Source organism: Dactylosporangium sp. CA-152071, assembly GCF_050936335.1.
GTDB classification, from domain to species: domain Bacteria; phylum Actinomycetota; class Actinomycetes; order Mycobacteriales; family Micromonosporaceae; genus Dactylosporangium; species Dactylosporangium maewongense.
The window spans coordinates 3,910,565-4,141,250 of the sequence record NZ_JBNJMZ010000002.1 but is presented as its reverse complement, the minus strand read 5'-3'; the positions used below and the strand labels follow the sequence as shown (position 1 = coordinate 4,141,250).

170 protein-coding genes, 1 pseudogene and 2 riboswitches (2 of these 173 cut by a window edge) are annotated in these 230,686 nt (G+C 72.7%); of the genes and pseudogenes, 90 read left to right on the top strand and 81 right to left on the bottom strand.

Features of this window, described 5'->3' with window-relative positions; translation table 11 throughout:
- The 3 genes in view from ACQEVZ_RS58390 to ACQEVZ_RS58380 are tightly spaced (at most 43 nt apart) and all read right to left on the bottom strand, a layout consistent with a single transcriptional unit that may run on beyond the window.
- Positions 1-317, bottom strand: the 5' end (the start) of a protein-coding gene (locus ACQEVZ_RS58390) for a hypothetical protein (protein WP_433385352.1). It extends 340 nt beyond the left edge of the window; only the first 317 of its 657 coding nucleotides appear in the window; its start codon is at positions 315-317; its stop codon lies beyond the left edge, outside the window.
- Positions 317-1,045: a MerR family transcriptional regulator gene (locus ACQEVZ_RS58385; protein WP_433385349.1), complete on the bottom strand. Its 729-nt coding sequence runs from the start codon at positions 1,043-1,045 to the stop codon at positions 317-319. Before ACQEVZ_RS58385 ends, ACQEVZ_RS58390 begins: the two co-directional genes overlap by 1 nt.
- 43 nt (positions 1,046-1,088) lie before the next feature.
- Positions 1,089-2,168 carry a PucR family transcriptional regulator gene (locus ACQEVZ_RS58380; protein WP_433385346.1) on the bottom strand — a complete coding sequence of 360 codons (1,080 nt, stop codon included), beginning with the start codon at positions 2,166-2,168 and terminating at the stop codon, positions 1,089-1,091.
- A gap of 136 nt (positions 2,169-2,304) precedes the next feature.
- Here ACQEVZ_RS58380 and ACQEVZ_RS58375 point away from each other — a divergent pair, with 136 nt between their 5' ends.
- The 9 genes from ACQEVZ_RS58375 to ACQEVZ_RS58335 all read left to right on the top strand — a co-directional run bounded on the left by ACQEVZ_RS58375 (position 2,305) and on the right by ACQEVZ_RS58335 (position 14,053).
- Positions 2,305-3,543: a YncE family protein gene (locus ACQEVZ_RS58375; protein ID WP_433385343.1), complete on the top strand. Its 1,239-nt coding sequence runs from the start codon at positions 2,305-2,307 to the stop codon at positions 3,541-3,543.
- 79 nt (positions 3,544-3,622) lie between these two features.
- Positions 3,623-4,471, top strand: coding sequence for an adenosine kinase (locus ACQEVZ_RS58370; RefSeq protein ID WP_433385340.1), 849 nt, complete (start codon positions 3,623-3,625; stop codon positions 4,469-4,471).
- 126 nt (positions 4,472-4,597) lie between these two features.
- Positions 4,598-6,796, top strand: coding sequence for an Hsp70 family protein (locus ACQEVZ_RS58365; RefSeq protein WP_433385337.1), 2,199 nt, complete (start codon positions 4,598-4,600; stop codon positions 6,794-6,796).
- Between the two features lie 100 nt (positions 6,797-6,896).
- Positions 6,897-7,508 (top strand): polysaccharide deacetylase family protein, encoded by a 612-nt coding sequence (locus ACQEVZ_RS58360; RefSeq protein ID WP_433385334.1) that lies wholly within the window; start codon positions 6,897-6,899, stop codon positions 7,506-7,508.
- 12 nt (positions 7,509-7,520) lie between these two features.
- On the top strand, positions 7,521-8,753 hold the full coding sequence (locus tag ACQEVZ_RS58355; RefSeq protein ID WP_433385331.1) for an endo-1,4-beta-xylanase: 1,233 nt from the start codon (positions 7,521-7,523) through the stop codon (positions 8,751-8,753).
- Between the two features lie 159 nt (positions 8,754-8,912).
- Positions 8,913-10,193, top strand: a complete 1,281-nt coding sequence (locus ACQEVZ_RS58350) for a glycosyl hydrolase (protein ID WP_433385328.1) — start codon at positions 8,913-8,915, stop codon at positions 10,191-10,193.
- A 547-nt stretch (positions 10,194-10,740) separates the two neighbouring features.
- Positions 10,741-11,001 (top strand): MerR family transcriptional regulator, encoded by a 261-nt coding sequence (locus ACQEVZ_RS58345; RefSeq protein ID WP_344504805.1) that lies wholly within the window; start codon positions 10,741-10,743, stop codon positions 10,999-11,001.
- Between the two features lie 10 nt (positions 11,002-11,011).
- On the top strand, positions 11,012-12,289 hold the full coding sequence (locus ACQEVZ_RS58340; protein WP_433385325.1) for a glycosyltransferase: 1,278 nt from the start codon (positions 11,012-11,014) through the stop codon (positions 12,287-12,289).
- A gap of 147 nt (positions 12,290-12,436) precedes the next feature.
- The gene (locus ACQEVZ_RS58335; RefSeq protein ID WP_433385322.1) at positions 12,437-14,053 is read left to right on the top strand and encodes an Hsp70 family protein; all 1,617 of its coding nucleotides are present in this window, start codon (positions 12,437-12,439) and stop codon (positions 14,051-14,053) included.
- Positions 14,054-14,089: 36 nt separating this feature from the next.
- Here ACQEVZ_RS58335 and ACQEVZ_RS58330 read toward each other — a convergent pair whose 3' ends face one another.
- Together ACQEVZ_RS58330 and ACQEVZ_RS58325 are read right to left on the bottom strand one after the other, a co-directional pair.
- Complete coding sequence (locus tag ACQEVZ_RS58330; protein WP_433385319.1) at positions 14,090-16,546, bottom strand: GTPase-associated protein 1-related protein; 2,457 nt, start codon at positions 16,544-16,546, stop codon at positions 14,090-14,092.
- Positions 16,547-16,625: 79 nt separating this feature from the next.
- A complete protein-coding gene (locus tag ACQEVZ_RS58325; protein ID WP_433385316.1) occupies positions 16,626-17,627 on the bottom strand; it encodes a hypothetical protein in 1,002 nt (333 codons plus the stop codon).
- A 544-nt stretch (positions 17,628-18,171) separates the two neighbouring features.
- Here ACQEVZ_RS58325 and ACQEVZ_RS58320 point away from each other — a divergent pair.
- The 11 genes from ACQEVZ_RS58320 (at position 18,172) to ACQEVZ_RS58270 (ending at position 30,427) form a co-directional block, all read left to right on the top strand.
- Positions 18,172-18,411, top strand: coding sequence for a hypothetical protein (locus ACQEVZ_RS58320; protein ID WP_344504521.1), 240 nt, complete (start codon positions 18,172-18,174; stop codon positions 18,409-18,411).
- Positions 18,412-18,773: 362 nt separating this feature from the next.
- Positions 18,774-19,349 (top strand): TerD family protein, encoded by a 576-nt coding sequence (locus ACQEVZ_RS58315; RefSeq protein WP_344504522.1) that lies wholly within the window; start codon positions 18,774-18,776, stop codon positions 19,347-19,349.
- 237 nt (positions 19,350-19,586) lie between these two features.
- On the top strand, positions 19,587-20,810 hold the full coding sequence (locus ACQEVZ_RS58310) for an HpcH/HpaI aldolase/citrate lyase family protein (RefSeq protein ID WP_433385312.1): 1,224 nt from the start codon (positions 19,587-19,589) through the stop codon (positions 20,808-20,810).
- Positions 20,807-22,147 carry a phosphoribosyltransferase family protein gene (locus ACQEVZ_RS58305; RefSeq protein ID WP_433385309.1) on the top strand — a complete coding sequence of 447 codons (1,341 nt, stop codon included), beginning with the start codon at positions 20,807-20,809 and terminating at the stop codon, positions 22,145-22,147. The genes ACQEVZ_RS58310 and ACQEVZ_RS58305 overlap by 4 nt, the downstream gene beginning before the upstream one ends.
- Positions 22,144-23,274: a cysteine protease StiP family protein gene (locus ACQEVZ_RS58300; protein WP_433385306.1), complete on the top strand. Its 1,131-nt coding sequence runs from the start codon at positions 22,144-22,146 to the stop codon at positions 23,272-23,274. Before ACQEVZ_RS58305 ends, ACQEVZ_RS58300 begins: the two co-directional genes overlap by 4 nt.
- Positions 23,271-24,089: a hypothetical protein gene (locus ACQEVZ_RS58295; RefSeq protein WP_354903443.1), complete on the top strand. Its 819-nt coding sequence runs from the start codon at positions 23,271-23,273 to the stop codon at positions 24,087-24,089. Before ACQEVZ_RS58300 ends, ACQEVZ_RS58295 begins: the two co-directional genes overlap by 4 nt.
- A gap of 28 nt (positions 24,090-24,117) precedes the next feature.
- The gene (locus ACQEVZ_RS58290) at positions 24,118-25,563 is read left to right on the top strand and encodes a TerD family protein (protein WP_433385303.1); all 1,446 of its coding nucleotides are present in this window, start codon (positions 24,118-24,120) and stop codon (positions 25,561-25,563) included.
- Positions 25,564-25,612: 49 nt separating this feature from the next.
- Positions 25,613-27,331 carry a TerD family protein gene (locus ACQEVZ_RS58285; protein WP_433385300.1) on the top strand — a complete coding sequence of 573 codons (1,719 nt, stop codon included), beginning with the start codon at positions 25,613-25,615 and terminating at the stop codon, positions 27,329-27,331.
- An 81-nt stretch (positions 27,332-27,412) separates the two neighbouring features.
- The gene (locus ACQEVZ_RS58280) at positions 27,413-28,948 is read left to right on the top strand and encodes a TerD family protein (protein ID WP_433385297.1); all 1,536 of its coding nucleotides are present in this window, start codon (positions 27,413-27,415) and stop codon (positions 28,946-28,948) included.
- 62 nt (positions 28,949-29,010) lie between these two features.
- Positions 29,011-29,637 carry an AIM24 family protein gene (locus ACQEVZ_RS58275; protein WP_344504530.1) on the top strand — a complete coding sequence of 209 codons (627 nt, stop codon included), beginning with the start codon at positions 29,011-29,013 and terminating at the stop codon, positions 29,635-29,637.
- A gap of 10 nt (positions 29,638-29,647) precedes the next feature.
- Positions 29,648-30,427: an AIM24 family protein gene (locus ACQEVZ_RS58270; protein WP_433385293.1), complete on the top strand. Its 780-nt coding sequence runs from the start codon at positions 29,648-29,650 to the stop codon at positions 30,425-30,427.
- Positions 30,428-30,482: 55 nt separating this feature from the next.
- Here the strand turns inward: ACQEVZ_RS58270 and ACQEVZ_RS58265 are convergent, their stop codons facing one another.
- Entirely contained in the window at positions 30,483-31,514 is a 1,032-nt protein-coding gene (locus tag ACQEVZ_RS58265; protein ID WP_344504532.1) for a LacI family DNA-binding transcriptional regulator, read from the bottom strand.
- A gap of 196 nt (positions 31,515-31,710) precedes the next feature.
- Between ACQEVZ_RS58265 and ACQEVZ_RS58260 the strand changes: the two genes are divergently transcribed.
- The 4 genes and pseudogenes from ACQEVZ_RS58260 to ACQEVZ_RS58245 all read left to right on the top strand — a co-directional run.
- Positions 31,711-32,775 (top strand): substrate-binding domain-containing protein, encoded by a 1,065-nt coding sequence (locus ACQEVZ_RS58260; protein ID WP_433385290.1) that lies wholly within the window; start codon positions 31,711-31,713, stop codon positions 32,773-32,775.
- 46 nt (positions 32,776-32,821) lie between these two features.
- The gene (locus ACQEVZ_RS58255) at positions 32,822-33,844 is read left to right on the top strand and encodes an ABC transporter permease (RefSeq protein WP_433385287.1); all 1,023 of its coding nucleotides are present in this window, start codon (positions 32,822-32,824) and stop codon (positions 33,842-33,844) included.
- Positions 33,841-34,644, top strand: a complete 804-nt coding sequence (locus ACQEVZ_RS58250) for an ATP-binding cassette domain-containing protein (RefSeq protein WP_344504535.1) — start codon at positions 33,841-33,843, stop codon at positions 34,642-34,644. The genes ACQEVZ_RS58255 and ACQEVZ_RS58250 overlap by 4 nt, the downstream gene beginning before the upstream one ends.
- A gap of 233 nt (positions 34,645-34,877) precedes the next feature.
- Positions 34,878-35,015 (top strand): annotated as a pseudogene (locus ACQEVZ_RS58245) (PfkB family carbohydrate kinase); the annotation flags it as partial.
- A 522-nt stretch (positions 35,016-35,537) separates the two neighbouring features.
- Here ACQEVZ_RS58245 and ACQEVZ_RS58240 read toward each other — a convergent pair.
- Positions 35,538-36,221, bottom strand: coding sequence for a hypothetical protein (locus tag ACQEVZ_RS58240; RefSeq protein WP_344504537.1), 684 nt, complete (start codon positions 36,219-36,221; stop codon positions 35,538-35,540).
- A gap of 202 nt (positions 36,222-36,423) precedes the next feature.
- On the opposite strand from ACQEVZ_RS58240, the gene ACQEVZ_RS58235 reads away from it, so the two are divergent.
- A complete protein-coding gene (locus ACQEVZ_RS58235; RefSeq protein WP_433385282.1) occupies positions 36,424-38,424 on the top strand; it encodes an endo-1,4-beta-xylanase in 2,001 nt (666 codons plus the stop codon).
- On the opposite strand, the gene ACQEVZ_RS58230 is transcribed toward ACQEVZ_RS58235, so the two are convergent.
- The gene (locus ACQEVZ_RS58230) at positions 38,416-39,117 is read right to left on the bottom strand and encodes a spermidine synthase (RefSeq protein ID WP_433385279.1); all 702 of its coding nucleotides are present in this window, start codon (positions 39,115-39,117) and stop codon (positions 38,416-38,418) included. The genes ACQEVZ_RS58235 and ACQEVZ_RS58230 overlap by 9 nt on opposite strands.
- Positions 39,118-39,167: 50 nt before the next feature.
- Between ACQEVZ_RS58230 and ACQEVZ_RS58225 the strand changes: the two genes are divergently transcribed.
- On the top strand, positions 39,168-39,398 hold the full coding sequence (locus tag ACQEVZ_RS58225) for a DivIVA domain-containing protein (protein WP_344504540.1): 231 nt from the start codon (positions 39,168-39,170) through the stop codon (positions 39,396-39,398).
- Positions 39,399-39,429: 31 nt separating this feature from the next.
- Here the strand turns inward: ACQEVZ_RS58225 and ACQEVZ_RS58220 are convergent, their stop codons facing one another.
- Together ACQEVZ_RS58220 and ACQEVZ_RS58215 are read right to left on the bottom strand one after the other, a co-directional pair.
- Positions 39,430-40,575 carry a fatty acid desaturase family protein gene (locus ACQEVZ_RS58220; RefSeq protein WP_433385275.1) on the bottom strand — a complete coding sequence of 382 codons (1,146 nt, stop codon included), beginning with the start codon at positions 40,573-40,575 and terminating at the stop codon, positions 39,430-39,432.
- A gap of 129 nt (positions 40,576-40,704) precedes the next feature.
- Entirely contained in the window at positions 40,705-41,760 is a 1,056-nt protein-coding gene (locus ACQEVZ_RS58215; protein ID WP_433385272.1) for a ferredoxin reductase, read from the bottom strand.
- 66 nt (positions 41,761-41,826) lie between these two features.
- Between ACQEVZ_RS58215 and ACQEVZ_RS58210 the strand changes: the two genes are divergently transcribed.
- Complete coding sequence (locus ACQEVZ_RS58210; RefSeq protein ID WP_354903425.1) at positions 41,827-43,026, top strand: PucR family transcriptional regulator; 1,200 nt, start codon at positions 41,827-41,829, stop codon at positions 43,024-43,026.
- Between the two features lie 364 nt (positions 43,027-43,390).
- Here ACQEVZ_RS58210 and ACQEVZ_RS58205 read toward each other — a convergent pair whose 3' ends face one another.
- On the bottom strand, positions 43,391-44,440 hold the full coding sequence (locus ACQEVZ_RS58205; protein ID WP_433385268.1) for a pectinesterase family protein: 1,050 nt from the start codon (positions 44,438-44,440) through the stop codon (positions 43,391-43,393).
- 194 nt (positions 44,441-44,634) lie between these two features.
- On the opposite strand from ACQEVZ_RS58205, the gene ACQEVZ_RS58200 reads away from it, so the two are divergent.
- The gene (locus ACQEVZ_RS58200; RefSeq protein WP_433385265.1) at positions 44,635-45,504 is read left to right on the top strand and encodes a dienelactone hydrolase family protein; all 870 of its coding nucleotides are present in this window, start codon (positions 44,635-44,637) and stop codon (positions 45,502-45,504) included.
- An 82-nt stretch (positions 45,505-45,586) separates the two neighbouring features.
- On the opposite strand, the gene ACQEVZ_RS58195 is transcribed toward ACQEVZ_RS58200, so the two are convergent.
- Both ACQEVZ_RS58195 and ACQEVZ_RS58190 read right to left on the bottom strand, forming a co-directional pair.
- Positions 45,587-47,008, bottom strand: a complete 1,422-nt coding sequence (locus tag ACQEVZ_RS58195; protein ID WP_433385262.1) for a ricin-type beta-trefoil lectin domain protein — start codon at positions 47,006-47,008, stop codon at positions 45,587-45,589.
- Between the two features lie 116 nt (positions 47,009-47,124).
- A complete protein-coding gene (locus ACQEVZ_RS58190; protein WP_433385259.1) occupies positions 47,125-48,552 on the bottom strand; it encodes a diguanylate cyclase domain-containing protein in 1,428 nt (475 codons plus the stop codon).
- 150 nt (positions 48,553-48,702) lie between these two features.
- Here ACQEVZ_RS58190 and ACQEVZ_RS58185 point away from each other — a divergent pair, with 150 nt between their 5' ends.
- From ACQEVZ_RS58185 to ACQEVZ_RS58165, 5 genes are all read left to right on the top strand, one after another.
- On the top strand, positions 48,703-51,075 hold the full coding sequence (locus ACQEVZ_RS58185; RefSeq protein WP_433385256.1) for a diguanylate cyclase domain-containing protein: 2,373 nt from the start codon (positions 48,703-48,705) through the stop codon (positions 51,073-51,075).
- Positions 51,076-52,259: 1,184 nt separating this feature from the next.
- Positions 52,260-54,917, top strand: coding sequence for a discoidin domain-containing protein (locus tag ACQEVZ_RS58180; RefSeq protein ID WP_354903418.1), 2,658 nt, complete (start codon positions 52,260-52,262; stop codon positions 54,915-54,917).
- 174 nt (positions 54,918-55,091) lie between these two features.
- Positions 55,092-56,171 (top strand): endonuclease domain-containing protein, encoded by a 1,080-nt coding sequence (locus tag ACQEVZ_RS58175; protein WP_433385252.1) that lies wholly within the window; start codon positions 55,092-55,094, stop codon positions 56,169-56,171.
- Entirely contained in the window at positions 56,158-56,814 is a 657-nt protein-coding gene (locus ACQEVZ_RS58170) for a hypothetical protein (RefSeq protein ID WP_433385249.1), read from the top strand. Before ACQEVZ_RS58175 ends, ACQEVZ_RS58170 begins: the two co-directional genes overlap by 14 nt.
- Entirely contained in the window at positions 56,811-59,960 is a 3,150-nt protein-coding gene (locus ACQEVZ_RS58165) for an ATP-binding protein (RefSeq protein ID WP_433385246.1), read from the top strand. Before ACQEVZ_RS58170 ends, ACQEVZ_RS58165 begins: the two co-directional genes overlap by 4 nt.
- On the opposite strand, the gene ACQEVZ_RS58160 is transcribed toward ACQEVZ_RS58165, so the two are convergent.
- Positions 59,949-61,136, bottom strand: coding sequence for a polysaccharide lyase family 7 protein (locus ACQEVZ_RS58160; RefSeq protein ID WP_433385243.1), 1,188 nt, complete (start codon positions 61,134-61,136; stop codon positions 59,949-59,951). The two genes, ACQEVZ_RS58165 and ACQEVZ_RS58160, sit on opposite strands and share 12 nt — an antisense overlap.
- A 327-nt stretch (positions 61,137-61,463) precedes the next feature.
- On the opposite strand from ACQEVZ_RS58160, the gene ACQEVZ_RS58155 reads away from it, so the two are divergent.
- Complete coding sequence (locus ACQEVZ_RS58155; RefSeq protein ID WP_433385240.1) at positions 61,464-65,075, top strand: CARDB domain-containing protein; 3,612 nt, start codon at positions 61,464-61,466, stop codon at positions 65,073-65,075.
- A gap of 89 nt (positions 65,076-65,164) precedes the next feature.
- On the opposite strand, the gene ACQEVZ_RS58150 is transcribed toward ACQEVZ_RS58155, so the two are convergent.
- Positions 65,165-65,857: a DUF3662 and FHA domain-containing protein gene (locus ACQEVZ_RS58150; RefSeq protein WP_344504554.1), complete on the bottom strand. Its 693-nt coding sequence runs from the start codon at positions 65,855-65,857 to the stop codon at positions 65,165-65,167.
- Between the two features lie 233 nt (positions 65,858-66,090).
- Here ACQEVZ_RS58150 and ACQEVZ_RS58145 point away from each other — a divergent pair, with 233 nt between their 5' ends.
- Entirely contained in the window at positions 66,091-67,524 is a 1,434-nt protein-coding gene (locus ACQEVZ_RS58145) for a cellulase family glycosylhydrolase (protein WP_433385237.1), read from the top strand.
- A 53-nt stretch (positions 67,525-67,577) separates the two neighbouring features.
- Here the strand turns inward: ACQEVZ_RS58145 and ACQEVZ_RS58140 are convergent, their stop codons facing one another.
- The 5 genes from ACQEVZ_RS58140 to gcvT form a co-directional block, all read right to left on the bottom strand.
- Positions 67,578-68,723 (bottom strand): amidohydrolase family protein, encoded by a 1,146-nt coding sequence (locus ACQEVZ_RS58140; protein WP_433385234.1) that lies wholly within the window; start codon positions 68,721-68,723, stop codon positions 67,578-67,580.
- Positions 68,724-68,789: 66 nt separating this feature from the next.
- Complete coding sequence (locus ACQEVZ_RS58135; RefSeq protein WP_433385231.1) at positions 68,790-69,842, bottom strand: lytic polysaccharide monooxygenase auxiliary activity family 9 protein; 1,053 nt, start codon at positions 69,840-69,842, stop codon at positions 68,790-68,792.
- 200 nt (positions 69,843-70,042) lie between these two features.
- The gene (locus tag ACQEVZ_RS58130; RefSeq protein WP_433385228.1) at positions 70,043-71,389 is read right to left on the bottom strand and encodes an L-serine ammonia-lyase; all 1,347 of its coding nucleotides are present in this window, start codon (positions 71,387-71,389) and stop codon (positions 70,043-70,045) included.
- A gap of 5 nt (positions 71,390-71,394) precedes the next feature.
- Complete coding sequence (locus ACQEVZ_RS58125; RefSeq protein WP_433385225.1) at positions 71,395-71,787, bottom strand: glycine cleavage system protein H; 393 nt, start codon at positions 71,785-71,787, stop codon at positions 71,395-71,397.
- A gap of 5 nt (positions 71,788-71,792) precedes the next feature.
- Entirely contained in the window at positions 71,793-72,854 is a 1,062-nt protein-coding gene (gene gcvT / locus ACQEVZ_RS58120) for a glycine cleavage system aminomethyltransferase GcvT (RefSeq protein ID WP_433385221.1), read from the bottom strand.
- A 51-nt stretch (positions 72,855-72,905) separates the two neighbouring features.
- A riboswitch (glycine riboswitch) is annotated at positions 72,906-73,011 on the bottom strand.
- A riboswitch (glycine riboswitch) is annotated at positions 73,012-73,105 on the bottom strand. It lies immediately after the preceding riboswitch.
- A 128-nt stretch (positions 73,106-73,233) separates the two neighbouring features.
- Here gcvT and ACQEVZ_RS58115 point away from each other — a divergent pair.
- A complete protein-coding gene (locus tag ACQEVZ_RS58115; RefSeq protein ID WP_433385218.1) occupies positions 73,234-74,859 on the top strand; it encodes an RNA polymerase sigma factor in 1,626 nt (541 codons plus the stop codon).
- Positions 74,860-76,856: 1,997 nt separating this feature from the next.
- Here ACQEVZ_RS58115 and ACQEVZ_RS58110 read toward each other — a convergent pair.
- Positions 76,857-77,510: a methyltransferase domain-containing protein gene (locus ACQEVZ_RS58110; protein WP_433386208.1), complete on the bottom strand. Its 654-nt coding sequence runs from the start codon at positions 77,508-77,510 to the stop codon at positions 76,857-76,859.
- 214 nt (positions 77,511-77,724) lie between these two features.
- Between ACQEVZ_RS58110 and ACQEVZ_RS58105 the strand changes: the two genes are divergently transcribed.
- Positions 77,725-79,581 carry a hypothetical protein gene (locus tag ACQEVZ_RS58105; RefSeq protein WP_433385215.1) on the top strand — a complete coding sequence of 619 codons (1,857 nt, stop codon included), beginning with the start codon at positions 77,725-77,727 and terminating at the stop codon, positions 79,579-79,581.
- Here ACQEVZ_RS58105 and ACQEVZ_RS58100 read toward each other — a convergent pair.
- From ACQEVZ_RS58100 to ACQEVZ_RS58090, 3 genes are all read right to left on the bottom strand, one after another.
- On the bottom strand, positions 79,578-80,933 hold the full coding sequence (locus ACQEVZ_RS58100) for a condensation domain-containing protein (RefSeq protein WP_433385212.1): 1,356 nt from the start codon (positions 80,931-80,933) through the stop codon (positions 79,578-79,580). The genes ACQEVZ_RS58105 and ACQEVZ_RS58100 overlap by 4 nt on opposite strands.
- 113 nt (positions 80,934-81,046) lie before the next feature.
- Positions 81,047-82,102, bottom strand: coding sequence for a hypothetical protein (locus tag ACQEVZ_RS58095; RefSeq protein ID WP_433385209.1), 1,056 nt, complete (start codon positions 82,100-82,102; stop codon positions 81,047-81,049).
- A complete protein-coding gene (locus ACQEVZ_RS58090; protein WP_433385206.1) occupies positions 82,099-82,611 on the bottom strand; it encodes an RNA polymerase sigma factor in 513 nt (170 codons plus the stop codon). The genes ACQEVZ_RS58095 and ACQEVZ_RS58090 overlap by 4 nt, the downstream gene beginning before the upstream one ends.
- Before the next feature lie 85 nt (positions 82,612-82,696).
- On the opposite strand from ACQEVZ_RS58090, the gene ACQEVZ_RS58085 reads away from it, so the two are divergent.
- Both ACQEVZ_RS58085 and ACQEVZ_RS58080 read left to right on the top strand, forming a co-directional pair.
- Positions 82,697-84,094: a hypothetical protein gene (locus ACQEVZ_RS58085; protein ID WP_433385203.1), complete on the top strand. Its 1,398-nt coding sequence runs from the start codon at positions 82,697-82,699 to the stop codon at positions 84,092-84,094.
- Positions 84,091-85,050, top strand: coding sequence for an ARPP-1 family domain-containing protein (locus ACQEVZ_RS58080; RefSeq protein ID WP_433385200.1), 960 nt, complete (start codon positions 84,091-84,093; stop codon positions 85,048-85,050). The genes ACQEVZ_RS58085 and ACQEVZ_RS58080 overlap by 4 nt, the downstream gene beginning before the upstream one ends.
- A 327-nt stretch (positions 85,051-85,377) precedes the next feature.
- On the opposite strand, the gene ACQEVZ_RS58075 is transcribed toward ACQEVZ_RS58080, so the two are convergent.
- From ACQEVZ_RS58075 to ACQEVZ_RS58060, 4 genes are all read right to left on the bottom strand, one after another.
- A complete protein-coding gene (locus ACQEVZ_RS58075) occupies positions 85,378-87,336 on the bottom strand; it encodes a hypothetical protein (RefSeq protein WP_433385197.1) in 1,959 nt (652 codons plus the stop codon).
- A gap of 84 nt (positions 87,337-87,420) precedes the next feature.
- Positions 87,421-87,843 (bottom strand): helix-turn-helix domain-containing protein, encoded by a 423-nt coding sequence (locus ACQEVZ_RS58070; protein ID WP_433385194.1) that lies wholly within the window; start codon positions 87,841-87,843, stop codon positions 87,421-87,423.
- A 106-nt stretch (positions 87,844-87,949) separates the two neighbouring features.
- Positions 87,950-89,233: an MAB_1171c family putative transporter gene (locus ACQEVZ_RS58065; protein ID WP_433385191.1), complete on the bottom strand. Its 1,284-nt coding sequence runs from the start codon at positions 89,231-89,233 to the stop codon at positions 87,950-87,952.
- Positions 89,223-89,753: a hypothetical protein gene (locus tag ACQEVZ_RS58060; protein ID WP_433385188.1), complete on the bottom strand. Its 531-nt coding sequence runs from the start codon at positions 89,751-89,753 to the stop codon at positions 89,223-89,225. Before ACQEVZ_RS58060 ends, ACQEVZ_RS58065 begins: the two co-directional genes overlap by 11 nt.
- A 181-nt stretch (positions 89,754-89,934) precedes the next feature.
- Here ACQEVZ_RS58060 and ACQEVZ_RS58055 point away from each other — a divergent pair, with 181 nt between their 5' ends.
- Entirely contained in the window at positions 89,935-91,353 is a 1,419-nt protein-coding gene (locus tag ACQEVZ_RS58055; protein WP_433385185.1) for a lectin, read from the top strand.
- 29 nt (positions 91,354-91,382) lie between these two features.
- On the opposite strand, the gene ACQEVZ_RS58050 is transcribed toward ACQEVZ_RS58055, so the two are convergent.
- From ACQEVZ_RS58050 to ACQEVZ_RS58025, 6 genes are all read right to left on the bottom strand, one after another.
- Positions 91,383-92,381, bottom strand: coding sequence for a LacI family DNA-binding transcriptional regulator (locus tag ACQEVZ_RS58050; RefSeq protein ID WP_433385182.1), 999 nt, complete (start codon positions 92,379-92,381; stop codon positions 91,383-91,385).
- 399 nt (positions 92,382-92,780) lie between these two features.
- On the bottom strand, positions 92,781-93,806 hold the full coding sequence (locus ACQEVZ_RS58045) for a LacI family DNA-binding transcriptional regulator (protein WP_425552281.1): 1,026 nt from the start codon (positions 93,804-93,806) through the stop codon (positions 92,781-92,783).
- A gap of 19 nt (positions 93,807-93,825) precedes the next feature.
- Positions 93,826-94,641 carry a carbohydrate ABC transporter permease gene (locus tag ACQEVZ_RS58040; RefSeq protein ID WP_433385179.1) on the bottom strand — a complete coding sequence of 272 codons (816 nt, stop codon included), beginning with the start codon at positions 94,639-94,641 and terminating at the stop codon, positions 93,826-93,828.
- Entirely contained in the window at positions 94,638-95,498 is an 861-nt protein-coding gene (locus ACQEVZ_RS58035; RefSeq protein WP_344504577.1) for a carbohydrate ABC transporter permease, read from the bottom strand. Before ACQEVZ_RS58035 ends, ACQEVZ_RS58040 begins: the two co-directional genes overlap by 4 nt.
- A 57-nt stretch (positions 95,499-95,555) precedes the next feature.
- Positions 95,556-96,854, bottom strand: coding sequence for an ABC transporter substrate-binding protein (locus tag ACQEVZ_RS58030; RefSeq protein ID WP_433385174.1), 1,299 nt, complete (start codon positions 96,852-96,854; stop codon positions 95,556-95,558).
- Between the two features lie 111 nt (positions 96,855-96,965).
- Entirely contained in the window at positions 96,966-97,979 is a 1,014-nt protein-coding gene (locus tag ACQEVZ_RS58025) for a LacI family DNA-binding transcriptional regulator (protein WP_433385171.1), read from the bottom strand.
- A gap of 123 nt (positions 97,980-98,102) precedes the next feature.
- On the opposite strand from ACQEVZ_RS58025, the gene ACQEVZ_RS58020 reads away from it, so the two are divergent.
- Entirely contained in the window at positions 98,103-100,451 is a 2,349-nt protein-coding gene (locus tag ACQEVZ_RS58020) for a glycosyl hydrolase 2 galactose-binding domain-containing protein (RefSeq protein ID WP_433385168.1), read from the top strand.
- On the top strand, positions 100,448-101,359 hold the full coding sequence (locus tag ACQEVZ_RS58015) for an ROK family protein (protein WP_433385165.1): 912 nt from the start codon (positions 100,448-100,450) through the stop codon (positions 101,357-101,359). Before ACQEVZ_RS58020 ends, ACQEVZ_RS58015 begins: the two co-directional genes overlap by 4 nt.
- A 55-nt stretch (positions 101,360-101,414) precedes the next feature.
- Here the strand turns inward: ACQEVZ_RS58015 and ACQEVZ_RS58010 are convergent, their stop codons facing one another.
- The 6 genes from ACQEVZ_RS58010 to ACQEVZ_RS57985 form a co-directional block, all read right to left on the bottom strand.
- On the bottom strand, positions 101,415-102,851 hold the full coding sequence (locus ACQEVZ_RS58010; protein WP_433385162.1) for a hypothetical protein: 1,437 nt from the start codon (positions 102,849-102,851) through the stop codon (positions 101,415-101,417).
- Positions 102,852-102,908: 57 nt separating this feature from the next.
- Positions 102,909-104,018, bottom strand: a complete 1,110-nt coding sequence (locus ACQEVZ_RS58005; RefSeq protein ID WP_433385159.1) for a cellulose binding domain-containing protein — start codon at positions 104,016-104,018, stop codon at positions 102,909-102,911.
- 83 nt (positions 104,019-104,101) lie between these two features.
- Entirely contained in the window at positions 104,102-105,688 is a 1,587-nt protein-coding gene (locus ACQEVZ_RS58000; RefSeq protein ID WP_433385156.1) for a ThuA domain-containing protein, read from the bottom strand.
- Entirely contained in the window at positions 105,685-108,936 is a 3,252-nt protein-coding gene (locus ACQEVZ_RS57995; RefSeq protein ID WP_433385153.1) for a carbohydrate-binding protein, read from the bottom strand. Before ACQEVZ_RS57995 ends, ACQEVZ_RS58000 begins: the two co-directional genes overlap by 4 nt.
- Before the next feature lie 192 nt (positions 108,937-109,128).
- Positions 109,129-109,767, bottom strand: coding sequence for a DUF4328 domain-containing protein (locus ACQEVZ_RS57990; RefSeq protein ID WP_433385150.1), 639 nt, complete (start codon positions 109,765-109,767; stop codon positions 109,129-109,131).
- 48 nt (positions 109,768-109,815) lie between these two features.
- Complete coding sequence (locus ACQEVZ_RS57985) at positions 109,816-111,339, bottom strand: ISKra4 family transposase (protein WP_433385147.1); 1,524 nt, start codon at positions 111,337-111,339, stop codon at positions 109,816-109,818.
- Between the two features lie 212 nt (positions 111,340-111,551).
- Here ACQEVZ_RS57985 and ACQEVZ_RS57980 point away from each other — a divergent pair, with 212 nt between their 5' ends.
- Positions 111,552-113,834, top strand: coding sequence for a glycosyl hydrolase family 18 protein (locus tag ACQEVZ_RS57980; protein WP_433385144.1), 2,283 nt, complete (start codon positions 111,552-111,554; stop codon positions 113,832-113,834).
- A 114-nt stretch (positions 113,835-113,948) separates the two neighbouring features.
- Here ACQEVZ_RS57980 and ACQEVZ_RS57975 read toward each other — a convergent pair whose 3' ends face one another.
- The gene (locus ACQEVZ_RS57975; protein ID WP_433385141.1) at positions 113,949-115,310 is read right to left on the bottom strand and encodes a TrpB-like pyridoxal phosphate-dependent enzyme; all 1,362 of its coding nucleotides are present in this window, start codon (positions 115,308-115,310) and stop codon (positions 113,949-113,951) included.
- A gap of 203 nt (positions 115,311-115,513) precedes the next feature.
- On the opposite strand from ACQEVZ_RS57975, the gene ACQEVZ_RS57970 reads away from it, so the two are divergent.
- The 8 genes from ACQEVZ_RS57970 (at position 115,514) to ACQEVZ_RS57935 (ending at position 127,463) form a co-directional block, all read left to right on the top strand.
- Entirely contained in the window at positions 115,514-116,254 is a 741-nt protein-coding gene (locus ACQEVZ_RS57970; RefSeq protein ID WP_344504589.1) for an ROK family protein, read from the top strand.
- A gap of 37 nt (positions 116,255-116,291) precedes the next feature.
- The gene (locus ACQEVZ_RS57965; protein ID WP_433385138.1) at positions 116,292-118,472 is read left to right on the top strand and encodes an alpha/beta fold hydrolase; all 2,181 of its coding nucleotides are present in this window, start codon (positions 116,292-116,294) and stop codon (positions 118,470-118,472) included.
- Between the two features lie 5 nt (positions 118,473-118,477).
- Positions 118,478-119,641, top strand: a complete 1,164-nt coding sequence (locus ACQEVZ_RS57960) for a nucleotide disphospho-sugar-binding domain-containing protein (RefSeq protein ID WP_433385135.1) — start codon at positions 118,478-118,480, stop codon at positions 119,639-119,641.
- The gene (locus ACQEVZ_RS57955) at positions 119,617-119,889 is read left to right on the top strand and encodes a DUF2277 domain-containing protein (protein ID WP_344504591.1); all 273 of its coding nucleotides are present in this window, start codon (positions 119,617-119,619) and stop codon (positions 119,887-119,889) included. The genes ACQEVZ_RS57960 and ACQEVZ_RS57955 overlap by 25 nt, the downstream gene beginning before the upstream one ends.
- Positions 119,890-120,048: 159 nt before the next feature.
- On the top strand, positions 120,049-123,978 hold the full coding sequence (locus tag ACQEVZ_RS57950; RefSeq protein WP_433385132.1) for a choice-of-anchor D domain-containing protein: 3,930 nt from the start codon (positions 120,049-120,051) through the stop codon (positions 123,976-123,978).
- A gap of 242 nt (positions 123,979-124,220) precedes the next feature.
- Positions 124,221-125,483 carry an ABC transporter substrate-binding protein gene (locus tag ACQEVZ_RS57945; protein ID WP_344504593.1) on the top strand — a complete coding sequence of 421 codons (1,263 nt, stop codon included), beginning with the start codon at positions 124,221-124,223 and terminating at the stop codon, positions 125,481-125,483.
- The gene (locus tag ACQEVZ_RS57940; protein WP_360572842.1) at positions 125,480-126,448 is read left to right on the top strand and encodes a carbohydrate ABC transporter permease; all 969 of its coding nucleotides are present in this window, start codon (positions 125,480-125,482) and stop codon (positions 126,446-126,448) included. The genes ACQEVZ_RS57945 and ACQEVZ_RS57940 overlap by 4 nt, the downstream gene beginning before the upstream one ends.
- A gap of 109 nt (positions 126,449-126,557) precedes the next feature.
- Positions 126,558-127,463 (top strand): carbohydrate ABC transporter permease, encoded by a 906-nt coding sequence (locus ACQEVZ_RS57935; protein WP_344504595.1) that lies wholly within the window; start codon positions 126,558-126,560, stop codon positions 127,461-127,463.
- A 240-nt stretch (positions 127,464-127,703) separates the two neighbouring features.
- Here the strand turns inward: ACQEVZ_RS57935 and ACQEVZ_RS57930 are convergent, their stop codons facing one another.
- Together ACQEVZ_RS57930 and ACQEVZ_RS57925 are read right to left on the bottom strand one after the other, a co-directional pair.
- A complete protein-coding gene (locus ACQEVZ_RS57930; RefSeq protein ID WP_433385126.1) occupies positions 127,704-128,594 on the bottom strand; it encodes a hypothetical protein in 891 nt (296 codons plus the stop codon).
- A complete protein-coding gene (locus ACQEVZ_RS57925; protein ID WP_433385123.1) occupies positions 128,591-129,835 on the bottom strand; it encodes an alpha/beta hydrolase family protein in 1,245 nt (414 codons plus the stop codon). The genes ACQEVZ_RS57930 and ACQEVZ_RS57925 overlap by 4 nt, the downstream gene beginning before the upstream one ends.
- A 164-nt stretch (positions 129,836-129,999) precedes the next feature.
- Between ACQEVZ_RS57925 and ACQEVZ_RS57920 the strand changes: the two genes are divergently transcribed.
- From ACQEVZ_RS57920 to ACQEVZ_RS57905, 4 genes are read left to right on the top strand one after another with little or no spacing between them, the layout of a single operon-like run.
- Positions 130,000-130,731 carry an ABC transporter ATP-binding protein gene (locus ACQEVZ_RS57920; RefSeq protein WP_433385120.1) on the top strand — a complete coding sequence of 244 codons (732 nt, stop codon included), beginning with the start codon at positions 130,000-130,002 and terminating at the stop codon, positions 130,729-130,731.
- Between the two features lies 1 nt (position 130,732).
- On the top strand, positions 130,733-133,243 hold the full coding sequence (locus ACQEVZ_RS57915) for an ABC transporter permease (RefSeq protein ID WP_433385117.1): 2,511 nt from the start codon (positions 130,733-130,735) through the stop codon (positions 133,241-133,243).
- A 9-nt stretch (positions 133,244-133,252) separates the two neighbouring features.
- The gene (locus tag ACQEVZ_RS57910) at positions 133,253-134,893 is read left to right on the top strand and encodes a sensor histidine kinase (protein WP_433385114.1); all 1,641 of its coding nucleotides are present in this window, start codon (positions 133,253-133,255) and stop codon (positions 134,891-134,893) included.
- Positions 134,890-135,561 carry a response regulator transcription factor gene (locus ACQEVZ_RS57905; RefSeq protein ID WP_360572830.1) on the top strand — a complete coding sequence of 224 codons (672 nt, stop codon included), beginning with the start codon at positions 134,890-134,892 and terminating at the stop codon, positions 135,559-135,561. Before ACQEVZ_RS57910 ends, ACQEVZ_RS57905 begins: the two co-directional genes overlap by 4 nt.
- Before the next feature lie 68 nt (positions 135,562-135,629).
- On the opposite strand, the gene ACQEVZ_RS57900 is transcribed toward ACQEVZ_RS57905, so the two are convergent.
- Positions 135,630-136,733, bottom strand: coding sequence for an RICIN domain-containing protein (locus ACQEVZ_RS57900; protein WP_433385111.1), 1,104 nt, complete (start codon positions 136,731-136,733; stop codon positions 135,630-135,632).
- 410 nt (positions 136,734-137,143) lie between these two features.
- Between ACQEVZ_RS57900 and ACQEVZ_RS57895 the strand changes: the two genes are divergently transcribed.
- Entirely contained in the window at positions 137,144-140,710 is a 3,567-nt protein-coding gene (locus tag ACQEVZ_RS57895) for a choice-of-anchor D domain-containing protein (protein ID WP_433385108.1), read from the top strand.
- Between the two features lie 50 nt (positions 140,711-140,760).
- Here the strand turns inward: ACQEVZ_RS57895 and ACQEVZ_RS57890 are convergent, their stop codons facing one another.
- Positions 140,761-141,501: a hypothetical protein gene (locus ACQEVZ_RS57890; RefSeq protein ID WP_433385105.1), complete on the bottom strand. Its 741-nt coding sequence runs from the start codon at positions 141,499-141,501 to the stop codon at positions 140,761-140,763.
- Positions 141,494-141,988, bottom strand: coding sequence for a SigE family RNA polymerase sigma factor (locus ACQEVZ_RS57885; protein WP_344504606.1), 495 nt, complete (start codon positions 141,986-141,988; stop codon positions 141,494-141,496). The genes ACQEVZ_RS57890 and ACQEVZ_RS57885 overlap by 8 nt, the downstream gene beginning before the upstream one ends.
- Positions 141,989-142,041: 53 nt before the next feature.
- Between ACQEVZ_RS57885 and ACQEVZ_RS57880 the strand changes: the two genes are divergently transcribed.
- Positions 142,042-142,293 carry a hypothetical protein gene (locus ACQEVZ_RS57880; protein ID WP_344504607.1) on the top strand — a complete coding sequence of 84 codons (252 nt, stop codon included), beginning with the start codon at positions 142,042-142,044 and terminating at the stop codon, positions 142,291-142,293.
- Positions 142,294-142,384: 91 nt separating this feature from the next.
- On the opposite strand, the gene ACQEVZ_RS57875 is transcribed toward ACQEVZ_RS57880, so the two are convergent.
- From ACQEVZ_RS57875 to ACQEVZ_RS57855, 5 genes are all read right to left on the bottom strand, one after another.
- A complete protein-coding gene (locus ACQEVZ_RS57875; RefSeq protein WP_433385101.1) occupies positions 142,385-144,376 on the bottom strand; it encodes a hypothetical protein in 1,992 nt (663 codons plus the stop codon).
- Positions 144,373-148,452: a vWA domain-containing protein gene (locus ACQEVZ_RS57870; protein WP_433385098.1), complete on the bottom strand. Its 4,080-nt coding sequence runs from the start codon at positions 148,450-148,452 to the stop codon at positions 144,373-144,375. Before ACQEVZ_RS57870 ends, ACQEVZ_RS57875 begins: the two co-directional genes overlap by 4 nt.
- The gene (locus ACQEVZ_RS57865) at positions 148,436-149,626 is read right to left on the bottom strand and encodes an ATP-binding protein (RefSeq protein ID WP_433385095.1); all 1,191 of its coding nucleotides are present in this window, start codon (positions 149,624-149,626) and stop codon (positions 148,436-148,438) included. Before ACQEVZ_RS57865 ends, ACQEVZ_RS57870 begins: the two co-directional genes overlap by 17 nt.
- The gene (locus ACQEVZ_RS57860; RefSeq protein WP_433385092.1) at positions 149,623-154,419 is read right to left on the bottom strand and encodes a hypothetical protein; all 4,797 of its coding nucleotides are present in this window, start codon (positions 154,417-154,419) and stop codon (positions 149,623-149,625) included. Before ACQEVZ_RS57860 ends, ACQEVZ_RS57865 begins: the two co-directional genes overlap by 4 nt.
- Before the next feature lie 85 nt (positions 154,420-154,504).
- A complete protein-coding gene (locus tag ACQEVZ_RS57855; protein WP_433385089.1) occupies positions 154,505-155,392 on the bottom strand; it encodes a DUF4132 domain-containing protein in 888 nt (295 codons plus the stop codon).
- 314 nt (positions 155,393-155,706) lie between these two features.
- Between ACQEVZ_RS57855 and ACQEVZ_RS57850 the strand changes: the two genes are divergently transcribed.
- The 3 genes from ACQEVZ_RS57850 (at position 155,707) to ACQEVZ_RS57840 (ending at position 158,979) form a co-directional block, all read left to right on the top strand.
- On the top strand, positions 155,707-156,915 hold the full coding sequence (locus ACQEVZ_RS57850; protein ID WP_344504613.1) for an ROK family transcriptional regulator: 1,209 nt from the start codon (positions 155,707-155,709) through the stop codon (positions 156,913-156,915).
- 137 nt (positions 156,916-157,052) lie between these two features.
- Entirely contained in the window at positions 157,053-158,315 is a 1,263-nt protein-coding gene (locus ACQEVZ_RS57845) for a sugar efflux transporter (protein ID WP_433385086.1), read from the top strand.
- A 16-nt stretch (positions 158,316-158,331) separates the two neighbouring features.
- Complete coding sequence (locus ACQEVZ_RS57840; protein WP_354903523.1) at positions 158,332-158,979, top strand: hypothetical protein; 648 nt, start codon at positions 158,332-158,334, stop codon at positions 158,977-158,979.
- Here ACQEVZ_RS57840 and ACQEVZ_RS57835 read toward each other — a convergent pair.
- Both ACQEVZ_RS57835 and ACQEVZ_RS57830 read right to left on the bottom strand, forming a co-directional pair.
- Entirely contained in the window at positions 158,921-159,781 is an 861-nt protein-coding gene (locus ACQEVZ_RS57835) for an oxygenase MpaB family protein (RefSeq protein WP_433385083.1), read from the bottom strand. The two genes, ACQEVZ_RS57840 and ACQEVZ_RS57835, sit on opposite strands and share 59 nt — an antisense overlap.
- Positions 159,753-161,360 carry an aminotransferase class I/II-fold pyridoxal phosphate-dependent enzyme gene (locus ACQEVZ_RS57830; RefSeq protein ID WP_433385080.1) on the bottom strand — a complete coding sequence of 536 codons (1,608 nt, stop codon included), beginning with the start codon at positions 161,358-161,360 and terminating at the stop codon, positions 159,753-159,755. The genes ACQEVZ_RS57835 and ACQEVZ_RS57830 overlap by 29 nt, the downstream gene beginning before the upstream one ends.
- Before the next feature lie 79 nt (positions 161,361-161,439).
- Between ACQEVZ_RS57830 and ACQEVZ_RS57825 the strand changes: the two genes are divergently transcribed.
- Positions 161,440-162,165 (top strand): CGNR zinc finger domain-containing protein, encoded by a 726-nt coding sequence (locus ACQEVZ_RS57825; RefSeq protein WP_433385077.1) that lies wholly within the window; start codon positions 161,440-161,442, stop codon positions 162,163-162,165.
- Here the strand turns inward: ACQEVZ_RS57825 and ACQEVZ_RS57820 are convergent.
- The 5 genes from ACQEVZ_RS57820 to ACQEVZ_RS57800 are packed head-to-tail and all read right to left on the bottom strand — an operon-like array spanning position 162,111 to position 166,166.
- Positions 162,111-163,283, bottom strand: a complete 1,173-nt coding sequence (locus ACQEVZ_RS57820) for a hypothetical protein (protein ID WP_433385074.1) — start codon at positions 163,281-163,283, stop codon at positions 162,111-162,113. The genes ACQEVZ_RS57825 and ACQEVZ_RS57820 overlap by 55 nt on opposite strands.
- Complete coding sequence (locus ACQEVZ_RS57815) at positions 163,280-163,846, bottom strand: TerD family protein (protein WP_344504621.1); 567 nt, start codon at positions 163,844-163,846, stop codon at positions 163,280-163,282. Before ACQEVZ_RS57815 ends, ACQEVZ_RS57820 begins: the two co-directional genes overlap by 4 nt.
- Positions 163,843-164,340 carry a hypothetical protein gene (locus tag ACQEVZ_RS57810; protein WP_354903530.1) on the bottom strand — a complete coding sequence of 166 codons (498 nt, stop codon included), beginning with the start codon at positions 164,338-164,340 and terminating at the stop codon, positions 163,843-163,845. The genes ACQEVZ_RS57815 and ACQEVZ_RS57810 overlap by 4 nt, the downstream gene beginning before the upstream one ends.
- A 7-nt stretch (positions 164,341-164,347) precedes the next feature.
- Complete coding sequence (locus ACQEVZ_RS57805; RefSeq protein ID WP_433385069.1) at positions 164,348-165,550, bottom strand: toxic anion resistance protein; 1,203 nt, start codon at positions 165,548-165,550, stop codon at positions 164,348-164,350.
- 37 nt (positions 165,551-165,587) lie between these two features.
- Entirely contained in the window at positions 165,588-166,166 is a 579-nt protein-coding gene (locus ACQEVZ_RS57800; RefSeq protein WP_344504625.1) for a TerD family protein, read from the bottom strand.
- On the opposite strand from ACQEVZ_RS57800, the gene ACQEVZ_RS57795 reads away from it, so the two are divergent.
- From ACQEVZ_RS57795 to ACQEVZ_RS57775, 5 genes are all read left to right on the top strand, one after another.
- Positions 166,165-166,299: a hypothetical protein gene (locus tag ACQEVZ_RS57795; RefSeq protein WP_344504626.1), complete on the top strand. Its 135-nt coding sequence runs from the start codon at positions 166,165-166,167 to the stop codon at positions 166,297-166,299. The genes ACQEVZ_RS57800 and ACQEVZ_RS57795 overlap by 2 nt on opposite strands.
- Positions 166,300-166,487: 188 nt before the next feature.
- Complete coding sequence (locus tag ACQEVZ_RS57790; RefSeq protein ID WP_344504627.1) at positions 166,488-167,072, top strand: TerD family protein; 585 nt, start codon at positions 166,488-166,490, stop codon at positions 167,070-167,072.
- Positions 167,073-167,122: 50 nt separating this feature from the next.
- Positions 167,123-168,283, top strand: coding sequence for a DUF475 domain-containing protein (locus tag ACQEVZ_RS57785; protein ID WP_344504628.1), 1,161 nt, complete (start codon positions 167,123-167,125; stop codon positions 168,281-168,283).
- 50 nt (positions 168,284-168,333) lie between these two features.
- A complete protein-coding gene (locus ACQEVZ_RS57780) occupies positions 168,334-168,969 on the top strand; it encodes a TerD family protein (RefSeq protein ID WP_344504629.1) in 636 nt (211 codons plus the stop codon).
- 40 nt (positions 168,970-169,009) lie between these two features.
- Positions 169,010-169,582 (top strand): TerD family protein, encoded by a 573-nt coding sequence (locus ACQEVZ_RS57775; protein WP_425552283.1) that lies wholly within the window; start codon positions 169,010-169,012, stop codon positions 169,580-169,582.
- A 158-nt stretch (positions 169,583-169,740) separates the two neighbouring features.
- Here ACQEVZ_RS57775 and ACQEVZ_RS57770 read toward each other — a convergent pair whose 3' ends face one another.
- The 5 genes from ACQEVZ_RS57770 to ACQEVZ_RS57750 form a co-directional block, all read right to left on the bottom strand.
- Positions 169,741-170,364 (bottom strand): hypothetical protein, encoded by a 624-nt coding sequence (locus tag ACQEVZ_RS57770; protein WP_344504631.1) that lies wholly within the window; start codon positions 170,362-170,364, stop codon positions 169,741-169,743.
- Positions 170,365-170,369: 5 nt separating this feature from the next.
- The gene (locus ACQEVZ_RS57765) at positions 170,370-171,200 is read right to left on the bottom strand and encodes a carbohydrate ABC transporter permease (RefSeq protein WP_344504632.1); all 831 of its coding nucleotides are present in this window, start codon (positions 171,198-171,200) and stop codon (positions 170,370-170,372) included.
- Positions 171,197-172,156 (bottom strand): carbohydrate ABC transporter permease, encoded by a 960-nt coding sequence (locus ACQEVZ_RS57760; RefSeq protein WP_425552284.1) that lies wholly within the window; start codon positions 172,154-172,156, stop codon positions 171,197-171,199. Before ACQEVZ_RS57760 ends, ACQEVZ_RS57765 begins: the two co-directional genes overlap by 4 nt.
- Before the next feature lie 10 nt (positions 172,157-172,166).
- Positions 172,167-173,414, bottom strand: coding sequence for an ABC transporter substrate-binding protein (locus tag ACQEVZ_RS57755; RefSeq protein WP_433385060.1), 1,248 nt, complete (start codon positions 173,412-173,414; stop codon positions 172,167-172,169).
- An 81-nt stretch (positions 173,415-173,495) separates the two neighbouring features.
- Positions 173,496-174,476: a LacI family DNA-binding transcriptional regulator gene (locus ACQEVZ_RS57750; protein WP_360571802.1), complete on the bottom strand. Its 981-nt coding sequence runs from the start codon at positions 174,474-174,476 to the stop codon at positions 173,496-173,498.
- Positions 174,477-174,621: 145 nt separating this feature from the next.
- Between ACQEVZ_RS57750 and ACQEVZ_RS57745 the strand changes: the two genes are divergently transcribed.
- From ACQEVZ_RS57745 to ACQEVZ_RS57715, 7 genes are all read left to right on the top strand, one after another.
- Positions 174,622-175,839 (top strand): Gfo/Idh/MocA family protein, encoded by a 1,218-nt coding sequence (locus ACQEVZ_RS57745; protein WP_433385056.1) that lies wholly within the window; start codon positions 174,622-174,624, stop codon positions 175,837-175,839.
- The gene (uxaC, locus tag ACQEVZ_RS57740) at positions 175,832-177,268 is read left to right on the top strand and encodes a glucuronate isomerase (RefSeq protein WP_433385053.1); all 1,437 of its coding nucleotides are present in this window, start codon (positions 175,832-175,834) and stop codon (positions 177,266-177,268) included. The genes ACQEVZ_RS57745 and uxaC overlap by 8 nt, the downstream gene beginning before the upstream one ends.
- Entirely contained in the window at positions 177,265-178,557 is a 1,293-nt protein-coding gene (locus tag ACQEVZ_RS57735; protein ID WP_433385050.1) for an enolase C-terminal domain-like protein, read from the top strand. The genes uxaC and ACQEVZ_RS57735 overlap by 4 nt, the downstream gene beginning before the upstream one ends.
- Entirely contained in the window at positions 178,545-179,849 is a 1,305-nt protein-coding gene (locus ACQEVZ_RS57730) for a mannitol dehydrogenase family protein (protein ID WP_433385047.1), read from the top strand. The genes ACQEVZ_RS57735 and ACQEVZ_RS57730 overlap by 13 nt, the downstream gene beginning before the upstream one ends.
- The gene (locus tag ACQEVZ_RS57725; RefSeq protein WP_433385044.1) at positions 179,846-180,862 is read left to right on the top strand and encodes a Gfo/Idh/MocA family protein; all 1,017 of its coding nucleotides are present in this window, start codon (positions 179,846-179,848) and stop codon (positions 180,860-180,862) included. Before ACQEVZ_RS57730 ends, ACQEVZ_RS57725 begins: the two co-directional genes overlap by 4 nt.
- Complete coding sequence (locus tag ACQEVZ_RS57720; protein ID WP_360571814.1) at positions 180,850-181,194, top strand: cupin domain-containing protein; 345 nt, start codon at positions 180,850-180,852, stop codon at positions 181,192-181,194. The genes ACQEVZ_RS57725 and ACQEVZ_RS57720 overlap by 13 nt, the downstream gene beginning before the upstream one ends.
- 143 nt (positions 181,195-181,337) lie before the next feature.
- Positions 181,338-182,720 (top strand): pectate lyase, encoded by a 1,383-nt coding sequence (locus ACQEVZ_RS57715; protein WP_433385040.1) that lies wholly within the window; start codon positions 181,338-181,340, stop codon positions 182,718-182,720.
- Positions 182,721-182,763: 43 nt separating this feature from the next.
- Here the strand turns inward: ACQEVZ_RS57715 and ACQEVZ_RS57710 are convergent, their stop codons facing one another.
- The 3 genes from ACQEVZ_RS57710 to ACQEVZ_RS57700 all read right to left on the bottom strand — a co-directional run bounded on the left by ACQEVZ_RS57710 (position 182,764) and on the right by ACQEVZ_RS57700 (position 185,931).
- Positions 182,764-184,095, bottom strand: a complete 1,332-nt coding sequence (locus tag ACQEVZ_RS57710) for an FAD-dependent oxidoreductase (RefSeq protein ID WP_433385037.1) — start codon at positions 184,093-184,095, stop codon at positions 182,764-182,766.
- A gap of 277 nt (positions 184,096-184,372) precedes the next feature.
- Entirely contained in the window at positions 184,373-184,918 is a 546-nt protein-coding gene (locus ACQEVZ_RS57705) for a hypothetical protein (protein WP_433385034.1), read from the bottom strand.
- Entirely contained in the window at positions 184,915-185,931 is a 1,017-nt protein-coding gene (locus ACQEVZ_RS57700; protein WP_433385031.1) for a nitronate monooxygenase, read from the bottom strand. The genes ACQEVZ_RS57705 and ACQEVZ_RS57700 overlap by 4 nt, the downstream gene beginning before the upstream one ends.
- A gap of 95 nt (positions 185,932-186,026) precedes the next feature.
- Between ACQEVZ_RS57700 and ACQEVZ_RS57695 the strand changes: the two genes are divergently transcribed.
- From ACQEVZ_RS57695 to ACQEVZ_RS57670, 6 genes are all read left to right on the top strand, one after another.
- Positions 186,027-187,022: a LacI family DNA-binding transcriptional regulator gene (locus ACQEVZ_RS57695; protein WP_433385028.1), complete on the top strand. Its 996-nt coding sequence runs from the start codon at positions 186,027-186,029 to the stop codon at positions 187,020-187,022.
- Between the two features lie 364 nt (positions 187,023-187,386).
- Positions 187,387-188,631, top strand: a complete 1,245-nt coding sequence (locus tag ACQEVZ_RS57690) for an extracellular solute-binding protein (RefSeq protein WP_433385025.1) — start codon at positions 187,387-187,389, stop codon at positions 188,629-188,631.
- Between the two features lie 2 nt (positions 188,632-188,633).
- A complete protein-coding gene (locus tag ACQEVZ_RS57685) occupies positions 188,634-189,557 on the top strand; it encodes a carbohydrate ABC transporter permease (protein WP_344504648.1) in 924 nt (307 codons plus the stop codon).
- Positions 189,557-190,426, top strand: a complete 870-nt coding sequence (locus ACQEVZ_RS57680; protein ID WP_433385021.1) for a carbohydrate ABC transporter permease — start codon at positions 189,557-189,559, stop codon at positions 190,424-190,426. The genes ACQEVZ_RS57685 and ACQEVZ_RS57680 overlap by 1 nt, the downstream gene beginning before the upstream one ends.
- Positions 190,427-190,461: 35 nt before the next feature.
- Entirely contained in the window at positions 190,462-193,368 is a 2,907-nt protein-coding gene (locus ACQEVZ_RS57675; RefSeq protein ID WP_433385018.1) for a CBM35 domain-containing protein, read from the top strand.
- 133 nt (positions 193,369-193,501) lie between these two features.
- Entirely contained in the window at positions 193,502-195,070 is a 1,569-nt protein-coding gene (locus ACQEVZ_RS57670; RefSeq protein WP_433385015.1) for a glycoside hydrolase family 13 protein, read from the top strand.
- Between the two features lie 231 nt (positions 195,071-195,301).
- On the opposite strand, the gene ACQEVZ_RS57665 is transcribed toward ACQEVZ_RS57670, so the two are convergent.
- Both ACQEVZ_RS57665 and ACQEVZ_RS57660 read right to left on the bottom strand, forming a co-directional pair.
- On the bottom strand, positions 195,302-197,932 hold the full coding sequence (locus tag ACQEVZ_RS57665) for an RNA repair domain-containing protein (RefSeq protein ID WP_433385012.1): 2,631 nt from the start codon (positions 197,930-197,932) through the stop codon (positions 195,302-195,304).
- A 142-nt stretch (positions 197,933-198,074) separates the two neighbouring features.
- The gene (locus ACQEVZ_RS57660) at positions 198,075-198,587 is read right to left on the bottom strand and encodes an N-acetyltransferase family protein (protein ID WP_433385009.1); all 513 of its coding nucleotides are present in this window, start codon (positions 198,585-198,587) and stop codon (positions 198,075-198,077) included.
- 104 nt (positions 198,588-198,691) lie between these two features.
- On the opposite strand from ACQEVZ_RS57660, the gene ACQEVZ_RS57655 reads away from it, so the two are divergent.
- The 5 genes from ACQEVZ_RS57655 (at position 198,692) to ACQEVZ_RS57635 (ending at position 206,782) form a co-directional block, all read left to right on the top strand.
- Entirely contained in the window at positions 198,692-202,894 is a 4,203-nt protein-coding gene (locus tag ACQEVZ_RS57655) for a helix-turn-helix transcriptional regulator (RefSeq protein WP_433385006.1), read from the top strand.
- 28 nt (positions 202,895-202,922) lie between these two features.
- Positions 202,923-204,170, top strand: coding sequence for a sensor histidine kinase (locus ACQEVZ_RS57650; protein WP_433385003.1), 1,248 nt, complete (start codon positions 202,923-202,925; stop codon positions 204,168-204,170).
- Positions 204,167-204,832, top strand: coding sequence for a response regulator transcription factor (locus ACQEVZ_RS57645; RefSeq protein WP_344504656.1), 666 nt, complete (start codon positions 204,167-204,169; stop codon positions 204,830-204,832). The genes ACQEVZ_RS57650 and ACQEVZ_RS57645 overlap by 4 nt, the downstream gene beginning before the upstream one ends.
- A gap of 98 nt (positions 204,833-204,930) precedes the next feature.
- Positions 204,931-205,902, top strand: a complete 972-nt coding sequence (locus tag ACQEVZ_RS57640; RefSeq protein WP_433384999.1) for an alpha/beta hydrolase — start codon at positions 204,931-204,933, stop codon at positions 205,900-205,902.
- Between the two features lie 199 nt (positions 205,903-206,101).
- The gene (locus ACQEVZ_RS57635) at positions 206,102-206,782 is read left to right on the top strand and encodes a class I SAM-dependent methyltransferase (RefSeq protein WP_354890955.1); all 681 of its coding nucleotides are present in this window, start codon (positions 206,102-206,104) and stop codon (positions 206,780-206,782) included.
- Here ACQEVZ_RS57635 and ACQEVZ_RS57630 read toward each other — a convergent pair.
- The 6 genes from ACQEVZ_RS57630 to ACQEVZ_RS57605 all read right to left on the bottom strand — a co-directional run bounded on the left by ACQEVZ_RS57630 (position 206,773) and on the right by ACQEVZ_RS57605 (position 214,888).
- A complete protein-coding gene (locus ACQEVZ_RS57630; RefSeq protein WP_433384996.1) occupies positions 206,773-208,071 on the bottom strand; it encodes an extracellular solute-binding protein in 1,299 nt (432 codons plus the stop codon). The genes ACQEVZ_RS57635 and ACQEVZ_RS57630 overlap by 10 nt on opposite strands.
- A 310-nt stretch (positions 208,072-208,381) precedes the next feature.
- Positions 208,382-210,313 (bottom strand): vWA domain-containing protein, encoded by a 1,932-nt coding sequence (locus ACQEVZ_RS57625; RefSeq protein ID WP_433384993.1) that lies wholly within the window; start codon positions 210,311-210,313, stop codon positions 208,382-208,384.
- 54 nt (positions 210,314-210,367) lie between these two features.
- Positions 210,368-211,048 carry a response regulator transcription factor gene (locus tag ACQEVZ_RS57620; protein WP_433384990.1) on the bottom strand — a complete coding sequence of 227 codons (681 nt, stop codon included), beginning with the start codon at positions 211,046-211,048 and terminating at the stop codon, positions 210,368-210,370.
- Entirely contained in the window at positions 211,045-212,163 is a 1,119-nt protein-coding gene (locus ACQEVZ_RS57615; RefSeq protein ID WP_433384987.1) for a sensor histidine kinase, read from the bottom strand. The genes ACQEVZ_RS57620 and ACQEVZ_RS57615 overlap by 4 nt, the downstream gene beginning before the upstream one ends.
- Positions 212,160-212,666 (bottom strand): hypothetical protein, encoded by a 507-nt coding sequence (locus ACQEVZ_RS57610; protein WP_433384984.1) that lies wholly within the window; start codon positions 212,664-212,666, stop codon positions 212,160-212,162. Before ACQEVZ_RS57610 ends, ACQEVZ_RS57615 begins: the two co-directional genes overlap by 4 nt.
- 146 nt (positions 212,667-212,812) lie before the next feature.
- Positions 212,813-214,888 carry a M4 family metallopeptidase gene (locus ACQEVZ_RS57605; protein ID WP_433384981.1) on the bottom strand — a complete coding sequence of 692 codons (2,076 nt, stop codon included), beginning with the start codon at positions 214,886-214,888 and terminating at the stop codon, positions 212,813-212,815.
- A gap of 583 nt (positions 214,889-215,471) precedes the next feature.
- Between ACQEVZ_RS57605 and ACQEVZ_RS57600 the strand changes: the two genes are divergently transcribed.
- The gene (locus ACQEVZ_RS57600) at positions 215,472-217,052 is read left to right on the top strand and encodes a bis-aminopropyl spermidine synthase family protein (protein WP_433384978.1); all 1,581 of its coding nucleotides are present in this window, start codon (positions 215,472-215,474) and stop codon (positions 217,050-217,052) included.
- A gap of 20 nt (positions 217,053-217,072) precedes the next feature.
- On the opposite strand, the gene ACQEVZ_RS57595 is transcribed toward ACQEVZ_RS57600, so the two are convergent.
- Positions 217,073-217,759: a TetR/AcrR family transcriptional regulator gene (locus tag ACQEVZ_RS57595; protein WP_433384975.1), complete on the bottom strand. Its 687-nt coding sequence runs from the start codon at positions 217,757-217,759 to the stop codon at positions 217,073-217,075.
- Between the two features lie 104 nt (positions 217,760-217,863).
- Between ACQEVZ_RS57595 and ACQEVZ_RS57590 the strand changes: the two genes are divergently transcribed.
- Entirely contained in the window at positions 217,864-220,032 is a 2,169-nt protein-coding gene (locus ACQEVZ_RS57590) for a glycoside hydrolase family 3 C-terminal domain-containing protein (RefSeq protein ID WP_433384972.1), read from the top strand.
- Here the strand turns inward: ACQEVZ_RS57590 and ACQEVZ_RS57585 are convergent.
- On the bottom strand, positions 220,025-220,453 hold the full coding sequence (locus ACQEVZ_RS57585) for a protein phosphatase (protein ID WP_433384969.1): 429 nt from the start codon (positions 220,451-220,453) through the stop codon (positions 220,025-220,027). The genes ACQEVZ_RS57590 and ACQEVZ_RS57585 overlap by 8 nt on opposite strands.
- Positions 220,454-220,478: 25 nt before the next feature.
- Positions 220,479-223,352, bottom strand: a complete 2,874-nt coding sequence (locus ACQEVZ_RS57580) for a protein kinase domain-containing protein (RefSeq protein ID WP_433384966.1) — start codon at positions 223,350-223,352, stop codon at positions 220,479-220,481.
- 291 nt (positions 223,353-223,643) lie between these two features.
- On the opposite strand from ACQEVZ_RS57580, the gene ACQEVZ_RS57575 reads away from it, so the two are divergent.
- Positions 223,644-225,002 (top strand): hypothetical protein, encoded by a 1,359-nt coding sequence (locus ACQEVZ_RS57575; RefSeq protein WP_433384963.1) that lies wholly within the window; start codon positions 223,644-223,646, stop codon positions 225,000-225,002.
- Between the two features lie 22 nt (positions 225,003-225,024).
- On the opposite strand, the gene ACQEVZ_RS57570 is transcribed toward ACQEVZ_RS57575, so the two are convergent.
- The gene (locus ACQEVZ_RS57570) at positions 225,025-225,627 is read right to left on the bottom strand and encodes a TetR/AcrR family transcriptional regulator (RefSeq protein WP_354890965.1); all 603 of its coding nucleotides are present in this window, start codon (positions 225,625-225,627) and stop codon (positions 225,025-225,027) included.
- A gap of 101 nt (positions 225,628-225,728) precedes the next feature.
- Here ACQEVZ_RS57570 and ACQEVZ_RS57565 point away from each other — a divergent pair, with 101 nt between their 5' ends.
- Together ACQEVZ_RS57565 and ACQEVZ_RS57560 are read left to right on the top strand one after the other, a co-directional pair.
- Positions 225,729-226,310: a dihydrofolate reductase family protein gene (locus ACQEVZ_RS57565; protein WP_433384960.1), complete on the top strand. Its 582-nt coding sequence runs from the start codon at positions 225,729-225,731 to the stop codon at positions 226,308-226,310.
- Positions 226,307-227,281, top strand: a complete 975-nt coding sequence (locus ACQEVZ_RS57560) for a GNAT family N-acetyltransferase (protein WP_433384957.1) — start codon at positions 226,307-226,309, stop codon at positions 227,279-227,281. Before ACQEVZ_RS57565 ends, ACQEVZ_RS57560 begins: the two co-directional genes overlap by 4 nt.
- Positions 227,282-227,629: 348 nt before the next feature.
- On the opposite strand, the gene ACQEVZ_RS57555 is transcribed toward ACQEVZ_RS57560, so the two are convergent.
- A complete protein-coding gene (locus ACQEVZ_RS57555) occupies positions 227,630-228,103 on the bottom strand; it encodes a hypothetical protein (RefSeq protein ID WP_433384954.1) in 474 nt (157 codons plus the stop codon).
- Positions 228,104-228,142: 39 nt separating this feature from the next.
- Between ACQEVZ_RS57555 and ACQEVZ_RS57550 the strand changes: the two genes are divergently transcribed.
- Positions 228,143-228,442, top strand: a complete 300-nt coding sequence (locus tag ACQEVZ_RS57550; protein ID WP_433384951.1) for a hypothetical protein — start codon at positions 228,143-228,145, stop codon at positions 228,440-228,442.
- 7 nt (positions 228,443-228,449) lie between these two features.
- On the opposite strand, the gene ACQEVZ_RS57545 is transcribed toward ACQEVZ_RS57550, so the two are convergent.
- Together ACQEVZ_RS57545 and egtD are read right to left on the bottom strand one after the other, a co-directional pair.
- Positions 228,450-229,133 (bottom strand): hypothetical protein, encoded by a 684-nt coding sequence (locus tag ACQEVZ_RS57545; protein ID WP_344504675.1) that lies wholly within the window; start codon positions 229,131-229,133, stop codon positions 228,450-228,452.
- 667 nt (positions 229,134-229,800) lie between these two features.
- A protein-coding gene (gene egtD / locus ACQEVZ_RS57540; RefSeq protein WP_433386206.1) for an L-histidine N(alpha)-methyltransferase crosses the window boundary here: on the bottom strand, positions 229,801-230,686 show its 3' portion. Its footprint extends 86 nt past the window's final position; the window shows 886 of its 972 coding nt (coding positions 87-972); its start codon lies off the right edge, out of view; it ends in the stop codon at positions 229,801-229,803.

Genomic DNA, 230,686 nt, shown 5'->3' with positions numbered 1-230,686 from the left:
GTCACGTAGGCGGCGATGACCGCCAGCGCCAGCATGATCGAGTACCCGTCGAGCGCGAGCAGGGCCGCGCGGACGGCGAAGGGCGCGCCGAGGGAGCGCAGGACGACCTCGACGACGAAGAGCTCGACCACCATCGCGCCGAGGAAGACCAGCAGCGCGGGGGCCTGGGCGCCGAAGTACGGCACGGGCACGGCGCCGGCGGGCACGCCGTGCCGGCGGCCGGTCAGCCACAGCACCAGGCTCACCGCACCCTTGGCGTCGAAGCCGATGATCCGCCGCAGCCGCAGCGGCACGAGTCGTTCGTACGCGGCGCGCATCAGCCACGCTCCCGCAGCAGGTCCAGCAGCCGGCGGAACACCTCGGCCTGCGCGGCGGACATCTCCGCGGTGACGGTGTCCATCCAGTGGCCGGGCCCGGCGCCGGTCATCGCGGCCGCCATCTGCGGCGGCAGGTAGTCCGCGAGCTCCTCGGCGAGCGCGCCGACCCGCGGGTCGGCGACGTCGGCGGCCGCGAGCTCGTCCATCCTCGCGTAGAGGGACGCGCCCCGGGCCTGCGCCTCCGGTGAGGTCAGGGGGCGCAGGAGGTCGGCGAGGTCCGAGCCGGCGTTCGTGTCGATCATCGCCAGCAGCTCGCGGTCGAGGGCGCCGAACGCCGACGCGCCGGCCGGCAGGTCCCGCAGCACCGCGGCCATCTCCGGCGACACGGTCGAGTCGGGGCCGAGGTCGGGGGAGGCCAGCAGGGCCGCGAGCCGCTCCCGGCGGGCGGCGAGGGCGGCCTGCTGCCGGGCCAGGTCGTCGTCCAGCTCCCGCAGCACCTCCCGCAGCTCGCGGCCCTGGTCGTCGGCGAGCACGTCGCGGATCTCGTCGAGGGACAGGCCGAGCTCGGCGAGGCGCCGCACGCGGGCGAGGGCGACGGCGTCGCGCAGCCGGTACTCGCGGTAGCCGTTGACGAGCCGCTCGGGCTCGGGCATCAGGCCCAGGTGGTGGTAGTGCCGCACGGTACGGGTGGACACCCCGACCAGCGCGGCGAGCTCGCCGATCCGCATGCCTCAAGTAGAAACGTTGACGCTGCGGCAAGGTCAAGCCCGGTCAGGCGCCGTCCAGCCAGGTGCGCAGGGCCCACCAGACGCGCACGGTGTCGAGGACCCCCTCCACGGGCGGCAGTCCGGTGACCTCCTGGAGCCTGCGCAGCCGGTACCGCACGGTGTTGGGGTGCACGTGCAGCGCCGACGCCGCCTGGTCCAGCCGCTGGCCGTGATCGAGGTACGCCAGGGCGGTGCCGGCCAGCTCCCGGTGGAACTCGTCGTCCTGCCGCAGCCCGCCGAGCAGGGTGTCGCTGAGCATCGCCGCCAGCCGGGGCTGCATGGCCAGCGCGGTCCCGGCGGCGAGCCCGGTGACGTCGTGCACCCCGCGCCGCCCGTCCCGGACGGCGGTGGGCAGCGCGTCGAGGCACAGCGCGTACGCGGCGGCGGCCTCGGCGAGCGGCACGGCGGGGGACACCACGACCAGTGTCCGCGGACCGACCTCGGCGTCGGCGGGCCGCCGCGGCGTCAGCCCGGAGGGCCGCCCGTCGACGGACCCGAAGAGCCCGCCGCGCTGGTCGATCGCGCAGGACGCCACGAGGCAGTGGTAGCGGCCGGCCGGGTGCAGGCGGAAGCGGGCGAGGTCCGCGCTGTCGGCGGGCTCGCCGGCCAGGAGTCGGCGCAGCAGCGCGGCGCGCTCGTCGTGCCCGTCGCGGCGCAGCTCGAGCTCGGCGGTGCGGTAGCCGGCGATGACATGGCGTTCGAGGGCGCCGGCGTACCGGTCGAACTCCAGCGCCGCGGTGAGGAGGACCTCGTCGCGGATGCCGGCGGCCCGGCCGCGCACCACCGCGATCTCGAACGCCCGGGTGCGGCCGGCCTGCACGGCGCTGAGCAGCGCGCTGAGCGGCACGCCCTGCGCGGCCCGGTCCGCGCCGAGCCGGGTCGCCTCCGCGAAGTCGTCGGCGCTGGGATCGGTGAGCCGCTCGAACGCGGCGAGCCCGGCCATGAACAGCACCGCGATGTGCCGCCGGTTCTCCTCCTCGGGGAGCCGCGCCACCTCCGCCGAGCACGCCCGGGCCGCGGCGACGAGCTCCTCGACGATGCCGGGGTCCCCGGCCATGTCCCGCAGCAGCGGCCCCAGCGACACCGTCCCGCCCCCCGCCGTTGTGGCCCGTGCACAATCCACCCGCCGGGCGTTGCACTCTGACGACTATCGATGCGTTTGTACCGCGGCTTTTCTGTTACCGCAAGGTAACAACGCCCCCCGCCGTCAGGAGAGCCCCGTGACACTCCAGCGAGCCCGCCGCGCGCTCGTCGCCGGTCTCGTCGCCGCCGCCACCCTCGTGCCGATCACCGCCTCCGTACCTGCCGCTGCCGCCGCCCTGCAGCAGGTGATGTTCGTCGGCAACAACTGGGACGGCACGGTCGACGTGATCCGGCCCAGCGGCGCGTACACCAGACTCGGCCGGATCAACGTCGTGCCGGACAAGTCCCAGCGCCTGTGGGAGATCTACCTCAACCCCGTCAAGCTCGCCTTCTACCTCGGCGTCCAGCAGGGTCCGGGCGAGGGCCACGACCAGCTCGTCGACGACATGTACACCACGCCCGACGGCTCCGCGCTCGTCGTGTCCCGGCCGAGCTTCGCCGACGTGGTCTCGATCGACCTGCGCACCGGCGCGCTGCGGTGGCGCTTCCCCGTGTCGGGGTTCCGCTCCGACCACATGGCCGTCTCGCCCGACGGCACCCGGGTCGCCGTGTCGGCCTCCACCTCCAACACCGTGCACGTGCTGGACATCGTGACCGGGCGGCAGGTCGGGTCCTTCGGTACCGGCGACAAACCCCACGAGAACGTCTACACCGCCGGCGGCAGGTTCCTGTGGAACATGTCGATCGGCGAGGTCAACACCGCGCTGGACGATCCGTGGCTGGACTGGACGAAGGGCGACCGGCACATCACGGTCGTGGACACCGCGACCTTCCAGACCGCGAAGGTGATCGACATGCGGCAGCGGCTCGACGCGTACGGCCGCACGGACCTGTCCGACGCGGTGCGCCCGGCCGTGTTCACGCCGGACGAGTCGACCCTGTACTTCCAGGTGTCGTTCTTCAACGGGTTCGTCGAGTACGACGTCGCCGCCGACCGCATCACCCGGATCGCGACGCTGCCGAAGAACCCCGCCACCAGCGAGGACCGCACCACGTGGGTGAACGACTCCCGCCACCACGGCCTCTCGATGAGCCCCGACGGCAGCAGGGTGTGCGTCGCCGGCACGATGGACGACTACGCCACCGTCGTGGACCGCTCGACGCTCGCGCCGGGCCCGCTCGTGACGGCGAGCAAGCCGTACTGGGCGACCGTCAGCGCCGACGGCCGCGACTGTGTCATCTCCGAGTCCGGCGCCGACCAGGTCACCGCGATCAGCTTCGCCACGGGCCAGAAGGTCGCCTCGGTCGCCGTCGGTGACCACCCGCAGCGGGTCCGGCTGGGCCGTGTCGCCACCGACTGGACCGCCCCGCGCTAATGGTCGCTCGTGCCCCCGGCGTTAGGGTCGGGGGCATGATCCTTGTTCTGGGCGGGGCGGGGTGGACACGGTGGTGTCCGTGCCGAGCCTGCCGCTGCCGTTCGCCGACAGCTACCTGGTGCCGGCGATCCAGACCCGCGCCGGGCAGACCGGCGACGGCGTCGCCCTCGGGCTGCACGCGCTGGGGCTGCCCACCACCCACCTCGACGTGCTCGGCGACGACCCCGAGGGCCGGCTGGTGCGGGACCTGCACGAGCGGCGCGGCGTGCGGTTCGTGGCGGTGCCGACGCCCGCCGGCACGAAGCGCGCCGTGAACCTCGTCGACCCGCTCGGCCGGCGCCTGTCGCTCTACGACGGCAGCCGCCAGGACGACGCCGCCCTCTTCCCCGCCGAGCTGCTGCTGTCGCTCGCCGGATCCGCCCGGCACGTGCACGTGTCGATCACCCACCCGTGCCAGCACGCCGTCGAGGTGCTCGCCGGGCTGCCCGTGACCGTCTCCACCGACCTGCACGACTGGGACGGGGTCAACGCGTATCACGAGCAGTTCGCCCGCGGCGCGGACATCGTCTTCATGTCGGCGGCGGCGCTGCCGGACGTGCCGGGCACGCTGCGGCGGGTCCTCGCGATGGGCCGTCCGCGGATCGCGGTCGCGACGGCCGGCGCGGACGGGGCGTACCTGCTCGAGCGGGGCGCGCCGGACGTGGTCCACGTGCCCGTCGCCGAGCTGCCCGCGCCCGCGGTGGACTCCAACGGCGCCGGCGACGCGTTCGTGTCCGGGTTCCTGTACGGCCACCTCGCCGGCGCCCCGGCCGCGACCTGCGCGCGGTACGGCGCGGTCGCCGGCGCGCACGCGTGCACCGTCCCCAGCACCCGGGTCGACCCGATCACCACCGCCGACCTGCTCCGGCGCGTGTCCGGTCCCGCCTGACCACTCCGGCGCGCCCGGTCCCGGCTGACCGCTCCGGCGGGGTCCTGCGCCCGCCCGGTGGCTTGACACCCGCCGGGGTCCGCGACTTCGATGGTCGGACGGCACAGGGGAGGAGCGGGGTCAGCGGTGGAGCTCGGCGTCGACCTCGGCACGTCCAGCACCGTGGCGTTCCTGCGCCGCGACGGCGGGCCGCCCGAGCCGGTCCTCTTCGACGGCGCGCCGCTGCTGCCGTCCGCGGTCCTCGCCGGCGACGCCGGTGACTTCCTCGTCGGCCGGGACGCCGTGTACGCGGCCCGCGCCCGGCCCGAACGCTTCGAAGGCAACCCGAAGCGCCGCATCGACGACGGCGTCGTGCTGCTCGGTGCCGAGGTGACGGTCGAGGCGTTGCTCGGCGCGCTGCTGCACCGCGTCGTCACCGAGGCGCGGCGCATCGGCGGCACGGGCGTCACCGGCGCCACCATCTGCCACCCCGCCGCGTGGGGCCCCGGCCGCCGCGCCACGCTCCTGCGGGCCGCCGCCACCGCCGGCCTCGACCCCGCCCGCGTCAGGCTCGTCCCGGAGCCGGTCGCCGCGGCCGCGTTCCACCTGCGGCGGCACGGCCCCGCGCCCGCCGATCTCCTCGTGTACGACCTCGGCGCCGGCACCTTCGACGTCGCCGTCGTCCGCCACGGCCCGGTGAGCGGCGGCCCGGGCACCGGCGGGATGGAGGTGCTGTGCAGCGCGGGCCTCGACGAGACCGGCGGCCAGGACGTCGACGCCGCGATCGTCGACCTGCTGCGCCGCCGGTCCGGGGCGCCGGAGCGGTGGGCCCGCCTGGACAACCCGGCGACCGTCGCCGACCGCGCCGCCCGCCGGCAGCTGTGGGACGACGTCCGCAACGCCAAGGAGATGCTGTCCCGGACCAGCTCGGCGCTGCTCTACCTGCCGCTGCTGGACACCGACCAGATCCTCACCCGCGAGGAGTTGGACGGCCTCGCCGCGCCGCTGATCCAGCGGACGGTCGCCGCGGTCACCGCCACTCTCGCCGAGTGCCCGGTGCCGCTGCGCCCGCTCGGCGCGGTCATCCTCGTCGGCGGCGCGAGCCGGATGCCGCTCGTCGCCACGATGCTGCACCGCGCGCTGGGCATCGCGCCGACCGTCATCGACCAGCCCGAGCTGGTGGTCGCCGCCGGTAGCATCGACCCGATGGTGACCGGCCTGCCGCCCGCCGGCCCGCCGGTGGGTCAGCGCCCGATCGGCTGGACGGGTCCCGTCCCGATCTCCGGCGGCGACACCTCGGGCGCGGTGCCCCTGTCCCCGCAGGCGCCGGCGGCGTGGCAGCACCCGGCGCCGACGTCCGGCCCGCCGCAGCCGCTGCCCACGTCCGGTCCGCCGCAGCCGATGCCGGGCCAGGTCCAGCCGGGGCCCGTGCCGCCCGGACAGCCGCAGCCGCCCGGATGGCAGCAGCACACGGGATGGCCGCACCTCCAGGCCCCACCGCAGCAACTCCCACCGCAGCAGCCGCCCGTCCCGCAGCAGCCCGCGGGGTGGCCACCGCATCCGCCCGCTCCCGCACAGCCCGCGGGATGGCCGCCCCAGCAGCCCGTCCCGCCGCAGCAGGCGCCCGTCCCGTCGCAGCGGCAGTGGGTGCCGCCGCGGCACCAGTGGCCGGCGCCGCCCGTACACCTGCCGCAGCCGCCACAAGGGCAGCCTCCGGCGTGGCAGGGGGAGCAGTCATGGCAGGTCCCGCGGCCGGACGGGCCGGTCTGGACGGCGCCGCCGGGGTCCGACGGCACCGTGCTCGTCAACGTCGAGCTGATCGAGCTCGTCACCCCGAGCCTGCAGGGCGTCACGCTGCGCGGGCAGCTGCACGGCGGTGACGCGTTCGAGCACGTGTTCGCCGCGGACCCCGACGGCCGGCTGCTGCTCTTCCCCGACACGGCCGCGCTCGCCAGGCACGCCGCCGCCGACCCGTCCGACCGGCTCATCGCGACGCCGCCGTGGCAGGTGCGCACCGACGGCGGCGACGAGCTGCACTTCGACCTCGAGCTGCTCGTCGAGCACCTCAGCGGCCCGCCGCAGCGCTGGCTGCCGTCCTTCGTCTGCCGCTGCCGCGACCTGTGCGCCCAGCTCGTCGTGTACCTGGACCTCGACGACGCGGAGGACCTGCTCGGCGAGCACTCCACCATCGACCAGGTCGACGACATCCTGCGCCGGCACCTCGCCGACGCCGCCGCCGGCCGCGGCGCGCAGCGCCGCCTCGCCCGCATCGACCAGGCGCAGCTGATCGAGGACTGGACCGACCTCATCGCACTGATCGAGCAGAGCACGGTCAGCGCACCGTAGCTGTCAAGGGCTTTCGAAAGCTTCCGAAATTCATTCCCGGGCCGGGAATCGGCGGATATCAACGAAGCACCCCGCCGCCAACCCGCCACCCGGAGGGCACGTGACCCATGTGGACAGCCGCGCCGCCGACGGCTACGTCGCCCTGACGTTCGACGACGGGCCGAACCCGGCGACGACGGGCGCGCTGCTGGACGCCCTGCGGTCGGCCGAGGTGCGGGCCACGTGCTTCAACGTCGGCCGGCACGTGCAGGCCGAGCCGGCGCTCGCCCGGGCGCAGCGGGCGGCCGGCATGTGGGTCGCCAACCACAGCTGGACGCACGCGCACCTGACCCGGCTCGACACCGCGCGGATGACCTCGGAGCTGGCGCGGACCCAGCGGGCCGTCCGCCGGGCGACCGGCACCACGCCGAGGCTGTTCCGGCCACCGTACGGCGAGACGAACGCCGCCCTGCAGGCAGTCGCATCCGGGCTCGGGCTGACCGAGGTCCTGTGGAGTGTCGACTCGCAGGACTGGAACGGCGCGGGCACGGACCGGATCGTGCGGGCCGCCTCGACGCTCCAGCCGGGCGGCGTGCTGCTCATGCATGACGGCCACCAGGCCACGATCGACGCCGTGCCGCAGATCGTCGCGGACCTCACCGCCCGCGGCCTGTGCGCCGGCATGATCTCCACCGCCACCGGCCGGGCGGTCGCGCCCGACGGTTCACCCTGAAACGGAGCATGCATGCGATTGCGAAGACTGGTGCACGCGGGCGTCCTCGCCGTCGTGGCGGTCGGCTCGCTGGGCACCGTCGCGGCGTCGGCGCACGACGCCACGCCGGCGAAGCCGCAGGAGCAGACGCTGCGCTCGCTCGCCGCGCGGCACGGGCTGTACTTCGGCACCGCCGTCGACCCCGCCGCGTACGCGGCCGACACCACCTACAAGACGATGGTCGACACCCAGTTCTCGACCGTCACCGCCGAGAACGCGATGAAGTGGGAGAGCCTGGAGCCGACCCGCGGCACGTACAACTGGGGGCCGGCCGACGCGCTGATCGACAACGCCGTGCGCAACCGGCAGCTGGTGCGCGGGCACGTGCTGGTCTGGCACAGCCAGGTGCCGGGCTGGTTGAGCGCCGGCATCAACGACGGCTCGATCGACGGCCCGCAGCTTCGCGCGCTGCTGAAGCAGCACATCACCGCCGTGGTCAGCCACTTCAAGGGCCGGATCTGGCAGTGGGACGTCGTCAACGAGGCCGTCAGCGACCCGTGGGAGACGCCCGGCGCCATCCACCTGGGCGGCAACGCCGGGTCGTTCAAGCAGAAGTGGGCCGACCTGCTCGGCCCGGACTACCTGGCCGAGGCGTTCCGGGCGGCGCGGGCCGCCGACCCGAAGGCGCTGCTGTTCTACAACGACTACAACATCGAGGCGTTCGGCGACGGCGGGGCCGGCGACAAGACCCAGTTCGTCTACGACCTGGTCAAGCGCCTGCGCGCGGGTGGCGTCCCGATCGACGGCGTCGGCAGCCAGGGCCACCTCGCCACGCAGTACGGCAACTACGACGTCTTCCAGGTGGCCGACGCGCTGCGGCGCTTCACCGACCTGGGGCTCGCGGTCGCGCTCACCGAGGTCGACGCGCGCAGCCTCACCCAGAACGCCGCCGACCCCACGCTGCCGGCGCCCGGGGCCGACGTCAACGCCCGGGACCAGGCGGCCGCGTACAACTACCACGTGCTGCTGCAGGCGTGCCTGATGAACCGGCACTGCCTGTCGTTCACGGTGTGGGGCTTCACCGACAGGTACTCGTGGATCCCGGGCTGGTTCAAGAACCCGCCGGAGGGTCTCGGGTGCCTGTGGGACGCCTCGTACAACCCGAAGAAGTCGCTGCGGACGGTGCAGGGCGACCTGGTGGCGGCCGGGCCGCCGCTCGTCCAGCCGCGCATCCCGCAGGCGCCACGGCAGCTGCCGCGGCGCTGATCCCGGGACCGCTGTCCGGCGTTGCGGCGGCGACGCCGGACAGTGCGGGATCCCCGGTCCCCACGGGTGGGAGAGCGCTCTCTCAAGTTTGTCTTAGACTTCGATGAAGTCGGGTCTCCCGGCTTGACGTGCATTTTCGCATCGGCGAGCTTGAGTGGCATGAAGCTCCACCGGACCGTCCGCCGACGGACCCTCGCGCTCATCGTCTCGACCGCCGCCGTCGCCGCGCTCGGCGTGGTCGGGCTCGGTTTCGGGCTCACCAACGCCGCTGCCGCCACCGCCGGGCCGATCACCGGGATCGGCGGCAAGTGCGTCGACGTCGCCGGCGCCAACTCCGCCAACGGGACCGCGGTCCAGCTGTACACCTGCAACGGCACCGGCGCGCAGCAGTGGACCGTCGAGTCCGACGGCAGCGTCCGCGCGCTCGGCAAGTGCCTCGACGTGGCCGCGTCCGGCACCGCGGACGGCACCAAGGTCCAGTTGTGGGCGTGCAACGGCACCGGAGCGCAGCGGTGGACGGCGAGCGGCGGCCGCCTCGTCAACCCGAACTCCGGCAAGTGCCTGGACGCGTCGGGCAACAGCTCCGCCGACGGCACCCGCCTGCAGATCTGGGCCTGCACCGGCGGCGCCAACCAGGCCTGGAGGCTGCCCGGCGGCACCACCACCCCGACCACCCCGACGACCCCGCCCGGCTCGTCCCAGCCGCCGGTGACGGCGAAGAAGAAGGGCGTCAGCACCTGGGAGTTCCCGGGGCTGTCGCAGGCCGTCACGAACGTCGGCGCCGGCTGGTACTACAACTGGTCGCCGAGCAACGACAGCATGCCCGCCGCCGCGGAGTTCGTGCCGATGATCTGGGGCGCCGCCAACGTCACCGACGCGACCCTGGCGAAGGCGAAGAGCGAGGGCAAGGTGCTGCTCGGCTTCAACGAGCCGGACCTGGCCGGGCAGGCCAACATGACCGTCGAGCAGGCCCTCTCGCTGTGGCCGCGGCTCGAGTCGACCGGCATGCGGCTGGGCAGTCCCGCCGTCGCGTACGGCGGCAACACCCCGGGCGGGTGGCTGGACCGCTTCATGACCGGTGCGCGGCAGCAGAACCGGCGGGTCGACTTTATCACCCTGCACTGGTACGGCTCCGACTTCAGCGACGCCGCCGCCGGGCAGTTCGCCGGCTACCTGCAGGCCGTGTACGACCGGTACCGCCTGCCGATCTGGGTCACCGAGTACGGCCTGATGAACTTCTCCGGCACGCCCAAGTTCCCGAACACCGCGCAGATCACCGCGTTCATCACCGCGACGACCACCCGCATGCAGGCGACTTCCTACATCGAGCGCTACGCCTGGTTCTCCCTGCCGGCGGTCGGCGACTCGCTGCCCTACGGCCTGTACAAGGACGGCACCACAGCGACCCCTGCCGGGCAGGCCTACCGCGCGGCCGGCTGACGGCCACCTCGCCGCGGTGGGGCTGTACCACTGCCCGGCGGCTCGTGTCAGCGGTTCGCCGTCAGTGAACCCCCATGAGTGAAGTCAGAAAACCTGGTACGTCGACGCTAGATTTTCGTGGTGGGCGGGGGTAGCGTTACTGGGGTCAAGAGAGTCGGAAAACGACGCTGACGATGCCACCCCTCCGAGGGTGAAGGGACAGAGCCGCGACTGGCTGCGACTCGTCCGGCACGATTGGAAGGGAACGACGAGAGAAAGGGGAGGGTTCACACCGTTGGATCGCCCGCTGTGGACCGTGCACACGGTCCGGCGAGCACCGCAGTATCCATCGAACGAGAGGTGGTCTCCGGTCTGGCAGATGCGATCCCCGCACCGTCGCCGCGCATCGCGGCAGGTGTGGACATGACAATCCGGCATTCGTGTCGGTAGATGGTGTAACGACCCAATACCCTGGGCCCCGGCGCGAAAGCGCCGGGGCCCTCGACGCGGAGGTGACGTGTCCCCCTCGGACCATCCTTTAGACGACGACGACTTCCCCGCCTACACCATGGGCCGCGCAGCGGCGATCATCGGCGTCTCGCACGACTTCCTCCGCCGTCTCGGCGAGCTGAAGCTCATCAGCCCGCTGCGCTCCGACGGCGGGCACCGCAGGTATTCCCGGCACCAGCTACGGCTCGCTGCCCGCGCCCGCGAGCTGTGCGACCGCGGCACCCCGCTCGAGGCGGCGTGCCGCATCATCGACCTCGAGGACCAGCTCGAAGCGGCCCAACGCACCATCCGGGACCTGCGATCCGAGGAGATCGATTAGAGTCCACCTCATGCGTGTGCTGTTCGTGTCCGCGCCGCTGCTTGGCCACATGCTGCCGCTCGTGCCGCTCGCGGAGGCGCTCCGCCGGGCCGGGCACGACGTGCTGATCGCCACCGCCGCCGACGCGCTCACCGCCGGACGGACCGCGAAGCTGCCGGTCGTCGACGTCGCGCCGGGCTTCTCCTTCGCCCGGATCGCCCGGCGGACGATGCTGCGGCACCCGTTCGTCGCGCGCGCCGAGCTGGCCGGCACCGGCGGGACCCGCGGCGTCGGGCTGCTGTTCGGCACCGTCAACGAGCAGCTCGTCGATGGTGTCGCGGCGACCGCCGACCGGTTCCGCCCCGACCTGGTGGTGCACGAGCCCCTCGCGGTGGCCGGGGCGGTCGTGGCCGCGCGGCGCGGGGTGCCCGCCGTCCGGCACGAGAACAACCTCTTCGACGGCGCCGTCCTCACCGCCGTGACCGCCGGGCCGGCGCTGTGCCGGCACCGCGTCGACGGCCTGCCCGACCCGGCGGCCGTGGTGCAGATCGCGCCGGCCGAGCTCGTGGGGGAGCGGCCCGGCCTGCCGATGCGGCGCCTGCCGGTCGGGGCGTCCCCGAACCGGACCGGCTCGTTCGCCCACCCGCGCGGCCCGTTCGCTGACCTGCGCGGTTCCGCCGCGCATCCGGGCGGCCCGTTCGCGGGCCTGGGTGGGCCCGCCGCTGGCCTGGGCGGCCCGTTCGCCGGCGTGGGCGGCGCTGTGCGTCCGGGCGGCTCGGCGGGCCCCGGCGGCGAGCCGGTCACGCCGCTGCCGCCCGCCGGGGCGCGCCCGCGGATCGCGGTCACCCGCAGCACCGTGGACGGGCCGGGCAACGGCGGCATCATGCGCGCGATCGTCGCCGTCGCGGCCGGCGTCGACGCCGACATCCTCCTCGTCCGGCCCGAGCGCGGGCTGCCCGATCCGCTGCCCGGCAACGTGTACACCACCGGATGGGTGCAGCTCGACGCGCTCATGCCGACCCTCGACGCCGTCGTGCACCACGGCGGCGCCGGCACCGTCCTCGGCGCGCTCGCCGCCGGCGTCCCGCAGCTGGTCGTCCCCGGCCCCGGCGACCGCCGGCACAACGCGGGCGTGGTGGAGCGCTCCGGCGCCGGCTGGGCGATGTCGGCGTCCGCGATCACCGCCGACCAGCTGCACCGCCTCCTGTCCGACTACGGGCTGCGGGTGACCGCCGGCAGGTTCAAGGCCAGCATCGCCGCCCGCCCGCACCCCGACGAGGTCGCCGCCCAGCTGGCCGCCATCGTGTAGCGCCGCCCGCGCCGGACTCCCGGCGGCGGCCGATGGCCGGCGGGTGCCCCGCGTCGGTCGGGTGCGCGGCGGCGCCGACGGCCGGTGGGTGTCCCGCGGTCGTTGCGTGCGCGGCGGTCGATGGGTGGCGGGCGTACGCTGCTGGTTGTGGACCGGCTCGCCATCGACCTCGGCACCTCCAGCACGGTCGCGGTGGTGTGCGGCGCCGACGGCCGGGTGCGGCCGGTCCTGTTCGACGGCCGGGAGCAGCTGCCGTCCGGGGTCCACGCCGGTGCGGACGGTGTCCTGGTCGCGGGCCTCGACGCGGAGCGCCTGGCCCGCGCCGACCCCGCCGCCTTCGAACCCAACCCGAAGCGCCGCATCGACGACGGCGCCGTCCTGCTCGGCCCGCACGCCGTCGCCGTCCCCGACGCCCTCGCCGCGGTCCTCCGCGTGGTCGCCGCCCGGGCGCCGGGCGGTCACGTGGTGCTGACCGTGCCCGCGGGGTGGGGCGCGCCGCGGCGGGAGGTCCTCGCCGAGGCGGCCGCGCGCGCCGGGCTCGGCGCGGTGGACCTGGTGAGCGAGCCGCTCGCCGCCGCCGCGTACCTGACCGCGGCGGGTGCCCCGGTGCCGCCGGGCGCCGCGCTGCTCGTCGTCGACCTCGGCGCCGGCACCGCCGACCTCGCCGTGGTCCGCGACGGTCAGGTGGTGGCGCAGGGCGGCCTGGACGTCGGCGGCCTCGACGTCGACGCCGCGCTGGTCGGCGTCCTGGGTGCCGTGGTGTCCGCGGCCGCGCCCGCCGCCTGGCAGCGGCTGGAGTCGCCGGTGACCGCCGCCGACCGCCGCGACCGGCTGCTGCTGTGGCAGGAGGTGCGGGCGGCGAAGGAGAGCCTGTCCCGGCTCAGCGTCGCCCCCGTCCACGTCCCCGGCTACCCGTCGGACCCGCACCTGACCCGCGAGGAGCTGGAGTCGGCCGCCACCCCGCTCCTCGCCCCGGTCGCCGAGCTGGCCGCCGACCTCGTCGCCGCGTCCGGCGCCGGGGGCGGGGAGCCGGCGGAGGTGCTGCTCGTCGGCGGGGGCAGCCGGCTGCCGTCGCTGGCGCGGTTGCTGCACGCGCGGCTCGGCGTCGCGCCCACCACGGTCGAACGGCCCGAGACTGTCGTCGCCGAGGGCGCCCTCCACGCGACCGCGCCGCCGGCCGCGGCCGCCCCCGCCGCGCCCCCGCCGCCGGTGGCGGGACCGGCGGCCACTCCGCTGCGGCGCAGGTGGCTGAGCCCGGCGACGGTGCTGCTGATCCTGCTGTGCTTCGCGCTGCCGTTCGCGACCGTCTCCTGTGGACTCCCCGACGGCTACGGCCGCGCGAAGCCCGGCGGCACGACCAGTTACACCGGCTTCGACCTCGCGTCGGGTGGGACCCCCGACGTCGCGTCCGACCAGCTCCGCCCGGACGGCGAGCGGCGGCCGGACCGGCTCGCGCCGCAGCCGTCGTACATCGCCGGACTCCTGCTGCTCGGTGCCGTCCTCGCCGTCACGGTCGGGCTCGCGCAGGACCGGCGCCGCCGGGTGGCCGCCGCCGTCCTCGCCGGGCTCGCCGCCCTCGCCCTCGTCGCGGGTCAGCTGCTCGTCACCGACCGGCTCGCCGCCGCCGTCGCCGGGCAGAGCCGCCTGCCGGAGGGCAGGACACCCGGCGACATGGTCGGCACCGGCCCCGGCTTCTGGCTCGCGGTCACGCTGCTGACCCTCCTCGCCGCCGGCAACCTGGCCGCCCTCCGCACCCGCCGGTGACGCCCCCAGGCCGGGCGGGGTCAGGCCGGGGCGGGGTCAGTGGTTGCCGAACGGGTGGATGAGGCGGCAGATGCGGCGCTGCGAGCGGACGTGCTCCAGGTAGGCCGCCCAGGACGCGGACCAGGCGGGGCCGAAGCCGGCGATGAGCTCGCCGACGCGGCGCAGCTGGCGGCTCGAGGCACGGGTCGCCCAGCGCAGGACGGGGGCGGTCAGGACGGGGCGGAGGCCGCGGCTGTCGTTGTTGTGCATGAGGTGGTAGGCGATGACCGCGTGCCGCTCGTCGCCCGGCTTGCGGAGCAGGTCGCTGAGCAGGGTGACGTAGTGCTCGACGACGCCGGGGTGGCGGCGCAGGACCGCGAGCAGTTCGCGGGGCGGGGCGCTGCGGGCGAGGGCGGCGGCCACGCCCGGGGAGTGCAGCGTGACCAGGCGGGCCGGCAGCTCCTCCAGCTCGTGCAGCAGCGCGACGACCGGCCCGTCACCGAGCGGCCTGCCGGCCGGACCGGCGGGGGCCGTGGTCAGGCGGCGCACCACGGCGCGCAGGACGCGGTCGTCGGCGAGCAGCTGGAAGAGCCGGCGGTGGCGGGGGACCAGACCGGCGTCGACGAGCCGGTGGGCGACGTCCACGTCCTCGTGCGCCAGCGGCGCGTCGCCGACCAGCCGGCCGATGAGCCCTTCCAGGGTCTTCGCCGGCAGCACCACACCGGCCGGCGCCAGGCGCTTGAGCAGGCGCAGCTCGTCCACGGACGGGTCGGTCAGGCTCCACAGGGCGGCGGCCGTCGACAGGAACCGGTCGGGGTCGTGGGCCGCCGCGGTCAGGTGGTGCTCGACGAGCGCGGCGCGTTCGGCGCCGTCCACGTCGTCGCTGACCGCGCCGGCGAGGACGGCCTCGGCGAGCGGCGGCTCCAGGGTGGCGATGCGCGGCAGGAGCCACCGCCACCAGCCGGCGGCGATGTCGTGGCGGCGCACCGGGACGGCCTTGACCCGCCGGGTCAGCTCGTCGACGAGCGCCGCCGTGAGCCGGTCGCCGCATGGCCACAGCCCGGGGTCGAAGCCGGCCCGCGGGTGCCCGGCCCAGAATTCGACGAGGTCCCGCCCGCGGTCGGCGAGGTCGGACGGCTGGACGTCGATGCCGAAGCGGCCCGCGACCCGCAGCAGCGCCTCCGACCCGAGCGGCGCGGGCCCGGCGTTGAGGGCGGCGAGGACGAGCCGGCGGGCCGTGGTGTTGTCCGCGGCCGTCCACTCGCCGGCGGGCAGCGCGGGCGGCACGCGGGTGGCGACCTCGGCGCGCAGCGCGGCGGCGTCGGTCTCGCCGCGCAGCAGCGCCAGCCGGACGGCGGCGGCCCTCCCCGGCAGGAGCCCGTCGGCGGCGGCGTCGTCCAGCGCCTCGAGGACCGGTCGCGGCCATGCCGTGACGGAGCTGGTGAGCATGTCGGTGATGCCGCCGGTGTACGCGCGGCGAAGCGCCTGCGGGCCGTCGCGCAGCCAGCCGGCGATCGCCGGGGCGTGCGGCAGAGCCGGCTCGCGGCGCAGCACGGCGGCGAGGCCGAGCGCGGCGGCGGCGTCCGGTTCGAGGCCGCAGGCGGCGGCCAGGTCGAGCGCCTCGACGACGGCCCGCGGGTCGTCCTGCAGGAACCCGCCGACCCACCGCAGCGCGTGCGCCGTCGGCGTCGTGGCCGGGAACGCGCCGGCCGCCAGGTCGAAGACGGCGTAGCCGCGGCCGGTGAGCCCGGCGGCCGTGGCGGGGTCGACGCCGACCACGGGGACGCCCGCGGTGGCGGGGTCGCCGGCGTTGACCTCGAAGCCGAGGGCGAGGGCCCGCGCCGGCGGCAGCAGCAGCGTGCCGGCGGCGATCCACTCGACGATCCGGGTGGCCTCCGAGCCGACGAGCACGACCACCGGCGCGTCCGGCTCGCCGGCCCGGTCCAGGGCGGACACCAGCGCCAGGAGCATCGCGGCACCGCCCGGCTGGGCCGCGACGCGCTCCCGGACCAGTGCCGGCGTCAGCGTCGTCGCCGGCCCGCCGCCCGCGAGCGCCCCGCCCGGGATGCGCGGCCCCGGTGGCGGTGACATGGGGGAGTCCGGCGGCACGGCGACCGGCGGGACGGCCGCGACCGGCGGGACGGCCGCGACCGGCGGGACGGCCGCGACCGGCGGGACGGCCGCGACCGGCGGGGCGGATGCGAGGGGCGGAGCGGCCGCGGGGGGCGGGGACCACAGCGGGGCGCCGAAGAGCTGCGCCGGCCGCAGCGTGCCGTAGTCGGCGGGGTCGTCGGTGACGATGCCGTGGCTGACCTGGCCGGCGTCGCCCAGGTGCCGGCGGAGCGTCGTGGCGAACGAGCCGCCGGCCGCGACGTGGCGGAACGACGGCTGCGGCGGGTCCCCGGCACCGGGCTCGTCCCGCCCCGCCGGCTCGTACAGCAGCACCGTGCGCACGGCGCGCGTCCCCCCGAGGAAGGTGGCCGCGGACCGCTCCCGCCGCGTCTCGTCGTCCATGCCGTCGCTCCCATCCTCGCCGCCCACGGTTCGGCGCTCTCTGACGGACCGGTCCGTCAGAGAGAAGAGAGCGGTGGGTCTACAGGTCCTCGACGACGGCGAGCACCGCGGCCACGATGTCCCGGATGCGGCCCTGGTCTCGCAGGATGCGGCCGACGTGGTCGCCCGCGGTGTCGCTCAGGCGGGGCCCGCCGTCCAGGGTGGGCACGGCGCCGTCACCGAAGGCGACGGCGATGACCTCGGCGACGACGGTGGCCGGGTCCTCGCCGGCCCGCAGCCGGGTGCGCATCGCGGTCATCGCCAGGTGGGCGAGCTCCCGCATGTACAGGTCGTCGCGCTCGCCGACGTCGATGAGGCTGAGGGCGGGGGTGTCCTGGTCGCCGGCGGGGCACTCCGGCGCGTACCGGGGCACCGGCACGTGCTTGTGCCCGAGGGGGCCCTCGACGTAGCGCTCGTACCACTCCCGCTTCGCCCGCATGACCCGCAGCACCGCCTCGATGTCGTGGCGCACGTCGACGGCGGCGTCCCAGTCGCCGGTGAACCGGCAGCGCTGCGCCGTCCAGCTGTCGACGGGCCACACGTTGGTCCCCGCGGTGACCGGGTTGCCGACCCAGTTGAGCATCTGCACGGCGAGGTGGACCAGCCAGCGGTCGCCGCCGAGCCCGTCGACCAGCCATTTCGGGGCGCGGGGGCGCTGCAGGGCGCCGATCTCGCCGCGCCGGCGGCGATGCCCGTTGACGGTCGCGGAGTTGATGAGGCCGCAGATCCACGCGTCGAGGTTGTCGATGGGGGCGGTCGCCCGCCGGACGACGTCGTGGACGACCGCCTCGACGTCGTCGTGGAAGCGGTCCAGGCAGTCGTCGGCCAGGTGCCGGACCGACACCGCGCACGCCGGGTGACCGCGCCTGCGCTCCATGCCCTGGGTGAGCCCCGTGTAGACGACCGGGTAGACCACCGAGTAGGCGCCGCCGGTCAGCCGGAGGCGCTCCGGCTCGTCCGCTCCTGCGACAGTCGTCGCGAGCGTCCCGAGCCTGGCCAGGCTGCGGACCTCATCGGCCGCCGTCGCCAGAAGTCGAGGCATGACGATTCCCCTTCGACAATTTCCAGGCTCGCGTGATGCGGGCAGGCAGGATGTGATGCTGCGCCGAATCGTCGTGTTGCACGCACATGCCAGTCTGGCATTGCATATTTGCAAGGGAACGGCACGAACCGGCGAATCGGAGATCGATCAGACCGGTGCGGCTCGGCCTTTCGGCCACCGGTTCCGTCGATCGGCACCGCGGCGTCAACGGATCGCCTTCCGCCGTTCATGAACGAACGACCCTGCCCGGGCGGCCGTGCCGCCACTGCGGTGGATCGGGACCGACGGTGCCGGCCAATGCGTACGGTTCGCCCGCTTTGAGGTCATGTGATCGTCGATGGTCAATGTGATTTCGCGTGCCGTCCGTCAAAGAACATCCGGGCCGTGAGGGCGCGCCCGAGGACCGAGTGTGGAGGGGGCGTCATGCGCGGTTGCACCTGGCCGGCATTTCTGGTCGCCGGTGGGAGGGCCGCCGGACCGGCGTCCGCGTGGCGGTCCCCGGCTGCGGCTGACCCTTCGGGCGCTGGTCTGGGAGCATAGGGGCATGGCCACCCCGCCCACGGACCCGCCGGCTGACCGGATCACCGAGCTGCTGCACCGGGAGCTGCGCACCGCGCGGTCGGCGGCGATGGAGGAAGGGGCCAGCCCCGACGAGATCACCGCGGACCTGACCGAGCGGGTCGCCCGGCTGCGCCGCCTCAACGAGGCCGGCTGGCGCCCGGGCCGCGGCGGCGACCCGTCGCAGGCCACGCCGGACGCTCCCGACCCCGCCGACACCCCCTGACCGGGTGCCCGCCCGGGTTCCCAGCGAATTCGCAGCAACGCCCGCGGGCCTGCGCCAAGCGCCGCCGCCGTTGCCTTCCCGATCGGTAAGCTCGGCCGTGACCTGCGACGACGTGGACCGTGCCGGCCCCCGGCGGGGCCGGGTCCGTGCGGGAGGTTGATCAGGGGCTTGGGGGCAGCCACTACACTCGCACATGAATTTCCGGTGCAATCGATAGCTCCTGTCGTCGGCGGCTCCACTGATCTGCGACTCTTTTCGCGGCAGTCGGCACGTTCATGGCGGCCTTTCGAAATGGTCCGGACGGTTCGGACCGCATTGCAACAGCGGGGGATGCCCCGCATACCGAGTAGTTGGAGGAGTTCGTGGGAGTCAGCCTCAGCAAGGGCGGCAACGTCAGCCTCACCAAGCAGGCGCCCGGCCTGACGGCCGTGTCCGTCGGTCTGGGCTGGGATGTCCGGACCACGACCGGCGCCGAGTTCGACCTGGACGCCAGCGCGATCATCTGCGGCGAGTCCGGCAAGTCCCTCTCGGACAAGCACTTCGTGTTCTTCAACAACCTCGCGTCGCCGGACGGCACGGTCCAGCACCAGGGTGACAACCTCACCGGTGAGGGCGAGGGCGACGACGAGCAGATCAACGTCAACCTGGCCGGCATGGCCGCCGAGGTGAGCAAGATCGCCTTCCTCGTGTCGATCTACGACGCGGACGGCCGCTCGCAGTCCTTCGGCCAGGTGTCCAACGCCTACATCCGGGTCGTCGACCAGAACACCGGCGCCGAGCTCACCCGCTACGACCTGTCGGAGGACGCGTCGACCGAGACCGCGATGGTGTTCGGCGAGCTCTACCGCAACGGCGGCGAGTGGAAGTTCCGCGCCGTCGGTCAGGGCTACGCGTCCGGCCTCGCCGGCATCGCCCGGGACTTCGGCATCAACGTCTGACCCTGACGGGTCCCAGCACCACCGCCGCGGGTCGCCCATCCACACGGACGGACGGCCCGCGGTTCCGTACCCACCGGTCCGTTACGGGCAGCGACCGCAGACTCACGCAGTCCGATATCCGCCACGGGGGTTTTCAGGTCTATGCCGCTCGAATTCACAAACCTGACCTAAGGTCCAGGTCGCGCGGCGGCACCGCAGCACGCAGTCCCGCCCGGGTCAGAGAAGAAAGGACACCGAGTGCGCTACTTCTCCCACCTGGACGGGTTGTCCGCCGGGGCCCTGTTCCACCGGCTGCCTGCCACGTTCTCCCAGGACAGTCCCCCTGAAGTGCTCGCCATGGCGCTCGGCGCCACCCTGTACTCCCCGGCGGTGCGTCCGCGCCTGGCCGAGGACATCCTGCGCTGCCACGCCGAGGGCGTGATGAGCATGGTCGGCTGCCTCGAGGACTCGATCCGTGACAGCGAGGTCGACGAGGCCGAGCTGAACCTCGCGCACCAGCTGCGCCTGCTCGCGCGCATGGAGACGGGCGGGCCGCTGGTCTTCGTGCGGGTCCGCCACTCCGACCAAATCTACCGGCTCGCCGACCGGCTCGGTGACGATCTGCGGATCCTCAGCGGGTTCGTGCTGCCGAAGTTCCGCCCCGACGAGTCCGGCCAGGCGGGGCTGAAGGCGGTCCGGGAGATCGCCGACGGCAGCGGCCTGCCCCTGTATGCGATGCCGGTCCTCGAGACCCCGGAGATCGCCTACGCGGAGACCCGGATGCCGACCCTGCTCGCCGTCCGTGACATGCTCGATGGCAACCGCGACCGGGTCCTGGCCGTCAGGGTCGGCGCGACCGATCTGAGCAGCATCTACGCCCTGCGCCGGACGGCGGAGCTGACCGCGTGGGACGTCAACGTCGTGGCCGGCATCCTGACCGACATCGTCAACGTGCTGGCCCGCCGGGGCGGCTGGGGCGGCAGAGGCGGCCCGGGGTCGCCCACCGCGGGAGCAGGGTACGAGGTGACGGGTCCGGTGTGGGAGTACTTCTCCGGCGGCGAGCGGGTGCTCAAGCCGCAGCTGCGGGTCACGCCGTTCGAGGACCACGACCCGATGCTCCGCACGAAGCTGGTGCGCCAGTCCCTGGACGGCCTGATCCGCGAGATCGTGCTCGACAAGGCCAACGGCATGGTCGGCAAGACCGTCATCCACCCCAGCCACGCGGCGGCCGTGCACGCGCTGAGCGTCGTCAGCCACGAGGAGTACTGCGACGCGAAGGCGATCTGCGAGGACTACGCCGGCGACGGCGGCGGCGGGGTGCTGCGCAGCGTCTACATGAACAAGATGAACGAGGTCCGGCCGCACCTGTCGTGGGCGGAGCGGACCCTGGTGCGCGCCGACATCTTCGGCGTGGCCGCCGAGGGCCTCGACTTCGTCGACTTCCTCGAGGCGTCGGTCAGCAGCAGGGAGCCGGTGGCGTGAGCGAGGTCTGGTCCGGCGCCTGGGTCACCGAGCGCCTCGACGTCCGGCTCGTCGACGCGGACGCCGACAACCCGCGGGTCGCGGACCTGGCGGGGCTCGCCGTGCGGCGCAACCCGCGGCGCGCCCACCTGGTGGTGTCGCAGGTCCTCGGCAAGCACGTGCCCGCCGACCCGCACACGATCTACGCCGCGGGGCGCCTGCTCGGCTTGCGGGCGGCGGCCGTCCTGGGCGCCGAGACCGACCCGGCCGCCGGCTGGGACACGCGCGACTTCGACGAGGTCAAGGTCCCCGACGGCCCGCCGCTGGTGGTCGGGTACGCCGAGACGGCCACCTCCCTCGGGCACGTCGTCGCCGACACGTTCGCCGACGCCGACTACCTGCACTCCACCCGCCGGTCCGTGCCCGGCGTGGCGCTGCTGGGCAGGTTCGACGAGGCGCACAGCCACGCGACCGAGCACCTGCTGCTGCCCGCCGACGCCGACTGGCTCGACCGTGACGGCCCGCTCGTCCTCGTCGACGACGAGCTGACCACGGGCCGCACCGCCCAGGCGACGATCCGCGAGCTGCACGCCGTGCGCCCCCGCGACCGGTACGTCGTCGCCGCCCTGCTCGACCTGCGGACCGCCGCGGACCGGACCGGCTTCGCCGCGCTCGGCGAGGAGCTCGGCACCCGCATCGACGTGGTGTCCCTCGCCGCCGGTGAGGCCCTCCTGCCCGGCGACGCCCTCGAGCGCGGGCGGGACCTGGTGGCGGCGCTGGACGTACCGCAGCCGCCGCAGCGACCCGGCGAAGCCCCCGTGACCAGGATCGACGCCGAGTGGCCGGCCGGCCTGCCCGAGGGCGGCCGGCACGGGTTCGCCGCCGTGCACCGCCCCACGCTGCTGGACACCGCCGACCGGCTCGCGTCGCTGGTGTCCGCGGGGCTGCCCACCGACAACTCCGACGCGCCGGTGCTGGTCCTGGGCAGCGAGGAGCTGATGTACGCGCCGCTGCTGCTGGCCCGCGCGCTCGCCCGGCACCGGCCGGTCCGCTTCTCCTCCACGACCCGCTCGCCGGTCCTGCCGGTCGACACGCCCGGGTACGCGATCCGCACCAGGCTCACGTTCGCCGCGCACGACGGCACCGACACCGACAAGCCCCGCTTCGCGTACAACGTGCGCGGCTTCGACCGGATCGTGCTCGTCGTCGACCGGACCGGCGATTCTCCCGCACTGTGGGAGGACGGGGGGCTGGTGGCGGCGCTGCGCGGAGTCTGCCAAGGTGTCACGGTCGTGGTCATCCCGGACCTCCGGCCGGCAGTCACCCGAGCAACGGATCCGCAGGAAGGTACCCGGTGAACGTCCAACCCCCACCGCCGCTGCACGGCCCGGACTTCTCGTCCTACGCCGCGTCCGAGGTGAGCTGGCTGCTGACCGACCTTTCGCACGTGACGCTGGAGGCGCCCGCGGAGGAGCGCGAGGCGATGATGCAGGCGAAGGCCGGCCACTACGCCGAGTCGCTGCCGATCGAGTACCAGCCGACGGGGGAGTACCTCGAGCTGTTCCACGAGGCCCTGGCCGCGTCGGCGGCGCGGGTCGCGCACGCGGTCGGCGTCGTCACCGAGCTGGTCATCAAGGCGCGCTCGTCGGACGCGGTGCTCGTGTCCCTCGCCCGGGCCGGCACGCCGGTCGGGATCCTCATGCGCCGCTGGGCGCAGTTCGCGCACGGCGTGGAGCTGCCGCACTACGCGGTGTCGATCGTGCGCGGCCGCGGCATCGACGGTGAGGCGATGCGGCACCTCGCCCGGCACCACGATCCGGCCCAGGTCATGTTCGTCGACGGGTGGACCGGCAAGGGCGCGATCTGCCGCGAGCTGCGCGAGGCCGTCGCGGGGCTGCCCTTCGACCCGACGCTCGCGGTGCTGGCCGACCCTGGCGGCTGCACGGAGATCTTCGGCACCCGCGACGACTTCCTCATCCCGTCCGCCTGCCTCAACTCGACCGTGTCGGGCCTCGTGTCGCGGACGGTGCTCAACGACCGGTACATCGGGCCCGGCCAGTTCCACGGCGCGAAGTTCTACCGGGAGCTCGCCCCCGGCGACGTGTCGAACCTGTTCCTCGACGCCGTCGAGGCGCACTTCCCGGCGGTCGCCGCCAGCGTCGCCGCCGACTGGCCCGTGCTCGCCGCCACCGACCGCACCCCCGACTGGAGCGGCTGGAACATCGCGGTGCGGCTCGCCGCCGAGTACGGCCTCGACGACATCAACCTGCTCAAGCCCGGCGTCGGCGAGACCACCCGGGTGCTGCTGCGCCGCTCCCCGTGGCGGATCCTGATCCGCCCGGACGCGCACGCCGAGCTCGGCCACATCCTGCTCCTCGCCAAGGACACCGGCGTCCCGGTCGACGAGGTCGCCGACCTGCCCTACGCGTGCGTCGGCCTGATCCGCCCCAAGGGGCCCAGAGGGTTCCAGGGGGCCACGCAATGACGACCGTGGTCGCCACGGACCTCGACGGGACCGTGATCTTCTCCGAGAAGGCGATGTCGCACGGGCCGGTCCGCCCCGCGGACGAGGACCTCGTGCCCATCGACGTCGACGGTGACCGGATCTACGCGTACATGACCACCAGGGTCGTGCGGCAGTGGACCGGGCTCGCCGACGCCGGCGTGGTCGTGCCCGCCACGACCCGCTCCGTCGAGCAGTACCAGCGGCTGCGCCTGCCCGGGCGGCGCCCCGCGGCGGCGGTCGTGTGCAACGGCGCCCGCCTGCTGGTCGACGGCGAGTCCGACCCGGCCTGGGAGCGGCAGGTGCGCGGGCGCCTCGGCGCGGGCGGCGCGTCGTTCGACGACGTGTGGCGGGAGGCGCAGCGCTGGCGCGACCAGCGCGGCTTCGACGCGGTCCGCGCGGTCGAGGACTTCTTCATCTACCTCACCGTCAAGGTCCGCGAGCCGTGGCTGACGGACTTCGCCGAGGAGACCGCCGGCTGGGGGCGGATCAACGGCTGGAGGGTCTCACTGCAGGGCCGGAAGCTGTATCTTCTGCCCACCGGGCTGGACAAGGCCGCGGCGGTGGCGCATGCCGCCGAGCGGCTGGGCGCGGACCGGGTCGTCGCCGGCGGGGACTCCCTGCTGGACGCCGACATGCTCCGGGCGGCGCACGCGGCGATCCGGCCGGCGCACGGAGAGCTGCACCTCACGGGCTTCACCTCGCCGCACTGCCTGACCACGGCCTCCGCGGGGGCGGCGGCCGGCGACGAGATTCTGGACTGGTACGTGGCGCAGACCGGTGACGGTCGGCCTTGAGGGACATCTGACAAGAGGAGAACAGAGCATGGCCACCGTGCTGGTGAAGGGCCAGAACACCGCGCTGACCGCCAACGACGTGCGCGTCGTGGTGGAGGTCGGCGTCGCCACCGACCTGTCCGCGCTGCTGGTGACGGCGGCCGGCAAGGTGCGCACCGACGCCGACTTCGTCTTCTACAACCAGCCGCAAGGCCCCGGTGTCTCCGTCAGTGACACCGGCGGCGGCAGGTGGCAGGCGTCGGTCACCACCGGCGCGATCCCGGCCGACGTCGACAAGGTCCGCGTCGTGGTCAGCGTCGACGGCACCGGCCAGCGGTTCGGGCAGTTCGCCCCGCCGGTCGCCAAGGTGTACGACCAGGCCGGCGGCGAGCTCGTCCAGTACGTGATCACCGGGCTGGACACCGAGAGCATGGTCATCGCGCTGGAGATCTACCGCCGCGGTGCCGAGTGGAAGGTCCGGGCCGTCGGCCAGGGCTACGCCGGCGGCCTCGCCGACCTGGTCCGCGACCACGGCGTGTCGGTCGACGACGCGCCGGCGCCGGCCGCGACCCCGCAGTCCGCCCCGCCCGCCCCGCAGTCCGCGCCGCCGGTGGCCCAGCCGCCCGCCACCCCGCCGCCGCCCGCCGCGCCGGTGTACACGATGCCCGCGCAGACGGCGCCCGCGCACGTCGCACCGCCGCAGGAGACGCCGGCGTACGGGCAGCAGACCCCGCAGCACAACCCGCCGCCGTACGGCCAGCAGCCCCCGGCCGCCCCGGCCTATGGTCAGCAGCCTCCCGCCGCCCCGTACGGCCAGCAGCCTCCCGCCGCCCCGTACGGGCAGCCGACCCAGCAGATGCCGCCGGTCGCGCCGCCGCAGCCCGCCGCCCCGCCGCAGGACGCCCCGGTCGGCGGCCCCGGCGGCCCCGTCAACCTCAGCAAGGGCCAGCGGGTGTCGCTGCGCAAGCAGGACGGCACGTCGCTCAGCCTGGTCCGGATGGGTCTGGGCTGGGACCCGCTGAAGAAGCGCGGCCTGTTCGGCAACCGCGAGGTCGAGATCGACCTGGACGCCTCGGCGATCCTGTTCGCCGACAAGCAGCCGGTGGACATCGCGTTCTTCAACCAGCTGCGCAGCAAGGACGGCTCCGTCCAGCACACCGGTGACAACCGCACCGGCGCCGGCGACGGCGACGACGAGTCGATCGTCGTGGACCTCAACCGCGTCCCCGCCCACGTCACCTCGATCATCTTCGTGGTCACGTCGTACGAGGGGCACACCTTCGCGCAGGTCGAGCAGGCCTTCTGTCGGCTGGTGGACGAGACGACCCGCGCGGAGCTCACCCGCTATACGCTCTCCGGCGGCACGCCGAGCACCGGCATGGTCATGGCCAAGCTGCACCGCGACGGCAACGCCTGGAAGATGACGGCGATCGGCGAGCCCCAGAACGCCAAGCAGCCGCTGGAGATGATCCCGCAGCTCGGCCGCTTCCTGTAGGGCCCCGGCAGTCAGGAGTCAGGATCCGTCGGCATCAGGAGGGGGAACAATGACGGTGGTCTTCGTCAAGGGGCAGAACGCGCCCCTGGCGGCGCAGCAGGTCAGGATCATGGTCGACGCGAGCATCGCGGTCGACCTGTCGGCGTTGCTGCTCGCGGAGACGGGACGCGTCCGGACCGACGGTGACTTCGTCTTCTACAACCAGCCGGCGGCGCCGGGGCTGACGTGGCTGACCGGCGGCGCCGGCGGGGCGCAACGGGTCGAGATCGACCTGGCGAAGATCCCCGCCGACGTCGACCGGGTCATCGCCGTCATCAGCCCCGACGACCACACCACGACGTTCGGGTCCGGCCCGGCGCCGGTCGCCCGGCTCGTCGAGGCGACCGGCACGGAGCTGGGGACGTTCGCCATGCAGGGCCTCAGCGAGGAACGGGCCGTCATCGCCTGGGAGCTGTACCGCCGGGCCGGCGCCTGGAAGGTCCGCGCCATCGGCCAGGGCTACTCCGGCGGCCTGGCCCAGCTGATCGCGGCGCACGGGGTGGACGTCGAGCAGGAGGAGCCGCCGCCGGCCCCCGTGACGTCGTCCCCGCACTTCCCGGGCACGTCGGGGCCGGTGACGTCGTCGCCGCACTTCCCCGGCACCGGCGCGGCCCCGGCCGCCGCCTCGCAGCAGCCGCTGCCTGAGGTCGGCGGCCCCCTGGAGGAGCGCCTCTACCAGCAGGTGTGGTCGATCTTCCAGGACGCGGCCCGGTCCACGTCGGCGCTGCGCTCCGCCGTCGGCTACGCGGAGCAGCGCCGCGACAACGAGGTCGGCGAGCTGCTCAACGACCCGCGGCTGCGCAACTCGCCGCAGACGGCCGCGGCCCGCGCCGAGGCCGACCGCCGCCACGACGAGCTCGTCCGCCGCGCCGAGACGGACCGCCGCCGCGACGTCGAACAGCTCGTCACCGAGCTCAGGAGCCTCGCGGGCACACTCCCGGCGCCGATGGCCGCCTGGGACAGCCCGCGCTGGCGGGACTGGCGCCTGCCGGAGACGATGACCGCCGGCATCCGCGTCGGTGACGTCCACGTGCCGGAGTCGCCGGAGCTGCGGATCCCGCTGCTGTTCCGGCTGCCGCTGATGCGGGCGCTGTGGATCGACTCGACCGGCGCCGACCGGGCCGCGGCCCAGGCGATGGCCCGCTCCGTCGTCGTGCGGCTCCTCGCCGCGCACCCGCCGGGCCAGCTCAGCGTGCAGGTGGCGGACCTCGCCGGCGGCGGCGCCGCGGGCCGCGCCTTCGACGGCGCCCACCTCGGCGGCGCGCCCGGCGGGGCGGCGTCGGTGCCGGTCGCAGCGACCCCGCAGGCGCTCAGCGACATGCTGGAGCACCTCGTCGAGCGGGTCGACCTGGTGCAGATGGCGATGCGCGCCGGCGCGATGGGCTCGCCCTACGAGAACATCGACGGCGGGCGGCGGCTGCTCGTGCTGCACGACTTCCCGTACGGTTTCGACGAGGCCACCTTCGCCCGCCTGCAGTACCTGCTCAACGAGGGGCCCGAGGCCGGCGTGCACGTGCTGATGGTCGCCGACCCGGCGGACTCCTCGACGCTCGGCCCCATGGTCGGGGCGGTGTGGCGCTCGATGGCCCGGCTGCCGGTCGTGTCCGGCGACCACATGGGCGACCCGTGGGTGGGGCTGACCTGGACGTTCACGCCGGACGTGACCACGGGCAGCGCCGCCGTCGACGAGATCCTGGCCCGCCTCGCCCGTCAGGCGAACGGGCAATGAACCGGCCGTGTCCCGCGGGGGTTGTCCGGTGCCGCTATAAGTTGATCGCAGACGCGCTGTCGTTGTAGCCGAGGAGATCACGTGTCTCAGTCATTCACTCGGGGGCAGAAGAGCCCGATTTCGAACTTCACCACGGGAGATGATCTGTATGTAGGCATCCAGTTGAACGCTCCCGGGATCACGTGGGACATCTCGTGCTTCGGGCTGGATGCCGACGACAAGCTCGTGGACGACAACTACTTCATCTTCTTCAACCAGCCGAAGTCGCCCGAGGGGTCGATCCAGAAGCTGGGCCCGCAGTCCGGTGACACCGACTCGTTCCGGGCGACGCTCAACGCCGTGCCGGAGAAGGTCGCGAAGCTGTCGTTCTGCGCGGCGATCGAGACGTCCGGCACCGCCAGCCAGCTCCAGTCCGGCTACCTGCGCATCGTCGCGGGCGGGCAGGAGGTCATGCGGTACAGCTTCACCGGCGCCGACTTCGGCACCGAGCGGGCGATCATCATCGGCGACCTCTACCGCAAGGGTGTCTGGCGCGCCGCCGCCGTCGGGCAGGGTTTCGCCGGCGGCCTCGCCGACCTGATCCGCTCGTACGGTGGCAACGTCGACGACGAGCCCGCGCCGGCGCCTTCGGGTCCCGCGCCCGGCTTCGCGCCGCCGCCCGGTGGCGCTGCGCCGCAGCAGGGTTTCGCCCCGCCGCCCCCGCCGCCGACCCAGCAGTTCGCGCCGCCGCCTCCGCCGCCCCAGCAGCAGTTCGCGCCGGCGCCGCAGCAGCAGGGCTTCCCGCCGCAGCAGCCCGGGTACCCGCCGCAGCAGCCCGGCTATCCGCCGCAGGGCCAGCCCGGTTACCCGCCCCAGCAGCAGGGCTTCCCGCCGCAGGGCCAGCCGGGGTACCCGCCCCAGGGCCAGCCCGGTTACCCGCCGCAGCAGGGCGACCTGCTGCCGTCGCAGGCCCAGCGGGTCCAGCCCGGCGTCATGCACAGCATCCAGAAGTACAAGGAAGCGCCGACCACCGGCCGCTGGACGAAGCAGAACGGCAAGCTCGTCAAGGTCACCCTCGGGCCGGACGCCCACGCGCGGCGCGGGTCGATGGTCGCCTACCAGGGCAACGTCGAGTTCGAGTACAAGGGCTCCGGCGGCCTGAAGGCGATGTTCGAGGGCGCGATGACCGGCCAGGGCCTGAAGCTCATGACCCTGAAGGGCCAGGGCGAGGTGTTCCTCGCCGAGAACGCCAGCGACCTGCACATCGTCGAGCTGCAGGGCCAGGCGCTGTGCATCAACGCCAACAACGTGCTCGCCTTCGACTCGACCCTCCAGACCGAGGTCAAGCGGATCGAGAGCCCCGGCATCCCGGGTGGCGGCATGTTCCACCTGGAGGTCAGGGGCCAGGGCACCGTCGTGGTCATGACCAAGGGCACCCCGGTCACGCTGCAGTGCCAGGGCCCGACGTTCGGTGACATGAACGCCGTCGTCGCCTGGACCGCCGGCATGCGGGTCGCGGTGTCGACGCAGGTCCGGGTGTCCCGGCAGATCTACGCCGGCGCCAGCGGCGAGTCCGTCGCGCTCCAGTTCATGGGAATGCAGGGCCACTTCGTCGTGGTCCAGCCCTACGAGGTCTGAAAGGGGACGCTGTGCAGAGTCCGCTGCTCCAACACTATGGCCAGACGCAGGTCCGGGACCGGATGAGTCTTCACGGCAGCAAGATCGCCAAGATCATCATGGGGCCGGGTCAGGATCTCATGGCCCGCACCGGCTCGATGATCGCCTACGAGGGGCTCATCGACTTCAACCCCAACCCGCCGCAGCTGGGCCAGATGGCCCGCTCCTGGGCGACCGGCGAAGGCGTGCCGCTGATGACTGCCACCGGCCAGGGTGAGCTGTACCTCGCCGACTACGGCAAGGAGGTCGTCGTCGTGCAGCTCGCCGGCGAGGGCCTGTCCGTCAACGGCAAGAACATCCTCGCCTTCGACGCGACCCTCCAGTGGAGCATCGAGCGGGTCAAGGGCGTCAGCATGCTGTCCGGCATGGGCATGTTCAACGTGGTCATCCGCGGCAACGGCTGGGTCGCGCTGACCAGCAAGGGCACGCCCGTCGTCCTCGACACCCGCGAGGCACCGACCTATGTGGACACCGACGCGCTCGTCGGCTTCACCGACGGGCTGAGCATCAGCCCCAAGCGCACCGCCCGCTTCGGCAGCCTCATCGGCCGTGGCTCCGGTGAGTCGTTCCAGCTCGGCTTCTCCGGGCAGGGTTTCGTGATGGTCCAGCCGAGCGAGGACGCGCGCCCCGCGGTCTCGGTCCGGGGCTGAGGAGGCCGACATGTATCAGAGTTCTCTGCTGGCGAACCAGGAAGTCCAGAGCAACGAGCGCTTCGCGCTGCAGAACGGCAAGATGCTCAAGGCCACCCTCGGCCAGGCCAGTGGCATGCGGGAGTTCTACGCCCGCAAGGGCGCGATGGTCGCCTACCAGGGCGGCGTGAACTTCGACGCGCAGTACCAGGGCTGGGGCTCGCACGTGGCCCGGCACTTCACCGGTGAGGGCCTGAACCTGATGAAGGTCTCCGGCAGCGGCACGGTGTTCCTGGCCAACCAGGCCCAGGACATCCACATCCTCGACCTCACCGGCGACGGCCTCACCGTCGACGGCAACAACGTCCTCGCCTTCGAGACCCAGCTGCGCTGGGACATCGTCCGCATCGACTCGCAGGTGGAGATCGCCGGCGCCGGCGGCTACAACATCGACCTCGGCGGCAACGGCAAGGTGGCGGTCACCACGACCGGCGCGCCGCTGGTCATGCGGGTCACCCCGAACAACTACTACTTCGCCGACGCCGACGCGGTCATCGCCTGGAGCTCGAGCCTGCAGGTCAGCATGCAGGCGGCGGTCACGTCCTCGTCGGTGTGGCGCCCCCGCGGCAGCACGGGCGAGAGCTGGCAGATGCAGTTCACCGGCGAAGGCTTCGTCGTGGTCCAGCCGGCCGAGCTCATGCCGCCCTACGACGCCCTCGCCGGCACCAACCTCGCCGGCCGCTTCGGCCTCGGCCAGCAGGGCGGCATGCAGGGCAACAACTTCTTCGGCGGCATGGGCGGCGGCCGCTAGCTCCCCCGTGATCCGGAAGACCTTGTGCAGTCATAGGTGCACAAGGTCTTCCGGATCACGGCGTTTCCGGCCTGAGCTCGCCGGAGCCGCGGACGATCAGGCGGGTCTCGACCAGATGCGTGGTGGGCTCCCAGTCCTCGCCGTCGAGGCGGCGGAACAGGATGTCGGCGGCGACCCGGCCCATCCGGTACGGGTCCTGCGACACCACCGTCACCGCCGGCTCCAGCAGGTCCGCCAGAGGGAAATCGTCGAAGCCGACGACCGCGACCCGATGCTGCAGCCCCCGGGCGCGCAGGGCGCGGATCGCGCCGATCGTGATGAGGTTCTGCGCGCTGAAGCACGCCGTCGGCGGGGTGGCGGAGTCCAGGAGCCGGCCGAACGCGGCCTCGGCCGCCTCGGTGGTGTGCAGGTCGTGCGCGATGTGCGCGGGGTCGGGCCGGATGCCGTGGTCGCTGAGGGCCTCCTTGTAGCCCTGGAAGCGGCGCCGGGCGGTCGCGATCGTGTGCAGGTCGCCGAGGAAGGCGATGTCGCGGTGCCCGTGGGCGGCGAGGTGGCGGACCGCGTCGGCGGCGCCTGACTCGTTGTCGACGAGGACGGCGTCGGCGTGCAGGCCGACGGGTGGGCGGTCGACGAAGACGAGCGGCGTGCCGGTGGTGACCTCGCGGGTCAGGTACGCCTGGTTGTCGCTGGCCGGCACGATCAGCATCGCGTCGGCCTGGCGCATCGCGAACGCCCGTACCAGCGCGCGCTCGCGTGCAGGGTCCTCCTCGACACTGCCGGCGAAGACCATCACGTCGCGGGCGTGCGCGACGTCCTCGAGCGCCCGGTACAGCGCCGAGGAGAACGGGTTGGAGACGTCCTCGAGGACGGCGGCGACGGCGGCGGTGCGGCCGCCCGCGCGGCGCAGGCTGCTCGCGGTGATGTTGGGCCGGTACTCCAGCTGCCTGATCGCCCGCTCGACGGCGCCCGCCTTCGACGGGCTGACGCCCGGCTCGCCGTTGACGACCCGCGACACCGTCTTCGGGCTGACCCCCGCCAGCTGCGCCACGTCGCGCAGCGTCGGGCGGGCACGGGCGGCGCTGTCCACGGCACTCCCTCGCGGCAAGATCGGCTGCACCATTATCGCCGGGCCCGCCAAGTGTCCCCGACGCAGGTCGCTTTGACAACGATGTCAAGTTGCTGCCGTACAGCGCCAAGAGCATCAGCGCCGTCATATTGACAATCATGATGAGGTGGGTCGACACTCCTTGACATCGTTGTCAAAGCTGCCTTGAGGAGTTGACATGATGCAACGCAACCGTCCGGCGGCAGGGCTGCTCGCCGTCGCGCTGGTCGCCGCCGGGCTCACCGGCGCGTGCGGCGACGACAGCGGCGACGGCCAGGTGTCGGTCTCGCTGATCACGAAGAACTCGACCAACCCGTTCTTCGTCACCATGCAGGACGGCGCGAAGCAGGCCGCCGCCGCCGAAGGCGTCAAGCTGACCGTCGCCGCGGGCAAGGCCGACGGCGACGAGGCCGGCCAGGTGCAGGCCATCGAGGACGCCATCGCCCGCGGCGACAAGGGCATCCTCATCACGCCGAACGGCCCGGGCGTCAACCCGGCGATCAAGAAGGCCCGCGACGCCGGCCTGTACGTCATCGCCCTCGACACCCCGCCGGACCCGGCGGACACCGTCGACATCACGTTCGCCACCGACAACTTCAAGGCCGGCGAGCTCATCGGCAAGTGGACCGCCGCGCAGCTCGGCGGCAAGCCCGCCACGATCGCCATGCTCGACCTGTTCAACGACAAGATCGTCTCGGTGGACTACAACCGGGACCAGGGCTTCCTGACCGGCATGGGGATCGACGTCAAGGACAAGAAGCGCAACGGCGACGAGGCGAAGACCGGCAGCTACTCCGGCAGCACGTACAGCATCGTGTGCAACGAGCCGACGGGCGGGGCGGAGGACGGTGGCCGTACCGCCATGGAACGCTGCCTGACGAAGAACCCCTCGGTCAACGTCGTCTACACCATCAACGAGCCGGCCGCCGTCGGCGCGCAGAAGGCGCTCAAGGCCGCGGGCACGCAGAACGTCCTCGTCGTCTCCATCGACGGCGGCTGCGACGGCGTCAAGCAGGTCAAGGACGGGCTCATCAACGCGACGTCGCAGCAGTACCCGACGAAGATGGCCGAGCTCGGCGTGAAGGCGATCAAGCAGATCGCCACCGGCGGCGAGAAGCCGAAGGTCACCGGCGGCCTCGACTTCTTCGACACCGGCGTCACCCTCGTCACGGACAAGCCGGCCACCGGCGTGGAGAGCATCGACAGCACCGCCGCCACCAGCCGCTGCTGGGGCAAGTCATGACCGCGCTCGTGAGTCCTTCCGCCGCCGGTCGCTGCCGGGGTACGTCGTGACCGCGCTCGCGAGCACCGCCGCCGAGCAGTTCGCGATCCGCCGCCGCTCGCCGATCCAGCGGGTCCAGCACGTGCTGCACTCGTACCCCGCGATCAGCCCGTTCCTGGTGCTCGTCCTCTCCTTCGCCGTGTTCTCGCTCATCAACCCGCGCTTCGCCCAGCCCAACGCGCTGTCGCTGGTGCTGCAGCAGGTCGCCGTCATCGGCGCCCTCGCCGTCGGGCAGACCCTGGTCATCCTCACCGCCGGCATCGACCTCTCCGTCGGCGCCGTCACGATCCTCGCCATGATGCTGTCAGCGAAGCTCGCCTCGGACGGCGGCATCCCCGGCGTCCTCGCCGTGCTCCTCGGCATCGCCGTCGGTGTCGCCGCCGGCACCCTCAACGGCGCGCTCGTCACCCGCATCGGGCTGCCACCGTTCATCGTCACGCTCGGCACCCTCAGCGTCTTCACCGCGATCGGGCTGCTGTACTCGAAGGGCCAGAGCGTCCAGTCCGCCGACCTGCCGGCACTGCTCAACTGGACCGGGGAGACGTTCGCGATCGGCCGCTTCCGCATCACCGCCGGCGTGGTCCTCGTCGCCGTCCTGTACGTCGTGGTCGGCTTCGCCCTCGCCAACACCGCGTGGGGCCGGCACGTGTACGCGGTCGGCGACGACAAGGAGGCCGCCCGGCTCGCCGGCATCCGCGTCGACCGGGTGCTGCTCAGCGTCTACGTCACCGCCGGCGCCATCTACGGCCTCACCGCCTGGATCCTCATCGGCCGCGCCGGCGCCGCCAGCCCCAACGCGATCACCGACGCCAACCTGGAGAGCATCACCGCCGTCGTCATCGGCGGCACCAGCCTCTTCGGCGGCCGCGGCGCCGTCCTCGGTACGCTGCTCGGCGCCCTCATCGTCGGCTTCTTCCGCAGCGGTCTGTCCCTCGCCGGCGTCGACGACCAGTACCGCGTCCTCGCCGTCGGCCTGCTCGTCCTGCTCGCCGTCGCCGTCGACCAGTGGATCAGGAGGGTCCGCGCATGACCGATCCCGTGCTCTCCGCGCGTGGCCTGGTGAAGACCTTCGGCCGGGTCGTCGGCCTCGACGGCGTCGACATCGACCTGTACCCGGGGGAGGTCCTCGCCGTCATCGGCGACAACGGCGCCGGCAAGTCCACGCTCATCAAGTGCCTCACCGGCGCCCTCGTCCCCGACGCCGGCACGTTGTCGCTGGACGGCCGGCCGGTGCACTTCAAGCGGCCGCAGGACGCCCGCGAGGCCGGCATCGAGACCGTCTACCAGACCCTCGCGGTCGCGCCGGCCCTCGACATCGCCAGCAACCTGTACCTCGGCCGGGAACGCCTGCGCCCCGGCCCGCTCGGCACCGTCCTGCGGATGCTCGACAAGAAGGGCATGCGCCGCGACGCCGGCCAGGCCCTCGCCGACCTGGGCATCGGCACCCTGCAGAACATGGCCCAGCCCGTCGAGACCCTCTCCGGCGGCCAGCGCCAGGCCGTCGCCGTCGCCCGCGCCGCCGCCTTCGGCAGCAAGGTCATCGTCCTGGACGAGCCGACCGCCGCCCTCGGCGTCCGCGAGTCCAACCAGGTCCTGAAGATGATCGGCGAGGTCCGCTCCCGCGGCCTGCCCGTCATCCTCATCAGCCACAACATGCCCCACGTCTTCGAGGTCGCCGACCGCATCCACATCCAGCGCCTCGGCCGCCGCGCCGGCCTCATCACCCCCCGCTCCCACACCATGTCGGAGGCGGTCGCCGTCATGACCGGCGCCACCACCCTGACCGAACCCCCGGGCCGCCCTGACGACGGCAAGGCCGGTGCTGCGTGATCACCGTCGCCGTCACGACTGGCGCCACGACGTCGCCCGAGACCCGGGGTCGCTCTGACGGCCGCAAGGACGGTGCTGCGTGATCACGGCTGGCGCCACGACGCTGGCCGAGACCCTGGGTCGCTCTGATGGCGGCAAGGATGGTGACGCGTGATCACCGTCGCCGTCATGACCGGCGCCACGACGCCGCCCGAGACCCCGGGCCGCTCTGACGGCCGCAAGGACAGTGCTGCGTGATCACCGTCCTCGGCGAGGCGCTGGTGGACCTGATCGAGGGTCCACCAGCCGCTCCCGAGGCGTACCCCGGCGGCAGCCCCGCCAACGTCGCCGTCGCCCTGGCCCGCCTCGGCACCGACGTCGCGCTGCTGGCTGAAGGACACTGACGCCGCGCTGCTGACCGAGGGACACCGAACGCCGCGCTGCTGACCGGGGGACACCGAACGCCGCGCTGCTGACCGGGGGACACCGAACGCCGCGCTGCTGACCGGGGGACACCGAACGCCGCGCTGCTGACCCAGGTCGGCGCCGACTGGCGGCGACTGGCGGCGACGATGCGACGGGCCTGCTGCGTCGGTGGCCGCGTGAGCTCCTCCGCCGAGGTTGTCGCTCGGTGACCGGGCGGACGGCCCGCCTCCTCGGCGAGCATGCTGCCCGGTGACCGCGCGGGCGCGGGCGGGCGGGTGTGCGTGGGGTGCGAGTGCGGGTGGTGCGGGTGGTGCCAGAGGTCACGGACCCGGCGTGGCCCGCCGTACGTCGGGAAGACGTGGCGGGTGCCGGTATCGGTACCGCTCTAAATACCGTAGCAACGTCTTGCAAATCGGCGGCTGGGCGGGTTACGCACCGTCACTGTCGTCGGCGTGGTGGTGCGACACGGCGGGTGGGGTTGCGGCGGGTTACGGGGCGGTGACGGGGTCGAGCTCGTCGTAGCCGCTCTCGACGTCGTTGAAGCCCAGGTACAGCTCGTCGGCGTGGTGCAGGTAGCTGTCGGCGGTAGGGGCGGTGGCGTCGGTCCACGTGAAGGTGGTCGGCTGGCCCGGCTGCAGCAGCGGCTCGCGCAGCGGCGGCAGCTGGGACTCGATCGCCGCCCAGTCGAGGGTGAGCCGGCACGGCGGGCCGGGGACGGGCGGCACGTCCCCGTCGAGGACCGCCTCGTCGAGGGCCTCCAGCGCGGTCGCGGCGGCCGGGTCCGTCGCCGCGCGGGCCTGCAGGTCCAGGAAATGTGTGACGATGCGGACCGCGTCCAGGGACTCGATGTCGCCGGGATCGGTGATCCGGTCGAACAGGTCCCACGGCTCGCCGTCGCGCTGGGACTCCAGGAGCGCGGCGACCGTCGTGTCGTGCCGGGGGTCGCCGGTACGCAGGAACGGGTGCAGGTCGAACCCACCGGCGAGGGTGCCGTCCTGCACGACCCAGAGGTGCAGCACGGCCCCGTACCAGAGCGTCATGTACGCGAGGTGGTCGTCGTCGTACCGGCGGTCGAACGCGGCCCGGAGCGCGGCGAGGTCGCGGCCGGCGTGGATGTCGCCCTGGCGGGCGCCGCCCGGGCCGACGGAGAACTCCAGCAGATAGCAGCTCACCCGTGCATCTTTCACCCGTCGCACCCGAGCCGACCTGCGGGGGCGGGGTGGCCCCGTTGTCCCGGGACATCGACCCGTGCTGTCGTGAGCGGCCAGCGGAGCGGCTCGGGCCGCTCACCGGTGTTGCAGGTGTGGCTCAGGCCGGCGCCGGAGCGTAGCGGAGGCGACGGCGTGAGCGCCGCCGATGAAGGAGGCGACAGGCATGAGGCAACGACGGGTGCGCGCCGCGGGGATCGCGGCCGCCGTGGTGGCACTGGTGGCCGGTGGGGTGAGCGTGCTGCCCGCGCTCGCCGCGGCCGGGCCGACCCTGGCCCAGGTGGCCACGGCGCGCGGGTTCTCGATCGGGACGGCCGCCGGGGTCAAGACCCTCGCGTCCAGCCAGTGGCGGTACGTCGCCGACACGCAGTTCAACTCGGTGACGATGGGCAACGAGGGCAAGTGGGACGCGACCGAGCCGGCGCAGGGCCAGTTCGACTTCGCGGCCGCCGACTTCATCGCCGACTACGCGCGCACGACCGGGAAGCGGCTGCGGGGGCACACGCTCGTCTGGCACAGCCAGCTGCCGGCGTGGGTGAGCACGGACCGTACCGCCGCGGAACAGCGCCAGGTGCTCCTCGACCACGTGACCGGGGTGGCCGGGCACTTCAAGAACAAGGTCGCCCAGTGGGACGTCGTCAACGAGCCGTTCAACGAGGACGGCACGTTCCGCTCGTCCGTCTGGTACCAGCGGCTCGGTGAGGACTACATCGCCGACGCGCTCACCGCGGCGCGGGCGGCGGACCCGGCGGCGAAGCTGTACATCAACGACTACAACGTCGAGGGCGTCAACGCGAAGAGCACCGGCCTGTACAACCTCGTGCAGCGCCTCCAGGCCCGCGGCGTCCCGATCGACGGTGTCGGCCTGCAGGCGCACCTGATCGTCGGGCAGGTCCCGTCGACGCTGCGGCAGAACATCGAGCGGTTCACCGCGCTCGGCCTGAAGGTCGAGATCACGGAGCTCGACGTGCGGATCCCGCTGCCCGCCGACGCGTCGGAGCTCACCCAGCAGGCCGCGGACTACCGGGCGGTCGTCGGGGCGTGCGCCGCCGTCGCCGGGTGCACCGGGGTGACGACGTGGGGCGTCGGCGAGGCCGACTCGTGGGTGCCGGCGTTCTTCCCCGGGTACGGCGCCGCCCTCCTCTTCGACGAGCAGTGGCGGGCCCGGCCCGCGTACTCGGCGGTCGTCGAGGCGCTCGGCGGCACCCCGAGCGTGCCGGAGCCGCCGGCGACGCCGAGCCTGGTGACGGTCGCGTCGTGGCCGTTCGAGACGGGCCTGGCCGGCTGGGGTTCGCGCGGCAGTGAGGTGACGACGGCCAGCACCGCGGCCGCGCACGGCGGCACCGGCAGTGTCCTGTCGTCGGGCCGGACCGCGACGTGGCAGGGCCCGACCCGCCCGGTCCTGGACCTGCTCACCCCCGGCAAGCTGTACACGGTCTCCGCGTGGGCGCGCACCGCGTCCGGGTCCGGCACCGCCAGGCTCAGCATGCAGCGGCAGAACGGCACCGCCACCCGCTACGAGAACGTCAGCGCCAACACGGCGATCAGCACCACGTGGACCCGGCTCTCCGGCGACTACCTGTTCCTGCCGGGCGCGACGGCGCTGTCGGTGTACCTGGAGACGACGGACACGACCGGCGACCTGTACCTCGACGACGTCACCATCCAGACCGAGGGCCCTCCGACGTCGGCGTCCGCGTCGGCCTCGCCGTCGGTCTCGGCCTCGGTGTCGCCGTCCGCGTCGAGGTCCCCGTCCGCTTCGGTCTCCCCGTCCGCGTCGAGGTCGCCGTCGAGGTCGCCGTCCGGGTCGCCGTCGGTGTCGCCCTCGTCGTCGGCGTCTTCCGGCGGTACAGGCTGCGCCGTGCACTACGCGAAGAACGACTGGGGCGGCGGGTTCGCCGGCGACGTCACGGTCACCAACACCGGCTCGACGGCCGTCACCGGGTGGACGCTGCGCTGGACGTTCGCCGGGAACCAGCAGGTGAATCAGGCCTGGAGCACGGTCCTGACCCAGTCCGGCGCCGCGGTCACCGCCGTCAACGCCGCCTGGAACGGCACCATCCCCGCCGGGGCGTCGGCGAACTTCGGCTTCCTCGCCTCGTACACCGGCGGCAACACCGACCCGTCGGCGTTCACGCTCAACGGCACGGCGTGCACCCTACGGTGATCTGACCGCGGTGTAGACGGTGTTCGCCGACGTGCGGCGCAGCAGCGGGTTGTCGAACGTGACGACCGATGCCCGTACGCCGGCGAACACCGCGGACAGGGTGGCCGTGAACGCCTCGTCCGGCGGGTCGTCGGACCAGAGCCCGAAGACGCCGCCGGGCCGCAGGTGCCCGGCGAGGCGGCGCAGCCCGGCGACGGTGTAGAAGCCGCCGTTGCCGGGGTGCAGCAGGTGCCGCGGGGAGTGGTCGATGTCGACGAGGACGGCGTCCGCCGGGCCGTAGCCCGCGTCGCCGTCGGTCAGGGCGAAGAAGTCGCCGTGGACGAACCGGCAGCGCGGGTCCTCGGTCAGCGCCTTCGACAGGGGCAGCAGCCCCCGCCGGTGCCAGCCGATGACGGCGTCGAGGTAGTCGACGACCACCAGGGACCGGACCCGCTGGTCCTGGAGCACGGCGTGGGCGGTGTACCCGAGACCGAGCCCACCGACGACCACGTCGAGGGGGCCTTCGGGCAGCGCCGCGAGGCCCAGCCGGGCCAGCTCGACCTCCGCGACCGTGAACAGGCTCGACATGAGGTACTCGTCGCCGAGCTTCACCTCGTGCACCTCGACGCCGAGCGACGGTTCCCGCCGCCGGCGCAGGCTGACCTCGCCGATGGGGGTCTGCTGCCAGTCGAGCTCCTCGAACCGCCGTGTCATCGACGCACCCTAGCGTGGCGCCGGCGGGTCCCGCGGCGCAGACTGGGAACATGAGCGAATTTCCGGTCATCTTCCGCGGCTACGACCGGGCCCGTGTCGACGCGTTCGTGGCGTCCACGACAGCGGCGCTGGAGTCCGGCGACCCGACCCGGCGGGCCGAGGCGGCGGCCGCGGCGAACGCCGTCAGCTTCCCGTCCGCCTCGTGGCGCGGCTACGACAAGGCCGCCGTCGACCACTACCTGCGCCGCATCGGCAAGGGCCGCCCGGACGACCGCGCGTAACGCCGCTCCGAGACGCTGTTAGGAGACGCTGTCAGGAGACGCCCACGGGCTCGCGGCGCCGCGTGGGCGCCGGCGGCTTCGGCGCGGTCCGCCGGTTCGGCAGCGCGAGCCGGAACACCTTCGCCCACGCGGAGGCGACCTGCTTCGGCAGCGGACCGCTCGTGTACGACAGGCCGTACCGCTGGAACAGGTCCTGGATCTTCGGGGCGATCTCCTGGTAGCGGTTGCTGGGCAGGTCCGGGAACAGGTGGTGCTCGATCTGGAACGACAGGTTGCCGGTCATGAGGTGCATCAGCCGCCCGCCGGAGATGTTCGCCGAGCCGAGCATCTGGCGCAGGTACCACTCGCCGCGGGTCTCGCCCTCGATCGACGACTTCTCGAACGTCTCGACGCCCTTCGGGAAGTGCCCGCACATGATGACGGAGTGCGTCCACAGGTTGCGGATCAGGTTCGCGACCGCGTTCGCCGCGATCGTGTGCAGGAACGACGGCCCCGACAGCAGCGGGTGCAGCACGTAGTCCTTCGCCACCTGGCGCCCGATCTTGCGCAGCACCTGCCGGACGCCGGCCCTGAACTGCGGGCTGCGACGGCGTTCCTTCGTCGACAGGTTCCGGCCGAGCTCCAGGTCGTACGCGGCGATGCCGTACTCGAAGAAGCACGCGTTGACGAAGTTCCACAGCGGCTGGCCCAGGTGGACCGGGTGCCACCGCTGGTCCTCGTCGACGCGCATGATCCCGTAGCCGAGGTCGTTGTCGCGGCCGATGACGTTCGTGTACGTGTGGTGCAGCTCGTTGTGGGAGTGTTTCCACTGCTCCGACGGTGACGCGTTGTCCCACTCCCACGTCGTCGAGTGGATCTTCGGGTCGCGCATCCAGTCCCACTGGCCGTGCATGACGTTGTGGCCGATCTCCATGTTCTCGAGGATCTTCGCCACCGACAGGCCGGCCGTGCCGACCAGCCACGCCGGCGGCAGGATCGAGAACAGCAGCACGCCGCGGCTGCCGAGCTCCAGCCAGCGCTGGACCTTGATGACCCGCCGGATGTACGCCGCGTCGCGCTCGCCCCGGCTGCTGATGACCTCGTCGCGGATCGCGTCGAGCTCGCGGCCGATCGCCTCGATGTCCTGCGGCGTCAGGTGGCCGACGGGGTTGACGGGCTTGCGCTGCAACGTGGTCACGTTCGGCGGGGTCCTCTCAGCGGTGGGCCGGGGTGGAGTTCGTGATTCGGCCGGCGGGGTCGGCGGCGGTCTCGTGCTTCGGGGCCGGTGGTTCTTCTTGCTTCGGGCCGGTCGGGGTCGGCGCCGGTATCAGGCTTCGAGCCGGCAGGGGCCGGCGGCGGCGGAGATGCACGTCTGGACGAGGACGTTGTCGCCCTCGGTGGCGGTGGTGACCCGGCCGTCGCGCAGGTCCCTGACGGCGCCCTCGCGCAGCGGCAGCACGCAGCCGAAGCAGATGCCCATCCGGCAGCCGGACGGCATCAGGACCCCGGCGGCCTCGCCGGCCTCCAGCAGCGGCGTGCCCGGGCCGGCCTCGACGACCTTGCCGGACCGCTGGAACGTCACCGTGCCCCCGTCGCCGTCCGCGGCGACGATCGCGGGCCGGAACCGCTCGACGTGGAGCTCCCGCCGGCCCGTCCAGTACCGCGTCAGCTCGTCGAGCATGTCGTTGGGCCCGCAGGCCCACGTGTCGCGCTCCGCGAGGTCCGGGACGAGCGCCTCGAGGTCGGTGGGGGAGAGGCGGCCGTCGGCGCGGGTGTGCCGCTCGACCAGCCTGACCCTGCCGTCGCGGGCGAGCCCCCGCAGCTCGTCGCCGAAGAGGACGTCGTGTCGTGTCGGCGCGGAGTGTACGAGTACCGCATCCGCCAGCCGGGTGGAGCGCAACATGCCCATCACCGGGGTGAGACCGCTGCCGGCCGTGACGAACAGGACCTTCGCCGCCGTGTCCGCGCCGGTGAACTCGCCGGTGGGGCGCTCCAGGCCGAGCAGCATGCCGGGGTGGGCACGGTCGATCAGGTGGCGGCTGACCGCGCCGCCGGCGACCGCGGTCACCGTGACCGTCACCAGCCCGTCGGGCCGGTCGGGCGCGCTGGTCAGCGAGTACGCCCGCCACAGCCGCACCCCGTCGACGTCCACGCCGAGCCGCAGGTACTGCCCGGGCTCGTGCCGCCGCCAGCCGCGCCCCGGGCGCAGCGTGAGGGTGACCGCCCGCTCCGTCTCCCGGTGGACCGCGACGACCTTCGCCCGCAGCACGTCGGCGTTGCGCAGCGGCGCGATCACGTCGAGGTAGTCGGCCGGCACCAGCGGCGTCGTCAGGAGCTCGACGACCCGCCAGGCACCGGCGCGCAGGGCTTGAGCAGCGGCCATGGCTCCAGCATGAGGGGATGTTCAGGATAAAATCATGACCGGTCCGCGTGAATCGAGGCGTGATTCTTGTTCCCTGAAGACAAAACCAGCGCGCTCGGCGCCTTCCGGTTGCAGGCCGGCGTCACCGAGTCACTCCGCCACGCCCTGCCGGAGGTCGCCGGTCACGCCGTGGCCGCCATCGTCCAGGAGGTTCCCGCGTACGCGGGAGCCCTCACCGGCGAGATGGGCACGAAGATCGAGCTGGCGGTCCGCGCCGCGCTCGGCGGCTTCCTCAACCTCGCCTCCCGCAAGACCGGCCCCTCACCCATGGCCGCGTCCCTCGAGGGCGCGTACGCGCTCGGCCGGGGCGAGGCCCGCTCCGGCCGCAGCCTCGACGCGCTCCTCGCCGCCTACCGGGTCGGCGCCAGGGTCGCATGGCGGGAGCTCGCCGCCGTCACCGTCGGCGCCGGCATGGCGGCACCGGCCCTCGCACGCTTCGCCGAGCTGACCTTCGCCTACATCGACGAGCTGTCCGCGGCGAGCGTCACCGGCCACTCCGACGAGCTCGCGACCTCCGGCCGCGCCCGTCGCCGCGCCCTGGACCGCCTCGCGCAGAGCCTCCTGGTGGGCGAGCCCGCCCAGGCCGTCGCCGCGGCCGCGACCGCCGCCGAGGCCGCCGACTGGACCGCGCCGCAGACCCTGACCGCGGTCCTGCTCCCGGACAGCGGCATCCGCGCCGCCCGGCCCGTCGTCGACCTGCTCGACCCGCGGACCCTGCAGACCACCGTCGAGCACCTCCGCGACACGTCGGTCCTGCTCGTCCCCGACGCGCACGGCGCCGCCCGCGGCCACCTGCTGCGCCTCGTGGCCCCGCACGGCGCCGTCACCGGCCCGCCCGTGCCGTGGTCCCTGGCCCGCCACTCGTTCGAGCGCGCCGTCCGCGTGTCCCGGCTCTTCCCGGGCGCCGCCCCCGTCGACACCGAGGAGCACCTGGTCGACCTCGTCGTCACCGCCGACCCCCGCGCTTTGGCCGACCTGCGCGAACAGGCCCTGGCCCCGCTCGCCGGCGAGCGCGAGTCCACCGTCACGAAGCTCGTCGAGACCCTGCGCAGCTGGCTGCTGCACCAGGGCCGCCGCGACGACGTGGCCGCCGACCTCTTCGTCCACCCGCAGACCGTCCGCTACCGCGTGGCCAAGCTCCGCGAGCTGTACGGCGACCGCCTCCGCGACCCCGAGTGGCTCCTCCTGCTGACCGTCGCCCTCGGCACCCCCACCGTCACTCCCTGACACCATCGCCGCTGCGCGTTTGCGCCGCCCCCAGCAGCACGCACTACACTCGGTGGCGCGGCGGTCGACATTTTCGCTGTCCGATTTTTTTGCCTGAGTTACGGTGTGTTGAAAGCCGTGCGCCACCGCCGCCGCCCCTCCGTGTGGTCGTCGCCGCCCGACGCCTGCCGTCCTCCGCCGACCTCGAAACCGCCGCAAAACCCGGGGTCGCGCGGTCACGGCACCGTCGTGGGGTCGCGTGCGCGGTCACGCCCGTGGGCGTCCGTGGGGTCCGTGGGGTCGCGTGTGTGGTCACGGCACCGCCGCCCCGGCGGCGTGCTTGCCGCGGCGGCGTGCTTGCCCCGGCGGCGTGCTTGCCGCGGGGTCAGTGCTGCGGGTGCCAGTCGCCGAGGTAGGCGTCGATGGTGGCCCCGGCGGCCTGGGCCGGGGTCAGCTGGGGGCGGTCGGCGGTGATCCCGGCGCCGGGGCCGCGGTTGTGGAACTCGGCGTAGCGGGCGTCGCGCCAGGACCAGGTGCCGAAGTCGGTCCACGGGGCGGCGGCGACGTGCGCGCCGAGGGTCGAGTCGCGGATGACGGTCTGGGCGACCGCGGCCGGGTCGTTGCTCGGGTGCCACGGGCGGCCCAGGAAGACCGTGCCGGCGGGGGCGTCGCTGGTCAGCTTGCTGTTGACGATCAGGAAGCCGAACGGGTTGGCGATCGACGTGCTCGCGGCGGTCACGTAGCCGTTGTTGGTGGTCGAGCCGCGGTTCAGGGAGCGGATCTCGCAGCGGTCGAAGACGGTGGTGGCGCGGCCGAAGATGAAGTCGACGTCGCCCTCGATGTAGCACTTGCGCAGGTAGACGCGGCTGATGGTGGCGGCGTCGGGGGTGTTGACGTACAGGGTGTCCTGGTTGCCGAGGAAGCGGACGTTGTCGAAGGCGACGCGGTCGGCGCGGGTGAGGACGGCGACGGCCTGCTTCGAGGTGATCTCGGGGTGGGCGGCTTCGTCGAAGTCGTTGGCGAAGGTCAGGTTGCGGGCGGAGAAGCCGGCGCCGGAGATGGTGACCGACGCGCTGCCCGAGGTGCCCCACGTGCCGCCGTCCGGGCGGGGGGTGCCGTTGGCACGGTCGTCGACGATCACCACCTGGGTGGGGTCGGCGCCCTGGCCGCGCAGCACGATGTCAGGCTTGTCGGCGGGGATGATCACCTGGCCGCGGTAGACGCCGGGCCTGACCTTGATGGTGAACGGCCCGGGGTTCCCGGACGGCACGGCGTCCACGGCGGCCTGGATGCTGGTGTGGTCGCCCGAGCCGTCGGCGGCGACCGTCAGGTGCGGGCCCGGCCACGCGCCGGCGGGTGACGCGGCGAGACCGGCGGTGGCGCTGCCGGCGACCGCGCCGAGCGCGGCGGTGAGCAGGGTTCGGCGGGAGGTCATCCATCGAGCTTTGCAAACGTTTGCTGCCCCTGGCAAGACCCGAGGCACTCAGGAATGCGCTTTCATAACGGGTTTTCATGAAGGGCGGGCGCCGTCATAGCGCAGGAGGATGGTCCGTCGCGGGATTACCCGCCGGTAGCGGGGTGGCTCCAGACTGGCCTGGCATTTATCGATGCCAATATGAGGAGCCCGCCATGCACCACCTCAGACGGCTCGCCCTGGTCGTCGTCGCGGCGCTCGCCGTGACGTTCGGCGGCGGCCAGGTCACGCCCGCGCTCGCGGCCAACCCGTACGAGCGCGGCCCCGCACCCACCGTCGCCTCCATCGAGGCCACCCGCGGGTCGTTCGCCATCGGCCAGACCACGGTGGCGCGCGGTAGCGTCACCGGGTTCGGCGGCGGCACCATCTACTACCCGACCAGCACGACCGCCGGCACCTTCGGCGCCGTCGCGATCTCACCCGGCTACACCGCGTCGCAGTCCAGCGTCGCCTGGCTCGGCCCGCGCCTCGCCTCGCAGGGCTTCGTCATCATCACCATCGACACCCTGTCCGCCCTGGAACAGCCGGCCAGTCGCGGCCGCCAGCTGCTCGCCGCGCTGGACTACCTGACCGGCAGCAGCTCCGTGCGCACGCGCATCGACGTGAGCCGGCTCGGCGTCATGGGCCACTCCATGGGTGGCGGCGGCAGCCTCGCCGCGGCCACGACCCGGCCCGCGCTGCAGGCCGCCATCCCGCTCACACCCTGGAACACCACGAAGACCTGGTCGTCGGTGCAGGTCCCGACGCTCATCATCGGCGCCGAGAACGACAGCGTCGCGCCGGTCGCCTCGCACGCCGAGCCGTTCTACACGAGCCTGCCGGCGAGCCTCGACAAGGCGTACCTGGAGCTCAACAACGCCTCGCACTCGGCGCCCACGTCCAGCAACGTGACGGTCGCGAAGTACAGCATCTCCTGGCTCAAGCGGTTCGTCGACAACGACACCCGCTACGAGCAGTTCCTGTGCCCCAAGCCGTCCGGGTCGGCGATCGAGGAGTACCGCGACACCTGCCCGCACTCGGGCTGACGAATTCCGTCCGTCAGTACACAAGCAGGACCCGCCGGGAGGGGGGAAACATTCCCGGCGGGTCCGTCCTGTCACGGCACTTCTACGGCAGCGTCACCCGCTGCGCGTTGGTCCCGTTGCAGTCCCAGATCTGCATCTGGGTTCCGTCGGTGGTACTGCCCGACGGGTCGTCCAGGCAGCGCCCCGACTGCGGGTTGCGCAGCGCCTGGCTGGCGGACACGTACGTCCACTGCTGCGCCCCGGTGCCGTTGCAGTCCCACAGCTGGACCTTGGTCCCGTTGGCGGTGCCGCTGGCGCTGACGTCGAGGCACTTGCCCAGCGCGCGGACGGTCCCGTCGCCGGGCAGGGTCCACTTCTGGGCGGCGGTGCCGTTGCACGTCCAGATCTGGACCTTGGTGCCGTTGGCGGTGGCGCCGGCGTTGACGTCCACGCACTTGCCCACGCCGGTGAGGGTGAGCGGCCCACCCGTACCGCCGCCGCCTCCGCCACTGGAGATCAGGAAGCGGTTGTTGGCGGTGTTCCAGTGCGTCGCCAGGTAGGACCCGGCGGGCGGGTTGGTGTTGAAGTAGTCGTTCTTGTTGCAGTCCAGACGGTTGTCCTGGGCCTGGTCGGTGCAGACGATCCGCATGACCGTGCCGGGCCCGTCGTTGTAGCACATGATGTCGTAGTCGTCGGTGCAGTGGCCGTACGCGGTGTGGTTCGGCGACGAACTCATCACCGCGCCCATCGCGTGGGTCAGCTCGTGCGCGGCCGGACCCGCCGACCAGCAGCCCGAGTCGACCCGGCTGAACGAGGCGCCGGAGTTGTTGGCGTTGTCCTGCCCCGGCCGGTCGTCGAGGGTGACGTACGCGACGCCGCACAGCGCGGTGGCGTCCACGTACATCAGGTACTTGCGGTCGGTGCGGTTGAAGCCGAGGGCCTTGATCGCGTTGACCGAGTTGCCGAAGTCGCTGAGCGCGCTGTTGGCGATCGCGACGTTCGTGACCGTGATGTTGCAGCTGCTGTCGGTGACGAACCGGACGTGCCGGGTCCCGCCGGTCTGCGCGGCGGAGGCGCTGTAGATGTCGTCGACCTGGGAGGACCAGGTGCGGATCGACGCGAGGTACTGGTTGTAGCGGTCGGCGTTGCCGGAGCCGCGCACGTACAGGACCTCCACGCGGTTGCCGGACACGCCGTCGCCGTCGCAGACGACGCTGAGCGGGTTGACCGCGAGCCCCGTCAGCGGCGGCACCGACTTGGACACGTCGAGGCCCTGGAACGGCGCGTCGGGGCCGTGCGTGCAGGCGCCCGGCACGGCCTTGACCTCGAGCAGGCCGGCGCAGCGGCCGGTGCCTGCCTTGAACCCGCCGTAGACGAGACCCCGGCCGGGGTCGTCGGCGGGCATCTTGAACGTCGCGGTTTCGCCGGCGTCGGCGACCGCGGTGTGGGCTCCGAGCCCCGCCGCGACCAGCACGAGTGCGGCGGCGGCGAGCAGGAGGCGGTGCGGATGGATGGAACGTCTCATGACTACTCCCGGTGGCGGCCGGTTCGTGACATCGTGACATCGATGTCACAGGTTTGTAGCCAGTGTCGTCCTCACTGTCACTTAGGTCAATATGTGCGGATCTCCGTCCCGGGATCTCAGGAGGTCAGGGCCGCCGCGAGCCGCACCGTGCCGGTCTCGTCGAGGTGCGCGACACGCCCCTTGCCGGCGGTCTTCGCCGCGTACATCGCGGCGTCCGCGTCGTGCAGCAGCTCGTCGATCCCGGCGTGCCCGCGCCAGCCCGCGACCCCGATGCTCGCCTGCGGCAGCAGCGCCGCCCCGGCGGTGCCGGTCGCTCCCAGCACCGCGTTCGGGACCGGCTCCTGGATCGCCGCGAGGAGCCGGCCCGCGACGTTCACGGCGTCGCCCGCGGCGTCCATGCCGTCCAGCACCACCGCGAACTCGTCGCCGCCGAGCCGGGCGGCCGTGTCGGCGCCGCGGATGCCGTCCCGGAGCCGCTGCGCGACCGCGACCAGGAGCTGGTCGCCGGCCGCGTGCCCGTAGGTGTCGTTGACCTGCTTGAAACCGTCCAGGTCGATGAGCAGCACCGCGACCGGGCTGCCACGGCGGGCCCGGGCGAGGGCGTGGCCGAGGTGCTCGCGCAGCAGCGACCGGTTCGCCAGCCCCGTGAGGTTGTCGTGGAACGCCTGATAGTGCAGGTCGGCGGCGTGCTCGGCGTTGACCAGGCCGAGGGACGTCTGCGCGGCGAGGGTCGCGAGCGACGGGCGCACCTCGGCGGACCCGTTGCCGACCAGGAGGTCACCGAAGTGCTGCTTGTCGGAGCGCAGCGGGATCCGGACGCCGCCACCCTCCGCCGCCGGCGGCACCGGGCCGGTCAGGAGCTCCACCGGTACAGGACCGGCGGCGGTCACCACGAGGTCGTCGACGACGGTGACGGCCCACCCGCCGGGGATGCGGTCGAGCAGCTCGACCGCCGCCTCCGCGCTCAGCCGCAGGATCGTCTCCCGGTCCTGCGTGGTCGCGAGCGTCGAGCCGAGCCGGGCGAACACCCGCTCCCGGGCCGCGGCCCGCTCCTGGCGCCGGGTCGACTCCGCGACCGCCGCCGTGAACAGCGCCAGCGGCGGCACCCCGGGCGCCTGCTGGAGGAACTGCGCGACGTGCGACGGCTCCGTCAACGCCACCCCGGCGACCGCGGCGGCGAAGACGAGCACCGTGAACGTGAGCACGTGCCGCCACGTGCCGTACAGGCCGCGGAACGACACGAACACGAACAGCAGCCCCAGCGTCGCCACCCAGTCCCGCATGCCGAGACCGATCGCAAGCAGGGCCAGGGCCTCGAACGGGATCATCCACGCGGGGAACGTGCCCAGCCGGTACTGGCGCAACCACCACCCGGCGAGCGCGACCGCGGCCACGGCGGCGGCGACCCGCGCCGTGACCGGCCCCGTGCCGTGACCCAGCACCCGGGGCAGCACGGTGACGAGGTTGAAGACTCCGAAGATCACGAAGAGCCAGCGGATCCGCCCGCCGAGCTGCTTCGGCGGCGCGAGCCGTCGGAGATTCATACCCCCCTCATCGGCAGATCTTCGGTCGACGTGAGCGGTGACGGACCGCTACCCTGTCCGCACGCGATACCGCTCAGCTCGGCACCACTCCGGCCGAACAAGACGTCGGCCGGGAAACACCGGCACAGGACGAGGCGGTGAGGTCAGGCGTTGGACGAGCCGGAGCGGCGCGCTGACACGCTGGCCGACGGTCTCCGTCGGCTGCTGCTGCTCTACGCCCCGCTCTTCGCCGTCGCCGTCGGCTTCGCCGGCTACCGCGTGCTCGGGTACAGCGGCATGACGATCCTCGGGTGGCTGCCCGGGGCGCTGTCCCTCGCCGTCGCCTCCTGGTTCCTGTTCCAGGCGTCCCGCCTCGACCGGCTCGCCCCCGCCGGCCGGCGCTTCTGGCGGCTCATGGGCATCGCCGCGCTGCTCATCGCGCCCGCCACGAAACCCCTGACCGAGGCGAGCCTCGGCGGCCGCAAGTCAGGGCCCGTCCTCGCCGGCGCCGTGCTGCTGCTCAGCATCGCGCTGCTGCTGGTGCTGTGGGGGCTGCTCCGGCTGCCGACCCGCAGCCGAAGTCGCGGCGACTGGCTGCGCCTCGGCCTCGACGCCGCGACCGTCCTGGTGTGCTCGGCGACGTTCCTGTGGCAGTTCGTGCTCGAGCCGATCTCCGACGCACGCGCCGACCTGCCACGCGCCCTTGGGCTGCTGGTGCTGAGCCTGCTGTGCCTGCTCGCCGTCCTCGCCGTCGTGAAGCTCATCCTCGTCGGCACCGACGCCGTCGACATGCTCGCGCTGCAGTCCCTCGCCGGCGTCGTCGTGCTCGGCGCGGTCGGGTCCGCGCTCGTGCCCGTGCTGCAGAACGACCGGCTCGCCGGCGTCTCCGACATCATCACCACCGCCGAGGGCACGATGGTCGGCCTCGCCGGGGTCGTGCAGCTACGCCGCGTCCGGCCGGCGACCGTGGTCCGCCGGCGGCGCCGCCCGTACAGCATCCTGCCCTACTTCGCGGTCGTCGGCGTCTACCTGCTGCTCGTCGCGAACAGCGGCGACGGCCCCGTCCTCGCCGGCGCGGTCGCCGCGACCGCCACCGTCGTGCTGCGGCAGCTGCTCGCGTTCCGGGACAACGACGCGCTGCTCGGCACCGTCCGCGAGCACCAGCGGCTCCTGCACGAGCAGGCGACCCACGACGCGCTCACCGGCCTGCCGAACCGGTCCCTGTTCAACGACACCCTCGACGAGGCCTTCCACGGCGCCGCGATCCTGGTCGACCTCGACGACTTCAAGACCGTCAACGACACCCTCGGCCACCACGTCGGCGACGGCCTGCTCGTCGAGGTCGGCCGCCGGCTGCGCGCCGCCGTGCGCCCCGGCGACCTCGTGGCCCGCCTCGGCGGCGACGAGTTCGCGGTCCTGCTGCCACTCGCCGACGAGGCCGCCGCCGGTGAGGTCGCCGAACGGATCCTGGCCGAGCTCGCCAACCCCGTCACAACACACGGCCACCTGCTGACCGTGAACGCCAGCGTCGGCGTCGCGCAGCGCCCCGCTTCCGACGACCCCCAGCTGCTGCTCCGCCACGCGGACATCGCCATGTACGCCGCGAAACAGGCCGGCAAGGGGCAGTTCGCCCGGTACAGCCCGTCGCTGGCCGGCCTGCTCGCCACCCCGGCCCAGCGCGCCGACGAACTCCGCGCCGCGATCAACGCGGGCCGCGTCGAGCTCACCCACGAGCCGATCGCCCGCCTCACCGACGGCGCCGAGGTCGAACGCCGCCTCAGCGCCCGCTGGCCCTCCGTCGACGTCGCCGACCTGACCGTGCCCCTGGTCCGCTGGCTGCTCACCGAGGCGTGCCGCGTGACACCCCCGGGCCGCCCGTTCACCGTCGACGTGAGTCGCTCGGCGCTGCTCGCCCCCGGTTTCCCGCACGACGTCGCCGGCATCCTGGCCGCCGCGGCCGTCGCCCCCGCCAGCCTCACCCTGGCCGTGCCGGCCGCTCTCGCGGGCGAGGACACCGGCGAGGGTACGGGGGTCCGCGGCGCGCTGCAGGAGCTCCGCGCGATCGGCGTCGGCCTGGCCCTGGACCACACCGGCACCGCACACGCCCGCCTCGACCTGCTGGTCTCGTTGCCGTTCACACGCCTGGTGCTGGACGCCGCCCTGTTCCCGACTGCCGGCCCAGTCCCCGCGACCGCTCCCTTCTCCCCGGACGGCCGCTTCGCTGCGAATGCCTCTTTCCCGGCGGACGGCCGCTTCGCTGCGAATGCCCCCTTTCCCGCAGACGGCCGCTTCGCCGCTGATGCTCCCTTTCGAGCAGATCACCCCTTTTCTCCGGATAGCCCCTTCTCCGCGGACGACCTCGAACGCCGCCGCGATGCCCTCGTCGACGCCGTGGCCCGACTGGTCGCTGCAACGGGCGTAGAGACGGTGATCAGTGGCGTCAGCGACCCTGGCCAGGTGGCGCGCCTACGGCACCTCGGGTTCACGCTCGGCTCGGGCCCAGCCGTCACCGCGGTCGGCGACCTCCGCCTCTCGAGCCACTGACGCAGGCGCCTCGCGCCGGCGGTCGAGGCCATGCGGCGAGCGGAGGGGTACGCCCGTCGCGGCGGCCAGACGGGCCGCCGAAGCCACTCGGGCCCGGCCTGCACCACCCCCGAGCCCGGCCTGGCACTGCCGCGCCCGCCCGTGTCCGGAACCGCCGGCCTCGCCCGTGTCCGGAGACTGCCGCGCCTGCCCGAGTCCGGCCAGCCTGCCCGCTGCCGCTGTCACCCGAGCCGCCGGCCTGAAACCACCCAGGTCACTGCCTCGAAGTCACCCACGCGCAGAGTCCGAGCCGACCGGGCCGCCGGCCTGGAGTCGCTCAAGCCCGGCCCGAAGTCACCCGAGCCGCTGATCGAGGCCGCAGCTCGGGCTGCTGCCTCGGCGCCCTCCAAGGGCCGCCGACCCGCGGAACCTCCCGGCGCCTGCCGGAAGTCTCTTTGCGCCATTGATCCGGAGCTCTCCCGGCTGCTGGCCCGACCACTCCGGAACCCTCCCGAGCCGCTGGCCCGACCGCGGGCCCGACCCGACCGCGGGCCCGACCCGAACGCGGGCCCGACCCGAACGCGGGCCCGACCCGAACGCGGGCCCGACCCGAACGCGGGGTCGCGATGTCGCGCGCGCGTGGCCCGCGCGGGCGTCGCGGGCGCGGGCGTCGCGGGCGCGGGCGTCGCGGGCGCGGGCGACCGGGCGGCTGGGTGGTGCGGGGGAGGCCTTGCTGCAAGCTGCTGCGACCACCCCATGGCGGAGGACGGCCGGAGGTTCTCGGTGGCGGCGTTCCTTCTTCAACACCGTAACGCATGCCTGCAAATCGTGACTACGGCGAGGAATGAGTCACGTGCGGAACGTGGCGGGCCAGTACAGGCGCCGCAAGCAGACGCGAACAGTCACCGGCAGTCACAAGAGAGCGCTCTCCAGTGATCGGCGCAGTGGGGGGAGGGTAATGGGCAGGTCGGAGGCATCACGCTTCGTACGGATCGAAAAATAAGTGGCGCGCGGGGTGGCTGACCTCTTGACAGGGCCGCTCGATCGGGCAACCCTCGTCCTTGGAGAGCGCTCTCCCACCCCGACTCCGGAGCCGCCGTTCACGGTCCCGGAGTGACACACCCCCCGGATGGCCGGACCGAGCACCACCGTACCCCTACGGTGGCGCTGCCGGCTGCCGCCCGCCCTGAAACCGGGAGCAATTGATGCTGACCGCCGCACGACCGGCGCGCCGCCGCCGCCGGAATCTGATCATCGCGTCCGCCGCCGCCATGCTCATGCTGGCGACGTACGCGGTGACCACGACCTTGACGGCCTCCGCGGCCGACACCCTCCTCTCGCAAGGCAAGACCGCGCTGTCGTCGTCCGACGAGAACGGCGGCACCCCCGCCTCCGCCGCGTTCGACGGCAACACGACCGGCACCCGCTGGTCGTCGGCCGCGTCCGACCCGCAGTGGCTGCGTGTCGACCTGGGTCAGACCGCGACGATCACGCAGATCAAGCTGTACTGGGAGACCGCGTACGCGACGGCGTTCAAGCTGCAGACCTCACCGGACGGCAACACCTGGACCGACATCAAGTCGGTGACCGGGGCGACCGGCGGCGCGCAGACCTACGACGTCACCGGCTCCGGCCGGTACGTGCGGATGTACGGCACCGCCCGCGCCACCGGCTACGGCTACTCGCTGTGGGAGTTCCAGGTCTACGGATCGTTCGGCGGCACCAACCCCGGCACCTGCAACACGACGGCCAACGCCGCGCAGGGCAAGCCCGCCACGGCGTCGAGCGCCGAGAACACGGGCGCCAACGCCGCCGGCGCGGCCGTGGACGGCAACACCGGCACCCGCTGGTCCAGCCAGTTCAGCGACCCGCAGTGGCTGGCCGTCGACCTCGGCAGCAGCCAGTCGATCTGCCAGGTGACGATCAACTGGGAGGCCGCGTACGGCAAGGACTTCCAGATCCAGACGTCGCCGGACGGCAACACGTACACCACGATCAAGACCGTGACCGGCGGCACCGGCGGCATCCAGACCCTCGACGTGACCGGCACCGGTCGCTTCGTCCGGGTGTACGGCACCGCCCGCGCGACCGGCTACGGCTACTCGATCTGGGAGTTCATCGTCCGGACCGGCACCGGCCCGACGTCGAACACGCCGTCGCAGCCGACGTCCCCGTCCCCGTCGACGACCCCGTCGACGTCCACCGGCCCGATCCAGGGCGGCGGCGACCTCGGCGCCAACGTGATCGTCTTCGACCCGTCGCAGTCCAGCGCGACGATCCAGGCGAAGCTCGACCAGGTCTTCACGCAGCAGGAGACCGCGCAGTTCGGCCCCGGCCGCATCCAGTTCCTGTTCAAGCCCGGCACGTACAGCGGCCTCAACGCCCAGATCGGTTTCTACACCTCGATCAACGGCCTCGGCCAGAACCCGCAGGACGTCCGGATCAACGGTGACATCACCGTCGACGCCGGCTGGTTCGGGGGCAACGCGACGCAGAACTTCTGGCGCTCGGCGGAGAACCTGTCCGTGTACCCGGTCAACGGCATCGACCGGTGGGCCGTCGCGCAGGCCGCCCCGTTCCGCCGCATGGACATCCACGGCGGCATGACCCTCGCGTCGCCGAACTGCGGCTGGGCGTCCGGCGGCTACATCGCCGACTCCCGCGTCACGGGCAACATCAACCCCTGCTCGCAGCAGCAGTGGTTCACCCGTGACAGCACGATCGGCAGCTGGAACGGCTCGGTCTGGAACATGGTGTTCTCCGGCGTGCAGGGCGCCCCGGCGAACAGCTTCCCGAACCCGCCGTACACCACGATCAACCAGAGCCCGATCACGCAGGAGAAGCCGTACCTGTACATGGACGCCTCCGGCGCGTACCGGGTGTTCGTGCCGTCGCTGCGCACCAACAGCAGCGGCGCCACCTGGATCAACGGCCAGACCCCGGGCACCTCGCTCGCGCTGACCCAGTTCTACGTCGCCAAGCCGGGCGTCACGGCCGCGACCCTCAACGCCGCCGTCGCGCAGGGCCTCAACCTGCTCTTCACCCCCGGCGTGTACCACCTGAACAGCACCGTCAACATCAACCGCGCCAACACCGTGGTCCTCGGCCTCGGGTACGCCACGATCGTCGCGGACAACGGCGCCCTGCCGATGGCCATCGGCGACGTCGACGGGGTCAAGATCGCCAGTCTGCTCTTCGACGCCGGCCCGACGAACTCCCCGGCGCTGCTGCAGGTCGGCCCGAACGGCGCCAGTGGCAACCACGCCACCGCCCCGAACCTCATCTCCGACGTGTTCCTGCGCGTCGGCGGCGCGGGCGCGGCCAAGGCGAGCGCGGCCCTGATCGTCAACAACAACAACACGATCATCGACCACATCTGGGCGTGGCGCGCGGACCACGGCGACGGCGCGGGCTGGACCTCCAACCCGTCCGACAACGGCCTCATCGTCAACGGCCAGAACGTCCTCGCCTACGGCCTGTTCGTCGAGCACTTCAACAAGTACAACGTGGTCTGGAACGGCAACGGCGGCCGCACGATCTTCTTCCAGAACGAGCTGCCGTACGACCCGCCGTCGGCCGCCGCCTGGTCCCACGACGGGATCGTCGGCTACGCCGCCTACAAGGTCGGCGCCAACGTCACCAGCCACGAGGGCTGGGGCATGGGCAGCTACTGCGTGTTCACCACGGACTCGTCGATCGCCGCCTACCACTCGTTCGAAGTGCCCAACACCCCGAACGTGAAGTTCCACAACATCATGACCGTGTCTCTGGGCAAGGGCTCCATCACCCACGTCATCAACGACACGGGCGCCCCCGCCCTCCCGTCCGCGGTGACCCCGTCCAACGTGATCAGCTACCCCTGATCACGACCTGAGAACAAGCAGGACCGGCTCCCGTTCGGGGGAGCCGGCCCTCGCTCGTTGCGGAGGTGGTGCGACGGGTGGATGTGGCCGGTGAGGCCGCCGTTCCGCTCGACCTGCGACCAAGCCCGGAAGCTTGTCGTGATCGAGTCATGACAGCCGGTAGCGTTGTTGACCATGGAGCGGGGCCTGACAGGTGCGCGGTGGTGGGAGGTTCCACCGCTGTCGCAGGTCAGCTTCCTGGACGGCGCCGATCCGGAGCTGCTTGCCGTCGACCTCGACCCGCTGCCCGGCGGCGCGCCGGCGGTGGCCCAGTTCCGCCCGGGCGGCGCGCTCACCGATCCCGTCGCGGTGATCCTCGCCGAGCTCGATCGTGCCGCCATGGCCTTGTTTCCGGTGTGGCTACCGGGCGCGGAGCGCCTGGAAGGCCCGCAAGGCCACGGTGCCGCCGCGGTGCGCGCCCTCGCAGCCGAGGTCGCGGCCAGGTCCCGCACCTTCGGACCGTTCCTCGCCGACCTTGCCGAACGCGCGCTGCGTGGCCGTTCCGGTGACCAGCCGCGCTTCGCTGCCGAGGTCCGCGCCGCCGGCCTCGCCCGCGTCTTCGCCGACACCTACGGCCGGGACGGCGCCGCGCTCCTTGTCCACGTCCCGGCTGGCCTCGACCCGCCGGCGCAGGCCGCGCTCACCCAGGCCGCGGAGTGGTTCGCCCGCCACGGCCGGTTCGGTGTGTGGCTCGCCGGGGCGCCGCTGCCCGCCGTTGACCGGATCCGGCATGTGCGGTTCGCGCTGCCGCCGCGCCTGTCCGAGCTTGCTGCGGCTGCGGCGCTGGTCGAGCGGCACCACGAACCCGGCAGACCGGAGCCGATGCTGACGTTTCCGCCGTTGTCCGGGCGGCCGCGCAGCGACAGCACTGCCGAGACGGCCCTGGAGCGTGCACTCGCCCCGCACGCCTGGGCCGCCGGCCGGCGCTGGAACCACACATACGAAGGGCATCTGCTCGGCCAGCTCTACCGGCTCGATCTGTTCTGGCCAGACGACGGGGTCGTCGTCGAGGTCGACGGCCCCGAGCACCGGCAGCCGCCGCGCTTCGCCGATGACCGGCAGCGCGACGTGCACCTGCAGCTCCTCGGCCACGATGTCCTGCGGTTCACCAACGACCAGGTCCTGGCCGACGTCGGCGCCGTGGTCGCCAAGCTCCGTCAACTGCTGAACCTACGCCGGTCCGTCAAGGAGAGAATCGCCCATGCCGAACACTGAGGACGTCCCCGCACTCACCGGAAACCAGCTTCTGGCCTTGGTCGTGCTGATGGCCGAGGCGCGTTCGCTGAACAACACCGAGCTCAAGGAGCTGGCCGGCTTCGCGCTCACCGGGGCCGACAACCAGAAACTCGTCAGCCTCGGCCTGGTCGACACCGACCGGACCCAGCGGCCGTTCGCGCATGACCTGACGGAGCGTGGCTGGGCGGTCGTCCAGCAGGTGCGGACGCCGCCCGCCAGGAGCGGCTCGGCCGTCAGATCGCTCGTCACGCTGCTGAGCAACATCGACAGGGCGCTGCGCGGCCGCACCAGCCATGCGATGTTCTTCACCCGGACCGCTCCGGCCGGAGTGGAGTTGGAGCCCGTCGCGCCGCAAGATGATGACCTTGAGACGCGTGTGCGGCTGGCGTACGACAAGCGCACCCCCGCGCCCGGTGAGTGGGTCAGCCTCGCCGACATCCGCGACAGCCTCAGCGGGGTGGAGCGCTCCACGCTCGACGCCACATTGCGGGTCATGGCGCGGCAGCGTGACGTCCGCATCATCCCGATGGCGAACGTGAAGGCGCTCGACGACCGGGAGCGGGCGGCGGCACTGCACATCGGCGACGAACCGAACCACGTGCTGTCGATCGGTGCGGCATGATCACCGCCGACGAGCGCCGTGCCTTGGAGGCGCTGGACTTCAACCCGGCGCCGACCCCGGACGATGTGTGGCGGCCGTCCCCCTACGACGTGCCGGAGTTGCACGCGGAGGCCGCCGGCCGGATCCTCCGCGGGGTCAACAAGGCACGGACCGGCGACGACGCGAGCCCGGTCGGGGTGGCCGTCCAGGGGCGTTCGGGCTCGGGCAAGACGCACCTGCTCGGCGCGCTCCGTGAGAAGATCCAGCGTGACGGAGGCTTCTTCTTCCTGGTCGGCCTTGCCAACGGCAAGACCTTCTGGGAGAGCACGGCCCTGTGCATGATCGAAGGGCTTGGGCGCGACGCCATCGGCTTCACCACCCAGCTCAAGACGTTTCTGTACTGGCTCACTCCGCGCCTGGAACTCCCCGGGGAGCTGAGGCAGGTCATCGCCGGTGACGGCGACCTGACCCGGGCACACCTGGACGCTTTCGCGGCAGGGCTGCGCCGCCTCGACTGGCGCGTCGGGCAGGAGTGCCAGGACACCGCGCGGGCGCTCGTGCTCTGGGCGTCACGTGACTTCGAGGCGCAGGATGTCGGCTACGCCCACCTCATCTCCATGCAGGGCGATCTCAGCGGACGGCACGCGTGGGGGCTGTCGCCGGCGGTTCGCGAACCGCGGGACATCGTGCGTGACATCTCCCGTCTCACGGCGCTCACCCTCGCCCCGACCGTGATCGCGTTCGACCAGATCGACACGATCTTCGCGCAGAGCGCCGCGTCGCTCACGAAACCGGACCGTGGGGTTGAGGAGGAGCTGTCGCTGGTGTTCGGGCCGATGGCCGACGGCCTGCTGATGCTGCGGGACATCACCCAGCGGACGTTGACGGTGGTGTCGTGCCTGCCGGACACCTGGGAGATGCTCCGCAGATGCGCGCCGATGCCGGTGCTCGACCGGTTCACGCCCACGACGCTGCCCGACATGATCGACAGACCGGACCTCGGCGAGGCGATCATCACGAAGCGGTTCGCCGTCAAGTACGCCGAGCAGCGGTTCGTCCCGCCGTATCCGACGTGGCCGATCCGGCCGCAGGCGTTCACCGATGCCCTTTACCTCACGCCCCGCAAGCTGCTGAACGCCGTCGACCGGCACGTCCAGTCGTGCCTGGACCGTGACGAGGTCACCGAACTGGACCGGCTCATCGGCGGCGCCGAACCCGTCGGGGGCAGGCCCGTGCCGAAACCGGTCGGCGAGTCAGCGCTGGAGACACTCGACGCGCTTTTCGCCGCCCTGGTCGCGCAGGCCGACTGCAGCGGAGTTCTCGAGCCGCAGACGGAGAACGCGGAGGTTCCCCGGTTGCTCGCCGCCGGAATCGCGTCGTGGATCGACGAGCAGGCGCCGACCGGCATCGTGTACAAGCAGGATCCGCTGCCGTCGGCGACGCCGGCGCTGCACGCGCGGCTCATTCAGGTCCTCGACGAGGCGACCGAGAACGAGGCGCACTGGGCGTTCCGGGCGGTGGCCAGCAAGCAGGCGAACGCCGTCATCAGCCGGGTCAAGGCGGCCTGCACGATGGCGGGTCTCGACGTCGCGGTCCCGCAACGGCGGCTCGTGTTGCTGCGCAACGGCCCCTGGCCCACCGGTCCCGTGACCACCGGGATCATCAAGGAATTCCGGGCGGCAGGCGGCGTCGTGCACCCGCTGACGTCCGAGGACCTGAGGGTCTTCTCCGCCCTGCAGGAGTTGCGCGCCATACCACGCCCCGATCTGCAGGAGTGGCTCGCGTCCCGCCGGCATGCGAGCCGGACGAAGCTGTTCACCGCACTTCTGGAGGCTCCGGCGTCCGACCCGGGACCGCCCGTCGTTGTCGCAACGGCGCCCGCAACGATGTCCGAGCCCGCTCCGACATCGACGCCGCAGCCCGGTCCGGATGCCGCGGCCGTCTCGATCGGGCTGGGCAAGACCGCCGACGGGCATCGGGCGTTCCGGGTGGATCTGGAGTCGCTGCGCCGGCACACCGTCATCTTCGCGGGATCGGGATCCGGCAAGACGGTCCTCATCCGGCGTCTGGTGGAGGAATGCGCCCGCAAGGGGGTGTCGGCAATCGTCCTCGACCCGAACAACGATCTCGCCCGACTCGGCGACCCGTGGCCGGAGCCGCCCGCCGGGTGGGGGCCGGGCGACGTGGCCCGGGCCCGGGATTACCTGGAACACACCGAGGTCGTCGTCTGGACGCCACGGGTCAGCGCCGGACGGCCGCTCGCCTTCCAGCCGCTGCCCGACTTCACCTCGGTGCGGAACTCGCCGGACGAGTTCGACGCAGCGATCGAGGCCGCGGTCGCGGCACTCGTGCCGCGGGCTGGTGTCGCCGGGCCTTCGAAGGTCGCCCAGCAGGGCAGGGCGGTGCTGACGGAGGCGTTGCGGGCGTATGCGAAGAGCGGCGCAGCCGGGCTGCGCGGCTTCACCGACTTCCTGGCTGAGCTGCCGGCGGGCGTGAGCCAGATGGCGAAGAGCGAGAAGCTCGCGCTCGACGCGGCCGAGACGTTGAAAGCGGCGATGGTGACCGACCCGCTCTTCGGTGGCCAGGGCGTCGCGGCGGATCCTGGGACGCTGCTGACCCCGCCGACGGGCATGCGGGCCCGGGTCTCGGTCATCAACCTTGCCGGGCTCAACTCGGATGAGCAGCGGCAGAGCTTCGTCAACCAGTTGCAGATGGCGCTGTTCGCGTGGATCAAACGGCACCCGGCGGGGGACCGGCCGCTCGGTGGGCTGTTCGTCATGGACGAGGCGCAGACCCTCGCGCCGTCGTCGGGCAGCACCCCGTGCACGGCGAGCACGATCGCCCTGGCGTCGCAGGCTCGCAAGTACGGGCTCGGTCTCGTCTTCGCGACGCAGGCGCCGAAGGGGCTGCACAACCAGATCTCGGGCAACGCGACGACACAGTTCTTCGGGCTGCTGAACTCGCCGGCGCAGATCGACGCGGCCCGCGAGCTCGCCCTGGCCAAGGGCGGCCGGCTGCCGGACATCGGCCTGCTGGGCAGCGGCGAGTTCTACGCCGCGGGAGAGGGGTTCTCGTTCGTGAAAGTGAGGACACCGCTGTGTCTGTCCCACCACCCGAAGGCACCCCTCTCCCCGGAGGAGGTCGTCGCCCGGGCGTCAGGCGTGTGAGACGGTCAGGGCGTAGAACTTGACCTTCGCGCCGTTGGTGGTGCTGTCGGAGGAGGACTGGTTGTAGGAGCCGGCCTTGAAGTACATGCCGTACTGGTTGAACGACGACGGGATCGGGTAGCTGGTGGTGCTGCCGTTGACGGTCAGGTTGATCCGGTTGCCGCCGGAGATGGCGATGACGTAGGACCACTTGACGCCGAGCGGGACGTTGCCGACGAGGTGCAGGGTCTGGCCGCCGTCGGGGGAGTTCTCGGTGCCGAGGTAGACGTCGCCGTTGGGGCGGTAGTACAGCTCCAGCAGCGGCTTCGTCGACGGGCCGCCGGTGCCGAGGTGGACCTGGCCGACGCAGACGTTCTTCGTCACGTTCGGGATGCGCAGGGTCGCGCTCATGCGGTGTGACCCGGCGAGGCGCCAGTCCGCGGCGGTGCCGTTCGCGTTCATCTCGCGCAGCTCGGAGCGGGCGTAGTTGGAGTTCGGGGTGGTGACGCCCTTCTCCGGGGCCCAGAAGGTCATCGAGCCGTCGTTCTTGTCGGTGAAGAAGTACGCCGGGTTCGTGTATCCGTTCGGGCCGCGCAGCTGCGACGACGGGATGGTCGTGGGTGCGCCGGGGGAGCCGACGGGCAGCTGCAGCTGCCAGATCGACAGGTCGAAGTTGCCGCCGGGCGCGACCGCGGGGTTCAGGCCGCCGGAGGGCGGCGGCGCGGTGCCGCCGGGCAGGGTCCACGTCTGGTTGGCGGCGCCGGTGCACGTCCAGATCTGCAGCCGGGTGCCGTTCGCCGAGCTCTGCCCGGTCGCGTCGAGGCACTTGCCGGAGCCGGCGTTGACCAGGGTGCCGTTCGAGGCGGTCCACTGCTGCGCCCCGGTGCCGTTGCAGTCGTACAGCTGGATGAGCGCGCCGTTCGCGGTCGACGCGGCGGTCACGTCGAGGCACTTGCCGAGCGCCTTGATGGTCGTGCCGTCGACGGTCCAGGTCTGGGCGGCGGTGCCGTTGCAGTCGTAGAGCTGGACCGCGGTGCCGTTGGCGGGGCTGGCTGCGGCCACGTCCACGCACTTGCCGCCGAGTCCCGTGATGGGGCCTGCGGTGGCGGCGTTGGCGTCGGTACCGCCGAATGCCACGGCGACGACCGCGGTGCTGGCCGCCAGCAGGGCGGCGCCGGCGAGGGTGGGTCTCTTCATGGGGTGTCCTTGCGGGGCGGGGGATTAGGCAAAGTAGTTAACAATAAACATTCCTATCAATGCCTTGTCAATGAACCGGTGTCGCGCATGTTGACGAACCGTCAGCCATCTGAAATCTTGGATGCCCAGCGACGCAAGAAATTTGCATAACCCGTCAAGATTTTGTGTGCCGCTGTGCAAGCCGCGTAGCAGTCGACCGCCACCGCCTGCTCCGTACACCTCACCGTCCGTCCCCGCCGCCGCGACCAGACAAGCTCCGACAGCCCGCTGGACGTCCTCCCGCGGGCTCGGTGCGTCGCGCCCCCCGCCCCGAGAGGCCAAGACGTCATGAGAACTCGAAAGACCAGGTGGCGGCTCTTTGCCGCGGTCCTGGCGACCGCGGTCATCGCCGCCACGATGCCCCCGGCCGCGCAGGCCGCCGGCGGGCCCAACCTCGCCCTCGGCAAGTCCGTGCAGGCCAGCAGCTCCAACGGCCCGTACGGCACCGGCAACGTCAACGACAACAACGCCGGGTCGTACTGGGAGAGCACCAACAACGTGTTCCCGCAGTGGATCCAGGTCGACCTGGGCGCCAACACGGCCATCGACCAGGTGGTGCTGAAGCTGCCCTCGAACTGGGGCACCCGCACGCAGACCCTGGCCGTGCAGGGCAGCGTCAACGGCACCGCGTTCAACGACCTGTCGCCGTCGGCCGGGCGGGTGTTCAACCAGTCCGCGCAGAACGTGGTGACCATCAACTTCACCGCGGCCAGCGTCCGGTACGTGCGGGTCACCATCTCCGCCAACACCGGCTGGCCCGCCGGGCAGCTGTCGGAGTTCGAGATCTACGGCGCCGCGGGCACCGTCCAGCCGCCGACCGCACCCGGCAACCTCGCCTACACCCAGCCCGCGTCGGGCCAGATCCGGCTCACGTGGACCGCGTCGACCTCGGCGGCGGGCATCGCCAGCTACCAGGTCTTCGCCAACGGCGCGCTGCGGGCGACGGTCGGCGGCAACGTCCTGGTGTACACCGACACGCAGCCGGACACGGCGACGGTCGAGTACTACGTGAAGGCGACCGACCCGGCGGGTAACACGTCGGCGGAGAGCAACCACGTGACCCGGACCGGGACCACCCCGCCGAACGGCACGAACCTGGCCCAGGGCAAGGCGATCGAGGCCAACTCCTCGGTGTTCTCGTTCGTGGCGACCAACGCCAACGACGGCAACGTCGGCTCCTACTGGGAGTCCAACGGCCTCCCCGGCATCCTGACGGTGAAGCTCGGCTCCAACGCCGACATCAGCTCCGTCGTCGTGAAGCTCAACCCCGACACCGCGTGGGGCCCGCGCACCCAGGCGATCCAGGTCCTCGGCCGCGAGCAGTCCGCGACCGGGTTCACGTCGCTGAAGGCCCGCGCCGACTACGGCTTCAGCCCGACCGGCAACCAGAACACGGTGTCGATCCCCGTCAGCGGCCGCGTCGCCGACCTGCAGCTGCAGATCTTCACCAACAACGGCGCTCCCGGCGGCCAGGTCGCCGAGCTCCAGGTCATCGGCACCCCGGCGCCGAACCCGGACCTCGTCGTCACCGCCCTCACGTGGTCGCCGTCGGCCCCGACCGAGGTCACCCCGGTCACGGTCTCCGCGACGGTGCGCAACGCCGGCACCGCCGCTTCCGCCGCCACCACGGTCAACGTCAACGTCGGCGGGGCCTCCGCCGGGACCGCCGCCGTCGGTGCGCTCGCCGCCGGCGCGTCCACGACCGTCACCGTCAACGCCGGCACCCGCGCCATGGGCAGCTACCCGGTGTCCGCGACCGTCGACCCCGCGAACACGGTCGCCGAGCAGGACGAGTCCAACAACGCGTTCACCGCCTCGTCGCAGCTCGTCGTCGCCCAGGCGCCCGGCCCGGACCTGCAGGTGCTGAGCGTGTCGTCGAACCCGGCGAACCCCGCGGTCGGCGCGGCCGTCAGCTTCACCGTCGCCGTCAACAACCGCGGTACCACCGCGTCCGGCGTCAACACGGTCACCCGCGTCACCGTCGGCGGCACCACGCTCAACGGCACCACGGGCTCGATCGCGGCCGGCGCCACCGCCAACGTCGCGATCAGCGGCACCTGGACCGCGACCAGCGGCGGCGCGACCATCACCGCGACCGCCGACGCCACCGGCGTGCTCACGGAGACCAACGAGAGCAACAACACCTTCACGCAGTCGATCGTCGTCGGGCGGGGCGCGGCGGTGCCGTACACCTCGTACGAGGCGGAGGCCGGCACCTACCAGGGCACCCTGGTGACCGCCGACTCGCTGCGCACGTTCGGGCACACCAACTTCGGCACCGAGTCCTCGGGCCGCGCGTCGGTGCGCCTCAACAGCCAGGGCAACTACGTCGAGATCACCTCGACCAACCAGGCGAACTCGATCGTCGTGCGCAACTCCGTCCCGGACTCCGCCTCCGGCGGCGGTCAGGACTACACGATCAGCCTGTACGCCAACAACGTCTTCGTCCAGAAGATCACGCTGTCCTCGAAGTACAGCTGGCTGTACGGCACGACGGACGACACCGAGTCGCTGTCGAACTCGCCGCAGGCCAACGCCCGCCGCCTGTTCGACGAGTCGCACGCGCTGCTGGCGTCGTCCTACCCGCCCGGCACCAAGTTCAAGCTGCAGCGCGACGCCGGTGACACCGCGTCCTTCTACTACATCGACCTGATCGACCTGGAGCAGGTCGCGCCGGCGCTCAGCCAGCCCGCCGGGTGCACGTCGATCACCACGTACGGTGCGGTCCCCAACGACGGCATCGACGACTCCGCCGCCATCCAGCGCGCCGTCAACGACGACATGAACGGCGTCATCAGCTGCGTATGGATCCCGGCCGGCCAGTGGCGGCAGGAGCAGAAGATCCTGTCCGTCGACCCGACCCGCGGCCAGTACAACCAGAAGGGCATCCGCAACGTCACCATCCGCGGCGCGGGCATGTGGCACTCGCAGCTCTACACGCTCACCGAGCCGCAGAACGTCGTCGGCAACATCAATCACCCCCACGAGGGCAACGTCGGCTTCGACATCGACGACAGCACGCAGATCTCCGATCTCGCGATCTTCGGCGGTACGACCAACCGCGCCAACCGCGGTCACGGTCTGAACGGCCGGTTCGGGAAGAACACGAAGATCAGCAACGTGTGGATCGAGCACGTCAACGTCGGCGCGTGGGTCGGCCGCGACTACAGCGACACCCCCGCCTACTGGAACCCGGGCGACGGCCTCGAGTTCACCGGGATGCGCATCCGCGACACGTTCGCCGACGGCATCAACTTCTCCAACGGCACGAAGAACTCCCGCGTGTTCAACTCCTCGTTCCGTACCACCGGCGACGACTCGCTCGCCGTCTGGGCCAACCCGCGGGTGAAGGACGCGGCCGTCGACATCGCCCACGACAACCACTTCACCAACAACACCGTCCAGCTGCCGTGGCGCGCCAACGGCATCGCCATCTACGGCGGCTACGGCAACGGCATCGAGAACAACCTCGTCTCCGACACCATGAACTACCCCGGCATCATGCTGGCGACCGACCACTCCCCGCAGCCCTTCAGCGGCACCACGGTCATCGCCAACAACGGCCTCTACCGGTGCGGCGGCGTCTTCTGGAACGAGGACCAGGAGTTCGGCGCGATCACGCTCTTCCCGTCGTCGCTCGACATCGTCGGCGTCACCATCCGCGACACCGACATCTTCGACTCCACGTACGACGGCATCCAGTTCAAGAACGGCGGCGGCAACATGCCGAACGTCGCGATCACCAACGTGCGCATCGACAAGTCCAACAACGGCGCGGGCATCCTCGCCATGTCCGGCGCGCGCGGCAACGCCAACCTGACGAACGTGACCATCACCAACTCCGCCGACGGCAACATCGTCAAGGAGCCCGGCTCACAGTTCGTCATCACCGGCGGCTGATCATCTGTCAGATCAACGCGGGTCCGTCCTCAGGGGCGGGCCCGCGTTGCGTTGTGCGTTTACGTATGACGGGGTGTGAAGAGAGGTGGTCAGGACGGGGGGTGCTCGACGCGGACGGAGAGGCGGGTCGTGCCGATGACGATCTCGTCGCCGGGGTTGACGGTGACGGTGGTGACCTTCTGGCCGTTGACCCGGGAGCCGTTGGCGGAGCCCAGGTCGGTCAGGGTGAGCCGGTTGCCGTCGAAGTCGAGGCGGGCGTGCTGGCGGGAGGCGCCCGTGTCGGCGAGGCGCAGGTCGGCCTGGTCGCCGCGGCCGATGACGGTGCTGCCGCGCTGGACGGCGTGGGCGTAGCCGTCGTCGGTGACGAGGCGGACGCCGCTGTCGGGGCCGCGCCGGGTGCGCTGGTCCGCGCCGGTGTACACCTGGGCGTCGACGCGGAAGAGGCCGGTCTCCAGGTTCTCGCCGCGGGACACCTCGACGAGGATGTCGCCGTAGACGGCCCAGCCCTGCTCGCCGATGTACTCGGCCTGCGACTGGGCGAGCTCGCGGGCGAGGGCGGCGGCGTACGCGGCCAGGCGCTCGTGGTCGGCGGGGGACAGGACGATCACGTAGCGGTTGGGGACCAGGATGCGGCCGCCGGGGATGCTGGTCTTCCCGGCGTTCGCCTCGGTCTGCATCGCGTTGAGGATCTCCACCGGGTGGACGACACCCTTGAACACCTTGGCGAAGGCGCCTTCGACCAGGCCCTCGAGACGCTTCTCAAACCGCTGCAGTCCGCTCACGCCGACACCTCCGCTCCGCTCCGGCGTCGCCGCGAGCCACCCTGCGCCTATGGTGAGCGGGCCTGCGGCCCGCTCACGCCTCAACGGTAGCGGGCATGAACGTTTCACGACCGTCGTGGTGCCGACAAGGCCGGCGGCAACAGTGCTGAGCTGGGAAAAGGGCCAGGTCAGAGATGTCCCGGGACATCGGTGTAACTGGCGTCACCCGGAAGGAGCACCCAGGATCGCCGGTCATGAAGGTCTTGCACAAACGTGGACTCCTCGCGGTGGGCGCCGCCACCGCCCTCGCGGTCACCGGGATCATCGTCCTGCCCGCCGTCAACGCGTCCGCGGCCAGCGGCTGCCGCGTCGCGTACACGGTGAACCAGTGGCCGGGCGGGTTCACCGGCAACATCACGATCACCAACCTCGGCGACGCCGTGAACGGCTGGACGCTCGGCTTCACGTTCCCCGACGCGGGGCAGAAGGTCGGGCAGGGCTGGTCGGCGACGTTCAGCCAGAGCGGCGCCGCGGTCACCGCCCGCAGCCTGGACTACAACGGCGGCCTGGCGACCGGCGCGTCGACGAGCATCGGCTTCAACGGTACGTGGACCGCCGCCAACCCGACGCCGGCGACGTTCACGCTCAACGGCGTGACCTGCACCGGCGGGGTCACGAACAGCCCGACGCCGTCGAAGTCCCCGTCGAGCAGCCCGCCGCCGAGCACCAGCCCGAGCCCGAGCACGCCGCCGCAGGGTGGCACGCCGCTCGCGGCCAACGGGCAGCTGCACGTCTGCGGCGTCAACCTCTGCAACCAGAACAACAAGGCGATCCAGCTGCGGGGCATGAGCACCCACGGCATCCAGTGGTTCGCCTCCTGCGTCACCAACGCCTCCGTGGCCGCGCTTGCCGACGACTGGAAGGCCGACCTGCTGCGGATCGCGATGTACGTGCAGGAGCAGGGCTACGAGACGAACCCGGCCGGGTTCACCAACCAGGTCAACCAGTACGTCGACCTGGCCGAGTCCAAGGGCATGTACGCGATCATCGACTTCCACACGCTGACGCCGGGTGACCCGAACTACAACCTGGACCGGGCCAAGACGTTCTTCGCCTCGGTCGCGCAGCGCAACGCGAACAAGAAGAACGTCATCTACGAGATCGCCAACGAGCCCAACAACGTGTCGTGGCAGGGGATCAAGTCCTACGCGGAGCAGGTCATCCCGGTCATCCGGGCGGCCGACCCCGACGCGGTCGTGATCGTCGGCACCCGCGGCTGGTCGTCGCTCGGCGTGTCCGACGGCACCGACGAGAACGAGATCGTCGCCAACCCGGTGAACGCGCAGAACATCATGTACACGTTCCACTTCTACGCCGCGTCGCACCTGGACAACTACCGCAACGTGGTGTCGCGGGCGGCCGGCCGGCTGCCGCTCTTCGTGACCGAGTTCGGCACGGTCACCTACACCGGCGGCGGCAACGTCGACCTCAACAGCAGCGCCGCGTGGCTGGACCTGCTCGACTCGAAGAAGATCAGCTACGCGAACTGGACGTACTCGGACGCGAACGAGAGCAGCGCCGCGTTCAAGCCGGGCACCTGCTCGGCGGGCAGCTGGACGAACCCGAACCAGCTGACCACCTCCGGCGCCTTCCTCCGCGGCCGGATCCGCACCGCCGACAACTTCTGATCCACCCGCGAAACAGGGGGCGGGACGCGCGCGCGTCCCGCCCCCGACGCACGTCAGACCAGCAGGGCGAAGTCCCGCTTCACCACGCGGCCGTCCACCAGCACGGTCCGCACGTCCGACGCGGTCACGCACGAGACGACCGCGCCCGCCCGGTCGCCGCGCAGGTGGCCGAGGCCGTCCAGGAGCAGCAGGTCAGCGCGTCCGCCCGCTTCGACGGTACCGACGACGCCGGCGAGACCCACGGCCCTGGCGCCGTCGAGTGTCGCCGCGAGCAGCAGGTCCCCGGACGGCGGCACCGACGCGGAACCCGTCGCCAGCCGGGCCGTGCGCAGCGTGTCCCGCAGCGGCTCGAACAGGTCCGGCGGGTTGTCGATCACGACGTCGACGCCGAACGCGGGCCGCGCGCCGGCCTCCGCCAGCCGCCCGTACGCGGACCCGCCGTGCCCCATCACCGCCTCCACCGTCGGCGTCACCACGACGGCCGTGCCCGACTCGGCGAGCAGCTTCGCGTCGTCGGCGGTTACCGCGTTGAGGTGCACGAGCTGCAGGTGCGGGCCGAGCAGCCCCTCGTCGTGCAGCCGCCGCACGCACGGGCCGGCGACGTGCGCCGCGACCATCACGCCGAGCTCCCGGCCCCGCCTGATCTCGGCGGCGGCGGTGTCCCAGTCGCCGTACTCGGGGCCGAGGATCGACAGCGCGCCCGTGACCCGGCCGGTGGCGCGCCCGAGTGAGGCGGGGTCGCAGAACCCGACCACGGCGCGGATGCCGGACGTCTCGAACGCCTCGACCACCGCGTCGGTGTGCTCGGGGGAGTGGGTCGCGTTGCTGTAGTCGAAGACCGTGGTGACGCCCGCGTCGAGCGCCGCGCGGGCGCCGAGGAGCGTCGCCCGGCCGGCGTCGGCGGGGGACATCGCGGCCAGGGCGGCGCCGAGCACCTCCACGAAGTACCGGGACATCGGCATGTCGGCGCCGGAGCCGCGCAGCGGCGCCTGCCACACGTGCCGGTGCGCGTCGACGAACCCCGCGGTCACGGTGAGCCCCGCCGCGTCGATGACCTCACACGACGGATCGGCCTGGGCGGCGAGCGAAGGACCGACGGCCGTGATCACGCCGCCGGTACAGAGAACGTCGGTGCCCGGCAACTCCGGACCGTTGCCGGGCACGACGTGAGCGTTCTGAATGAGCACCTGACGATGCACGTACACCTCCGAGAAAAGCTTTCGTGAAAGCTATCTCGAAAGTCATGTGCTCCGCAAGGCGCGGGGTCAGGTGGCGGTGCAGGTCACCGCCGGTGCCGAGTTGGTGCCGTTCCAGGAGCCGTTGAAGCCGAAGCTCGTGGACTGCCCGGCGCCCAGCTTGCCGTTGTAGCTCACGTTCGTGGCCGTCGAGACGGCCCCGCTGGACGTGATCGCCGCGTTCCAGAACGAGGTGATCGTCTGGCCGTTGGCCCAGGTCAGGCGGACCATCCAGCCGTTGGTCCCGGCCGCGCCGGCGGTGACGGTCACGTTGGCGCCGAAGCCGCCGCTCCACTCGCTGGTCTTGGCGTAGCTCGCCGAGCACCCGCCCGGCGGCACCGAGACCGACGCCGACGGTGACGTCGACGGCGACCGCGAGGCCGACGGCGACGTGGAAGGCGACCGCGACGGCGACGCGCTGTTCGAAGGTCCGGGCCCACCGGTGAAGATCACGTCACTGCAGAAGTAGTACGACTGGTCCAGGTGGCTGGCCTGCCAGATCGTGTACATGACGTGCCGGCCGGTCCGGCTCCCGGCGTTGACCTGCGCCTGGTACTGCGGCGCCGGCGCGTACCGCCCGGTGCTGTTGACCAGCTCGAGGCTCGCCCACGTCAGCGGCTGCGTGGTCGGGTCGAACCCCTGCTTGGTGATGTAGATGCGCAGGTAGTCGGCGCCGTGCTGGGCGGCGTCGGTGAGGGTCAGCGTGAAGTTGTTCGGCTTCGTCGCGGCGACCCACGCCCCGACGGTGTCCATGGAGGCGTACCGGCCGTTCTGCGTACGGCCGCCGCTGCACAGCTGACCGTCGGGGATGGCGGCCTGGTGGTTGCCGGCGACGCCCTCACGGTAGAGGCCGTTCCAGTTCCACATCGTGTCCGGGTTGGCCTGCCAGGCCTGGGCGCACATCGGGTCGGTCTGGGACATGTTCGGGTTCTGGAAGTCGCTGCCCCACCTGGCCCAGCAGCCGTAGTTGCGCGACGGCGGGTCGGTGACCGAGCCGTGCGCGGCGGCGGGACTCTGCGCGACGACGACCGCGGCCACCGCGGCGGCCAGGGTGGCGACCGCGCCGATGGCGAACGGTCTCATACGGGCTGAAAGTTGCACTGGGAACTCCGTCACGTCGATGCGAGTTGCATGCATGGCGACGCCTGCGGCGCAGCTCAGATGCTGTCCGCGGCGCTGTGCGGCTCCCACCTACATGATACCCACGCCATGGATCACCGTGAATGGACAGGTCCCCGATCGCCCATGCGCACACGCGATCCAGCCACGGGGGAACTACAGTCTCAGCACTCGATGACGGTGACGGCCAGGCCGCCGCGGGCGGTTTCCTTGTACTTCACCGACATGTCGCGGCCGGTGTCGCGCATGGTGCGGATCGCCTTGTCGAGGGTGACCTTGTGGCTGCCGTCGCCGTTCAGGGCGAGACGGGCGGCGTTGATGGCCTTCACGCTGGCGATGGCGTTGCGTTCGATGCAGGGGATCTGGACGAGGCCGCCCACCGGGTCGCAGGTGAGGCCCAGGTTGTGCTCCAGGCCGATCTCGGCCGCGTTCTCCACCTGGGCGGGGGTGCCGCCGAGGACCTCGCACAGGCCGGCGGCGGCCATCGCGCACGCCGAGCCCACCTCGCCCTGGCAGCCCACCTCCGCGCCGGAGATGGAGGCGTTGCCCTTGATGAGGATGCCGATGGCGGCGGCGGTGAGGAGGAAGCGGGCGACGCCGTCGTCGGTGGCGCCGGGGACGAAGCGCGTGTAGTAGTGCAGGACGGCGGGGATGATGCCGGCGGCGCCGTTGGTCGGGGCGGTGACGATGCGGCCGCCGGAGGCGTTCTCCTCGTTGACGGCGAGGGCGTAGAGGTTCACCCAGTCGAGGACCTTCAGCGGGTCGGCGCCGTCGGCGGAGGCCTTCAGGTCGCGGTACAGTGCCGGCGCCCGCCGCGGCACGCGCAGCCCGCCGGGCAGGACGCCGTCGCGGGAGCAGCCACGGTCGACGCACGCCTGCATGACGGACCACAGGTGCAGCAGCCCGGCCCGGGTCTCGGTGTCGGGGCGCCAGGCGCGTTCGTTGGCGTACATGACGGCGCTCACCGGCAGGTCCAGCGAGGCGCACAGGGCCAGCAGCTCGCCGCCGGTCGCGAACGGATGCGGCAGCCGCGTGGTGTCGGGCACGATGCCGGTGTCGCCGACCACGAAGCCGCCGCCGACGGAGAAGTACGTCCGCTCGAGCAGCGGCGCGCCGTCGGCGGAGTAGGCGGCGAACCGCATGCCGTTCGGGTGCTCGGGCAGCGACTTGCGCCGGTGCAGGACGACGTCGTCGTCGACGGAGAACGCGACGGCACGGCCTGTGGCGAGGTGGAGCAGGCCGGTGCGGCGGACGTCGTCGACGCGTTCGTCGGCGGTGTCGGTGTCGACGGTCGCCGGGTCCTCCCCGAGCAGGCCGAGGACGACGGCCTTCGCGGAGCCGTGGCCGTGGCCGGTGGCGCCGAGCGAGCCGAAGAGCTCCGCCCGCACCCGGGCGACCGGCAGCCCGTCCAGTGCCGACGCGAAGCGGCGGGCGGCGCGCATCGGGCCGACGGTGTGCGACGACGACGGGCCGATGCCGACGGAGTACAGGTCGAACGCGCTCAGCGCCACCGGGCTCACCCGACCAGGGCGGCGTAGGCGGCGGCGTCGAGCAGCTCGGGGGCGGCGCCCGTGAGGCGGAGCGTGAAGAGCCAGCCGCGCCGGTACGGGTCGTCGTTGACCGCTCCCGGTTCGGTGGCGATGAGCGGGTTGACCGAGACGACGACGCCGTCGGCGGGCGCGATGAGGTCGCTGACGGACTTCGTCGACTCGATCTCCCCGCACGGCTCGCCGGCGGTGACCAGCGTGCCGACCTCGGGCAGCTGCACGTAGACGATGTCGCCGAGCGCGGACGCGGCGAACGCGGTGATGCCGACGACGCCGTCGGAGAACCACTCGTGGTCACGCGTGTAGGACAGGTGCGACGGGATCGCGGACATGGCGCTCATCTCCGGCTGGTTCGACGACATGACGTTCACTTCGGCGGTGCGACGTAGAAGGGCAGTTGCACGACGGTGGCCTCGACGCTCGCGCCGCGGACGTCGACGGCGAGCCGGGTCCCGGGCTCGGCGAGGGCGGGCGGCACGTACGCCATCGCGACGGGATGGCCTAGGGTCGGCGACAGCGCGCCGCTGGTGACGGCGCCGGCCACCGCGCCGGTCGCCGGGTCGAGCACCTGGTAGCCGGCGCGCGGCGCCCGCCGGGATCCGGTGACGAGCCCGGCCAGGACCTCGACCGGCGCCGAGTCGCGCTGGCGGCGCAGGGCGGCGGCGCCGACGAAGTCGCGTTTGGAGAAGTCGACGAGGCGGGCGAGGCCGGCCTGCAGCGGGGTCCGCCGGACGGACAGCTCGTGCCCGTACAGCGCCATCCCCGCCTCGAGGCGCAGCGTGTCGCGGCAGGCCAGCCCCGCCGGCGTCGGGCCGCGGTCGAGCAGCGCCCGCCACACGGCGACGGCGTCATCGGGGCGGCAGTAGACCTCGAAGCCGTCCTCGCCGGTGTACCCGGTCCGCGCCAGCAGCACGTCCCGCCCGGCGAGCGGGAACGGGCGGATCGCGTAGTACCGCAGCGGCCCCGGGTCGAGGATCGACGCCGCCGAAGGCCCCTGCACGGCGATCAGCGCCCAGTCGGCGGACGTGTCGCGGACGGTGACGTGGAAGCCGTCGGCGTGCTCGCGGAGCATCGCGAAGACGACGGCGGTGTTGGCGGCGTTCGCGACCACCAGGTAGCGCCGGTCCGCGAGGCGGTAGACGACGAGGTCGTCGAGGACCCCGCCGGTGTCGTGGCACAGCATCGTGTACCGGGCGCGGCCCACCTCGATCGCCGACAGCCTGCCGACGAGCGCGTAGTCGAGGAACCGGTCCGCCTCGGCGCCGGTGACCTCGAGCTGGCCCATGTGCGACAGGTCGAACAACCCGGCGGCGCGCCGCACCGCGTGGTGCTCGGCGAGGTCCCCCTGGTAGCGCAGCGGCATGCGCCAGCCGGCGAAGGAGGTGAAGGTGGCGCCGAGATCGCGGTGCACGTCGAAGAGCGGTGTCACGGAGGCTCCCTGGGTCCGGATGCCGTCGCGGACGGCACCCCTGCTGGGTGACCTCCCCGCTCTGTCATCGGAGCCTGAGAGCTTCGCCGCCCGCGACGAGCGGGGCGGTTTGCACCGTGGGCGCAGGACACGGATCGTCCTGACTTTCCAGAGTCGCCTGACCGCGGCGGTACCGATGCCTGAGAGATTCTGGGGAGAACGTTGCTCCTTCGGCGCCTCGGACTGACCGAGGGCTCTCCCGTCGCGGGTCGTGCAGCGCGATATGCGGTTGTGGTCAGGACCGTAAGTCCCGCCGCACCGCCCCGTCAAGCCCGGAAAGTGTTATGACACGAGACCGGAGGGGGTCCGCCAGAGGGTGAACGAACAGACGGGAACGACAGTGGCACAGTCCGACGAGGTCCTCGTGGCGGCGGCCCGCGACGGTGACCGGGCCGCCGTGGAGGCCCTCGCCGCGCGCTACCTGCCGCTGGTCTACTCCGTCGTCGGCCGCGGCGCCGACCGGGACCTCGACGTCGACGACATCGTCCAGGACGCGATGGTCCGCGTCGTGACGGGGGTTTCGACGGTACGGCGGGCCGGGCGCTTCCGGTCGTGGGTGGTGACGATCGCCCTGCGGCAGCTCGCCGACGCCCGTGCGGAGGCCCGCCGGGCCAGGCTGACCCGCGGCGAGGACCAGCCGGACGGCCTGCCCGACACCGCCGACCCGTCGGCGGACCTCGTCGGCCTCGCCGTGCTGCGGCAGGTCCTGGACGTCGAGCAACGGGGTATCGCGGAGGCGGCCCGCTGGCTGGACCCGGCGCACCGCACGGTGCTGTCGCTGTGGTGGCTGGAGGCCGGTGGTCACCTGACCCGCGCCGAGGTCGCCGACGCCCTCGACCTGCCGGCCGCGCACGCCGGGGTGCGGGTGCAGCGGATGCGCGAGCAGCTCGACGTGGCCCGTTCGGTGGTCCGCGCCCTGGACGCGTCGCCCGGCTGCCCGGCGCTGCGCGAGGTCGTGGCCGGCTGGGACGGAGAGCCGGACCCGTTGTGGCGCAAGCGGATCGCCCGGCACGTCCGCGACTGTCCACAGTGCACGGAGCGGTCCCGCCGGCTCCCGGCGGCGGAGGGCCTCCTTGCCGGCCTGCCGCTCCTGGCGCCCCCGCCGAAGGCGGCCGCCGGCGGGTGGGCGCTCAAGGCCTTCGCGCTGGCCGGCGGGGCCGCGGCTCTGGCGCTCGCGCTCGTGATCGGCGTGACGGTGTGGCGGCAGCCCGACGAGCCGCGGCGGGAGGTGCCGGCCGCCCGGCCGCCCGCGACCGCCCAGGCGCCCGCGCCGTCCTCGCCCGCCGCTTCCCCGGCCGCACCGTCCCCGTCCGTGCCGCCGTTCTTCGCCACCGTGCCCGCGGTGCCGAAGGTGGCCGAGTTCGCGCCCGCGGGTGCGGTGCGGCAACAGCAGCGGGTGGCGGGCCGCGACAACGGGCAGAGCACCCGGTACGCCGACCGGTCCGTCTGGATCTTCGACGACACCACGCTCAAGGACCCGTTCGGCTTCCTGTCCAACAGCGGCGCCGCCACGAAGGACCTCGACGCGTCCGACGGCATCGACCTCACCTCCGGCAGCCCCGCCGCCGTCACCGTCGGCGACGTGCTCTACGCGTACGGCGCCTGCACGTACCAAGGCTGCAAACTCGGCAAGGTCGGCCTCGCCGACGTGACGGACCGTCGCAAGTGGACGTTCTGGACGGGCGGCGGCTGGACGGCCGACCCCGCGGCCGGGGCGTTCACGAACGCCGCCGGCGCGGCCGGGCAGACCGTCTTCTACGCCCCGGCGCTGAAGGCGTGGATCAACACGTTCATGCCGTACGGCTCCAACGACGTCATGTTCCAGGTCGGCGGCGCGCCGTTCGGCCCGTGGTCGAAGCCGGTGAAGGCGGCGACCGTCCCGGCGGGCGGCGACGCGGCCAAGTACGACAGGTACTGGACGAGCCCGTCACGCCGCGCGTACTCGGGGTGGCCGAACAGCGCGTAGTCGGTGGCCTTCCCGCCGGCGGTCGTCATCGCCTTCACCGGCTTCGACTTGCCGTAGAACACGAGCACCCGCCCGCGCGCGGGGTCCGCGACGACAGGACCGGGCCAGAACCCGAACTGCACCTTGTTCGCCTGCTCGTACGCCTTCTCCGCGGCCGACCTCGGGATCAGCTCCACCGGCGCCTTCGACGCGTCGACGGTGACCGGGTTGTTCGACGTGAGGTCGATGCCGTCTCCCGCGTCGAGGTCCTTCGTGGCCGCGCCGCTGTTGGACAGGAAACCCCACGGCTCCTTGAGCGTCGTGTCGTCGAAGATCCAGACGGACCGGTCGCCGTACCGGGTGCTCTGCCCGTTGTCGCGCCCCGCCACCGGCTGCTGCTGCCGTACCGCACCCCCCGCCACGGCCTCGCTCACCTCCGGCACCGCGGGCACGGCGGCGAAGAACGGCGGCGGTGCGTTCCCCGCGGCCGACTTCGCCGGCGCACCCCCGGACGCCCCGCGCGACGCCGCGGCGGTGCTGGACGGACTGTTCGACGGTGCGGCGCCCCCGGCGCCGGCCCCAGCGTCGGCGGACGGAGCCGTGCCGGTCTGGCTCCGGCCCTGGGTCTGGGTCTGACCCTGGGGTTCGCACCCCGACCCGGCGAGCAGCACGACGGCCGCAACCCCGGCCGCGGACAGATGGCGCAGGTTCACTTCATCCCCTTCGGTTCGATGGTCCGGATCCACAGACCCGCGCGCCCCACGACCCGTAACACTTTTCCTCCGCACCACCCACGCCGCCGCCACCCCTCGCCGTCGCAGGGATGTCCATTTCCGGGATCGACCTCGTCGGTCGGTCTGGCGTGTCCCCCCGCGTCACCCTCGCGCAGACGTTGGTCAATACCCGGAGATGTCCATGTTCGAGGTCGACCTTGCTGGTCGGTCCGGTGTGCCCCCTTGCGCGTCGCCCTCGCGCTGACGTTGGTCAATGCCCGGAGATGTCCATGTTCGAGGTCGACCTTGCTGGTCGGTCCGGTGTGCCCCCTTGCGCGTCGCCCTCGCGCAGGCGTTGGTCAATGCCCGGAGATGTCCGATTTCCGAGATTGACGCTGCGCGATCTACCCCTCAATTGAAGATCATCTTGGGGGTGGATCGCGCAATGTCTATTGCGCAAAAGCCGTAAACGCGGGCATTGACCAATGTCTGTGTTGGGGCGCGGGGGAGGTTGGGCGGGTGGAGTGGGGTTGCTGTGAGGGAGTTGCGGGCGTCGGTGGGGGTGCCGGTATTGGTGAGCGCGGCGCGCAGGTCGGGGCGGTGGTGCAGCGGTTGCGGATCCGGGGCGTGGGCGGCTGGGCCTGAGTCGACGTCGGGGGTGTGTGGGTGGCCGGGCCTGGTTTGCGGCTGAGGTCGGGGGTGTGTGGTGTGGGTGGCCGGGCCTGGGTTGCGGCGGACGTTGGGGTGTGTGGGCCGCCGGGCTGAGGTTGGGGGTGTGTGGGTGGCTGAACTTGGGTTGCGGCAGAGGTTGGGGCGCTGGGCGGTGGTGCGAGAGCTGTGGATCGAGCGGCTGGCCTGCTCTGGGGTAAGTGGCCGGGTGGGGCGGGAGAAGCGGCACAGGCTGGAGCGGCGCAGGCTGGACGGCGGTGTGCGTCGCGTTGCGTGACGACCTGGCTGACGAGGGCTGCGTCCGGAGACCTCGCCGCGTCCGGCTGTCCGGACGCGGTCTTGTCAGAGCGGTGTGTGGGTCGCCGGTGCCCGGGGGTTCTGATGGGCCTGCGGTCGGGGTTCTTCCGCCGGGGTTGCCACGGTTTTGTGCACCATGTGAAGCCCCCGGCCTCGGTGTGCCGGGGGCGTGGTTGTGCACGGGTGGTTCCGGGGGGCGGCGCGAAAGTTTCCCGGCTGACGGTTGGCCGAACGGCGGGGCGTGGCGGTGGGGCAGGTGGACCTTACGGAGAGGTGCCTGACAGACACCGCCGGCGACGCTGGGTGGCTGGGGTCCGGGTGGTGGTGGCGGCGAAACTTTCAGGCGGGGCGGCGGGCGATCGCGATCACGGACTGGCCGAACGGTGGGGTGACGAAGCGTTCGGCGAAGCGGGTCATCGGGGCGACCGTCGAGTCGTAGAACTTGACCATCATGCCGGGGCCTGGCTTCTGGCGCAGGAGGCAGGTGGAGACGTAGTAGCCGATCAGGCCGAGCGAGTTGGCGTAGTGCAGCTTCTCGATCTCCAGGTCGGCGGCGAGCAGCACCTCACGCATGGTCTTCTTGGTGTACCGGCGGACGTGGCCGGTAGCGATGTCGGCGGGGCCCATCGCGAAGGGGAACGCCGGCACCACGATGATCACGTGGCCGCCGGGGCGGACCAGGGAGCGCATGGTGCGCAGGGCGCCCAGGTGGTCCTCGATGTGCTCCAGGACGTTGTACGACACGGCGGCGCTGTGCTCGGCGGTGATGTCGCTGGGCAGCATGAGCTCGCGGATCGACACCTCGCGGTCGGCCGAGAAGCGCTCCTTGAGCGCGAGCAGCCGGTCCGGGTCGGCCTCCGTGACCGTCATGCGCGGAGCGTGCTCCAGCCACTCCGCCGCATAGTCGCCCAGGCCCGCGCTGACCTCGATCGGGTCGTCGCCCAGGTACGGCGTCGCGAACGCGACGAACCACTTGCGGTGGTTCTTCGCCATCGCGAGGCCCTCGAGCACCTCGGACTGGATGAGCTGGTCACCGAGGATCTCCGAACTGCGATCCCGATCGCCTCCAGGCGGCACGGCGTTCTCCTCGGTAGCTCGGCGATCCAACGGTCTGATCATGTTATCCGGAATTGGCGTAGTTTATCGACGTCGATGCCGGGAGGCCAGTGCGTGCGTCACGGGCCCCTGGACAGCTATGGTCTCACCCGTGAAAACCGGCGGAAAGAACGCGCTTGTCGTCGTGAGCTACGTGGTCTTCTCCGTCGTGCTCTTCCACCATCTGTGGGCGGCACCCCAGACCCGGATGCTGGCCGACAACAACCAGGACCAGGTCTTCTTCGAGTGGGTGCTCACGCACGCCGCGCGGCTGTTCACCCATGGTGACACCCCGTTCTTCACCGACCAGCTCAACGCCCCGCTGGGCGTGAACCTGATGGCCAACACGTCCATCCTGGGCCTCGCCCTCCCGCTCGCCCCGATCACGCTGCTGTTCGGGGCGCCGGTCACGTTCGCCGTCATCAGCACGATCGCGCCGGCCGGCACCGCCATCGCCTGGTTCTTCATGCTGCTGCGCTGCGGCGTGGTCCGGACCCGGACGGCAGCCTACCTGGGAGCGCTCTTCTGCGGTTTCGGCCCCGCGATGATCTCGCAGACGACCGGTCACCCCAACATCGCCGGCCAGTTCATGATCCCTCTGATCCTGTGGGCCGTGTTCCGGATGCGCGAGCCGGGCGACACGGTCCGCAAGGGTCTCGTGCTCGCCGCGCTCGTCGTGTACCAGTGCTTCATCAACGAAGAGGTCCTGTTCCTCGCGGCGTTCGCGTTGCTGGTGTTCCTGCTGGTGTTCCTGCGGCCCAGCGAGATGCTCCCGGCCGCGCGGGCGGCACTGCCGGCGCTCGGCGTCACCGCCCTCGTGGCGGGGGTCATCATGGCGTACCCGCTCTGGCACCAGTTCACCGGCCCGCAGGCGTACCACGGGCTGCCCGACTTCGTGCACGGCTTCAGCGCCGACCTCTACGGGTTCTCGAACTTCAGCCGCCGCTCCATCCTCGGTGACATCCCGCGCATCGAGAAGCTCGGCGGCCCGACGGAGGAGAACACGTTCTTCGGCTGGCCGCTGCTGCTGCTCCTGCCCGCCGCCGCGGCCTCCCTCTGGCGGCACCGGGGCGCCCGGGCGCTGTTCGTCACCGCGGTCGTGTTCTCGCTGCTGTCGCTCGGCCCGATCGTGCGGTACAAGGGCGAGGAGACCACCTGGCACGGCCCGTGGCGCTACCTGGTCGATCTGCCGCTGTTCGACTCGGTGGTGCCGACCCGGGTCGCGCTCGTGGTGACCCCGCTCGTGGGCGTGCTGCTGGCGATCCTCGTCGACCGGTTCGTGGTGCCGCCGCCGGTCACCCGGCCGGAGCCGGTCGAGGAGGCCGCGTTCGCCTCGGAGGCGCCGGCCACGGACGCCGTCGCGGACACCGACGGCACGGACGAGGGCAAGGCCAGAGACAAGGCCAGGGACACGTTCCAGGACGACGACGAGGAGCCGCTGCCGTACGCGGGCCGCTGGCTGTGGGCCGCCGCCCTCGCGATGGCGCTGCTGCCGCTCGTGCCGACGCCGCAACCGACGAACGACCGGCCGCTGGCGCCCGTGTTCTTCAGCAGCGGCATGTGGCGCGAGCACGTGCCGGACCAGGCCACCGTCGTCGTCATCCCCGGCGGCTGGTGGGAGGGCCTCGACGCGATGCGCTGGGCCGTCGACTCGGACATCGACTTCAAGATCGCCGGCGGCTACTTCCTCGCCCCCGACCCGAACGACCCCGAGCACAAGGCCATGTTCGGCCCGACGTACCCGCCGACGTGGAGCCTGCTGGGCCAGGTCGGCAACGACGGCGTCGTGCCCCAGCTCGGCCCCGAGCACGTCGCCCAGGCCCGCACCGACCTCGCGTACTGGAAGGCGGACCGCATCATCCTCGCCGACAGCCACGGCAACAGCGACGCCGTGCGCCAGACCGCCGACCAGCTCTTCGGCCCCGGCGAGCACATCGCCGACGTGTGGGTCTGGAAGGTGCAGCACTAGGCGTCGAGCGCCTGGGTGTCGAGCGCCTGGGTGACGATCAGCTCCTCGATGCCGTAGAGGAACGTGGTCATGTCGTCGCGGGGCATGAGGGCGCTGTCGGCGGTCATGGCGAGCTCCAGGGCGCCGGGGGCGTCCTGGGCGTCCAGGGCGAACGACACGCCCCGGCGCGGCTCGTGCTCCACCGGCCAGGTGAGCGTGGTGCGGGTGAGGGCCTCGCGCAGCGGTGCCGGCGCGGGGGCGGCGAAGCCCAGCGCCGGCATCAGCCCCCGCTGGTCGTTGACGAAGCACGAGTGGTCGCAGGTGCTGTCGAGGGCGGCGACGTCACGGTCGAGGGCGAGCTTGTCGTAGTACGCGTGGCGTTGCGCGGACATGGCGGCGCCGAAGGTGCGGCGCACGAGGTCCGGGAACGCGACCCGGGTGCCGGTGAGGTGGAACAGTCCTTCCTGGGCGATCGTGGTGACCCCGTCCGCCATGCCCGGCAGGAACCGGTTGTTGACGACGACCTGGAAGACGGCCTCGTCGACGCCGGTGATCCGGGTGGCGGAGGCGGCGGCCGCGGCGAGGACGACCGAGGCGGGGGTGACGGACAGGTCGGCCGCGACCCGGTCCAGCGCCAGGCCGAGCGCGGGGGAGTTGAGCACCGCGTTCGGGAACGTGGCCGCCGGCGCGGTGCCGGCCCGGGCCGGGAACATGCTCGCCGGGCCGCTGCCGAGCTTCGACAGCCACGAGCGGCGGGCGGCCGCGTCGCGCCGGCGGCCCCGGTCGGAGGTCTGGAACGCCGCCTCCTCGAGTGGCTGCAGCAGGTCCCGTCGCGGCAGCGTCCCGTGTACGAGCGTCGCGAAGTCCGCGAGGAGGTTGCGCAGACCCCATCCGTCGGAGGCGGTGTGTGACAGGAAGAACACGACGTAGCGGATACCGCCGCCGGCGTGGACGACCCCGACCCGCAGCGGCCACTCCCGGGTCGCGTCGAACGGGACGGCGAGCAGCTCGTCGCGCAGCGCGTACGCGGCCTCGGTGACCGCCTCCCCGGCGGCGAACCGGGTCACGAGCGGGATGCCGCCCGAGGCGTGCACGACCTGTTCGAGGCGGCCGTCGTCGGCCGAGCGCAGCCGCGTCCGCAGCGACTCGTGCAGCAGCACCAGCGACCGCACCGCGGCCTCGACGCGGTCCGCGGGGACCGGCGACGGCAGCGGCATGCCGCCGGAGACGTTGTACCGGGCGGCGTCGGTGCCGAGGTTGCGCACCACGTCCCAGATCGCCTGCTGCCCCCACGTGGCCGGCCCCGACCCGGCCCGCCCGCCGCTGAACGTGACCTCCGACCGCCGGTCCGCCTGGATCTCCACCACTGCCATGCCGCACTCCCACCGTGTAGCCCGCCGAATACCCGAGTGTTGTGCACCGCGGCGGCCGTGTCGACGGCGCCGCGAAGCTGTATATGCAGGGGTCCGTACGGTTCCCGGGCCGCTCACAGGCAGTACGTGCGGACCTTGACGACCGGCAGCCCCAGCGGGCCGGCGACGCTCGTGGCGTCCTGCTCGGTGGCGAAGTACACGACCGTGTAGGAGGTCGCCGGCAGGCCGCCGAGCGCCGCCGCGGACCCCACGTCGCAGCCGGTCGGCACGACCGAGGCGCGATACCCGAGCCGGCCGAGGTCGCCGGCCTTCTCGGTGACCGGTCCGCCCTCGACGCCGGCGACCACCGCCCATGCCTCGCCCCCGTTCACCGGCTTCGTGGCCCGCACCGTCGACGCCGGCGGGGCGCAGGTCGCCTTGTACGGGCACATCCGGCCGACGAGCTCCTGGGTCAGGAGCGTCTCCCACCTGTCGGCGCCGAGGCCGTCGAGCACGGCGATCGCGGTGCCGACCCGGACCACCACGAACCTGTACGGCTCCCCGGTGTGCTCACCGGCGCCGTCGCGCGGCAGCGCCACGGTGACGGTCAGCGCCTCGGCGCCGAGCGGCGGGCTCGCCACGGGCTGCAACACCTCCGCGTCCCCGAAGCCGCTGCACTGCCGCATCCGCGGGCGGAGGTCCCGCATGACGGCCTTGGCGGCGTCCTCGTCCGCGTACACGTACAGGGACTGGGTGGCCTGGACCCGCTGCGCCTCCTTCCCGAAGAACAGCGCGAGGGACCGGCGGGCGGCCGGCGCGCCGAAGCACCCCACGTTGTAGTCGTGGTTGTCGATGGCCTGCTCGGCGCCCGCGTTGCCCGTGTCGCCCACGCCGCCCGCCTCGCCCACCAGGAAGCCCGGCGGGACGCGTTCGGGGCGGTTGCCGGTCGGGGTCGGCGCCGCCGGTACCGACGCCGAAACCGCAGGCAGGATCGGCGCGGCCTGCCGGTCGGGGTCGTGCAGGACCGACCACCCGCCGGTGAGGACCGCGAGGACGGTCAGTCCGGCGACCACCACGCGCCCCGCGCGGCGGCGCCGCCCAAGGGCGGCGATCCGAGCCGCCGGCGGCGCGACCGCGGCCGCGTCGACGTGCTGCCGGAGCTTCGAGAACGCGTCGTCGACGCCGGTCATGGTTGCCTCACATCCTGCGGGTCGGCGGCTGGGTCGGCAACGGTCAGCATCGGGGCGAGCGCCTGCCGGCCGCGGGCCAGGCGCGCCTTCACCGTGTTCTCCGGTGCGCCCTCCATCCGGGCGATCTCCGCGACCGCGAACCCGCCGAGGTGGTAGAGCACGAGGGCGCGGCGCTGCGGCTCGGGCAGCCGGCGCAGCGCGGCCACGAGGTCCAGCGTCGCCGGGTCCGGCTCGGGCACCGGCGCCGGCGGGCCGTGCCGGGTCCAGCCCGCGAACGCGGTCCGGGCCCGCCGCCACCTGCTGATGACGAGGTTGTGCCCGACCCGGCCGATCCAGGCCCGCGGATCTTCGTACGCGCTGATCCGCCGCCACCGCGACCAGGCCCGCACGTACACCTCCTGCGCCACGTCCTGCGCCTCGCCGAGGTCGCCCGTGTACGCGACGAGCTGCGCGACGAGCCCCCGGTAGGTGTCCCGGTAGAACTCCGCGAACGTGTCGGCGTCTGCCATGCCCAGGAACACGCCGCCGGCGGGCGCCCGGTTGCATACGGAAAAGCATTCGTTCCAGTGATTTTCCGCGTGCCACCGTACGGGCATGAACGACTTCGTGCGGCACCTCCAGCGGCACGACACGGCGCTGCGGGTCCCGCGCGCCGGAGCCGTGCTGTTCGACGACGAGGCGGTGCACGCCTCGGCGTACCTCGCCGACCCGCAGCGGTACGCGCTGACCGCCCTCACCCCGGGGATCCTCGCCCCGCAGCGGGCCCGTCTGCTGCTGCAGCTGCTCCTCGCCTCCCGGGCCGGCCTCGGCGACGCCGTCCGCGACACCCTCGCCCGGGTGACCCGCGTGCTGGCGCTCGGGCTGGCACCCGCCGACGTGCTGACCGTGCTGCTCGCCGTCCGGCGTCGCCGCGCCAACCACAAGCACGTCACCCGGACCGCGCTCACGGTGCTGCTCGAGCACCCGCGGGCCGCCGAGATCGTGGCCGCGCGGCGGGCCGTCGTGCAGGACTGCTTCGAGCACGCCCTCGGCCGCGGCACCGCCCGTGCCGTGCTCGACGCGGTGCGCCGTGGCTCCGCGCCGCGGCACCGCCTGCTGCGGTCCGTGCCGTCCGCCGGTGCCGTCGCGTCGCTGGTGCCGCTGGTGTACGAGCACCGCGCCGGCACCGCGCTCGTGCCGCTCCCGGCGACGGGTGGCGGTCTCGACCTGCGCACTGACCGGCCGGCGACCGTGACCGCCACCAATCGGGGCGACCTGGCGGCGACGCTCGTACACCTGCTGCGCGGCGGGCCGAGCGACGACCTGCGGCCGGCGGTCGAGCGCTACACCGACGCGGCCGTCGCCGGGCTGCCGCGCTACGAGGGCACGGTCGCGCTGGTGCTGGACGACTCGGCGTCGATGCGCGGGTACGGGGAGCGCGAGTGGGCCGTGGCGTCGCAGGTCGCCGCGCTGCGGCTGGTCCTGCAGCGGGTCTGCGCGCGGCTCGTGGTGGTGCCGGTCGGCGGTTCCTCGTCGGGCGTCTCGGCCGGCCTTTCGTCGGGCGTCTCGGCCGGCGTCTCGTCGGGCTTCTCGTCCGGCGTCTCGTCGGGCTTTTTGTCGGGCGGGTTCGGTGGGGCCACCGATCTTGCCGCCGGGGTGCTGGACGCGTTGTCCGGTGTGGATGCGCCGGACGTCGTCGTGGTCGCCTCCGACGGGTACGAGAACGTGTACCCGGGCGACCTGGCGTGGGTCACCGCGGCGCTGCCGGGTGCGGGGGTGCGCACGCCGGTCGTGTTCTGCCAGGCCACGTACGGCCCCGCCGACGACCTGACGCTGCGCCGGCCCGCACCCGCACTGCCGCAGCTGCCGTTCTGGCACACCGATGACCTGGCGCCGCTCGTACTGTGGCTGCTGTCCCATGTGGACGGTGCCGCCGCGGACCGGTGGATCGTCGCGGAGCTGCGCCGCCGTCTGTCGGTCTTCGAGTCTGTCGTGGAAGGAGGCTCGTCGTGAACCTGCCAGTCCCGGCCGGGGTGGACACCGCCGGCTACCGGCTCGGCCCGCCGCAGCGGGCGGGCGCGCTGACCATGGTGCCGGTCTTCGGGCCGTCCTACCCGGGCATCGCACCGCCGCGCAGCGGGCTGAAGCTCAGCCGGGTCGTCACATACGGCCAGGTCGAGCTGACCAACCCGTCGGCTTCCGGGGTGGCCGTCGTGCCGCTGCACGTCGGCTACATCCAGGACGCGGCGCAGAACCACGCCCTGTGCCGGTCGGCGTTCATCGCGGCCGGGCAGACGCTGCGCTTCGACGACGCGTGCTGCGTGCAGGAGAGCCAGGGCGGCTACCTGTCCGAGCGCGACCAGTGGTTCTTCATCCTGCCGGTCGAGCTGCGCGCGGCGGCGCTGGGGCTGCGGGGGACCAGCCAGTACAGCAAGCTGTGGGGCGACATCGCGCGGTTCAACGGCCGGTACGGCCTGCCCGCCCGCGGCCACCTCGAGCAGGTGCTGACCCGCAAGCGTGCGGTGCTCACCCAGTACCAGAGCCGCCTGGAGCTGCTGGACGGCCAGCTCGGCGCCCTCTTCTTCGCCGGCGACACCCTCGCCGGCGTGGAGATCGCGCCGGACCCCGTCTACTTCGCGGAGGTCTGGATGGCGCTGGTCTGCTTCGCCTACGGCCCGGCCGCGTGGTTCGCCTCCGCCGCTGTTGCCGCTGCTGCTGGTCCTGGCGCCGCTTGCGAGGCCGGCTCGCTGGACGACATCCGGGCCGCCCTGCACCGGCGCCGGCAGTCCGTGGCGGACGAGGTGAGCGAGTGGCTGTCGCGCGCCGCATGGCAACCGGACTCGGTCATCGAGGACGAGCGCTACCTCGACCTGCGACTGTCCACTGTGTCCGGCCCAGCCGCCGCCGGCCAGGTCGTGACGGACGGCTCCCGTCTCGTGTACGCGTCCCTGTTCGCCACGGCCCTGTAATTCGGTTGGCGCCACGACGCGGATCCGGTTGAATCACAGGTGTTGCGGGACTGCGCCAGGCCTCGCCGACAGGCCTCGCCGACAGGCCCCCCGATTCCAAGTCGGGGCACAAGTCGCTTAGAGAGCGGCCTATTCATGTCGGCACGGCGCTGGCCACACGCACCGCACCGCCTCCCAGGCGCCACTCCCGGACCTCCGGGGGTGGCGCCTTCCGGCTTCCCCCACCCCACGACTTCTGCCGCCTGTGCAACGGCCCGGAGCTGCGTAGTGGCTGCTCCGGGCCGGTGGTTGGAACGACGGGTCGGGTGTGGGGCCGACCGCAGGGGCCTAGCGGGTGGCGTCCGACTGGTCGCGGGCGTCGCGCTGGGTGGGGACCGGGTGGTCCGAGGAGTGGCGGGCGTAGCCGTTGCCGGCGGTGGGGCGGTCGGCGTCCTGGGCCTCGTGTGCGGCGGACCTCGGCTCGAACAGGCTGCGTGGCCTGGTCTCGCCGCGGCCGTTGGGGGCGAGCGGGGCGTGCTCGCCGGAGCGGCTGTCGCCGTCGGTGCCGCTCCCGGCGCCGTTGCCGTTGAGGCCGCCGTTGCCGTTGACGCCGTTGGGGGTGCCGAGCGACGCGTGCTCGCCGGATGCGCTGTCGTCGGCCGGGTCGGCGTCGTCGGCTTCGGTGTCCTGAGACGCGGGGTCGGCGCCGTTCGTGGGGATTCCGGCGAGCGGGCGGCCGGCGAGGGGGTGGCCGGTGCCGGTGATGGGCTGGCCGGTGAGCGGGTGGACCGCGACGGGCTGGCCGGTCAGCGGGTTCACGGCGACCGGCTGGGTCGCCGGCTGGCCGGCCACGGGCTGTGGCTGACCGGAAGGCTGACCGGAGGCGGGCTGCGGCGCGGACCCGGCCGACGGCTGGCCGCCGCCCGGCTCCTGCTCGGCCAGGCGCTGCTGCTCGGCGAGGCGCTGCTGGTCGGCGAGGCGCTGCTGGTCGGCGGCGCGTTCCGCGGGGGTACGGACCGGGATCTTCGTGTACTCGCCGGTCTCGCCACCCGCGGCGGCGGCCATGACGGCGGCCGCGGCCAGGTCGGCGACCCGCTTCGCCTCACGCTGGACGCGGGCGCGGACCTCCTTGGCGTGCCGCTCCGCGCCCTCGGCGGCCGAGCGGGCCTCCTCGAGGCGGGCCATCTCCTCGGCCAGGTCCTGGCGGGTCTCCTTCAGGCGCTGCTGGAACTGCTGGACCTCACGCTCGGTGGTCGCACCCTCGCGGCGGGTCTGGGCGAGGCGCTGCTGGTTGGACTCGAGCTCGGCCTGCAGCTGGGACAGCGCCTGCCGGCGGGCCTGGATCTCGCGCTGGACGGTGGCAAGCTGGTGCTGGGCGGCGGTGTTCTGCTCGTCGCCGCGGCGGCGCAGCTCGGTGACGTGCTGCTCGGCCTCGGCCTTGACGGCGGCGCACTGCTCGTCGACGCCGGCCCGCTGGCGCACCAGCTCCTCCTCGACCGCCTCGCGGTGCGTGGCGATCTCCTTCTCGGTCGTCTCGCGGTGGTCGGCGATCTCCTTCTCGGCCTGTGCCTTCCACTGGGCCAGCTCCTGCTGGGTCTGCTTGCGGGCGGCCTCGATCTCCTGCTGGATCTTGAGGTGGGCCGCCTCCAGGAGGGCCTTCGCCTGGGCCTGGGTGTGCTTGATCTGGGCGGCGCTCTGCTCGTTGATCCTGGCGGCCTCCTGCTCGGCGCGCTGCTGCGCGGCCTCACTGTTGGCCCGGAGCCGCTCGGCGACCTCACGGATCTCGGCGAGCTCGGCCTGCGCGGCCGCGCGGCGCTCCTCGTACGCCTGCTGCTCCTCGGTGCGGCGCTGCGCCAGCTCGTCCTCGAGGTCCTGCAGGGTCTTCGCGGCCAGCTCGCGGGCGTCGGCGAGGACCTTCTCGGCCTCGGCCTGGTGCTTCGTGGCCCGCTCCTGGGTGGTGCTGGTGATCTGGTTGGCCTGCTTCTCGGCGAGCGCGAGGATGTCGTCGACCATCGGCCCGAGGTGCCGGAACGAGGCCTTGTCGACCTGCGCCGGCCGGTCCTTGACCTCGTTCAGCTCCTGCTGCAGCTGCTGGCGCTGCGCCTGCATCGACCGCAGCCGGGTGTCGAGGTCCTGCCGGTCGGCGTCGATCCGCCGGCGCTCCTGCGCGAGCTGGGCCAGCTCGCGGTCCCGCTTTGCGAGGTACTGGTCGACCTGTCCCTGGTCATACCCGCGAAGCGCGACCTTGAAGGCCGGCCGCGCGCCGGAATCCTCGCGAGCCGTCGCCAGCTCTCCGCCCTGGGACATGTGCCAACCCTCCATACCATCGCGAGCGCGATCCGCCGCCACGCTACCGTCGTCTGCCGTCGGGCCAACACCCCGCCCGGCGTGTCAGTTTCGCACCACATCGGCGGGCGGAGGATCGTCCGGAAGGCCCTCGATCCTGCGCGCGTGCTCGATCATGCCGTGGATCGCCTCGAGGCTCGGCCCCGACAGCCCGGCCGCGCGCAGCGCCATGGTGCGCACCGCGTTGTCCCGCAGCGCGGCCAGCAGCTCCAGCTGCTCGTCGATGCGCCGCGCGGCCTCGTCGTCGAGGAAGTATGCGGCGTTGACCCCGAAGAACTCGGCGAGTGCCTCGAGGTGCCGTTTGGTCGGGTTGTCCCGTGCTCCTTTGCGCAGTTGCCAGATGTACGTGTGGGAGATCATCACTCCGCGTGCCCGGATGGCGGCGGCGACCTCCTCGTAGCTGTACTCGCCGCGACCCGGCGGGTGGACCGTGCTGAAGAGACGGTCGAGCTTCTCCGCGAGGGTCACATGGCCTCCTGGGACGTAGACGCTTGACAATCGCACCCCTGCGATGGAAATCTCCATCATAAGCTCAGATTTATGGACGATGTCGCCCCATAAACTGAAGTTGACGTCATCCTTCCGGGTGGGACGGATCGTGGCCGGCGAAGGCAACGGGGGTGGCCACGACGCCCTGCGCGGCCGCGACGCGGTACCGCCGCGAGAGGCCGAGCAGCGCCCGGACTTCGGCGTCGACATCGGGCCCGCCGGCCGACTGGGAGGCGTTCGGCGGGCCGGGGGCCTGCCCTGCGGTGTGCACCGGAGCATGCACAGGCGCCGGCCCCTGAGCTGGTGCGGGGCCGCTGCCGGGGGGCAAGCCCGGCGCCACCGCACCGTCACCGGCCGTCACGGATCCGCCGGAGTCATCCATGGAACCGCAGGAGCGCAGGACCGCGGCCCGCAGGGCGGTGGCGTCGGCGTCGGTGTCGCCCGCGCGGCCGGTGAGGAGCCACTGGGCGTCACGGATCTCGATGATCCGGCGGTACAGGCGAAGCTCGACGCTGCGAAGAGCGACCAACTCGCCGAGGCGGCCGGGTGGGTCGCCGAGCACGACACCGGGCGCGGCGGTCGCCAGGTCCCGCCACAGCGGGCGCAGTCGCTGCAGGGCCACGTAGCGTGACGTCCAGCGCCGCAGGTCGCCCATCGCGGGCAGGGCGGCGCCGGTGCCGAAGAACAGCAGCATCATGGCCAGCAGCATGCGGGAGACGCTCTGCGCGGCGGGGTGGTCGAGGGCGCGGCTGCCGGCGGCGTGGCTGATCTGGTAGATGACGCGGTTCGCCATGAACAGCAGCCCGACCACGGCGCCGGCGCTGAGCAGCCACATCCCGATCCGCAGCCGCCACGGCGCGGCACCCCGGCCGGCGGGGCGGAAGAGGACCAGCGCGCAGATCAGCCCGACGGTCAGCCCGAGCTGCGTCAGCGTGGCGTACGCGGTGACCAGCGGCGTCCCGGCCTGCTCGTAGACGAAGTCGTAGCGCTCGGGGCGGCGCGGGGCGAGCAGGAACAGCACGGTCATCGCCACGGCCGTCACGCTCAGCAGCACGTACGCGGCGCGGCGGAGCTTGGCGAAGCGGGCCGGGTCCGGGGACAGCAGCCCGACGAGGTGGACCATGCCGGCGGACGCGGCGACGGTCGCGAGGTTCTTCAACGGCACCGAGATGTCCGGCACGTGCAGCACGGTGTCGGTCGCGTACGAGATCTCCCGCCGGTTGAACGTGAACGAGACCGTCGCCAGCAGCACGACGAGCCGGATGGCCTTGCCCCGCGGGGTCTGCGGCGTCGCGAACCGCCAGATCGTGAACGCCCAGAACGTGGTCAGGACCAGGATCTCGACGAAGTCGACGGCGTCACCGGCCACGGCGCTCGACCAGGAACGGCTCGGCGAGGGCGTCGTACAGGTTGCCCAGGGCGGGGTCGGCGGGCGGCCGGGCGGCGGCCGTGGTGGCGGCCCGCTCGTTGAGCATCGTGGCGATCATCTCCGCGACCTGTTCCTGTGGCGCGCTGTACGACGAGCGGTGCAGCACCCTGGCGATGGTCGCCGGGTCCAGGTCGGGCAGCAGCAGTGCGGTCACGTCATCGGGCTCCGGCTCGGGCGCGACGTGGTCGCACAGGATGTGGCCGATCTCGTGCAGGATGATGTGCTGCTGGTGCAGCCAGCCGGCGCCGGCCGCGTAGAAGACGTGGTCGGCCTTGTCGGTCGCCAGCCACAGCCCGCACGCGGTGCCGTCGACGCCCGCGGCCGGCAGCTGGTGCAGGTGCAGGTCGCGCCCGCGCGCGGCGGCCACCGACGCGCAGAACGCCGGCAGGTCGAACGGGTCCGGGACGTCGAGCCCGGCCAGCATCCGCTTGACCTGTTTCTCCAGCGTTCGCAGCCGCATCCACGCTCCAGCCGACCATCGGTGCTCATTCGGGTCCCACCATAGGCCCCCGGTCGGACCGGCAGGCGGCTCCGGCGTCCGACGTCACTTTCATTTGTTCACCTCTATTGACAGCGTTCGAGGAGTCGTCGTACGTTGCCTGCACTTACTCGGTTCAGTAAACCTTCTTCAAGGAGCCCCCGTGCGAAGAGCCTGGATCGTGGTCGCCACCGCCCTGGCGACCGCAGTGACCGCCGTCGTCGCCGTCGCCGCCCAGCCGCGGCCCCAGTCCGCCGAAGCGTTCCCCGCGTCGTCACGCAGCGCGCTGATCGGCTACCTGAGCGGGATCAGCGGGCAGTACACCGTCACCGGCCAGCACAACCGTGAACCCAACGCCGACCCGACCAAGTGGACCAGGGTCGCCCAGCAGCTCACCGGCCAGACGCCGGGCCTGTGGGGCGGCGACTTCCTCTTCCAGTCCGCCGACGTGTCGTCCCGCCAGACGATGGTCAGCGAGGCGATCCGGCAGTGGCAGGGCGGCTCGCTCGTCGCGCTGACCTGGCACATGTGCCCGCCGACCGTGGGCTCGACCTGCGGCTGGGACAGCGCCGGCGTGCTCAGCCACCTGAGCGACACCCAGTGGAGCCAGCTGGTCACCGACGGTACGTCGCTGAACACCGCCTTCAAGAACCGCCTCAACGAGGCCGTGCCCTACCTGCGGCAGCTGCAGAACGCCGGCGTGCCGGTGCTCTTCCGCCCGGTCCACGAGATGAACGAGGGCTGGTCGTGGTGGGGCGGCCGGCCGGGCGCGAACGGCAGCCGCAAGCTCTTCCAGATCGTGCACGACCACTACGCCGCCCAGGGCCTCACCAACCTCGTGTGGGTGTGGAACGTCAAGGACGTCAACATGGGCTCGATCGCCGACTACTGGCCGGGCCCGTCCTATGTGGACCTGGCGACGCTCGACATGTGGGTGAAGTACGCGCCGAGCACCTCGGACTACCAGGCGATGCTGAACGTCGCCGGCGGCAAGCCGATCGCCCTCGCCGAGGTCGGCCAGGTGCCGAGCGTCGCGCTGCTGCAGGCGCAGCCGCGGTGGACGTACTTCATGGTGTGGGCGGAGTACCTCACGGACCCGGCGTACAACAACAACGCGGCCGTGCAGAACACGTACTTCAACAGCCGGGTCCTGGTCCGGGGCGAGTTCACCGTGCCCGGCTCCGGCGGCGGGGGCGGCTCGGGGACCGGCCAGATCACCGGCCTCGCCGGCAAGTGCCTCGACGTGGCCGCGGCCGGCACCGCCAACGGCACCAAGGTCCAGCTGTACAGCTGCAACGGCACCGGCGCGCAGCAGTGGACCGTCGGGACCGACGGCACGATCCGGGCCCTCGGCAAGTGCCTCGACGTCGCCGGCGGCACCAACGCGGACGGCACGAAAGTCCAGCTCTGGGACTGCGTCGGCAACGACCACCAGCGGTGGAGCCGGGTGGGGCAGACCCTGGTCAACCCGGCGACCGGCCGGTGCCTGGACGCGACGGGGCAGTCCAGCGCCGACGGCACCCAGATCCAGATCTGGACCTGCAACGGCCAGACCAACCAGCGATGGACCCTGCCGGCGTGAGTTTGCCGGTGTACCGTCCCCGCGGTCGCTCAGGTGGCGGCGGGGGCGGTGCTGTCCCGGACGGCCAGGGTGGGGTTGGTGTACCGGACGCTGCGCGGCGGCCGCCCGTCGACGCACTCCAGCAGGAGCCTGGCCGCGCGGGCACCGTAGTCGGCGATGTTGCGGCGCAGGACGGTCAGCGCCGGGTGGACCACCTCGCACAGCGGCGAGTCCTCCCACGCGAGCATCGACACCTCGTGCGGCACGCGGACACCCATCTCCGCCGCGACGCCGAGCCCGGCAAGGGCCATCACGTCGCTGTCGTAGACGATCGCGGTCGGCCGCTGCTTGCCGCTGAGGATCCGCCGGGTCGCCTGCGCGGCGGCGTCGCCCGTGTAGTCCGCGGCGACCACCGTCACCGTCATGGCGGTGCCCCTCGTCGTCGCCGCGATCGCGTCGGTACGCGCCTGCGTGTGCAACATGTCCGGCGGCCCGCTGACCCGCGTGACCCGCCGGTGCCCGAGCGACGCGAGGTACCCGACGACCTTCCCGGCCGAGGCCGCCTCGTCGGTCCACAGGTTGGCCAGGCCCGGGATCTCCCCGGTGCCGCCGACCACCACCGCCGGCAGGTCGAGCGCGAGCACGGCCGGCACCCGCGGGTCGTCGCGCTGCAGGTCGCACAGCACCACCCCGTCGACCCGCCGCTCGGCGTGCCACCTGCGGTGGACGGCGATCTCCTCCTCGGCGTTCGCCACGAACTGCAGGGCCAGCCCGAACCCGCGCGCCGACAGCTCCACCTGGATGCCGCTGATCAGCTGCCGCCGGAACACCTCGATGCTGAACGCCGCCGACGTACGCCGCAGCGTCAGCCCTACCGCGTCGGACGACGCCCCGTGCATCGCCACCGCCGGCCGGTGCACCGCGAACCCGAGCTCCGCCGCCACGTCCTGGATCTGCCTGCGCAGGTCCTCGGACACCCCGGGCCGCCCGTTCAGCGCGTACGAGACCGCGACCCTCGACACCCCGACACGCTGAGCGATGTCACTCATCGTCGGCCGCCGCCCCATCCGCAGCATCCTAGCCGCTCCCACCCCCACGACCCATGATCCGGTAAAGCTTGTGTACCCAGGGGTGCACAAGGTCTTCCGGATCATGGGGCAGTGGCAGCCCTCGCTTGCCGGGCTGGTTGGTGCCCGGGGTCGTTTCTCATGATCCGGAAGAGTTTTTGTCGCCCTGGCGACCAGAAGTCTTCCGGATCATGAGGTGGCCGCGGCGGCCGGCCACCGCGTGCGGCGCGCACGCGCAATCCGGCCGCGCGGAGCGCTGGCTGTGCGAGCGCAGCGAGCATTGGGGGTCCGGGGTGAGAATCCCCCGGCGGGCCCCGCCGCGGCAGCGGTGGGGAGGTGAGCTACAGCGCAGCTGAAGGCGGGAAACAGTGGGTGACAGCGCTATTGCGGAGCAACTGGCGAGCAGCTGTCGCGGAGAAGGAGGCGGGGGGTGGTGTCCTGGAAGTCGGTGGCGGGGGCGCCGTCGAGGTGGGCGAGGAGGGTGCGGGCGGCGTTGGCGCCGTAGGCGAGCACGTCGCGGGCCAGGGCGCTCAGCGCCGGGTACGCCATCTCGCACAGCTGCGAGTCGTCGCCCGCGATGATGGACAGGTTGCCGGGGACGTCGAGGCCCAGCTTGCGGGCGACGTGCAGGCCCGCGGTCGCCATGATGTCGTTGTCGTAGGTGATGGCGGTCGGCGGGCGGGCCGAGGTGAGCAGCTGCTCGGTGGCCCAGGCGCCGGCCTCCCAGGTGTAGTCGGTGTCGATGACCTCGGCGCTCTCCAGGCGGTGCCGCGTGGCGGCGGCGCGGAAGGCCAGGGTGCGGATGCGGGTGTGTTCGAGCGCCGCGAGCCCGGCCACGCGGGCGATCCGCCGGTGGCCGATGGCGGCGAGGTACGCGAGCGCCTCGGTGAGCGCGGCGGCGTCGTCGCTCCAGACGGCGGGGATCGAGGAGCCGGGGCGCGGGTGGCCGACGAGGACGGCGGGCAGCCCCATCGACGACAGCGCGGCGATCCGGGTGTCGTCGGCCCACAGGTCGGTGAGGATGGTGGCGTCGATACGGCGGGCCGCCCACAGGCCGCGCAGGGCCTCGATCGCCCGGTCGTGGTCGGCGACGACCTGCAGGACGAGGGCGGTGCCGGTCGCCGACAGCTCGGTCTCCAGGCCGGCGATGAACTTCATGTAGAACGGCTCGACGCCGAGGGTGGCCGCGTCGCGGGCGACGACCAGGCCGATCGCCTCGGCGCGGGACACCGACAGGCCGCGGGCGGCGGCGCTGGGCTGCCAGCCCATCTCGGCGGCGATGGCGAGGATCCGCTCGCGGGTGCGGGCGGACACGCCGGGCCGGTCGTTGAGCGCGAACGACACGGCCCCGATCGAGACCCCCGCGGCCTCGGCGATGTCGTTGATGGTCGGCCGTCGCGTCACCAACCCATTCTCCAACAACACGTCATTTCGTGGCTCCGGAGGTGAAGCCGTTGTAGATGAACCGCTGCTGGAACAGGAACAGCAGCAGCGTCGGCACGATGACCAGGATCGCGCCGGCGGAGATGGTCTCCCAGTGTGCCCCGAACGGGCCCTTGAAGCGGAACAGCGACGTGGAGATCGTCCCGAGGCCTTCCGACGGCATGTAGAGGAACGGGATGTAGAAGTCGTTGTAGACGAAGATGCCCTTGATGATGACGACGGTGGCGATCGCGGGGCGCAGCAGCGGCAGGATGACGCTGCGGTAGATGCGGAAGGTGGAGGCGCCGTCGAGGCGCGCCGCCTCGTCCAGCGACACGGGGATGCCGCGCATGAACTGGACGAAGATGTAGATCGCGACGATGTCGGTCCCCAGGTACAGCAGGATCGGCGCCCACCGGCTGTCGAAGGCACCCAGCGCGTCCACGACCTGGAAGGTGGTCACCTGGGTGGTGACACCCGGCACCAGGGTCGCGACGAGGAAGGCGCCGACGACGACCTTCTTGAAGCGGAAGGTGAAGCGGTCGATGGCGTAGGCGGCGAGGGTACCGACGAACACGGTGCCGACGACGGAGACGACCAGGATGAGCGCGGTGTTGGCGAAGGCGGTCAGCATCCGCCCGTTGGTGAACGCGGTGGCGTAGTTGGAGAGGTTCGTCCAGTCGTGCGGCAGGGCGAGGGGGTCGCCGCCGCCCACCATCTCCTCCGGCGTCTTCAGCGAGGTGAGGAACACCGACACGAGCGGCAGCAGCACGATGACGGAGGCGACGACGAGCGAGAGATATTTGAAGGCCTTGGTCATGTCAGGTCGGTCCTCTCCTCTGGTACCAGACGCCGCTGCACCCACGTGACCAGCAGCACGATCAGGAGCAGCACGACCGCGGCCGCCGAGGCGAGCCCGAACTTGTTGAACTGGAAGGCGAGCTTCACGGTCTGGATGACGAAGGTCTTGCTGTCGCCGGCGCCGCCGGTCATCACGAACGGGATCTCGAACACCGACAGCGACCCGGACACGGCCAGGATCACGCTGAGGCTGAGGATCGGCTTGATGCCGGGCGCGACGATGTGCCGGAACACGTGCCAGCGGTTGGCGCCGTCGAGCTCGGCGGCCTCGTGCAGCTCCGGCGGGATCGCCTGGATCGCGCCGAGGAAGAGCACGAAGTTCAGCCCCAGGAAGCGCCACACGGACACCCCGCTCAGCGACACGTTGACCAGGTCGGGGTCGCCGAGCCAGAGCAGCTCGTGGTGCACGCCGAACAGCGCGAGCACCGCGTCGAGGGTCCCGCCGGGGCGGAAGAAGTACAGGAACACGAACGAGACCGCGACGCCGTTGATGAGGTACGGGAAGAACAGGATGCCCTTGAACAGGTTCCGCAGCCGCAGCTTGAAGCTGAGGATGAACGCGAAGTACATCGCGACCGCGGTCTGCACGAAGGCGGCGAGCAGGTAGTACACGCTGACGACGAAGACGCTGAACAGCTCCGGGCGGGTGAAGAGCTGCACGTAGTTGTCCACACCGACGAACGCGGGGTCGGGGTCGAGGCCGTCCCAGTCGGTGAAGCTGTAGGTGACCATGCTGGCGACGGGGATGTACGTGAAGACGACCAGCAGCGCGAGGGCGGGCAGCAGGTAGAGCCAGGGGAGGAGTCGGGATCTCACGGCGCTCCGAACACAGCAGAAGGGTGGCGCCGCCCGAAGGCGACGCCACGACAGACGTCAGAGGTTCTTCGCGGCCTCGGTCCACCGCTTCGACAGGTCGGCGAGGACCCCGCGCAGGTCGCCGGGTGCGGCGCCGCGGGCGGTGTCGACCAGCTTCTGCCGGTAGTCGGGCTTGCTGATGCCGACCTCGGAGGCGTTGTCGACCTTGGTGAGCTTCGCGGACTCGGCCTGCGACAGCTCGATGAACTTGACGCCGGCGGCGGTGAACGGCTGCATCGCCGGCGGCAGCGGGGCGCCCTTGACGGCGGAGATCGCCTGGTTGACGGTGGCGCTGTCGGACTTGTCGATGAACCAGTCGAACCAGGCCCGGGCGGCCGCCTTGTTCTTCGAGTGGCTGTTGATCGCGTACTGGTAGTCGGGCGCGACGACGGAGCAGAACTTGCCGTCCACCTGCTTCGGGAACGGCATGTAGCCGATGACCGACGGGTCCTTGCCGGCCTTCTTCGCCGCGTCCTGCATCTGCGCGATCGCCCACGAGCCGAGCCACATCGTCGCGATCTTGCCGGTGGCGATCTGCCCCTTCGAGTCCTCCCAGTTGGTGGTGGTCGGGTCGGCCTCGGAGAGCTTGTTCTTCACGATGTCGAACAGCAGCGTGTCGCCGGTGGCGAGGTCGGCGCCGGCGGCCCACGGGTCGCCCTTGACCAGGTTGTCGTTGGCCTTCGGGTCGCAGCTGACCGAGCCGACGACCTGCGACCAGGAGCTCAGCGGCCACCCGTCGTGGTAGTTGGTGTAGTACGGGGTGGCCGCGGTCTTCGACCTGATCGCCTGCAGCGCGGTGATGAACTCGGCGGGCGTGGTCGGCCACGTCGTGACGCCGGCCTGGGCCCAGACGTCCTTGTTGAAGACGAAGCCGTTGACGTAGGCGAAGCCGGCGACGCCGTAGACCTTGTCGCCGACCTTGGCCTTGTCGGTGAAGCTGTACTTCGCGCTCAGGTCGGCGGCGGAGCCGAGGGGCGCGAAGTACTTCGGGTAGTCGTCGGTGACGACGGTGTTGGGGATCAGCAGGACGTCACCGTAGTTCTCGGTGTTCATCCGGATCCTGACTTCGCCCTCGTAGTCGGTGACGCCCTCGAACCTGACGGTGACCTTGGGGTACAGCTGCTTGAACTGGTCGGCGTACTTCTGCATGGTGCCGTCGGTGACGAGGTCGGTGCGGTTGGTCAGCACGGTGATCTCGCCGGAGACGGCGGCGGGGTCGGTGGGGGAGACGGCGTCGGCGGACTGCTTCGGGTCGGACCCGCTGCCGCACGCCGCGAGGGAGAGGGCAAGCGCGACCGCAAGTGTTCGGCGGAACATGGGCGCTCCATTCGAGGGGTGTCTAAAGCGTTTTAGTTCGAGCGAACGCAGGATGACACCGTTGTCAGGCGAATGGGAAGGGCCCTTAACCGATCCGTGACCTGAGCGGCGTCAGCGGGGCGGGGCGGTGCTGCCGCGCGGGGTCAGGTGCGCCGGGGCGCCGTGTGCGCTGGTCACGGGCTCGCCGGCGATCGCCGCGAGGAGGGTGCGGGCGGCCAGTTCGCCGTACGCGCCGATGTCGCGGGTCAGCGCCGTCAGCGGCGGGTGCAGCAGCCGGCAGATCGGCGAGTCGTCCCAGGCCACGATCGACAGCTCGGCCGGCACGGAGACGCCCAGCTCGCGGGCCGCGGTCAGCCCCGCGACGGCCATCACGTCGTTGTCGTAGAGCAGCGCGGTCGGCGGGTGCGCCCCGCCGAGCAGCTTGCGGGTCGCCCGCGCGGCCGCCTCGCCGGTGTAGTCCGCCGGGACGGTCACCGCGTCGGCGATCCCGAGCCGGGCGCACACGCCGGCGAACGCGGCCGTGCGGATCGCGGTGTGCGCCAGCTGCGGGATGCCGCCGACCCGGGCGATCCGGCGGTGCCCGAGCGCCGCCAGGTACTCCACCGCCTCCACCATGGACTGCTCGTCGTCGCTCCACACGCTGGTCAGCGACCCGCTGACGTCGGGCGGGCCGATCACGACCGCGGGCAGGCCGAGCTCCTGCAGGGTGCTCACCCGCGGGTCGCCGACGTTGACGTCGCAGACCAGCACGCCGTCGACGCGCCCCTCGCTGAACCACCGCCGGTAGAACGCCAGCTCCTCGTCGCGCCCCGGCGCCATCTGCAGCAGCAGCGCGTAGGACTGCCGCGACAGCTCCAGCTCCAGGCCGCTGATCAGCTCCATGAAGAACGGCTCGACGCCGAGAGTGCTCGGCGGCCGGCGCAGCGTCAGGCCGACGACCCGGGTCTTGGCGCCGGCCAGGGCCCGGGCGTTGCTGTCGGCGTGGAACTGCAGGCGCTCGGCGACGGCCAGGATGCGCTCCCGGGTGGCCGCGGACACGCCCGGCCGGCCGTTCAGCGCGTACGAGACGGCCCCCTTGGACACGCCCGCCTCCCGGGCGATGTCGGCGATGGTCGGTCGTTTCACCTGCAACCGCCTTTCTCGGTTCACCGATGCTAGCCGCTCGCGGCCCCTCGTTGACAGGTCGCGACGACCGCCGTTACCGTCAATCTTCACTTACTCGGTTCACTTAACGCGACGAGGTTGAGCATGTACCGCGCGCTGCACGACAACTGGACGCTGTCCGGGCCCGACCATGCCGGCGTCCCCGCCACCGTGCCCGGCTGCGTGCACACCGACCTGCTGCGGGCCGGGCTGATCGACGACCCGTACGTCGACGACAACGAGCACCGGCTCGGCTGGATCGGCCGGACGGACTGGACCTACACCACCACCTTCCGGTGGGCGCCGGACGGCCACGACCGCGTCGACCTGGTCTTCGACGGCCTCGACACGGTCGCCGAGGTCGAGCTCAACGGCACCGTCCTCGGCCGGACCGCCAACATGCACCGCCGCTACCGGTTCGACGCCACGGCCCACCTGCACGAGGGCGGCAACGTCCTGCGGGTCACGTTCACCGCCCCGTACGCGTACGCCGAGGCGGAGGAGGCGCGGCTCGGCGCCCGCCCCGGGCCGTACGACGAGCCGTACCAGTTCATCCGCAAGATGGCCTGCAACTTCGGCTGGGACTGGGGGCCGACCCTCGTCACGTCCGGCATCTGGCGGCCCGTCGGTCTGCACTCGTGGTCCGGCGCGCGGCTCGCCGCCGTCCGCCCCCAGGTCCGCGCCGACGGCGTCGACGTCACGGTCGAGATCGAGCGCGCCCGCACGGCGGAAGCCGTCGCCGTCACCGCGACCATCGACGGCACCGGCGTCGAGGTCAAGGTCCCCGAGGGCGCGACCACGGCCACCCTCTCGCTCGACGTCGCCGACCCGCGGCCGTGGTGGCCGCTCGGCTACGGCGAGCAGCACCGCTACGAGCTGACCGTCACCGCCGCCGACGACACCTGGTCCCGGATGGTCGGGCTGCGCACCGTCACCATCGACCCGGACGCTTTCCGGATCGTCGTCAACGGCACCCCCGTCTTCGTCCGCGGGTTCAACTGGATCCCTGACGACTGCTTCCCCGCCCGTACCGACGCCGCGACCCTCGAAACGAGGTTCGGGCAGGCGGTCGGGGCGGGCGCCAACCTGCTGCGGGTGTGGGGCGGCGGGGTCTACGAGTCCGACGCCTTCTACGACCTCGCCGACCGGCTCGGCCTGCTCGTCTGGCAGGACTTCCCGTTCGCGTGCGCCGCCTACCCCGACGACCTCGCCGCCGAGGTGGAGGCCGAGGCCCGCGACAACGTCGAGCGCCTCATGCCGCACCCGAGCCTCGTGCTGTGGTGCGGCAACAACGAGAACATCGAGGGCTATCAGCACTGGGGCTGGCAGTCCTCGCTGGGCGACCTGACCTGGGGCGCGTCGCTCTACCACTCGGTGCTGCCGGGCGTGGTCGCCGCGCTGGACCCGGGCCGTCCGTACTGGCCGGGCAGCCCCTACTCCGGCGCGCCCGACCGCGACGTGAAGGACCCGAGCACCGGCACCGTGCACATCTGGACGGTCTGGGGCAGCGACGACTACACGCGGTATGCGGACTACACCCCACGGTTCGTGGCGGAGTTCGGGTTCCAGGGGCCGCCGGTGTACGCGACGCTGCGGGCGGCCGTGTCGGACGACCCGCTCACGCCGGACTCGCCGGGGGTGCTCCACCACCAGAAGGCCGCGGGCGGCAACGAGAAGCTGCTGCGCGGCCTGGGCGCGCACCTGCCCGGGCCGGCGACCTTCGACGACTGGCACTACCTGACGCAGCTCAACCAGGCCCGCGCCGTGTCGTTCGGGGTCCAACGGTTTCGCTCGCTCATGCCGTACTGCATGGGCACGGTCATCTGGCAGCTCAACGACTGCTGGCCGGTCACCTCCTGGGCGGCCGTCGACGGCGCCGGCCGGCGCAAGCCGCTCTGGTACGAGCTGCGCCGCGCCTACGCCCCGCGCCTGCTCACGTTCCAGGGCTCCGCGCTGGCGCTCGTCAACGACGACGCGGCACCGTGGACGGGCCCGCTGGAGCTGTCCCGGCGCTCGCTGTCCGGCGCCGTGCTCGCCTCGTCGTCCGTGCCGGTGACGGTGCCGCCGCGGGCGGTTCTCGAGATGCCCCTGCCGCCGGAGCTGTCCACGGCCGGTGACCCGCGACGGGAGCTGGTCGTGGCCTCCGCGGGACCGGCCCGGGCGATCCGGTTCTTCGAGGAGGACCCCGCGGTGGACTACCCGGTCGCGGCATTCACCGGTACGGTCGCCGCGGTGCCGGGCGGGTACGAGGTGACGGTCACGGCGACCACGGTCCTGCGGGAGCTGGCGCTGTTCCCCGACCGGCTCGACCCGGCCGCGGCGGTCGACGACCTGCTCGTCACGCTGCTGCCGGGGGAGTCCGCGACCTTCACCGTCACCACCGGCCTGGAACTTGCCGCGGCCGACCTGCTCAGCCACCCGGTGCTGCGCTGCGTCAACGAGGCCCGGCCGTGACCGCCGTGCTCGCCGTCGACGTCGGCGGCACGAAGTTCGCGGCGGCCGTGGTCTCCGCCGGCGGCGTCATCCAGGACCGCCTTGAGGTGCCGCTCGCCGGCCAGGACCCCACGTCGGTCCTGCGCCATCTGGTCACGGCCCTGGCGGGCGGCGGGGTGGCGGCGGTGGGCGTCGGCACCGCCGGCCCCCTCGACCGGGTCCGCGGCACCGTCAGCCCCGTCAACATCCCCGCCTGGCGCGACTTCCCGCTCACCGGCACCCTGTCCACCTGGCTCCCGGACGTCCCGGTCACCATGGCCGGCGACGCCCAGTGCGTCGCCCTCGGCGAGTGGTGGCGCGCCCCCGTCGGCGGCTCCCTGCAGGGCTCCCTGCTGGGCATCGTGGTGTCGACCGGCATCGGCGGCGGTCTCGTCATCGACGGCCGCCCGTGGCTCGGCACGACCGGCAACGCCGGCCACATCGGCCACATCACCGTCGACCCGTCCGGCGCCCCCTGCCCCTGCGGCGCCACCGGCTGCGTCGAGACCATCGCCAGCGGCCCCGCCATGGTCCGCTGGGCCCTCGCCAACGGCTGGGAGCCCGGTCACGCCGCCGACGCGCGGGCGCTCGCCGGGGACGCGCGGCGGGGCGTGCCGGTGGCGGTCGCCGCGTTCGACCGGGCGGCGGGCGCCCTGGCGACGGCCCTGCTGACCACCGCCGCCCTCTGCGACATCGACCGGGTCGTCATCGGCGGCGGCGTGGCCGCGGCGGGCGACGTCCTGCTCGCCCCGATCCGCCGCGCCCTCGCCGACCGGGACGGCATGGCGTTCCTGCGCCGCCTCCGCGTCGAGGCCAGCACCCTCGGCCGCGACGGCGGCCTCTACGGCGCCGCCGCCCTCGCCCTCGGCACCCTCACCGTCCGCGCCTGACCCCACCATGATCCGGAAGACCTATTGCCGCCAGGGCGACGAAACGTCTTCCGGATCATCGGGGAGCGCCCGCGGCGAGGAGGCGCCCGGCGGTGGCGGGTGGGAGGCGGGGGTTGCGGGCGGCGGCCTCGGCGACGCGGGGGTCGGGGTCGTCGAGGAGGGCGAGGACGGCCGGGACGGGCAGGGCGGGGTTGGCCGCGACGTACGCCCGGGTGGTGTCGTCGGCGTGGCGGGTGAGGGTCTCGGCGACGGCCGGCGGCAGGTTCGGGGCGGTCGCGGCGACGCGGCGCAGATCGGTGTCCTCGCCCAGGGCCATGGCCGCCAGGGCGCCGGCCGGCATGGCGGGGTGGCGGGCCAGGTCCCAGCGGGCGTGGCCGGTGCTGCGGACGAGGTCGGGCAGGATGTGGCCGGGGACGTCTGGGTGGTGCTCGGCGAGCAGCAGCCGGACGCTGTGGTCCTCGTCGGTGGCCAGCACCGCGACGGCCTCGGCGGGCAGGTCGGACGAGAACGCCACGGCCCGGCGGCACCACACGAACGGCGACCGGGCGTGCGCGGCGCGGACCGCCGGCGACGCGTGCGAGGGCCGCAGCCAGTCGGCGACGTGATAGGTCTGCGGCTCGACGCCCGAGCTGATCCGCCGACGCTCCGCGTCGGGCAGGTCGGGCCGGAGCATCACCGCCACGCGCACGTCCTCGTCCGGGTCGTCGGCGAGGGCGAGCACCGCGGCGAGCGGCACCCGCGGGTTCCCGGCCACCGCCTCGCGGACCGCCGGGTCGGCGTCCCCCACCAGCCCGGCGACGTCGACCCCCACCCCACGCGCCGGCCCGGCGCCGCCGGCCGCCGTCCCGCCCGCCGCCGGGTCGGTGGCGGGCGGCGGGAGCGCGTGCCGGGCGGCGTCCTCCCGGGTGGCGGGGTCGGCGAGCAGTCCGGGCAGCAGGTCCGCCGGCAACGCCGATGAGACGGCCGCCCGGCGCACCGCCGGGTCGGGGTCGGTGAGCAGCTGCCGCAGGACCGGCTCCGGCGGCGACGGCCAGGACCGGGCCAGGGCCTCCCGCACCCCGGCGGACGGGTCGGTGGCGAGCCACAGCCTTGCCGGTTCGGACAGGTCCCGCCGCCGGGCGAGCGCCAGCCGGACCGGGACGGCGGCGTCGGCGGCGAGCGCGAGCTGCGCGTCCCCCGGCAGCGGCAGGTCGACCGCCGGCCGGTGGTCGGTGCTGTGGCCGCGGGCGAGCGCGACCCGCACCGCCTCGTCCGGGTCGGTGGAGAGCACCCGCCACGCGTGCGGCGCGGCGGACGGGTTGCCGGCGAGCGCCCGCCGCAGCTGCGGGTCGGGGTGCCGGGCGAGCGCCGACGCCGCGGGGGCCGGCAGGTCCGCCCGGCGGGCGAGCGCGTCCAGCACCGCGGCGTCGGCGGCGGTGAGCAGGGGTGCCAGCAGCAGAGGATCCAGGCCGGGGTTGGCGGCCAACCCCCGCAGGATCGCCGGTCGGGTCACCGGCACACCCTGTCACACGACGGTCAGCGGAACACGACGGTCAGCGGAACACGACGGTCAGCGGAAGGCGCAGGTGATCGGGGGAATGCCCGGCGTGCCGCTGCCGATGAAGCCGAACGTGGCGGTGGCGCCCGGTGCGAGCGCGCCGTTCCAGGCGGCGTTGTCCGCGGTCACGGCGCTGCCGGTCTGGGTGACGGTGGCGCCCCAGGACTGCGTGATCCGTTCGCCGCCGCTGTACGTGTACCGCGCCGTCCACCCAGCCACACCCGACGTGCCGCCGTTGCGGACGGTGACCTCGCCCTGGAAGCCGCCCTGCCACTGGCCGACCACCTTGTACGTGGCCGAGCACCCCGGCACCGGCGGGACGCTGTCGGAGGGCAGCACGGACCGCGACGGCGAAGGGGAGACCGACCGGGACGGTGACGGCGACACGGATCGCGACGGCGACGCCGAGCCGGACGGCAGGGTGCCGTTCAGCGCCCGGACGACCGCGGGCAGCCAGCGGTCCGCGATCTTGCGATCGCCGGAGGCGTTGGGGTGCACGCCGTCGCCGGTGTCGGTGGCCGTGCTGAACCCGGTCCACTGGTCCACCACGGTCACCGGCGACGCGGCGGTGGTCTTGCCCGCGGCCCAGCCGGGGATGGCCGCGTTCAGCGCCACCACCCGCTGCGCGCACTCGGCGCAGCTGGACGGGTTCATCGGGATGATCTGGGCGACGAGGACCCGCATAGCCGGGTTGCTGGCCCGCATCTGGTCGACGAGCTTGCCGTACGCGGCGAGGATCGTGTCGGTGGACCGGTTGCTCCACACGTCGTTTGTGCCGAAGTGCATGAGCACCACGTCGGGCCGGCTCGCCGCGAGCCACGCGGGCAGCTGGTTCTGGTCGGCGACGGCCGTGACGAGCGCCCCGCCGTGCCCTTCGCCGTCCCCGTCGTACGGGACCGCACAGCCCTGCGGCGGCTGGGTCCCCACGAAGTCGATGTTCGTGTTCCCGCCGTTCTGCAGGTCGTTCCACAGCAACGCCCGCCAGCACCCGGGATTGCCGGTGATCGAGTCGCCGAGCGGCATGATCCGCACCGCCGCGGCACTGGCCGGCCCGGCCGGCAACGTCAGGAACAGCACCGCACCGACGACGGCCGCGGTGAGAAGCGCGAGAAGGGTCCGCATCCGCGCAGTAGAGCAGGCTCGTTCGACACCGCTCAATGCCCGGGACTGCTCGCGCAGGTCCCGGGCACCGGCGGGTGTGAAACCTACACGGCGTACGCCTCGACCTCGTAGAGGCGGGCGGCGGCGTCGGTGTTGTTCGTCGGGGTGATGACGTTGACCCGCAGGTGGCGGGTGCTGGCCGGGGTGAACGTGGTGGTGGTGACGTTCGCCGTGTTGCCGCGGACCTGGGCCACGGTGGTCCAGGTGGTGCCGTCGGTGCTGGTCTGCACGTCGAAGTCGCGGGTGTTGAAGGCGGTGTTCTCGCCGCCCGCGCCCGCGTGCCGGATGACCACCCGGCTCACGGAGACCGCGGCGCCCAGGTCGACCCGCCACCACTGGGTGGCGCCGAGCGAGCACCACTTGTCGGCGTTGCCGCCGTTGACGGTGCCGTTGACGGCCTTCGCCGGGCCCTCGGTGGCGGCGCACTGGCTGTCGGCGGTGGCGGTCTTGTTCAGCGCGAGGTTCGTCGCCGGGGGCGTGGACCCGCCGGTGAGCAGGAAGTCGTCGACGTCGAAGAGACCGCCGGTGCCGGTACCGATGAACACCAGGAACAGCGCGCCACTGCCCGCGGTCAGGGTGGTGGTGACGTCGACGAACGTGCCGTAGCCGCCGGTGTTGCCGACGTTGACGGAGCCCAGCAGCGGGCCGGTCTGCGAGCCGGAGCGGATCTGGATGGTGCCGCCGGTGCCGCCGGACGCGACCCGCGCGGTGAAGCCCGTCTTGCCCGACACGTTGACGCCGGCGTAGCCGACCCAGTCGCCGCCGTCGATGTAGCCGACGCGGTTGCCGCCGTGCGCCGCGCCGTCGCCGACGACCTGGACGCCGGACTGGGAGGTGAAGGACTCCGCCTCGACCCGGCCGGTGGGCGGCTGGGTGCTGCCGGGCGAGCAGTCGGCGGCCACCTTGCCGCCGGCGTAGCGGATGCCGCCGAGCAGGTGGGCCCGGAACGCGGCGTCCGAATAGGACTCCTGGGTGTGGCCGGCGCCGGTGTAGAAGGACCGTCCACTCTGGATCGTCTTGCACCAGGCGAACGGGTGGTCCGCGCCCATCGTGCCGCCGGAGTACGTGGTCTCGTCGAGGGTCGCGAGGACGTGGGCGGTCGAGCGGGGGTTGGTGCGGTAGTTGTACAGCTCGTCGGTGCGGACCCAGGTGGCACCGAGGTGCGCGGTCGCCGGGTGGGTGCGGTCCTCGATCTTCATCGTGGCCTGCTGGATCGCCGGGTGGGAGGAGAACCAGGCGCCGACGAGGTCGCCGTAGAACGGCCAGTCGTACTCGGTGTCGGCGGCGGCGTGGACCCCGACGTATCCGCCGCCGCCACGGATGTAGGACTCGAACGCGGTCTGCTGCGTGGCGTTGAGGACGTCGCCGGTGGTGCTGAGGAAGACGACGGCCTCGTACTGGGCGAGGTTCGCCGTGGTGAACGCGTTCGCGTCCTCGGTGGCGGTGACGGTGAAGCCGTTCGCCGCGCCGAGCTGCTGGATGGCGGTGATGCCGGCCGGGATGGAGTCGTGCCGGAACCCGGCCGTCTTGGAGAACACGAGGACGTCGAACGCGGTGTCGGCGAAGGCGGGTGCCGGCGCGGCGGCCAGGAGTGTCGCGGTGACCGCGGCGAGCGCGAGGAGCTTTCTCATGACGCGTAGACCTCGACTTCGTAGAGGCGGGCGGCGGTGTCGGCGTTGCTGGTGGGTGCGATGACGTTGACCCGCACGTACCGCACGCCGGCGGCGGCGAACGTGGAGGTGGTGACGTTGCCGGTGTTGCCCCGCACCTGGGACACGGTCGTCCAGGTGGTGCCGTCGGTGCTGGTCTGCACGTCGAAGTCGCGGGTGTTGAAGGCGGCGTTCTCCCCGCCCGCGCCCGCGTGCCGGATCACGACCCGGCCCACGCTCGTGACCGAGCCCAGGTCGACCCGCCACCACTTCGACGTGCCGAGGGAGCACCACTTGTCGGCGTTGCCGCCGTTGACGGTGCCGTTCACCGCTTTCGCCGGGCCCTCGGTGGCGGCGCACTGGCTGTCGGCGGTGGCGGTCTTGTTCAGCGCGAGGTTCGTCGCCGGGGGCGTGGACCCGCCGGTGAGCAGGAAGTCGTCGACGTCGAAGAGACCGCCGGTGCCGGTACCGACGAACACCAGGAACAGCGCGCCACTGCCCGCGGTCAGGGTGGTGGTGACGTCGACGAACGTGCCGTAGCCGCCGGTGTTGCCGACGTTGACGGAGCCCAGCAGCGGGCCGGTCTGCGAGCCGGAGCGGATCTGGATGGTGCCGCCGGTGCCGCCGGACGCGACCCGCGCGGTGAAGCCCGTCTTGCCCGACACGTTGACGCCGGCGTAGCCGACCCAGTCGCCGCCGTCGATGTAGCCGACGCGGTTGCCGCCGTGCGCGGTGCCGTCGGCGACGACCTGCACGCCGTTCTGGGAGGTGTACGACTCGGCCTCGACCCGGCCGGCCGGCGGCTGCGTGCCACCGGTGTTGACGGTGAAGGCGTCCAGGTCGAACAGCGCGCCGGCACCGCCGGTGAACACCAGGTACAGCTGCCCGGCGGTGGCGGGCGCGCCGGAGACGGTGCCGGTGACGTCGACGAACGTGTCCCAGCTGCCGGTCACCGGGACGGTGGTCGAGCCGAGCAGCGTGCCGGTCGGTGACCCGGCGCGCAGCGACAGGGTGCCGCCGGCGCCGCCCGAGGAGACGCGCGCGGTGAACGAGGTGGCGTTGTTCAGCAGGTACGGGCTGAACGCGATCCAGTCGCCGTTCTCGATCTGCCCGACGGTCTTGCCGCCCTCGGCGCCGGCCTTGTCGAAGGTCTGCACGCCCTGCTGGGTGGCGAAGTGCTCGGCCTGCCGGTGCCGCGGCTGCAGCGTGTGCTGCGTGTGCGTGGTGATCCCGCCGTTGTCGGTGTACTCCGCGTCGAAGACGGCGAAGATGTTCGCGGCCGCGTCGTGCTCGCCGTCGAGCGGGATGGTGATCGAGCCGGTGCAGCCGGTCTGCGACGTGATCTGGTGGCCGTGGGTGTCGTGGCCGAGGATGTACGTCATCCGCACCCGTCCACAGTCGACGGTGCCGTCCTCGGGGTCGGTGACGGTGATCTGGTACGGCACGGTGTCGCCGAACGAGACGAGCGAACCGTTGGCGGGCGCCACGATCCGCACGACGGGCGCGGTGTTGCCGGCGGAGACGCGGACGCTGGCGCTGCCGGTGGCGCCCTGCGGGTCGCGGACGGTCAGCGTGGCGGTGTAGGTGCCGGCCGTCGCGTAGGTCTTCGTCGGGTTGGCGGCGGTGGACGTGGTGCCGTCGCCGAACGCCCAGCTGTAGGTCAGCGCCTGGCCCTCGGGGTCGTTGCTGCCGGCCGAGCTGAAGTTCACGGTCAGCGGCGCCGGGCCCGAGGTCGGGTTCGCCGCGGCGACCGCGACGGGCGCCCGGTTGCCGCCGCCGGTGTACTCGATGCGGTACAGCGCCGAGTTGGCGTCGCCGTTGCCGAAGCCGGCGCCGTAGTCCAGGACGTACAGCGCGCCGTCGGGGCCGAACGCCTGGTCCATGATCTGCATGCCCGACCACGGGAAGTTCGCGATCGCGCCGGGGGAACCGTCGCCGTTGACGTCGATCGCCTTGATCCAGCGGCGGCCGAACTCGCCGGCGAAGAAGTGCCCGTCGAGGTCGGCGGGGAACTTGACGGCCGACGGGTTCGCCGGGTCGTAGCGGTACACGGGGCCGGCCATCGGCGACTCGGAGCCGCTGCCGAACTCGGGCGGGCTGCCGGCGTCACCGGCGTAGCGGATCCAGGCGGGCTTCGCGGCGGGCAGCGTGCCCTGGCCCGTGTTGCGGAACGAGTTGTTCGTCGGCCCGCCCGCGCAGTTGTACTTGGGGCCCGTGCTGTTGGTGGCGAAGTTCCACTCGTTGTAGGTCTCGGTGCTGGTGTTCGTGCCGGTGCAGTACGGCCAGCCGTAGTTGCCGGGCGACGTGATCCGGTCGAACTCGACCTGCCCGGACGGGCCGCGGTTGGGGTCGGTGGTGCCGGCGTCGGGGCCGTAGTCGCCGACGTAGACGGCGCCGGTGGCCTTGTCGACGCTCATCCGGAACGGGTTGCGCAGCCCCATCGCGTAGATCTCGGGGCGGGTGTTCGCGGTGCCCTGCGGGAACAGGTTGCCGCCCGGGATGCTGTACGAGCCGTCGGCGTTGACCTTGATCCGCAGGATCTTGCCGCGCAGGTCGTTGGTGTTCGCCGCCGACCGCTGCGCGTCGTAGGCCGGGTTGCGGTCGGTGCGCTCGTCGATGGGCGCGTAGCCGGCGGAGTCGAACGGGTTGGAGTCGTCGCCGGTCGACAGGTACAGGTTGCCGGCCGCGTCGAAGTCGATGTCGCCGCCGACGTGGCAGCACATGCCGCGGTCGGTGCCGACCTCGAGGACCGTGCGCTCGCTCGCGGTGTTGAGCGTGTTGTCGGTGTTGAGCGTGAAGCGCGACAGCCGGTTGACGCCCTTCCACGGCGTCCAGTCCGCGCCCGCGGCCGGCGCGTCGCCGCCCGGGGTGTTCAGCGGCGGCGCGTAGTACAGGTAGATCTGCCGGTTGGTGGCGAAGCCGGGATCGGCGGCCACGCCCTGCAGGCCTTCCTCGTCGTGGGTGTAGACGGGCAGCGTCCCGATCACCGAGGTGTTGCCGGCGGCGTCGGTGCGCCGCAGCGTCCCGTTGCGCGCGGTGTGCAGCACCGACCGGTCGGGCAGCACGGCGATCGACATCGGCTCGCCGAGCTCGTTGATCCCCTTGGCGAGCTCGACCTGCTGGAACAGGGCCGGATTGATGGAGGTGTGGGCGTGCGCGGGGGTGGGCAGGGCCACCGCGGCGCTGCTGATCAGCAACGCCGCCGCGGCTCTTCTGAATGCGGGGTGCATCGGCGGGTGTCCTTCCCGAAGGGTCGGGGGGTCACGCGATGCCGACGCAGGTGCTTGGCGGGCGCGCCGGCGGCAGGTGCGCGGGCCGCCGAAGCCCCACACATCCACACGTCGCGATGGTTGGTGAGCCGACGTTACTAACTCGCGCCGATGGATGCAAGAAATCGACGCGTGTGCCGGCAGAACTTTCCGTCAGTTCGTCGGAATGTTGTCCTGCCACGTCGACACCTTGCGGACGATCAGCGCCAGGAGGACCGCGGCGGCGATCCCGGCGACGCCGGAGACGACGGCGAAGAACGGCGGGCTGTAGACGATGATCTCGCCGCTGGCGTACTGCGAGGTCTCGGTGTAGCCGATGAAGCTGATCAGCAGCGCGACCCACCAGGCGTTGACGATCCGGTCGGAGGGCCACGTCCCGTCGGGCGCGCTGCGGCGGTGGATCTCCGCGACGACCCGGTTGGGGATGACGAGGTTGGCGAGCGGGACGAACCAGCCGCCGATCGTCCAGCCCTTCTTCCACTCGACGCTGCGGTCGCCGCGCCGGTCGAAGTTGTCCCGGGCGAGGTAGAGCCAGACGATGACCAGCACCAGGACCAGCAGCCTGGCCGCGCCGAGGATCCCGGAGGCGGTGTCGCCGGAGACGTACGTGCTGACGCCGAAGTTGGACGCGAAGGCCACCTCGCGGCCCGCGTCCTCGGCGGGCGCGTCGGCGCCCTTCAGGGACTCGGCGATGGTGAACGCGTGCGCCAGGCCGGCGAGGGCCAGCCCGCCGACGGCGAGTATGCCGGGGACGGCAAGGCGATGGGGTGTCGCGGTGCGAATATCGCTCATGCCTCGAACACCTTAAATGCTTTGGGTGCGGCTCTCCTGAAGGGATGATCAAGCCGGTGCTGGGATGATGCCGTCGGGGTAGCGGCTGGTGTGGACGCGGTGGTGTTCCTGCTCGAGGTGGTAGGCCCAGTAGGTGTCGAAGTCGCCGTTGCTGATCAAGGCTCGTAGCTTGAGGATGGCCTCGGCTCCGGGCAGGCCCCAGCGGGCGCCGGTGATGTCCATGCGGTCTTTGAGCAGGTGTCGGCATGCGCCTTCGATGACGCCGGTGGCGATCGGCCAGCCGTTGGTCAGGGCCTGGTGGTAGCGCAAATAGCGGGCCTTGTTGAGCAGGTAGGTCACGCACGCGTCGGCGCCTTTGCGTCGCTCGGTGGTCAGGCCACGCTGGGCGATGGTGCGCTGGATGCGTCCGGCGACCCGGTGGGCGCGCCCAGCGAGAACGTCACGGGCCTGCGCGGCGACCCATGTCTCGGCGGCCGGGTCACCTTCGGCGTGCAAGCTCCACGCGGCTTTCCACACGTACTCCAGCACGTGCACGAAGTCGACGATGATCGTGACCGGGTGGTGGCGGGCGCGGGCCTGCGCCGTGATCAGGTCGATCTGGTGGGTGTTGCCGTCGACCAGCACGATCCAGGGACGTGCAACGTCCGGGTCGGCGCGTTCGGCCTGGTCGAACATGGCCGCGATCACGGTGGCCGCGTCGTCGGTGACGGACGCGTGCAGCCACTTGCCGGCCGCTTTCGGCCCCGCCCGCCGCTCACGCCGCTCGCCGCCGGTGTGGGCGGCGGGCGGGGCGATCACGTCGTCAGGGGTGCGTGGTGCCGGTGTGCAGTGGTAGACGGCCACCACCTCGGCCATGCGTTTACGGCCGGATTTCTCTCCCCGCGACAGGCGGGTGGCCAGCTTGTGCCCGCCGGCGGCGGCTTTCCTGGCCGTGGGCTCGCGTAGTGCATCGTGGCGCATCACGATCCCCTTCGCGTCGGCGGTCAGCACCACAACGTCCCCGACCGGCACAGCCGGGTGCTGCCGGGATGCGTAGAAGGCGTCCACGTCGACCGCCGCGGCCGCGGCCAGGGCCTCGACCTGGCGCTTGCCCACGCCGACCCCGGTCGCGCGCTCGATCGCGGCGGTAGCGGACTCGAACGAGCCGGTCGCGGCCTCGATCGCCGCCAGCCGGCGCAGCCCATGCGAATGCAGCCCGTCCGGCAGGTTCAACACCCCGTCCGCCGGTGCCAGATTGCCTGCCCCCTTGGCCCGATACGCGATCCGCTCCACGCTCACCTGCCCGAACACGGTGACCAGACCGCGAGTGTGCCCACGCTCGGCATACCGGCGGGTGACCGTGTCAACGCCGACAACCTCGGGCAGCCGTTCCTCACGCACCGCGCGAAGATCCAGATGATCCTGCAGCAGCACCCGCGTCACCTCCCGGGCCTCGACCGTCAGACGCTCCTCCAGCTCAGCATGGGAAAGCTCACCGGCGTTGCCCCCGGCGAGCCAGCCCACCACAGCCTCGAACCGCTGCCGCGACCGCTCAAACCCCACCCCGCCACCCGGACCTGCGTACACTGCCATTGGGCTCCTTCTTTACGTTCTTGGCGTCGACACCCAGAAACGTACCGAGAAGGAGCCTCTTTCTGTTGCAGCGCAACACAATCCACAAGCTCAAGCGATTTTGATCTTCACTTCAAGAGAGCCACACCCAAATGCTTTAAGCAAATCGATATTCTTGACTTTCTGCAGGTCCCGCGAGGACTATTAGGAAACTTTCCTAATAGGAGGCACGAGTGCACCCCACCAGGCTCTTCGCAGCCATCCTGCTCACCGTCTCCGCCGCGGTAGCGATACCCGGCACCGCGCACGCCGCTCCCGCGGGGCTCACCGCCGCGTTCTCCGCCGCGGACTACGGCACCTACTGGGTCGACAAGTACACAGTCAGCAACCCGACCAGCACCTCGATCACCGGGTGGACCCTCGAGTTCGACGTGCCGGCCGGGCTGAACGTCGGCACCGGGTACAACGGCACCGTCACGCGGACCGGCAACCACGTCACGGTCGTGAACGCGCACTACAACGGGACCGTGGCGGCCGGACGCAACACCGAGCCGTACAGTTTCTGGTTCATCGCCACCGGCACCAACGCGGAACCGCTGAACTGCCGCATCAACGGCAACAAGTGCGACGGCAGCCCGGACCGCGCCCCGAACGCGCCCGCCGGCCTGTCCGTCACCGGCCGCACGACGAAGACCGTGTCGCTGGCGTGGACCGCCCCCGCGGCGACCGACTTCCCGATCGCGGGCTACGACGTCTACCGCGGCTCTACGGTGGTTGCTTCCTCCACTGGTCCGTCGGCCGTGGTCACCGGGCTCACGCCGAACACCGCGTACAGCTTCACGGTGCGGGCCCGCGACACCCGCGGCAACGTGTCCGCCGACAGCGCCGCCGTCTCCGCGACCACGCTCAACCCCGCGGACGACACCACCGCGCCGGCGGCGCCCGGCAACCTGCGCAGCACGGCGAAGACCTCGGTCAGCGTCACGCTCGCCTGGAACGCGGTCACCGACCCGAGCGGCATCGCCGGCTACGACGTCTACCGCGGTGGCACGCTCGTCACGACCGCCACCGGGACGACGGCGACGGTGACCGGACTGGCGCCGCTGACGGCCTACACGTTCACGGTGAAGGCCCGCGACACCTACGACAACGCCTCACCCGCCAGCGCGGCCGTCACCGTCACCACGGACGACGCGGTCGGCGGCGGCAACTACGCGAAGGTCGGCTACTTCGTGCAGTGGGGCATCTACGGCCGCCAGTACTTCGTGAAGAACCTCGACACGTCCGGCGCCGCGGCGAAGCTCACCCACCTCAACTACGCGTTCGCCAACCTCGACCCGGTCAACCTGACCTGCCTGCAGGGTGTCACCCGCGGCACCACCGCCAACCCGCAGGACCCCGACCAGGGCACCGGCGCGGGCGACGCGGACGCCGACTACGGCCGCCCGTTCAGCGCCGCCCAGTCCGTCGACGGCGTCGCCGACACCGGCTGGGAGAACCTGCGCGGCAACTACAACCAGCTGCGCAAGCTCAAGGCGAAGTACCCGAACCTGAAGGTGCTCATCTCGCTCGGCGGCTGGACCTACTCGAAGTACTTCTCCGACGCGGCCGCCACCCCGGCCTCGCGGGAGAAGCTGGTGCGCTCCTGCATCGACATGTACATCAAGGGCAACCTGCCGAGCTACAACAACGCGGGCGGCGCGGGCTCGGCCGCCGGCATCTTCGACGGCATCGACCTGGACTGGGAGTGGCCCGGCGCCGAGGGCCACGCCGGCAACCACTGGGGCGCGCAGGACAAGGCCAACAACACGCTGCTCCTCGCGGAGTTCCGCCGGCAGATGGACGCGCTGAGCGCCACCACCGGCAAGCGCTACCTGCTGACCGCCTTCACCCCCGCCGACCCGGCGAAGATCGCGGCCGGCTGGGACATCACCCACGCCGACGGCACCCCGAGCGTCTTCGACTCCCTGGACTTCGCCAACGTCCAGGGCTACGACTTCCACGGCGCGGGCAGCGACAACTCGTGGGAGCCGAACCGCACCGGGCACCAGGGCAACCTGTACGGCGACGCCCAGGACCCGTACTCCTTCACCTTCAGCGTGCAGAACGCGGTGGCGGCCTACACCTCCGCAGGCGTCAACCCCCGCCAGCTGACCGTCGGCTTCGCCTTCTATGGCCGCGGCTGGCAGGGCGTCGCCGCCGGCTCCACCAACGGTGAGTGGCAGACGGCCACCGGGGCCGCACCCGGCCAGTTCGCCGAGGAGGCCGGCACCCGCGGCTACGCCAACCTCCTGGCGATGGTGCCCAACTGCACCGTCTACCACGACGTGCAGTCGATCGCCACGTCCTGCTACACCGGCCCCGGCGGGCAGTGGTGGACCTTCGACGACACCTGGTCCATCGCGCAGAAGACCGCCTGGGTGAAGCAGCAGAACCTGCTCGGCGGCATGATCTGGGAGATGTCCGGCGACACCACGTCCGGCACCCTGATGACCGCGCTCAACTCGGGCCTCTGACGCCCGCGACCGGCCCGCGGGGGCGCTCCTCGCGGGCCGGTCGGAACACGCCGACAGCGGGGCGGGGCCGGCGTGGCGCATGGCCCGGCCCCGACTTCGAGCGGCCATGACCCGTCAGGCCGGCACCTTCGGCAGCTGCGCCACGGCGGCGGCGACCGCGTCGTCGGAGAGCTCCTTGTCGACCATGTCGCCGGCGAGGTAGCGGCCGTAGGCGGGGAGGTCGAGGTGGCCGTGGCCGCACAGGGCGGTCAGGATGACCTTCTCCTCGCCGGTCTCCTTGCAGCGCAGCGCCTCCTCGATGCAGGCGGCCAGGGCGTGGGTCGGCTCCGGGGCGGGGATGATGCCCTCGGTGCGGGCGAAGCGCACCCCCGCCTCGAAGCACTCGCGCTGGGTCTTGCTGGCGGCCTCGATGAGGCCGAGGTCGTAGACGTGCGAGATGAGCGGCGCCATGCCGTGGTACCGCAGGCCGCCGGCGTGGATCGGGTCGGGGATGAAGTCGTGGCCGAGGGTGTGCATCTTCATCAGCGGCGTCATGCCGGCGGTGTCGCCGAAGTCGTAGGCGTAGACGCCCTTCGTCAGCGACGGGCACGCGGCGGGTTCGACGGCGCGGATGACGGGGGCCATCCGGCCGGCCAGCTTCTCGCGCAGGAACGGGAAGGCGAGGCCGGCGAAGTTGGAGCCGCCGCCGGTACACCCGACGATGACGTCCGGCGTGGCACCGACCTTCGCCAGTTGGAGCAGCGCCTCCTCGCCGATGATCGTCTGGTGCAGGAGCACGTGGTTGAGGACGCTGCCGAGGGCGTAGTTGGTGTCGGGGCGGGCGGCGGCGACCTCGACCGCCTCGCTGATCGCGATGCCGAGGGAGCCGGGCGAGCCGGGGTCGGCGGCGAGGACGCGGCGGCCCGCCTCGGTGCGGTCCGAGGGGGACGGGTGGATCGTGCCGCCGAACGTCTCGATCATCATCTTGCGGTAGGGCTTCTGGTCGTACGACGCGCGCACCTGCCAGATCTCCACGTCGAGGCCGAACTGCGCGCCCGCGAACGCCAGAGCCGTGCCCCACTGGCCGGCGCCGGTCTCGGTGGTGAGCCGGCGGATGCCCGCGGCCGCGTTGTAGTACGCCTGCGGGACGGCGGTGTTCGGCTTGTGCGAGCCGGCCGGCGACACGCCCTCGTACTTGTAGTAGATCCGGGCCGGCGTGCCGAGCGCCTTCTCCAGGCGGTGCGCGCGGAACAGTGGCGACGGGCGCCAGAGGCGGTACGCCTCCAGCACGTCGTCGGGGATGTCGACGTACCGCTCCTGGGTGACCTCCTGCTCGATCAGCGCCATGGGAAACAGCGGCGCCAGGTCCTGCGGGCCGACCGGCTCCAGCGTGCCGGGGTGCAGGACCGGCGGGGGCGGCGCCGGCAGGTCGGCCATGAGGTTGTACCAGCGACGCGGCATCTCGCCCTCGTCCAGCATGATCTTCGTGGCGGTCATGCCGTCGAAGCTAAACCGCACCGCCGGCGCCGAGGGCCGCTTTCACCCGGCCGTCACCCGGGAGCGGTCCGGGGTCAGGACTCACCTTCCATGAGCGGTGACACGATGTAGCCTGCCCGTTGTTGTCGCCGTAAACGCTGCGAAGTCTGTGCAGTGTCCTGTCGCGTCGCGGCGGCCCGGGTGTGCCGAGGCAGAATCCTGGGATGGTGACGACGCTGACGATCGACTGCGGGGGCGGTGGGCTCAAGGCCGCCGTGGTCGACGACACCGACACGCTGTGCTGCGAGCCGGTGCGGGTGCCGACGCCGTACCCGCTGCCGCCCGCCCGCCTCGTCGAGGTGCTGCTCGGCATCGCGGAGGGCCTGCCGGCGGCGGACCGGGTCACCGTCGGGCTGCCGGGGATGATCCGGCACGGGGTCGTCGTCGCCACCCCGCACTACGTCAACGAGGCCGGCCCGCACACCCCGGTCGACCCGGAGCTGTTCGCGCTGTGGAAGGGGTTCGACGCGCGGGCCGAGCTCGGGCGCGCCTTCGCCCGGCCGGTCCTGGTCCTCAACGACGCCGAGGTGCACGGCGCGGCGCTCGTCGAGGGGCGCGGCCTGGAGCTGGTGCTCACGCTCGGCACCGGGCTCGGCAGCGCGCTGTTCGACGAGGGGCGGCTGGCGCCGCACCTGGAGCTGTCGCACGCGCCGTACTCGAGGGGCCGCACCTACGACGACTTCCTCGGCGAGCTGGAGCGCCGGCGGCTCGGCGACCGGCGGTGGTCGCGGCGGGTGCTGCGGATCGTCGACGGGCTGCGGCCGGTGTTCCGCTGGGACCGGCTGTACCTCGGCGGCGGCAACGCCGAGCGTCTCGTCGTGGCGATGCCGGACGACGTGCGGCTGGTCGCCAACCAGGCGGGGGTCCGCGGCGGGTCCCGCGCCTGGACGCTCATCGGCGTGTAATGCCGGTTATGTCCGAAAGGTGCCGTACCGTGATGCGGTGACCACGGTATGTGACGATGTGCTGGAGACCGCCCGGGGTGCCGTGTCGGCGCTGCGCGCGCTGCCGCCGCCGGCCGCCGACACCGGCGTCCCCGTCGTCCTGTGCCCGGGCCTGATCGGCTCCAAGGAGGACTTCCTTCCGCTGCTGCCGGCCCTGGCCGCCGCCGGCTACCGCGCCTACGCGTACGACTACCGCGGCCACTACAGTGCCGACCGCACCGACGACCACAGCATCCGCCGGCACGCCGAGGACCTGATCGCCGTCCTGGACGCCGTCGGCGGCGCCGACCCGCCGCACGTCGTCGGGCACTCGTACGGCGGGTTCGTGGTCCGCGCCGCCGCGCTCGCCCAGCCGCGCCGGCTCGGCTCCGCCGCGTTCATCGGCAGCGGCCCCGGCATGGACGGCCCGAAGCACCGCAAGATCCTCGGCGGCTTCGACCACACGCTGTCGCTGGAAGGCAACGCCGTCATGTGGCCGGTCGTGCGGCGGCTCATCCCCGAGGACGACGTCGCCCGGCGCGAGTTCTGGCGGACCCGGCTGCGGCTGATGCGCCCCGCGTTCGTCCGCGGCGCCCTCGCCGCCCTGGCGGGGGAGTCCGACCGCGCCGGCGAGCTGCGCGCCACCCGGCTGTCGCTGCTGGTCATGCACGGGCACCGGGACCGGAAGCTGTGGTCGGCGGCCGAGTTCGCCGGCTACGCCGAACGGGCCGGCGCGACCCTCGCGGTCATCGACGGCGCCTCGCACAGCCCCAACCTCGAGCGGCCCGGCGTCACCGCCGAGGCGCTGCTGCGGTTCTGGGCCGGGACCGACCGGCGGCGCGCCCTGCGGACGTTCGTGGACCTGGTCCGCCCGTCCGCGCACGCCGACCCCTACCCGGCCTACGAGCGCCTGCGCCGGGTCGCCCCGGTCCTGCCCGTGCAGCTGCCCGGCAAGACGGAGGCGGTGGTGCTCACCCGGTACGCCGACTGCGCCCGCCTCCTGCAGGACGCCGCGTTCGTCAGCGCCGGCGAGGCGCCCGAGCTGCTCACCCCCACCTGGCGCGACCACCGGCTCGTCCGCTGCCTCTACCAGTCGTTCGGCTGGCGGGAAGGCCCCGCGCACCTGCCGCTGCGCACCGCCCTCGCCCGGCGGCTCACCCCGCGCCGCTGTCCCGTGCGGCAGGCCGACGTCGTCGCCGTCGCCACGTCGGTACTGGACGACTTCGCCGCACAGTTGGCGGGCGGGGCGACGGTCAACCTCGCCGACGCGGTCGCGGTGCCGTTCGCCTCGCTGGTCACGGGGCGGCTGCTGGGCATACCGGACGCCGACGCGCTGCGCCTCGGGGCCGCCGCCCGCGCCGGGAGCGCCGCGTTCGAGCCGTTCATGACGCCCCGGCAGCGCGCCGCGATGGCCGCGGCCGGCGACACGATCATCGACACCCTGTCGTCGCTCGCCGGCGACGGGCTCCTCGGGCCGGCCCACGAGCAAGAGCTTCCCGGGTCGGTCCGCGAGCAAGGGCTTCCCGGGTCGGTCCGCGAGCAAGGGCTTCCCGGGTCGGCCCACGAGCAAGGGCTTCCCGGGTCGGCCCACGAGCAAGGGTTTCCCGGGCCGGTCCGCGATCACGGGCTCCTCGGGCTGGTTCGCGAGCACCGGCCGGGCGGCGGGGAGCAGTACCAGGGCGACCTCGCCCTGCTCTACGGCGCCGCCTACGACTCCCCGGCGAGCCTCATCACGCTCGGCGCGCGGCTGCTGCTGGAGCACCCCGCGCAGGCGGCGGCGCTGCGCGACGACCCGGCGCTCGCCGACCGGGCCGTGGAGGAGATCCTGCGCTTCGACCCCCCGGTGCAGGTGGCGGTGCGGATCGCGACCGAGCCGTGCGAGTTCGGCGGCGTGCCCGTCCCGCCCGGCACGGCGCTGCTCGGCATCCTCGGGGCGGCCAACCGCGACCCCTCGTACACCGGGAACCCCGACGCGTTCGACATCACCCGGCGCACCGCCCGGCCGCCGCTGTCGTTCGGGACCGGACGGCACTACTGCCCCGGCTCGGCCCTCGCCCGCACGCACGCCCGGGTGCTGTTCCCCATGCTGCTGCGCCGCTTCCCGGGCCTGCGCCTGGCCGGCCCGCCGCGCTTCCGCGCGCCCGGCACGATGCTGCGCGGCATCGAAGATCTCCCCGTCGTGAACCGAGAGGCATGCTGATGCGGGTGCTGTTCACCATCAACCCGGCGCCGGGGCACCTGTACGCGCTGGCGCCCCTGGCGTGGGCGATGCACCTGCGCGGCCACGACGTCCTCGTCGCCGCGCCCCAGTCGATGGGCCAGCAGATCCGCCGGGCCGGGCTCAGTCACGTCGTCGTCGGCGGCGACGCGTCGTTCTTCGAGCTGTGGCCGCCGCACCTGCGCCTCGGCGGCAACGACACCCTCGACCTCGCCGTCTTCGCCGCCATCGCCGAACGCACCGGCCCCGACGTCGTGGCCCTCGCCCGCGCGTGGCGGCCCGACCTCATCGTCACCGAGCCCGTCGAATACGCCGCGCCCCTCGCCGCCACGCTGCTGCGCATCCCGTGGGTGCTGCACCACTGGGGGCTGCCCGTCCCCGACGCGGTCCACCGCGCCGCGCTCGCCGACATCGCCGACCCGCTGCTGCGCCTCGCCGACACCCTCGGCGTGGCCCAGCCGACCGACGCGCCCCTGGCGACCGTGGACACCTGCCCGCCGTCGCTGGGCCCGTCATCGGCGGATCCCGGTGTACGGCTGCCGATGCGGTACATCCCGTACAACAGCGCCAGCACGCTGCCGGAGTGGCTCTTCGCGCCGCGCGTGCGCCCCCGCGTCTGCGTCTCGATGGGCACCGTGCCGATCCCGGAGGGCGTCGACGGGCTCACCGCCGCCGTCGAAGGCATGCGGGACCTCGACGTCGAGGTCGTCGTCAGCGGTGCCGGCGTGCACGGCATCGAGGACCTGCCGGCCAACGCCCGCCGCGCCGGCTGGCTGCCGCACCACGTGCTGCTGCCGACCTGCGACCTGTTCGTGCACCACGGCGGCTCGGGCAGCTCGATGGCCGCGCTCGGTGCGGGCCGTCCGCAGCTGGTGCTGCCGCAGATGTGCGACCAGTTCAGCATCGCCGACCGGCTGACGGCCGCCGGGGTCGCGCGCACCGTCGCCTTCGCCGACCGGTCCCCGGCCGCGGTCCGCGCCGCCGTCCGGGCACTGCTCGCCGACTCCGCCGTCACCCGCCGCGCCGGGCGGATCCGCGACGAGATCGCCGCCATGCCCGCGCCGCCGGACGTCGCCGCGACCCTGGCGGGTCTGACGGCCGGCCCGCGACCTGGCATGGTGGAGGCATGTGCAGGAACATCCGGGTACTGAACAACTTCGAGCCGCCGGCGACCGAGGACGAGATCGAGGCCGCCGCCATCCAGTACGTGCGCAAGGTCGCCGGCATGACCCGCCCCTCGCAGGCGAACCAGGCCGCGTTCGACGCCGCCGTCGCCGCCGTCACGGCCGCGACCCGCGAGCTGCTGGGCCAGCTCGTCACCAACTCGCCGCCGCGCGACCGCAAGATCGAGGCCGCGAAGGCGAAGGTCCGCGCCGCCGAGCGCTACGGCCCCCGCTGAATCCTGTTCGACCGGCCGCTTTGGCCGGTGGTGCGGCAGTTCCAACGTTGACATAGGCGCGTCGCAAAATTTCATAGGGCAGTCAGCATCTTGCGGTGAAGGATCGACCAAGTTACGGTTCGATCCTTCATCGTTGCCGTTCCCCGCCAGGAGCGTGTCATGCGTCGTGCCCTCATCCGCCTTCTGCCGGCAGCGCTGACGCTGTCCGCATTGGTGGTCATCGCGCCCCAACCGTCCAATGCCGACATCACCACCGTCTCGGTCGACAACCTGCGCACCGGCTGGGACAGCAACGAGCCCGGCCTGGCGCCGTCGGCCGTGTCCGCCTCCGACTTCGGGCAGCTGTTCTCGGCCACCGTCAACGGTCAGGTGTACGCGCAGCCGATCGTCGCCGGTGGCACCCTGATCACCGTCACGGAGAACAACTGGGTCTACGGGCTCAACCCGGCGACCGGCGCCGTGAACTGGTCGCGCAGCGTCGGGCCGGCGTGGCCCGCGTCGGCGATCGGCTGCGGCGACCTGGTGCCCAACATCGGCATCACGAGCACGCCCGTCTACGACCCGGCGACCAACGCCGTGTTCTTCATGGCGAAGGTCAACGACGGCCCCGACGCCGACCACCCGCACTTCTACCTGCACTCGGTCAACCCCGCGACCGGCGTCGAGCGGGCCGGCTGGCCGGTGACGATCCAGGGCTCGCCGACCAACGACCCGGGCAACACGTTCAACCCGAAGACCGCCGCGCAGCGCCCCGGCCTGCTGCTGCTCGACGGCGTCGTCTACGCCGGGTTCGCCAGCCACTGCGACTACGGCCCGTACGTCGGCTACGTCGCGGGCGTGCGCACCACGACGCCGCAGATGACGACGCTGTGGTCCACCGAGGCGGGCCGCAGCAACGGCATGGCCGGCATCTGGCAGTCCGGCGGCGGCCTCGTCTCCGACGGCCCCGGCCGGATCATCGTCTCCACCGGCAACGGCGTCTCGCCCGCGCCCGGCCCCGGCACCAGCCCGCCCGGCACCCTCGCCGAGTCGATCATCCGGCTGCAGGTCAACGGCGACGGCTCGCTCACCGCGAAGGACTTCTTCAGCCCGTTCAACAACAGCCGCCTCGACCAGGACGACACCGACTTCGGCTCCGGCGGCCCGATGGCGCTGCCCGCCGGCTTCGGCACCCCCGCCCACCCCAAGCTGCTGGTGCAGACCGGCAAGGACGGCCGCGTGTACCTGCTGGACCGCGACAACCTGGGCGGCAACGCGCAGGGGCCGGGCGGCGGCGACGCGTCCGTCGGCCCGCCGGCCGGGCCGTACAACGGCGTCTGGGGGCACCCCGCGTTCTGGGGCGGTGACGGCGGCTACGTGTACCAGGTCGAGAACCAGGGCTTCCTGCGCGCGTTCAAGTACGGGGTCAACGGCGCCGGCCTGCCCGTGCTCACCTCCGCCGGGACCAGCGCGTCGACCTTCGGCTACACCTCGGGCTCACCGGTCGTGACGTCCACCGGTACCACCTCCGGAAGCGCCGTCGTGTGGGCCGTCTACAGCGACGGGTCCAGCGGCGCCAACGGCCAGCTGCGCGCATACGACGCGCTGCCGGTCAACGGCCGGCTCAACCTGCGCTACAGCGCGCCGATCGGGGTCGCGACCAAGTTCGTCACCCCGGCGACCGACGGCGGGCGGGTCTTCGTCGGCACCCGCGACGGGCACGTCATCGGCTTCGGCCGGCCGACCACGGCGGCGCTGACCAGCGGGCCCACCGACTTCGGCAGCGTCGAGGTCGGCAGCACCGCCACCGCGACCGTCACCGTCACCGCGACCCGCGCCGTCTCGATCACCGCGATCTCGACCGCCGCGCCCTTCGCCGCGACGGTGCCCACGCTGCCGGTGAACCTCACGACCGGCCAGACCCTGGCGGTGCCGGTGCGCTTCACGCCGACCGCGACCGGCGGCGTCAACGGCAGCCTGACCTTCACCACGAACGCCGGCACGGTCCCGTTCGACCTGCACGGCGTCGGCACCCGGACCGGGCTCGGCGCGACCCCGTCGACGCTGTCCTTCGGCACCGTGCCGACCGGGGCCAACAAGACCCTCGGCGTCAGCGTGACCAACACCGGCACGTCCGCGGTGACGATCACCGGCTTCACGCCGCCGGCCGCGCCGTTCACCGCCACCGGCGTCCCCGCCACCGGCACGACCCTCGCCGCGGGCGCCTCCGTGTCGGTCTCCGTCCGGTACGCGCCTGTTGCTTCTGGGGCGGCCAACAGTTCGTTCATCGTCACCAGCAGCGCCGGCTCGGTCACCGTCCCGGTCACCGGCACCGCCGTCACCGGCGCGCCGCAGCTGACGATCACGCCCAACCCGGTCCAGTTCGGTCAGGTGCCGGTCGGGCAGACGGCGACCGCGGTCTTCGACATCGCGAACACCGGCAACATCACGCTGACCCTGACGAAGGCGGCGCCGCCGGTCGGCGCGTTCAACACCACCACGCCCGTGTCCGAGGGGCAGCAGCTGTCGCCCGGCGACATCATCCACCAGACGGTGACGTTCACGCCCACTACGCAAGGGGCGCAGTCGGCGGTGTACTCGATCACCGGCGACGACGGGCAGGGCGCGGTCCTCGTGCAGCTCACCGGCACCGGCGTCACCGCCGGCACCACGAATCTGGCGCTGGGCAAGCCGGTGACCTCGTCGAGCGCGCAGGGCGGCTACCCGGCGACCAACGCGGTCGACGGCGACGTCAACTCGTACTGGGAGAGCGCCAACAACGCGTTCCCGCAGTGGATCCAGGTCGACCTCGGCACCACCTCGACGGTCGGGAAGGTCGTCCTTCGTCTTCCGCCCGCCGCCGCGTGGGCTGCCCGGCGGCAGACGGTCGCGGTTCTCGACGGCGCCACCGGCGCGATCCTCCGACCCGCGGCCGACGTGGCGTTCGACCCTTCTTCTGGGAATATGGCGGACATTCCGGTCACCGCCTCGGTGCGCTACCTGCGGCTGCAGATCACCGGGAACACCGGCTGGCCGGCCGGGCAGGTGTCGAGCCTGGAGGTGTACGGATCCGGCGGCGGGACCCCCGCGCTGACGCTCAGCCCGACGTCGCTGTCGTTCGAGGACACCACGGTCAACGACAACAGCGACTGGCAGACGGTGCTGGTCACCAACACCGGCACCGGCCCGGCGACGGTCTCCGGGATCACCGCCACCGGCGACTTCACCCGGACGACCACGTGCGGCACGGTCATCGCCGCCGGCGCCAACTGCACGGTCACCGTCACCTTCCACCCGGCCGCGGCCGGCAACCGGACCGGTTCGCTGACCGTCGCGTACGGCGGCTCGTCGGCCTCGGTGGCGCTGTCCGGCAAGGGCGTGTCGGCGGGCACGGCGACGCTGACCGCGAGCCCCGCGTCGCTCAGCTTCGCCGCCACGACCGTCGGCTCGTTCAGCGGGGCGCAGGCCGTGACGATCAGCAACACCGGCACCGCCGCGGCATCCGTCGCCTCGATCACCGTCGCCGGCGACTACACGATCGCGAGCGGCTGCGGCACGTCGATCGCGGCCGGGGCGAACTGCACCGTCAACGTCACCTTCCGGCCCACCGCGACCGGCACCCGGACCGGCTCGCTGACCGTCACCTACGGCACGTCCACGCTGAGCGTGGTCCTGTCCGGGCAGGGCGCCTCGGCGAGCGGGCAGAACCTGGCGCTGGGCCGGCCGACCACGCAGTCGTCCAACACCCAGGCGTACGGCTCCGCCAACGCCGTCGACGGCAACGCCAACACCTACTGGGAGAGCGTCAACAACGCCTTCCCGCAGTGGATCCAGGTCGACCTCGGCTCGTCCGTGTCCGTCGGCAAGGTCACGCTGCGCCTGCCCCCGTCGACGGCGTGGGCGGCCCGCACGCAGACGGTGACGATCACCGACGGCGCGACCGGCGCGATCCTCCGGAGCTCGGCGGTCGTCGCCTTCGACCCGGCGACCGGAAACACCGCGATCCTCTCCTTCCCGGCGGGGAACGTGCGGTACCTGCGGATCACCATCACCGCGAACAACGGCTGGCCCGCCGGCCAACTGTCCGAAGTAGAGGCATACAGCCTTTAGCCCACTGCTGTTTGCCATCTGGCACGAATAGCCCGAGGTCGTGGTCTGACCTCGGGCTATTCGGCGGATCGAACCATACTTTGGGTTGTGATATAAGTCATCCGTGCGTCCTGGGTTATCCCCCGGATGACGCAGTTGATCGAACCGGACGTTCATCACCAAACGACTTCCGTGAGCACTAGGTTCACTCGACAACATGAGTGACCCGGATTCGCCCGCCAGCGAGGCCACGGAGGTTCGACGTGTGGAAGGGCCGCCTGGCCATCATCTCGCTGCTCGTCGTGTCATTGCTCGCGTCACTGTCGATGTTCACCGTCGGCGGTGCGAGCGACGACCAGCTCGAGGTCTACTCATGGTGGACCGGACCCGGTGAGGAGGAGGGCCTGGCCGCGATGGCCGAGGCCTTCGAGGCTTCCAACCCCGGCATCCGCTTCGTCAACGCCGCCGTCTCCGGCGGTGCCGGCTCCAACGCCAAGGCGATTCTGGCCAGCCGGCTGCTCGCCAACGACCCGCCCGACTCCTATCAGCGCCACGCCGGGCTGGAGCTGCTCGACGACGTCCGGTCCGGCAAGGTCCAGGACCTGACAACGTTGTACGAGGAGCAGGGCTGGCGGAAGGTCTTCCCGAAGGGCCTGCTGGACAACCTGACCATCGACGGCAAGATCTACGCCGTCCCGGTCAACATCCACCGCGCGAACCTCATCTGGTTCAACCCGCGCGTCCTTCGCGAGCTCGGCCTGGCGGGTCCGCCGAAGACGTGGTCGGACTTCCTGACCCAGGCCGCCGTCATCAAGGGCAAGGGCAAGGTGCCGCTCGCCGTCGGTCCCGAGTGGACCCAGAAGCACCTCATGGAGACCGTCCTGCTCGGCGAGCTCGGCGCCGACTCCTACGAGCGGCTCTTCTCCGGCGACCTCAGGTGGACCTCGCCCCAGGTCACGTCGGCGCTCGACATGTTCGGCAAGGTCCTCGCCAACTCCGACGTCCGCTCCGCGGCCGGCGAGTGGCAGCCGCAGCTCGACAGGGTCATCGAAGGCTCCGCCGTCTACGCCGTCATGGGGGACTGGAGCTCCTCCTACCTGGAGCAGTCGAAGAAGCTGCAGTGGCGCGAGGGCTACGACGTGGCCACCTCGCCCGGCACCGAAGGCGTCTACGACTTCCTCTCCGACTCCTTCACCCTCCCCACCGGCGTCCGCAGCCCTTCGTTGTCACGCAAGTGGCTCATCGAGTGCGGCTCCGCCGACGGGCAGAACCTGTTCAACCCCCTCAAGGGCTCCATCCCCGCCCGCACCGACGCCTCGGCCGATCTCTACAAGGGCTACCTCGGCTGGACCCTGCAGCAGTGGCGCGACCCGAAGACCCGCATCGTCGGCTCCCTCGCCCACGGCGTCGTGGCCAACAACGCCTACAACGCGGAGATCGACTCGGCGCTCGGCCTGTTCGTCCAGCACGGCGACCTCGGCAAGTTCGCCAGCACCGTGCAGCAGCAGTTCCAGGAGACGCGATGACCGCCCCCGTCCACGTGCCGCGGCACTCCAACGCCCCGCCGCACGTCCCCTTCGTCCCGCCGCCGATCCGCCGCCGCAAGCACCGCGGCCCCGCGTGGCTGGCCGGGCTGCTCCTCGTCTCGCCGTCCCTGATCCTCATCGGCGTCTTCGTCTACGGCTTCCTGGGCTGGAACGTCCGCGTCTCCTTCACCAACTGGCGCGGCCTCTCGCCCTCCTACCACTTCGTCGGCCTGTCCAACTACTCACGCCTGCTCCGCGACGAGCGCTGGCACGCCGACGTGCGCAACCTCGTCGTCTTCACCGTCGTCTTCGTCGGCGGCTCCCTCCTGCTCGGCTTCCTCATGGCCATGCTCCTGGACAAGGGTGTGCGCGGCGAAGGCTTCCTCCGCGGCGTCTTCCTCTTCCCGATGGCCATCTCCTTCATCGCCACCGCCATCGTCTGGCGCTGGCTGCTCGACAACGGCTCCGGCGGCGACACGGCCGGCCTCAACAAGCTCTTCACCGTCATCGGCCTCGACTTCCTGCGCAGCGACTGGCACAAGTCCGACTCCGTCTGGGCCATCGCGGCCGTCGCCCTCCCCGCCGGCTGGGCCCTCTCCGGCTACGTCATGGCCCTCTTCCTGGCCGGCATGCGCGGCGTCCCCGAGGCCCTCCGCGAGTCCGCCCGCCTCGACGGCGCCAGCGAGACCCAGGTCTTCTGGCACGTCGTCCGCCCCGCGCTGCGGCCCGTCACCTTCAGCGCCCTGCTCATCATGGTCCACATCTCGCTGAAGACCTTCGACCTGCTGTACGCCCTCGACCAGGGCAACCTCCGCATCGACACCCCGTCGCTCTACATGTGGTTCACCACCTTCGACGGCGGCTTCTACGACCGCGGCGCCACCATCGCCACCGTCCTCCTCGTCGGCGTCACCCTCGTGGTCGGCCCCTACGTCTGGTACGCCCTCCGCACGGAACGGCGGTGACTTCCATGCCAACCACTGCTCTGGGGCACGTCGTCCCGCTCCTCGTCCCGCTTCACGTCCCGCCTCCTGTCCCGCTTCACGTCCTGCCTTTGGAACGGGGGTAGTCCGCATGGTCCGCGCCACCGCCACGGTGCCCCGGCACGTGGTCTCCGACCCGATCCCGCCCGCCACGTCGAAGGCCGCCGCCGGCAGCCGCAGCGTCGTGCGGTACGTCGTGCTGTGGGCCCTCGCGTGCTTCTTCCTGCTCCCCGTCTACGTCCTGGTGGTCACGTCCTTCAAGGACCCCGTCGACGTGTCGGCGACGCGGATCTGGGAGCTGCCGACGAGCCTGTCGCTCGACAACTTCGGCCTCGTCTGGCCCAAGCTCGCCTCCGGCTTCCGCAACAGCCTCTCCCTCGCCATCCCCGCCAGCCTGCTCTCCGCCCTCCTCGGCTGCGCCAACGGCTTCGTCCTGTCGAAGATCCGCTTCCCCTTCGCCAACGTCGTCTTCCCGCTGATCCTGTTCGGGATCTTCGTGCCCTACCAGGCCGTGATCATCCCCGTCTCGCAGACCATGACGGCGGTCGGCCTCCGCGGCGGCAACGACCCGACCGGCGGCCTCGCCGGCCTCATGCTCATCCACATCATTTACGGCCTGCCGATCACCACCCTCATCTTCCGCAACCACTTCGTCGCCATGTCCAACACGCTCCTCGAGTCCGCCCGCCTCGACGGCGCCGGAATCCTGCGCAGCTTCGTCGACATCGGCGTCCCCCTCGCCAAACCCGCCTTCGCCGTGGCGATCATCTGGCAGTTCACCTCCTCCTGGAACGACTTCATGTTCGGCGCCATGATGACCAGCCGCGACTCCTGGCCGGTGACGATCGCCCTCAACAACATCGCCGGCGGCCAGTCCGTCCCCTTCGGCCAGGCAATGGCCGGCGCCCTGCTCGTGAGCCTGCCCACACTCGCCCTCTACGTCATGCTCGGCCGCTTCTTCATGCGGGGCCTGCTCGCCGGCACCCTCCAGGACTGAACATGGGTGCCCCCGCTCCAGTTCCCTAGGCAGAATTCCCGATGCGCCACCCCCCGCCCAGCCGCGATGCCTGCCTCCGACCGGTTCCCGACCCAAGGAGGTCCCGAGATGAACGCCACCACACGCGGCTGGGCAGGCCCAAGCCTCACCACGGCCCCTGGGTGACCACGCTTCACCCCCGGCCGCGCCCCGACCGCGGTCGCAGCTCCACGGCCGGCCGGTCGCCGACGCCCGCGGTGCTCAGGTGAGCTGGCGGGACTGGGCCGCATGACCGCACTCGCAACGGAACCCGACGATCGCGCCTCCCACGCCGCCGAACTCGCCCGTCTGGAGCTGCCCGACGAACCACATCGGCCGGCCACAGCAGTCCGGCCACTGTGGTGACGCCTGCGACCACGTGGGCCGCCCACCGAGCCGCCCCACGTCGTCCCACCGGCGCTCGTCGGCCGGGGCGAGCCGCAACCGCGGCGGCTCCGGACAGCCGTCGGGCGGATAGCCGGGGCACGACTCGACGCGCTCCTCGTCGAACATCCCGGACGCCCAGCCGTAGCCGGCCCGCACGTCCTCGTCGGCGTCACACTCCGAGCAGAGGCTCATCACGAACGCATGCCCGCCGCCCCGCACGGCCGCCGGCAGCAGCGCGTCGCTCACCAGCAGCGGCACCGAGAGCGGCAGCGCGCAGCCAAGCCCGCGCGGATCCCCGAACACCGCTCCCGGATCGACGAACGTCTCCAACCGCGGATCCGCCGTGCGGGCCGTCACGATCGTCCGTGCCTGCGGCAGGTAGCGCCGCCTCGCCGGGCCGTCCGCCGGCACCCACACGCCCCGCGCCCCGCACATCTGGCGAACCGCGCCCGACGACCGGGCCAGCTGCCCCAGACGCGCCAGCGACCGGTCCGTGTCGGCCCCGAGCAGCAGCTCCACGCGCGCTGCGTCGAGGTCGGCGCGCGGCCGGTGCCGCCACGGCTCGACCGGCGGCGACCCGGCGACCCTGTCGGCGAGCCGGTCCACGAGCTCGTCGGGGGCGTGCTCCGAGGTCCGCCAGAACCCGGCCCGGTCGGCGGCGACGAGCCGGGCGACGGCCGCATCGGTGAAGTCCTCCAGCACCGCGCCGCGGTAACGCCCGCTCATGCCACGAACCCGATCTCCGGATACCGCGGCGACGCCGCGTCGAGCAGCCCGCAGTCAGCGCCGGATCCGCGCAGGTGCAGGCCGAAGAACGCGCCCACGTACGCCCTGACGACCGCGGCCACCCGCGGCCCGTCGATCGTCCCGTAGGCGTCGCCGGTCTGCGCGCCCGGCAGCGCCGCGAGCGTCGGGATCATCAGCACCGAGTCGTGGAACGCCAGGTGCCGCGCGCCGGGCATCCTCAGCTCGCGGTGCCAGCCGCGCAGGTGGTCGGCGAACACACCCCAGCCCGGCGTGTTGCCGCGGTCGGTGTCACCTGCCGCGAACAGCAGAAACGGCCGGTCGAGTCCCGCTGCGGCGTCTGTACCGTAGAAGGCGCCGTCGAGATTGGCTCCCGCGCGGATCCGACGGTCGTCGTGCATCGCCTGGGCGGCGGTGGCGCCGCCGAGCGAGTGCCCGAGGGCACCGACGTGCGTGAGGCGCAACGAGCCGCGGGTCCCGGCCGGGAGGCGGCGCCGCTCGACGTCGGGATTGCCGCCGTCGTCGAGGGTCGCCAGACGGTCCAGCACGAACCGCAGGTCAGCGGAGCGGACCGCGACCATCTTCGCCGCGAACGTGTCGAACTGGGCCGGGTCCTCGATCTGCGCGATCAACGCCGTGATCGTGTTGGGCTCGACGCGGCCGCCGGGGAACTCGACGGCGATCGGGTCGTGGGTGTGGTCGACGGTCACCACGACGTGGCCGCGGCTGGCGAGGTCCTCCACCAGTGCCGCGCTGGAGTTGCGCCCGGCGCCATACCCGGGTGAGAACAGCACCACCGGCCAGCCGCCACGCCGCGCGGCGATCGGTGCGCCCGTGTGCGCGTGGGTGCGGACCGCTGCCAGGCCGGGCAGGTCCCGCTGGACGCCGCTGACCGTCTCGGCGAGGTCCCGGCCGACGGGCCCTGCCTCGGCCGGGGTCAACCATGGTGCCGGTGGGCCGGCCGGATATGCGGCCGGATACCACAGCTGCACCATGAGCTCCCTGGGCCGGGCGGGCGCCATCCAGGGGTCGGTCCTCGCCGGGTCGACGAGATGCAGCGGCACCGTCCCGATCGGGTGCGGGCCGGTCGGCGCGGGCAGCCGGAACGCGGGCTTGGCGCCTCGCGGCGCGGCGACGGCGGGCATCGCGGGCAACACGGTCAGGCCGGCGCCCGCGGCGGCGGCCCCCAGCAGTCGGCGGCGGGACAAGTACAGGTGGCGCATGGCGAATCCTCTCGCTCGGTGCCGCCGAAGTTAGCCCCGCCCGCGCCGCCGTGTCGTCCTCCCGCGGGCCGACCCGAAACTGCCCGTGTCCGACCTGAGTAGGACAGCCATGGTGTGCTTGACGACGACGACGCGGCACCCGCGCCGCGCCTACCTTGCCTTCCATGACAACGACGCTCGCGGTCGAAGTGACCGACCTCGTGAAGGTGTATGGAACAGGCGACACCACGGTGCGCGCCCTGGACGGCGTCGGCGTCGCGTTTCCCGCCGGCGAGTTCACCGCGATCATGGGCCCGTCCGGGTCCGGCAAGTCCACGCTGATGCACTGCCTCGCGGGGCTGGACACCGCGACGTCCGGCTCGGTCCGGCTGGGCGGCACGGAGCTGACGGGCCTGTCCGACAAGGCACTGACGCTGCTGCGCCGGGAGCGGGTCGGGTTCATCTTCCAGTCCTTCAACCTGCTGCCGACGCTGACCGCCGAGCAGAACATCCTGCTGCCGTTCGACCTCGCGGGTCGCAGGCCCGACCAGCGGCGGTTCGCGCAGGTGGTGTCGGTGCTCGGCCTCGGCGAGCGGCTGCGGCACACGCCCAGTCAGCTGTCCGGCGGTCAGCAGCAGCGGGTGGCGTGCGCCCGGGCGCTGCTCGGCCGGCCCGACGTGGTCTTCGCCGACGAGCCGACCGGCAACCTCGACTCCCGCGCCGGGGCCGACGTCCTGTCCGTCATGCGCCGCAGCATCCGGGAGCTGGGTCAGACGGTGGTCATGGTGACCCACGACCCCGTCGCCGCCTCCTACGCCGACCGGGTCGTCATGCTCGCCGACGGCCGCATCGTCGACGAGCTGCGCGGTCCCACGCCCGAGGCCGTGCTGGACCTGCTCAAGCGGCTGGGGGCCTGACATGCGACGCACCGCACTGTCCGGGCTGCGGCCGCGCCGCCTCGTGCCCACCGCGCTGGCCATCGTGCTCGCCGTCGGGTTCGTCGCCGGCATCATGATCTTCGGCGACACGACCCGCGCCGCGTTGCTCGACGAATACGCCCGCTCCGCCCGCAACGTCGACCTCGCCGTCACCGCCGCCGACCGCACCCGCCTGCCACTGTCCACAGTGGAGGAGATCGGCCGGCTGGACGGCGTCACCGCCGTCGAAGGCCGCATGGCGGAGCAGGCACCGCTCATCGACCGCGACGGCCGTCTCGTCACCGAGTTCGGCGTCCCCGGCCATGCCGTCGACGTCGGTGACCGCGCCGAGCTGCGCCCCTTCGACCTGCACGCGGGCGGGCTGCCACAGGGCGACGGCGACGCGGCGCTCGACGCCCGCAGCGCCCGGCGCACCGGCTACCAGGTCGGCGACACCATCGCGCTGGTGGGCGCCGACGAGCAGCGGCACGAGTTCCGGCTCGTCGGCATCGTCGACATCACCGGCGTCGACGGCGGCAACGCGTCCACGGTCGTGCTCACCCGGCCGGCGCTCGTGCGGCTCACCGGCGCCACCGGCTTCCGCGAGGTCGTCGCGACCGTCGCCGACGGCACCGCACCCGCCGCCGTCCGCTCGCACGTCACGGCGCCGGGGAAGGTGCGCACCGGCGACCAGCTGCGGCGCGACCTGGCCCGGGAGGCGTTCAGCCAGATCGACGGCCTGCTCATCGGGTTGCAGCTCTTCGCGGTCGTCGCGGTGCTCGTCGCCGCGCTCGTCATCGCCAACACGTTCAACATCCTGCTCGCCCAGCGCATGCGGGAGACGGCGCTGCTGCGGTGCGTCGGCGCCACCCGCGCGCAGGTGTTCCGGCGGGTCATCGCCGAGGCTGCCGCGGTCGGGTTCACGGGCGCCGCGCTCGGGATCGGTGTCGGCCTCGCGATCGGCTTCGGACTGTCCCGCGGTGGAGCACTGCCGGGCATCGGGCTGCCCACCGGTCGACTGGTTGTCGGTGTTTCGCCGGTACTGGTGGCGCTGCTCCTCGGTGTGGTCCTCACGACCGTGTCGGCGCTGGTGCCCGCGATCCGGGCGACCCGGGTGCCACCGATCGCGGCACTGCGGATCACGCCGTTCGGGCGCGGTGGCAGCCGGCGCGGGCGGGTCGTGCTGGTCATTTCCGCGGCGCTGCTCGTCGTCGCGGGGGTCACGCTGACCGTGGCCGGGATGCGCACCGGTGATCCGCTGACCGCGATGGTGATCGTCATGGTGGGTGGCACGAGCGTGTTCCTCGCGGTGCTGCTGCTCCTGCCGCTGTTCATCGGGCCGCTGGTGTCCGCGGTCGGATGGCTGCCGGGCCGCCTCGCCGGTGCGCCGGTCCGCCTGGCCGTCGCCAACGCCAGGCGCAACCCGGGCCGCACGGCGGCGACCACGGCCGCGCTGCTCGTGGGGGTCGCGTTGATGGCCGGCGGCAGCACCATCGCCGCGACCGTCAACCGCACCGCCGAAGCTCAGCTCGACAAGGCGTTCCCCGTCGACTACCTGCTCACGCCCGCGGTCACCGGCGGCGACCGGCCGGCGACGGTCCCGGCGGCGGTGACCGCGGGACTGCGCGCCGACCCCGCCTTCGACCTCGTCGTCGCGGTCAGGCAGGACAATGCGAAGAGCACCGGCGGCGGGCTGCTCGTCGGGACCATCGACGAGGCGGCGATCGGCACGGCGTTCCGGCCCGTCGTCTCCGCCGGGCGGCTGACGGACCTGCGGCCCGGGACCGCCGTCGTGGCCAGCGGCTCCGACGCCCTCGCCGGGCGGCGGGTCGGCGACCAGCTCCGGCTGACTGGTCCCGGCGGCCACTCGATCACGGTGACGGTCGCCGCGACGGTCCAGAGCGCGACGCTCGTCGGCGACGTCATGGTCACCGACACCGACTACAGGGCGCTGTTCCCGGCGGCAGTCGGGGACTCGCTCGTCATGGTCCGCGCCGCTGGTGGCGTACCGGCGACGACCGCACGCCACCAGATCGACGCCGCCCTCGCGGCGCACCCGCTGATCCAGGTCGGCGACCTCAAGGAGTTCCGCGACGAACGCAACAACGCGATCGACCAGATCGTCGCCGTGATCGCCGTCCTCCTCGCGCTGGCGCTGATCATCGCGCTCGTCGGCATCGCCAACACGCTGTCGCTGTCGGTACTGGAGCGGACCCGCGAGTCCGCGTTGCTGCGGGCGCTCGGCCTGACCCGCGGGCAGCTCCGCGTGACGCTGCTCGCCGAGGCGGTGCTGATGGCCGCGGCCGGCGCCGTCGTCGGGGTGGCGTTCGGCCTCGTCTACGGGTTGCTCACCGCGGATGCGGGGTTCGGGGAGGTCGACACCTTGATCGCGGTCCCGGTCGGGCAGCTGGGAGCGTTCGTCGGGCTCGCGGCGCTCGCGGGCGTACTCGCCGCAGTCCTCCCGTCACGCAGAGCGGCAAACGTCGCAGTCGTCGTAGCACTGGCAGATTGAAGACCTATCGTGGACGACGTGTGGAACGGCGAACACCTCCGGCGCATCAGGACCTGGCTGTTCGACGGGGGCCTCGCAGGATCCGTGCTGTACGTGACGGTGATGGAGCGCGGGCTGGAGCCGCCCGTCGTCGCGATCGGGCTCGTCATGGCGGTCGCCATGCTGGCCCGTCGCCGCTATCCGTTGGTCGTCGCCTGCATCGTCTACACGGCGGCGCCGCTGCACCTGCTGTTCGACGACGCGATGCGCCTCTATGACATGGCGGTGCTGATGTCCATGTTCGCCGTCGTCAAGTACCGGCCCCAGCTGTTCTGGGGCATCCTCGCCGGTGTCGGCGCGGGCATCGGCGTCGTCATCGGCGCCGCCGTCGAGGCCCGCAGGACCGACAACTTCGGCACCATCACGTGGATCATCGGCACGCTGACCATCGCTGTGTGGTTCTCCGCGTACGGGGTGAGGACCCGGCTGCTGTACGTGGCGAGCCTCGAGGAGCGGGCCGCCACCCTCGAACGCGAGCGCGACCACCTCGCCCGCCTCGCCGCCGCCGACGAGCGCGCCGCGATCGCCCGAGAGCTGCACGACGTCGTCGCCCACAGCCTGAGCGTGATGATCGTCCAGGCGGACGGCGCCGGGTACACCCTCGACCCGTCCGCGTCGCGGGCCCGCCACGCCCTCGACACGATCGCCGCCACCGGCCGCGACGCCCTCGAGGACATGCGCCGGGTGGTGAGCGTCCTGCGGGGCGCGACCCCCGGCGCGGGGGACGTGTCCAGGCGGCGCGTCGGCCTGGCGGAGCTCGACCGGCTCGTCGAGCGGGCCGGTCTGCGGGTCGATCTGGAGACGGTGGGCACCCCGGCGGGGTTGAGCGTGGCGGAGGAGCTGACCGCGTACCGCATCGTGCAGGAGTCCCTGACCAACACCCTCCGGCACGCGGGCCCGGACGCGAAGGTGACCCTGCGACTGGAGTACGCGCCCGAGCACATCGTGATCGAGGCCACGGACGACGGCGGCGGCCGGCTGCCCGCCGCCGCGAAAGGCTCGGGCGGTCACGGCCTGATCGGCATGCGGGAGCGGGTCGCGCTGCACGGCGGGACGGTGAGCGCCGGTCCGCGGTTCGACGGAGGGTGGACCGTCACCGCCACGATTCCCAGGACGCCACCGCCGGCCGTTCCACTGGGCGAGCCGCCAACGCCTCCGGCAGGCGCGGCCGACGGCGACAGCGCTCCGGCAACCGATGCCCCGGCGACCGCAGCACGAGCGGCCGGCACCGCAGGGGAGACGGCCCGCGCCGGTGGGCGTCAGGCGGATGCGGCGCGCGCGGATGGGGCCGGGACGGACGTAGTGCGTGCGGATGGCGTTGCGGTGGACGCGGCCCGCGCGGACGGAGCTGGTGCGATGCGCGCGGGTTGGGTCGAGGCAGATGAAGTGCGAGTGGATGGCATCGTGGTGGACGCAGCGCGTGCGGACGGAGCTGGATCGGACGCGGGGCGCGCGGATGAGATCGGGATGGGCGTTGTTGGAGACGGTCACCGAGGAGACGGGCGCGGTGGTCGGCAGGGCCGGGGCGGCGGGCTGGGTGTGCTGAAGGTGGGCGCGGTGGGTGGGGGAGGCGTGGTCGGGATGGTGGCCGGGGGCTGGTGGGGCCGGTGATCCGGGTGGTGATCGTCGACGATCAGGAGCTGATCGTCGCTGGGTTCAGGATGGTGCTGTCGGCGCAGGACGACATGGTGGTGGTGGGGGAGGCGGGTGACGGGGCCGAGGCGTTGCGGTTGCTGCGGCGGGTGGAGGCGGATGTCGTGGTGATGGACATCCGCATGCCGGTGATGGACGGGATCGCGGCGACCGAGGCGCTGTGTGCGCGGCCGGGTGGGCCGCGGGTGCTGATTTTGACGACGTTCGACACGGATGAGGACGCGTTTGCGGCGTTGCAGGCGGGGGCGAGCGGGTTTCAGCTGAAGAACGCGCCGCCGGGGGATCTGCTGGCGGCGATCAGGGCCGTCGCGGGTGGTGAGGCGATGGTGGCGCCCAGGGCGACGCGGAGCCTGCTGGACCGGTTCGCGGGGAAGTTCGTGACGGCGCCGCCGGCGGTTGAGGACCCCGAGGCGTTGCGGCGGCTGGCGAGCCTGACGGACCGGGAGCGGCAGGTGCTGCTGCTGGTGGCCGAAGGGCTGTCCAACCCGGAGATCGGGGAGCGGCTCAACGTGGCGGAGACGACCGTGAAGACGCACGTGGGCCGGGTCCTGCTGAAGCTGGAGGTGCGCGACCGGGTGCAGGCGGTCGTGTTCGCGTACGAGGTCGGGTTGGTCCGGCCGCCCTGATCGGGCGGGGAGGGCCGGGTGCGCCCGAGGTGGACGCACCCGGTCGGAGCGGGGATCGGGCCGGCAGGCTAGGGGCGGGCGGCCCAGCGTTGGGCGCCGGTGCCGTTGCAGGTCCAGAGCTGGACCTTGGTGCCGTTGGCGGTGCCTGAGGCGTTCACGTCGACGCACTTGCCGGAGCCGGTGCCGGTGATGGAGCCGTTGGCGTTGAAGGTGAACTTCTGGGCGGCGGTGCCGTTGCAGTCCCAGATCTGGATCTTCGTCCCGTCGGCGGTGCCGTTGCCGTTGACGTCGAGGCAGCGGTTGCCGTACACGCGGATCTCGCCGGCGGCGGTGCGGGTCCACTTCTGGTTGGTGCTGCCGTGGCAGTCCCAGATGTGGATCTGGGCGCCGGCGGTGGTGCTGGCGCCGGCGACGTCCATGCAGCGGTTCGACTGCGGGTTGACCAATGAGACGGCGGTGCCGACCGGTGGGATGGTCGGGGTGAGGCTGCCGGGGACGGACTGGAGGGCGGAGAACCAGCGCGCCCCCATCTTGTCGTAACCGGTGGCGTTCGGGTGCACGCCGTCGGCGAGGTCGGCAGTGGTGATGGCGGAGTGCATGTCGACCAGGTGCGTCATCGGACCCTTGCCGGCGACGATGCCGGGGATCGCGGCGTTGTAGGCCTGGACGCGGGCCTCCTGCGTCGCGTTGGTCTCGGGGGTGATCTGGGCGACGAAGAGCTCGACCGACGGCGCGTTCGCACGGATCTTGTCGATGAGGGCGGACAGCCGGGCCGGGGCGTTGGCGACGTCGTAGTTCTGGTTCATGTCGTTGGTGCCGATGTGCAGGAGGATGGTGCGCGGCGAGGTCGCCTGCAGCCAGCCGACGATGTTGGCGTCGAGCTGGTCGATCCGCCAGCCTGAGTGGCCCTCGTGGTCGTGGTCGCCGAGGGACGCCGGGCCGTTGAAGCCCGACCCGACGAAGTCGACGGTGTACCCGCCGGCGGCGAGCCGCTGCCACAGGTTGATCCGGTAGCCGCCGGGCACGTTGAACCCGTCGGTGATCGAGTCGCCGAGCGGCATGACGCGGACGCCGCCGTTCGACTCGGCCTGGGCCGGGGCCGCGGGGGACAGGACGAGGCTCGCGAACAGGCCGAGCGCGAGGCCGGCGGCAAGAGCGAGTTTGCGTCGCATGTACTGGTTCCTCTCGTCTGCCGTCCGAGGGCGGTCCACAGCACGGGATGAACCGGGCCGAGCTGCGGCAGCGGACGGTCGCATCGAGTGTTGGCGATGTGGTGACGGTCAGGGGAGCCCAGTGGCGCGGTGGAGCGCCGAGCGGTCGCGCGGCAAAGCCAAGCGGAACGTGAGCGGATGGGTGCTCAAGCCTTGCAAGAACACGTTCGAAAACAGCAAAGATGTGTCTGGATATTGCGCAGCGGTGTCGGTGGAGTTACGGTCCCTCTTGCACCGCCCCGCCAACCGGTGTACAAAAACCCACCCCGCCGTTCGATCGTCACCACCAGCGCCGACCAGCCCGACACCGCCAACTCGCGGCCGGCCGGCTGATGCTTGCGCGGCACGGCCCCGTCGAAAGCGAGCAACACATGTTCCGGTCCACTCGAGGTGCCAGGCGGAAGGGGCGTCTCGTCGCCCTGACCGCGGGCACCACCCTCGCTGCCGCGGGCGTCGTCGTCGGTCTGACGATGTCGCCGGCCGCGGCGGCCGCGACCGGCGGCGTCGGTGCGACGCTGCCCTTTGTCGAGGTGCAGGCGGAGAACGCCACCACCAACGGCACCGTCATCGGCCCGAGCGCCGCCTACAACACCCTCGCCGGTGAGGCGTCCTACCGCAAAGCCGTCACGCTGCAGGGCAGTGGCAAGTACGTCGAGTTCACCACGCCGGTCGCGACGAACTCGATGGTGTTCCGCTACAGCATCCCGGACTCCAGCAACGGCTCGGTGTACACGGCGCCGATCTCGCTGTACATCAACGGGGTCCGGTCCAACAACTTCACGCTGACCAACGCGTACAGCCACTACTACAGCAGCTACCCGTTCAGCAACCAGCCGGGCAGCAACCACCACCACTACTACGACGAGGTCAACCGCCTCTTCCCGCAGGTCTACCCGCAGGGGACGAAGTTCCGCCTGCAGGTCGACGCCGACTCGACCGCCTCGTCGTACACCATCGACCTCGCGGACTTCGAGAACGTCGCCGGTCCGCTGTCGCAGCCGGCCGGCTCGGTGTCGATCACGAGCAAGGGTGCCGACCCGAACGGTGTCAACGACTCCACGTCCGCGATGAACCAGGCGATCGCGTCCGCGGGCGCGGGCGGCACGGTGTGGATCCCGCCGGGCACGTTCAAGATCCAGGGCCACATCGCGGTCAACAACATCACGATCAAGGGTGCCGGCATGTGGCACTCGAAGACGACCGGTGACCGGATCGGGTTCTACGGCAACTACGCGCCGACGCCCAGCTCCAACGTGCACCTGTCGGACTTCTCGATCTTCGGCAACGTGCAGGAGCGCAACGACGCCGACCAGGTCAACGGCATCGGCGGTTCGCTGAGCAACTCCACCGTCACCCGGGTGTGGATCGAGCACACCAAGGTCGGCGCCTGGATGGACGGGCCGTTCACCAACCTGGTGTTCGACCAGATGCGGCTGCGCAACTACAACGCCGACGCGATCAACTTCCACAACGGCGTGACGAACTCGAAGGTCACCAACAGCCACGTCCGCAACCCCGGCGACGACGGCCTGGCCATGTGGGCCGAGCAGAACGCCGACGTGAACAACTCGTTCGACCACAACACGGTCGAGCTGCCCATCCTCGCCAACGGCATCGCGATCTACGGCGGCCACGACAACTTCGTGACCGACAACAGGGTCATCGACGCCGGCCTCAGCCAGGGCGGCGGCATCCACGTCGGGCAGCGCTTCGCGTCCACCCCGATCGGCCGCACCGACGTGCTGCGCAACACCATCATCCGGTCCGGCAACCTCGACCCGAACTGGCAGTTCGGCGTCGGCGCGCTGTGGTTCGACGCCCGCGACGGCGTGATGAACGGCCTGACCAACATCGACAACATCCTGATCCAGCAGAGCCCGTACGAGGCGATCCAGTTCGTCTCGGGCTCGCAGATCAACAACGTGAAGATCAACAACGCGACGATCCAGAACACCGGCACGTTCGTGGCGCAGCTCCAGGTCGCCGGCGCGGCGACGATCACGAACAGCACCGCCACCGGCACCCAGGGCCCCGCGCCGATCTACAACTGCGGCGCCGGGTTCAACCTCACCGACGGCGGCGGCAACTCCGGCATCTTCGGCTCGACCGCCTGCACGATGCCGACGCCGACGTTCCCGCCGTACCTGCCCGACAACGGCTCCAACATCACCGTCAGCCCGAACGCGCTCGGCTTCGGCTCGGTCGCGACCGGTGGCGCCAGCGCGGCCCAGGCCGTGACCGTCACCAACAGCGGCACCGCGTCGGCCCCGGTCGGCACGATCGCAGTCAGCGGCGACTTCACCCAGACGAACACCTGCGGCACCAGCATCGCCGCCGGCTCGTCCTGCACCGTGAGCGTGACGTTCCGGCCGTCGGCGGCGGGCACCCGCACCGGCAACCTGAGCGTGACCGCCGCAGGCGTCACCAGCACCGTCCCGCTGTCCGGCACGGGTGTGGCACCCGGACCGGTCATCAACGCCGACCCGGGCTCGCTGTCCTTCGCCGGTACGGTGGTGGGCGCGTCCGCCCCGACCCAGACGGTGACCTTCACCAACTCCGGTACCACGGCGGCCACGGTCTCCGGGGTCACCACCAGCGGTGACTACAGCCAGACCAACAACTGCGGCTCCCTCGCGGTCAGCGCCTCCTGCACGGTCACCGTGAAGTTCACCCCGACCGCCTCGGGTGCCCGCACCGGCACGCTGACGGTCACCAGCAACGCCAACAACAGCCCGGCCACGGTCGGCCTGTCCGGCTCCGGCATCGGCACCAACACGAACATCGCCCTCAACCGGCCCGCCACCGCCAGCAGCCAGGTCAACGGCACGCAGGCGGCGACCACGGTCACCGACGGCAACGCCGCCACCTACTGGGAGAGCACCAACAACGCGTTCCCGCAGTGGGTCCAGGTGGACCTGGGCGCGACCACCAGCATCGGCAAGGTCACGCTGAAGCTCCCGCCGGACGCCGCGTGGGCGACCCGCCAGCAGACGCTGTCGGTCCAGGGCAGCACCGACGGCTCCAGCTTCAGCACGATCGTCGGCTCCGCCGCCCAGACGTTCAACCCGGCCAGTGGCAACACGGTCAACCTGACCTTCGGGGCGACGAACACCCGGTACGTCCGCGTCAACATCAGCGCGAACACCGGCTGGCCCGCCGGCCAGGTCGCGGAGCTCGAGGTCTACCCGAGCGGCGGCACCACGCCGACCGCGCCGGTCCTCAGCGCCAACCCGACCGGCCTGACCTTCGCGTCGCAGGCGCTGAACACCACCAGCGGCTCGCAGGCGGTCACGATCAGCAACACGGGCACCGCGGCGGCCACCGTCTCAGGCGTGACCGCCACAGGTGACTACCAGCAGACGAACAACTGCAGCTCGATCGCGGTCGGCGCGTCCTGCGTCGTCAACGTGACCTTCCGGCCCACCGCGTCCGGCACGCGGACCGGCACGCTCACGGTCACCAGCAACGCGCAGAACAGCCCGACCACGGTCTCGCTGACCGGCACCGGTGCCGGGGGCACCACCCCGACCAACCTCGCCGCGGGCAAGCCGACCAGCGAGTCCAGCCACGTCCAGGTGTACGGCTCCGGCAACGTCACCGACGGCGACCAGAACTCCTACTGGGAGAGCAACAACAACGCCTTCCCGCAGTGGGTCCAGGTCGACCTCGGCTCCGCGCAGAGCATCAGCAAGGTGGTCCTGCAGCTGCCCACCTCGTGGGGCGCCCGCAACCAGACCATCCAGGTCGTCGGCAGCACCAACGGCTCGAGCTTCTCGACGCTGAAGGACACCGCGTCCTACGCCTTCACCGGCGGGGCGGGCAACACCGTCACGATCACGTTCCCGGCGCAGACCCAGCGCTACGTCCGGCTGAACATCACCGCCAACTCCGGCTGGCCGGCGGGGCAGATCTCGACCTTCCAGGTCTGGAACATCTGATCCGCCCGTAGTTCAAAGAGGGGGTGCCGCCGGTCCGGCGGCACCCCCTGCTAATTGCGCTCGCTCAGGAAACGGTCGAGGTCGGACCGCGACGCCGGGGCGCCCTGCCAGCCGTAGTCCATGACCGCCAGGACCGTGTCGCCGCGCCGGACCAGCGCGATGAGGAACGTCTGCTCGCCGAGGCCCGTCTGGTACGTGCGGCTCAGCAGCACCGACTCGTCGCCGCCGAGCTCGCCGGTCGAGACCAGCCGGTACCGCAGCGTCAACGGCGCGGAGCCGGGGCCGGCGCGCTCGACCGACGGGCAGCGGGCCAGCATCGTCCGGACCTCGGCAAGGTACTCGCCCGCCCCGCCGGGGCGGTAGGCCGACTCCGTCACACCGGCCCGGGTGGTCGTGGGCGGCGGCGGGACGTACAACGTGAACACCTGCAGCCCGCTGCTGCGGCCGATCAGCTTCGCCTCGCTGGGGTGCCGCGTGTCGGGGCACGGCGCGGGCAGCCGCTCGGCGTAGACGCTCACCTCCGGCGGGAAGCAGCCGGCGAGGTGGATCTCGCACGGCTCCCTCGGGACCGCCGTCCGGGAGCCGGCCGGGGTCGGCGGCGGCGCCTGGCCCGCCGGCCGAAGCGCGACGGCGGTGCCGCCGAGCACCGCGAGGACGGCAAGGGTCACCGCGGCGAGTCGCCTGCGGTTGCGGCGGGTACCGGCGCGGCGAAGGTCCGCCGGGTCGGCGAGGACCACCCGGTCGGCGTCCGCACCGAGCGCCGCCAGCCGGTCGATGATCTGGTCATGCATCGCGCTCACCACTCTCCACGGTCAGGGCAAGGGCGGAGCGCCCCCGGGACAGCCACGACTTGACCGTCCCGACCGGCACCCCGGTCTCCGCCGCGATCTCGTCCACCGGCCGGTCCAGCAGGTAGTGCAGGACCAGCGCCCGCCGCTGCGCCGGCGGCAGCTCCCGCAGCATCGCGACGACGAGCAGCGTGTCCTCGCTCGGCGCCGGCGCCACCCCGGCCGGTGGCACCTTCGCCGCGAACAGCCGCCGCACCGCCAGCCGCCGCCACCGGTCCGTGGCCAGCCGGTAGATCACCGAGCGCAGCCAGGCCTCCGCCGAGTCGTACTCGCGCAGGCGGTGCCACCGCTGCCAGGCGCGCACGTACGCCTCCTGGGTCAGGTCCTGGGCGTCGCCGAGGTCACCCGTCAGGCCGAACGCGTAGCGCATCGTGCGGCGCGAGGTCCCGCGGTAGAAGTCGTCGTACGCCTGCCGGGCGTCGCTGCTCATGCCAGTGAACACGGCCGGGCCTGCGGGAAGGTTGCATCGCCTACAGTGCGGTGATGAGGCTCGTCCCGGTCGTGGAGATGGCGACGTCGCAGGCCACGTATCTCAACCTCGACCACGCGACCCTGGTCGCGCCCGTGCACCTCGACACGAAGGCCCGCATGCTCCGCCGCGACCAGGAGACCTGGGCGGTCACCTTCGTGGTCACGGTCGGCGACACGGCGACGGTCTACGCGACGCGCCGTTCGTTCGCTGCCGAACAGGACGCGCTCGCGTGGATCGCCGCCGTGACCGATGTCGTGCGCTGAGCCGTCACCGCGGCTACCGGCCGCCGACCGGCAACGCGGCTGACCGGTGCCGCCCGGCAACGCGGCTGACCGGTGCCGCCCGGCAACGCCGCTAGCCGGTGCCGGCCGGTAACCAGGTCGCCTCGGCGACGGCGCGGGTCGCGGCGTCGGTGTAGACCGCCGTCGCCAGCCACGCCTGGGCGAACGCGCTGCCGTCGTCGCCCGACAGCCGGCCGAACGCGTCCCGGGGCCGGGTGCACGCCGCCTCCGTCAACCGGTCGAGCAGCGCCGCCCCGGCGTCGAACCTGGCCCGCCGCAGCCTCGTCGCGTCGGACGGTCCCCGCCCCGCCGCGAACGTGTGCACGGTCCGCCCGCCCGACACCGTCCGCTCCACCTGCGCGGCCAACAGCCGGAGCACGGGATCACTGTTGGTGTTCGCGGCAGGTGTACGACCGGCGCCCGCCTCCGGAAGCAGCGGGTGGGACTGGGGAAGGTGACTGCTGTGGAGCCGGTCGAACGCCAGGTCCACGTGCCCGCCCTGGCCCGCGGGCAGGTTCCAGCCGGTGCCGTCGACCGGGGCGACCGCGAGCGGCAGCACCGTCCCCGGCCGCGACGGGTCGGGCCGCGCCACCACGAGCAGCTCGAGGCCGGCGGCGCGGCCGAGCAGCCGCAGGTTGTCGCGGTACCCGAGCGCCGGCGAGTCGTCCGCGACCCGCAGCGTCAACGCCGTGCCGTCGGAGGTCGCTGCGCCGCCGGAGGCCGCCGTGCCGCCCGTGGTCGTGGCGTGCACGGCGTCGCCGTCGGTGCCCTCGACGCGGACCGTCAGGAACACCAGGTCGTCGCCGGCCCGGCGGTCCGTCACCGGCTGGCCGAGCGCCGCGAACGCGCGGTGCACCTGCTCGGCGAGCGGCACCGCCCACAGCCCCGCGAGGGGCTCCTCGTGCCAGCCGCACCCGGTCGCCGTCACCGCCCGCACCGACCTGCCCGCACCCAGCTGCCTGGTCGCCGACGCCGTCGCCCCTGACACCACGAGCCCCGCCCGGGTCAGCGCCCGGTGGCTCAGCGCGGTCTCCCCGAGCGCGACGGTCGCGTTGCCCGCCTTGGCGGCCCGTTTGGCGTCGCCGGGCATCAGGTCGGCGATCATCCAGAGCCCGCCGTCGCGGTCCACGACGTACGTCACGACCCCCGCATACCCCGAGTCGGCGAGCACCGCCGTCGTGCACAGCCCGTGCAACCTGAGGCTGCCCTGCAGGTCGTACGCGCGCCGGGCCGCCCCGAGCAGCCCTCCCGACGGTGCGCCCTCCGACCGCAGGCGTTGCAGGACCCCGATCAGCTCCTGCAACGCGGCCGTCAGGTCACCGAGCCGGAAGTCGGGGTCGCCGGTCCGCGCCGCCTGGAGCATCGTGGCGACGACCCGCGCGGCGGCCGCCGGCCGGTACACCTTGCACGCCTGCCCCTCGTGCGCCGCCCGCAGCAACGCCGTCCGCGCGACCGTCCCCGACCCGGTGAGCCCGGCGGCGAGCACGTCGACGGCGGCCCGCCACAGGTGCTCGACCGCAGCCCGCTGCTGCACCGTCAACGCCTCGCCCGGCTCCTCCACCTCCGGCACGACCCCCGCCTGCGCCGCGACGGCCTGCCCCGCGACGGCCTGCCCCGCGACGGCCTGTTCTGCGTCGGCCCGCCCCGAGACCGTCTGCCCCGCGACGGGCTGTTCTGCGTCAGCCTGCCCCGCGACCGCCTGCGCCGCGACGGGCTGTGCCGCGTCGGCGTCGGGCGCCGCTTCGCCGGCCGGGGCCGGATCTCCTTCCACGTGGGCGGGAGCCAGCGCCAGCACGGCCGCCCGGTGCAGGCAGTTGGGGGCGAGCAGGCAGCTGCACGTCGCCCCTTCCGCCGACCGGACGACCCCGCCGTCGGTGACCAGGGTGACGGCGGTCGAGTCGTCGACGGCGACGACGAACGTTCCGTCCGCCTCGGTCACCGGAAGCGCCGCGAAGCGGGTCACCGCCTCGTCGACCTTCTTGCGCAGCCTGGCCGGCAGCGCGTCGACCGCCGCCACCAGCACCGCCTCCGCCACCGGCGGCAGCCCGCCGCTCGCCGTGGTCATGCGCGCACCTTCTCCCCGACCCAGCGGGCCAGCTCCAGGGGGCTCAACGCGGCGACCGGCATGCCGCACGCGACCAGCTGCGACGCCACCGACACCGAGTACCGGGGCCGGCCCGCGTCGTCGAGGCTCGCGCAACCCAGCACGGTCGCCCCCGACTCGACCAGCGAACGCGTCTCCGCGAGCAGCCCGCCGAGCGGGTACCCCTCCTCGAAGTCGCTGACGACCACGACCAGCGTGCGCGACGGCACGGTCACCAGGGACCGCGCGTGCCGCAGCCCGGCCGCGATGTGGGTGCCGCCGCCGACCTTGACCTCGAGCAGCAGCCCCAACGGGTCGGTGACCCGGTCCGTGAGGTCGACGACCTCGGTCGAGAACGCCACGAAGTGCGTCGTCAACGCCGGAACCCCGGCGAGGATCGCCCCGGTCAGCGCCGACCAGATGACCGACGCCTCCATCGACCCGGACACGTCGACCACGAGGACGAGCCGCCAGTCGACGCCGCGGCGCGCCTTGGTGCGGAACACCGGCCGCTCCGGGATGACCTGCACCCGGCCGTCCTCGTCGCGACGGGTCGTGGCCAGGTTGGCCCGCAGGGTCCGTGGCAGGTCGAGCGGCCCGCCCGGCCGGCGGGTCGGCCGCGGCGTCGTGATCCCCGCCAGCGCCGGCCGCAGCCGCGTCGCCAGCTGGCGCGTGAGCTCCTCGACGATCCGCGCGACCAGCGGCCGCAGCCGCGCCACCGACGACTCGGGCATCGCGCCGACCAGCGACAGCACGGTCTGCAGCAGCTCGACCGACGGCGTCACCGCGTCGGGGTCGAGCAGCAGCGCCGCCTCCCGCCGCCCGGACTCCGCGGCACGGGCGAGGACCTCCTCACGGATGCCCGGCCCGAACAACGCCGTCAGCTCCTCCGCCCACTCCCGCACACCGGGGAACGGCGCCTCCCGCCCCGCCCGCCCAGCGGCATCGGCCCGCGCCCCTTCGCCGGTACCGGCACCGTAGAGCTCGTCGAGCGCGGTGGCGTACCGCGCGGCCCCGGGCCCGAGCGCCTCCGACCGCCGCCCGAGCAGCAACCGCCACCGGTCCACTGTGGACAGCGTGCGCCCGCTGTGCTCCGCGGCCTGCCCCGTCTCGACGCTGCCCGGGTCCGTGGGCTCCGTGCCCTGCCCCGTCTCGGCGCCGCCGGCCGTCTCAAGCTGCCCCGTTTCGAGGCTGCCCGTCTCCTCGGGCCGCCCCGTGTCGGACTTCGGGGGCTCCGTGTCCTGCGCCGGTTCGGTGCTGCCGGACTTCGCGGGCTCCGAGGCCGGCGCCGCGGTGGGGACCGTCAGCCCGTACGCGGCGAGCGCTGCCGCTCCGGCCCGGTCGGCGAGCAGCCGTACCAGCAGATCCTCGGCGGACGCGTCGCCGATGTCGCGGGCCGACCCCGCGTCGCCGAGGCGCCGCTCGACGACGGCCAGGAGCCGGTCCCGCCCCGCGGGGCTGACCGCCTGGAAGCCGCCGCGCAACGCCGGCAGCCGGGACAGGAAGTCGTCGTCGGGCAGGGTCTCCACCCGGTCGAGCAGCCCGCCGAGGATCTCCTCACCCGCTTGCAGCAGCGGCTCGGCCGCGGTGAGCAGCCCGCGGAGATGCCCGAGCAGCTTGCGGCGGCCTTCGTCGGCACGAGCGGCGTCGACCCACGAGGCCAGCCGGACCCCCAGCGCCGGCGGCTCCTCGAGGCCGAGCATCACCTGTACCGCACCCGCCGCCGCCGACATGACCGGGCTGCCGTCAGCGACGAGCCGCTCGACCGCGCCGGCGAGCCGCAGCCCGACCCCGGCCGCGTCGGCCCGCTGGGCCAGCGCCACGAGTGCCCGCACGTCGTCGACGGACTCCGAGCCGGTGAGGCCGTCGACCTGGCGTACCGCGGCGGACTCCAGCGACTCGATCACCTGCCCGAGCCCGTCGAGCACGCCGGCGGGCAGGCCCGGGACGTGCCCCCGGTCGAGCCGGTCGACGAGCGCGAGCGCCGCCATCAGCTCGTCCAGGCTCGCCGCGGCCGGGACCTCCGCCGCGACCTCCGCCACCCGCTCCCGCGCGAGCGCGACCAGCCCGCACCCGGCCGCGACCGCCAGCCCGTCGATCAGCTGCGCCGACGTGGGCCCGTTGTCGTCCTGCTCGGTGCGGCGCCGGTGCCGCAGCGTGCCCTCGGCCGCCTGCGTGAGGGTGACGCCCCGCATGCCGGCGAGCTCCAGCATCGCCTCGGTCCCGGGCACCCACTGCACCGTCCACCGGGTCGTCAGCGCGTCGGCGCCGCCGGCCCCTTCGACGGCGACCCGTTCCCCGTACGGCACCCGGCACACCTCGAGCTGCCGCAGCGTCACCTCCCGCCGCCGGTCGAGGTCGGACCGCAGCGAGTCGAGCCGCATGTCCCGCGCCTTCTCACCCGCGACCGGCAGCCGGAGCTCCTTGACGAGCGCCTCCACCGCCGGCCGCAGCCCCGACCTCGGCGTCCCGGGCGCGAGCACACCCCGCTCGTCGCCGACGAGCACCTGCTCCATCGCCGTCGCGACGACCCGTCCCCGCCCGAGCACCTCCCCGTGCGCGATGACGCTCTGCAGCGCCTCGACGATCTCGCCCCGGCCCGGCGCCGGCAGCGCCCGCAGCCGCGCGAGGTCCGTCGCGAGCCGGAACGCCTCCCGCGCCTCCGCCGGCCCGCTCGGGTGCCCCGCCGCCCGTACCCTGGCGCAGACCTCGACGATCGCACTCAACGCCGCGTGCTCCACCGCCTCGGGCCGCCCGCCCGCCGCGACGACCGCCTGCTGCCACCGAGGGTCCCGGATCCCGGCCGGATAGCCGGATCTGGCGTCCAGCAACGAGAACGCGTACGGCACCAGCGACGTGACGACCTCACGGCCCTTGCCCACCCGCCGCGCGCGAGGAACCGCATCGACGCCGGGCGCCTCCACGGAAGCGCTCCGTGGAGTGGCGTCGGGGACGGCCCGAGGCGTGTCCGAGCCGTCGATGTGGGCGGTCCGGGACGGGACCGAGCCGTCGAGGGTCCGGCTGTGGCCCGGGTCGTCGACGGACTTGTCGACGTCGAGCAGCGCCCATGCGTGGAACGACCCGACCACCGCGGCGACCCGACGTCCTTCGAGCGCCACGAGGTGCCGGCGCATCCACGCTTCCCGCCGCAGGTCGAGCGGCGTCACGTCGCTGCCGGTGTCGTGCCGCATCGCCCACCCGACGAGCAGTGCGGCACGCCGCACCGCCTCGGGCGCCGCGCCGGGGGACCGGGCCTCGACGACCCGGTCCCACATGTCCTCGTCAGGCCGCCCCGTCGCGGCCCGCCGAAGGGCATCCCCGAGGAACCGCATCCCTTCGGGCGCGACAGCGGCGACCACCGGCCGTCCACCCGCAGCAGCCCTGCTCGGAGCCACCCCATCGATGGTCGCCCCGTCCGCAGTCGCTCCGTCCGGAGCAGCCCCGTCGAGGGTCGCCCCGCCTGGAGCCGTCCCGTTTGGAGCTGTCGCAGGTGGAGCGGACTCGGGCGGAGGTGGGCCGTCCGAGGCGGGAGCGTCCAGACCGGGGACCTCGGGGGCAGGGTCGTTGCCCGGGAGGTCCTCGTGCCAGGCGCGGTCGGCGAGGGGCAGGTCGCAGGGGATGACCTCGACGCCGTTGCGGGCCGCCCAGCGCACCGCGACCAGCTCCGGCGAGAAGTCCGCGAACGGGTAGAACGCCGCCGACCCGCTCGGCCCCGCGACCCCGGCCAGGGCGACCGGCGCCGTGGTGGCCGGGTCGGCCAGCCACGGCAGCCAGTCCGCGAACTCCGCCGGCAGCTCCAGCAGCAGCACCTCCGGCCGGGCCACGTCCAGGAGGTCGTCCATCACGGCGGACAGCGCCGGCGAGTGGTGCCGCACCCCGATGAGGTACGGCGCCGTCGACTCGGCGAGCGCCCGCAACGCCCCGTCCGGCGCCCCGTCCGAAAGCCCGTGCTCCGGAAGCCCGGCCGCGACGCCCTCGCCCGGAAGCCCGCCGCCGTCCGGAAGCGCGCCGCTGCCCGGGAGGCCGTCGTCGGGAAGACGGTCAGGACTGGAGGACATCGCGGAGCTCCCAGAGCTGGGTCCACAGCCGGGACCCCTCCTCGGCGCGGCGGCGGACGGCGCCGTCCCAGTACCCGAGGAGCTTCGCGCCGTCGGCCGGGTCGTCCTTGCACACGACGCCCTGCAGGTGGGCGGGGAGCAGGGACAGGACGTCGCGGTCGCCCGGGAAGTAGGCGGCGGCGAGGCCCAGGGACGTGGCGACGGCGACCGCCTCGGCGGTGCTCATGACGGTGGAGGGGCGCTCGACCTCCCAGCCCTCCACCGACCGCCCGGCCCGCAGGTCGCGGAACGCGGTGACCAGCGCCTCGAGGACCGCCTCGTCGACGGCGAACGGCGTGCGCACCCGGTCGAGGGCGGCCCTCGCCTGGCGGCCGACGAGCGCGGTCTCCGCGGCCAGGTCGGGGATCGGGCCGACCGTCTCGAAGTTGAAGCGGCGCTTGAGCGCGGCGGACATCTCCGACACGCCGCGGTCGCGGAGGTTCGCGGTCGCGATGAGGGTGAAGCCCGGCGCGGCGTGGATGGTGGCCCCGGCGGTGCCGGACAGCTCGGGCACCGCGATCCGCCGGTCCGACAGGATCGACACCATCGCGTCCTGGACCTCGGGCAGGCAGCGGGTGATCTCCTCGACGCGGGCGACGGCGCCGGCCCGCATCGCGGTGAGGATCGGTGACGGCACGAGCGCCTCGGGGGTGGGGCCGCCGGCGAGTAGGAGCGCGTAGTTCCACCCGTAGCGGAGCTGGTCCTCGGTGGTGCCCGCGGTGCCCTGCACGACCAGCTCGCTGGTGCCGCAGACCGCCGCGGACAGCAGCTCCGACAGCATCGACTTGGCAGTGCCGGGCTCGCCGACGAGCAGCAGCCCGCGCTCGCCGGCGAGGGTGACGACGCAGCGCTCGACGAGCGCCCGGTCACCGACGAACTTCCGGGCGATCGCCAGCTTCGCGGGCAGCCCGTCGCCGCGGGCGCCCTTGGGCAGCGTGAGCTCCTTGCCGTCGCTGCCGACGATGAACGTGACCACGGCCCGCGGCGTCAGCCGCCAGCCGGGCGGCCGGGCGCCGTCGTCGTGTGCCGCCAGGAACGCCAGCTCGCCCGCGTGCGCGTGCTCGGCCGGGTCGACCTGCCGGGCGGGACCTGCACCGAGCCCCGTGGGGGCCCCGGTCTCCAACGTGGTGCTCATCGACGCCCTCTCGTGGTGAGTTCTTCGAAGCGGGGGTGGTCGCCGCCGGTGACCCTGGACCAGGCGACGGTGAACAGGTCCGGCGCCGGGGCGACGGGGATGATCGCGCCCAGGCCGGTGACGTCGTCGCCGTCGCGGATGAACAGCGGCAGCTTCCACAGCTCGAACGGCAGGTGCGGGCTGGACAGCGCGACCCAGCCGCCCGGCAGGAACAGCGACCGCCCGGCCCGCGCCCGCTTGGCCTCCACGACCAGGTCGGTCGCGGCGAGCTCGGCGCGGGCCCTCTTCAGGCGGGCCGGCTTCCAGCCCGTCCAGGCCGCGACGTTGCGGTCGGTCGGGTCGGGCAGGGCGAGCAGCTGCAGGTAGAGCGTGGCCGCGTCGGCGCCGAGCCCGTGCTTCGCGGCGACCTCGGCGACCAGGTCGGGCGCGGAGCGGGACGGGTCGTGGTCCGCCTCGGCGCCTTCGGTGACGGTCGACACCGCCGCCGTGGCCCACGCGTCGAGCTGCCCCTTGAGGATCGCGCGCATCGCGACGATGAAACGCGGCGAGCTGCCGAGCTCGGCGAGCAGCGCCGCCAGCCGCGGGTCGTCGGGGCCGGCGAGCCGCGCCGGCCGCAGCAGGATCCGCGGCCAGTGCCGGTCCTGGACGATCGTGTAGAGGCCGGCGTCGCGGACCGTGCCGTCGGTGGTGACCGGCAGCCCGATCTTGGCGATGAACTCGGTCAGGTCGTCCTCGTAGACGGTGCCGAGCGGCACCTCCAGGGCCGGGTCGGCGAGGCGTTGCTTGACGAGGTCGAGCACCCGGGGCAGGTTGACGCGCAGGGCGTGCCCGGCGGGGAGCCGCCGCACCAGCCACGGGATGCTGCGGGTGACGGCCTTGAGCAGGTCGTCGAGGCTGACCTCGTCGGCGGCGCCCTGCAGCCAGCGGCACGTCTCGGGGTTGGCGAGCCCGTGCACGAACGCCGACGCGCGGACGCCGGAGGTGATCCGGGCCTTGCGCACCTCGACGATGAGCGCGTCGTCGAGCGGGGTCCGGGTGCCGTGCCGCGCCACGTGCCACGCGCCGATCGACTCGACCGACGGCCCCTCGGCCCACAGCAGGGACGGGTCCGAGGGCAGCATCGCCATGGCGAGCGTGCGGCGCTCGGCGCGGGAGAGGGCGTCGCGGTCGCTGACGGCACCCTCCATCGCGTCGTCGGTCAGGGCCGGGTCGATCTCCCACTCGGCCGGCTGGTCCTCCTGCCAGTACTTGGCCGAGATCGGGTCGGCGAGCAGGACCGCCGCGTCGGCGAGGGTGATGCCGGCCGCCGCGGACACCGCCGGGACGAGCTCGGGACGCCACGGCAGCCGGCCGCGCTCCCGGGCCGTCGCGACGAACGCGGTGAGCCGCTCGGTGTCCCACCCGCCCGGGTCGAGCACGTGCTCGGCGGTGATGGCGTGGCCGGCGACCGCGCCGAACCGTCCGCCGGGGGAGTACTCGACCGCCTGGACCTCACCGTCGGAGGTGTCGGTGCGCAGCACGACCAGCCGCCGGTCGCCGGAGTCGATGACGTCGCCGACCTTCGGTATCGCGGCGTGGTCGTCGGCCTTCAGCCAGAGCCGCCGCAGCCGCCCGCCGGGTGCGAGCAGCCCCGACTCGGCGATCACGTCGAACAGGCCGAGCAGGTGGGTGTGGCGCTCGGCGGAGATCAGCGGCGCCACGGCGCGGTACAGGACGGCGGGCAGCGCCCCGACGACGTAGAACCAGTCGAGGTCGGCCTGCTGCGCGATCGGTGCGATCGGCCGCTGCGGCTCCCGGCCGACGAGCACGGCGCCGACGTTGCTGTACAGGTTGGCCGCGACGTGGCTGTAGTCGTAGCAGCTGGGGATCAGGCCATACAGCGCCGCGTTGAGCGTGCGGTCGTCGGGCAGGTGGGCATCGGGGTCCTCCTGCACCGGCTGGCCGGCGATCGCCGCGGTCGCGGTCGTCAGCTCGACGAGCCGTGCCGTGGAGCGGGCCGCCTGCTTGACGATCCCGGCGATGCCGGCGACGAGCTGCGCCGCGGCCACCTCTGGGAAGGCCTCGCCGGCGAGCTTGCGCGCCGCGTCGGCGTCGACCTTCGCGTCGGGGCCGACGAGGTCGACGACGGCGGCGAGGAGCCGCGCCGCCTGCTCGTCGGTGACGGCCCGCAGCGCCGCCGAGCCGGCCTCGTCGCGGACCCGCAGGTAGTGCCAGTAGGTCGGCGGGGGCATCAGGCGGGTGCCCTCCCGGAACGGGTCCTGCTTCAGGTTGGTCTTCAGGGTGGCGATCTCCGCGCCGTCCTGGTCGCAGAGCACGATCCTGTTGTCCCGCCACGACTCCTGGTACACCATGCCGTAGACGGTGTCGGAGCCCGGGAACCGGATCGCGCCGACCTGCCGGCCGTGCCGCCGGTTGCCCCGCTCGAACTTCTCGGGCAGCGTGAACGTGCGGCCGTCGACGCCCGTGCCGACCTCCGTGCCGGTCCCGGTGGTGCGCACGCGCCAGCCGACGAGGCCGTCGCGCTGCCCGAGCGGGCTGGACGCGGCCTGCGGCGGCGCCGGCATCAGCCGGGACCGGCCGTGCTGGAGGGACTGGCCGTCGACGGCGTCGGCCTCGAAGAACGCCGGCAGCGACTGCCGGCCGACGGCGCCGGTGGCCGGGTCGAACTCGTGCCAGCGCCAGCTCTCGTCGGCGACCTGGGCGAGCGTCCAGTAGTGCTGGCCGTCGCCGCAGATCCCCGACCGCTCCTGCGCGGACCGGTCGCCGACGCGCAACGGCCGGCCACCGGCGGTGCGGCCGCCGCCGGGCAGGGCGAGCGACAGGTACGTGTTGGCGTTGAACGCCTCGTCGGGCGTGGTGAACACGTCGTCGGCGGTGCCGCTCCAGTAGCCGGCGCGCTCCTCGCCCTTGTCCCAGCTGACCAGCAGCTGGCCGTCGACGAAGCGCAGGACCGTGCTCCAGTCGTAGTGCCGCTGGTCGGCGGGGATGCGCAGCGTGTGCTCCAGCTCGACGCCGTCGGGGCCGACGACGGCGATCTGGTCGCCGGCGCGGACCACCAGCTGCGGCCACTGGCGCAGCAGGCGCACCTTCGCGTCATACGTGTCGTCGTCGGACTCGATCGCGCTGTCGCCGATCAGCGACTCGACGGCGGCCTCCAGAGCGGGCCAGCCGAACTCGTCGAAGACCCCGGCGCGCAGCGTGGCGGCGAGGACGGGGCCGAGGTCGTGCTCGGTGATGCGGCGCACCGCCTCCGGGTTGACCGCGAGACCTTCCGGGCAGGCGACCAGCGAGAGCCGCTTGAGCTGGTCGTCGATGCCGGGCAGGCCCTGCTCGACGACGCTGTCGGCGAGCCCGTCCATCCACCAGTGCAGTGCGGTGCGCAGCCCCGGCACGGCCACGACCGCCGCGACCTCCTCGGGCTGCGTGGTGCTGCTGCGCCAGCTCGGGCGCAGGTGGTCCTCGATGCTGGCCGCGACCTTCGGCAGCAGGTCGGGGTGCGCGACGACGTGGGTGAGGTCGCGGCGGCCCGCGGCGTCGTCCTTGAGCCACTGCTCCACGGCACAGCGGGCGTTGGCGGTGACCTCGCCGAGCGGCACCCCGAGCTCGAGGCACAGGTCGGCGACGTCGAGGTCGACATAGTGCGAGGAGAGCAGGTCGACCGGGGCGCCGTCGGCCTTGAGCCGCTCCGCCATCCGGGTCACGAGCGCGGCCTGCGCCGCCAGCCGCTTGCGGCGCCAGCCGGAGCGGTGCCGGTCGAGCCGGGTCAGCCAGCCGGCCGGACCGTCGGCGGGCTCGGCCTCGGCCGGCACGCTGCCGGCGGGGCCGGTGAGCGCCTCGGTCGCGCCGGACTCGTCAAGGATCTCCAGCCAGGTCTCGTCGGGGCAGTTGCCGGGGAACATCGTCAGCAGCTGGCCGCGGACCGCCGGATCCTGCCGGGCGACGGAGACGAGCGTCGCACGGTACGCCGTCCAGAAGCCGCCGGGCGCGCGGACGATCGACGTGGCGGTGAGCAGGATCCGCAGCAGCGCCTCCTCCTCGTCCTGGCCGAGCTTCGCCGCCTTCGCGAGGCGCCGCAGGTCGGTGTGCATCGACGCATAGGGCGGCATCCCGCCGAGGGTCCGCTCCACGCACAGGCGGCGGAAGCGCTCATACGCCGTCGCCGCGTCGGCGCGCGCCGCGAGGTCGCGGGCATAGGCCGACAGGGCCTTCGCGGTCAGCGCGCCGGCGAGCGCGAACTCCAGGAAGACCGTGTGCTGCCGGTCCTCGTCGATCTTCAGGGCGAACGCCCGCTCGGCGTCGCGGGCCTTGCCGAACATCGACGCCGCATAGGTGGGGCTGTCGGCGGCGAGGAACGCCCGCGCGGCCTCCTCGTAGAACGTCGGCAGGAAGTGCGGCACCGAGCGGGCGAGACGGTCGCCGAGCTCGACGAAGCCGTCGCGGGCCGGGCCGATCCGCGACTTCGCGATCCGCACGAGCCGCTCGATGTCCTTCACGAGGGCCAGGGCGTGGTGCCCGTTGGCAGGGTCGTTGACGAGCGCCCACGCGGGGAACCCGAGCGCCTGCTGGCGCACGACGCCGACCTCGGCGACGGACTCGGGCGCGGCGAACCCGAGGAACTCCATGGTCAGGTCCTCGGCCGCGCCGAGCGTGCCCGGGACCAGCCGCACCACGGTCCGGTCGCCGAGCACGGGGTGCCGGTAGGCGCGGGTGGTCAGTGTGTCGATCGTGTCCTGCGCCGCGCCCGCCGCGGAGGGCAGCACCGCGCCGGCATCCAGCAGAGCCTCGTCGGTCATGCCGTCACCTCCGCTTCGCTCCGGCGCCGGCCTGACCCAACACTGCGTCCATGATTCGCGGCTCCTCCGCTGCGCTCCGGCCCGCTCATGCCTGCTCCTCTTCCTTGGTCTCCTCGACGACCCGGCCCGCATACAGCGCCGCGGCCATGCGCATGCCCTCGGACCAGGCGACCGGCCCGACCTCACCGAGCGGCACCGACGAGCCGTCCTCCCGGACGAACACCAGGTCGCCGGTCTCGGTCTCGTAGTAGGGGTCGTCGGAGCCGACCCAGCTGCGCGCCTCCACCGTGCGCCCGCCCTCGAACACGCGGCAGATCGCGGAGCCGCCCTTCACCGGATAGCCCAGCGAGGAGGACCGCGCCGTCAGGTGCCGCAGCTCGGCGAACTTCCCGCCGGCATAGTCGGAGACCCGGGTCGCGGTCGGCTCGACGTCGGCGCCGCGCTGCCACGTCTGGCGGAACAGCTGGTCGACCGACTGCTTCACGCCCAGGTCGGCGGCGAACTCGCGCAGGTCGTCGAGGTCGGCGAGGGTCACCGGGTGGGGGATCGCGACCCGCGTCGCGGGCAGACGCACCGTCTCACCGTCGAGGTTGACGATGCCGATCGTGCCGCCGCCATCCCCGGACGCGTCGCGCAGGAAGCCGACCTCGTCGGGGTCGAAGGCGCCGTCGTCGTCGAGGACGGCGACGACGAGGTCGGTCAGCGCGGCCCGCCACACCTCGTCGGCCCAGACCCGCGCCAGCACCCCGGCGGGCACAGGCAGTGACCGGACCATCCACCGGTCGACCTGCTCGCGCACCTGCGCCTCGTGCCGGCCGAGCCACTCCTGCAGCTGCTTGAGCCCGAACACCACGGCGTCGTCCTTCAGCGCCGGCGGAACGGATTTGAGCAGCTTGCCCTTGGCATTGCGGCACGCTATGCGCCCGCCATCGAGGGTGACCTCATAGCCACCGCCGGCGGTCAGCCACGTCATGCGATCCCTGCCTCATCGGGGTCCGAATGTCCCTGCGTCATCTTGACCCCCGGCACGTTAGTCACCGGGTGCGACATTTTTTGCGTCCGTGGGACCGGCCGGTGACCGGGTATGACCGGGATGTCCGGATAGATACCTGAAAGTTCCCCGCAAGGGTCCACAGTGGACGAACGAAAAGCGTGTAGATTTCGCCGGGAGTCACCGACCGAACAAGTTCTGTCAAGAGCTGACAAATACCGAAGCTGCATACCGGTTTGGGGCGATAGTTTCAGTAAGTCCTTGACAGAACACGCGAGTCCGATGAGGATTCCGCCGTGGTGGCCCAGCGCATCGACCCTCACACCCTCTGGCACCCCGACACCGGCGGCGCCGGCCGGAGGGTGGCCGAGACGCTGCGCCTGTACGGGCCACGCACCCGCGCGGAGCTCGTCCACCTCAGCGGCCTGTCCCGCCCGACGGTCTCCTCGGCCCTCGCCGACCTCGGCGGCGCCGACCTCGTCAGCGAGCAGGTGGGCGCCGCGGCCAAACCCGTCGGCGGCAGGCCGGCCTCCGTGGTGCGGCTGACCCGCCGGGCGGGGATCGCAGTCGGCGTCGACGTCGGCCGCCGGCACGTCCGGGTCGCGCTCGCCGACCTCGGCCACGCCGTGCTCACCGAGCGGCAGTCCCGCACCGACTTCGACATCGACGACCGCCCCCGCGAGGCGCTCGACCTCGGCACCACGCTCGTCGACGCGGCTCTCGACGGCATCGGCGCCACCAGGGCCGACGTGGTGGGCGTTGGGCTCGGGGTGCCGGCGCCGATCACCCGCGACTGGCGCATAGGGTCCCCCGGCATGCTGCCGGGATGGGCGGACGTGCTGCCCGCCGACGAGCTCACCGATCGCCTTTCTCTGCCGGTACGGGTGGACAACGACGCCAACCTCGCCGCGCTCGGCGAATACGTGTGGGGCGCCGGCCGCGGCTGCGCGGACCTCGTCTACGTCAAGCTCGCCACCGGCATCGGCGCGGGCATCGTGCTGGACGGCCGGCTCTACCGGGGCGCCGCCGGGACGGCGGGGGAGCTCGGCCACGTGACCCTCGACGCTCGCGGGCCGGTCTGCCGGTGCGGCAACCGCGGCTGCGTCGAGCTGTCCGTCGGCGGGCGGGCGCTGCTCAGCCACGCCCGGCTGTCGCACCCGGAGCTGACCGACCTCGCCGGGCTCATCGCGCTCGCGCAGGCCGGCGACCCCGGCTGCCGCAGGCTCCTCGCCGACGCCGGCACCCAGCTCGGGTACGCGCTGGGCAACCTCGTCAACCTCATCAACCCGCAGCGGGTCCTGCTCGGCGACGAGCTCGGCGCGGCGACCGACATCCTGCGCGAGCCGCTCCAGCGCGGCCTGGCCGAGACCGCGTTCACGGCCGCCGCGGCGTCGGTCGAGGTCGCCCAGAGTGCGCTGTCGTTGCGCGCCGCCGCCCTCGGCGGGGTCGCGCTCGCCCTGGGCGTCGACACCGTCCCCTTCGCCGCGGCAGCACCCGCCCTCTGAAGTCCGACAAGCCCGACGCGGCTGACGAAAGCCGACAACGCCGCGCCGTCAAGCAGGAAACCGTCGCACTTGAAGGCAAGTGATCCAAAGCACGAAGCCGCCTCCGGAAACCTTCTTTAGCGGTAACGTCCAAGCTCGTGGTAACGAGCACACTGGCCGACGCCCCTGTCAGCAAGGCCCCCAAGGTCCTGGTGCCGCTCGGCGTGATGTTCCTGTTCGTGGGCCTGTCCACGTCGATCGTCGGCCCGTTCGTGTCGCTGTTCCTCAGCACCGCCGTCAAGGCCGACCCGGTGCACGTCGCAGCCTTCCTCGTCGCCGGCCCGGTGTCGATGATCGTGTCCTCGACGGTCATCGGCCGCCTCTCGGACAGGAAGGCCGTGCGGCGGCAGGTCCTCGCCGTCGCGGCCGCCGCCGGCGGGGTCAGCGCCACCGCCACCGCGTTCGCCCGCGACTACTGGGTGCTGCTCGCGCTGACGGTGACGGTGACCGCGATCAGCGGCTCGCTCTTCCCGCAGGCGTTCGCCTACGCCCGGGAGGCTCTGGAGCAGCGCGGCTCCACCCGTGCCGCGATGACGATCAGCACGCTGCGGATGCTGTTCTCGATCGCGTGGGTCGCCGGCCCGCCCGCCGCCGCGTTCCTCGTCGAGCTCGGCGGCTTCCGCGTCCTGTACCTGAGCGCGGCCACCATGTACGCCGCCGCCGTCCTCGTCGCCGTGTTCGTGCTGGGCGACGTCGTACCGACGCCGAAACCGCAACGCGAGGCGCCGGAGCACGCGCCGTCCAGGGTGCTGCAGGTCGTCGCCGCGCTCACCCTGGTGCAGGCCGCCGGCGTGCTCGGGGTCCAGGCGCTGCCGCTGTTCCTCAGCCACGACCTGCGCGGCTCGGTGCGCGACGCCGGCCTCGTCCTCGGGCTGTGCGCGGCGCTGGAGATCCCGCTGATGCTCGGGTTCGGCGCGCTGTCGACGAGGTGGCCGCTGCGCCGCCTGGTCGTCATCGGCGCCGGCCTCGGCGTGCTCTACTACGTGCTCGTCACGGCGTCCGTGCACACCTGGCAGGTCGCCGCCGCCCAGCTGGTCAACGCCAGCTTCATCGCCGCCGTGCAGGGCCTCGGCATCTCGTACGTGCAGGAGATGCTGCCCGGTGAGCCCGGCCGCGCCGCGACCCTCGCCGGCAACGCCTACCCGATCGCCGCGATCCTCGTCGGCCCGCTGTTCGGCCTCGCCCAGCACTTCGGCTACCGCTACGCCTACGCCGCCGCCGCGACCCTCTGCCTCACCGGCGCCGTGCTGCTCCTGACCGCCCACCGCAAACCGCAGACCGACCGCACACCGCAAACCGACCACACCGCAGACCGACCCCGCACCGCAAACCTGACAGCGCACCGAAATCCTGACGCCTGACGGCACACTTGAAGTAATGACCACCATGCGGTTCGACGGCTGGATCGCCGGCGTCGGCACTGGCGGTGGCACCCGGCTCGTCCTGGGGCACTGGCCCCGCTCCCCGTTCGGCCCGGTCAGCGACGTCATGGTGGAGCGCCCCGACGGTCACCGGGTCCTGCTGGCCGGCACCGCGGACCTCGCCGCGTTCGTCGCCGGAACCTACCGGTTCGACGACGTCCAGGTCGTTCCCGTCGCCGTTCTCCGCGTCGGTACGACCTGGGCCGCCGACGCCGGACCGCTCACCCTCCGGTTCACGACCGGGGGACGCGGGTGGCTCGGCACGCTCCTGCGCTGCGTCCCGCCGGCCCTCGCCCGGCACCCGCGCTGGGTCGCCGCGATCGACCGCCCCGCGCGCCTGCTCCAGCCGGGCGTGCGGACCCACGGCAGCGCCGGCAACGACCGGCACGAGTGGTACGGCGTCCAGGACCTCCACCGCATCGTCGCCGCCACCGCCACCTGGGACGGCGCCGACCTGGGCCCTTTGACGGCCGTCGACCCACCGGTGCGCTTCGGCTTCGGCTCCACGCCCAGGACGCCTTCGCTGGCCAGAGTGACGACGACGGTCACGACGACGGTCGGCCCAGCTTCGCCAGGTCGTAGCCGTCGGGGTAGGACTTCGTGACGATCCCGTCCGCGAAGAGCGGCGTCGTGCGCGGTCCCGCCAGCCGCAGCAGCAGCAGCGCCCGCGACCGCAGCACCGCGTGCAGCCCGATCCGCGCCCACGCCGGCGGGTCCGGCACCGCGTACGCGCGGCGCAACGGCGGATCGTAGAGGCTCGCGATCAACGCGTCCGCCACCCCCCGCAACGGCTTCGGGATCCGGCCGCGCAGCAGCTCCCGGGTGACGCGCTCGATCCGCTCCGCCTCCGGGGTGTGCCGCAGGTGGGCCGCCTCGTACGCGTCGAACCACGCCTCGAACGCGGCGTAGCCGGCCGGGATGTCGCGGATCCCCATCCGCAGTCCGACCTCGCGGTAGTACCGGGCGGCCGCCTCGCGCTCCTGCCCGGCGGGGGCGCGCCAGCCGTACCGCCGAAGCCACCGCATCGGGACGACCACCAGCGCGGCCAGGACGTAGACGCTGTCGTCGTTGCCGGCGGGGACCTGCCGGTGCGCCTCGTTGAGCAGCCGCAGCGCCAGCCGGCCGCGGGGGTGCTCGAAGCCGTGCATGAGGATCTCGTACATGATGATGCCGGTGTCGTCGGCGCGCCGGCGCGGCTCGGTCAGGACCCGCCCGGTCCGCACGAGCTCCGCGGCGACGCGGGGGAGGGCGAACGACCGGTTGAACGCCAGGTTGAACGCCATCCGCATGTCCCAGGGGAACTCCTCGCGGAGCGTGAGCTGGTGGATCAGCAGGTAGTCGGCCTCCGGGTCGCTGCCTTCGATGCGCCGCAGGTTGTCATATCGACCTCTCCTGATCCCCCGCATGGTCGAGCAGTCTAGGAGACTCCGCCGCGGCGGGTTCGAGCCGGTCCAGCATCTCGGCGAGCACGCCGGGCCCGGTGGCGAAGTTGAGCCGGACGAACCCGGCGGTGTCCACGGCCGTGCCCGCGGAGAAGTCCGCGCCCGGGCTCAGCCTGACCTTCGCGGCCCGCTCCAGGTGCCCGGCCGGATCGGTGCCGCCCCAGGGGATCCAGCTCAGATAGGTGGCCTCGGGCGCGCGGTGCGGGAGGCGGGCGGCGACGGTGTCACGGTTGCGCCGCAGCAGCTCCCTGGTGCGGTTCAGCCAGGTGTACGACTCCCGCCACGCCGCGACCGTCGCGACCCTGCCCGCGATGCCGGGCGTGCCGTAGAGGTCGATCGGCTGCGCGTCGAGCGACCGCCACACCGCCGGCGGGCCGACGTGCGCGACGGCGAGCCGCAGCGCGGCCAGGTTGAACGCCTTCGTCGCCGACGTCGCGGTCACCGTGCGGGCGGCGGTCTCCTCGCTCAGCGACGCGAACGGGGTGTGGCGGTGCGGCTCGTACGCCAGGTCGGCGTGGATCTCGTCGGTGAGCACGACGAGATCCAGGCGCTCCGCCACCGCCGCGACGGCCGCCAGCTCGGCCCGGTCGAACACCCGGCCGGTCGGGTTGTGCGGGTTGACGAGCACCAGCAGCCGGCAGCCGGCGAGCCGTTCGGCGAGCCGCCCGGTGTCGAACGTCCACCGCGCGCCGTCGTCGAGCATCGGCAGCGGCACGATCCGCCGCCCGGCCCGCTGGATGCTGGCGAGGAACGGCGGATACGCCGGGACGTGGATCGCCACCCCGTCGCCGGGCGCGGTCGTGTGCTCGACCATCACCTGCAGGATCTGCAGGACGTCGGTGAAGACCCGGGTCCGGCCGGGGCGCGGGCTCCAGCCGTGCCGCTGCCGCATCCAGTCCTCGAACGCGGTGACGACCGGGTCCTCGCCGCGCCAGAACGGGTAGCCGAAGTCCTCGCGGTGCACGAGGTCCAGCAGGCCGTCGCGGATCGCGGGGGCGACGCCGAGGTCCATGTCGGCGACCCACGCGGCGATGGTGTCCGGCGCGGTGGAGCCCCACTTGACGCCGCTGCCTCTGATGGCGTCCGGGCGTCGCGGTGCGATGCAGTCGCGCAGGATCTCCATCTGGCCGTGGTGCTGGGCGAGCTCCTCGAAGACGTGCTGGAGCGCGGCGCTCTGGGTGCCGACCCGGTCCGGCCCCTGGAACCCGGCGGGTGGCGTGCCGCGGATCGGCTCGCCCGGCGCGGCGGCGCGCACGTCCTCGGCGAACTGTCCGCGGACCGCCTCGACCCTCTGGAGGAGGTCCTCGACCCGGCCCTCCGCGGTGAACTCGGCGTCGCGGTCGCGCTGCGACGGGCGGCCCGCGACGAGCGTCCCGGCCCAGAACTCGACCACGCCCAGGCAGTGCGTCAGCAGCGCGAACGGCGAGTTGGCGCCGGGCAGCGGCCGCCGGCCCGCCCGCTCGTCGCCAAGCTCCGTGACGATGCGGACCATGCCGTCCAGCGCGCGGTCCGTGTAGTACAGGTACTCCTCGGCGCTGATCATGCCCGTCCCTCTCGCGTCACCTGCTTGACCGGTGACGCCAACCTTGCGCCGGGGGCACGTCACCTGTCAAGGTGGTGACGTGACGTTCGTGTTCGTCAGCGGTGACCTCGCGCTCGACTTCGCCGGCACGCTGAAGTGGCGCCGCTCGGCCGCCCCGGAGGAGCTCCTCACCGGGCCGGCCGAGGCGGCTCGATGGGCGGTGGCGGCCGGTGTACTGTCCACCGCACCCCGACTGTCCACTGTGGAGTTCGCGGGGTTGCTGGAGCTGCGGGAGGCGGTCTACCGGCTCGCCGTGGCGGGGCTGGCGGGACAGCCGTGGCCGCCGGCGGACCTGCGCGCGCTGAACGCCGCGGCGGCGGCGCCGCCGCCGCAGGTGACGCTCACCGCGGGCGGGGTCCGGCGGGCGGGGCCGCCGTCGGCGGCGGGCACGTCGATCGGGGCCGCCGTCGCGGTCGCCGCGGTCGAGCTGCTCGGCTCCCTCGGGTCCCTCACCGTGCGGGAGTGCGCCCTCGACGAGTGCACGAGGTTGTTCGTGGACCGGTCCAGGGCCGGCAACCGCACCTGGTGCGGCATGGAGGAGTGCGGCAACAGGGTCAAGGCGGCCTCGTACCGCGCCCGCCGGGCCACCGGCGCCGACGGCGCTGGCGGTGGCGGTGGCGGTGGCGGTGGTGGTGGCGCGGGTGGTGCCGACGGTGGCGCAGGTGGCGCCCGGGGTGGCGCTGATCGCGTTGGTGGTGGCGCGGGTGGTGGTCAGGCGGCCGGCGGGATGGCGGTGTCGGCGTCGCGCCAGGCGATGCGGTCGTAGCCGAAGGCGAGGCAGGCGTCCCGGGTGCGGCCCGGCACCGTCTGGGCCTCGGCGCGCAGGACGATCTCGCCGTCGACGTTGTAGAGGGACAGCAGGACCGTCGGGCCCGGCGGCGGGGGCTGGACCGGCACCTCGACGCGGGCGTGGCCGTGGGTGCTGATCAGCAGGGTGCCGGCCCAGTAGGGGCCGGGGTCGGCGGTGGGGATGCCGAAGATGATGAGCCGCCGCAGGTGCCGGCCGTGCAGCAGGTCCAGGCGGAGCCGCTGGTGCCCGGCCCGGCGGTCCATGGTGAGCGGGCCGAAGGTCTCGCCGGGCCTGAGGACCGACGACGTGCCTGAGTCCAGCTGAAACGCGCAGCCCAGCGCGAACCCCTCGTCCGGCGACCACGCGGCCTCGAAGGTCAGCGCGCCGATCCCGGACTGGAGCCGGCTCAGCATGACCGACGGATGCCGCGGCCCCAGCACCGTCGGCGCCGACGGGTTCGTCCGCGGCGGGGTGAACGCCGTTGCGGGCGGGGGAGCGGCCGGCACGGGCGTCCGTGGCGCGGCTGGCCCGGACAGGTCGAGCGACGTCCCCCCGTGCTGCACGGACGGCGGCGGCGCGCCGCCACCGGACAGGTCGAGGGAGGTGCTGCCGGAGCGCGCGGCCGGGGGCGGCGTGGGTCCGGACAGGTCGAGCGAGGTGCCGCCGGACTGCGCGGCCGGGGGCGGCGTCGGCCCGGACAGGTCCAGCGACGTGCTGCCGGACGGCGGGGGCGGCGGCGCGGCGGGCGCTGACAGGTCGAGCGAGGTGTTTCCGGGCGGCGCGGGCGGTGCGGCCGGCCCGGACAGGTCCAGCGACGTGCTGCCGGACTGCGGCGGCGCGGCGGGGCCGGACAGGTCCAGCGAGGTGCTGCCGCCGTCCCGGGCGGTCGCCGGGGGAGGCGTGGCCGGTCCGGAGAGGTCCAGGGACGTGCTGCCCGACGGGGCGGGAGCGGCCAGGTCCACGGACGAGGCGGCGGCCGGGGCGGCGGTCGCGGGGAGGCGGCGGTGGCGGATCCAGGACAGGTCTTCGGTGGCGCCGGTCCGGGCGGGAACGGCGCGATGGCGGATCCAGGACAAGTCGTCCGAGCCGGTCACAACCGGATCCCGTAGTCGGCCGCGAGCGCGGTGACGCCGTTGGCGTAGCCGTCGCCGAGGACCTTGAACTTCCAGCCGCCGCTGTGCCGGTACAGCTCGCCGAGCGCCAGGCCCATCTCCAGGTCCAGCGCGGGGGCGAGGTTCTCCGACCGGATCAGCTCCGCGTTGCCGTCGAGGTTGAGGACCCGGATGACGCAGGTCTTCAACCGGCCGAGGGTGCGGCGGACCGCGTTGCCCTCGTTGACGTACATGACGATGACGATCCGCGTGACCTCGGCCGGCGCGGCCGACAGGTCGACCTCGATCTGGTCGTGGTCCTCGCCGACGACCTCGCGCAGCTGCTGCACCGACAGGTCCGGCGAGGAGAGCTGGTTGAAGTACACGAAGTGCCGGTCGGAGACGGCGTCCCCGTCACCCCGGCACAGGATCGCGGCCACCACGATGTTGTCGGTGAGGACGTGCTCGAGGCCCGCGCTGAACTGCACACCCAGCACCACCCCGCGCAGGTCGGGGATCTCACGCGTCAGGGTGACGTTGGCGCCGCGCTTCATCTCCTTGGTCATGGCAGGTCCAGGTCGGAGCCGGAGAACTTGGTGCGCAGGAAGTTGCCCTGGGTGGTGAGCGCGTCGCGGTCCTGGGCGCGCACGGCGACCAGGATGTTGGACGTGGCCTCCTGCAGCAGGTCGAGCTGCGCGAGCAGCTCGGGCACCGGGGCGGGCCGGTCGCGCATCGACGCCTCCAGGGTCAGGTAGCTGCGAAGGGTGGTCGGCAGGAAGTCCTCGACGGTGTTGCGGACCAGCAGCACCGCGTGGATGTCGAGCGGCCGGGTCGCCGACGTGTCCAGGATCTCCCGGAGCGTGTCGGTGAGCCAGCGCGACCGCACCACGGCGGCCGCCGGCAGCCTGGCCGCCTGCTGGTTGACGAAGTGCTCGGCGTCGGTGATCCGCTTGAGGATCTGGGTGGTGTCGCCGACCGGGTCCCCGGAGGGGTCCGCGGTGGGGGCGGCGGCAGGGGGCGGCGCCTCGTCGTCGTCCCCCCACCAACGTAGCCAGCGCACGGTGGGCTCAGCCGGTCTGCTGGCCGCGCAGCGTGCGCTCGAGATACGGCTTGGCCCGCTCGATCTGCCCCTCCAGGGCGTGGACCGTCTGCGCCATCGAGTCGACCGCCTGCGCGCGGAAGGTGTCGACCGCGTCCATGGTGGCGAAGACGTTGTCGAACGCCGCCTGGAGCTTGTTGATGTCGATGGTGGCCGACGCGGCCTGCTGGTTGATCGCCGCACCCTGCGTCTTGAGCTGCTGGGACGTCGCCTCGATGAGGTTCGAGGTCACCGTGTTGAGCTGGGTGATCTGGTCCAGCACGAGCTTCTGCCGGGCCAGGGCCTGCGACACGATCACCGCGATGCGCAGCGCCGCGATGGTGGTCGTCTGCGCCCGGTCGACGCCCCGGATGAGCTCCAGGTTGTTGCGCCGGACCAGGTCGAGGGCCATGTAGCCCTGCACGTTGACCGCCATCTGGGTCATGATGTCCTGCCGGCGCTGCCGGACCGGGAACAGCGCGTCGGAGCGCAGCGTCGCCGCGGCCTCCGTCTGACCCGAGGCCTCCAGGGCCGACACCTTCGCCGCGATCGCCTCGTCGAGGGCCGCGGCGAGCTCGTTGTACTCCGCGAGGCGGCCCATCGTGGTCCACATGTTGACCTTTTCGGTCTCGATGGCCGCGTTGTCCTTGCGAAGGTCGTTCTGACCGGACTCCAGCGCGACGATGATCGCGTTGAGGTGCGACTGGGCCGACTTGTACTTGGCGAAGTACCGGTCGATCTTGTCGCCACCCGGCAGCCACTTCAGGACCTTCTGCACCCCGGTCAGGTCGGCCCGGTTGGGGTCCAGCTCGGTGATCGTGCTGCGCAGGTCGACGAGGGTGTTGGCGACCCTGACCTGGGCGTCGTCGGTGGAGGCGCGGCCGCGGCCGCGGCCCATCGCGGCGGCGGGACGCTCCAACATGCGGTTGGACATCCCGGCCGCCGCGCGCATGTCCTGCTCGCCCATCGAGGTGATCGAGGCGACCTTCTGCTGGAAGGCGGGCGAGTTGGTGTCGATCGCGGCGAGCTCCTCGACGAAGGCGGCCGCCTTCTGCCGGAGCTCGAGCTGCTTCTCCGTCTGGACGGGCACGGCACCGGCCGCCTGCTGCGGCTCCACCACCACGACGGGCGCGGGGGGCGTCAGCACCAGTGCGCCCTGTTGCGGGGGGCCACCGAGATCGAGTTCGGACATCGCAGGAACCCTTCCCATCAACTCGCGTTGGTGCAGCTCAGCCGACGTTGACGCCGAAGTCGCGGGCGATCCCCGCGAGGCCCGAGGCATACCCCTGACCGACGGCCCGGAACTTCCACTCGCCACCGTGCCGGTACAGCTCGCCGAAGATCATCGCGGTCTCGGAGGAGGCGTCCTCGGTCAGGTCGTAGCGGGTCAGCTCGGCGCCGCCGTCCTGGTTGACCACCCGGATGAAGGCGTTGCGGACCTGGCCGAACGACTGGCCGCGCTGCGGGGCCTCGTAGATGGAGACCGGGAACACGATCTTGTGGCACTGGGCGGGCACCGCCGCGAGGTCCACGAGGATCTTCTCGTCGTCGCCGTCGCCACCGCCGGTGAGGTTGTCGCCGGTGTGCTCGACCGAACCCTCGGGGCTCTTCAGGTTGTTGAAGAAGACGAAGTGCTGGTCGGACAGGATCTTGCCGTTCTCACCGAGCATCAGGGCGCTGGCATCCAGGTCGAACTCGGCGCCGGTGGTGGCCCGCTCGTCCCAGCCGAGGCCGATCATCACCGCGCGGAGATTCGGCGCCTGCTTGGTGAGCGAGACATTGCCGCCCTTGGTGAGGGTGACGGACATGGAACTCTCCTCGCGCTCTCGTTATGGTCGTCAACCATGTCCGATCGGCCTGTCGGATATATTCATCCGGCTGATCGACGACACCGGAGCCGCCTTCAAAGCTAACGCGCTTCCGGCTACTGTCGAACATTGATCGAACAAGCCGGAGCCTACCCCAACCCTTCAAGCGGACGCGCCCGTAGGAACGGTGAACGCCGGCCCTTGCTGGCGGGCGGACGATACTGTCGGGCGGGCAACATCATGATCAGCCCTTGGCGCCGCCTGACGCCGGGGGAACCGCAGGCAAACCTGTAGTCAACACTGAATGACTGGGAGATCGGTATGGGCATCAGCCTGACCAAAGGTGGCAACGTCTCACTGACCAAGCAGGCGGGTCCCGCCGGTCTGACGGCGGTGACCGTCGGCCTCGGTTGGGATGTCCGCACGACGACCGGCACCGAGTTCGACCTCGACGCCTCCGCGATCGCCACGAACGCCGAGGGCCGGGTCTACTCCGACAAGCACTTCGTCTTCTACGGCAACCTCGCCACCCCGGACGGCCACATCCAGCACACCGGTGACAGCCTGACCGGTGAGGGCAGCGGCGACGACGAGCAGATCAAGGTCAACCTGGCCGGCCTGCCCGCCGATGTCGACAAGATCGTCTTCCCGGTGTCCATCTACGACGCCGACACCCGCTCGCAGTCCTTCGGCCAGGTCCGCAACGCCTTCATCCGCGTGTTCAACAGCGCCGACGGCGTCGAGCTCGCGCGGTACGATCTCAGCGAGGACGCTTCCACCGAGACCGCGATGGTGTTCGGCGAATTGTACCGCAATGGCGAGGAATGGAAGTTCCGCGCCGTCGGTCAGGGATACGCATCCGGCCTGCGGGGCATCGCCGGGGACTTCGGCGTCAACGTCGGATAGTAAGGTCGGCGCACCGCAACTTCCCTGATGAGCCCGAAACGGTGTGACAGATGTTCCTGAAGACATTCGGCTGGTCGCTGGCGGTCACCGTGGCGACACTCATTGCCGCCTTCTTCCTCGGCGGGCCCTCCGCGTTCCTGATCGTCGCGATCCTGTGTGTGCTGGAGATCTCGGTGTCGTTCGACAACGCCGTGGTCAACGCGACCGTCCTCGGGCGGATGAACGCCTGGTGGCAACGGCTGTTCCTCACCGTGGGTGTGCTCATCGCCGTCTTCGGCATGCGCCTGGTCTTCCCGCTGCTGCTGGTCGGCATCACCGCCCAGCTCAACCCGGTCGACGTCGTCCGGCTCGCCCTCGAGGGCGGGTCGGTCGACGAGCCCGGCACCTATGCCGCGCTGCTGCACGAGGCGCACCCGAGCATCGCCGCCTTCGGCGGCATGTTCCTGCTCGTGCTCTTCCTCGACTTCATCTTCGAGACCCGCGAGCACACCTGGCTGACCTGGCTGGAGAAGCCGCTCGCGAAGATCGGCAAGCTGGACCAGCTGTCCGTGGTCATCTCCCTGGCCGTCCTCGTCATCGTGGCGGAGACCCTCGCCAAGGACGTCGGCACGGTCATGGTCTCCGGCGTGCTCGGTATCGCCGTGTACATCCTGGTCAACAGCCTCGGTGAGCTCTTCGAGAACGCGGGCGGCCTCGGCGACGACGAGGAAGAGGACGAGGACGAGAAGGCCGCCGCGGGCATCCACGGCGACGCCGGCGACATCGACAAGGGCAAGTCCGGCGGCCCGAACGCCGTCGTGCAGGTGGCCGGCAAGGCCGCGTTCTTCCTGTTCCTCTACCTCGAGGTGCTCGACGCGTCGTTCTCCTTCGACGGTGTCATCGGCGCCTTCGCCATCAGCCAGAACATCTTCGTCATCGCCGCCGGCCTCGGCGTCGGTGCGATGTACATCCGGTCGCTGACGGTCTACCTGGTCCGCAAGGGCACCCTGAGCGAGTACGTGTTCCTCGAGCACGGCGCGCACTGGGCGATCGGCGCCCTCGCCGCGATCCTGCTGGTCGGGATCAAGTTCGAGGTGCCCGAGGTCATCACCGGCCTGATCGGTGTCGGCTTCATCCTCGCCGCGTTCCTGTCCTCGGTGGTCCTCAACCGGCGCAACAGCGCCGCCGAGGCGGCCGAGGAGCGGGCCGAGAGCCTCGCCGGCCGTTCGTAACCTCCCGCAACTCAAACCCGCGTACCCCGTCCGGGAAGGCAGGCAACGCCGTGACGAATCCGAACAACCCGGTCTCGCTGTCCAAGGTCACGCTGACCAAGGCGGCGCCGGCCGTCTCGCTTGCCAAGCAGGGCGGGGCCGCGGGCATCCTCCGGGTCAACCTCAACTGGGCGCAGCCCGCCGCCAAGGGCGGGCTGTTCAGCCGCAAGCCGAAGGGCGTCGACCTCGACCTCGGCTGCCTCTACGAGTACAGCGACGGCTCCAAGGGCGTGGTCCAGGCCCTCGGCGACTCGCTGCGTGACGTGCACACCCTGGGCCGCGACCCGATCTGCCGCCTCGACGGCGACGACCGGAGCGGCACCAGCACCGGCGGGGAGAACCTCTTCGTCGACCTGCGGTATGCGGCGAACATCCGCCGCATCCTGGTGTTCGCGTTCATCTACGAGGGCACCCCCAACTGGGCCGCGGCCCAGGCCGTGGTGACCTTGTTCCCGGTCGCCGGCCCCCAGCTGGAGATCCACCTCGACGAGCCGGACCCGGCTGCCATGATGTGCGCGATCGCCATGATCGAGGGCAACGGCAACGACGTGTCGGTGCGCCGTGAGGTCCGCTACATCCGCGGCGGCCAGCGCCTGCTCGACGAGACCTACGGCTGGGGCATGCGCTGGGCGGCCGGACGGAAATGACAGCTTCGCCGACAGTAATCGGGAAGGCATACGTATGGGTGTGAGTCTGAGCAAGGGCCAGTCCGTCTCCCTCGTGAAGGGTGGCGGCGGCACGCTCACCAAGGTCCGCATGGGCCTGGGCTGGGACGCGATGAAGAAGAAGGGCCTGTTCGGCGGGTTGAAGACCCAGTCGATCGACCTGGACGCGTCCTGCCTGCTGTTCGACAGCGCCAACCAGCTCGTCGACCAGGTGTGGTTCCGCCAGCTGCGCAGCAACGACGGCGCCGTCCAGCACACCGGCGACAACGTCACCGGCGCGGGCGAGGGCGACGACGAGAGCATCATCGTCGACCTGGTCGCGCTGTCGCTGAACGTCCGCACGCTGGTGTTCGTGGTCAACTCGTTCACCGGGCAGAGCTTCGCCCAGATCGAGAACGCGTACTGCCGGCTGGTCGACGAGACGAACGGCGCCGAGCTGGCCCGCTTCGACCTCAGCGGCTCGGGCCCGCACACCGCGCAGGTCATGGCCAAGGTCACCCGCGACCAGCAGGGCTGGACGATGACCGCGCTCGGCACCCAGGCCTCGGGGCGCACGTTCCGCGACCTGCTCCCCGCGGTCGCCGGCCACCTCTGATCGAAACCGTCACGACGCCCGTCCCGCGAGACCGCGGGGCGGGCGTCGGGCGTTTTCCGGATACCCCGTCGGAGGCCGGAAACGCCCGGAAACGGCGCCGCCCGTGCACGGCGGAATCCGTACACGGGCGGCGGCGGAAATGCGACAGGGAAAGCGATTCAGCCCCGCACCGGGGACGGCCCGGAAACCGTGATCTGCTCGGAATCCGGGGCCGGCTCGGAAAGGCGGCGGGCGGCGATCACGTGCACCGCGAACAACAGGTAGCCGACGAGCAGCGGAGCCGTCACGGGAATCATCGCGCCGATCACGGCGGCGATGGATGACACCCCGGCCACCATCGCCGCCGTGAGCGGTTGCCGCCACACGGTGCCCGCCGCCCAACGCAGCGCACCTGACCATGAACCGTGGTGGGCCAGATGCACGACGCCGAGAGCGCCGGCGGCGAGCAGTGCGGCGGCGACGGCGCCGGTCGCCACGAGCACGGGCAACCCGCCCGGGACCCGGCCTGAGGCGACGGCGCCGAGATTGAACAACAGGAGCCACGCGAGGGTGGCGGCCGCGACCGTGCAGACGGCGCCGGGCAGCAGCGAGCGCACGAACACCCGCCACAGCCGGGACGGCCGCACGGCGGAGCCCTCGATGACGTCGCGCACGGCGACCGAGCCCGCGTGCACGGCCGCGCCGGCGGTGAGCACCGGCAGGCTGCACACCGTGACGGCGATGCCGACCAGGGCGAGGTCGGCCGCCACCGTGACCGTCTCCGTGAACCCGCGACGCGCCACGGCGCTCACCCCTTCAGGCCGGAGGTGTTGATGCCCTCGACGAGCATCTTCTGGAAGGCGAGGAAGAACAGGAAGACCGGCAGCAGCGACAGGACCGACATCGCGAACATCGGCCCGATCTCCGACTGGCCCTGCGAGTCGATGAAGAGCCGCAGCGCGACCGGCACCGTGTACTTCGGCAGGTCCGACACGTACACCAGCTGGCGGAAGAAGTCGTTCCAGGTCCAGATGAACGAGAAGATCGCCGTGGTCACGAGGGCCGGGCGGCTCAGCGGCAGGATCACGTTGCGGAACACCCCGAACGTGGTGCAGCCGTCGATCTTCGCGGCCTCGTCGAGCTCGCGGGGGATGCCGCGCATGAACTGGACCATCAGGAAGACGAAGAACGCCTCGGTGGCCAGGAAGTGCGGCAGGATCAGCGGCAGGTACGGGAACTCGCCGCCGACCAGGTCGAGCTGCCGGAACACGATGAACTGCGGGACGATCAGCACGTGGCCGGGCAGCAGCAGCGTGCCGACCATGACCGCGAACCAGGTGGCCCGCCCGCGGAAACGCAGCCGGGCGAAGGCGAAGGCGGCGAGCAGGCAGGACAGCGCGTTGCCGACCACGACCAGCAGCGACACGATCGTGCTGTTGAGGAAGAACCGGCCGAAGCTGGTGTCGAGGTGCGACCAGCCCTTCGGGTAGTTGCCGGGGGTGAACGACTCCGGGATGACCCCGGCGTTGCTCAGCATCTCCGGCTGGCTCTTGAGCGAGCTGCCGAGCACCCAGAACAGCGGGTAGAGGATGACCCCGAGCAGCGCGAGGATCACCACCGTGCGCAGGATCGACTTCATCGCTCATCCCCGTAGTGCACCCAGAACCGGCCCGTGCTGAACAGCACGACGGTGAGCAGGCCGACGGCGAGCAGGAACACCCACGCGAGCGCGGAGGCGTAGCCCATCTCGTAGTCGGTGAAGCCCTTGATGTACAGGTAGAGCGTGTACATCAGGGTCGAGTCGACGGGCCCACCGGTGCCGCCGCTGATGACGAACGCCGACGTGAAGCCCTGGAAGCCGTGGATCGTCTCCAGCACGAGGTTGAAGAAGATGACCGGCGACAGGATCGGCAGCGTGATGGACCGGAACTTGCGGAACGCGCCCGCGCCGTCGACCGACGCCGCCTCGTACAGCTCCACCGGGACCTGCTTCAGGCCCGCCAGGAAGATGACCATCGGCGCGCCGAACTGCCAGATCGCCAGCAGGATCAGCGTGCCGAGCGCGTAGTCGGGGTCGTTGACCCAGCCGGGGCCGGCGATGCCGAACACGGACAGCAGCTCGTTGAACGAGCCGTCCCGGCTGAACATCGAGACCCAGACGATCGCGAGGGCGACGCTGCCGCCGAGCAGCGACGGCAGGTAGAACAGGCTGCGGTACAGCCCGACGCCGCGGACCGCCTTGTTGAGCAGCAGCGCGACGCCGAGCGCGGCGCCGAGCTTCAGCGGCGTCGCGATGACCGCGAACAGCACCGTGACCTGCACGGCGTGCCAGAACGTCGGATCCTCGGTGAACATCCGCTGGTAGTTGTCGAACCCGACCCAGTTGAGCTCGGACCAGTCCGACAGGATGTCGTAGTCGGTGAAGCTCAGCACCAGCGACATCAGCATCGGGATGGCCGTGATGGTGGCCAGCCCGACGAGCCACGGTGTCAGGAAGAGATAGCCGGCGAGCCCTTCACGACGGGGGCCCCGCGGTTCGATGCGGGGCCCCTTCGCCGCTCGGTGCAAAGGTGCCGGCGCGGTGGTCAGCGCCACTGGAAGAGCCTCACTTCGAGATTGCGGACTTCGCGGCCGTGATGAAGGCCTCGGCGGCCTGCGCGGGGGTGGCCTTGCCGGCCTGCACCGACTCGGCGGCCTTGATCAGCTCGGAGCGCAGCGTGCTGTGCCCCTTCAGCGGGACCTGCGGCGAGGGCCCGAACGTCTTGCCGAGCGTGTTCTCCACCTCGATGGAGGTCTTCATCGCCGCGTCGGTGACGGTGCCCAGCACCGAGGCGCGGATGTCGAGGTTCGGCGGCAGGCCGCGGTCGGTGCCGAGGACCTTGCCGACCTCCGGGTCGTTGGCGAGGAAGTTGATGACGTCGACCGCCACGTCCTTCTTGTCGCTGCCCCGGTAGACGGAGAAGTAGAGCGCCGCGCGGGCCCACTGCGCCTTGGGGTCGCCGGGGTACGCCACGACGCCGAGCTCGTCCTTCGTGTTCTTCTGCAGCTCGGGCAGCTGGTTCACCCAGACCCACGAGGTAAGCGCTTTCCCGGTCACGACGAGTTGCTTGGTGATGTCTGTGGCGTTGCCCTCGCGGATCACGTCGGCGGTCGGGGTGGCCTTGCGGTCCCGGGCGCCCTTCCACAGGTCGAACCAGGCGGTCACGTCCTGCGCCGTGAAGCCGAGCTCCTTGTCCTTGTACAGGTCCTTGTTCTGCTGGCGCAGCCAGATCCAGAACGCCTTGTAGTCCGCGCTCGGGTCCTGCGTGCCGGGGACCTTCGTGGCCGTGGTCGCCGTCGCGGCCCAGTCGACGAACGCCTCCCACGTCATGCCGGTGGTCGGCAGCGGCTGGTTCGCCGCGGCGAGCTTGGTCTTGTTGAACACCAGGCCCTGCGTGTTCTCGCCGAACGCGACGCCGGCGAGCTTGCCGTCCACGACGCCGTACTTCCACAGGCTCTCGGGGAACTTCGACGTGTCGAGCTTGTTCGACTTCTGGTACGACGTCAGGTCCAGCGTGACGTTGCGCGACGCGTACTCGGTGAGGAAGTTGTCGTCGATCTGGAAGATGTCGGGTGCGTCGTTGCCCGCGGTGAGGGTGGCGAGCTTGTCGAAGTACCCCTGGTTGGCCTGCCACGTCTTCTTGAACGTGACGTTGGGGTGCTTCTTCGTGTAGAGCGCGAGCGCCTCTTCGGTGAGCTTGGCACGGGCGTCGCCGCCCCACCAGAAGATGCTCAGCTCGACGGGCTTGGTCGAGTCGACCGCTGGTGCCTCGCCGCCCTCGTCGCCGCAGGCGGCGAGCGGAGCGAGCAACACGGCTGCGACGGCGGTTGCCAGAAGTCTACGGCGGGGTGTTCCGGACATGGGGTGTCACTCCCTGACGGTGGAAGCTCGGGATCAATGTGGGTTGGGCCCGGTCGAGTCGCGCACGATGAGCTCCGTCTGGAGCGTCACCAGCGCGTTCGTGCGGCGTTCGTCGTCGTGCTGCAGGAGCATGTCGACGGCCGCCCGCCCGGCGGCCGCGGTCGGGGTGGAGACCGTGGTCAGCTTGGGGCGGATCAGACGGCTGAGCGAGATGTCGTCGATGCCGACGACGCTGAGCTCACCCGGGACGCTGACGCCCCGGTCGTGGAGGGCTTCGAGCAGTCCGATCGCCATGAGGTCGTTGTAGGCCAGCACGGCGGTCGCCCCGGTGGCCAGCACGGCGTCGCACGCGGCGGCGCCGGCGGCCTCGGTCGGTTGGTGCGGTCCGAGCACGTTCAGGTTGGCCCCGGCGGCCTTCGCCGCGGCCGTCGCGGAGCGCCGGATCTCCCGGTTGGTCCATGAGCCACGCGGCCCGCCGAGCAGGGCGAGGTCGGTGTGGCCGAGACCGACGAGGTGCTCGATCGCGGCCTTCGCGCCGTTCGACACGTCCATCACCACCGCGGGGAGCCCCTCGACGGCCCGGTTCACCACGACCAGCGGCACCTCGCGGCGCAGCTTCTCGATCAGGTCGTTGCTCATGCGCGGGCTGCACAGCAGCACGCCGTCGACCTGCTTGGCGAGGGCCTGGACGAGCTGCTCCTCCATGACCGGGTCCTCGTTGGTGTCGGCGACGAAGAGGTGGTAGTCCCGCTGCCGGGCCTGCGACTCCGCCGCCTTGATCAGTGGTGGGAAGAACGGGTTGGCGATGTCGGCGACGATCAGGCCGATGTTGTGCGTCCGCCCGGTGATGAGCGCGCGGGCCGCACGGTTGGGCCGGTAGCCGAGGCTCTCCGCGGTGGACAGCACCCTGCTCCGGGTGTCGGGGTTGACCAGATGCGGTGCTGAGAACGTGCGCGACACGGTGGAGACATGGACGCCGGAGGCGCGGGCTACATCTCGAATAGTGGCGGGCACGGAGTCATTAATGCAAACGGTTGCTGCCGTGTCAACGCCTGTGAATGCAGAAATCCAGGGGTATTGACCCGACGTGCGGCGGTGGAGCACAGTATCGCTGCAACCCTTTGCAGTCGCCTGCAGCAGTTCCAGGGAGCGACAACCGATGCACACCCGCTACGCGATCGTCGGCACCGGATCGCGCGCTGAGATGTTCACGCGCGCACTCACCGGGCCGCATCGCGACACCTGCGCGCTCGTCGCGCTCGCCGATCCGGAGCCGCACCGCCTTGCCGTGCACAACGCACGGCTGCCGGCGCCGGTCCCCACCTACCCAGCCACCGAGTTCCGCCGCATGCTGCACGAGGAGAAGGTCGACGTCGCGATCGTCACCACCGTGGACCGGGTCCACGACGAGTACATCGTGGCCGCTCTGGAGTCCGGTTGCGACGTGCTCACCGAGAAGCCGATGACGGTCGACGCGCAGCGCTGCGCCAGAATCCTCGACGCGGTGCGGCGAACGGGCCGCCGCGTCCGGGTGACCTTCAACTACCGGTACAACCCACTCCATGAAACTTTCAAGCGACTGATCGCGTCGGGCGAGATCGGCGAGGTCGGATCCGTGCACTTCGAGTGGCTGCTCGACGTGCGGCACGGCGCCGACTACTTCCGCCGCTGGCACCGCGACAAGGCCAACTCCGGCGGCCTGCTCGTGCACAAGTCCGGGCACCACTTCGACCTGGTCAACTGGTGGCTCGACGACGAGCCCGCCGAGGTCTACGCGCAGGGCCGGCTGTTCTTCTACGGCGAGGCCGGCGCCGGCGCCGGCGCGCCCCGGGACCGGTTCGCGCTCGGCAGCGACCCGCACCGCGACGAGCTGTACACCGGCACCAGCGACGGATACCAGCGCGACCAGGACGTCTTCGCGCCGGGCGTCACCATCGAGGACGACCTCGCCGTCCTCGTCCGCTATGCGCGCGGCGCCACGATGACCTATCACCTGACCGCCTACGCCCCCTGGGAGGGCTACCGGGTGATGTTCAACGGCAGCAAGGGCCGCCTCGAGCTGGAGGTGGTCGAGAGCGACCACGTCGCGGCCGGGGCCACCGGGCTCATCAAGGGCGACGAGCCGGGCCGGGCCACGCTGCGCGTCCATCCACATTGGAGCGAGCCGCGCGAGATCCCGATCCCTTACGAGCGGGAGGGCCACGGCGGCGGCGACGCCCGCATGCTCGCCGACCTGCTCGGTAGGCCCGACAGCAACGATCCCGGGCTCGGCGTCGCCGCCGCCGAGGCCGAGGACGGCGCCCGCGCGCTGCGCATCGGCCTGGCCGCCAACGAGTCCATCGCCCTCGGACTGCCCGTCAGGATTCGCAATGACTAAGACGCTGCTGCACGACGACCAGCTGCTGCCCGCCGAGCCCGGCCTCCGGTCGATCGCGCGGGAGCTGTACCGGCACGCGAAGGACCTCCCGCTCATCAGCCCGCACGGCCACGTCGACCCGGCGATCATCGCCGACGACCGGCCGTTCCCCGACCCGGCCAGGCTCATCGTCGTGCCCGACCACTACGTGACCCGGATGCTCGCCAGCCAGGGCATCGCCCCGCACGAGCTCGGCGTGCCGACCGTCGACGGCAGCCCCACCCAGACCGACGGGCGCACCATCTGGCGGCTCCTCGCCGCCAACTGGCACCTGTTCCGCGGCACCCCGTCGCGGCTGTGGACCGAACGGGTCCTCTGCGACGTCTTCGGCGTCACCGTGCCGCTGCGCGTCGACACCGCCGACCTCGTCTACGACCTGCTGTCCGAGCGTCTCGCCGACCCCGCGTTCCGGCCGCGGGCGCTGTTCGAGCGGTTCAACCTCGAGGTCCTCGCCACCACCGAGTCGCCGCTGTCGGACCTCACCGCGCACGCCAAGCTCGAGGCCGACGGCTGGGGCGGGCCGGGCGGGCGGGTCATCACCACGTTCCGCCCCGACGACGTCGTCGACTTCGAGTGGCCCGGCTGGGCCGGCCGGATCGAGCAGCTCGGCGTGACCACGTTCCCGCAGTTCCTGGAGCGGCTGCGGGAGCGGCGGCAGGCGTTCATCGCGGCCGGCGCCACCTCCAGCGACCACGGCCACCCGACCGCGGCGACCCTGGCGCTGCCGGTCGCGCACGCCGCCGCGCTGTTCAACAAAGCCCTCACCGGCAAGGCCGACAGCCGCGACGCCGAGCGCTTCCGCGCGCACATGCTCGTCGAGTTCGCGCGGATGTCCGTCGAGGACGGCCTCGTCATGCAGCTGCACCCGGGCGCGGCCCGCAACCACAACACCGCCCTCTTCGCCCGGCACGGCCGCGACGTCGGCGGCGACATCCCCTCGCCGACGGAGTACGTACGCTCGCTGAAGCCGCTGCTCGACGCGTTCGGCACCGACCCTCGCTTCCGTGTCGTGCTCTACACGCTCGACGAGACCACGTTCACCCGGGAGCTGGCGCCGCTCGCCGGCGGCTACCCCGCGGTGTTCCTCGGCGCGCCCTGGTGGTTCCTGGACAGCCCCGAGGGGCTGCGCCGCTTCCGGGAGACGGTCACCGAGACGGCCGGCTTCGCCAACACCGCCGGGTTCGTCGACGACACCCGCGCGTTCTGCTCCATCCCCGTCCGGCACGACGTCGCCCGCCGCGTCGACGCCGGGTTCCTCGCCCGGCTCGTCGCCGAGCACCGCCTGCCCCTGGACGAGGCCGCCGAGACCATCGCGGACCTCGCCTACCACCTGCCGAAGCGCGTCTACGCGCGCACCGTCGGCGCCCGTGTCGCTGAAGGAGCACAATGATCACCGGGTTGACCGTCCACGACGTCAGGTTCCCCACCGCCGCGGCGGGCGACGGGTCCGACGCGATCAACCGGGGCGACTACTCCGCCACCTACGTCGAGCTCACCACCGCCGAAGGCGTCACCGGCACCGGCCTCACGTTCACCAACGGCCGCGGCAACGAGATCACCTGCGCCGCCGTGCGGGCACTCGAGCACCACGTCGTCGGCCACACCGTCGAGGAGCTGTGCACCGCCGAAGGGTCCCGCACCCTCACCGCCGACGTGCAGCTGCGCTGGCTCGGCCCGGAGAAGGGCGTCATCGCCCTCGCCGCCGGCGCCGTCCTCAACGCCGTGTGGGACCTGCGGGCCCGCCTGGCCGGCAAGCCCCTGTGGCAGCTGCTGGCCGAGCTGCCGACCGCGGACCTCCTCGCCGCCGTGGACTTCCAGCACATCACCGACGCCCTCACCCGCGACGAGGCCGCCGCGATCCTCGACAAGGGGCTGCCGGAGTACGAGGAGCGCCTCGCCCACGCACGCGCCGCCGGCCTGCCCTCCTACACGACGTCGGTCGGCTGGCTCGGCTACCCGGACGACAAGGTCCGCGCGCTGACCCGGCAGGCCGTCGCCGACGGCTGGACCGCGGTGAAGATGAAGGTCGGCGGCGCCATCGACGACGACGTGCGCCGCGCCCGGATCATCCGGTCCGAGATCGGCCCCGACGCGCTGCTCATGCTCGACGCCAACCAGGTGTGGGACGTCGACGAGGCGATCGCCAACCTCGGCCGGCTCGCCGAGGTCGACCCGTACTGGATGGAGGAGCCGACCCACGCCGACGACGTCCTCGGCCACGCCCGCATCCAGCGGGCCCTCGACGGGATCACCGGCGGCCGGTGCCGCGTCGCGACCGGCGAGGTCGCCGCCAACCGGGTCATCTTCAAGCAGCTGCTGCAGGCCGACGCGATCCGCGTCATGCAGATCGACGCGTGCCGGGTCGCCGGCGTCGGCGAGGTCCTCGCCGAGCTGCTCATGGCGGCGAAGTTCGGCGTGCCGGTCTGCCCGCACGCCGGCGGCGTCGGACTGTGCGAATACGTGCAGCACCTCGCGTTCTTCGACTACCTGCGGATCACCGGCAGCATGGAGGGCCGGATGGTGGAGTACGTCGACCACCTGCACGAGCACTTCACCGACCCGGTCACCGTCGTCGACGGCCGCTACCGGCTGCCGGTCAACCCCGGGTACAGCGTCGAGCTGCGCCCCGGGTCGATCGCCGAGTTCTCCTTCCCGGACGGGCCGGCATGGCGCGCCTGAGCCTCTCGACGCCCCTGAAGGTCGAGCCGCCCGTGCGGCCCGGCGACGTGGGCGCCGGCATCCTCCACTTCGGGCTCGGCGCGTTCCACCGGGCGCACCAGGCGGTGTACATCGAGGACGCGATCGCCAAGGGCGGCGGCGACTGGGGGATCGTCGGCGTCGCGCCCAGCTCCCGGAACGTCCTGGAGGCGCTGCGCGCGCAGGACATGCTGTACAGCGTGCTCACCGTCGACGGGCCGGACGCGAGCGCCCGGGTGGTCGGCGCGTTCGACAGCGTGCTGCACGCCGGGTCCGAGCCGGGTGCCGTCCTCGGCCGCATCGCCGACCCGGCGATCAAGGTCGTCACGTTCACCGTCACCGAGAAGGCCTACGCGCCCGGCTCCGCCGTGCTCGACCTGCTGGTGCGGGGGCTGCGGCTGCGGGAGACTCCGCTGGCGCTGGTCAGCTGCGACAACCTCAACGGCAACGGCGAGCTGCTGCGCGGCCTCGTCGGCGACGCGCTGCAGGACCCCGACGTCATGGAGCTGCTGAGCTTCCCGGGCACGATGGTCGACCGGATCGTGCCGGCCAGTACACCGGAGACCCTGGCGACGGTGGAGTCCCTCATCGGCGCCAGGGACGAGGCCGCCATCGCCGCCGAACCGTTCCGGGAGTGGGTCGTGCAGGACGACTTCCCGGGCGGGCGGCCCGCGCTGGAGCTCGCCGGCGTCACCCTCACCACCGACACCGCACCCTACGAGCTGCGCAAGCTCCGGGCGCTCAACAGCGTGCACTCCGCCCTGGCATACCTGGGCGTCCTCGCCGGCGCGCAGACCATCGACGCCGCCCTCGCGCTGCCCGGCTACCGCGCGGCGATGGAGGCGTTCATCGAGTCCGACATCGCGCCGACGCTGTCGCTGCCCGTTCACGAGTACGGGCAGCAGGTCCTCGGCCGCTTCGCCAACAGCGCGCTGCGCTACCGCACGCTGCAGGTCGCCGGGGACGGCAGCCAGAAGCTCCCGCAGCGCCTGCTCGGCACCGTCGCCGACCGGCGCGCCGCGGGGGAGGTGCCGGTGTACGCCGCGCTCGTCCTCGCCGCCTGGATCCGGTTCGTGGGCGGCCGCGCCGACGACGGCACCGAGCTGCCCCTCGACGACCCCCTGGCCGACCGGCTGCGGGGCGCGTCCACGGAGCAGCGGCTCACCATGCTGTCCCCGGGGCTCGCCGACGACGCGCCGCTGCGCGCCGAGATCGAGCGGTGGCTGCGCGACCTGGAGCGGCACGGCGCCGCGGCCACCCTGGCGGCCCTGTGAGCGCCACCCCCACGATCGCGCTCATCGGGGCGTCCGGCCACGGGCGGCGGCACCGGCAGAACATCGCGGCGCTCGGTGACCGGGTCCGTCTCGTCGCCCTCGGCGAGGTCCAGCCGATGTTCGGCGAGGAGCTTCCCGTGTACGACGACCACCGGCTGCTCCTCGCCGAGCACAAGCCGGACTACGTCGTCATCTGCACCCCGCCGCACACCCACCTGGGGATCGCGCTGGACGCCGTGCACGCCGGCGCGGACCTGCTGCTGGAGAAGCCGCCGGTCCTCGACGTCGCCGCGCACGAGCGGCTGTCCGCGGCGCTCGCCGCGACCGGGCGGCGCTGCCAGGTCGGCTTCCAGGCGCTCGGCTCGCCGACCCTGCCCGCGCTCGCGGCGCTGGACCTCGGCGAGCTGACGCACATCGCGGTCGCCGGCGCGTGGTGGCGGCCGCTGTCGTACTGGACGCGTTCACCGTGGTCCGGCCGGCGCGCCGTCGACGGGGCCCTCGTGAACCCGTTCGCGCACGCGCTCATGCAGGCCCTCGCCATCGGCGGCGTCCGTCCACCGTGGACCCTGGAGCTGGAACGCTTCCGCAGCAGGGACATCGAGGTCGAGGACACCGCCGCGCTGCGGCTCACCCCCGCGGAAGGGCCCGTCGTGACGGTCGCGGTCACCCTCGCCTCGACCGAGTTCATCGCCGGCGACATCACCGTCACCGGCACCCGGGGCACCGCCCACATGGTGTACCCGGAGGACCGCCTCGACGGCGCCGTCCTGCCGGGCAGGGTGTCGCTGCTGGAGAACCTGCTCTCCGGCGACCCCTTGCTGGCGCCGCTGTCGCGGACCCTGCCCTTCACGACCCTCGCCGAACAGATCATGGCCGCACCCGACCCCGTGCCGCTCGCCGGCGTGGCCCACGACGACGGCGTCGCCCTGCCCGGCATCGCCGACCTCGTGCGCGCCGCCGCCGCGCGGCACGCACTGCTCAGTGAAGTAGGAGACCTGCCATGCGCAAGCTGACCGTCGCCGACCTGCCCGACGGCGGGACCCCCGCCACCCTCGCCGCGATCGGCGCCGGCTGGGGTCCCGTCATCCGCGGCGGCATCAGCCGCTACGACGACGCCGGGCACCGCACCCACGCCGAGTCCGACCGGCACACCCACGACGTCCCCGAGATCTTCACCATCGTGCAGGGCAGCGGCCACGTCGAGATCGACGGCGCGCGGGCGGACACGTTCCGCGCCGGTGACCTGCTCATCATCCCGCCCGGCGAGGACCACCACCTCGTCAGCGACGGCGACGTCCCCCTGGTTTTCACGTGGATGCACCTCGGGAAGCTTGACCAGGCATAGGTGCCGGTCTACGTTGCTACTAGGAATGCGCTTTCCTGAGCCGTTCCGTACAGCGCGCATCGGCTGACCCGCCCAGTCCGCCCACAGAGCCGTACACCCCGTGCACGCGACGCCCCCACCGATCTCCTTTCCGGAGGCATCGCATGGAACCACCCCGCAAGCACCGGCGCCGCCGGTGGCCGATCCTGGCCGCCGGTGTCGCCGCCTTCACCGCCGTCGCCGCGATCAGCACGCAGGTCGCGTTCGCCGCGACGCTGTTCAGCGACACGTTCGCCGACGGAAACACCAACGACTGGTCGAAGTCCGGCGGCACCTGGTCGGTCGTCGACGGCGCGATGCAGCAGAGCAGCGCGGGCAGCGAGAACGCCCGCAACTTCGCCGGCAGCACCTCGTGGACCAACTACACGGTCACCGCCCGGGTGAAGCCGCAGTCCCTGGCGTCGAACGGGTTCGTCGGGCTGCTCGCCCGCGCGAAGAGCTCGACGACCTTCTACCGGCTGGCGCTGCTGCCCGGCAACTCGGTGCAGCTGCAGGCCGTCAACAGCGGCTCGGTCACGGTCCTCGGCTCGGCCAGCCGCACGGTCAGCACCGGCAGCTGGTACACCCTCGGCATCACCGTCTCGGGCAGCAGCATCACCGGCAAGGTCGACGGCGCCACCATCGCCACCGGCACCAGCTCGGTGGCGGCGACCGGCCGGATCGGTGTGCAGACCGGCTACGCGTCGGCCTCGTTCGACGACGTGACGGTGACCGACGCCGCCGGACCTGGAACCAGCAACAGCCCCACCACGCCCGTTCCGACGGTCTCCGACACCCCGCCGACGTCGTCGTCCCCGCCGCCGCCCAGCAGCGGCTGGCCGACGAAGTCGGGCGACGCGAGCGTCAGCGGCACCATCCCGGTGTCGGGCACGCTCGACGGTGGGATGAAGCGCTACTGCTGCATCGGTGACGGCGGGCAGAGCGAGAGCCAGGACCCGATGTTCGAGCTGGCCAACGGTGCGACCATCAAGAACGTGATCATCGGCGCGCCGGCCGGTGACGGCATCCACTGCCTCGGCACGTGCACGATCCAGAACGTGTGGTGGGAGGACGTGGGCGAGGACGCCGCGACGTTCCTCGGCACGGGCGGCGGCACCAGCTACGTGATCGGCGGCGGCGCGAAGTCGGCCAGCGACAAGGTGTTCCAGCACAACGGCAACGGCACGGTCAACATCTCCGGCTTCTACGTCGAGAACGCCGGCAAGCTGTACCGCGCCTGCGGCAACTGCACGAACTCCTACCAGCGCAACGTCGTGGTGGACAACATCACCGCCAAGTCCACGAAGGTGATCGCCGGCATCAACACCAACTGGGGCGACACCGCGCGCTTCAGCCGCATCACGGTGGTGGGCGACAGCTCCCACAAGACGATCATCTGCGACAAGTACAAGGGCGTGCCGAAGGGCAGCGAGCCGAGCCACATCGGCAGCGGCCCGGACAGCACCAACTGCCTGTACAACCCGGACACCGACATCATCTGGGCGTGACCGGTCGGCGGAGGGGCCCCGTGCGGGGGCCCCTCCGTCTGGTTTATGCGGAGACCTTCTGCCGCTGCGGCGCCTGTACCGCGGCCGGTCGTTTGCGCCCGAACCACAGGGCCCGCGCGACGATGCCCGGGGCGAACAAGGCCGGCGGCGCCTGCATCAGATTCGCCACCTGCAGGAACCGGCGCCCGACCGCGGCGCTGCGGCCCGACGCGGTCTGGATCTTCGCCACGTACGCGTTGAGGAACCGGGTCTTGCCGGTCCGCTCGCCCTGGACCTCCGGGTTGGCGAGGTCCGCGCCGACGGCGATGTCCCACGGCACGTCGACGACCTTCGCCGCCTTCGCGTAGAACCGGCGCGGCAGCCCCGCCCGGCCGGCCCGCAGCGCGTCGCGCAGCTCGATGGCCTCCGCGGCCGCGACGGTCATGCCCTGCCCGTAGGCGGGGTTGAAGGCACAGATGGCGTCGCCGATCGCGACGAAGCCGTCCGGCAGACGGTCCATCCGCTCGTACCGCCGCCGCACGCTCGCCGGCAGCCGCATCCGCAGCGGCGGGCCGAGCGGCTCGGCCGTGCTGAGCAGCTCGTGCACCCGCGGGTCGGCCAGCTTCGCGGTGAACTCCGCGTAGGCGTCGGGGTCGGTCGGCGGCGCCTGGCCCGCGCCGACACCGAGCAGCGTCACCATCCACCGGTCGCCGTCCGCGGCGATCGCGACCGCGCCGAACGGGCGGCCGGCGTTGGGGGAGTTGACGACGGCCGCGAAGTCCTCCCGGCCGGGGACCCGGCGGTAGTCGCGGGACACGTAGACCGTGAGGGGGTCGACCCGCTCCTCGGCGGGCCGCTCGAACCCGAGCGCGGCGAGCCACGTCGGTCCGCGGTTGCCGCGGCCGGTCGCGTCGACGACGAGGTCCGCGGCGATGTCGTGCTCGCTCCCGCCGGCCGGCAGGACCTTCGCGCCGGTGACCTTCCGGCCGTCGAAGAGCAGGCCGGTCGCCTCGTGCCCGTCGAGGATCACGACGTTGGGCAGGGCGCGGACCCGGCGGCGGACCCCGGCCTCGATCAGCGGCCGGCTCACGCACAGCCCGGCCAGCCCCGACACGACCCGGGGCATCGGCCGGTCGCCGGTGACCCACACGCAGTCGCGCATGAGGTCGACCGGGATCGCGCCCTCGGCGGTCAGCTCGGTGACGATGCCGGGGAAGAGCTCCTCGAGCACCTGCCGGCCCCTGGCCAGGAGCCCGTGCGAGTGCTCGCCCTGCGGCACGCCCTTGCGGCCGGCGGCGCCGGCGGGCAGGGTGTCGCGGTCAAAAATGGTGACGTTCGCAAATGATTCGCTCAGGACACGCGCGGCGAGCAGCCCGGCCATACTTGCTCCGAGCACGACGGCATGACCGGACCGGTCCTTGGGTGACAAGGGATCCTCCGGAGATGTGTGGTTGGCTGTGCGCTCACCGTAGCCACGGCGATTCCATCCACGGAAGCCTTCGTCACCGTCCGCAACGGGACAGTGGCCGCGCTCACGACCATGTATCAGCCCGTACGCTGCACGTTCGCCGCCCGCCTGTCGCGCACCTGACCACCGAGAGCATCCGTCGCGGACCCGAACTCACCGCGCGCCTCCGGTGCGGGCCGGGGCCCGCCGCTCGCCTCCGGTGCGGTCAGAGCAGGCGGCGGAGGGCCGTGCCGAGCAGCGCGCCGCCGGCGTCGTGCAGGGTCAGGGTGAGGTTGCCGGGGCAGCGGCAGATGCCGCCGGTGTACCGGCCGGTGGTGGTCTCCCGGCGCAGCGCTTCGAGCTCGGCGGGGTCGGTGACGACGGCCAGGACACCGCCGTCGCCTGCAACTCCGTCGCCGGTGTCGGACAGGACGCGCACCGATGCGGTGGCGGGCCACACGCCGGCGAGCCAGCCGGTGACCGCCGCGAGCCGCCGCGGTGGCACCACCGTGCCGACGGTGTATTCGCCGTCGGGCAGGTCCGCGGAAGGATCCCACACGAGCCGGGTGCCGTCGCCGTCGGCGGTGGCCGCGACCAGCCACGTGGGGTGCGGGCTGCCTTCGTGATACTCGTCGTGACACGCGAACCACTCGCGGACCTCGGCGGCGCCGTGGACCACGCCCCGCACGTCATCGGCGACACCCAGTGCGTCGAGCGCCGCGGCCGGCGGACCGTCGTGCCAGGTGGGGACGGGGGAGTCGGGTGCGGTCACAGCGACGCCGTCAGGGTGGCGATGACGGCGGCGGCGGGGCCGGTGGCCGCCTGGCGGTGCCCGGTGCCGGCCCACAGGTGCACGCGGTCCGTGTCGCCGGCCGCGGCGGCGGCCCTGCGCAGCGGGGCGGTCAGGTGGTGGACCTGCGGGTAGCCGAGGGGTGCGGTCGCGTCGTGCCGGTCGATGAAGCCGTTGCGCAGCGCCCGCGCCGGCCGGCCCGTGAACGCGCGGGTCACCACCGTGCCGTGCGCCGGCCACCCGGAGGCCGACTCCAGGGCGGCCCGGTGCGGGGCGGAGGTGCCGGCCTCGTCGGTGCGCAGCAGGGCCGTGCCGACCATGGTGGCGGTGGCGCCCGTGTGCAGGGCGGCGGCGACGTCCGCGGAGGTCGCGATGCCGCCGGCGGCGACGACCGGCAGGGGCACGGCGGCCCGGACCGCCGCGACCAGGTCGGGCAGCGGCACCGGCACCGTTGGCGGCGCCGACGGGGACAGGGTCGCCGAGTGGCCGCCCGCCGCGGGCGCCTGCACGACGAGCGCGTCGACGCCCGCCGCCGCGGCCGCGGCGGCCTCCGGCGGGGTGGTGACGGTCTGCAGGACGAGCGTGCCGGCGCGGCGCAGCGCGGCCACCGTGGACGCCGACGGGATGCCGAACGTGAAGCTGACCGCCGGGACCGGGTCGGTCAGCAGCAGGTCGAGCTTCTCCGCCCAGTGGTCGTCGTCGGCGCCGGCCGGCACCGCGGGCGCCAGGTCGTACACGGCGAACTCCGGCGCCAGCTCGTCCGCATACGCCGCCAGGTCCCCGACGGGACCCTCGGGCGGGGCGAAGAGGTTGACGCCGAACCAGCCGCCGCCAGCCCGGACGGCAGCCCGGACGGAGGCGATCCGCGACGCCAGGGCCGCGGGGGTCAGGTAGCCGGCGGCGAGGAACCCGCCGCCGCACGCGGCGAGCAGTGCGGGGGTGCCGGCGCCGCCGGCCATCGGCGCGGCGAGGACCGGCCCGGGAATCGAGGTCACGTGCCAATGTAACAACTTTCGTGACTACCCTCAGTTGTGCAAGTCGTTGCAAGAGCGGATGGCGTTTTTGCATGACCGTTGGTTAGACTGCTGGCGTGGTCACGAGACTGTCGAAGGTCGCGAAGTACGCCGGCGTGAGCGAGGCGACGGTCAGCCGGGTGCTGCACGACAGGCCCGGGATCGCCGCTGCGACCAGGGATTCCGTGCTTACCGCGCTGGACGTGATGGGCTACCAGCGGCCGTTCCGGCACCGCAGCGAGATGGCCCGGCTGGTCGGCATGGTGCTGCCCGACTTGCACAACCCGATCTTCCCCGCCTACGCGGAGGCGATGGCCGGCGCGCTGTTCCGGCAAGGTCTGGTGCCGGTGCTGTGCACCCGGACCTCCGACGGCGTCTCCGAGGCGCACTACATCGAGATGCTGCTGGCCAGGCAGGTCGCGGGCATCGTGTTCGTCGCCGCGAGCTACGCCGACGCCGGGCCCGAGCAGGCCGAGGCGCTGCGGAAGCGCAAGCTGCCGCTGGTGCTGATCAACCCCGCGGACGAGAACCGGGACGTGCCGCGGGTCGGCGTCGACGACGCGATGGCCGTCGACCTGGCCCTGAGTCACCTGCAGAGCCTCGGCCACCAGCGGATCGGCCTGGTCGTCGGGCCCGGCGGGCACGTGCCGTCGGACCGGAAGGTCGCCGAGTTCCTGGCCCGGGTGAAGGGCCCGTCGCGCAAGCTGGTCGCCCGCACGATGTTCTCGATGGAGGGTGGCCAGGCGGCCACGAACGGCCTGCTCGCGCAGGATGCGACCGCGGTCGTGTGCGCCAGCGACGCCCTGGCGCTCGGCGCCATCCGCGCGGCCCGCAAGCAGGGCCTGGACGTGCCCGCCGACCTGTCGGTGATCGGGTTCGACGACTCGGCGTACATGGCCTACACCGACCCGCCGCTGACCACCCTGCGCCAGCCGATCGAGACGATCGGCGCGGCCGCGGTCACGTCGCTGGTGGCCCAGATCGACGGGCGCAAGGTCGCCCTCGACGAGCAGCTCTACGACCCGGAGCTCATCGTCCGCGACTCCACCGGGCCGGTGAAAAACCGGGCCTGACCTGTGGGAACAACTACATTTGCAAGACTACGCAAGCGAAGTAGCGAGTTCTTGCATTGGATTGCAAGAAGCTATGGACTTTCTGATGTCCATGGCCCTACTCTCGTCTCCACGCGCCGGTGACAACGGCGCGGACCTCACACGTCGTGAGCGCATCGCGAGCGAGCGCGCCGCCAGCGCGTCGCGTCGCACGTGCGCCGCCAGCGCGTCGTGAGCGAGCAGCCACACCCCCTCGGGCCCGCCGCCCGCTCGTGGAGAGAGAGGCACCATGAAGCGCGTCGCCATAGCCGCCGCCCTGGCAGCATCACTATTTTTGACTGCATGCGGTGACAAGTCGGACGAGACAGAGGCGGCCGGCGGGCCGGTGACGATCACCGTCAACGGCATGCCCGCCGCCACCGACGAGTACAACCGGGCCAACTTCGAGAAGGACGTCAAGGACTTCGAGGCGAAGCACCCCAACATCAAGATCGACGCCAAAGAGGGTCAGATGGACCCGAAGACGTTCAGCGCCAAGCTCGCCGGTGGCCAGCTCGAGGACGTCTTCTACGTCTACTTCACCGACCCGCAGAACCTCATCGCGAAGAAGCAGGTCTCCGACATCACGCCGTACCTGGGCGAGGTGCCGGCGATCAAGGACGTCCGCCCCGTCCTGATGCAGGTCTTCAGCGACGCCAAGGGCAAGGTGTACGGGCTCCCGTCGGCCAACTACTCCCTCGGCCTGATCTACAACCGCACCCTGTTCCAGCAGGCCGGGCTCGACCCCGACAAGCCGCCGGCGACCTGGGCCGACGTCCGCGAGGCCGCCAGGAAGATCACCGCGCTCGGCAACGGCATCACCGGCTACGGCGACTTCAGCAAGAACAACACCGGCGGCTGGCACTTCACCGCCGAGCTGTACTCCGTCGGCGGCGACGTCGCGGTCAAGGACGGGGAGACCTGGAAGGCCGGCTTCAACAACGCCCAGGGCAAGCAGGTCCTGCAGCAGCTCAAGGACATGCGGTTCACGGACAGGTCGATGGCCGAGAAGCAGGCCCTCGAGTACGCCGACCTGCTGACCCACATGGCCTCCGGCAAGCTCGGCATGATGATCGGCGGCACCGGCGACCTGCCCAACATCGTCAACCAGTACAAGGGCAGGTACGAGGACTACGGCCTCGGCGTCATCCCCGACGGCAAGGCCACCCTCGGCGGCGGCGACGGCTACATGTTCAAGGCCGGCCTCTCGCCCGCGAAGATCAAGGCCGGCCTGCAATGGCTCGCGTTCCGCAAGCTCGACCCCGACCGCGTCGACGCCGACAAGGCCCTCGACAAGGAGAAGAACCAGCCGGTCGGCATCCCGGAGCCCAACATCTGGACCGGCGCGTCGGAGCAGAAGCTCATCGCCGCCAACACCAAGTACGCCAACGTCCCGGCCGCGAACTACAAGCCGTTCAACGCGGCCAGCTCCGGCGTCCCGCTGAAGGTCGAGCCGCCGAACGCGCAGCAGCTCTACGCCGTGCTCGACACCGCGATGCTGAAGGTCCTCACCGACCCGAACGCCAACATCGACCAGCTGCTCAAGGACGCCGAGACCCAGGCCAACCAGATCCTGGCGACAGTCAAGTAACGATGGCGACGATCACCCCGGTCCGTCCCGCGCCGCCTGTGAACAAGGCGCGGGACGGGCGGATCAAGCGCAGGATCGCCGACAACGCCACCGCGTACACGTTCCTGGCGGCGGGTCTGCTCTGCTTCGGCCTGTTCAGCTGGTGGCCGCTCATCAAGGGCATCATCCTCGCCTTCCAGCAGGACAACTTCGTCACCGAGCCGGAGTGGGTCGGCCTGAGCAACTTCCAGGCCGTGCTCGACGACCCGCTGTTCTGGACCGCGTGGAAGAACACGCTGTTCTTCACCGCCCTGGCGCTGGTGTTCGGCTACCTGGTCCCGTTCGCGGTGGCGATCGTCGTCCACGAGCTGCGCCACCTGAAGGGGTTCTTCCGTTTCGCCGTCTACCTGCCGGTGATGCTGCCCCCGATCGTCACGGTCATCCTGTGGCAGTACTTCTACGACCCCGGCAACGGGCTGTTCAACGCCGCCCTGTCGGCGCTGCACCTGCCCACCTCCGGATGGACGCAGTCACCCCGGATGGTGATGGTGTCGCTGGTACTGGTGAGCACCTGGGCCAACATGGGCGGCGCGACCATCATGTACCTCGCCGGCCTCGCCAGCATCCCGGGCGATCTCTACGAGGCCGCGGAGCTCGACGGCGCCGGCGTCTGGAAACGGATCCGGCACGTGACGCTGCCGCAGATGCGCTTCCTCCTGCTGGTCCTGCTCCTGCTGCAGATCGTCGCGACGATGCAGGTGTTCATCGAGCCCTACCAGCTGACGGGCACCACCAACCCCGACTCCATCACGGTGATGGTGCTCATCTACCGCTACGCGTTCACCGTCAACAACGACTTCGGCATGGCCGCCGCGATGAGCGTGCTGCTGTTCGTCGTGCTGGGCGCGTTCTCCGCCGTGTACCTGCGACTCACCCGGAAGTCCTGATGCGTTCCCTCATCTCCGACAGCGAGCTGCGCCGCCACCCGGTGCTGTACCGGGTCGTGCTGCTCTCCCTCGCGGTGCTGTTCGTCGTGGTGTTCGTGTTCCCGCTGTACTGGATGGTCACCGGCGCCGTGAAGACGCCGGTGGAGCTGGCCCAGCCGGTGCCGACGGTCGTCCCGCACAGCTGGCACCCGGAGACGTACCTCGACGCGTGGCGGAAGCTCGACATCGGCCGCTACCTGCTCAACACGGCGTTCTACGCGCTCGGCGGCTGGCTCTTCCAGCTGATCGTCGACGTCGCCGCCGCGTACGCGCTGTCGAAGCTGCGCCCGCGCTTCGGCAAGCTGATCCTCGGCGGGATGCTGGCGAGCCTGATGCTGCCGGCGGCGGCGCTGCTCGTGCCGAGCTACCTGACCGTCGCCGACGTGCCGCTGCTGCACGTCAACCTGCTCAACACCCCGTGGGCGCTGTGGCTGCCCGGCGCGGCCAACGCGTTCAACATCTACGTCCTGAAGCGCTTCTTCGACCAGATCCCCGACGAGCTGCTCGACTCCGCCGGCATCGACGGCGCTGGGCGGCTGCGCATGCTCTGGCACGTGGTGCTGCCACTGTCCCGCCCGGTCCTCGCCGTGGTCTCGATCTTCGCGGTCATCGGCGCCTGGAAGGACTTCCTGTGGCCGCTGCTGGTGCTGCAGGACCCCGGCAGCCAGACGATCAGCGTCGCGCTGAGCCGGCTGGCGTTCAACGGCTACGTGACCCCCAACGAGATGTTCGCCGGCCTGGCCATCGCCAGCATCCCGATGGTGGTCGTGTTCGCCGTCTTCCAACGCAGCATCTTGAGCGGCCTGTCCGCGGGCGCGCTCAAAGGCTGAATACACCCCCCTTCCACCGCAAGGAGATCTTCACGATGCTCCGACGATCCCGCCTGCTCGCGATCGGGGCCGCCACCCTGGTCGCGGCGGCCTCCATCATCCTCGCCGCCGCGATGCGTGCCGAGGCCGCCACCACCACCTATCAGGCCGAGTCCGCCGCGCTGAGCGGTGGCGCCGCGGTCGCGACCGACCACAGTGGATACACCGGCTCCGGGTTCGTGGCCGGCTACGTCGACGGCAACCAGGGCCGGGCAGCCACCACCTTCACCGTCGGCGTCTCCGGCACGGCGCAGCGCACGCTCACCCTCCGCTACGCCAACGGCACGGGCTCCGCCAAGACCCTGTCGCTGTACGTCAACGGCACCCGCGTCACGCAGGTCAGCCTGAACGCGACCGCGAACTGGGACAGCTGGGGCACCCGCGTCGACACGGTGTCGCTGAACAACGGCACCAACTCCGTCGCGTACCGGTTCGACAGCACCGACTCCGGCAACGTCAACCTCGACAGTCTCGTCGTCGCCGACATCCCGGCGCCGCCCGCCGGCACCTACGAGGCCGAGTCGGCGGCCCTGTCCGGCGGCGCGACCGTCGCGACCGACCACAGTGGATACTCCGGCACCGGGTTCGTCGGCGGCTACACCGACGGCAACCAGGGCCGGGCAGCCACCACCTTCACCGTCAGCCGCTCCGGTGCGGGCTCGTCGTCGCTGACCCTGCGCTACGCCAACGGCACAGGGTCGGCGATGACGCTCTCCCTGTACGTCAACGGCTCCCGTCTCACTCAGGTCTCGCTGCCCGCGACCGCCAACTGGGACACCTGGGGCACCCGAGCCGACACGGTGACCCTGAACAACGGGACCAACAGCGTCGCGTACCGGTTCGACGGCACCGACTCCGGCAACGTCAACCTCGACAATCTCGTCGTGGCGAGCGTCGCCACGTCGCCGACCCCGTCGACGTCCACCCCACCGGCGTCCGGCGGGGCGGAGCTGGAGACCGCGTTCCTGTCCGGCGGCGCCACCACGGCGACCTCGATCGGCGGGTACACCGGCACCGGCTACGCGACGGGCTTCACCGCCGTGGGTGCCCGCGCCATCCGCACCGTCAACGTCACCGACGCCGGCAACGCGGCCACCACCCTCCGGTACACCAACAGCACCGGCGGCACGAAGACGCTGTCCACCTACGCCAACGGCGTGAAGGTCGGCCAGATCTCGCTGACCGCCGGCAGCGGCTGGCTCACCGCGGCGCAGACCCTGCCGCTGCGGGCCGGGCTCAACCTGATCGGCTACCAGTACGACAGCGGCGACTCCGGCAACGTCGCCCTCGACAACGTCGCCGTCGCCGGCTCGACCGCCCTCGCCGCGCGCGGCGCGACCGTCGCGTACACCGAGTACGAGGCGGAGAACGGCAGCACCAACGCCACCACGATCGGCCCCGACCGCGCCTACCTGACCGTCGCCGCGGAGGCGTCCGGCCGCAGGGCGGTCCGCCTCGACAACGCCGGCAAGTACGTGCAGTTCACGCTGACGAAGCCGACCAACTCCCTGGTCGTGCGGGCGTCGGTGCCCGACAACGCCGCCGGGACCGGCACCACCGCCAACCTCGCCGTCTACGCCGGCGGCGCGAAGGTCAAGGACCTGCCGGTCAGCTCCACCTACAGCTGGGTGTACGGCGCCTACCCGTACAACAACAACCCCGCCGGCGGGGAGGCGCACCGCTTCTTCGACGAGTTCCGCACCACGCTGCCCAGCTACCCGGCCGGCACCGTGCTGAAGCTGCAGAACGACGGCGCCACCCCGATCACCGTCGACCTCGTCGACACCGAGGTCGTCGCGCCGGCGCTGGCCGCGCCGGCGAACGCGCTGTCCATCGTGGACTACGGCGCGGTCTCCGGCGGCGGTGACGACACCGGCGCGTTCAACTCGGCGGTCGCCGCGGCCAGGTCGCAGGGCAGGACGCTGTGGCTGCCGGCCGGCACCTGGGACATCACGTCCCGGATCAACGTCGACAACGTCACCGTCCGCGGCGCCGGCATGTGGCACACCACGGTCCGCGGCGCGAACGGCAAGGGCGGCTTCTTCGCCACCGGGCCGCGTGTCCAGCTCGCCGACCTCACGATCGCCGGGGACGTCCGGTACCGCGACGACACCAACTTCGACGCGGCCCTGGAAGGCGACTTCGGCACCGGCTCGCTGCTGCACAACCTGTGGATCGAGCACACGAAGGTCGGCCTGTGGGCGTCCAGCGGCACCGACGGCCTGTACGTCGCCGGGCTGCGCATCCGCGACACGTTCGCCGACGGCGTCAACCTCAACGGGGACCTGCGCAACACCCGCGTCGACCAGAGCGTCCTGCGCAACACCGGCGACGACGCGCTCGCCATGTGGTCCAACAGCGCCCCGGTCACCGACAGCGCGTTCACGTTCAACACCGCGCAGCTGCCGATGCTCGCCAACACCGCCGCCATCTACGGCGGCAACGGTAACCGGATCGAGGACAACCTGTTCTCCGACACGGTCTACGCCTCCTCCGGCATCGCGGTCAGCACGTGGCACGGCGCGCAGCCGTTCGCCGGCACCACGAGCGTGCAGCGCAACACGCTGACGCGCACCGGCGGGTACGAGCGCAACTGGGGCTCCTCGATCGGCGCCCTGTGGTTCTACGCCGAGGCCCGCGACATCACGGGAACGTTCACCGTCAAGGACGTCGACATCCTCGACAGCTCCTACCAGGGCCTGCTCATGACGTGGCAGAGCACCATCTCGGGCGTCACGTTCGACCACGTCAGGATCGCCGGCGCCGGCACGTACGGCATCGAGATCTCGGCGGCGGGCAGCGCGACCTTCAACTACGTCACGGTTTCCGGCGCCGCCTCGGGCGGCCTCCTGAACAACACCGGCTACACGCTCGTGCGTGGCCCCGGCAACTCCGGCTTCTAACGCAGTCACCAGCTTCGGTGCGGCAGCGCCGCAGGCCGGCCGGGGGGTTCCCACCCCGGAGCCCCCCATGCGACGCTGCCGCGCCGCACTACAAGCAAACCGATCAACTGCCAAGAGAAAGCGGGGACCTCCAGTGTCCACAGCAGACACCCGATGGTGGCGCGACGCGGCCATCTACCAGATCTACCCCCGGTCCTTCGCCGACCACAACGGCGACGGCGTGGGCGACCTGGCCGGGGTCCGGGCCCGCCTCGGGTATCTGCGGGACCTGGGGGTCGACGCGATCTGGTTCAGCCCGTGGTTCCCGTCCCCGATGGCGGACGCCGGCTACGACGTCGCGGACTACCGTGACATCGACCCGGCGTTCGGCACCCTGGACGAGGCCACGGCGCTGATCGGTGAGGCGCACGCCCTCGGCATCCGGATCATCATCGACGTCGTGCCCAACCACACGTCCGTCGCGCACGCCTGGTTCCAGCGGGCCCTCGTGGACCCGTCCTACCGGGACCGCTTCTGGTTCCGCGACGGCCGGGGTGACCTGCCCCCGAACGACTGGGGCTCCATCTTCGGCGGGCCCGCCTGGACGCAGGTCGCCGACGGCCAGTGGTACCTGCACATGTTCGACGCCGGCCAGCCCGACTTCAACTGGGACAACCCGATCGTCCGCGAGGAGTTCGAGGACATCCTGCGGTTCTGGTTCGACCGCGGCGTCGACGGCATCCGCATCGACTCCGCCGCGATGGTCGCCAAGGACCCGGCGCTGCCCGACTTCGACCCCGCGTCGCCGCCGGACCCGCACCCGTGGAACGACCGCGACGAGATCCACGACATCTACCGCGCCTGGCGCCGCGTCGCCGACAGCTACCCCGGCGGCCGCGCCCTCATCGGCGAGGTCTGGCTCGCCGACCCGCACCGCTTCGCGCAGTACCTGCGCCCGGACGAGCTGCACGCCGCGTTCAACTTCGACTTCCTCGGCTGCCCGTGGGACGGCAAGGCGCTGCGCCGCTGCGTCGACGAGACCCTCGACGCGCACGCCGCCGTCGGCGCGCCCGCCACCTGGGTGCTGTCCAACCACGACGTGACCCGCCACGTGACCCGCTACGGCCGGGCCGAGACCGGCTTCGAGCACCACCTGCGGCAGACCCGGCACCTCGCCCCGACCGACCTGGCCCTCGGCACCCGCCGGGCCCGCGCCGCCGCGCTGCTCACCCTGGCGCTGCCCGGCTCCGTCTACGTCTACCAGGGCGAGGAGCTCGGCCTGCCCGAGGTCGAGGACCTGCCGGCCGCGGCCCGCCAGGACCCGATCTTCGCCCGCACCGGCGGCGCCGACCCGGGCCGCGACGGCTGCCGCGTCCCGCTGCCGTGGTCGTCCCCACCGGCCGCGCCCGGCTGGCTCCCGCAGCCCGCCGGCTGGGCCGCGTACACCGTCGAGCGGCAGTCGTCCGACCCGTCGTCGATGCTCAGCCTGTACCGGCGGGCCCTCGCCGTCCGGCGCACGGAGCCCGGCCTCGGCGACGGCCCGATGGCGTGGCTGGACGCCCCGGCGGACGTGCTCGCCTTCACCCGCGAGGGCGGCTTCGCCTGCGTCGTCAACCTCTCCCAGACCCCGGCGCCGCTGCCACCCGGCACGGTCCTGCTCGCCAGCGGCCCCTTCGACGGCGACCTGCTGCCCCCGGACACGTCGGTCTGGCTGCGACTGTGACCCTTCCTGACGGCCGCCGGCGCGCGGCTGTGACGCTTCCCGATATCGCCGCCGCGCGGCTGTGACGCTTCCCGGCGTCGCCGTCGCGCGGGTGTGACCTGGACGGGCGCCGTCGCGCGGCGGTGACCTTGACGGGCGCCGCCGCGCCGGTGGCGCCCGTCGGACGGTCGGCCAGGAGCGCAGCTGCCGCAGCTCGTCGTGCGTCGGCCCGGCTACTTCCGCGACGTGGCCCTACGCGGGCTGGACGAGGCGGGCGGGCAGGCCGGACTCGGCGACGGCCGCTCGCAGGGCGTCGGGGTCGCCGCCGTCGACGCCGAGGGCGGCGGCTCGGGGGTACGGACGGACCCTGGCGCCCGCGTCCTCCAGGGCGAGGACCAGGCCCAGCACGCGGCCCTCGACGTCGCCGGTGAGCAGGACCCGGCGCTCATGGGACTGGGAGCCGCCGCGGCCCTCGAAGGCGTCCTGGAGCACGGCGGCGGTGGAGCGGGTCATCGTGCGGGTGGTGTTCACGCCCGGCGGGGCGGGGGAGTAGACAGGCCAGTAGGCGTGGCGCTCGCCGCGGCGGGGGCGGCGCGGGTGGCGGGCGCAGTGCCGCAGGAAGCCGGCGAGGTCGGTGACGTGGTGGGCGCGGGCCTCCGCGACCAGCACCGCCCAGGTGAACCCGCCGACGAGGCCCCACGCGGCGCCGTCGAGCTGGCGGGCGCGGGACCAGGCGCGGACCGCGGTGAGCAGCGACCGGAACGCGGGGTCCGCGGCGGGCAGCGCGTCGGCGTCGCGGATCGCGAGCACCGCCCGCAGGTCGGCGTCGTCGAGGGACCCGAGGTCCAGGTCGGACAGCGGGTCGAGGGTGACCCGCTGCACGTCGACGCCGACGTCGGCGACCGTCGCGCGGACGACGGGGACGACGGTGCCGGCGAGCCTGGCGCCCGGCAGGAGATCGGCGAGGTCGGCGAGGGCGCCGGTGGTCTGCCAGACGAGGTCCAGGTCGGTCGACGGGCCGCCGACGCCGAGCCGCACCGACCCGGCGACGTGCAGCCGCCCGCCCGGGTCGACGGCCGCGCAGGCCTCGGCGACCGCGTCGAGGGCGACCCGGTGCGAGGGCGACGGCAGGGCGCTCCACGCCGGCATGGGCGCCGCCGAGGGGGAGGGCGCGGGGCCGAGGGGCACGCTGCGCCGGACCTCGAAGGGTTCGTCGCCGCGCCGGCTGATCAGGTCGACCGCCGACACCGTGAACTCGACCGGGTGCCACCCCGCCTGCCAGCGCTCCACGGTGGACGCCACGTCGGGCCCGGTGAGCTTCGCGACCGTCAGGTGCGGCGTGAACCCGCCACGACTGTCCTGCTCGGCGCAGCCCGGGAACCGTCGCGCCAGCGCCGCCTGCAGCTCCAGCAGGGGCTCGGCCGGGTCGGGCGCCAGCCACACCGTGGTGCTGCCGCGGTGCGCGAACGTGCGGAACCGCGACAGGCGGATCCGCAGCGGCCCGAGGCTGGCGACCGCCTCGCGCACCGCCCGCTCGGCCTCGGCGAACGAGGCGTCGGGGACGAAGCCGTACACCAGGTTGATGTGCGGCATCCAGCGCCGGAACGACGGGTCGTGCGCCGCACGGATCGCCTGCAGCGGCGCCCACACGGCGGGCGGCGGGCGCAGTACCAGCGCCGACGTGTGCACGGAAGCGGCGGTGACCACAGTGGACGGTGCCGCGTCCTGCAGCAGCGCGGTGACGCCGAAGTGGTCGGAGACGAACCGTTCGCCGTCGAACGGCCGGTCGCCGAACCGCTCCACGGCGAGGGGGACGAGCCCGCCCGGGGTGCCGGAGCGGATCAGGATCCGGTCCAGGCGCAGCGACCGCCCGGTGCGGGACGCGACCGCGGCGAGGGGGTTGACGGCGGGGTCGAACGTGAAGCCGGCGTCGTGCGGGTGCAGCGCCCGCCACGCGTCGGTGTAGCCGGCGACGTCGGGGCGGGTGTCGTCGCCGAAGTTGACGTCGGCGAGGACGACGGCGCCGCCGAGGTCGCCGCGGGAGAGCCGCTCGTCGATGATGCGCAGCTGGTGCTCCCGGCGCTGCTCCGCCCCGGCGGTGTGGTCACTGGTCAGGTGCGCGGCGACGAAACCGACCTGACGGCCGTTGAGGCCGACCTTGCCGACGATGGTCCGCTTGTACGTGCTGAGCCGGTGCACCTCGATCGTCATCGGCCACCGCGACAGCAGCACCGTGCCGTAGCCGGCTTCCGGGTCCGGGCCGGCGGAGACGTGGTAGCCGGCGCGGACCCACTCGGCGTCCAGCAGCGCCTCCCACAGCGCCGCGGTGACCTCGTGCAGCGCGACGACGTCGGCGTCGAGGCCGGCCAGGAGCTCGACGCACGCGGGGATGCGCAGCAGCGGGTAGGTGAGGTCGCGGTCGTACGCGTCGGAGAGCACGTTGAACGTGGCCACCTGCAGCGCGTCGGCCCGCACGTCGCCGGCGGGCCCGGCGGGGACCCACGCGCCGGTGGACGGGTCGAACCGCAGGCACGCGGACGCGTCGAACGCCACCTGCCGGCGCGGCCCAGCGGCGGGCCCAGCAGCGGCAGCGGCGGGCACGGTGGACAGGTCCTCGGCGGGCGTGTCGCCGGTGCCGAAGACGAGGTCGATCCGCGCCTGCCGGTCCCAGACGACGCGGTTGCCGGCCTTCACGTACCGCACCCGGTGCCACGGCACGTCCCCGCCGGCGACGAACAGGGACAGCGGCGTCTCCCTGACCCCGGCACCCCGCTCCTCGTAGCCGACCACGAACCGTGTCGCGTCGAGGGTCGCGTCGAACCGGATCCGGGACACGACATCCTGGACGGGGCGCAGGCCCGCGGTGCCACGCCCCTTCGCCATGCCCGGATCGTAGGCGCCGCCGGCAACCACCGGCCACCGGTTAACCGACCCGTCGGCGACGAGCGCGGCCTGCAGCCCGTCCGGCTGGCCGCGTGGAGCAGCCCGAGCGGTCGGCCCCCGTTCGGGCGTGCGTCCAGGCCGCTCAGCCGAGCCGGACCTCGACCGCCACCGTTGTGGCGGCCGGGGTCGCCGGGGTGGTGCGGGCGTCCGGGAACAGACGGCCCAGCAGCCGTAGCATCGGGGTGTTGGCCGTGAGCACGTCCGCCTCGACGACGCGGTAGCCGAGGGCCTCCGCGACGGTCACCAGGTGCCGCAGCAGCGTCCGGCCGACGCCGCGGCCCTGCGCCGCGTCGACGACCTCGACGGCGACCCCGGCCCGGTCCGGCCCGGTCGCGACGAGATGACCGAGCCCCTCGGCGACCCACCCGGCGGGCCCGATCCGCTCGGCGACGAGCGTGATCCTGCGCCGGCCGTCCACAGCGGACAGTGCGGCCCGGTTCGCCGGGGTCAGACTGGTCATCGCCGTGTGGTACCGCAGATACCTGGACCGCACCGACAGGCCGTCGAAGACGTCCTGCAGCACGTCGACCTCCCCGCAGGCGAGGGGCCTGACCCGCAGGCGTCTGGCATCGGGGAGCGGAGTCACGTCGGGCATGCCCCCAGCATCGCGACCCGGACCGGTCCGGTGGATCCGTAGAACTACCGGCACCCGCCGGTAACCATGTGTCGGAAAGCCGCCCGGCCGCGATAGCATCCGCCGTGGACTCGGTGCTGGCGCGGGCCGTCGCGGCCCTGCACGTCGACGGTGACCTGCGCACCGCCCGGGCCCTCTTCGAGCAGGCATGGCAGGAGTCCCCGGGCGACCCGGAGGCCGCCCTCGGCCTCGCCGGCCTGTGGGTCCACGAGCACCGCGACGCCGCCGCTGCCGCCCTCCTCGACCACCGTCTCACCCAGGCCCTCGCGCTGGCCCGGGCCGGCGCGCCGGAGCCGCTGCGGCTGCGGCTGGAGGCGCGGGTCGCCGCGGAGGCCGGCTACCGCGACGGCGACCCGGGCGCGGTCCTCGCCGTCGCGGACGCGGCGCGGACGCTCGGCGACCCGGTCGCGCTCGCCGAGGCGCTCAGCCTCGCCCACCACTGCCTGCTCGCGCCGGGGCAGGCCGCGACCCGGCAGCGCCTCGCGCGGGAGCTGCTCGGCGTCGCCGCCGGCACGGGCCGCCGCGGTGACCTGCTCATGGGCATGCTGTGGCACACGGTCGACCTGTTCCTCGCCGGTGACCTGCTGGCCGAGCGGCGGCTGACCGCGCTCACCGACGCGCTCGGCGAGCGTGACCACCTCGCGGTCGGGTACGTCGCCGCCGCCGTCCGGGTCATGCTCACCATCCGCGCCGGCCGGCTCGACCACGCCGAGTGGCTCGCCGCGGCCTGCGCCGACCGGGGGCGGGAGGCCGGCGACGAGGACACCGAAGGCTGGCACGGCGGGCAGCTCATGGCGATCCGCTGGTTCCAGGGCAGGATCGCGGAGCTGCTGCCGATGTTCGGCGACCTCGCCCACGCCGCGACGCTCAGCGCCATCGACCGGTCGCCCCTGGCCGGGCTCGCCGTAGCCGCGGCCGCCGCCGGTGACCGGGCCCGCGCCGCCGCCGTCCTCGCCCGGCTCCGCGGCGACGGGCTCGCGGCGCTGCCCCGCGGCAGCAGCTGGCTCGTCACCCTGTACGGCGTCGTCGAGGCCGCGAACCTGCTCGGCGACGCCGGTCTCGCCGCCGAGGCGGCCGCGCTGCTCGCCCCGCACGCCCGGCTGCCGATGACCGCGAGCCTCGCGATCGCCTGCTTCGGCGCCACCGAGCACGCCCTGGGCGTCGCCGCGCTCACCACCGGCGACGCGGACGCCGCCGTCGCGCACCTCCGGGTCGCGCTGCGCGACAACCAGGCGCTCGGGCACCGCCCCGCCGCGCTGCACACGCGCCGCAGGCTCGCGGAGGCGCTGCTGCGCCGCGACCTGCCCGGCGACGCCGACGACGCCCGCGAGCAGCTGGACACCGCCGCCGCGGAGGCCGCCGACCTCGACGTCGCGCCCGCCGGCGACGAGATCCTCGGCCGTGACGCCGAACGCGCGCGGCTGCTGCAGCTCGCGTCGGAGGCCCGCGACGGGCACAGCCGCGGCGTCGTCGTGCGCGGCGCGCCCGGCATCGGCAAGACCACCCTCCTGGACGATCTCGCCGTCTCCGCGCACGGTTTCCATGTCGTACGGGCGGCCGGCGTCGAATTCGAGGCAGACCTGCCGTTCGCGGCGCTCGCGGCGCTCACCCGCCCGCTGCTCGCGCTGCTGGACCAGCTGCCAGCCCCGCAGGCCGCCGCGCTGCGAGCGGCGTTCGGGCTCGCCGACGACGCCGGGCCCACGACCGTGATGGTCGAGCGCTTCGCGGTCGGTGCCGCGACGCTGTCGCTGCTGGCCGCCGCCGCCGACGAACGCCCCCTGCTGTGCCTCGTCGACGACGCCCACTGGCTCGACCACTCGTCGGCGCAGGCGCTGCTGTTCGCGACCCGCAGGCTCCTCGCCGAGCGGGTCCTCATCGTGTACGCGACCCGGCCCGGCACCGGGTTCACCGCCCCGGGCACCGCCACCGTCGAGCTCGGCGGCCTGGACGGCGAGGCCGGTGCCGCGTTGCTGCGCCGCTGCGGGATCGGCTCCGCCGCAGTCGCCGAACGGATCCTCACCGCCACCGAAGGCAACCCCCTCGCGCTGCGCGAGCTCGCCGACGCCCTGTCCGACGACCAGCGGGCCGGCCGCAGCCCGCTGACGGAGCCGCTGCCGACGACGGACCGGATCGAGCGCGCGTTCACCGACCGGGTCGCCGCCCTCGCCGCCGGCGAGCAGGTCGCGCTGCTCGTCTGCGCGGCCGCCGGCACCGGCACCCCGGCGCTGCTCGCGCGGGCCCTCGCCGGGCTCGGCCTGCGGCCGTCGGCCCTGGACGCCGCGATCCGCGCCGGCCTGCTGGCCGAGACCGGCGACACGGTCCGCTTCCGCCACCCGCTGGTCCGCTCCGCCGTCTACCACCGGGCGCTGCCCGGCCAGCGCCGCGACGTCCACGCCGCGCTCGCCGGCGCGTGCGTCACCGCCGACGACGCCGACCGCCGCGCCTGGCACCTCTCGCTGTCCCTGGCCGGCCCCGACGACGCCGTCGCCGACGCCCTCGCCGAGACCGCGGGCCGGGCCCGCCGCCGCGGCGGCCTGGTCGCCGAGGCCACCGCGCTGGAGCGGGCCGCCGCCTTCACGGTCGACGCGGAGCCGCGCGGGGAGCGGCTCGCGAACGCCGCCCGCGCCTGGGTGAGCATCGGCGCCGTCGAGCACGCCGTCGCCCTCCTCGACGACGCGCTGCCCCTCGCCACCGGCGCCCACGGCCGCCTGGAGGTCCTGTCCGCCCGCGCCTACCTGGCCATGCTCCGCGGCGACGCCGAGGACGCCTTCGCCGCGATCGCCGCCGAGGTCGACCGCCTCGGCGCCGACCTCCCTCCAGACCTGGCGCTGCGGGCGGCGCGGACGCTGAGCCTCGCCATGAACGGGCCGAATCGCCGCCTCGACGTCGACGGGATGCTGCGGGTCTCCACCCGGGCCGCCGCCATCGCCGGCGACGTGGTGCCGCACCCGGACCTGCCGAAGATCTCGATCCGGCTGGCCCACTCCGGGGTCCTCGCCGCGCGGCCGGAAGAGGCGCTGCTCGCCCGCCGCTGCGTCGCCGCCTGCCTCCGCCACGCCGACGGCTCGGCGGCGGAGCTGGGGGAGGTGATCGGGTGGCTGGAGGACCACGGCACGGCGGCCCGGCTGTTCGACCACGACGTGGAAGGGGCCCGGCGGCTCGACGACGTGTCGCTGCTCGCGTACACGCTGCCGTTGCGGGCCAGGCTCAGGCTCCGGGCCGGGCGGGTCGCGGCCGCGTACGCCGACGCGCTCGAAGGCGTGGAGCTCGCCGAGACGATGGGCCTGCCGGTCAACATCGCCGAGGCGCTCACCGCCCTCGCCCAGGTCGAGGCCGTCGTCGGCCGGCACGACGACTGCGCCGGGCACGCGGCCGCCGCGCTCGCCCTCGCCCCCGGCCACCTGGCCGTGGAGGCCCACGCCAGGGCGGCGCTCGGCGTCGCCGCCCTCACCGCCGGCCGCCACGACGCCGCGGTCGCCGAGCTCGGCCGCGCCGACGACCTGCTGCGCGCCGGTGGGGTCGTGGAGCCCGCGTTCCTGCCGGTCGCCGCGGACCTCGCGGAGGCCCTGGTGAAGACCGGCCAGGCCCGCGCCGCGCACCTCGTCGCCGACCGGCTCGCCGCCGCGGCCGGGCTGCGGCGCCTGCCGGGCCTGACGGCGGTCGCGGCCAGGGTCTCGGCCCTCCTCGCCGACGACAGCGCCGCGTACGAGTCCGCCCTGGTCGCCTTCGACACCACCGTCCCGCCACCTGGCGCCGCGCCGGATGCCGGGCCGGGGTTCGCGGCCGACGCCGCGCCGGGGTCTGGGCCGGGGTTCGCGCCGGGCGCCTTGCCGGGGTTCGCGGTCGGCGGGCTGCTGCCGGTGGAGCTGGGGCGCACGCACCTCGCCTACGGGCAGTGGCTGCGCCGGGCGCGCCGCCGCGGGCCGGCCCGGGAGCAGCTGACCCGGGCGCTGGAGCTGTTCGCCGCGGCGGGCGCGGACGCGTTCGCCGAGCTGGCCCGCGCCGAGCTGGCCCCCTCCAGCACCCGCGCCACCGCTTCCGGGCCGGCCGCGGCCGCCGGGACCGAGCAGCTCACACCGCACGAGTGGCGGATCGCGTACGCCGCGGCGGAAGGGCGGACCAGCCGGGAGATCGCCGACCGGATCGTGCTGTCGGTCCGCACCGTCGACTACCACCTCGGCAACGTGTACCGGAAACTCGGCATCCGCTCCCGCCGCGAACTGATCCAGCTCCTCGGCGGCGCCGCCGTCAGCCCACCGCCACGGTGAGGCCGCGCCGCGCTGTTACGGTTTCGGGGTGCGGAGCGTGTGGAAGGTCGTGCTGCGGGACCTCCGCACGTTCCTGATCGGCCCCGACCCGCCGGTGCGCCCCCGCACCCGGCTCGGCAGGTCCCTGCCGACGATCGGGGTCGTCGTCGCGATCCTGTGCGGGCTCGCCAGCTACGAGTACCTGCGCGGCAACGGCCCGCACGTCGGCTCCCTGTTCCTCGCCCTCGACGCCGCCCTCATCGTCGCCCCGATCGGGCTCGTCGCGACCCGGCCGCTGCTCGCGTGGCGGGTCGCATGGCTCGTCGCCGTGTATACGTACCTGGCCGTCGACATCGACCAGGGCACCCCGTGGCCGTGGTCGCCGGTGCAGATGCTGTCCTACCCGGTGCTGCTCGCCGTCGCCGCGGTCCGGCACCGCCGCGGCGTCCTGGTCTGGGTCGGGCTGTCCGCGACGCTGCTCGTGGTCGGGACCGTCAGGTCCCAGAACATCGCCGGGCTGCTGCTCGCCGTCACCGCGATCCTCGTCATCGGCGACCAGGTCCGCCGCCGCCGGGAGGTGCAGGCCGCGCTCGCCCAGGAGGAGGAGCGCACCGAGCTCGCCCAGGCCCGCCGCGCCGTCGCCGAGGAGCGCAACCGGATCGCCCGCGAGATGCACGACGTCGTCGCCCACCACATGTCGCTCATCGCCGTGCGCGCCGAGACCGCCGTGTACCGCATCGACGGCGTCCCACCGGCGGTCGCCGAGGAGCTCGCCGCGATCGCCGGCACCTCCCGCGAGGCGCTGGTCGAGATGCGCCGCCTGCTCGGCGTGCTGCGCAGCACCGAGACGCCGCTCGTGGAGCCGCAGCCCGTCCTCGACGACCTCACCCGGCTCGTCCACGACGCCCGCGAGGCCGGCGTCGACGTCACGTTCGACCCGCTGCCGGGCGCGACGGTGCCGCCCGCGGTCGGGCTGGCCGCCTTCCGCATCGCCCAGGAGGCCCTCAGCAACGCCCGCCGCCACGCCGCCGGCGCGCCCGTCCACATCGCCCTCGCCCTCGGCCCGTCGGCACTGGACCTGTCCGTGCGGAACACCGCCGGCGACCCGTCCTCCGGCGCGCCTTCCGGCGCGGGCTCCGGCGACGCTGGTGACGCTGGTGACTCGGGCGGGGAGCGGCACGGGCTGCTCGGCATGCGGGAGCGGGCCACCGCGATCGGCGGCACGTTCGAGGCCGGCCCCGACGCCGCCGGCGGCTACACCGTCCACGCCACCCTTCCCCTGGAGGTCACGCCGTGATCCGGGTCATGATCGTCGACGACCAGGCGATGGTCCGGCAGGGGTTCGCCGCCCTGCTCGCCGCCCAGACCGACCTCGTCGTCGTCGGCGACGCCCCCGACGGCGCCCAGGCCGTCACGATGGCCCGCGAGCACGCGCCCGACGTCGTCCTCATGGACATCCGCATGCCCGTCCTCGACGGCATCGAGGCCACCCGCCGCATCCTCGCCACCGCCCCCGGGACGCACCGCCCGAAGGTGGTCATCCTCACCACGTTCGACCTCGACGACTACGTCTTCGAGGCGCTGCGCGCCGGCGCGTCCGGCTTCCTGCTGAAGGACGCCCCCGCGGCGGAGCTCGTCAACGCCGTCCGGGTCGTCGCCGCCGGCGACGGCCTGCTCGCCCCGTCCGTGACCCGGCGGCTCATCGAGCAGTTCGCGGCCCGCCCGAAGCGCACCGGCCAGGAGCCCGGCCGGCTCGCCGCCCTCACCCCCCGCGAGACGGAGGTGCTGCGGCTCGTCGCCCGCGGCCGCTCCAACGCGGAGATCGCCGAGGACCTCGTCGTCGCCGAGCAGACCGTGAAGACCCACGTCAGCCGCGTCCTCACGAAGCTCGACCTCCGCGACCGCGCCCAGGCCGTCGTCTTCGCCTACGAGACCGGCCTCGTCAGCGCCGGGGCGTAGGGTCGTCCCCGTAGTACCGGGGTACTACCCCCGGCCGCCCGGCAGATGGTCCCGCAGAGTGACGATCCGCCCGTAGCCCCGCACCTACCTTCGGCTGCATGCTTCGCAGGTTGTTCGCGCTGCCGCTGATCGCGGTGCTCTGGTCGGTGTTCGGCCCCACGCAGGCCACCGACCTGCCGCCCGTCGGCGTCCACAGCGCCCGCTTCGCGAACGGCCTCGCCGTCGAGGTCGTCGGCGACCCCTCGACCGCCGCGACGGTCGTCGTCCTGGTCCCGGGCGTGGCCACCACCGCCGCCAACTTCGACCGCGGCCTCGGCGGCGTCCAGCGCCGCGCCCCCGCCTGGCAGGCCAGGCAGCTCGCCACCCGCGCCGCCGACCTGCACCAACCTCCGTCCGCTGCTTCGCCTGCCGCTTCGACCGCCGCAGGGTCGGTGTCGCCCGGGCCTTCGTCCGTCGCGTCCGTGGGTTCGTCCGCTGCTTCGATCGCCGCTGGGTCGGGGTCGCCCGGGCGCTCGGCTGCCACTTCCGGGGCGGCGGCGTCCGTGGGGCGGCGGGGCGGGGTCGCGGTGATCGCCTGGCTCGGGTACCACCCGCCGGGCGGAGTCCGGCTCGACGCGGTCCGGGAGGACGCCGCGGCGAGCGGGGCCGACGCGCTGCTGCGGTTCCTCCGGGACGTGGACGCGCCGCGGATCGTGCTGGTCGGGCACAGCTACGGCTCCACCGTCATCGGCCTGGCGGCGGCGCGCCTCGACGCGGGGACCGGCGGCAGGGTCACCGACATCGTGGCGCTCGGCAGCCCCGGCATGGGCGTCGACCGGGCCGCCGACCTGCGCACCACCGCCCGCGTCTGGGCCGGCACCGCGCCGGGCGACTGGACCCGCCGCCTGCCCGGGCTCCGCATCCTCGGCGCCGGGCACGGCGCGCACCCGACGGACCCCGCGTTCGGGGCGACCCCGCTGCCCGTCGAAGGCGTCACCGGTCATGACGGCTACTTCGTCCCCGGCACCGCCTCCCTGGACGCCCTCGCCGCCCTCGCGAACGGAGACCTCGATGCCGCCCGCCACGCCTGACGCCCGCTCCTCGCAACGACCGCGAACGGAGACTCGGGTGCCGTCCGGCGCGCATGACGTCCCGCCCTTCCAGCGATCGCGGACCGAGAGCTGGGTGCGGCCTGATGCCCGGCTCTCACAGCGATCCCGGACGGCGAACGGGGTGCCGCCCGGCAACCATGACGCTCGGCCATCACAGCGATCGCGGGCGGAGACCTGGATGCTGCCGCTCGACACGCTCGTCAGCTGGTACCGGACGTACGCCGACGACCTCCGCGCCGCCCGCGACGCCCAGCGCGAGCTGCTCGCCCAGCGGCCGATGCGGCCGCGGCTCGACGACCTCGAGGCCGAGATCAGCTACCTGACGATCCGGGCGCTGCGCCCGCGGGCCGTGCTGGAGATCGGCTCCGCCCGGGGCTGGTCCACGACGTGGCTGCTGCGCGCGCTGGGGGACAACGGCGTGGGGGAGCTGCACACGTTCGACCTCACCGGCGACGCCGCGGCGGCCGTGCCGCGGGAGCTGGCCGCGGACCGGTGGCGGTTCACCCGCGGCGACGTGCGCGACGGGCCGCTGCCCGACGACCCGGGCTTCGTCCTCGTCGACGCCGCCCACACGGCGCGGTTCGCCCGCTGGTACACCACGACGCTCTTCGAACGGCTCCGTCCGGGTGCCGCCGTGGCCGTCCACGACGTGTTCCACGGCCGGCGCCCGTGGCCGGTCAGCGAGGGCGCCGTCGTGCTCGGCTGGCTGCGGCGGCACGGCATCGGGCACCTGACGGCGTCGCCGGCCGCCGACCCGGACACCCACGACCGGCTCGTCGGGCTCAAGCACAAGCTGCGGCTGGCCGCCCCCGTGCACGCGGCGGCGTCGGCGAACCCGATGCTCTTCGCCTACTTGTAGCCCTGTAAAGCCCGTTGCAGGCGGGGTTTCGCGTCCGCGGGCAGCCGGCCGCCGTCGGCGAGGGCTTCCCGCACCACCTGCCGGAACGTCTCGGAGAACTGCGCGTAGTGCGCCGTCACGGGCCGGCTGTGCGCGGACCGGATCGCGTCCAGCAGCGTCGGCGCGTAGCGGTACAGCTTCACGACCGCCGCGTCCCGGTACACGATCTCCCGGGTCGCGGCGAACCCGCCCCGCTCGAACAGCAGCTGCTGGCTGCGTTCGCCGGTGAGGAACTCGATGAGCGCCCGCGCCGCCGCCGGCCGCTTGCTCTGGCCGGCCACGGCGAGGTTCTGCCCGCCGAGGGCGCTCGGGCCCGGCAGGTTCGCCACCCCGAACCGGACGGCGTCCGCGGCGTCGGCGCCGGCCGGGTCCACCGGACCGAGCGCCCGGTGCGCGACGGGCCAGTTACGCATGAAGACGAGCCGCCCCGCGGCGAACGCCTGCGTCGTGGCCGACTCGTCGAACCGCACCGAGTCCGGCAGGACCACCTGCGGCGCCCTGGGGCGCAGCCCCGTCGCCAGCCGGGTCAGGCCCGTCTGCGCCTCGGGGGAGTCGATGACGACCTCGCCGTGGCCGTCGACGACCTCGCCGCCGGCGGCCCAGATCGCCTCGAGCGCGTTGACGGCGAGCCCTTCGTAGTCGCGCAGCTGCCCGGCCCACCCGGCGGCTGGAACGGTGGCTGGCCCAGTGGCGGGCGCAGTGGCGGGCCGCGCCAGGACGTCCTGGACGGTGTTGACCAGCTGCGACCAGTTCGCGGGGGCGGTCGTGACGAGGTCCGACCGGTAGTAGAGCAGCCCGGCGTCGGTGTTGAAGGGCAACCCCCAGAGCTTCCCCTTGTACCGGCAGGTGGCCAGCGGCGCGGTCAGGAACCCGGCGACGTCCTGGTCGCCCGGCAGCGCCCGGATGTAGCCGCTGGACGCGAACTCGGCGGTCCACGTGACGTCGAGGTTGAAGATGTCGACGCCGCCACCCTGACCGGCGCCGCCGCTCTGCGCGCGGGCGACCATCTCGCTGTGCTGCGCGTCGGCGTCGGCGGCGATCTCCTCGATCCTGGCCGGGTTGTCGGGGTGCAGCGCGTTCCACTGGTCGACCAGCGCCCGCCGCTGGTTGCCCTGACCGTCGTCGCGCCCGCTGAGGATCACGAGGTCGCCGCGTTCGAGGCCGCCGTCCCGGTCCAGCCTCGGCACCACGTACACACCGGCGAGCGCCGTGACGACCACCCCCGCCACGAATCCCGTGAGGACCCCCACCCACCCGAACAGGTCCCGGAACCTCCGCCGCCCACCGCCCGGCGTCGGAGGCGGCGGATCGTCCCCCGGCGGCGGAGGGGGTGGCGGGTCGTCCCCGGGCGGCGGAGATGGTGGGTCATCCCCCGGCGGCGGAGGCGGCGGGTCGGTGCTGGGCGGGGTTGTCATGGTCGGGTGTCGCCTCCCCAGAGGTCATCGCCCGTCGATGGGGGCTCGGGGTGTGGTTTGATGCCGGCCGACGGACCGTGGTCCGGCTCACGGGGACAGCATGCCAGCGGGGTACGACAATTTCCGGGCCCGCACTTGGAGATCGTCATGCGCCCGCGTCGCCTCCCCAGAGCAGCCCGAACAGCGCGACGAGCACGTCGTCGAGGGTGTCGGGACGCGCGTCGTAGCAGCCACCACCGGTGTGGGCGATCACGTCGCGCAGGGCCAGGGTGCCGCAGCTCGCCTCGCCGATCGCGACCACGAACACCCGCACGCCCTTCCCCCGCACCTGGGTGTCCACTTCGGACGGTGTGAGGGCGGTGGTGTCGTTGCCGTCGGTGAGCACCACGAGCGAGGCGATCCGTTCACCGGGGTCGGTGGCGACGTCGCGGACCCCGTCGGCGACGGTCCGCAGCAGCGGCGTGCCGCCGGCCGGTCGTACGGACGCCATCGCGGCCGCGGCGGACTGCGCCCGGCCCGCGGCGGGCCCGATCGGCAGGAGGTCCCGGAACCCGCCGCCGCGGGCGTCGGCGGGGAACACCCGCAGCCCGAACTCGTCCCGGCCGCTCATCAGGTCCAGCGCGCCCGTCACCCCGCGGGACGCCAGCTGGAAGCGGGTCGTGCCGACGCGGTCGACGGCGGTCAGCATCGACCCGGACGCGTCGAGGGCGAGCAGCACCCGCCCGGGCCGGTGCGCGGCGTCGTACAGGCGCAGAACATCGCCGATCGTCGAGGCGGACGGTGGCCGCCGGTCGAAGACCGCCCCCGCGTGCGCGCCGAACTGCTCGGTCAGCGGGTCGCCGACGGGGGACAGGCCGGGTGGCCGCAGCCCGGCCCGGATCAGCGCCCGGTGGCCGTCCTCGCCGCCGAGCCACGCGCCGAACCCCGCCGCGGCGGCCGCGGTCGTCGCCGCGACCCCGTCCCACGCGAGCCGGACGAACGGGTGGTCCTCGCTGATCGTGTCGTTCGGGTACCGCACGACCAGCGGCCGCTCCGGCCGGCCGCCGGCGGGGCACGCGAGGCCCTGGTTGTAGCGGACCACGGCCTGCTCGGTGGCGACGACGGCCACCGGAGCGCGGCCCGTGCCACCGTGGCACAGCAGGTCGGCGCCGGTGCCGAGCGGGTAGCCGCCGCGGTCGAGGGCCGCCTCGAGGCGCCGTTCGACGCCACGGGCCGTCGCCGGGGTCGCGCCGAGGCTCGTGTACAGCGCGGCGGTGCCGAGCACACCGGCGGTGGAGACCGCGGGGTCGGGCCGCACGACGTCCAGGCCCAGCCGGCCCGTCTCCGTCCACACCTGCCGCCAGCTCAGGTCGCCCTCGAGCGCCGGTGACAGGTCCGGCGGCGTGGCGAGGACGACGGGGGAGGAGCCGATGCCGCGCCGCTCCGCGACCGGCACCGTGACCCCGAAGCGGGCCGACGCGGCGACGGCGGCGGTCACGTCGAGGGCCGAGTCGGGCAGCCACACGTCGGCGCGCGGCCCGATGCGCTGCAGCGCGTCGTTGAGCCACCCGCTGGCGACCGCCGCCCGCGCCTCGGTGGGGCCCGCGCCGTAGACGTACAGGTCCGCGGTCGGGCAGCCGTGGTGGTGCTCGGCGGTGGCGGTCTCGTAGGCGTCGGCGAGGCGCAGCGCCGCCCCCAGCTGCTCGACGGACGTCATGACCCGCACCGCCGCGGGCTGCGGGCACCCGTAGAGGCGGCGGTGCAGCGCCTCGTACAGGACGGGGATGACGAGCCCGGCGGCCACCGCGAGCACGCAGGCGACGACGCCGGCGACCACGGTCCGCAGCCTGGTGCGGGTCCGCAGGAACGTCCACCCGAACCCGAACCACGTCAGCAGCCGCTCGAACAGCCCGGTGGCGAGGATGCTCGCGGCGCCGCCGATGAACGCCCCGGCGATCAGCATCACCCAGCGCCCGGTCGACTCGGGCGTGCCGGTCGACAGCTGCTGCAGCGAGATCCCGAGCCCGCCGGAGATGACCACGAGCACGGACACCAGCGGACGTGCCGCACGACGGTCGTCGTCCCCGTTGTCGGTCATGCGAGCGGCGCACCTCCCCGGAGGTCGACGCCAGTCTATCGCCTGAGCGCCACTTCAGCCGGTCAGACCGTGTTGGAACGCGTACCGCACCGCCTGCGCCCGGTCCCGCACCCCGGTCTTGGCGAACAGCCGGTTCACGTGCGACTTGACGGTCACCTCGGTCACGAACAGCCGCTTCGCGATCTCCCGGTTCGACAACCCGGCCGCGATCAGGCCGAGGACCTCCGCCTCGCGTGCCGTCAGCCCGTCCGGCAGCGGTTGCGGCGTCTGTACGACTGGCGCCGGCGCCTCCCCCGTCGCCGCGGGTCCGGCCGCGGGTCCTGTCGCGGCGGCGACGAGCTTCGCATGGACGACCGGGTCCAGGAACGACTGCCCGGCCGCCGCGGCCCGCACCGCCTGCGCGATCTGCGCCCGGCCGGCGTCCTTGGTCAGGTAGCCCAGCGCGCCGGCCCGCATCGCGCCGAGGATGTCGGCGTCGTCGGCGTACGTCGTCAGCACCACCACCCGCGTCCGCGGGTGCGCGGCCCGGATCCTGGCGGTCGCGGTGACCCCGTCGCAGCCCGGCATCCGCAGGTCCATCAGCACCACGTCGGGATCGTGCGCGGCGACCAGCTCGACGGCCCCGTCGCCGTCGCCGCTCGTGCCGACGACCTCGACGTCATCGAGCAGGCCGAGGAGCACCTCGAGGCCTTCCCGGACCACCGTCTGGTCGTCGGCCACCACCACCCTGATCATCCGGGGATCCTCGCATCGACGAGCCACCCGCCGCCGTCCGGCGCGGCGGTGACGGTGCCGCCGGCGAGCCCGATCCGCTCCCGGATCCCGGCGAGCCCGTGCCCGCCCTCCGGCGGTTTCCGTCCCGCGGTCGCGTGGCCGTCGTTGCGGACCGTGAGCCGCACCCCGTCCGGCTGGTAGTCGACGTGGACGGTGACGGCGCTGCCCGGCGCGTGCTTGCGCACGTTGGTCAGGGCCTCCTGCGCGGTGCGGAACAGCGCCAGGCCCGGCTCGGCGGCGAGGGGCCGCGGGGTGCCCGTCACGGTCACGTCCGCGGGTGCGTTCAGGTCGGCGCGGTACCCGTCGGCGAGCGCACCGACGAGCTCGCCGAGCGGCACCGGGTCCCCGCGCAGCGCCCCGACGGCCCGGCGCGTCTCGGTGAGTCCGTCGCGGGCGAGCCGGCCGGCCCGCTCGACGAGCACGGCCGCGTCCGCCGTCCGGTCCTTCTCCAGCAGCGCCGCCGCCGTCTCCAGCTGCACCGACAGCGCCGACAGCGAGTGCGCGAGCACGTCGTGGATCTCCCGGGCCACCCTGGCGCGCTCGTCGAGGGCCGCGACCCGCTCCGCCTGGCGGGCCTGCTCCTCCCGCTGCCGCCGGACCACGCCGAGCAGCAGCACCAGCAGCAGCGACCCGGCCCAGACGAGCATCTCCCGCCAGCCCTCGCCCTGCGCCCACAGAATGAGTGTCAGCGCGCCGGCCGCGACGGCGGTGCCCGCCGCCACCTCCCTGAGCGGCAGCACCGCCACGGCGACGGTGCCGGCGGCGATGAGGTACAGCGGCGCGAACCCCCGCGTGTCCAGCGCCGCCACCGCCAGCCCGGCCGCCGCGCACACCCCGACGCCGGCCGCCTGCCGGGTGCCGGTCAGGAACGTCATCGCGATCCACCCGGCGGCGGCGGCCGCGCCGAACCCGAGGACGGCGATCCCCCGGCCGGTGAGGTCCGGCCGGGGGTTGGTGTGCACCAGGGCGGCGCTCATGAAGACGAGGAACGCCATGCTGCGCGCCTGACGCCAGCGGGCGACCGCGGTGTCGGTGACCGTGAACACCGTGCCAGTCTCCACCGCTGTGGCGCTCACCGGTGGATCAGGTCGCGGCTGCTGCTGCGGTACCAGTCGCCGAACGGGACTCCGGTGGCGAGGCCGCGGCGGCCGATGACGGCCGCCTCACCGAGGAGGCTCAGGCCGAACATGAGCGGCAGCGCGGCGACGACGACGGCCGTGTCCGCGCCGAGCGCCGTCCCGGCCGCGCTCTCGGCGAAGCGGACCCCGACGACCACGAGCCAGACGACGACCGTCCACGCCGTGTAGCGGTACCAGAGCCGCCCCTGCCTGACGAAGACCCTGACCGTCAGGCCCCGCAGGATCCCGCCCGCGACGGCGAGCAGCGCGCCCGCCCCCAGGACGGCGCCGTCGAGGACCGGGTGCTGTCCGGACGTGTGTGCGACCTGGTAGCCGCCCACGGCGATCAGCAGCACCGGCGGCACCACGAGGTGGCGCACTTCGAAGGGTTCGCCCGTGAAGCGGCGGATCAGGACGTACACGATGGCGGCGGCGACCAGCAGGATCGTGGTGAGATTCATGTCGATGACGCTAGGTTCCGGGCCGGGTGGAGCGCCGCCATCCACGGGTGGAGCCCGGGTGGAGATCCGCCCACAGGAAAAGCCCGGGCCGGCGCGCGACCCGGGCTTCCTCCCTGGATGTTGCTGCTTGCGTCGTGCTGCGGTACTTAGTTGCTGAGGGTCACCGCGAGGTCGTCGAGGACGAACGACGTCTGCAGGGACGAGTCCTCAGAACCGCTGAACTTGATCACCACGGTCTGGCCGGCGAGCGCGTTCAGGCTGTACGTGCGCAGGACGTATCCGGACGCCTTGTTCAGGTTCGACAGGGTGCCCAGGGTGGTCGAGCCGGCCGTGATGGTCAGCTTGTCGTACGCGACGGTCGTGGTCGTCTCAGCCGAGTCGATGTGGATGTAGGCCGTCAGCGTGGCCTTGCACCCGGCTGGGATGGTCACCGACTGCTGGATCGCCTCGGTGTGGGTCGTGCCGTACCCGTCGAGCCAGGAGCTGTAGGTGCCGCCGTGCGCGGCCTGGCCCTGGCTGGCCCACTGGCCGATGGAGCCGGTGGTGCCGCTCCACGACGCGGTGCCCGACTCGAAGCCCGGGTTGAGCAGCTTCTGGCCGGAGCAGTTGCCGGTCGGCGGGTTGGAGGTCGGCGGGTTCGACGTGGTGGGCGGCGGGGTGGTGCCGCCGGTGCAGGTCGGGTCACCGGACTGCGCCGGGACGTTGACGGCCGTCCACGCGTTCTTGACCGCGTTGAACTCGGTGCAGCTGCCCGGGTACAGGTTCTTGGCCGCGGTCAGCGTCCAGGTGCGGTACTTCAGGTACGACGACGACGAGGTCTTCATCAGCATCGCGTTGTAGAAGATCTTCGTGGCCTTCTGGATGCCGATGCCGACGAGGCCGGTCGAGCCGTTGCACGTGGTGCTGGTCGGCTGCCCGTTGGTCGGGTTGGTGCCCTCGGCGAGCAGGTAGAACCAGTGGTTGCCGGGGCCGGCGGCCGCGTGGACCTCCTGCGACGGCGTGCTGCTGGAGTAGCAGTTGTCGTCACCGGCGAGCGACGGGTTGTACATGTAGCGGATCGGGCCGCTGCCGACCAGGTTGACCTCCTCGCCGACCTGGTAGTCGGCCGGGTCGTTCGGGTTGGCGGCGAACGCCTCGGTGGCCGCGCCGAACACGTCACCGACGAACTCCTGGGTGCCGTTGTTCGAGATGCCGCCCGGGGTCGTGTCGTCGATGCCGTGGCCGACCTCGTGGCCGACGACGTCCAGCGAGCTGATCCACTTGCCGGCGGTGTTCTTGCCGATCTGGATCTGCGTGCCGTCGTAGTACGCGTTCTGGTCGTTCAGGCCGACGCGGATCGGCCAGCCGCCGCCGCTGCCGTTGAAGCCGTTGCGGCCCAGCCACGACGACAACATCCCGAGTTCCTTCTGCGCCGCGTACAGGGCGTCGACGCAACCGGTCTCCCGGTTGGTGCCGTCGCCGTTGCCCCAGACGTCGTCGGTGCCCGTGAAGGTCGCGTTGCCGGTGGCGTTCTGGCAGGCGATGGTCGGGTAGCTCGGGTCCTTCATGCTGTACGTGCTGCCGGACAGCGACGTGTTGATGGTGACGTTGCCGACGATCCAGCCCGTGCCCGTGCCGTGCATGACCCGCTCACGCTTGCTGAGCACGGCGCCCGTGGTGGCGTCGACGTTCACGGTGAGACGGCTCGCGCCCTCCGCACCGGTGCCGTTGAGCGTCGTCTCGTACGCCAGCTTCGCCGCGCCGTCCAGCGTGTAGACGACGAGCTTGGTGCTCTCGACGGCGTTCACCGACGTGAGCAGCTTGCGCGCGGCCGCCTCGGCGTCCGCCGAGCTGATCTTCGCCGTCGTCGACAGGGTGCCGATCGACTGCGTCTGAGCGACCGACGTGAACCTGGTCGCGCCCGCCGCGTCCGTGACGACCACGAAGTCACCACCGACGACCGGCAGACCCTTGTACGTCCGCTCATACGCGATGTACTTCGCGCTGCCGGACGCGGTCACCGACTTCTGCACGTAAGCGTCGTCGCTGCTGGGCTGCAGCACGCTCGGACGGCTGGACACGAACGTCTCGGCCGACTTGGCCGCGACGGCGTTGGCTGCCTCGACGCCTGTGGGCGCCGACGGCAACGCGGGCGAGGCTTGCACGGCTGCGGCGGTGCCGGCTGTTACCAGCCCGACCGCGAGCACTCCGGCCGCTGTAGCGAACCGTGGGGACAGCTTCAAGGGTGCCTTCTTTCCGGGGCGGCGCACTGTGCCGGGGGTGCAACGTCGGGTGTGCGCCGGAACCAATCGAGACACGCAAGCGTCGAATCACAGGAGCAACGGCCGGCGTGCGCGCGCCGATCGGCCAACCGCGAGCTTCATCGACTCTTGGCGATTTCAGGACGATCACACAGCCGGAATCGCCGGGACAAGACTTGATGCCCTCTGCCCACCCTTGCCGCCACCCTGTACTTCAACCCCACCGCCGCCCTGAAACACCGCCGAAACGGTTTAACTGAATTCACGCCTCCGTCGTTGAATAACTGCAGGTCATTAACTTTTAACTCATCGATGACCTTTACCGGTCTTGCCCGCTGAGCCCCGCCCCGTAAGGTGAACGACGATGACGCCGCCAGCCGCCCCCTCCTCTTCGGACTCCCCGACGCCGCGGCCCACCCCCGGCGCACTCCCGTCCCCCGCGGCCGCGGCTTCACTGGATCCGGGCGCTGCTGCGCCGGATTCGGCCGCCACTCCGGCGGGCCCGGCCGCTGCGCGGGTGGCTCAGTCCGACGACGCCCCGGCGGTCCCGACGCCCTTGGATGCGGTGACCGACTTGGTCAAGTCCGCGGGCATCACCGCCCGCCGCCTCCGCGAGGCCCTCGTTCACCTGGCGACGACGCCGGCCACCCTCGACGACCTGATCCGTGAGCACGCCCTGCCCCGCCGCACCGCCGAACAACTCCTCCGCGCCGCCGGCCCCGACCTCCACACCTCCCGCAACGGCACCCTCCGCTTACCCGCCACCTACCGCACCCACTTCACCGCCCAATCTCACCCCAAGCAACCATATTCACCACTATCTGCGGATAAGCCGGTCGATCCGGCTGAATCACTCAAACCGGCCGATTCTGGTCTGCCGGTCATCTCGTCCGGCCTGTCGGGCATCTCGGACGAAGACCTGATCGCCGACATGGCCCGCCTCGTCGCCGAGGTCCCCACCGACCGCGCCCTCGACCACGTGTCCGCAACGGCCGAAACCGCGGCAAAACGGGCGCGCTGGCTGGACGAGACGTACGACCTGGCCGGCGCCCACCTCGTCTGCATCGGCGATCATGACCTGACCTCGCTCGCGGTCCTCGCGGTCAGGTCCGACGTGCGGGTCACGGTGGTCGACGTCGACGAGCGGCTGCTGGAGTTCATCGCGGGACGGGCGGCCGAGCGGGGACGCGCCGTCGAGTGCTGGCACGCGGACCTGCGGTTCGGGCTGCCCCCGGTCGTCGCCGAGTCCGCGGATCTCGTCTTCACCGACCCGCCGTACACGCCGGAGGGTGTGCAGCTGTTCCTCGGGCGGGGCGCGCAGGCGCTGCGGGACCGGGCCAACGGGCGGCTGGTCATGGCCTACGGCTTCAGCCCGCTCACGCCGGCGCTCGGGGTGAAGGTGCAGCGGGCGGTGCTCGACCTCGACCTCGCCGTCGAAGCGATCCTGCCGGCGTTCAACCGGTACCACGGCGCGCAGGCCGTCGGGTCCGCGAGTGACCTCTACGTGTGCAGGCCGACCGCGCGGACCTGGCAGGTGCTGGAGAAGCGGCTGAGCGGGGCGGCCGTCAACATGTACACCCACGGCGAGCACTCGCTGGAGGGCGAGGCGGTCGGGCGCGGGCCTGCGGAGCTGCTGGCGGGGCCGGTGCATTCGGTGCCGGACCAGGTCGACCTCACAGGCGATCCAGGTCCATGGCTCCTGCGGGTGCTGCTGGCGCTCAATGCTTCTACCCTGAGCTTACAGGTCCCCAACAAATCACCCGACCTCATCGATGCGAAGAGTCAGGCCTCGCTACGCGCAGTCGTCGCCGCCAAGTACACGCTGCGATACCGCCGTAGCACGCCGTCTCCGCGGCTCGCGATCGTCGAGGCGGCAGCGGTGCGTGACGGGTCGCGCACGGCGGTGGGATGGTTGCTGGGTCACGCGCACGGAAAGCTGGGCAATGTGCTTCGGGAAGGGCTCGTCCGGGAGCACGGCCTGACGAAGAACGAAGCCAGGGCGAAGGTCGCCGAGCTCGTCCCGCAGGCGTGGCTCGAGGCCCGGCTGCTCGACCTGCCCCGCTACGCGATCGCGGCCCTCGTCCAAGCCCTCACCCCCGAATCGCCGGACCACCCCGAGCCTACGGCGCGACCCGGCCGGCCCTGACCGGCACGACCCGGGACCTGTCAGTCGGGCAGTAGACCGTCGGCCGTCGCGGCCCAGAGCTGGACCAGGTCGGAGCCGGGGGAGCGCAGCCACTGCAGCTGCACCCCGTCCATGAGCGCGATGATCCGCCGCGCCGTCGTCTCCGGAGGGACGGTGGTGCCGGCGGTCTTCGCCAGGGCCGTGATCTCGTTCAGGATGCGCTGCTGCCGCGCGACGAAGTAGTCGTGCGCGGGGTGATCGGGGGTGAGCGACTCCGCCTGCAGCACCGCGAACAGCCGCACGATCTCCGGCTGCGAAGCGTTGCGCCGCACCACGGCCGCGCACACCTCCCGCAACGTCGCCCCCGGCGCACCGATGAGACCGGCAGCGCACGTGGAATCCGCGGCGCCGGCGAAATCCGCCGTGTCGGCGGAACCCAAATCCCTGGTGGGATCCGTAGCGCCGGCGGAGCCTGAAGAAGGGCCGGCGAGCAGGGAGTCCAGGGCTCGGGCGTCCTCGGCGTCGCGGTGTTCGAGGATCGCGATGAGCAGGCCGTCCTTAGATCCGACGTGGTGCAGCAGGCCCGGCACGGTCAGGCCGCAGGCGGTCGCGACGTCCTGCATCGACAGACCCCAGAAGCCGCGCTCCGCCACGAGTCGCGTGGCGGCGGTGATGATCTGCCGGCGTCGTTCGGCCGCGGGCAGGCGGGTCCTGTCGTGCCGTGCCATCCCAGTCGTTCCCTCTTGTCGCATCGAGGCCCGTAGCGCTACCTTACCGGGTACCTATTACTTTACAAGTACTCAGTAGCGCGAGACCTGGGAGACGAGACGCCATGGACCTCGAGGAGAAGGCCGCCGTCACCAGCGGCAGCAGCTTCTGGCGCAGCACCGCCGTCACCGGCGTGCCCGACATCATGCTGACCGACGGTCCGCACGGGGTCCGCAAGGCCGCGCCGGGAGGCGGCATCCTCGACAGCGAGCCGGCCACGTGCTTCCCGCCCGCCGTCGCGCTCGGCTCGACCTGGGACCCGCAGCTGGCCAGAAGGGTCGGCGAGGCCCTCGGCGACGAGGCGCGCGCGATGGACGTCCAGGTCCTGCTCGGCCCGGGCATCAACCTGAAGCGCAGCCCGCTCGGCGGCCGCAACTTCGAGTACTTCGCCGAGGACCCGCTGCTCACCGGCGTCCTCGCCACCGAGTGGGTCAAGGGCCTGCAGAGCCGCGGCGTCGGTGCCTCGCTGAAGCACTTCGCGGTCAACAGCCAGGAGACCGACCGGATGCGGGTCTCCGCCGACGTCGACGAGCGCACGCTGCGCGAGATCTACCTGCGCGCGTTCCAGCGCGTCGTCACGCAGGCCAAGCCGTGGACCGTCATGTGCGCGTACAACCGCATCAACGGTGTCCTCGCCTCCCAGCACCACTGGCTGCTCACCGAGGTGCTGCGCGGCGAGTGGGGCTACGAAGGGCTCGTCGTGTCCGACTGGGGCGCCGTCGCCGACCGGGTCGAGGCGGTCCGCGCCGGGCTCGACCTCACCATGCCCGGCCCCGACCCCGACGGCGACCGCCGGCTCGTCGAGGCGGTCCGCAGCGGACACCTGCCGGAGTCGACGCTGGACACCGCCGTGTCGCGGGTTTCCTCGTTGGTACGGGCAGCGCTCGCCTCCCGTACCGACGCGACCTACGACAAGGACGAGCACCATGCGCTCGCCCGTGAGGTGGCGGGGCGGGGCATCGTCCTGCTCAAGAACGACGGCGGCGTGCTGCCGCTCGGCCGGCACGACGGCACGATCGCGGTGCTGGGCGAGTTCGCGCGGACGCCCCGCTTCCAGGGCGGCGGCAGCTCGCAGATCAACCCGACCCGGCTCGACAACGCCCTCGACGAGATCACCGCCCTGGCCGAGGGCCCCGTCACGTTCGCGTCCGGCTACGACGACGTCGACGCCGCGGTCGCCCTGGCCCGGGACGCGGCCGTCGCGGTCGTCTTCGCCGGCACCGACCGCGAGACCGAAGGCGCCGACCGCGAGTCGATCGACCTGCCGGCCGCACACGTCGAGCTCATCGAACGGGTCGCCGCCGCCAACCCGCGCACCGTCGTCGTGCTCTCCAACGGCGCCGTCCTGCGCACCGGCCCGTGGGACGCGGCGGTGCCCGCGATCGTCGAGGGCTGGCTGCTCGGCCAGGCCGGCGGCGGCGCGATCGCCGACGTGCTGTTCGGCCGGGTCAACCCGTCGGGCCGGCTCACCGAGACGATCCCGCTGCACCTCGCCGACCACCCGTCCTACCTGGACTTCCCCGGTGAGGCCGGGCACGTCCGCTACGGCGAGGGCGTCCACATCGGGTACCGCGGCTTCGACGCCCGGGGCCAGCAGGTCGCGTACCCGTTCGGCCACGGCCTGTCCTACACCACGTTCGAGTACGGCCCGGCGACCGTCACCGCCACCGACGGCGGGCTGAGCGTGCGGCTCAGCGTCACGAACACCGGCGACCGCGACGGCCGCGAGGTCGTGCAGGCGTACGTCTCCCTCGCCGGCTCGCGGGTCCGCCGCGCCCCGAGGGAGCTCAAGGCGTTCGCGAGCGTGGCGATCGCCGCCGGCGAGACCGTCGAGGTGGAGCTGCCGATCGCCCGCGACGACCTCGCCTACTGGGACACCCGGCTGTCCCGCTGGGTGGTCGAGGGCGGCACGTACCAGGTGGAGATCGGTGCCTCGTCGCGCGACCTGCGCGTCTCCGCAACGGCCACCGTCACCGGCGACGACGCCCGGGTGCCGCTGACCGGCGAGTCGACGATCGCGGAGTGGCTCAGCGACCCGCGTGGCGCCCAGGCGCTCGGCGAGGTGTTCGCGGCCCTGGCCGGCAGCGGCGAGGCGGGGGTGATGGCGCACACCGCCGCCGACCCGGAGATGCTGACGCTGATGGGGAGCCTGCCGCTGGCGCGCCTGTCCGTGTTCGCCGGCGAAGCGTTCAGCCCCGCGGCCATCGAGAAGCTGTCCGCGGCGGTCAACTGAACCGTTTGACGAACCCCCGCTGCCACGGCGTCTCGACGGCGTGACGGGAGTAGTGCCGGCGGACGTACGCGACAGCCTCGCCCGCCGGCACGCCGTCCAGCACCGCCAGGCACGCGAGGGCGGTCCCGGTCCTGCCGCGACCGCCCCCGCAGCCGAACTCGACCCGGCCCGTTCGCGCCTCCAGCAGCGCCGCGTCGAGGGCGGACTGCAGCTCGTCCCGGTCCTTCGGCAGACCGAAGTCGGGCCAGCGCACCCAGCGGGCCGGCCAGCTCGTCGGTGCCGGCTCGCGCCCGAGCGCGTACACGCCGAGCGTCGGCACGGGCCCGTCGGGGATCGGCTTGGACAGCGGCCGCCCCCGGACGGTCAACCCCGACGGCAGCCGCAGCAACCCCGGCGTGTCCGCCGGCCACAACTCGCCCACGTCCCCCCTCTACCTGTGCTGGTCCCTAGACGCGCGGGCGGAAGCTGGCGAACACCAGGTCGAGATCCGGACGGGCCGCGGCCCAGTCGGCGTCGGTGGTCTGCCAGTAGAACCCGTACGCCTGCGTCGGCGACGTCACCACACCACGGTTGTTGACATGCTGGCGCGCGCCCCGCACGAACGTGAACTCCCAGTCGGCCGCCGTCACGAAGTACGGCACCGGCTGGATGTGGACCTCAACGTACCCGGGGAAGTCGCCGGCCGCACGCCGCGAGTCCCGCTGCGCCTGCCAGTCCCGCACCGGGTCCGACTTCGGCTTGTCGGTCTGGTCGATGCCAAGCACCCGCCCGTTCCCGCGGAAGTACACGATCGAGCCGTCCTTGCTCTGCCGCCAGCCGGCCGGCACGTACACCGAGAACCCCGACGGATCGTGATAGTCGATCCACCCGGCGGGCAACGGCGGCAACTGCCCCGCCCCGTTCCCGCCACCGGGAGGCGAGGCGGGCACGGTCGCCGACGGCGTACCCCCCGCGGCCTCACTCGACGGCGCCACACTCGGCGACCCGGCCGGCGCGCTCGTCCCCCCGCCCGTCGCCGTCGCCCCCGCACCTTCCGAACTCGCCGGCGCCGCGGTCCGGTTGCTGTCATCCCCACCCGACCGCAGCACCAGCCACGCCGCCAGCACGACGATCACGAGCGCCCCCGCGACCGCCGCAAGGACCTTGGCCCGCGGTTTCGCGTCGGTACCGGCACCGCCCCCAACTGGCGGCACATCCGGTTCGGGCTTACGCGTCGCCTTGTACGTGACGCCCGGCGCACTCTTCCCGCCACCCGCCGACCCGGTCCCGCGCCCGTCCGCCTTGGCAGGCTGCCCCTGGACCTCCGGCTCGGCACGCAGCCGCGCGGTCTCCTGCTCCGAGTGGACCCGCTCGGCCGCCGGTGCCGCAACGACCTCCGGCTTCGTCTCGACGTGCGCCGCCTCGGTCTCCGCAACGACGTGCTCCGCCTCGGACTTCGCCTCTACGGGTTCCGCCTCGACGTGCCTCGCTTCAGACTCCGCCTCGATGTGCTCGGTCTCGGGCTCCGCCTCGACGCGCTTCGTCTCGGGTTCCGCTTCGGCCTGCTTGGTCTCGGGCTCCTCGTCGGCGTGCTCGGTCTCCGGCTCCGCCACGGCCGCGAACGCAGCCTCCGACTCGGCGCGCAATGCAGCCGCACTCCCGGACTCCGACGACGACCCGGCGCGCAGTCCGGCCGTGTCCTCAGGTTCCGGCTGCTCCGTCGCGGGGTCTTGCTCAGCCTCCAGCGCCGGCACGATCGCAGGCTCCGGCTGGACTTCAGCTTCCGGCGCGGGCTCAAGGTCGGTCTCTTCTTCACCCCCGGTGACCATTCCGGCGGCGCTCACCGGCTCCGGCAGCTGCTCACTCTCCGGCTCGGTCGCGGACTCGAGCGACGCCTCCGACGCCCGCACCGGCTCAGGCTCCGCCTCGGTCGCGTGGTCGGCCTCAGGCTCGGCGCCAGAGTCACCCACCGGAGCGAGCACAGCCTCCGGCTCGACCTCAGACTCGTCGGCAGGCGCGAGCTCAGTCTCCGGCCCGGCCTCGGCATGCGGCTCGGGTTCCAGGTCCGCTGCGGTCTCAGGCTCCGTCGCCGGCTCGTCGGCAGGCTCCGTCCAGAGGTCACCCCCGACCGCCCGCGAACCGTCCGCCATCGCTTCCTGTTCGGCGTGCACCGCCTGGGGCTCGGGTTCCGGGTCCGCTGCGGTCTCGGGCTCAGCGTCCGTCGCCGGTTCGTCGGCGGGCTCCGTCCAGAGGTCGCTTCCGGCCGCCCCGGAACCGTCCGCCGCGGTTTCCTGTCGCGGGGCGGGCTCGGAGGTCGCCGGATCGTTCGGCAGGGGGTCGAGGTCGGCGGGCGCTGGCGGTGCCGACGCGAACTCCGCCGCTGGAGCGGGTGCCGGCACCGGGATCGGCGGCTGCACCACCGTCGGCGGGTCGAGCCGGGTGCGGGGCTGCACGACCGTCGGCGGCTCCGGGGCGGGGCGTTGTGCGGGGACCGGAGGGGCCGGACGCGCCGGCGCGGCGGGTGTCGCGGCCGGAGCGGACGCCGAGCGCCCCCAGCCGCCAAGCCAGGACCGGCGGCGGCGTTCGGTGGGCGCGGCGAGGACGGCCTGGAGGCGCTCCTCGGTCTCGGCGAACCCGGCCCGTGCCCGCGGGTCCTTGCGCAGAAGCCCACGCAGCGCGGGCGCGAGTGCCCCGGCCCGCTGCGGCGGGTCGAGCTCGTCCGACGCGAGCGCCATCAGCGTCTCCATGGCGGACCCGCGCCCGTACGGCGAACGCCCCTCCACCGCCGCGTACAGCGTCGCGCCCAACGACCACAGGTCTCCCGCGGCGCCCGCTGTGCCGTCCCGGGCGCGCTCGGGGGCGATGTACTCGGGCGAACCGAGCACCAGCCCGGTGCGCGTGACGTGACCGTCGCCCTCGATCCGTGCGATGCCGAAGTCGGTGAGCACGACCCGGCCGTCGTCGCCGAGCAGGACGTTGCCCGGCTTGATGTCCCGGTGGTGGACGCCGACGCGGTGCGCCGCCTGCAGCGCGGCGAGCACGGCGAGGCCGATCTCGGCGACCCGCCGAGGGGGGAGCGGCCCGTCGGCACGCAGCGTCTGGTCGAGCGACCGTGACGGCACGTACTCCATGACGAGCCACGGCTGCCCGTCGAACGCGAGCACGTCGTACACGCGAACGACATTCGGATGGGTGAGCCGGGCGGCGGCCCGCGCCTCCCGCAACGTCCGCTCCATCGCGACGTCCCGCGCGTTGTCGAGCAGCTCCGGCGGCAGGATGATCTGCTTCACGGCGACGTCCCGCCCGAGCGTCTCATCGCGGGCCCGCCACACCCTGCCCATCCCGCCCGCCCCAAGTGGTTCAAAAAGGCGATATCGGTCGGCGACGAAGGCGGGCGCGGCGGTCATGCACAAAGGTGTACCCGATCGCTCACCCAAGCACGCAATCGGCACACCGGACCGCCCCCGGACCGTCGTGAGGATCACGACTGCCACCCGCGTGCAACCTGCCGCCACCGCCGCGGCAACCCGTCGCCCCCACTGCCCCCAAACCCGCCCGAACTGCTGACAACCGGCCCGCAACCGATCACCTACCGTTATCGACGGAACGGTTTGTACGGCTCGGAGGGATTTGTGCACCAGAACGTCTCGCACCTCGGCAGCACGGCGGGGACCCTGTTCCTCATCTGCTACGTGATCGCCGGTCTCATCACCGCCGCAGCCGGCTTCCTCCCCGGCAACGCCTCCCGGCTCCGCCTCGTGTGCGTCACCTTCGGCCTCGCGCTCGCCGGTTGGTCGGCCAAGGTCCTCTTCACCGGCGGCCCGATGCTCATCGGCCTGGCCGTCCTGCTCGCCCCGCTGTCGCTGACGGCGACCGCGATCATCGGCACGTGCCGCGCGTACAGCCGCCGCCGCGCCCCGACCCGCCTGTCCCGGCCACACCCGGCAGCCGCCAGGACGTACACCGAGCCCAACTCCCCGTTCCCGCCCGTGGTTCCTGTCCCCGTTCACGCACCTTGGCCTTCCACTCACCTTGCCCCGGCCGACCCGTTCCTGCCCTCGTCCGCTGCCCGTTCCTCTGCCCGTTCCTCCTCGCCCGGCGCCCACCTGTTCCCGGTTGGTGCTCACTCGGCCCCGGTTGCGGGTTCGGACCTGTCCTCGGCTGTCGCGACGCCGAACGACCCGGCCCCTGCCCACCTGGCCTCGACCGTCGCCCACCGCGCAGGCACCGAGGCTCCTGAGACGCCAATGCTCGCGCCAGCGCCCAGGCCCGCGTACGCCGGCCGCGGTTCGGCGCACGGCGCTCCGTCCGTGCACGCTGCGGTGCGGGCCGGCGCAGGGTCCACAGCGACGCCAGCAGCGCCGGCTGGTCAACGCCGCGGTCCGCGCCGTCTCTCGACGCCCGCCGCCCAGCCGCGGTTCCACGGGCACGCGATCGCCCCGCCGCCCGCGTTCCCGACGCCGCCCCGGTTCGCGCCGCAGCCACTGCACAACGTCCCCGCGCCGCAGCCGCACAGTGTCCCCGTGCCGCGCACGCACAACGTCCCCGTGCCGCAGCCGCACAACGACCCCGCGCCGCGCCCGCACAGCGTTCCCGCACCGCGCCCCGCCCTGGACGACCGCATCACCGCCCGGTTCCAGGCCTCCGCGAATCACCTCCAGCCGTCGCCATCGCACTCCTCTCGTTCGAGCCTCGCGCCCTCGCCGGAGCCCTTCGCTTCGCAGCACCCGTCAAGCGCGCAGATGTGGGCCCGTGCGCATGCCTGGACGGGCGAGCAGCCCGCTGTGCACGACTGGACCGACTCGTCGTCGTCACGGCAGCCGTCCCGGCGACTGCGGGGTGTCGTACCGTCGCAGAACCTCGACACGATGACGTCCTCGCCGACGGTCGAGCCCTCGATGCGGATGGCGCTCGCCCCCGTGACCGATCCGTCGCCGTTGCAGCCCTCCTCGGTCCGTGCCCGTCACCGCGCGGGCGGGACGTCCGCCTGACCTGGCCGACCCTCCTGACGCCTCAACCCTGACCGACCACCTCCGCCCCGGCGGGTGGCGGGAACACGCGGTCGACCAGGCTGTCGACGAGCGCCTCCACCCCGTGCGGCCGCAGCACCTCGGGCACGGTGAGGTCGTCGACGATCAGGCCGAGCATGCCCAGATACAGCAGCAGCACCGAGCCGCTGTCGCCGGGCAGGCCCGCGTCGACGTGGAACGCGACATTCGCCTCCAGGTCCGCCGTGAAGAACCGGGTCAGCATGGTGTCGAGCTCGGGCCGGCGGGTCGCCTCCAGCCGTAACTCCAGCAGGGCGAGGTGGCTGCTGCGCTCCCGGCGGGTCCTGTCCAGTAACTGGTGCATGAGGGTCTTCACGAGATCGCGGGACGGTGTCGCGCGCATCGTCTCGGCAAGCTCCGCCGGGTCGGGCGTGAGCCGCTCGCGCACCCGGACCATGAGCTGCTCCAGCAGGTCGGCGCGGTTGCTGAAGTAGTTGGACGTCGTGCCGGTCGGCACCTCTGCCTGCTGGTCCACCGCGCGCAGTGTCAGCCCTCGCGATCCCTCGTCGGCCAGGACCTCGATCGCGGCGTCGAGCAGGGCGGTCCGTCTGGCGGGGTTCTGACGCATCGCTGAGTCCTTCCATGCGGGGCTGGTTGACACCACTGCAAGCACAGTACTACATTCAAACCACTTCATCCACAGTGATTCAAGCGAAGTGAGTGACTGACATGCGAAAGCTGACCTACCTGGTCGCCGCCACGCTCGACGGCTTCATCGCCGGCCCCGACGGACAGTTCGACTTCCTCGGGTTCGAGGACGACTCGGCGGCGGCGATCATCGCCTCCTGGCCCGAGACCCTGCCCACGCACGCCCGGGTGCCGCTCGGCCTGGAAGGCGTGCCCAACAAGCGGTTCGACACCGTCGTGATGGGCCGCGGCACCTATGAGCCCGGCCTCGCGATCGGCATCACCAGCCCCTATCGACATCTGGAGCAGTTCGTCTTCTCCAGGACGCTCACCGACGTCGACCCGACGGTCACGTTCCTGGGCGCGGACACCGATCCCGCCGATTTCGTCCGGGACCTGAAGCGGCGCGAGGGGCTCGACATCTGGCTGTGCGGCGGCGGCGCGCTGGCATCGCAGCTGGTCGGCGAGATCGACGAGCTGATCCTCAAGGTCAATCCGGTCGCGATCGGTTCCGGTGTACCGCTGTTCGCCGCGCCGTTCAAGCCCATGCCGTTCCGGCTGGCGGGCACGCGCACGTTCGACACGGGTGTCGCGTTCATGACCTATGAGAGGGTGACGCCATGATCCGAGCCGCCACGCCCGACGACATCGACCGGGTCGCCGCAGTCGTCGTCGACGAGCCGGTCGGCTGGATCAGCGCCGAGCGCTTCCGGGCCGACCTCGCCGCTCGGATGTACCGGCCGGAGTGGACCTGGATCGCCGAGCGCGACGGCCAGATCATCGCCAGGGCACTGTGGTGGGGACGGGCCGGGGACACCCATCCGGTCGCGCTCGACTGTCTCAGCGTCGACCCGTCGGTGCCAGACCGTGCGGCGCTTGCGGCGGCGCTGCTCCGCGCGGGGATGTCGGCACTGGGCGCGCCGGCGGCGCCGCAGTTCACCGTGTCGGTCGCAGCGGGGTGGCGGGACGACCCCGCGACGGCGGCGGCCGTCGGCTGGCGGCGGGACGCGGCGATCGCCGCTGGACTGACCGACGAGGTGGAGCGGCTGCGTTTCGAGTGGACGCCCGGGCCGGTCGCCTCGGGAGTGGCCGGCCGGGAGCGTGACCGTCTGGTGTTCCAGGAGGCGAGCGACGAGGAGTTCCTGCACGCGTTCCGCCGGGTCGCGTCGGGCAGCCTCGACGTGCAGACGCGGCGCAGCGTCGCCGCGGACGGCATCGACGCCGCCGCACGCTCCGAGATGGACTTCTATCTCGGGTGCCCGGGGGACCGTTCGTGGTGGCGGATCGTCACGACGGGGGACGGGGTGCTGGTGGGGCTGGCGGTGCCGTCGGCGACGCCGTACCACCGCAATGTCGGGTATCTCGGCGTCGTGCCCGAGATGCGAGGCCACGGCTATGTCGACGACATCCTCGGCGAGATCACGCGCATCCACGCCGCCGACGGCGCCCAGGTCATCACCGCGACGACCGACGCGACCAACGCGCCGATGGCAGCCGCCTTCGTCCGGGCCGGGTATCGCACCACCGAGATCAGGATCGTGTATTCCGCGCCAGTGGCGGGCGAGGCGCTCGGCTTACAGTCCTCGACCGCGTGAGGCCGTGACCTGCTGACGCGGTGATGCTGCTTGATCGCAGGCCGCCCGCGGACTGAAGTCGCATCGACCGCGGTCCGCGGACCGGTGCCGGCAGACACCCGTCCGGTTGTGCCTGCCGACCGTCTGTGGGCGGTGCGCCGGAGGTGTCTGCTGGGTCACTGTGTTCGGCGTTTGCGGGCGGCGGCTGCTGGGTCACTGCCTGCGGTGCCAGGTTCGTGGGTGCCAGGTGCGGCGGAGGCGCTCGCGGCGGCACCAGGTCCTGCGGTGTGGGCCGGGCCGTCGTGGGTGGCATGGCGGCGGAACAGTCGGAAGCCGGTGCATGTGGTGGTCCTTTCGGTGGGTGGAGGGTCAGCCGGAGGCGAGCACGTGCGCGAACCGGGGCGACAGCCCTGACGCGTCGGAGTGGCTCTTGAGGAGGGGGACGAGCGTGCCGTACGTGGCAAGGCCCAGCACCCGTGACAGCATCCGCAGCGTGCGGCGCCCCGGGTCGGTCACCGCGGTCTGGCAGCCGAGGAGCCGGACCGCCACCACGTCGTGGCGGTCCAGGATCCGGTCGGCGGCCAAGTGGGTGAAGAACCGGGCCACGTCGCGTTCGAGCATGTCGATCGGGGTGCGACCGAGCCGCAGCAGGTGCTGCCCACGGGTCGAGTGGCCGATCAGGTCCAGGTGCACCGGTCCTGCCGGCCACGCCGCCGTTGTCAGCACGTCACGCAGCTCGGCGAGGGAGGCGGCGTGATGCAGCTGCACGCACCTGGCGACACGGCCGGCGAAGAACGACTCGGAGCAGTCCGGCGAGGCGACGTTCAGCGAAGGGAGGGACACCGGTCAGCCGGTCAATCGCCGAGCGCATCCGGCCACTTGATGGACTGCAGCGATCCGGCCCGCGCCGAGATCGCCACCGACGTGCGCCGGAGTGTTGCCGCCGCCGTGCCGACGGAGGGTGAGGCCGTGCGCGCGGCGCCGGAGGGTGAGGCCGTGCGCGCGGCGCCGGAGGGTGAGGCCGTGCGCGCGGCGCCGGAGGTCAGGGCCGGCGAGTGGCTGGCGGTCGCGGTCAGACGCGGGCCGGCGGACAAGGCCGACGGTGCGAGGCGGCTGGGGCCCGCCCACGGTGGGAGCTTCGGGGCGATCGCGCTCGTGGGGACGGTGGTGCGCAGCAGTTGATGGTTCGTCATTCGGTGCTCCCGTTGGTAGTCGAAGGGGAAGGGACACGGCCGGCGATCAGGAACAAGGGGCCTCGGGTCACCGGGCCGCCGATGGTGGTGAGGCTGGCTGGGCCGGCGTCGCAGTGTTCCGGGGAAGCGAGGTCGAGCCACATCGTGACCGGGGACGTGGCCGGGTCGGTGGAGCGGCCCGGCGGGAAGACGGCGACGCGGGCGAGGGTGCCTCGCTGCTCGAGGATCTCGGCGCAGTGGCCGGCGTAGCGGTTTCCGGCCCGCGGGTCGGGGGTGCCGGGCCAGTACACGACGGATTGGCACTCGTATTCGGCGCCTGTGAAGCCGGTGGAGGCCGGGGTGGGGCGCAGTGAAGGAGGGAGGCGGTCGATGAAGGCGGTGGCCAGGTAGACGGCGCCGGTGAGGCGGAGCTCGGGCCACGCGGGGCCGAGGGTGGACCCGCCGGTGTCGCCGTCCGGGGCGCTGAAACAGTCGTCGACGTCGACGTCCGCCCAGGAGATCTCCTCGGCGACGGCGGCGGATGGAGCACGGGCCAGGTCCACGCTGATCAGACGGGCAGGGTCGAAGTCGTGCTCGACGGGTTCGGTGGTCCAGAAGGCGCAGCGGGTCACGCCGTCGATCCGGCCGAGAAACGCCGGCGTGCCGACGAAGACGGTCCGTGCCGGGGGCGATGCGGTCATGCCAGCAGCATGCGGCGGTCCGCTGAAACGGCGCTGAAGCGGCGCTGAGCAGCCGGACCTGAGCAGCCGGACCTGAGCAGCCGGACCTGAGCAGCCGGACCTGAGCAGCCGGACCTGAGCAGCGGCGCCCGAGGACGGGCAGGCGCCGCAGGCGGGACGACCGATGGAGTTGGGATCGCAGGGTGATGGCCTCGGGCGGACCTCAGCTAATCGGCGAGCCAACGGGCCGCGGAGAGCGGAATCCACCGAGAAGACCGGAGCGGGTAGGAGGGTGGATCGAGCGGGGCCGTGGCTGCGGTGCGGGATGCCCGCAGGACACGGGGGAGACACGGCGGCCACCGCGGGACAGGAGTGCAGCGCCGCGGCGACTGCGGGATGGGGTGAGCATCCGAGGTGCGGCCGTGGAGAAGAGCGTCCTAGCGGTGGCCGGTGGCGAGGAGCGTCCCGGCGGCGGCCAGAGAACAGGACTTGCTGCGCTGCGGGGCCGGAGAGCATCCGAGGGACAGGGGCGTCCCGGCGGCGGCCAGAGAACAGGACTTGCTGCGCTGCGGGGCCGGAGAGCATCCCAGGGACAGGAGCGTTCCGGCGGTGGCCGCGGAACGGGAGCGCTACCCCCGCGGCCGCGGGACAGGAGTGTGTCTCCGCGGCCGCCGAGGGGTGGGAGTGGTTACGCCGCAGTGGCCAGGGTCAGGGCGAACCGTTGCGCGGGGTCGGTCCACCAGTGGCGGACGGAGAAGCCGGCCGCGGTGAGTTCGGCGGTCAGGCCGGACTGGTGGAACTTGGCGGAGACCTCGGTGCGGAGCTCCTCGCCGGCGGTGAAGGTGACCGTCAGGTCCAGGGCGGCGACGTGCACCTGCTGCGCGGTGGTGGAGCGCAGGCGCATCTCGATCCATTCGTTGGCGGGGTCCCAGAGGGCCACGTGCTCGAAGGCGGCGACATCGAAGTCGGCGTCGAGGGTGCGGTTGAGGACGTGCAGGACGTTGCGGTTGAACTCGGCGGTGACGCCGGCCGCGTCGTCGTAGGCGGGGACGAGGACCGACGGGGACTTGACGAGGTCGGCGCCGAGGAGGAACCACTCGCCGGGGTTGAGGCGGGCGCGGAGCGCGGCGAGGAAGGGGGCGCGTTCGGCGGGGGTGAAGTTGCCGATCGTGCCGCCCAGGAAGGCGACCAGACGGTCGCCGGTGTCGGGCAGGGTTTCCAGGTGGTTGACGAAGTCGGCGACGATGCCGTGGATGTGCAGGTCAGGGTATGCGGTTCGGAGGGTCCTGACGGCGTCGCGGAGAGCGGAGGCCGACACGTCGAGCGGGGCGAAGGAGCCCAGCGTCCCGGCGTCGCGCAGCGCGTCGAGCAGCAGACGGGTCTTCTCCGAGGAGCCGGAGCCCAGCTCGACGAGGGTCTTCGCGCCGGTGATGCGGGCGATCGACGAGGCCCGGTCGGCGAGGATCGAGCGTTCGGCGCGGGTCGGGTAATACTCGGGCAGGCGGGTGATCTCCTCGAACAGTTCGCTGCCGCGGGCGTCGTAGAAGTACTTCGGCGGGAGGGTCTTCGGGGTG

Coding starts and splice junctions, on each gene's coding strand:
- ACQEVZ_RS57985 (WP_433385147.1), bottom strand. CDS start 111,339: ATGGCAGTGTACGCAGGTCCGGGTGGCGGGGTGGGGTTTGAGCGGTCG.
- ACQEVZ_RS58235 (WP_433385282.1), top strand. CDS start 36,424: ATGAGGCAACGACGGGTGCGCGCCGCGGGGATCGCGGCCGCCGTGGTG.
- ACQEVZ_RS58085 (WP_433385203.1), top strand. CDS start 82,697: ATGAACGACTTCGTGCGGCACCTCCAGCGGCACGACACGGCGCTGCGG.
- ACQEVZ_RS57915 (WP_433385117.1), top strand. CDS start 130,733: ATGCGACGCACCGCACTGTCCGGGCTGCGGCCGCGCCGCCTCGTGCCC.
- ACQEVZ_RS58020 (WP_433385168.1), top strand. CDS start 98,103: ATGTACCGCGCGCTGCACGACAACTGGACGCTGTCCGGGCCCGACCAT.
- ACQEVZ_RS57830 (WP_433385080.1), bottom strand. CDS start 161,360: ATGATCAGCGCCGAGGAGTACCTGTACTACACGGACCGCGCGCTGGAC.
- ACQEVZ_RS57860 (WP_433385092.1), bottom strand. CDS start 154,419: ATGACCGACGAGGCTCTGCTGGATGCCGGCGCGGTGCTGCCCTCCGCG.
- ACQEVZ_RS57870 (WP_433385098.1), bottom strand. CDS start 148,452: ATGTCCTCCAGTCCTGACCGTCTTCCCGACGACGGCCTCCCGGGCAGC.
- ACQEVZ_RS58275 (WP_344504530.1), top strand. CDS start 29,011: ATGAGTCTTCACGGCAGCAAGATCGCCAAGATCATCATGGGGCCGGGT.
- ACQEVZ_RS57790 (WP_344504627.1), top strand. CDS start 166,488: ATGGGCATCAGCCTGACCAAAGGTGGCAACGTCTCACTGACCAAGCAG.
- ACQEVZ_RS58095 (WP_433385209.1), bottom strand. CDS start 82,102: ATGACCGGCGTCGACGACGCGTTCTCGAAGCTCCGGCAGCACGTCGAC.
- ACQEVZ_RS57855 (WP_433385089.1), bottom strand. CDS start 155,392: ATGACGTGGCTGACCGCCGGCGGTGGCTATGAGGTCACCCTCGATGGC.
- ACQEVZ_RS58030 (WP_433385174.1), bottom strand. CDS start 96,854: ATGTTCCGCCGAACACTTGCGGTCGCGCTTGCCCTCTCCCTCGCGGCG.
- ACQEVZ_RS57635 (WP_354890955.1), top strand. CDS start 206,102: ATGCTGCCGCTCGACACGCTCGTCAGCTGGTACCGGACGTACGCCGAC.
- ACQEVZ_RS58325 (WP_433385316.1), bottom strand. CDS start 17,627: ATGCCTCGACTTCTGGCGACGGCGGCCGATGAGGTCCGCAGCCTGGCC.
- ACQEVZ_RS58170 (WP_433385249.1), top strand. CDS start 56,158: ATGCCGAACACTGAGGACGTCCCCGCACTCACCGGAAACCAGCTTCTG.
- ACQEVZ_RS58340 (WP_433385325.1), top strand. CDS start 11,012: ATGCGTGTGCTGTTCGTGTCCGCGCCGCTGCTTGGCCACATGCTGCCG.
- ACQEVZ_RS58205 (WP_433385268.1), bottom strand. CDS start 44,440: ATGACCTCCCGCCGAACCCTGCTCACCGCCGCGCTCGGCGCGGTCGCC.
- ACQEVZ_RS58200 (WP_433385265.1), top strand. CDS start 44,635: ATGCACCACCTCAGACGGCTCGCCCTGGTCGTCGTCGCGGCGCTCGCC.
- ACQEVZ_RS57720 (WP_360571814.1), top strand. CDS start 180,850: ATGCGCAAGCTGACCGTCGCCGACCTGCCCGACGGCGGGACCCCCGCC.
- ACQEVZ_RS57920 (WP_433385120.1), top strand. CDS start 130,000: ATGACAACGACGCTCGCGGTCGAAGTGACCGACCTCGTGAAGGTGTAT.
- ACQEVZ_RS58160 (WP_433385243.1), bottom strand. CDS start 61,136: ATGAAGAGACCCACCCTCGCCGGCGCCGCCCTGCTGGCGGCCAGCACC.
- ACQEVZ_RS58385 (WP_433385349.1), bottom strand. CDS start 1,045: ATGCGGATCGGCGAGCTCGCCGCGCTGGTCGGGGTGTCCACCCGTACC.
- ACQEVZ_RS57545 (WP_344504675.1), bottom strand. CDS start 229,133: ATGACCGCATCGCCCCCGGCACGGACCGTCTTCGTCGGCACGCCGGCG.
- ACQEVZ_RS58100 (WP_433385212.1), bottom strand. CDS start 80,933: ATGGCAGTGGTGGAGATCCAGGCGGACCGGCGGTCGGAGGTCACGTTC.
- ACQEVZ_RS57805 (WP_433385069.1), bottom strand. CDS start 165,550: ATGTCCGAACTCGATCTCGGTGGCCCCCCGCAACAGGGCGCACTGGTG.
- ACQEVZ_RS57865 (WP_433385095.1), bottom strand. CDS start 149,626: ATGAGCACCACGTTGGAGACCGGGGCCCCCACGGGGCTCGGTGCAGGT.
- ACQEVZ_RS57565 (WP_433384960.1), top strand. CDS start 225,729: ATGCGAAAGCTGACCTACCTGGTCGCCGCCACGCTCGACGGCTTCATC.
- ACQEVZ_RS57610 (WP_433384984.1), bottom strand. CDS start 212,666: ATGAATCTCACCACGATCCTGCTGGTCGCCGCCGCCATCGTGTACGTC.
- ACQEVZ_RS57875 (WP_433385101.1), bottom strand. CDS start 144,376: ATGACCACGGCGAGCGGCGGGCTGCCGCCGGTGGCGGAGGCGGTGCTG.
- ACQEVZ_RS57955 (WP_344504591.1), top strand. CDS start 119,617: ATGTGCAGGAACATCCGGGTACTGAACAACTTCGAGCCGCCGGCGACC.
- ACQEVZ_RS58270 (WP_433385293.1), top strand. CDS start 29,648: ATGTATCAGAGTTCTCTGCTGGCGAACCAGGAAGTCCAGAGCAACGAG.
- ACQEVZ_RS58180 (WP_354903418.1), top strand. CDS start 52,260: ATGCTGACCGCCGCACGACCGGCGCGCCGCCGCCGCCGGAATCTGATC.
- ACQEVZ_RS58060 (WP_433385188.1), bottom strand. CDS start 89,753: ATGCGGCTGCGAACGCTGGAGAAACAGGTCAAGCGGATGCTGGCCGGG.
- ACQEVZ_RS57570 (WP_354890965.1), bottom strand. CDS start 225,627: ATGCGTCAGAACCCCGCCAGACGGACCGCCCTGCTCGACGCCGCGATC.
- ACQEVZ_RS57730 (WP_433385047.1), top strand. CDS start 178,545: ATGGCGCGCCTGAGCCTCTCGACGCCCCTGAAGGTCGAGCCGCCCGTG.
- uxaC (WP_433385053.1), top strand. CDS start 175,832: ATGACTAAGACGCTGCTGCACGACGACCAGCTGCTGCCCGCCGAGCCC.
- ACQEVZ_RS58355 (WP_433385331.1), top strand. CDS start 7,521: ATGCGATTGCGAAGACTGGTGCACGCGGGCGTCCTCGCCGTCGTGGCG.
- ACQEVZ_RS58110 (WP_433386208.1), bottom strand. CDS start 77,510: ATGGCGAAGAACCACCGCAAGTGGTTCGTCGCGTTCGCGACGCCGTAC.
- ACQEVZ_RS58230 (WP_433385279.1), bottom strand. CDS start 39,117: ATGACACGGCGGTTCGAGGAGCTCGACTGGCAGCAGACCCCCATCGGC.
- ACQEVZ_RS57900 (WP_433385111.1), bottom strand. CDS start 136,733: ATGCGACGCAAACTCGCTCTTGCCGCCGGCCTCGCGCTCGGCCTGTTC.
- ACQEVZ_RS58125 (WP_433385225.1), bottom strand. CDS start 71,787: ATGTCGTCGAACCAGCCGGAGATGAGCGCCATGTCCGCGATCCCGTCG.
- ACQEVZ_RS58145 (WP_433385237.1), top strand. CDS start 66,091: ATGAAGGTCTTGCACAAACGTGGACTCCTCGCGGTGGGCGCCGCCACC.
- ACQEVZ_RS58215 (WP_433385272.1), bottom strand. CDS start 41,760: ATGGCCGCTGCTCAAGCCCTGCGCGCCGGTGCCTGGCGGGTCGTCGAG.
- ACQEVZ_RS57840 (WP_354903523.1), top strand. CDS start 158,332: ATGACCACCATGCGGTTCGACGGCTGGATCGCCGGCGTCGGCACTGGC.
- ACQEVZ_RS57785 (WP_344504628.1), top strand. CDS start 167,123: ATGTTCCTGAAGACATTCGGCTGGTCGCTGGCGGTCACCGTGGCGACA.
- ACQEVZ_RS57835 (WP_433385083.1), bottom strand. CDS start 159,781: ATGCGGGGGATCAGGAGAGGTCGATATGACAACCTGCGGCGCATCGAA.
- ACQEVZ_RS57765 (WP_344504632.1), bottom strand. CDS start 171,200: ATGAAGTCGATCCTGCGCACGGTGGTGATCCTCGCGCTGCTCGGGGTC.
- ACQEVZ_RS58250 (WP_344504535.1), top strand. CDS start 33,841: ATGACCGATCCCGTGCTCTCCGCGCGTGGCCTGGTGAAGACCTTCGGC.
- ACQEVZ_RS58290 (WP_433385303.1), top strand. CDS start 24,118: ATGGCCACCGTGCTGGTGAAGGGCCAGAACACCGCGCTGACCGCCAAC.
- ACQEVZ_RS58260 (WP_433385290.1), top strand. CDS start 31,711: ATGATGCAACGCAACCGTCCGGCGGCAGGGCTGCTCGCCGTCGCGCTG.
- ACQEVZ_RS58000 (WP_433385156.1), bottom strand. CDS start 105,688: ATGAGAAAGCTCCTCGCGCTCGCCGCGGTCACCGCGACACTCCTGGCC.
- ACQEVZ_RS57595 (WP_433384975.1), bottom strand. CDS start 217,759: ATGGCACGGCACGACAGGACCCGCCTGCCCGCGGCCGAACGACGCCGG.
- ACQEVZ_RS58190 (WP_433385259.1), bottom strand. CDS start 48,552: ATGAATCTCCGACGGCTCGCGCCGCCGAAGCAGCTCGGCGGGCGGATC.
- ACQEVZ_RS58155 (WP_433385240.1), top strand. CDS start 61,464: ATGAGAACTCGAAAGACCAGGTGGCGGCTCTTTGCCGCGGTCCTGGCG.
- ACQEVZ_RS57895 (WP_433385108.1), top strand. CDS start 137,144: ATGTTCCGGTCCACTCGAGGTGCCAGGCGGAAGGGGCGTCTCGTCGCC.
- ACQEVZ_RS58050 (WP_433385182.1), bottom strand. CDS start 92,381: ATGAGTGACATCGCTCAGCGTGTCGGGGTGTCGAGGGTCGCGGTCTCG.
- ACQEVZ_RS58225 (WP_344504540.1), top strand. CDS start 39,168: ATGAGCGAATTTCCGGTCATCTTCCGCGGCTACGACCGGGCCCGTGTC.
- ACQEVZ_RS57890 (WP_433385105.1), bottom strand. CDS start 141,501: ATGCATGACCAGATCATCGACCGGCTGGCGGCGCTCGGTGCGGACGCC.
- ACQEVZ_RS57715 (WP_433385040.1), top strand. CDS start 181,338: ATGGAACCACCCCGCAAGCACCGGCGCCGCCGGTGGCCGATCCTGGCC.
- ACQEVZ_RS57685 (WP_344504648.1), top strand. CDS start 188,634: ATGGCGACGATCACCCCGGTCCGTCCCGCGCCGCCTGTGAACAAGGCG.
- ACQEVZ_RS57675 (WP_433385018.1), top strand. CDS start 190,462: ATGCTCCGACGATCCCGCCTGCTCGCGATCGGGGCCGCCACCCTGGTC.
- ACQEVZ_RS57660 (WP_433385009.1), bottom strand. CDS start 198,587: ATGCCCGACGTGACTCCGCTCCCCGATGCCAGACGCCTGCGGGTCAGG.
- ACQEVZ_RS57930 (WP_433385126.1), bottom strand. CDS start 128,594: ATGAGCGGGCGTTACCGCGGCGCGGTGCTGGAGGACTTCACCGATGCG.
- ACQEVZ_RS58320 (WP_344504521.1), top strand. CDS start 18,172: ATGGCCACCCCGCCCACGGACCCGCCGGCTGACCGGATCACCGAGCTG.
- ACQEVZ_RS57970 (WP_344504589.1), top strand. CDS start 115,514: ATGGTGACGACGCTGACGATCGACTGCGGGGGCGGTGGGCTCAAGGCC.
- ACQEVZ_RS57640 (WP_433384999.1), top strand. CDS start 204,931: ATGCTTCGCAGGTTGTTCGCGCTGCCGCTGATCGCGGTGCTCTGGTCG.
- ACQEVZ_RS57975 (WP_433385141.1), bottom strand. CDS start 115,310: ATGACCGCCACGAAGATCATGCTGGACGAGGGCGAGATGCCGCGTCGC.
- ACQEVZ_RS58165 (WP_433385246.1), top strand. CDS start 56,811: ATGATCACCGCCGACGAGCGCCGTGCCTTGGAGGCGCTGGACTTCAAC.
- ACQEVZ_RS57990 (WP_433385150.1), bottom strand. CDS start 109,767: ATGAGCGATATTCGCACCGCGACACCCCATCGCCTTGCCGTCCCCGGC.
- ACQEVZ_RS57745 (WP_433385056.1), top strand. CDS start 174,622: ATGCACACCCGCTACGCGATCGTCGGCACCGGATCGCGCGCTGAGATG.
- ACQEVZ_RS57590 (WP_433384972.1), top strand. CDS start 217,864: ATGGACCTCGAGGAGAAGGCCGCCGTCACCAGCGGCAGCAGCTTCTGG.
- ACQEVZ_RS58135 (WP_433385231.1), bottom strand. CDS start 69,842: ATGAGACCGTTCGCCATCGGCGCGGTCGCCACCCTGGCCGCCGCGGTG.
- ACQEVZ_RS58040 (WP_433385179.1), bottom strand. CDS start 94,641: ATGACCAAGGCCTTCAAATATCTCTCGCTCGTCGTCGCCTCCGTCATC.
- ACQEVZ_RS57550 (WP_433384951.1), top strand. CDS start 228,143: ATGGACTGCAGCGATCCGGCCCGCGCCGAGATCGCCACCGACGTGCGC.
- ACQEVZ_RS57800 (WP_344504625.1), bottom strand. CDS start 166,166: ATGTCCGTCACCCTCACCAAGGGCGGCAATGTCTCGCTCACCAAGCAG.
- ACQEVZ_RS58005 (WP_433385159.1), bottom strand. CDS start 104,018: ATGCGGACCCTTCTCGCGCTTCTCACCGCGGCCGTCGTCGGTGCGGTG.
- ACQEVZ_RS57620 (WP_433384990.1), bottom strand. CDS start 211,048: ATGATCAGGGTGGTGGTGGCCGACGACCAGACGGTGGTCCGGGAAGGC.
- ACQEVZ_RS57795 (WP_344504626.1), top strand. CDS start 166,165: ATGGAACTCTCCTCGCGCTCTCGTTATGGTCGTCAACCATGTCCGATC.
- ACQEVZ_RS57625 (WP_433384993.1), bottom strand. CDS start 210,313: ATGACCGACAACGGGGACGACGACCGTCGTGCGGCACGTCCGCTGGTG.
- ACQEVZ_RS57665 (WP_433385012.1), bottom strand. CDS start 197,932: ATGGCGAAGGGGCGTGGCACCGCGGGCCTGCGCCCCGTCCAGGATGTC.
- ACQEVZ_RS57580 (WP_433384966.1), bottom strand. CDS start 223,352: ATGGGCAGGGTGTGGCGGGCCCGCGATGAGACGCTCGGGCGGGACGTC.
- ACQEVZ_RS58330 (WP_433385319.1), bottom strand. CDS start 16,546: ATGGACGACGAGACGCGGCGGGAGCGGTCCGCGGCCACCTTCCTCGGG.
- ACQEVZ_RS58350 (WP_433385328.1), top strand. CDS start 8,913: ATGAAGCTCCACCGGACCGTCCGCCGACGGACCCTCGCGCTCATCGTC.
- ACQEVZ_RS57935 (WP_344504595.1), top strand. CDS start 126,558: ATGGTCCGCGCCACCGCCACGGTGCCCCGGCACGTGGTCTCCGACCCG.
- ACQEVZ_RS57680 (WP_433385021.1), top strand. CDS start 189,557: ATGCGTTCCCTCATCTCCGACAGCGAGCTGCGCCGCCACCCGGTGCTG.
- ACQEVZ_RS57995 (WP_433385153.1), bottom strand. CDS start 108,936: ATGCACCCCGCATTCAGAAGAGCCGCGGCGGCGTTGCTGATCAGCAGC.
- ACQEVZ_RS58090 (WP_433385206.1), bottom strand. CDS start 82,611: ATGGCAGACGCCGACACGTTCGCGGAGTTCTACCGGGACACCTACCGG.
- ACQEVZ_RS57815 (WP_344504621.1), bottom strand. CDS start 163,846: ATGACCAAGGAGATGAAGCGCGGCGCCAACGTCACCCTGACGCGTGAG.
- ACQEVZ_RS58345 (WP_344504805.1), top strand. CDS start 10,741: ATGGGCCGCGCAGCGGCGATCATCGGCGTCTCGCACGACTTCCTCCGC.
- ACQEVZ_RS57950 (WP_433385132.1), top strand. CDS start 120,049: ATGCGTCGTGCCCTCATCCGCCTTCTGCCGGCAGCGCTGACGCTGTCC.
- ACQEVZ_RS58075 (WP_433385197.1), bottom strand. CDS start 87,336: ATGTCCCAGGGCGGAGAGCTGGCGACGGCTCGCGAGGATTCCGGCGCG.
- ACQEVZ_RS57940 (WP_360572842.1), top strand. CDS start 125,480: ATGACCGCCCCCGTCCACGTGCCGCGGCACTCCAACGCCCCGCCGCAC.
- ACQEVZ_RS57880 (WP_344504607.1), top strand. CDS start 142,042: ATGAGGCTCGTCCCGGTCGTGGAGATGGCGACGTCGCAGGCCACGTAT.
- ACQEVZ_RS57560 (WP_433384957.1), top strand. CDS start 226,307: ATGATCCGAGCCGCCACGCCCGACGACATCGACCGGGTCGCCGCAGTC.
- ACQEVZ_RS57735 (WP_433385050.1), top strand. CDS start 177,265: ATGATCACCGGGTTGACCGTCCACGACGTCAGGTTCCCCACCGCCGCG.
- ACQEVZ_RS57885 (WP_344504606.1), bottom strand. CDS start 141,988: ATGAGCAGCGACGCCCGGCAGGCGTACGACGACTTCTACCGCGGGACC.
- ACQEVZ_RS58195 (WP_433385262.1), bottom strand. CDS start 47,008: ATGAGACGTTCCATCCATCCGCACCGCCTCCTGCTCGCCGCCGCCGCA.
- ACQEVZ_RS58285 (WP_433385300.1), top strand. CDS start 25,613: ATGACGGTGGTCTTCGTCAAGGGGCAGAACGCGCCCCTGGCGGCGCAG.
- ACQEVZ_RS57925 (WP_433385123.1), bottom strand. CDS start 129,835: ATGCGCCACCTGTACTTGTCCCGCCGCCGACTGCTGGGGGCCGCCGCC.
- ACQEVZ_RS58175 (WP_433385252.1), top strand. CDS start 55,092: ATGGAGCGGGGCCTGACAGGTGCGCGGTGGTGGGAGGTTCCACCGCTG.
- ACQEVZ_RS58295 (WP_354903443.1), top strand. CDS start 23,271: ATGACGACCGTGGTCGCCACGGACCTCGACGGGACCGTGATCTTCTCC.